Annotated in this window: 191 protein-coding genes and 5 pseudogenes (2 of these 196 cut by a window edge); 101 read left to right on the forward strand and 95 right to left on the reverse strand. The window is 68.9% G+C overall.

All coding sequences use genetic code 11. The features are described from left to right. Positions 1-221, reverse strand: partial view of a flavin reductase family protein gene (locus ACWEKR_RS09995; RefSeq protein WP_452354173.1) — the start only. It extends 286 nt beyond the left edge of the window; 221 of the gene's 507 nt are visible here — the first part of the coding sequence; its start codon is at positions 219-221; the stop codon falls past the left edge of the window. 223 nt (positions 222-444) lie between these two features. Between ACWEKR_RS09995 and ACWEKR_RS10000 the strand changes: the two genes are divergently transcribed. From ACWEKR_RS10000 to ACWEKR_RS10015, 4 genes are all read left to right on the forward strand, one after another. Then, positions 445-1,275 (forward strand): IclR family transcriptional regulator, encoded by an 831-nt coding sequence (locus ACWEKR_RS10000; RefSeq protein ID WP_452354174.1) that lies wholly within the window; start codon positions 445-447, stop codon positions 1,273-1,275. A 37-nt stretch (positions 1,276-1,312) separates the two neighbouring features. Further along, a complete protein-coding gene (locus ACWEKR_RS10005) occupies positions 1,313-1,888 on the forward strand; it encodes a PadR family transcriptional regulator (RefSeq protein ID WP_452354175.1) in 576 nt (191 codons plus the stop codon). A 61-nt stretch (positions 1,889-1,949) separates the two neighbouring features. Next, the gene (locus ACWEKR_RS10010) at positions 1,950-3,179 is read left to right on the forward strand and encodes a bifunctional 3,4-dihydroxy-2-butanone-4-phosphate synthase/GTP cyclohydrolase II (protein ID WP_452354176.1); all 1,230 of its coding nucleotides are present in this window, start codon (positions 1,950-1,952) and stop codon (positions 3,177-3,179) included. 141 nt (positions 3,180-3,320) lie between these two features. Beyond that, the gene (locus ACWEKR_RS10015) at positions 3,321-5,600 is read left to right on the forward strand and encodes a LuxR C-terminal-related transcriptional regulator (protein ID WP_452354177.1); all 2,280 of its coding nucleotides are present in this window, start codon (positions 3,321-3,323) and stop codon (positions 5,598-5,600) included. Positions 5,601-5,616: 16 nt separating this feature from the next. Here the strand turns inward: ACWEKR_RS10015 and ACWEKR_RS10020 are convergent, their stop codons facing one another. From ACWEKR_RS10020 to ACWEKR_RS10030, 3 genes are all read right to left on the reverse strand, one after another. Beyond that, on the reverse strand, positions 5,617-6,471 hold the full coding sequence (locus ACWEKR_RS10020; RefSeq protein WP_452354178.1) for an alpha/beta fold hydrolase: 855 nt from the start codon (positions 6,469-6,471) through the stop codon (positions 5,617-5,619). Continuing rightward, complete coding sequence (hsaA, locus tag ACWEKR_RS10025; RefSeq protein ID WP_452354179.1) at positions 6,471-7,634, reverse strand: 3-hydroxy-9,10-secoandrosta-1,3,5(10)-triene-9,17-dione monooxygenase oxygenase subunit; 1,164 nt, start codon at positions 7,632-7,634, stop codon at positions 6,471-6,473. The genes ACWEKR_RS10020 and hsaA overlap by 1 nt, the downstream gene beginning before the upstream one ends. A gap of 97 nt (positions 7,635-7,731) precedes the next feature. After that, entirely contained in the window at positions 7,732-9,213 is a 1,482-nt protein-coding gene (locus ACWEKR_RS10030) for an FAD-dependent oxidoreductase (RefSeq protein WP_452354180.1), read from the reverse strand. Positions 9,214-9,375: 162 nt separating this feature from the next. On the opposite strand from ACWEKR_RS10030, the gene ACWEKR_RS10035 reads away from it, so the two are divergent. Further along, entirely contained in the window at positions 9,376-11,778 is a 2,403-nt protein-coding gene (locus tag ACWEKR_RS10035; protein WP_452354181.1) for a PEP-utilizing enzyme, read from the forward strand. Positions 11,779-11,857: 79 nt separating this feature from the next. After that, entirely contained in the window at positions 11,858-12,763 is a 906-nt protein-coding gene (locus tag ACWEKR_RS10040; protein ID WP_452354182.1) for a tyrosine-protein phosphatase, read from the forward strand. A 132-nt stretch (positions 12,764-12,895) separates the two neighbouring features. Here ACWEKR_RS10040 and ACWEKR_RS10045 read toward each other — a convergent pair whose 3' ends face one another. The 4 genes and pseudogenes from ACWEKR_RS10045 to ACWEKR_RS10060 all read right to left on the reverse strand — a co-directional run. Beyond that, the gene (locus tag ACWEKR_RS10045; RefSeq protein WP_452354183.1) at positions 12,896-14,287 is read right to left on the reverse strand and encodes a HEAT repeat domain-containing protein; all 1,392 of its coding nucleotides are present in this window, start codon (positions 14,285-14,287) and stop codon (positions 12,896-12,898) included. A gap of 11 nt (positions 14,288-14,298) precedes the next feature. Then, complete coding sequence (locus ACWEKR_RS10050) at positions 14,299-14,664, reverse strand: hypothetical protein (RefSeq protein ID WP_452354184.1); 366 nt, start codon at positions 14,662-14,664, stop codon at positions 14,299-14,301. A gap of 182 nt (positions 14,665-14,846) precedes the next feature. Next, positions 14,847-15,632 (reverse strand): tyrosine-protein phosphatase, encoded by a 786-nt coding sequence (locus tag ACWEKR_RS10055; protein ID WP_452354185.1) that lies wholly within the window; start codon positions 15,630-15,632, stop codon positions 14,847-14,849. 616 nt (positions 15,633-16,248) lie between these two features. Beyond that, positions 16,249-17,784, reverse strand: a pseudogene (locus ACWEKR_RS10060) (pyruvate, phosphate dikinase); the annotation flags it as partial. 369 nt (positions 17,785-18,153) lie between these two features. Here ACWEKR_RS10060 and ACWEKR_RS10065 point away from each other — a divergent pair. Further along, positions 18,154-19,755 (forward strand): FadD3 family acyl-CoA ligase, encoded by a 1,602-nt coding sequence (locus tag ACWEKR_RS10065; RefSeq protein WP_452354186.1) that lies wholly within the window; start codon positions 18,154-18,156, stop codon positions 19,753-19,755. Positions 19,756-19,983: 228 nt separating this feature from the next. After that, a pseudogene (locus ACWEKR_RS10070) lies at positions 19,984-20,217 on the forward strand (Tn3 family transposase); the annotation flags it as partial. Positions 20,218-20,233: 16 nt separating this feature from the next. Here the strand turns inward: ACWEKR_RS10070 and ACWEKR_RS10075 are convergent. Beyond that, positions 20,234-21,082 (reverse strand): LLM class F420-dependent oxidoreductase, encoded by an 849-nt coding sequence (locus ACWEKR_RS10075; protein WP_452354187.1) that lies wholly within the window; start codon positions 21,080-21,082, stop codon positions 20,234-20,236. Between the two features lie 54 nt (positions 21,083-21,136). Between ACWEKR_RS10075 and ACWEKR_RS10080 the strand changes: the two genes are divergently transcribed. Beyond that, positions 21,137-21,523: a MerR family transcriptional regulator gene (locus ACWEKR_RS10080; protein ID WP_452354188.1), complete on the forward strand. Its 387-nt coding sequence runs from the start codon at positions 21,137-21,139 to the stop codon at positions 21,521-21,523. 412 nt (positions 21,524-21,935) lie between these two features. Here the strand turns inward: ACWEKR_RS10080 and ACWEKR_RS10085 are convergent, their stop codons facing one another. Genes ACWEKR_RS10085 through ACWEKR_RS10100 form a run of 4 tightly spaced genes read right to left on the reverse strand, consistent with a single transcriptional unit; the run spans position 21,936 to position 26,016 of the window. Next, positions 21,936-22,754 carry an SDR family NAD(P)-dependent oxidoreductase gene (locus ACWEKR_RS10085; protein WP_452354189.1) on the reverse strand — a complete coding sequence of 273 codons (819 nt, stop codon included), beginning with the start codon at positions 22,752-22,754 and terminating at the stop codon, positions 21,936-21,938. Positions 22,755-22,812: 58 nt separating this feature from the next. Beyond that, on the reverse strand, positions 22,813-23,544 hold the full coding sequence (locus tag ACWEKR_RS10090; RefSeq protein ID WP_452354190.1) for a glucose 1-dehydrogenase: 732 nt from the start codon (positions 23,542-23,544) through the stop codon (positions 22,813-22,815). Next, positions 23,544-25,247 (reverse strand): 3-oxosteroid 1-dehydrogenase, encoded by a 1,704-nt coding sequence (gene kstD / locus ACWEKR_RS10095; protein ID WP_452354191.1) that lies wholly within the window; start codon positions 25,245-25,247, stop codon positions 23,544-23,546. Before kstD ends, ACWEKR_RS10090 begins: the two co-directional genes overlap by 1 nt. A 13-nt stretch (positions 25,248-25,260) precedes the next feature. Next, on the reverse strand, positions 25,261-26,016 hold the full coding sequence (locus tag ACWEKR_RS10100) for a glucose 1-dehydrogenase (protein ID WP_452354192.1): 756 nt from the start codon (positions 26,014-26,016) through the stop codon (positions 25,261-25,263). Between the two features lie 217 nt (positions 26,017-26,233). Between ACWEKR_RS10100 and ACWEKR_RS10105 the strand changes: the two genes are divergently transcribed. From ACWEKR_RS10105 to ACWEKR_RS10120, 4 genes are read left to right on the forward strand one after another with little or no spacing between them, the layout of a single operon-like run. Further along, complete coding sequence (locus tag ACWEKR_RS10105; protein WP_159840495.1) at positions 26,234-27,361, forward strand: LLM class flavin-dependent oxidoreductase; 1,128 nt, start codon at positions 26,234-26,236, stop codon at positions 27,359-27,361. A gap of 34 nt (positions 27,362-27,395) precedes the next feature. Further along, on the forward strand, positions 27,396-28,154 hold the full coding sequence (locus tag ACWEKR_RS10110) for a glucose 1-dehydrogenase (RefSeq protein ID WP_452354193.1): 759 nt from the start codon (positions 27,396-27,398) through the stop codon (positions 28,152-28,154). A gap of 17 nt (positions 28,155-28,171) precedes the next feature. Then, on the forward strand, positions 28,172-29,119 hold the full coding sequence (locus ACWEKR_RS10115; protein ID WP_452354194.1) for an alpha/beta hydrolase: 948 nt from the start codon (positions 28,172-28,174) through the stop codon (positions 29,117-29,119). 23 nt (positions 29,120-29,142) lie between these two features. After that, positions 29,143-29,499 carry a VOC family protein gene (locus tag ACWEKR_RS10120; protein WP_452354195.1) on the forward strand — a complete coding sequence of 119 codons (357 nt, stop codon included), beginning with the start codon at positions 29,143-29,145 and terminating at the stop codon, positions 29,497-29,499. 33 nt (positions 29,500-29,532) lie between these two features. Here ACWEKR_RS10120 and ACWEKR_RS10125 read toward each other — a convergent pair whose 3' ends face one another. From ACWEKR_RS10125 to ACWEKR_RS10135, 3 genes are all read right to left on the reverse strand, one after another. Further along, positions 29,533-31,101 (reverse strand): flavin-containing monooxygenase, encoded by a 1,569-nt coding sequence (locus tag ACWEKR_RS10125; protein ID WP_452354196.1) that lies wholly within the window; start codon positions 31,099-31,101, stop codon positions 29,533-29,535. A 468-nt stretch (positions 31,102-31,569) separates the two neighbouring features. Continuing rightward, positions 31,570-31,836, reverse strand: coding sequence for a hypothetical protein (locus tag ACWEKR_RS10130; protein ID WP_452354197.1), 267 nt, complete (start codon positions 31,834-31,836; stop codon positions 31,570-31,572). A 101-nt stretch (positions 31,837-31,937) separates the two neighbouring features. After that, positions 31,938-32,573: a TetR/AcrR family transcriptional regulator gene (locus tag ACWEKR_RS10135; RefSeq protein ID WP_452354198.1), complete on the reverse strand. Its 636-nt coding sequence runs from the start codon at positions 32,571-32,573 to the stop codon at positions 31,938-31,940. Positions 32,574-32,669: 96 nt separating this feature from the next. Between ACWEKR_RS10135 and ACWEKR_RS10140 the strand changes: the two genes are divergently transcribed. The 6 genes from ACWEKR_RS10140 (at position 32,670) to fadD11 (ending at position 40,407) form a co-directional block, all read left to right on the forward strand. Then, the gene (locus tag ACWEKR_RS10140; RefSeq protein ID WP_452354199.1) at positions 32,670-33,563 is read left to right on the forward strand and encodes a metal-dependent hydrolase; all 894 of its coding nucleotides are present in this window, start codon (positions 32,670-32,672) and stop codon (positions 33,561-33,563) included. Between the two features lie 62 nt (positions 33,564-33,625). Then, on the forward strand, positions 33,626-34,612 hold the full coding sequence (locus ACWEKR_RS10145; protein WP_452354407.1) for a PDR/VanB family oxidoreductase: 987 nt from the start codon (positions 33,626-33,628) through the stop codon (positions 34,610-34,612). Between the two features lie 59 nt (positions 34,613-34,671). Beyond that, entirely contained in the window at positions 34,672-36,174 is a 1,503-nt protein-coding gene (locus ACWEKR_RS10150) for an aldehyde dehydrogenase family protein (RefSeq protein ID WP_452354200.1), read from the forward strand. Next, the gene (locus ACWEKR_RS10155; RefSeq protein WP_452354201.1) at positions 36,171-37,637 is read left to right on the forward strand and encodes a flavin-containing monooxygenase; all 1,467 of its coding nucleotides are present in this window, start codon (positions 36,171-36,173) and stop codon (positions 37,635-37,637) included. The genes ACWEKR_RS10150 and ACWEKR_RS10155 overlap by 4 nt, the downstream gene beginning before the upstream one ends. After that, positions 37,634-38,512 (forward strand): short-chain dehydrogenase/reductase, encoded by an 879-nt coding sequence (locus ACWEKR_RS10160; protein ID WP_452354202.1) that lies wholly within the window; start codon positions 37,634-37,636, stop codon positions 38,510-38,512. Before ACWEKR_RS10155 ends, ACWEKR_RS10160 begins: the two co-directional genes overlap by 4 nt. Positions 38,513-38,574: 62 nt before the next feature. Continuing rightward, positions 38,575-40,407 (forward strand): fatty acid--CoA ligase FadD11, encoded by a 1,833-nt coding sequence (fadD11, locus tag ACWEKR_RS10165; protein ID WP_452354203.1) that lies wholly within the window; start codon positions 38,575-38,577, stop codon positions 40,405-40,407. Positions 40,408-40,415: 8 nt separating this feature from the next. On the opposite strand, the gene ACWEKR_RS10170 is transcribed toward fadD11, so the two are convergent. Continuing rightward, a complete protein-coding gene (locus ACWEKR_RS10170; RefSeq protein ID WP_452354204.1) occupies positions 40,416-40,988 on the reverse strand; it encodes a GNAT family N-acetyltransferase in 573 nt (190 codons plus the stop codon). 96 nt (positions 40,989-41,084) lie between these two features. Beyond that, positions 41,085-41,300 (reverse strand): hypothetical protein, encoded by a 216-nt coding sequence (locus tag ACWEKR_RS10175; RefSeq protein ID WP_452354205.1) that lies wholly within the window; start codon positions 41,298-41,300, stop codon positions 41,085-41,087. Positions 41,301-42,036: 736 nt separating this feature from the next. On the opposite strand from ACWEKR_RS10175, the gene ACWEKR_RS10180 reads away from it, so the two are divergent. Further along, complete coding sequence (locus ACWEKR_RS10180; RefSeq protein ID WP_452354206.1) at positions 42,037-42,771, forward strand: hypothetical protein; 735 nt, start codon at positions 42,037-42,039, stop codon at positions 42,769-42,771. A 94-nt stretch (positions 42,772-42,865) separates the two neighbouring features. On the opposite strand, the gene ACWEKR_RS10185 is transcribed toward ACWEKR_RS10180, so the two are convergent. The 3 genes from ACWEKR_RS10185 to ACWEKR_RS10195 all read right to left on the reverse strand — a co-directional run bounded on the left by ACWEKR_RS10185 (position 42,866) and on the right by ACWEKR_RS10195 (position 47,698). Further along, complete coding sequence (locus ACWEKR_RS10185) at positions 42,866-44,284, reverse strand: phytoene desaturase family protein (protein WP_452354207.1); 1,419 nt, start codon at positions 44,282-44,284, stop codon at positions 42,866-42,868. 27 nt (positions 44,285-44,311) lie between these two features. Continuing rightward, the gene (locus ACWEKR_RS10190; RefSeq protein WP_452354208.1) at positions 44,312-46,132 is read right to left on the reverse strand and encodes a DUF3556 domain-containing protein; all 1,821 of its coding nucleotides are present in this window, start codon (positions 46,130-46,132) and stop codon (positions 44,312-44,314) included. 99 nt (positions 46,133-46,231) lie between these two features. After that, positions 46,232-47,698 (reverse strand): class I adenylate-forming enzyme family protein, encoded by a 1,467-nt coding sequence (locus ACWEKR_RS10195; RefSeq protein ID WP_452354209.1) that lies wholly within the window; start codon positions 47,696-47,698, stop codon positions 46,232-46,234. A 170-nt stretch (positions 47,699-47,868) separates the two neighbouring features. Here ACWEKR_RS10195 and ACWEKR_RS10200 point away from each other — a divergent pair, with 170 nt between their 5' ends. From ACWEKR_RS10200 to ACWEKR_RS10215, 4 genes are all read left to right on the forward strand, one after another. Beyond that, a complete protein-coding gene (locus ACWEKR_RS10200) occupies positions 47,869-49,095 on the forward strand; it encodes a PucR family transcriptional regulator (protein ID WP_452354210.1) in 1,227 nt (408 codons plus the stop codon). 157 nt (positions 49,096-49,252) lie between these two features. Beyond that, positions 49,253-50,161, forward strand: a complete 909-nt coding sequence (locus ACWEKR_RS10205) for a TIGR04222 domain-containing membrane protein (protein WP_452354211.1) — start codon at positions 49,253-49,255, stop codon at positions 50,159-50,161. Between the two features lie 13 nt (positions 50,162-50,174). Next, the gene (locus tag ACWEKR_RS10210; protein ID WP_452354408.1) at positions 50,175-51,029 is read left to right on the forward strand and encodes a DUF692 domain-containing protein; all 855 of its coding nucleotides are present in this window, start codon (positions 50,175-50,177) and stop codon (positions 51,027-51,029) included. Continuing rightward, entirely contained in the window at positions 51,026-51,406 is a 381-nt protein-coding gene (locus tag ACWEKR_RS10215) for a hypothetical protein (protein WP_452354212.1), read from the forward strand. Before ACWEKR_RS10210 ends, ACWEKR_RS10215 begins: the two co-directional genes overlap by 4 nt. Positions 51,407-51,427: 21 nt before the next feature. Here ACWEKR_RS10215 and ACWEKR_RS10220 read toward each other — a convergent pair whose 3' ends face one another. Further along, entirely contained in the window at positions 51,428-51,637 is a 210-nt protein-coding gene (locus ACWEKR_RS10220; RefSeq protein ID WP_159840512.1) for a hypothetical protein, read from the reverse strand. A 155-nt stretch (positions 51,638-51,792) separates the two neighbouring features. Between ACWEKR_RS10220 and ACWEKR_RS10225 the strand changes: the two genes are divergently transcribed. Then, positions 51,793-52,293 (forward strand): metallophosphoesterase family protein, encoded by a 501-nt coding sequence (locus tag ACWEKR_RS10225; protein WP_452354213.1) that lies wholly within the window; start codon positions 51,793-51,795, stop codon positions 52,291-52,293. A gap of 106 nt (positions 52,294-52,399) precedes the next feature. On the opposite strand, the gene ACWEKR_RS10230 is transcribed toward ACWEKR_RS10225, so the two are convergent. The 4 genes from ACWEKR_RS10230 to ACWEKR_RS10245 form a co-directional block, all read right to left on the reverse strand. Then, entirely contained in the window at positions 52,400-53,476 is a 1,077-nt protein-coding gene (locus ACWEKR_RS10230) for a mechanosensitive ion channel family protein (protein WP_452354214.1), read from the reverse strand. A gap of 204 nt (positions 53,477-53,680) precedes the next feature. Continuing rightward, entirely contained in the window at positions 53,681-53,827 is a 147-nt protein-coding gene (locus ACWEKR_RS10235) for a hypothetical protein (RefSeq protein WP_452354215.1), read from the reverse strand. 140 nt (positions 53,828-53,967) lie between these two features. Beyond that, entirely contained in the window at positions 53,968-55,425 is a 1,458-nt protein-coding gene (locus ACWEKR_RS10240) for a lipase maturation factor family protein (protein WP_452354216.1), read from the reverse strand. A gap of 75 nt (positions 55,426-55,500) precedes the next feature. Beyond that, on the reverse strand, positions 55,501-57,054 hold the full coding sequence (locus ACWEKR_RS10245; protein WP_452354217.1) for an acyl-CoA carboxylase subunit beta: 1,554 nt from the start codon (positions 57,052-57,054) through the stop codon (positions 55,501-55,503). Between the two features lie 181 nt (positions 57,055-57,235). Between ACWEKR_RS10245 and ACWEKR_RS10250 the strand changes: the two genes are divergently transcribed. Next, positions 57,236-57,574, forward strand: coding sequence for an MmcQ/YjbR family DNA-binding protein (locus ACWEKR_RS10250; RefSeq protein ID WP_195085291.1), 339 nt, complete (start codon positions 57,236-57,238; stop codon positions 57,572-57,574). Between the two features lie 20 nt (positions 57,575-57,594). Here the strand turns inward: ACWEKR_RS10250 and ACWEKR_RS10255 are convergent, their stop codons facing one another. Together ACWEKR_RS10255 and ACWEKR_RS10260 are read right to left on the reverse strand one after the other, a co-directional pair. Next, positions 57,595-59,118: a hypothetical protein gene (locus ACWEKR_RS10255; RefSeq protein WP_452354218.1), complete on the reverse strand. Its 1,524-nt coding sequence runs from the start codon at positions 59,116-59,118 to the stop codon at positions 57,595-57,597. A gap of 437 nt (positions 59,119-59,555) precedes the next feature. Further along, the gene (locus tag ACWEKR_RS10260; RefSeq protein WP_452354219.1) at positions 59,556-60,044 is read right to left on the reverse strand and encodes an EamA family transporter; all 489 of its coding nucleotides are present in this window, start codon (positions 60,042-60,044) and stop codon (positions 59,556-59,558) included. Between the two features lie 442 nt (positions 60,045-60,486). On the opposite strand from ACWEKR_RS10260, the gene ACWEKR_RS10265 reads away from it, so the two are divergent. Together ACWEKR_RS10265 and ACWEKR_RS10270 are read left to right on the forward strand one after the other, a co-directional pair. After that, positions 60,487-61,239, forward strand: coding sequence for a PP2C family protein-serine/threonine phosphatase (locus tag ACWEKR_RS10265; protein ID WP_452354409.1), 753 nt, complete (start codon positions 60,487-60,489; stop codon positions 61,237-61,239). 105 nt (positions 61,240-61,344) lie between these two features. Beyond that, complete coding sequence (locus tag ACWEKR_RS10270) at positions 61,345-61,827, forward strand: adenosine-specific kinase (RefSeq protein ID WP_452354220.1); 483 nt, start codon at positions 61,345-61,347, stop codon at positions 61,825-61,827. A 63-nt stretch (positions 61,828-61,890) separates the two neighbouring features. Here the strand turns inward: ACWEKR_RS10270 and ACWEKR_RS10275 are convergent, their stop codons facing one another. Further along, the gene (locus ACWEKR_RS10275) at positions 61,891-62,766 is read right to left on the reverse strand and encodes an LLM class F420-dependent oxidoreductase (protein ID WP_452354221.1); all 876 of its coding nucleotides are present in this window, start codon (positions 62,764-62,766) and stop codon (positions 61,891-61,893) included. Between the two features lie 141 nt (positions 62,767-62,907). Next, the gene (locus ACWEKR_RS10280) at positions 62,908-63,270 is read right to left on the reverse strand and encodes an ArsR/SmtB family transcription factor (protein WP_159840521.1); all 363 of its coding nucleotides are present in this window, start codon (positions 63,268-63,270) and stop codon (positions 62,908-62,910) included. Positions 63,271-63,364: 94 nt separating this feature from the next. Between ACWEKR_RS10280 and ACWEKR_RS10285 the strand changes: the two genes are divergently transcribed. Then, a complete protein-coding gene (locus ACWEKR_RS10285) occupies positions 63,365-65,332 on the forward strand; it encodes a heavy metal translocating P-type ATPase (RefSeq protein WP_452354222.1) in 1,968 nt (655 codons plus the stop codon). 52 nt (positions 65,333-65,384) lie between these two features. On the opposite strand, the gene gndA is transcribed toward ACWEKR_RS10285, so the two are convergent. Next, positions 65,385-66,830: an NADP-dependent phosphogluconate dehydrogenase gene (gndA, locus tag ACWEKR_RS10290; RefSeq protein WP_281879959.1), complete on the reverse strand. Its 1,446-nt coding sequence runs from the start codon at positions 66,828-66,830 to the stop codon at positions 65,385-65,387. A gap of 230 nt (positions 66,831-67,060) precedes the next feature. Here gndA and ACWEKR_RS10295 point away from each other — a divergent pair, with 230 nt between their 5' ends. Next, on the forward strand, positions 67,061-67,342 hold the full coding sequence (locus ACWEKR_RS10295; RefSeq protein ID WP_452354223.1) for a hypothetical protein: 282 nt from the start codon (positions 67,061-67,063) through the stop codon (positions 67,340-67,342). A gap of 41 nt (positions 67,343-67,383) precedes the next feature. On the opposite strand, the gene ACWEKR_RS10300 is transcribed toward ACWEKR_RS10295, so the two are convergent. Next, complete coding sequence (locus ACWEKR_RS10300) at positions 67,384-67,830, reverse strand: MarR family winged helix-turn-helix transcriptional regulator (RefSeq protein ID WP_195085299.1); 447 nt, start codon at positions 67,828-67,830, stop codon at positions 67,384-67,386. Between the two features lie 274 nt (positions 67,831-68,104). Between ACWEKR_RS10300 and ACWEKR_RS10305 the strand changes: the two genes are divergently transcribed. After that, on the forward strand, positions 68,105-69,277 hold the full coding sequence (locus tag ACWEKR_RS10305; RefSeq protein WP_452354224.1) for a TetR/AcrR family transcriptional regulator: 1,173 nt from the start codon (positions 68,105-68,107) through the stop codon (positions 69,275-69,277). Between the two features lie 215 nt (positions 69,278-69,492). Continuing rightward, positions 69,493-71,328, forward strand: a complete 1,836-nt coding sequence (locus ACWEKR_RS10310) for an acyl-CoA dehydrogenase (protein WP_452354225.1) — start codon at positions 69,493-69,495, stop codon at positions 71,326-71,328. Positions 71,329-71,445: 117 nt separating this feature from the next. Here the strand turns inward: ACWEKR_RS10310 and ACWEKR_RS10315 are convergent, their stop codons facing one another. The 5 genes from ACWEKR_RS10315 to ACWEKR_RS10335 form a co-directional block, all read right to left on the reverse strand. Beyond that, positions 71,446-72,240, reverse strand: a complete 795-nt coding sequence (locus ACWEKR_RS10315; protein ID WP_452354226.1) for an FkbM family methyltransferase — start codon at positions 72,238-72,240, stop codon at positions 71,446-71,448. Beyond that, positions 72,234-96,689 carry a non-ribosomal peptide synthase/polyketide synthase gene (locus ACWEKR_RS10320; RefSeq protein WP_452354227.1) on the reverse strand — a complete coding sequence of 8,152 codons (24,456 nt, stop codon included), beginning with the start codon at positions 96,687-96,689 and terminating at the stop codon, positions 72,234-72,236. Before ACWEKR_RS10320 ends, ACWEKR_RS10315 begins: the two co-directional genes overlap by 7 nt. Positions 96,690-98,100: 1,411 nt before the next feature. Next, on the reverse strand, positions 98,101-99,030 hold the full coding sequence (locus ACWEKR_RS10325; RefSeq protein WP_452354228.1) for a universal stress protein: 930 nt from the start codon (positions 99,028-99,030) through the stop codon (positions 98,101-98,103). After that, positions 99,027-99,491 carry a pyridoxamine 5'-phosphate oxidase family protein gene (locus ACWEKR_RS10330; protein WP_159840527.1) on the reverse strand — a complete coding sequence of 155 codons (465 nt, stop codon included), beginning with the start codon at positions 99,489-99,491 and terminating at the stop codon, positions 99,027-99,029. Before ACWEKR_RS10330 ends, ACWEKR_RS10325 begins: the two co-directional genes overlap by 4 nt. Positions 99,492-99,664: 173 nt before the next feature. Continuing rightward, positions 99,665-101,035 carry a wax ester/triacylglycerol synthase family O-acyltransferase gene (locus ACWEKR_RS10335; RefSeq protein WP_452354229.1) on the reverse strand — a complete coding sequence of 457 codons (1,371 nt, stop codon included), beginning with the start codon at positions 101,033-101,035 and terminating at the stop codon, positions 99,665-99,667. 336 nt (positions 101,036-101,371) lie between these two features. Between ACWEKR_RS10335 and ACWEKR_RS10340 the strand changes: the two genes are divergently transcribed. Further along, positions 101,372-102,508 (forward strand): NAD(P)/FAD-dependent oxidoreductase, encoded by a 1,137-nt coding sequence (locus ACWEKR_RS10340; RefSeq protein ID WP_452354230.1) that lies wholly within the window; start codon positions 101,372-101,374, stop codon positions 102,506-102,508. Here the strand turns inward: ACWEKR_RS10340 and ACWEKR_RS10345 are convergent. Then, positions 102,498-111,599, reverse strand: coding sequence for an amino acid adenylation domain-containing protein (locus ACWEKR_RS10345; RefSeq protein ID WP_452354231.1), 9,102 nt, complete (start codon positions 111,597-111,599; stop codon positions 102,498-102,500). The genes ACWEKR_RS10340 and ACWEKR_RS10345 overlap by 11 nt on opposite strands. A 455-nt stretch (positions 111,600-112,054) precedes the next feature. Here ACWEKR_RS10345 and ACWEKR_RS10350 point away from each other — a divergent pair, with 455 nt between their 5' ends. Both ACWEKR_RS10350 and ACWEKR_RS10355 read left to right on the forward strand, forming a co-directional pair. Next, positions 112,055-113,686: an FAD-binding oxidoreductase gene (locus ACWEKR_RS10350; RefSeq protein WP_452354232.1), complete on the forward strand. Its 1,632-nt coding sequence runs from the start codon at positions 112,055-112,057 to the stop codon at positions 113,684-113,686. Further along, positions 113,683-114,285, forward strand: coding sequence for a TetR/AcrR family transcriptional regulator (locus ACWEKR_RS10355; protein WP_452354233.1), 603 nt, complete (start codon positions 113,683-113,685; stop codon positions 114,283-114,285). Before ACWEKR_RS10350 ends, ACWEKR_RS10355 begins: the two co-directional genes overlap by 4 nt. A gap of 15 nt (positions 114,286-114,300) precedes the next feature. Here the strand turns inward: ACWEKR_RS10355 and ACWEKR_RS10360 are convergent, their stop codons facing one another. The 3 genes from ACWEKR_RS10360 to ACWEKR_RS10370 form a co-directional block, all read right to left on the reverse strand. Beyond that, on the reverse strand, positions 114,301-114,579 hold the full coding sequence (locus ACWEKR_RS10360; RefSeq protein ID WP_452354234.1) for a hypothetical protein: 279 nt from the start codon (positions 114,577-114,579) through the stop codon (positions 114,301-114,303). After that, positions 114,576-115,544 carry a TIGR03557 family F420-dependent LLM class oxidoreductase gene (locus tag ACWEKR_RS10365; RefSeq protein WP_452354235.1) on the reverse strand — a complete coding sequence of 323 codons (969 nt, stop codon included), beginning with the start codon at positions 115,542-115,544 and terminating at the stop codon, positions 114,576-114,578. Before ACWEKR_RS10365 ends, ACWEKR_RS10360 begins: the two co-directional genes overlap by 4 nt. A gap of 167 nt (positions 115,545-115,711) precedes the next feature. Further along, positions 115,712-116,488, reverse strand: a complete 777-nt coding sequence (locus ACWEKR_RS10370) for an MHYT domain-containing protein (protein ID WP_452354236.1) — start codon at positions 116,486-116,488, stop codon at positions 115,712-115,714. Between the two features lie 408 nt (positions 116,489-116,896). On the opposite strand from ACWEKR_RS10370, the gene ACWEKR_RS10375 reads away from it, so the two are divergent. The 3 genes from ACWEKR_RS10375 to ACWEKR_RS10385 all read left to right on the forward strand — a co-directional run bounded on the left by ACWEKR_RS10375 (position 116,897) and on the right by ACWEKR_RS10385 (position 119,375). Then, positions 116,897-117,364 carry a hypothetical protein gene (locus ACWEKR_RS10375; RefSeq protein ID WP_452354237.1) on the forward strand — a complete coding sequence of 156 codons (468 nt, stop codon included), beginning with the start codon at positions 116,897-116,899 and terminating at the stop codon, positions 117,362-117,364. Positions 117,365-117,625: 261 nt separating this feature from the next. Further along, positions 117,626-118,156 carry a hypothetical protein gene (locus ACWEKR_RS10380; RefSeq protein WP_452354238.1) on the forward strand — a complete coding sequence of 177 codons (531 nt, stop codon included), beginning with the start codon at positions 117,626-117,628 and terminating at the stop codon, positions 118,154-118,156. A 97-nt stretch (positions 118,157-118,253) separates the two neighbouring features. After that, positions 118,254-119,375 carry a CapA family protein gene (locus ACWEKR_RS10385; protein WP_195085315.1) on the forward strand — a complete coding sequence of 374 codons (1,122 nt, stop codon included), beginning with the start codon at positions 118,254-118,256 and terminating at the stop codon, positions 119,373-119,375. Here ACWEKR_RS10385 and ACWEKR_RS10390 read toward each other — a convergent pair. Together ACWEKR_RS10390 and ACWEKR_RS10395 are read right to left on the reverse strand one after the other, a co-directional pair. After that, a pseudogene (locus tag ACWEKR_RS10390) lies at positions 119,356-120,027 on the reverse strand (dienelactone hydrolase family protein); the annotation flags it as partial. The gene ACWEKR_RS10385 and the pseudogene ACWEKR_RS10390 overlap by 20 nt on opposite strands. A 117-nt stretch (positions 120,028-120,144) precedes the next feature. Then, the gene (locus ACWEKR_RS10395; RefSeq protein WP_452354239.1) at positions 120,145-120,903 is read right to left on the reverse strand and encodes a hypothetical protein; all 759 of its coding nucleotides are present in this window, start codon (positions 120,901-120,903) and stop codon (positions 120,145-120,147) included. 511 nt (positions 120,904-121,414) lie between these two features. Between ACWEKR_RS10395 and ACWEKR_RS10400 the strand changes: the two genes are divergently transcribed. The 5 genes from ACWEKR_RS10400 (at position 121,415) to ACWEKR_RS10420 (ending at position 124,048) form a co-directional block, all read left to right on the forward strand. After that, positions 121,415-121,585, forward strand: coding sequence for a hypothetical protein (locus ACWEKR_RS10400; protein ID WP_195085318.1), 171 nt, complete (start codon positions 121,415-121,417; stop codon positions 121,583-121,585). Positions 121,586-121,842: 257 nt separating this feature from the next. Continuing rightward, a complete protein-coding gene (locus ACWEKR_RS10405) occupies positions 121,843-122,601 on the forward strand; it encodes an SDR family oxidoreductase (protein WP_452354240.1) in 759 nt (252 codons plus the stop codon). Between the two features lie 83 nt (positions 122,602-122,684). Then, on the forward strand, positions 122,685-123,239 hold the full coding sequence (locus tag ACWEKR_RS10410; protein ID WP_452354241.1) for a class I SAM-dependent methyltransferase: 555 nt from the start codon (positions 122,685-122,687) through the stop codon (positions 123,237-123,239). A 9-nt stretch (positions 123,240-123,248) separates the two neighbouring features. Then, on the forward strand, positions 123,249-123,674 hold the full coding sequence (locus ACWEKR_RS10415; protein WP_452354242.1) for a MerR family transcriptional regulator: 426 nt from the start codon (positions 123,249-123,251) through the stop codon (positions 123,672-123,674). Between the two features lie 173 nt (positions 123,675-123,847). After that, on the forward strand, positions 123,848-124,048 hold the full coding sequence (locus ACWEKR_RS10420) for a hypothetical protein (RefSeq protein WP_195085321.1): 201 nt from the start codon (positions 123,848-123,850) through the stop codon (positions 124,046-124,048). Between the two features lie 33 nt (positions 124,049-124,081). On the opposite strand, the gene ACWEKR_RS10425 is transcribed toward ACWEKR_RS10420, so the two are convergent. After that, positions 124,082-124,360, reverse strand: coding sequence for a hypothetical protein (locus tag ACWEKR_RS10425; protein ID WP_416382550.1), 279 nt, complete (start codon positions 124,358-124,360; stop codon positions 124,082-124,084). Positions 124,361-124,540: 180 nt separating this feature from the next. Between ACWEKR_RS10425 and ACWEKR_RS10430 the strand changes: the two genes are divergently transcribed. Next, a complete protein-coding gene (locus ACWEKR_RS10430; RefSeq protein WP_452354243.1) occupies positions 124,541-124,825 on the forward strand; it encodes an ANTAR domain-containing protein in 285 nt (94 codons plus the stop codon). A gap of 120 nt (positions 124,826-124,945) precedes the next feature. Here ACWEKR_RS10430 and ACWEKR_RS10435 read toward each other — a convergent pair whose 3' ends face one another. After that, a complete protein-coding gene (locus ACWEKR_RS10435; protein ID WP_452354410.1) occupies positions 124,946-125,710 on the reverse strand; it encodes a trans-aconitate 2-methyltransferase in 765 nt (254 codons plus the stop codon). Between the two features lie 140 nt (positions 125,711-125,850). On the opposite strand from ACWEKR_RS10435, the gene ACWEKR_RS10440 reads away from it, so the two are divergent. Both ACWEKR_RS10440 and ACWEKR_RS10445 read left to right on the forward strand, forming a co-directional pair. Beyond that, positions 125,851-126,042 carry a hypothetical protein gene (locus ACWEKR_RS10440; protein WP_228829632.1) on the forward strand — a complete coding sequence of 64 codons (192 nt, stop codon included), beginning with the start codon at positions 125,851-125,853 and terminating at the stop codon, positions 126,040-126,042. A 72-nt stretch (positions 126,043-126,114) separates the two neighbouring features. Further along, positions 126,115-126,561: a nuclear transport factor 2 family protein gene (locus ACWEKR_RS10445; protein WP_452354244.1), complete on the forward strand. Its 447-nt coding sequence runs from the start codon at positions 126,115-126,117 to the stop codon at positions 126,559-126,561. A 31-nt stretch (positions 126,562-126,592) separates the two neighbouring features. On the opposite strand, the gene ACWEKR_RS10450 is transcribed toward ACWEKR_RS10445, so the two are convergent. Continuing rightward, entirely contained in the window at positions 126,593-127,900 is a 1,308-nt protein-coding gene (locus tag ACWEKR_RS10450) for a glycosyltransferase 87 family protein (RefSeq protein WP_452354245.1), read from the reverse strand. Positions 127,901-128,024: 124 nt separating this feature from the next. Between ACWEKR_RS10450 and ACWEKR_RS10455 the strand changes: the two are divergent. Continuing rightward, positions 128,025-128,696 (forward strand): annotated as a pseudogene (locus ACWEKR_RS10455) (UdgX family uracil-DNA binding protein); the annotation flags it as partial. A 31-nt stretch (positions 128,697-128,727) separates the two neighbouring features. Further along, positions 128,728-129,120, forward strand: coding sequence for an ankyrin repeat domain-containing protein (locus tag ACWEKR_RS10460; RefSeq protein WP_452354246.1), 393 nt, complete (start codon positions 128,728-128,730; stop codon positions 129,118-129,120). 5 nt (positions 129,121-129,125) lie between these two features. Here ACWEKR_RS10460 and ACWEKR_RS10465 read toward each other — a convergent pair whose 3' ends face one another. Beyond that, on the reverse strand, positions 129,126-130,499 hold the full coding sequence (locus ACWEKR_RS10465) for an FAD-dependent oxidoreductase (protein ID WP_452354247.1): 1,374 nt from the start codon (positions 130,497-130,499) through the stop codon (positions 129,126-129,128). A gap of 151 nt (positions 130,500-130,650) precedes the next feature. On the opposite strand from ACWEKR_RS10465, the gene ACWEKR_RS10470 reads away from it, so the two are divergent. Both ACWEKR_RS10470 and ACWEKR_RS10475 read left to right on the forward strand, forming a co-directional pair. Further along, positions 130,651-132,213, forward strand: coding sequence for an amino acid permease (locus ACWEKR_RS10470; protein ID WP_452354248.1), 1,563 nt, complete (start codon positions 130,651-130,653; stop codon positions 132,211-132,213). A 77-nt stretch (positions 132,214-132,290) separates the two neighbouring features. Then, positions 132,291-132,998: a hypothetical protein gene (locus ACWEKR_RS10475; RefSeq protein ID WP_195085327.1), complete on the forward strand. Its 708-nt coding sequence runs from the start codon at positions 132,291-132,293 to the stop codon at positions 132,996-132,998. Positions 132,999-133,007: 9 nt separating this feature from the next. On the opposite strand, the gene ACWEKR_RS10480 is transcribed toward ACWEKR_RS10475, so the two are convergent. After that, positions 133,008-133,499 (reverse strand): carboxymuconolactone decarboxylase family protein, encoded by a 492-nt coding sequence (locus tag ACWEKR_RS10480; RefSeq protein ID WP_452354249.1) that lies wholly within the window; start codon positions 133,497-133,499, stop codon positions 133,008-133,010. Beyond that, positions 133,496-134,578, reverse strand: a complete 1,083-nt coding sequence (locus ACWEKR_RS10485; protein ID WP_452354250.1) for an NAD(P)H-dependent amine dehydrogenase family protein — start codon at positions 134,576-134,578, stop codon at positions 133,496-133,498. Before ACWEKR_RS10485 ends, ACWEKR_RS10480 begins: the two co-directional genes overlap by 4 nt. A gap of 74 nt (positions 134,579-134,652) precedes the next feature. On the opposite strand from ACWEKR_RS10485, the gene ACWEKR_RS10490 reads away from it, so the two are divergent. From ACWEKR_RS10490 to ACWEKR_RS10505, 4 genes are all read left to right on the forward strand, one after another. Continuing rightward, positions 134,653-136,908, forward strand: coding sequence for a serine/threonine-protein kinase (locus ACWEKR_RS10490; RefSeq protein WP_452354251.1), 2,256 nt, complete (start codon positions 134,653-134,655; stop codon positions 136,906-136,908). Between the two features lie 230 nt (positions 136,909-137,138). After that, a complete protein-coding gene (locus ACWEKR_RS10495; protein WP_452354252.1) occupies positions 137,139-139,220 on the forward strand; it encodes a hypothetical protein in 2,082 nt (693 codons plus the stop codon). A gap of 277 nt (positions 139,221-139,497) precedes the next feature. After that, positions 139,498-140,310 (forward strand): 23S ribosomal RNA methyltransferase Erm, encoded by an 813-nt coding sequence (gene erm / locus ACWEKR_RS10500; RefSeq protein ID WP_452354253.1) that lies wholly within the window; start codon positions 139,498-139,500, stop codon positions 140,308-140,310. Positions 140,311-140,377: 67 nt separating this feature from the next. Then, positions 140,378-141,541: a lactate 2-monooxygenase gene (locus tag ACWEKR_RS10505; RefSeq protein WP_452354254.1), complete on the forward strand. Its 1,164-nt coding sequence runs from the start codon at positions 140,378-140,380 to the stop codon at positions 141,539-141,541. A 98-nt stretch (positions 141,542-141,639) separates the two neighbouring features. On the opposite strand, the gene thpD is transcribed toward ACWEKR_RS10505, so the two are convergent. The 7 genes from thpD to ACWEKR_RS10540 all read right to left on the reverse strand — a co-directional run bounded on the left by thpD (position 141,640) and on the right by ACWEKR_RS10540 (position 147,487). Beyond that, positions 141,640-142,545 (reverse strand): ectoine hydroxylase, encoded by a 906-nt coding sequence (thpD, locus tag ACWEKR_RS10510; protein WP_452354411.1) that lies wholly within the window; start codon positions 142,543-142,545, stop codon positions 141,640-141,642. A gap of 8 nt (positions 142,546-142,553) precedes the next feature. Beyond that, a complete protein-coding gene (locus tag ACWEKR_RS10515) occupies positions 142,554-142,952 on the reverse strand; it encodes an ectoine synthase (RefSeq protein WP_452354255.1) in 399 nt (132 codons plus the stop codon). After that, a complete protein-coding gene (gene ectB, locus ACWEKR_RS10520) occupies positions 142,949-144,226 on the reverse strand; it encodes a diaminobutyrate--2-oxoglutarate transaminase (RefSeq protein WP_452354256.1) in 1,278 nt (425 codons plus the stop codon). Before ectB ends, ACWEKR_RS10515 begins: the two co-directional genes overlap by 4 nt. Then, positions 144,223-144,681: a diaminobutyrate acetyltransferase gene (ectA, locus tag ACWEKR_RS10525; protein WP_228829656.1), complete on the reverse strand. Its 459-nt coding sequence runs from the start codon at positions 144,679-144,681 to the stop codon at positions 144,223-144,225. The genes ectB and ectA overlap by 4 nt, the downstream gene beginning before the upstream one ends. Before the next feature lie 227 nt (positions 144,682-144,908). Further along, positions 144,909-145,997 carry an ATP-binding protein gene (locus ACWEKR_RS10530; protein WP_452354257.1) on the reverse strand — a complete coding sequence of 363 codons (1,089 nt, stop codon included), beginning with the start codon at positions 145,995-145,997 and terminating at the stop codon, positions 144,909-144,911. Next, positions 145,984-146,694 (reverse strand): response regulator transcription factor, encoded by a 711-nt coding sequence (locus tag ACWEKR_RS10535; RefSeq protein WP_452354258.1) that lies wholly within the window; start codon positions 146,692-146,694, stop codon positions 145,984-145,986. The genes ACWEKR_RS10530 and ACWEKR_RS10535 overlap by 14 nt, the downstream gene beginning before the upstream one ends. 445 nt (positions 146,695-147,139) lie before the next feature. Then, positions 147,140-147,487 (reverse strand): hypothetical protein, encoded by a 348-nt coding sequence (locus tag ACWEKR_RS10540; protein WP_452354259.1) that lies wholly within the window; start codon positions 147,485-147,487, stop codon positions 147,140-147,142. A gap of 198 nt (positions 147,488-147,685) precedes the next feature. Here ACWEKR_RS10540 and ACWEKR_RS10545 point away from each other — a divergent pair, with 198 nt between their 5' ends. After that, the gene (locus tag ACWEKR_RS10545) at positions 147,686-147,982 is read left to right on the forward strand and encodes a hypothetical protein (RefSeq protein ID WP_159840569.1); all 297 of its coding nucleotides are present in this window, start codon (positions 147,686-147,688) and stop codon (positions 147,980-147,982) included. Between the two features lie 11 nt (positions 147,983-147,993). Here the strand turns inward: ACWEKR_RS10545 and ACWEKR_RS10550 are convergent, their stop codons facing one another. The 4 genes from ACWEKR_RS10550 to ACWEKR_RS10565 form a co-directional block, all read right to left on the reverse strand. After that, positions 147,994-148,779, reverse strand: a complete 786-nt coding sequence (locus tag ACWEKR_RS10550) for an RNA polymerase sigma factor SigF (RefSeq protein WP_195085338.1) — start codon at positions 148,777-148,779, stop codon at positions 147,994-147,996. After that, on the reverse strand, positions 148,769-149,200 hold the full coding sequence (locus ACWEKR_RS10555; RefSeq protein WP_201297984.1) for an ATP-binding protein: 432 nt from the start codon (positions 149,198-149,200) through the stop codon (positions 148,769-148,771). Before ACWEKR_RS10555 ends, ACWEKR_RS10550 begins: the two co-directional genes overlap by 11 nt. Before the next feature lie 166 nt (positions 149,201-149,366). Beyond that, complete coding sequence (locus ACWEKR_RS10560; protein ID WP_452354260.1) at positions 149,367-150,050, reverse strand: PAS and ANTAR domain-containing protein; 684 nt, start codon at positions 150,048-150,050, stop codon at positions 149,367-149,369. A gap of 92 nt (positions 150,051-150,142) precedes the next feature. Continuing rightward, positions 150,143-150,556, reverse strand: coding sequence for an STAS domain-containing protein (locus ACWEKR_RS10565; RefSeq protein WP_281879896.1), 414 nt, complete (start codon positions 150,554-150,556; stop codon positions 150,143-150,145). A 391-nt stretch (positions 150,557-150,947) separates the two neighbouring features. Between ACWEKR_RS10565 and ACWEKR_RS10570 the strand changes: the two genes are divergently transcribed. Next, positions 150,948-152,159, forward strand: coding sequence for a glycosyltransferase (locus ACWEKR_RS10570; protein WP_452354261.1), 1,212 nt, complete (start codon positions 150,948-150,950; stop codon positions 152,157-152,159). Positions 152,160-152,192: 33 nt separating this feature from the next. Here the strand turns inward: ACWEKR_RS10570 and ACWEKR_RS10575 are convergent, their stop codons facing one another. Beyond that, a complete protein-coding gene (locus ACWEKR_RS10575) occupies positions 152,193-152,705 on the reverse strand; it encodes a DUF6328 family protein (RefSeq protein ID WP_452354262.1) in 513 nt (170 codons plus the stop codon). After that, a complete protein-coding gene (locus ACWEKR_RS10580) occupies positions 152,692-153,117 on the reverse strand; it encodes a ChaB family protein (protein WP_195085343.1) in 426 nt (141 codons plus the stop codon). The genes ACWEKR_RS10575 and ACWEKR_RS10580 overlap by 14 nt, the downstream gene beginning before the upstream one ends. Positions 153,118-153,260: 143 nt before the next feature. Between ACWEKR_RS10580 and ACWEKR_RS10585 the strand changes: the two genes are divergently transcribed. Genes ACWEKR_RS10585 through ACWEKR_RS10595 form a run of 3 tightly spaced genes read left to right on the forward strand, consistent with a single transcriptional unit; the run spans position 153,261 to position 154,819 of the window. Then, positions 153,261-153,824: a nucleotidyltransferase family protein gene (locus ACWEKR_RS10585; RefSeq protein WP_195085344.1), complete on the forward strand. Its 564-nt coding sequence runs from the start codon at positions 153,261-153,263 to the stop codon at positions 153,822-153,824. Next, a complete protein-coding gene (locus tag ACWEKR_RS10590) occupies positions 153,825-154,094 on the forward strand; it encodes a BON domain-containing protein (RefSeq protein ID WP_201297986.1) in 270 nt (89 codons plus the stop codon). Between the two features lie 5 nt (positions 154,095-154,099). Further along, positions 154,100-154,819, forward strand: a complete 720-nt coding sequence (locus ACWEKR_RS10595) for a metallophosphoesterase family protein (protein WP_195085346.1) — start codon at positions 154,100-154,102, stop codon at positions 154,817-154,819. 12 nt (positions 154,820-154,831) lie between these two features. Here the strand turns inward: ACWEKR_RS10595 and ACWEKR_RS10600 are convergent, their stop codons facing one another. Further along, entirely contained in the window at positions 154,832-155,251 is a 420-nt protein-coding gene (locus ACWEKR_RS10600) for a CBS domain-containing protein (RefSeq protein WP_195085347.1), read from the reverse strand. A 193-nt stretch (positions 155,252-155,444) separates the two neighbouring features. On the opposite strand from ACWEKR_RS10600, the gene ACWEKR_RS10605 reads away from it, so the two are divergent. From ACWEKR_RS10605 to ACWEKR_RS10625, 5 genes are all read left to right on the forward strand, one after another. Beyond that, entirely contained in the window at positions 155,445-155,786 is a 342-nt protein-coding gene (locus tag ACWEKR_RS10605; RefSeq protein WP_159840587.1) for a hypothetical protein, read from the forward strand. 70 nt (positions 155,787-155,856) lie between these two features. Further along, on the forward strand, positions 155,857-156,315 hold the full coding sequence (locus ACWEKR_RS10610) for a hypothetical protein (protein ID WP_452354263.1): 459 nt from the start codon (positions 155,857-155,859) through the stop codon (positions 156,313-156,315). Between the two features lie 14 nt (positions 156,316-156,329). Next, positions 156,330-156,629 (forward strand): hypothetical protein, encoded by a 300-nt coding sequence (locus ACWEKR_RS10615; protein ID WP_452354264.1) that lies wholly within the window; start codon positions 156,330-156,332, stop codon positions 156,627-156,629. A 343-nt stretch (positions 156,630-156,972) separates the two neighbouring features. After that, complete coding sequence (locus tag ACWEKR_RS10620; RefSeq protein WP_452354265.1) at positions 156,973-157,908, forward strand: glycosyltransferase family 9 protein; 936 nt, start codon at positions 156,973-156,975, stop codon at positions 157,906-157,908. A gap of 52 nt (positions 157,909-157,960) precedes the next feature. Continuing rightward, positions 157,961-159,463 (forward strand): FAD-dependent oxidoreductase, encoded by a 1,503-nt coding sequence (locus tag ACWEKR_RS10625; protein WP_452354266.1) that lies wholly within the window; start codon positions 157,961-157,963, stop codon positions 159,461-159,463. 22 nt (positions 159,464-159,485) lie between these two features. Here ACWEKR_RS10625 and ACWEKR_RS10630 read toward each other — a convergent pair whose 3' ends face one another. The 7 genes from ACWEKR_RS10630 to ACWEKR_RS10660 all read right to left on the reverse strand — a co-directional run bounded on the left by ACWEKR_RS10630 (position 159,486) and on the right by ACWEKR_RS10660 (position 165,189). Beyond that, positions 159,486-160,013 (reverse strand): AAA family ATPase, encoded by a 528-nt coding sequence (locus tag ACWEKR_RS10630; RefSeq protein WP_452354267.1) that lies wholly within the window; start codon positions 160,011-160,013, stop codon positions 159,486-159,488. A gap of 53 nt (positions 160,014-160,066) precedes the next feature. Continuing rightward, the gene (locus ACWEKR_RS10635; RefSeq protein ID WP_452354268.1) at positions 160,067-160,927 is read right to left on the reverse strand and encodes an SDR family oxidoreductase; all 861 of its coding nucleotides are present in this window, start codon (positions 160,925-160,927) and stop codon (positions 160,067-160,069) included. 35 nt (positions 160,928-160,962) lie between these two features. Next, complete coding sequence (locus ACWEKR_RS10640) at positions 160,963-162,000, reverse strand: PP2C family protein-serine/threonine phosphatase (RefSeq protein ID WP_452354269.1); 1,038 nt, start codon at positions 161,998-162,000, stop codon at positions 160,963-160,965. Between the two features lie 295 nt (positions 162,001-162,295). Next, on the reverse strand, positions 162,296-163,336 hold the full coding sequence (locus ACWEKR_RS10645; protein ID WP_452354270.1) for an AraC family transcriptional regulator: 1,041 nt from the start codon (positions 163,334-163,336) through the stop codon (positions 162,296-162,298). 156 nt (positions 163,337-163,492) lie between these two features. Further along, positions 163,493-164,137 (reverse strand): pentapeptide repeat-containing protein, encoded by a 645-nt coding sequence (locus ACWEKR_RS10650; RefSeq protein WP_452354271.1) that lies wholly within the window; start codon positions 164,135-164,137, stop codon positions 163,493-163,495. A gap of 146 nt (positions 164,138-164,283) precedes the next feature. Further along, complete coding sequence (locus ACWEKR_RS10655) at positions 164,284-164,688, reverse strand: hypothetical protein (protein ID WP_452354272.1); 405 nt, start codon at positions 164,686-164,688, stop codon at positions 164,284-164,286. A 63-nt stretch (positions 164,689-164,751) separates the two neighbouring features. Then, a complete protein-coding gene (locus ACWEKR_RS10660) occupies positions 164,752-165,189 on the reverse strand; it encodes a MarR family winged helix-turn-helix transcriptional regulator (protein ID WP_452354273.1) in 438 nt (145 codons plus the stop codon). A gap of 86 nt (positions 165,190-165,275) precedes the next feature. Here ACWEKR_RS10660 and ACWEKR_RS10665 point away from each other — a divergent pair, with 86 nt between their 5' ends. After that, positions 165,276-166,517 carry an epoxide hydrolase family protein gene (locus ACWEKR_RS10665; RefSeq protein ID WP_452354274.1) on the forward strand — a complete coding sequence of 414 codons (1,242 nt, stop codon included), beginning with the start codon at positions 165,276-165,278 and terminating at the stop codon, positions 166,515-166,517. Positions 166,518-167,001: 484 nt separating this feature from the next. Here ACWEKR_RS10665 and ACWEKR_RS10670 read toward each other — a convergent pair whose 3' ends face one another. After that, positions 167,002-170,187, reverse strand: a complete 3,186-nt coding sequence (locus tag ACWEKR_RS10670) for a carboxyl transferase domain-containing protein (RefSeq protein WP_452354412.1) — start codon at positions 170,185-170,187, stop codon at positions 167,002-167,004. A gap of 56 nt (positions 170,188-170,243) precedes the next feature. Here ACWEKR_RS10670 and ACWEKR_RS10675 point away from each other — a divergent pair, with 56 nt between their 5' ends. Further along, the gene (locus ACWEKR_RS10675; protein WP_452354275.1) at positions 170,244-170,852 is read left to right on the forward strand and encodes a TetR/AcrR family transcriptional regulator; all 609 of its coding nucleotides are present in this window, start codon (positions 170,244-170,246) and stop codon (positions 170,850-170,852) included. A 300-nt stretch (positions 170,853-171,152) separates the two neighbouring features. Then, the gene (locus ACWEKR_RS10680) at positions 171,153-171,368 is read left to right on the forward strand and encodes a hypothetical protein (protein ID WP_452354276.1); all 216 of its coding nucleotides are present in this window, start codon (positions 171,153-171,155) and stop codon (positions 171,366-171,368) included. A gap of 15 nt (positions 171,369-171,383) precedes the next feature. Here ACWEKR_RS10680 and ACWEKR_RS10685 read toward each other — a convergent pair whose 3' ends face one another. After that, positions 171,384-172,892: a flavin-containing monooxygenase gene (locus ACWEKR_RS10685; RefSeq protein WP_452354277.1), complete on the reverse strand. Its 1,509-nt coding sequence runs from the start codon at positions 172,890-172,892 to the stop codon at positions 171,384-171,386. 257 nt (positions 172,893-173,149) lie between these two features. Between ACWEKR_RS10685 and ACWEKR_RS10690 the strand changes: the two are divergent. Both ACWEKR_RS10690 and ACWEKR_RS10695 read left to right on the forward strand, forming a co-directional pair. Then, positions 173,150-174,297: pseudogene (locus ACWEKR_RS10690) on the forward strand (LLM class flavin-dependent oxidoreductase). A 99-nt stretch (positions 174,298-174,396) separates the two neighbouring features. Beyond that, on the forward strand, positions 174,397-175,815 hold the full coding sequence (locus ACWEKR_RS10695) for an amino acid permease (protein ID WP_452354278.1): 1,419 nt from the start codon (positions 174,397-174,399) through the stop codon (positions 175,813-175,815). Between the two features lies 1 nt (position 175,816). Here the strand turns inward: ACWEKR_RS10695 and ACWEKR_RS10700 are convergent, their stop codons facing one another. Continuing rightward, entirely contained in the window at positions 175,817-176,692 is an 876-nt protein-coding gene (locus ACWEKR_RS10700) for a VOC family protein (RefSeq protein WP_452354279.1), read from the reverse strand. Between the two features lie 85 nt (positions 176,693-176,777). Here ACWEKR_RS10700 and ACWEKR_RS10705 point away from each other — a divergent pair, with 85 nt between their 5' ends. From ACWEKR_RS10705 to fabG, 4 genes are all read left to right on the forward strand, one after another. Continuing rightward, positions 176,778-177,728 carry an Lrp/AsnC family transcriptional regulator gene (locus ACWEKR_RS10705; protein WP_452354280.1) on the forward strand — a complete coding sequence of 317 codons (951 nt, stop codon included), beginning with the start codon at positions 176,778-176,780 and terminating at the stop codon, positions 177,726-177,728. 181 nt (positions 177,729-177,909) lie between these two features. Then, positions 177,910-178,530, forward strand: coding sequence for an HAD family hydrolase (locus tag ACWEKR_RS10710; RefSeq protein ID WP_452354281.1), 621 nt, complete (start codon positions 177,910-177,912; stop codon positions 178,528-178,530). A gap of 352 nt (positions 178,531-178,882) precedes the next feature. Continuing rightward, positions 178,883-180,031 (forward strand): acyl-CoA dehydrogenase family protein, encoded by a 1,149-nt coding sequence (locus ACWEKR_RS10715; protein ID WP_452354282.1) that lies wholly within the window; start codon positions 178,883-178,885, stop codon positions 180,029-180,031. A gap of 14 nt (positions 180,032-180,045) precedes the next feature. Beyond that, entirely contained in the window at positions 180,046-180,798 is a 753-nt protein-coding gene (gene fabG / locus ACWEKR_RS10720; protein ID WP_195085365.1) for a 3-oxoacyl-ACP reductase FabG, read from the forward strand. On the opposite strand, the gene ACWEKR_RS10725 is transcribed toward fabG, so the two are convergent. Both ACWEKR_RS10725 and ACWEKR_RS10730 read right to left on the reverse strand, forming a co-directional pair. Continuing rightward, positions 180,765-181,184, reverse strand: coding sequence for an SDR family NAD(P)-dependent oxidoreductase (locus ACWEKR_RS10725; RefSeq protein WP_452354283.1), 420 nt, complete (start codon positions 181,182-181,184; stop codon positions 180,765-180,767). The two genes, fabG and ACWEKR_RS10725, sit on opposite strands and share 34 nt — an antisense overlap. A gap of 624 nt (positions 181,185-181,808) precedes the next feature. Then, positions 181,809-182,297, reverse strand: coding sequence for a DUF4265 domain-containing protein (locus ACWEKR_RS10730; RefSeq protein ID WP_452354284.1), 489 nt, complete (start codon positions 182,295-182,297; stop codon positions 181,809-181,811). Between the two features lie 863 nt (positions 182,298-183,160). On the opposite strand from ACWEKR_RS10730, the gene ACWEKR_RS10735 reads away from it, so the two are divergent. From ACWEKR_RS10735 to ACWEKR_RS10745, 3 genes are all read left to right on the forward strand, one after another. Next, positions 183,161-184,579: a DUF4365 domain-containing protein gene (locus tag ACWEKR_RS10735; RefSeq protein WP_452354285.1), complete on the forward strand. Its 1,419-nt coding sequence runs from the start codon at positions 183,161-183,163 to the stop codon at positions 184,577-184,579. 376 nt (positions 184,580-184,955) lie between these two features. Beyond that, positions 184,956-185,153: a helix-turn-helix domain-containing protein gene (locus ACWEKR_RS10740; protein ID WP_452354286.1), complete on the forward strand. Its 198-nt coding sequence runs from the start codon at positions 184,956-184,958 to the stop codon at positions 185,151-185,153. Positions 185,154-185,244: 91 nt separating this feature from the next. Further along, the gene (locus ACWEKR_RS10745; protein WP_452354413.1) at positions 185,245-185,391 is read left to right on the forward strand and encodes a hypothetical protein; all 147 of its coding nucleotides are present in this window, start codon (positions 185,245-185,247) and stop codon (positions 185,389-185,391) included. Here ACWEKR_RS10745 and ACWEKR_RS10750 read toward each other — a convergent pair. The 4 genes from ACWEKR_RS10750 to ACWEKR_RS10765 form a co-directional block, all read right to left on the reverse strand. After that, a complete protein-coding gene (locus ACWEKR_RS10750; protein ID WP_452354287.1) occupies positions 185,388-187,673 on the reverse strand; it encodes an ATP-binding cassette domain-containing protein in 2,286 nt (761 codons plus the stop codon). The two genes, ACWEKR_RS10745 and ACWEKR_RS10750, sit on opposite strands and share 4 nt — an antisense overlap. A gap of 296 nt (positions 187,674-187,969) precedes the next feature. After that, positions 187,970-188,854, reverse strand: coding sequence for an LLM class F420-dependent oxidoreductase (locus ACWEKR_RS10755; RefSeq protein WP_452354288.1), 885 nt, complete (start codon positions 188,852-188,854; stop codon positions 187,970-187,972). Between the two features lie 49 nt (positions 188,855-188,903). Then, positions 188,904-189,104 (reverse strand): hypothetical protein, encoded by a 201-nt coding sequence (locus ACWEKR_RS10760; protein ID WP_452354289.1) that lies wholly within the window; start codon positions 189,102-189,104, stop codon positions 188,904-188,906. Positions 189,105-189,116: 12 nt separating this feature from the next. Then, on the reverse strand, positions 189,117-190,193 hold the full coding sequence (locus tag ACWEKR_RS10765; RefSeq protein WP_452354290.1) for an SDR family oxidoreductase: 1,077 nt from the start codon (positions 190,191-190,193) through the stop codon (positions 189,117-189,119). A 110-nt stretch (positions 190,194-190,303) separates the two neighbouring features. Between ACWEKR_RS10765 and ACWEKR_RS10770 the strand changes: the two genes are divergently transcribed. The 4 genes from ACWEKR_RS10770 to ACWEKR_RS10785 all read left to right on the forward strand — a co-directional run bounded on the left by ACWEKR_RS10770 (position 190,304) and on the right by ACWEKR_RS10785 (position 192,899). After that, on the forward strand, positions 190,304-190,930 hold the full coding sequence (locus ACWEKR_RS10770) for a TetR/AcrR family transcriptional regulator (RefSeq protein WP_452354291.1): 627 nt from the start codon (positions 190,304-190,306) through the stop codon (positions 190,928-190,930). Between the two features lie 60 nt (positions 190,931-190,990). Continuing rightward, on the forward strand, positions 190,991-191,302 hold the full coding sequence (locus ACWEKR_RS10775) for a nuclear transport factor 2 family protein (protein ID WP_159840640.1): 312 nt from the start codon (positions 190,991-190,993) through the stop codon (positions 191,300-191,302). Between the two features lie 43 nt (positions 191,303-191,345). After that, positions 191,346-192,485, forward strand: coding sequence for an alkaline phosphatase family protein (locus tag ACWEKR_RS10780; RefSeq protein ID WP_452354292.1), 1,140 nt, complete (start codon positions 191,346-191,348; stop codon positions 192,483-192,485). A 90-nt stretch (positions 192,486-192,575) separates the two neighbouring features. Continuing rightward, the gene (locus tag ACWEKR_RS10785; protein ID WP_159840644.1) at positions 192,576-192,899 is read left to right on the forward strand and encodes a hypothetical protein; all 324 of its coding nucleotides are present in this window, start codon (positions 192,576-192,578) and stop codon (positions 192,897-192,899) included. Between the two features lie 4 nt (positions 192,900-192,903). Here the strand turns inward: ACWEKR_RS10785 and ACWEKR_RS10790 are convergent, their stop codons facing one another. Further along, positions 192,904-193,326: an MmcQ/YjbR family DNA-binding protein gene (locus tag ACWEKR_RS10790; protein WP_452354293.1), complete on the reverse strand. Its 423-nt coding sequence runs from the start codon at positions 193,324-193,326 to the stop codon at positions 192,904-192,906. 143 nt (positions 193,327-193,469) lie between these two features. Here ACWEKR_RS10790 and ACWEKR_RS10795 point away from each other — a divergent pair, with 143 nt between their 5' ends. After that, entirely contained in the window at positions 193,470-194,684 is a 1,215-nt protein-coding gene (locus ACWEKR_RS10795) for a transcriptional regulator (RefSeq protein ID WP_452354294.1), read from the forward strand. Positions 194,685-194,757: 73 nt separating this feature from the next. Further along, positions 194,758-195,240: a DUF779 domain-containing protein gene (locus tag ACWEKR_RS10800; RefSeq protein WP_452354295.1), complete on the forward strand. Its 483-nt coding sequence runs from the start codon at positions 194,758-194,760 to the stop codon at positions 195,238-195,240. Positions 195,241-195,308: 68 nt separating this feature from the next. On the opposite strand, the gene ACWEKR_RS10805 is transcribed toward ACWEKR_RS10800, so the two are convergent. Continuing rightward, positions 195,309-196,862, reverse strand: a complete 1,554-nt coding sequence (locus ACWEKR_RS10805) for a succinic semialdehyde dehydrogenase (RefSeq protein WP_452354296.1) — start codon at positions 196,860-196,862, stop codon at positions 195,309-195,311. 274 nt (positions 196,863-197,136) lie between these two features. On the opposite strand from ACWEKR_RS10805, the gene ACWEKR_RS10810 reads away from it, so the two are divergent. The 4 genes from ACWEKR_RS10810 to ACWEKR_RS10825 are packed head-to-tail and all read left to right on the forward strand — an operon-like array spanning position 197,137 to position 200,870. Beyond that, positions 197,137-199,491, forward strand: coding sequence for a sensor histidine kinase (locus ACWEKR_RS10810; protein ID WP_452354297.1), 2,355 nt, complete (start codon positions 197,137-197,139; stop codon positions 199,489-199,491). A gap of 2 nt (positions 199,492-199,493) precedes the next feature. Further along, positions 199,494-199,907, forward strand: a complete 414-nt coding sequence (locus tag ACWEKR_RS10815) for a roadblock/LC7 domain-containing protein (protein ID WP_195085379.1) — start codon at positions 199,494-199,496, stop codon at positions 199,905-199,907. 8 nt (positions 199,908-199,915) lie between these two features. Next, positions 199,916-200,290, forward strand: coding sequence for a DUF742 domain-containing protein (locus tag ACWEKR_RS10820; RefSeq protein ID WP_452354298.1), 375 nt, complete (start codon positions 199,916-199,918; stop codon positions 200,288-200,290). Beyond that, entirely contained in the window at positions 200,271-200,870 is a 600-nt protein-coding gene (locus tag ACWEKR_RS10825; protein ID WP_195085511.1) for a GTP-binding protein, read from the forward strand. Before ACWEKR_RS10820 ends, ACWEKR_RS10825 begins: the two co-directional genes overlap by 20 nt. Before the next feature lie 48 nt (positions 200,871-200,918). Here the strand turns inward: ACWEKR_RS10825 and ACWEKR_RS10830 are convergent, their stop codons facing one another. From ACWEKR_RS10830 to ACWEKR_RS10840, 3 genes are read right to left on the reverse strand one after another with little or no spacing between them, the layout of a single operon-like run. After that, on the reverse strand, positions 200,919-201,416 hold the full coding sequence (locus ACWEKR_RS10830) for a hypothetical protein (protein ID WP_452354299.1): 498 nt from the start codon (positions 201,414-201,416) through the stop codon (positions 200,919-200,921). A gap of 32 nt (positions 201,417-201,448) precedes the next feature. After that, positions 201,449-201,862 carry an NUDIX hydrolase gene (locus tag ACWEKR_RS10835; protein WP_324198150.1) on the reverse strand — a complete coding sequence of 138 codons (414 nt, stop codon included), beginning with the start codon at positions 201,860-201,862 and terminating at the stop codon, positions 201,449-201,451. A gap of 58 nt (positions 201,863-201,920) precedes the next feature. Then, positions 201,921-202,394, reverse strand: coding sequence for a winged helix-turn-helix transcriptional regulator (locus ACWEKR_RS10840; RefSeq protein WP_452354300.1), 474 nt, complete (start codon positions 202,392-202,394; stop codon positions 201,921-201,923). A gap of 54 nt (positions 202,395-202,448) precedes the next feature. Between ACWEKR_RS10840 and ACWEKR_RS10845 the strand changes: the two genes are divergently transcribed. Beyond that, the gene (locus tag ACWEKR_RS10845) at positions 202,449-203,249 is read left to right on the forward strand and encodes an acyl-CoA thioesterase (RefSeq protein WP_452354301.1); all 801 of its coding nucleotides are present in this window, start codon (positions 202,449-202,451) and stop codon (positions 203,247-203,249) included. A 13-nt stretch (positions 203,250-203,262) separates the two neighbouring features. Then, positions 203,263-204,693 (forward strand): MFS transporter, encoded by a 1,431-nt coding sequence (locus ACWEKR_RS10850; protein ID WP_452354302.1) that lies wholly within the window; start codon positions 203,263-203,265, stop codon positions 204,691-204,693. A 187-nt stretch (positions 204,694-204,880) separates the two neighbouring features. Here the strand turns inward: ACWEKR_RS10850 and ACWEKR_RS10855 are convergent, their stop codons facing one another. The 3 genes from ACWEKR_RS10855 to ACWEKR_RS10865 are packed head-to-tail and all read right to left on the reverse strand — an operon-like array spanning position 204,881 to position 207,336. After that, positions 204,881-205,990: a DNA glycosylase AlkZ-like family protein gene (locus ACWEKR_RS10855; RefSeq protein WP_452354303.1), complete on the reverse strand. Its 1,110-nt coding sequence runs from the start codon at positions 205,988-205,990 to the stop codon at positions 204,881-204,883. Between the two features lie 18 nt (positions 205,991-206,008). Beyond that, positions 206,009-206,959, reverse strand: a complete 951-nt coding sequence (locus tag ACWEKR_RS10860; RefSeq protein WP_452354304.1) for a M56 family metallopeptidase — start codon at positions 206,957-206,959, stop codon at positions 206,009-206,011. Beyond that, positions 206,956-207,336: a BlaI/MecI/CopY family transcriptional regulator gene (locus tag ACWEKR_RS10865; RefSeq protein ID WP_043691105.1), complete on the reverse strand. Its 381-nt coding sequence runs from the start codon at positions 207,334-207,336 to the stop codon at positions 206,956-206,958. The genes ACWEKR_RS10860 and ACWEKR_RS10865 overlap by 4 nt, the downstream gene beginning before the upstream one ends. A 127-nt stretch (positions 207,337-207,463) precedes the next feature. On the opposite strand from ACWEKR_RS10865, the gene dinB reads away from it, so the two are divergent. Further along, a complete protein-coding gene (gene dinB / locus ACWEKR_RS10870) occupies positions 207,464-208,705 on the forward strand; it encodes a DNA polymerase IV (protein WP_452354305.1) in 1,242 nt (413 codons plus the stop codon). A gap of 54 nt (positions 208,706-208,759) precedes the next feature. Here the strand turns inward: dinB and ACWEKR_RS10875 are convergent, their stop codons facing one another. The 5 genes from ACWEKR_RS10875 to ACWEKR_RS10895 are packed head-to-tail and all read right to left on the reverse strand — an operon-like array spanning position 208,760 to position 213,622. Next, positions 208,760-209,638 (reverse strand): phosphoribulokinase, encoded by an 879-nt coding sequence (locus ACWEKR_RS10875; protein ID WP_195085387.1) that lies wholly within the window; start codon positions 209,636-209,638, stop codon positions 208,760-208,762. A gap of 11 nt (positions 209,639-209,649) precedes the next feature. Continuing rightward, complete coding sequence (locus ACWEKR_RS10880; RefSeq protein WP_452354306.1) at positions 209,650-210,726, reverse strand: class 1 fructose-bisphosphatase; 1,077 nt, start codon at positions 210,724-210,726, stop codon at positions 209,650-209,652. Between the two features lie 15 nt (positions 210,727-210,741). Beyond that, positions 210,742-211,746 (reverse strand): AAA family ATPase, encoded by a 1,005-nt coding sequence (locus ACWEKR_RS10885; RefSeq protein ID WP_452354307.1) that lies wholly within the window; start codon positions 211,744-211,746, stop codon positions 210,742-210,744. Then, positions 211,736-212,158, reverse strand: a complete 423-nt coding sequence (locus ACWEKR_RS10890) for a ribulose bisphosphate carboxylase small subunit (RefSeq protein ID WP_195085390.1) — start codon at positions 212,156-212,158, stop codon at positions 211,736-211,738. The genes ACWEKR_RS10885 and ACWEKR_RS10890 overlap by 11 nt, the downstream gene beginning before the upstream one ends. 21 nt (positions 212,159-212,179) lie before the next feature. Further along, on the reverse strand, positions 212,180-213,622 hold the full coding sequence (locus tag ACWEKR_RS10895; RefSeq protein WP_195085391.1) for a form I ribulose bisphosphate carboxylase large subunit: 1,443 nt from the start codon (positions 213,620-213,622) through the stop codon (positions 212,180-212,182). A gap of 150 nt (positions 213,623-213,772) precedes the next feature. On the opposite strand from ACWEKR_RS10895, the gene ACWEKR_RS10900 reads away from it, so the two are divergent. Next, complete coding sequence (locus ACWEKR_RS10900; RefSeq protein WP_452354308.1) at positions 213,773-214,642, forward strand: LysR family transcriptional regulator; 870 nt, start codon at positions 213,773-213,775, stop codon at positions 214,640-214,642. Between the two features lie 65 nt (positions 214,643-214,707). Beyond that, positions 214,708-215,562 carry a class I SAM-dependent methyltransferase gene (locus tag ACWEKR_RS10905; protein ID WP_452354309.1) on the forward strand — a complete coding sequence of 285 codons (855 nt, stop codon included), beginning with the start codon at positions 214,708-214,710 and terminating at the stop codon, positions 215,560-215,562. Between the two features lie 268 nt (positions 215,563-215,830). On the opposite strand, the gene ACWEKR_RS10910 is transcribed toward ACWEKR_RS10905, so the two are convergent. The 3 genes from ACWEKR_RS10910 to ACWEKR_RS10920 are packed head-to-tail and all read right to left on the reverse strand — an operon-like array spanning position 215,831 to position 219,384. Then, entirely contained in the window at positions 215,831-217,399 is a 1,569-nt protein-coding gene (locus tag ACWEKR_RS10910; RefSeq protein ID WP_452354310.1) for an FHA domain-containing protein, read from the reverse strand. Continuing rightward, positions 217,396-217,839, reverse strand: coding sequence for a hypothetical protein (locus ACWEKR_RS10915; protein ID WP_452354311.1), 444 nt, complete (start codon positions 217,837-217,839; stop codon positions 217,396-217,398). Before ACWEKR_RS10915 ends, ACWEKR_RS10910 begins: the two co-directional genes overlap by 4 nt. Before the next feature lie 3 nt (positions 217,840-217,842). Then, positions 217,843-219,384 carry a hypothetical protein gene (locus ACWEKR_RS10920; protein ID WP_452354312.1) on the reverse strand — a complete coding sequence of 514 codons (1,542 nt, stop codon included), beginning with the start codon at positions 219,382-219,384 and terminating at the stop codon, positions 217,843-217,845. 141 nt (positions 219,385-219,525) lie between these two features. Between ACWEKR_RS10920 and ACWEKR_RS10925 the strand changes: the two genes are divergently transcribed. The 10 genes from ACWEKR_RS10925 to ACWEKR_RS10970 all read left to right on the forward strand — a co-directional run. Continuing rightward, complete coding sequence (locus ACWEKR_RS10925; protein WP_159840688.1) at positions 219,526-219,945, forward strand: Rv3143 family two-component system response regulator; 420 nt, start codon at positions 219,526-219,528, stop codon at positions 219,943-219,945. A gap of 487 nt (positions 219,946-220,432) precedes the next feature. Continuing rightward, positions 220,433-220,813: an NADH-quinone oxidoreductase subunit A gene (locus ACWEKR_RS10930; protein WP_195085396.1), complete on the forward strand. Its 381-nt coding sequence runs from the start codon at positions 220,433-220,435 to the stop codon at positions 220,811-220,813. Between the two features lie 51 nt (positions 220,814-220,864). After that, positions 220,865-221,419: a NuoB/complex I 20 kDa subunit family protein gene (locus tag ACWEKR_RS10935; protein WP_043691073.1), complete on the forward strand. Its 555-nt coding sequence runs from the start codon at positions 220,865-220,867 to the stop codon at positions 221,417-221,419. After that, positions 221,416-222,192, forward strand: coding sequence for an NADH-quinone oxidoreductase subunit C (locus ACWEKR_RS10940; protein WP_452354313.1), 777 nt, complete (start codon positions 221,416-221,418; stop codon positions 222,190-222,192). The genes ACWEKR_RS10935 and ACWEKR_RS10940 overlap by 4 nt, the downstream gene beginning before the upstream one ends. After that, positions 222,192-223,517 carry an NADH dehydrogenase (quinone) subunit D gene (gene nuoD / locus ACWEKR_RS10945; protein ID WP_452354314.1) on the forward strand — a complete coding sequence of 442 codons (1,326 nt, stop codon included), beginning with the start codon at positions 222,192-222,194 and terminating at the stop codon, positions 223,515-223,517. The genes ACWEKR_RS10940 and nuoD overlap by 1 nt, the downstream gene beginning before the upstream one ends. After that, entirely contained in the window at positions 223,514-224,281 is a 768-nt protein-coding gene (gene nuoE, locus ACWEKR_RS10950; protein ID WP_452354315.1) for an NADH-quinone oxidoreductase subunit NuoE, read from the forward strand. The genes nuoD and nuoE overlap by 4 nt, the downstream gene beginning before the upstream one ends. After that, a complete protein-coding gene (nuoF, locus tag ACWEKR_RS10955) occupies positions 224,278-225,600 on the forward strand; it encodes an NADH-quinone oxidoreductase subunit NuoF (protein WP_452354316.1) in 1,323 nt (440 codons plus the stop codon). The genes nuoE and nuoF overlap by 4 nt, the downstream gene beginning before the upstream one ends. Continuing rightward, positions 225,597-228,134 carry an NADH-quinone oxidoreductase subunit G gene (locus ACWEKR_RS10960; RefSeq protein ID WP_452354317.1) on the forward strand — a complete coding sequence of 846 codons (2,538 nt, stop codon included), beginning with the start codon at positions 225,597-225,599 and terminating at the stop codon, positions 228,132-228,134. The genes nuoF and ACWEKR_RS10960 overlap by 4 nt, the downstream gene beginning before the upstream one ends. Then, positions 228,127-229,998 carry an NADH-quinone oxidoreductase subunit NuoH gene (gene nuoH, locus ACWEKR_RS10965; RefSeq protein ID WP_452354318.1) on the forward strand — a complete coding sequence of 624 codons (1,872 nt, stop codon included), beginning with the start codon at positions 228,127-228,129 and terminating at the stop codon, positions 229,996-229,998. Before ACWEKR_RS10960 ends, nuoH begins: the two co-directional genes overlap by 8 nt. Next, on the forward strand, positions 229,995-230,686 hold the 5' portion of the coding sequence (locus ACWEKR_RS10970; RefSeq protein ID WP_452354319.1) for an NADH-quinone oxidoreductase subunit J. The gene runs 139 nt beyond the window's last position; only the first 692 of its 831 coding nucleotides appear in the window; its start codon is at positions 229,995-229,997; its stop codon lies off the right edge, out of view. Before nuoH ends, ACWEKR_RS10970 begins: the two co-directional genes overlap by 4 nt.

Below are 230,686 nucleotides of genomic sequence, written 5' to 3' on the forward strand. Positions count from 1 at the left end.
ACCGCCCGGATGCGCGGCCACGACGTGGAGGTGCGGGCCGGGCAGAAGCAGACCGCGGGCGGCTCCAGCGACAGCGCCGAGAACGACTGGCAGGTGAATCCGACCGGCCCGTCTTCCGAGTGCGCGGTGATCACCGTGACGCCGGTGCAGAAGCGCCCCAGCACGGCTTTGAAGTCGCGCACATCCAGCGGTGATCCGTGCATCTCGAGCACCGGTTCCATCGGGCCTCCTATTTCGATCAGGCATATACCTGACAGCTATGACAGCAGCTGCCGCCCGAGGGAGGTCAAGACCGGAGTCCGGCCACCGGGATACAGATCCGTAGAAGCTACGTAGTTCTCCCGATTCATCCGGGTCGCGGAATCGCCAGTGTGATGGGAGACACAGAAGACCGGGCAGGTAATACCTGCTCCAGCTGCCCGAACGTGACCGACGGAGGTTCAGATGACCGTCACCCTGCTGCCCGAAGCCGCCCGGGCTCCCCATCGCACCCGGCCCGGAAGCGTCGAATCCGGCTCCGCGGACGTCCCCGTCTCGATGATCGAGCGGATGACCCTGATCCTGGACGCGTTCGACGCCGCCACGCCGACGCTGACGCTGCTCGGCCTGGTCGAGCGCACCGGCCTGCCGCGCTCGACGGTCCATCGGATCCTCGACCAGATGATCCGGCTGCGCTGGCTGGCCCACACCTCCGGCGGATACCGGCTCGGCATGCGCACCCTGGAACTGGGCGGTCTCACCGCGGATCACAACGAGATCCGCGACGCCGTCAGCCCGCTGTTGCACGAGCTGTGCCAGCGCACCGGCATGGTCGGCCACCTCGCGGTGCTCGACGGGCGCGAGGTCGTCTACCTGGACAAGGCCGGTGGCCGCTTGGCCGCCATGCTGCCGACCCGCCTCGGGGGCCGCATGCCCGCGCACTGTACGGCGCTGGGCAAGGCGATGCTGGCCGCCCTGGAACCGAGCATCGCCGAAGCCGCGTTCCATTCCCGGCTGCCGCGCCTGACCGCGCACACCATCACCGAGCCCGACGCGTTGCACCGCGCGCTGGCCCAGATCCGGCTGCGCCAGGGCGTGGCGGTGGACCGCGAGGAATCGATGGACGCAATCGCCTGTGTCGCGGCGCCCTTGCGTGGTCGTGGCACGGCCCCCGCGGCGCTGTCGCTGTCCGGCCGGGCCGAGGCGATGAGTTTCGACAAGCTGGCGCGGGTGCTGCTGGAGATCTCCCACGAGGCGGGCCGGACGCTGTTCGGGCGCCGGGCGCGCTGGCGATAGTTCGAATCCGCAAATGCCTGAGCGGTACAGTCCGACCATGACCGATGGCGGCACACCCGCGGTGCCCGACCTGCCGACCACCGCGTGGGCCGTGCTCGGCATGCTTTCGCACGCCGACGAACTCTCCGGCTACGACCTGAAGAAATGGGCCGACTGGAGTCTGCAGTTCTTCTACTGGAGCCCGTCGTTCAGCCAGATCTACGCCGAACTCAAGCGCCTGGAGAAGCACGGCTACGCCAGCTCCCGCGCGGTCGTGCAGGAGGACGGCGTACGCGGCAAACGGATGTACGCCATCACGCCGGAAGGCCGTGCGGCGGCCGCGCACTGGGTCAATCACGCGCCGGTCGAGGCGCCGGTGCTCAAGCACAGCGTGATGTTGCGGGCATGGCTCGGCAATCTCGCCGAGCCCGACCGGCTGCGTGACATCCTCACCGAACACATCGCCTACGCCGAGAAGATGCGCAAGCGCGCCGAAGCCGACGCGCAAGGCGCCGAGACGAATCCGGACTGGGCCTATCCGGCACTGGTGCTGCGCTGGTGCGTCCGGCACTACGAGGCCGAGGTCGACTTGGCCCGCGAACTGCTCACGGATATCGATCGCCTCACTGAGTGAGACGCCGCCTGGTTGTTCCAGCCTCGCCATATTTCTATTAGGCATATGGAGGTGGCGGACGATGACCGGTGAACTGGACACGGTGCCTGCCGCGGTGGCGGCGATCGCGAGCGGCGGCATGGCGCTCGTGGTGGACGACGAGGACCGCGAGAACGAAGGCGACCTGGTGCTCGCCGCGGAGATGGCGACCCCGCAGAACATCGGATTCCTGGTGCGGCACACCAGTGGCGTGCTGTGCGTGCCCATGGCGGGCGACGACCTGGACCGCCTGGAACTACCGCCGATGACGGCGGTCAACCAGGACCCGAAGGGCACCGCCTACACGGTCTCGGTGGACGCGGCGGCGGGTGTGGGCACCGGCATCTCGGCCGCCGACCGGGCGCACACCATGCGCCTGCTGGCCGATCCCACCGCCACACCCCGGGATCTCACCCGCCCGGGGCACGTGTTCCCCCTTCGAGCGCACCCGCGTGGGGTCCTCGGCCGGCGAGGGCATACCGAGGCCGCCGTCGACTTGGCGCGGATGGCCGGTTTGCGCCCGGCCGGTGTCATCGCCGAGGTGGTCCGCGAGGACGGGTCGATGGCCCGACTGCCGGAGCTGCTGACCATGGCCCGTGTGCACGGGATCCCGATCATCTCCATCGCCGCCCTGGTCGACTACCGCCGTCGGCGCGAACCGGGCGTCGCCCGGATCGTGGAAACCCGGCTGCCGACCCCGTTCGGCGAGTTCCGGCTGATCGGCTACCGGGACGCGACGAACCACGCCGAGCATCTCGCGCTGGTGTTCGGCGCACCGGGCGAGCACGACGTGCTGACCCGGGTGCACTCGGAATGCCTCACCGGTGACGCGTTCGGTTCCCTGCGCTGCGACTGCGGCGAGCAACTCGACGCCGCCCTGCGGGCCGTGGCCGCCGAAGGCCGCGGAGTCGTGGTGTACCTGCGCGGCCAAGAGGGACGCGGCGTCGGGCTGCTGAACAAATTGCGCGCATACGAGCTGCAGGACGGGGGCGCGGACACCGTCGACGCGAACCTGCGGCTCGGGCTGCCCGTCGACGCCCGCCACTACGGCGCCGCGGCGCAGATCCTGGCCGACCTGGGTGTGCGGTCGGTCCGGTTGCTCAGCAACAATCCGGCCAAACAGGCGGGCCTGACCGAATACGGCATCGCCGTCGAACGGCGAATCCCGTTGCAGGCCCGCCCCACCGAGCACAACGTGCGCTATCTGCGCGCCAAGCGCGACCGCATGCGCCACCAGTTGACCGAGGTCGACACCGCTGTCGCCGTCCGATGAGCGGCAACGGTTCGATCGGTCCGCTGTCCCGGGGACACCATCGCGACCCCCGCACCGGCGGACCACGCGGGCACGCCCAGCGGAGTTGAATTTGTCCAGAATGCTCTTGCGCGCCACGCGCGGTACCTAGGGTTGACACCCATGGCGCGGCGTCCCATCGGCAACCTCCCTGCCGAGGTCACCAGCTTCGTCGGGCGCCGGGAGGAACTCGCCGCGGCGAAGCGTCTGCTGCCCACGACCCGGGTGCTCACGCTGCTCGGTCCGGGCGGCGTCGGCAAGACCCGGCTGTCCCGACAGGTCGGCGTGGCGGTCGCGCGCGCGTTCCCGGACGGGGTGTGGCTGGTCGAGCTGGCCGACGTGCACGACCCGGATCTGGTGACGGTGACCGTCGCGGAGGCGCTGGCGCTGCGCGACGACACGGCGACGCCCCTGCGGCGGCTGACCGAGTTCCTCGCGGACAAACGGTTGCTGTTGATCCTCGACAACTGCGAGCACCTGATCGACGCCTGCGCACAACTCGTAGGCCGAATCGTCGCCAGCACTCCCGAGGTGCGGGTGCTGGCGACCAGCCGGGAGGTGCTCGGCGTGCAGGGGGAACAGGTCATGCCTGTGGCTCCCTTGCCGCTGCCGGACGGAAAGACCGAGGACAGCGATGCGATGCGGCTGCTCGCCGAGCGGGCGGGCGCGGCCAACCCCGGTTTCGCGGCCTCGCCCGCGAACCGGGACGCACTGGCGGCGATCTGCCGCAGGCTGGATGGTATTCCGCTCGCGTTGGAACTGGCCGCCTTGCGCTTCCGGATGTTCACTCCCGAACAGATCCTCGCCCGGCTCGACGACACCATGGGCCTGCTCAGTGCCGGGCCGCGCCTGGCGCCCGAACGACAGCAGACCATCGAGGGGGCGATCCGCTGGAGCTACGACCTGTGCACCCCGGCCGAGCAGCGGGTGTGGGAGCAGCTGTCGGTATTCTCCGGCGGCTTCGACATCGACGCCGCCGAAGCCGTGTGCCTGCCTGCTCCTGGGGCGCGGACGCTGTTCGACGCCCTGACCGGCCTGGTGGACAAATCGGTGCTCAGCCTGCGCTACGACGGTGATGTCGGCCGGTACTCGATGCTGGAGCCGATCCGCCAGTTCGCCAACGACCGGCTGGCCGAACGGGGAGACGAGCCCGCGATCCGAGCGCGTCACCGCGATCACTACCGGCGGCTGGCGCTGCGCGGCCGGACCGCGTACTGGAGTTCCGACGACGTCGTCTGGTTCCGCGAGCTGAACCGCGAGCACGCGAATCTACGCGCGGCGCTGCAGTTCGGCCTCGGTGACGCACCGGAGGCGGCGCTGGAGATGGCCGCGGTGCTACGGCCGTTCTGGGAGCACAACCGTTTCCTCACCGAGGGTTACCGCTGGCTGACCGACGCGCTGGCGAAGCTCGAGGAACCCACCGAGCTGCGCGCACGCGGGCTCTCCGCGGCCGCCTCACTCGCGGCGCTGCTGTCCGATCGCGTATCCGCGCGGCAGTTGGTGGACGAATGCGTCGCGCTGGCACGCAGAGTCAACGCTCCCGACATTCTCGCGGAGGCGATGCTCGACTCCGCGTTGCTCGCTTTCAACGACGGCGACACCGCTCGCGCCCTCGAATTGGCCGAGACGGCGACGCACCTGGCCGCCGAATGCGGGCACCACGCGATGGAGATGGACAGTCTCGCCTTCGCTTTCGTGTGCGCGCTGGTGCTCACCGACGCGCGCTCCACCGCTTTCGCCGAGCGGCTCCTGCGGGTCGCCACGGAGCGGGGACCGTCTCTGCTCGGCGGGCTGGCGCAGTGGTCGATGGGCCTGGACCATTGGCGACGCGGCGATCAGGACGCCGCCACCGGCTATCTCGCCCGGTCGATCGAAATGTTCAGCTTGTTCGACCGGTGCGTCTGGCTCGCCTCCGGATTCGAAGGACTGGCCTGGACGGCGGTGGCCCGAGCCGACTTCGAACGCGCCGCACGTCTGCTCGGCGCCGCGGAGATCCTCGCTCGGAGTACGGTGCGCCTGGCCCACGCCATCACCGGCGTGCTGGGTGACAAGATGCGGGGCCATGTGCGAGAAGCACTGGGCGAGCGCGTGTTCCAGGAGATCTTCGACAGCGGCGCGACGCTGTCGCTGAGCGAGGCGATCGACTACGCGCTGGGTCGCGCGCCCGCGGCTGCGCGACCGCCGCGGCCCGCCGCGACCGATCCGCAGGCGGCGGACGTCCTCACTCGCCGGGAGAAGGACGTCGCCCGCTTGGTGGCCGCGGGCCACAGCAACAAACGCATCGCCGCGGACCTGGTGATCTCGGTGCGCACGGCCGAGACCCACGTCGAGCACATCCTCACCAAGCTCGGCTTCACCTCGCGGACCCAGATCGCGGGATGGGTCCGCGATCACGAGGTGTGATCGACGTGGGCCGCGATCACAACCCGCCGGTGAGGAAGTCGGCGACAGCGCGTTCGAACGCCGACTTGCGCTCGATCTGCACCCAATGACCACAGCGGGCGAACACGCGCAGATCGGCATTCGGTATCTGGCGTGCGGGCAACAGCGCCGCCTCCACCGGTGTCACCCGATCGTCGCGTCCCCACAGGATCTGCGTCTCCGGACGCAGGCCGCGCAACCGGGCCCACAGCGGGACAGGTTCGGCGAGCGCGGGATCGGCGAACGTCGCGTAGGCGTCGCGTAGCGCGGCGATGGCGTCGGGATCCGCGGCGGCGGCCAGCCGGGCATCGACCAGTTCCTCGGTCAACGTCGCGGGATCCGACACCATGGTGCGCAGCCACGGCGTGAGGCGCTCCCTGGTGGGATCGGCGCTGAACTCCAGCAACCGGGTGATGCCTTCGGACGGTTCCGGCCCCAGCACGTTGACCCCGACGCCGCCGGGCGCCATCAACACCAGCCGGTCGACCCGCTCGGGATGTTCCAGCGCCAGCAGCGTCGCGACGGCGCCGCCCATCGAATTGCCCAGCAGGTGTACCCGATCCAAGCCGAGGTCATCGAGCAGTCCGAGCACCGCGTCGGCGGAGATGCGCAGGTAGTTGCGTTCGTACACCGCCGGGCGACCGCTCGCGCCGAAGCCCGGCTGATCCACGATCAGGCACCGGAACCGTTCGGCCAGCACCGGCAGGTTCGCGCCGAAGTTGGCCCAGCCCGACACGCCCGGTCCGGAGCCGTGCAGCAAGACCAGCGGCGCGCCCGACCCCGCCTCGTGATAACGCAACCGGAGACCGCCCGTCGCGCTCCAGCGCGTGGTGTTCTCGGCGGTGAGCGTCATCAGATCATCCGATCCGTCACCGGCAGCCCGAACGCGTCCCGGCCGTAGAGGACCAGCGCGCGCTCGACGTCGTTGATGACGTGCACGCTGCCGGCGTGCGCGTCTCGCCAGTGCCGTTCGATCGGATTCGGCTTACGGATCGAGTGACCGCCGGAGTTGTCGAACAGCAGGTCGATGGCCTCGATGGCGCGTTCGGTGCCGCGCACTTGGTCGCGCCGGCTGCGCACCCGCAGTTCGAACGGGATCTCCTCCCCCGCTTCGGCATAGCGCAGCTGTTCGCTGATGTTGCGCTCCATCTGCAGCACGGCCGCGTCGATCTCGGAGGCGGCGCGAGCGACCCGGACGTGCGCGAACGGATCCTCGGCGGCTTTCTGCCCACCGTAGGAAATCCGCACCCGCTCGCGCATGCGCTCGATGTGCGCTTCGTACGCGCCTTGGGCGGCGCCGATGATGGGTGCGGTGATGGTGTTGGAGAACACCGCGCCGAACGAGATGCGATACAGCGGAGCGGTATTGACCTCCTGACCGGGCCCGCGCAGCTCGGCCTGCTCACTCGCGCTGTAGGTCCGGTGCGCGGGCACGAACGCGTGCTCGATGACGATGTCGTTGCTGCCGGTGCCGGACAACCCCGACACATGCCAGACGTCCTCGATCCGGTAGTCGGTGCGCGGCACCAGAACGGTCAGGTATTCCGCTCCCCCCTCGTCGTCCGGCACGACCGCACCGAGGAACGCCCAGCGGGCGTGATCGCACCCGGAGGAGAAGCTCCAACGACCGCTGATCTCGAAGCCGCCCTCGACGGGGGTGAGCTTGCCGGTCGGCGCGTACGACGACGAGACCAGCGTGTCCGGATCGGCGCCCCACACGTCCTGCTGCGCGTGCAGCGGGAAAAGCGCCAGCTGCCACGGGTGCGCGCCCAGCACCGACGACACCCAAGCGGTGGACGGGCAGGCGGTGGCGATGGCGCGGATCACCTCGTAGAACGCGACCGGTGAGGATTCGTCGCCACCGAAACGGGACGGCTGCAGCATGCGGAACACCCCCGCCTCGGTCAGCTCCCGGATGCTCTGCTCGGGCACTCTGCGCTGCAGATCGGCGTCGGCCGCTCGCTCTCGGATCGCGGGCAGCAGATCCCGTATCCGATCGAGCACCTTGTTGGTCATATGCGGTAGTCCTCCTCGTAGTGCCGTCTTTCGACGCTAGGCCGGTGCGGTGCCGTCGGATCCGATCCATCCCGATGACCGGAACCCACCACCCGGATCAGTTGGCGCGGGCCGCGGCGGCGCCGGCGCGGCGGCCGAAGAAGGTGCCGTCGCCGAGTGAAGTACCGCTGATGTAGCCCTCGCCGTGCAGGTTGCTCGCGGCGCGGCCCGCGGCGAACAATCCCGGGATCGGGCCGCCGTCGATGTCGAGCACGGCGCCGTCCACCGAGGTGTGCAGACCGCCGAGGGTGAAGACGGACGCGCCGGTTCCGCGGCGATCGCCGGACTCCGATGGCGGCCGCACCCCCGCCCGGACATCGATCGCGGCCAGCGGTGGCGTGAGCGGCCGCACCCAGCGCGGCGCCTTCCCGAATTCGGGATCCGTGCCGTGCGCGGCGTGGCTGTTGTAGCGACGGACGGTGTCGGCCAGCGCCGCCGCGGGCACGCCCATCAGCCCGGCGAGTTCTTCGGGCGTGTCCGCCACGTGGGTGGGCCGCACACCCCAGCGCTGTGGTTCCGGCACTTCGTCGAAGGCTCGTTCGTCGAGCACGACCCAGGTCCGCATCCCCTGCCCGAACAGCGCCGCCTGGCCGATCCGGCCGGGATAGGTGTCCTCGTTGACGAACCGCTGCCCGTGCTCGTTCACCACCATGCCGCGCGCGGCCAGACCGGGAACCAGCGAGATGCCGACCTGCCCCGCGGACATGTGCCGCACCGCCGCGCCGAGCGCCTGCGCCATCCGGATGCCGCTGCCGTCGTCGGTGCCCGCACTGACCTTGGTGTGTCCCAGCAATCGCGGCGCGTGGGCGGCGAGCATGGCGTCGTTGTCAACGAATCCGCCGGTGGTCAGCACGACGCCGCGACGGGCGCGAATGGTCAGCTCCGTGCCGTACCGCCGAGCCACAACGCCGACGACCGTGCCGTCACCGGCCACGATCAGGCAGGCGGCCCTGGTGTCGAAAAGCGCTGTCGCACCGGCGGATCGGGCGGCCTCGGCGAGGCAGTCCATGAGCAACTTGCCGCCGAAATCGGCGGCGGTCGGGCGATGGCCGCGGGGCGCGGGCGCGGCGAGGTCGGCGAACGGCTTGCTGTTCTCCCCCAGCCACATCAACCCGTCGTCGGTCGGCGGGACCCAGGCCGGCGCATCCCACAGGCTGGGTTTGAACGGCACGCCGCGCTCGGCGAGCCAGTGGAAATGCGCGACGCTGTCCGCGCTGTAACGCGTGATCTTGACCGAGTCGGCGCCCGGGCCGAGCGCGGCGGAGAGAAACGCGGCCATCGCGGCCGGGTCGTCGTCGAACCCGCACGCCCGTTGGATCGGTGTGCCGCCGCCGAGATAGATCTCGCCGCCCGACAGCGCCGACGCGCCTCCGGGACCGCCCATCCGATCGAATATCAGCACCTGCGCGCCGCCCGCTGCCGCCTCGAACGCCGCGGCCGCGCCGGCGCATCCGTAACCGACCACCAGCACATCGGTCTCGATGTCGTAGGCGCGCACATCGGCGGCGGCCCGCGGCACGACCGAATTCCGATCACTCATACGTCGACCTTCCCGCTCGGCGCTCGGTGGCCGGGCGCCCATCTTGGTGAGCGACCTTCCGGTCCCGATCAGCGGGACTGCGGACCGTCGCGGGCACGCCGGGTGGCGATGGTGTGTGAACGGCGTCACGTCTGCGTGGGCGCCAGCGAGGAGGAAGAATTCATGCGGGTCCTGGTCACCGGAGTGTCCGATCCGACCGGCCGCGCGGTGGCGCGCATGCTGCTGGCCGCGGGCCACGACGTCGTCGGGTCGGACCGTGTGCGGCACCGGTACGTCGATCCCCGGGTCCAGGTGATCACCGGTGACCCGGACGATCCGGCGAGCTGTGCGCGCGCCGTCGCCGAGTGCGCGGTGGTGGTGCATCTGGGCGGTTCGCTCGCCGCGAGCGCGGCGGCAGCCCGAGCGGCCGGTGCGCGCATCGTGGTTCCCACGGTGGCGGGAACGGATTCCGCCGCCGAAGATATCGTGCGATCCAGCGGTGCGCGGGCTCTGATCGTGCGCACCGCCCCGGTCGCGGGCAGACGCGTCGACCGCGAGAGCTGGCGAATCCTGCGGCGACTCGTCGGTTCTCGCCGAGCGAGCGGATTCCAGATGCTGCACACCGACGACTTCGAACGGTTCCTGGTGCTGGCGGCGGAGTCCGCGCGCGTCGGCGTGGTCGAACTGGCCGCGCCCGGCGTGGTCTCCGGCGCGGACGTGCATCGTATCCGTGCGGCGACGGGTACACGATCGGTCCGGCGGATGGCACGCGATCGGACTGTGCCGGAGGTGGATCCCACTGCGGCACAGGCGGAATGGGGATTCCGCTGCGGGTGGACCGCGTCCGAAGCCGCGGCGGACGTCGTCCGCGGACTGGTGGGCCGCAAAGTCGACGGCGACGAACTCGTCGCACGCACCGGGGCGATTCCGCTGCCCGGCTACGTGGTTCCCAGTCGTGCGACCACCTCGGACGGCCACGCCCTGGTGTCGGTGGCGCCGGAAGGTCTCGAGGGCGAGTTCGACGATCGCGTCGATCCGGCCTACCCGGTGCACACCGCGACGAATACGTCCGAAGCGCTGCCCGGACCACTCACGCCGCTGACCGTTGATCTGCAGGCGGGCGCGATCCGGCTGGCCAACGCCGCCATGGGCAGGATGATCGCGCTGGACGGGATCGCGCTGGAGCACTGGACCAGCCGGGTCACCACCGTGCTCGGGCACCACATCTACATCAACGCCTCCATCGGGGTACTCGCCGCGGAGAACATGCCGGGCTGGGACGAGCAGAGCATCCGTCGTGACGTCTACGGCAACATTCCCCCCGAGATCTCACTGACTCCGCACGGCAAGCCGCCCACCCCGACCGGTTTCGCCAGCACCCGCGCCACCTGGCGCGCGGCCGGCCGGGTACTGCGCACCGCGCTGCGCTATCGCGAGACCACCGACGGCATCAACGCGGCGGCGCATCAGGAATCACTGGGCGCCGCCGCGATCCGCGAGCTCACCGACGAGCAACTGCACGCGCGGGCCCTGTTGTGGCGGGACCGGTTGAACCAGTCCTGGGCGGCGGCGTCCATCGGCGTGATGATGACCGGCGCGGCCACTGCCATCCACTCCCGCGGCAAGGAAGCCGCCGACGTGCCCATCGACCTGGAACAGTTGGAGTCGGCCAGGACCATGCTCGCGGTGGAACGCCTCGCCGCGTTGTGCCGTGCGGACGCCGCGTTGCGCGACGCGGCGCATTCGGGCGATGTCGCCGCCGCGCGGGCCGCCTCCCCGGCGTTCTCCGCCGCGCTGGACGAGGAGCTGCGCCGGATCGGGCATCGCGGCCCGGGCGAGTGTGAGCTGATCAACCCCACCTTCGGCGACCGGCCCGAACTGCTGGTGACCGCCGCCGCTCGCGCCGCCCGAATGCCCGCGCCCAAGCGGGAACCGGTCGACCCGTCACCGAGCCGCACCGCGCGGATGGCGGCGGGCGCGACCATGGCGCGCGAACGGGTCCGCGACGCCGTCGTCCGGTACACCCACTGCCTGCGTCTCGCCGTGCGCGAGCGGGCCGAACGGCTGGTCCGGCAAGGGCTGCTGCAACAGGCCGAGGACGCCTGTTTCCTCACCCTCGACGAGATCCTCTGGGCGCCCGCCGACGTGACCGACCGCGTAGCGCGACGGCGCGCGGAACTGACCCGCTTGCAGGGCGTCCGCATGCCCGATGTGATCGCGGGCGACTGGGAACCGCTCCCGGACGCGGACGCGTTGACGCCCGGAGACAGCCTCACCGGCATCGGAGTGAGCCCCGGCGTCGTGGAGGGCACTGTGAAACGCGTGCTGTCCTCGGACGACGACATCGAACCGGGCGACATCCTGGTGGCCTCGGTCACCGACACCGGGCACACCGCGATGTTCGCCTACGCCGCGGCGGTGGTCACCGACATCGGCGGTTCCGCCTCACACGCCGCCATCGTGGCCCGGGAATTCGGCATTCCCTGCGTCGTCGACACCAAGACCGCCAGCACGCGGCTGGCGGACGGTCAGCGCGTACGCGTCGACGGGTCGGCCGGCACGCTCACCTTGCTCGTCGACGCCTGAGCCGGGGCCGGGGTGGCGCATCCCGGCCCCTTACCGGTTCGGCGTCGCCGGGCCGCGACCCCATGGAAGGAATGATTCAGTGACGATTTCGCGTGCTCTACGCGGGGCGATGACCGGTGTCGCCGCCGCATTGATCGCCGTGTTCCCGTCCACCACCACCGCCTTCGCGGGCCCTGCGATCGTGCACACAGCGCATGACCGCTCCATGCAGCTCTCGACGGCACCGAATGCCAGGGACATCGGCGACTACCCGACCCAGGGCAATGGCAAATTGCGTACCGGCGTGGTCTTCCGCACCGACGCCCTCGACAAGCTCACCGCCGCCGATCAGCAGAAGCTGGTGGCGGCGGGCATCACGGCGGTGATCGATTTCCGCAGCCCGAACGAGTCGGGAGCCAACCCCGACAAGCTTCCGGCGTCGATTCCCGCGCTCGCGCGTCCGGTGTACGACCCGGCCAACGACTTCTACCTGATGGTGGGCAGAGCGATTCAGGGCGGTCCGGCCGTGCAGCAACAGACCTTCGGCGACGGTAAGGCCGCGGGCATCATGCGCGACTACTACCGCTGGCTGGTCACCGACGCCACGGCGCGCGCTCAGTTCGGCACCGCCATCCGGGATGTCGCCAACGCGAGCGGTCCGGTGTTGTTCCACTGCACCGCAGGCAAGGACCGCACCGGATGGATGACCGCGATCCTGATGACGGCGCTCGGCGTGCCGAAGGGACAGGTCTACAAGGACTATCTGGAATCGAACGACAACCTGGCCGCGGGCAACAAGGCGCTGATGGACGGGCTGGTGGCCAAGGGCCTGGTCACCGACCCGGCACTGTTCGATCCGATCCTCGGCGTGCAGCGCGACTTCCTCGACGCCGCGTTCGACCAGGCCGGCGCGTCCTTCGGATCGTTCGACCGGTTCGTCACCGAGGGGCTGGGCGTGGACAGTGCGACGCTCGAGGCGCTGAAATCGAAACTGCTGGCTCGATAGTCGAAGACCAAGAGTGGGTCCGGTGGATCGTTGTCCACCGGACCGCTCAGTCGTCCGACCCGCTGTGTCGAAGTGAGGTGAGGTGGGCCGAGTGGAAGGAGATCGACCGCGATATCGCGATTGTTCGGATGGTCAGTACCAGTCCGAGTCCCACCGGTGCCTGGTTCCGACCTCACGCTTCTGGATGTTCTTCTCGCCGTTGGTGAGATCGGCCACGAGGTCGGCCGCAAGCTGTCTGACGTCGGCGTCGAGGTCATGTTCGACACGTGTGGCCAGATAGGTGACGGTGGGGGTGCGGTCCGCGGCGTGCTGGGGGTCGTGCACAATCTCGACGAGTAGTTGGGCGCGGAGATCGGGGTCGGGATCGTCAGCGGAACGGCGGCGCATGAGGGCGGCAATATCCTCCCGGTCTGACCAGAGGGCCAACTTTTCCCATGCCGCGCCGCGGACATTTCCGTGGGTGTCCGCGACAGCGCGGTCGCGCAGCAGTTCCAGGTCGGGGCCGTCGTCCTGCCAATCGAGTTCTTGGACAGCGTGGGCGCGAACCTTCCAGGACGGGTCGACCACCGCCATGCGCCGCACCATCTCCTTCGTTTCGGGATCGTCGTGACCGCTTGCGGACAGTTTGAACATCATCGTGCCACGCTCTCGATCGTCGGGATGGTGCTCGGCGATCCCGCGCAGCAGCGTCCGGACCTCGGGGTCGTCGGTGAAATGCTCGAGGAGATACACCGCGAACCGGCGACTTTTGGTAAAGGGATCAGCCGCAACGTATTCCCGAAGTCCGCTGATCGCCTCGGGGTGGTTGGGCCACAGCACCCTCGAATTCCTGCGCCGCGAGGCTGTCCGCAGTGCTGCCTCGCGCACGTTCGGATCGTCGTCGGTGGTGACCCGCTCGTACAGCGCCTGAGCTATCGCAGTCGTGACTACCGTCGGGTATGTGCCCAAAGCGTCGACCGCGGCCGCACGCACCTTGGCATCGGGATCGACCACTGCCTGCAGCGCGAGAACGAACGTGCCGGGATCGGCACCGTCTTCCAGAGCGTTCATCGCCTCGTATCGCACTTCGGCCGAGCTGTCACTCGTCAGACAATCGCGGATCGCGGTAAGCGTGTCGGGGTGGTCCTTCCAGAACGTTCGCAAGGTCCACAGTGCCCGCCTGCGCACGCCCGGGTCCTGCGACCTCACGTCCTCGTGCATCCAGGACATCGCGTCGCCCGGCCGGAGTTCGATGAGGCATTCGGCCGCCGCTTTCATGACCGAACGCTCCGGATCGGTCGTCACAACTCGCCTCAGTTCCACGCAGGTTTGCTCATCTGGCCACTGGTTGACCAGGAGCTTCACCACACCCCTGCGATTGTGGGCAAAACCGTCGACATGAACGAGATCATGCAGCAGAGCACGGGTTTGCGGATCTTCCGGCCACCGGTCCACAAGGGTCTTGATCAGATTGCCGCGCACGACATCGTTGGTTTCCTCAACTGCACCGCGTCGTAGTTGGGCCGCTTCCTCATCCTGCCGCATGTTGCTTGATCTTAAATTGCTCGATCTTGAATTGCTCGGTCTCGAGTGCTCGTGCACGGCACCACCGGATTCTGCGTCGAAGTGAGGTGAGTGGGCCGAGTTGCCCGCTCGCACTTGGTGCGGAGCCATTGGTTGATCGCGGCGACGGGGATCGTGGCCAGGTAGCGGACGGCGAGCTTGTCGTGTCTGGTGGCCACGGCACGGTGTTGTTCGAACTGGTTGAAACAGTCCACGCTGGCCCGCGACCGGATCGCGCCCGCCGCTTCAGCGAAGACCTGCAACAGCCTCGAGATCACCAGCCCCATCCCGTCGCGCTGCCAGCGGAACAATCCATGGATCGCCGACCAGGATCCGTACTGCGGCGGCACTCCCGCCATTGGCAACCCATCCGGGTCCGCCACCGGATCCCGTCGATGAACTGCCGTTTGGTCCACACAGGCGGGCGTCCCGCTTCTTCCCACGAGGCAGCAACGGCTCCAACCGCGCCCGCTGGGCATCGGTGAGATCCGCCCGTCCCGCCACCGCTACGCCCGTTTGCCGGGCGCCGCACACGCGGGTCCTATTCCGGCGCGATCAGCACTTCACGCAGTCGCGCCAGCTCCACCGTGGTGAGACCGCTGCTCAGCAACCATTCGGCGGCGCCGCCGTGTTCGGCGGACAGGTTCGCGAGAAAACGCCCCATCACCTCGGCCTCGACGCCGAGGATGCCGGTGCCGACCGGAGGCAGCCCCGTGTACGACGGGAGCGCGTCGAGGCGGTCGCGGACTCGGTGCATGCGTTCACCGGTCAGCGCGTAGTCGGCCGCGATCGCCTCCGGCGGTACGCCCACCGCGTCCAGCAGCACCGCTGCGAGCACTCCGGTGCGGTCTTTGCCCGCGGCGCAGTGGAACAGCACCGAATGGCGGCCGGCGTCGACGACGAGCCGCACCGCCGCCACGATGGAGTCGGCGCTGCCCGCCAGCAGCTTCTGGTACAGGTCCACCAGATCGACCCGGGTGGAGTCCGGCACCAGATCGCGCGCCGCCAGCGAGGATTGCGGCGACTTCCGCACCGGGAGGCAGACCCGCCGCACGTCGGCCGTGGCCAGCAGTCCGTAGCCCTCGCGCTCCACTTCGTCGGGCAGCCGTAAGTCGATCAAGGTGCGCAGACCGATCGGTCCGAGCAATTTCGCCATATCGGACTCGGTGAGATTCTGCGGCGTGCTGGAACGGTAGACCACGCCGAATCGGGTTGTGCTCCCGCCCTGCACCGGGAGCCCGCCCAGATCACGCACGTTATCGATCTGCGCGAATTCGACCCATCGGTCACCGGGCACCGTCGACTCCCCCGCGATGTCAGTGGGCACGGCCGGCCGCCGCCTCGTCGGCGCGGCTCAGGCCGCACAGTCCGATCAGGTCCTCGTGCAGCTCGAACCACACGGTGTGGTAGCTGTCCAGCACGGGCCGGGCGACCCAGGCGTGATCACCGGCCGCGATCCGCTCGATCGCGTGCGCGAACCGGGCCGAGTACCGGGCCAGCCGCGGTGCGACCGCGCCGATCCGCCGCAGCAGCGGCTGCGCGGCGCGATGCAGGTCGGCCAATCGGGTCAGTACCGCACCGTCGTAGTCGGCGTCGGCATGATCGTTGACGGTGGCCGGATCCTTCATCTGCCACGCGGTGACGACTTCTTTGAAAACTCCGTTCAATTCGCAGAATTCGGCATAGACGGAGGCGATTTCGGCGCGGTCGACCGTTCGTCGTTCCGTCGCCAGCAGGCCCTCCAAATGCTGTCTGCCTTCCGGTGTGAGCCGCACACCGATCGGCGTCGCGGCGCACCAGCCTCCGGCCACCAGATCCTCGCATCGAGCGGCGACGATCTCGGCCGGGGCCCCTACGCCCGCGGCCAGCGCGTCGTGGGCCGCCCGGCCTTTGATTCCGATCAGCCGCAGCAGATCGAGTTCGGGAATTTCCGTCACCGTTGCCGGGGGCGCCACGTCCGGCTTCGGCGCGCCCTCGGTCGCCCGCGCGTCCAGCCGCGCCGCCAACCCGTCCAGGTCGGTGCCCGCCCAATCGGCCAGTCGGCCGACGTCCGCGAGGGTGCTCGCGTCGACGGGCTTGCCAGCGACCCGCCCGGGCCATACCGTGCCCGCGCCACCGTCGACGGTCACCACCTGACCGGCCAGTGCCGCGACGACGCCGGGGCCGCAGCCGACCACGCACGGCCTGCCGATCTCGCGGCTGACCAGCGCGGCGTGCGAGGTGGCGCCGCCCAACCCGGTGACGGTCGCCCGGGCGGCGATCATGCCGTGCAGGTCATCGGGGCTGGTGGTGGGACGCACGAGAATCACGTCCTCGCCGGCTTCCGCGCGACGCTCCGCCTCATGCGGATCGCTGACGGCGACGCCGGAAGCCAGCCCGGGACACGCGGATTCACCGCGCGCCAGCGGCGTCCCCGAATACTCGCCGGTCGCCGGACGCAGCACGGTCCGCACCTGTTCGGCGGTGACCCGGTTCAGCGCTTCCTCCGCGCCGATGAGTCCCTCCTCGGCCATCGCCACCGCGGCGCGCACCGCTGCCCGCGCCGATCGCTTGGCGGCGCGGGACTGCAACAGCCACAGGGCGCCGGACTCGACGGTGAATTCGATGTCTTGGATGTCGCGGCCGTCGCGTTCCAGCAAGTCGGCGGCCGTGACGAGTCGGGCGTGCACCTCGGGTAGAACAGTGGCCAGTTCATCGAGCGGTCGCGGGGTGGTCCGGCCGGACACCACGTCCTCCCCCTGCCCACCGACCAGCCATTCGCCGAACAGCGCGCGCTCGCCGGTGTTCGGGTTGCGGCTGAACAGCACACCGGTGCCGGATCTCTCGTCCAGATTGCCGAAGACCATGGCTTGTACCGTCACGGCGGTGCCGAGGGGCCCGGAGACGCCGCGATTGCGCCGATACGTCTGCGCCCGAGGTGAATCCCAGGACCGGAACACCGCGCTGATCGCCGCCCGCAACTGCTCCCAGGGATCCTCCGGCACCGCACCGGCGGGGTCACCCAGCACGGTTTCACGATATTGGGTCCGGAACCGCTCGCGCGTATCGACCGCGTAGCCCGGATTCCCGGTCTCCGCCGCCAGCGCCCGCGCGACCGCGTCGCTCATGCCGAGGTTCAGCACCGTGTCCATCATCCCCGGCATGCTCACCGCGGCGCCCGAACGCACCGACACCAGCAGCGGACGTGCGCCGGCTCCGAAGCTCCTCCCGGTGCCGCGTTCCAAGGCGGCGATGCCGGTCCGGACCCCGCGCCAGACCTCCTCGCCGATCTCCCCGTGCGCCGCGAATTCGGCCCATCCCTCGATGGTGATGACGAACGCGGGCGGCACCGGCAGACCGAGCGCGCGCATGCGGTTGACGCTCCAGGCCTTCCCGCCGATGCGTTCGCGGGACAGCAAACAGGCGCCGTCGAGTTCGACGACCGGCCCCGCGCCCGCAGCCTCGTCGTTTCGCTCCACTAGCTCTGCTCCGGCTGTCATGTCACTCCTTAGCACTCACTGAACACTCCGCGCCCCAGCGCGATTCGGAACCTCGGACACCGGCCCGTGCCGGACCGGACGCGAACCGCGGCGCACACACCTGTCGCTCGTTTCGAGCCTGCCGTGCCCTCGGTCACCTGCCGTACCCGCGGTCCCGCTGAGCAGGACGGTTCCGATGAGCCGAGCGGACACGGCGTGTCGTGTGGCCCTGCTGGTCATCGCCACCGTCGCTCGATCGGTTTGCCTGTACCCACTTGCGGCGGTCGCGCGCGGCCGCTGCGAACGCGTGACCGGGAAAGAATTCCCGGTCAACGGGATATCCGGCCGCGATCACACCGCGTCGCACAGTCGATGCGGCACGATCGCGGCATGGATCGACGCGGTGCAGCGACCGGTGAGCTCGCGACGATTCCGGCGGTGCTGGCCGAACGGGCGCGGCGGGACGGCACGCGGGTCGCGGTGGCGTCACCGGAAGGGCAGCTCACCTACGCCGGACTCGCCGCGGCAGCGCGGCGTGTCACACAGGCGGTGATGGCGCAGTCGGTGCGGCCCGGCGAGCGGGTGGCGATCTGGGCGCCCAACACCACGCGGTGGGTGATCGCCGCGCTCGGCGTGCTCGGTGCGGGCGCGACGCTGGTTCCTCTCGGCACTCGACTGCGCGGTCCGGAGGCTGCGGGCATCCTCGCTCGTAGCCGGTGCCGCATGTTGCTCACCGTGGGCGACTTCCTCGGCAACGACTACCCGGGAATGCTGCGGGCATCGGGGCGCGCGCTGCCGGAGTTGCGGACCGTCGTATGTCTCGACGAGTCCCGCGAGAACAGACCCGAGGAGCTCCCGTGGGCTCGCTTCCTCGTCCTCGGCGAGGTGATAACCGTCGCGGAAGCCGACGCGCGGAGCGCGTCCGTGGCACCGGAGTCGATCTCCGACATCTTGTTCACGTCCGGCACCACGGGCGCACCGAAAGGCGTGCCGATCACACACCGGCAGACGATCGAGGCTTTCACCCACTGGGCCGATGCGGTCACCCTCTCCGGCGACGACAGATATCTGCTGGTCAACCCGTTCGCCCACACCTTCGGCTATAAGGCCGGGATCATCGCGTGCCTGCTGCGCGGCGCCACCATGGTGCCGGTGGACCACTTCGATCCGGAGCGGGTGTTCGGTGTCATCGAGCGCGAGCGGATCACCGTGCTGACCGGTCCGCCGACGCTCTTCCACGACCTGCTCGCCCACGACCGGCGCGCCGATTGTGACCTGAGCTCGCTGCGCCTGGCGGGCACCGGTGGTTCCAGCGTGCCGACCGAGTTGGTGGAGCGAATCCGCCGTGAACTGGGGGCCGGAGAAGTATTCACCGGATACGGACTGACCGAATCAACTGGTGTCGCCACGCTCTGCCCACCCGATGCCCCTGCGATCCAGCTCGGGGAGACCGTAGGAAAAGCATTGCCGGAGGTGCGAATTCACGTCGTGGACGACGCCGGGCAGCCTGTGCCGGTCGGCCAGCCCGGCGAGATAGTGGTTCGCGGCCCGAATGTGATGCACGGCTATCTCGACGACCCCGCCGCGACAAGAACCGCGATCGATGCCGACGGCTGGTTGCACACCGGCGACATCGGCACCCTGGACGCCGACGGCTATCTGCGCATCACCGACCGCCGCACGGACATGTTCGTGGTGGGCGGTTTCAACGTCTACCCCGCCGAAATCGAGCGCATCCTTCGTACCCACCCCGACCTCGCGGAGGCCGCCGTGATCGGCGTTCCCGACGCCCGTCTCGGCGAGGTCGGCCACGCCTTCGTCGTCCCCGACGGCATCGCTGAAATCGACCCCGCCGAGATCATCGCGTGGGCCGGGACCTATTTGGCAGGCTACAAGCTCCCGCGCCGCCTCGAGGTCGTAGCGGCACTACCCCGGAACGCCAACGGCAAGGTCCTCAAACGTGTCCTCCGTTCGCACGTGGCGCAACCCTGAGCACTCGGTGCCCGCTCGCACGTTCGAGGACGTGTCCGGTGGGCCTGGTTACGAGGACTCCGAGGCCGCCACTCGTCGCTCAATTGCCTCGAAAATCCCGATATCGGTCCTCTGCTGCCACTCGGGCAACTGGTCCCAGGGCGCGATATAACCAGGCTTCGGATCAGGTATCCCCGCCAAAATCTGCCCAATCCAGCAGATCGCGACAAACTGCCCTTTCAACTCCGGACCCTGGCCACGAACGCGGTAATCGCCTGAACCACAGAGTATTACGGGCTCGCAGTGGACCAGATTCGCCGTCAGGGCCGCCGCATCGACGCTGATGTGCTGGCCCACCTCTCACCCGCGCACAGCGAGAACATCAATTGCTTCGGCGCCATCGAGGTCGACATCGACGCCGAACTCGCCCAGCTCGGCCCGCACAGGCTACGTCCGCTGCGGGTGCGCGACACACTGTTCTGACCGCTGCACGCTCCGCTCAGCGGTCGATCCCACGGCTCACCTCGGCAAACCGGTCCAACTTACGAAGCGCTGCATCATGTGGCAGCACAGGCACGATGCCCAGCAATGTGCGATGAATTCCTAACTCCGCCAGATATTCCAGGTCACCGCGCTGCGGATCGAACAGGGTCACGATCACCGGCACCGGCGGTCGGCCGTGGCGGTCGGCCAAAGCCTGTAGCTCGCGGACGCCCTTCTCGAGTTCGTCGAGTGGAATACCTACCGGGGCCAGCCACCCGTCGGCGTGGTCGAGGATGCGTTCATGTGTGGATGGCCCCCAGCCACCGAGCCAAACCGGTGGGCGCGGCTGCTGGACCGGCTTCGGCCACGAGTACAACGGGTCGAAATCGACAAATTTGCCGTGAAATTCGGCTTGCTGCTCTGTCCAGATAGTCGTCATCGCAAGGAGTCGTTCCCGCTGTAGCGCAACTCGTGTTCGGGGATCGGTACCGTGGTTGCGCATTTCCTCACGCAGCCAGCCGACGCCAACGCCCAGCTCGAAACGCCCTCCTGATGCCAGGTCCAGGCTCGCCACCTCCTTGGCCAACGTGATCGGATCGCGCTGAACAACCAACGCCACAGCCGTGCCGATCCGTATCTTCTGGGTCACAGCGGCGGCGAACGCCAGCGTGATGAACGGATCGAAATTCCGGTAGTAGTCCCGTGGAATCTCGCCCCCGCCGGGGTACGGGGTTGTGACAGTGACCGGGATGTGCGTGTGCTCAGCAACGAACAACGACTCGAATTCACGGTCTTCCACTGCTCGGGCAAGGTCGGCCGGACCGATACTTTCATCGGTCACGCCGGTAAATATTCCGATCTGCATGCGGCTACGGTAAACATTGACACCAGCGTCAAGGTCAAGATCGAGGTGGGTGGAATGCAGATAGGCGAGCTGGCGCAGCGCACCGGCAGCAGCACAAGGGCGCTGCGGTACTACGAGCGGCAGGGCCTACTGGCGGCTGCGCGAGGCCGCAACGGCTACCGCAGCTTCGATGACTCCGCGGTCGGCACCGTGCTCCGCATCCGTGCCCTTCTGGCAGCGGGACTGACCACGGACGTCATCCGTCGGGTGCTGCCGTGCACCCGCGACACCGCCCCCAGGCTCGAGCCCTGTGCCGAGGTCGTAGCAGTGCTGAAGTCGGAGATAAACCGGATGGATGCGCTGGCCTCAGATCTGGCCCGCTCCCGCCACCTACTCGCCTCGATTCTGCTCGACTCCGATGTGCCGATACCCGGCGATCACCGCCAGCAGGGCACGGCATAGCAATCGCGCGATCCGACCATTCGACGGCACGTTCAATGACGCATGCGTGTCGCTGGCGGCACCGTCTCACTGCGCGGGTTTGCCACGGCGGTGTTCCGTTGGCCGATCAGCCAACGGAACACTACGACCGAAGGACAGCCCTGGTCGCAGGTGTTCCGTAGGGGGTTCCGCGTTTCTTCGCACGATTACTACCGGAACCGCGGCTACGACCAGCGCGGCGGCACCGGCATGTTCGTGCAGGACGACAAGGCCGATGCCCTGTGGGGTCTGCCACTGAGGGGTGCCATTTGCAATACTCGGTAAACCCTCCCGGCGCGCAGCCAGGAGGGTTTAGGTCATCGACGTTCGCGAACTTCTCGGGTGCGGTAGGACCACCTCGTGGACTGCGTGATCAGCGGGAAGGTCCGGACTTTCAGGCGACTTCGTTCTTCATCTGGGCGGTGAGGATCTTCTGGTAACCGGCTCCGAAAAGGCGGGGCAGCCAGTCGATTACGTGGGCATCCGTGCCGATCAGGATCTTCGCCTTGTTCTTGCGGATGCCGTTAACGATGACCCGTGCGGCGCGCTCGGGGGTGGTCTTGGCCAGCCGGTCGAAGTTGGCGGCGAGGGCGTCGCGGTCGCGGTCGCCGCCCGCCCGCGCCTTCCAGGCGATGTCGGTCTTGATCATGCCCGGGTGCACGCTGCTGACGCCGACCGCGTGCCCGGCGATGGTCATCTCCTGGCGCAGCGCGTCGGTGAACGCGCGGATGGCGAATTTCGTCGCGCTGTAGGCGCCCTGGCTCGGGCACGCCGCCAGGCCGAACATGCTCGACACGTTCGCGATGTGCCCGTCACCGGAGGCGATGACATGAGGCAGGAACGCCTTCGTGCCGTACGCGACGCCCCAGAAGTTGATGCCGACGATCCATTCGAAGTCGGCCCAGCTGAGTTCCTCCACGTTCGCGGTGAGCGAGACGCCGGCGTTGTTGACGACCAGGTTGATCCGGCCGAAGTCCTCGGCCACCTCGTCGGCGTGCCGATAGACCGCGTCCCGGTCGGTCACGTCCAGCTTGTAGGCGCGGGCTTGGGCGCCTTCCTTGCCACACAGCGCCGCGGTCTCGGCGACGTTGTCCACGTTGCGGCCCGACAGCGCCAGCCGGGCGCCGCGGCGGGCGAGCTCGATCGCCACCGCCCGGCCGATGCCCGCGCCCGCGCCGGTGATGACGGCGGTTCTGCCCTGGAAGTTCTTCACGGTTGTTTTCCTTGTCTCGCTCGGCGGTCGGTCCGCCGGGTTGCCCCGCCGGACGCCGTCACAGGGACGTGTAGCCGCCGTCGGCCACGAATTCCGAGCCGGTGCTGAAGCTCGATTCGTCGCTGATCAGGAACAGCACCAGGTTCGCCAGTTCCTCGGGTCGACCGGCTCGGCGGATCGGCTGGTTGCCCGACATACCCTGCGAGCGGTCGGAGGCCGCGGTCATCTCCGTGACCACGACGCCGGGGTGCACCGAGTTGACGCGGATGTCGTCGGCGGCGAACTCTTGCGCGGCGGTCTTGGTCATGCCGCGCACCGCCCATTTGGACGCGGTGTAGCCGAGGATGTTGGCGAAGGCGATGATGCCGCCGATCGAGGAGATGTTGACGATGGAGCCGCTTCCGGCCCGGCGCATCGACCCCAGCACCGCCTTCATGCCGAGGAACACCCCGACCTGATTGACGTCGATCACCCTGCGGAAGTCGGCTTCCGACAGCTTTTCGATCGGAGCGACGTGCACGATGCCCGCGTTGTTGACCAGACCCGAGACCGGCCCGAAAACCTTCTCGGTGTAGGCGACCACGTCGTTCCACGCCGACTCGTCGGTGACGTCGAGCGGAAGGAAGGTCGCGGCGTCGCCCAACTCGGCAGCCAGCGCCACGCCTTCGTCCATCAGAACGTCGGTGATCGCCACCGTGGCGCCCTCGGCGACCAGCCGCCGCGCGAACGCCGCACCCATGCCCCTGGCGCCGCCGGTCACGATGACGTTCTTGCCGTCCACTCGTCCCATCAACGTTCTCCTTCCACTGCCGGCCGCGCGGTCGCGCCCGGTCGGTTGTCTGCCATGTGACCGGCCGCGATGTAGCCGAACACCATGGCGGGACCGATGGTCGCGCCCGCGCCCGCGTAGTCGTTGCCCATCACCGAGGCCGAGTTGTTCCCCGCCGCGTACAGGCCGGGGATCGGCCGGTCGCCGCTGTCGAGGACGCGAGCGTGCTCGTCGGTGACCAATCCGCCCTTGGTGCCCAGATCGCCCGGCACCATCTCGACGGCGTAGAACGGGCCCTGATCGAGGGGAGCCAGACAAGGATTCGGCCGCACGGTCGGGTCGCCGTAGTAGCGGTCGTACGCGGAATCGCCGCGCCGGAAGTCCTCATCGCGACCGGCAAGGGCGAAGCGGTTGAAACGCTCGACCGTCGCGGAAAGCGCCGCGGGCGACACACCGATCTGGGCAGCGAGGTCGGCCAACGTCTCGGCCTGCTCGATGATCCCGGCATCCAGGTACTTCTGCGGAAGAGGGCGTTTGGGGAAGTTCCCCAGGAACAGATACCGGTCCCGGAAACGCTGGTCCATGATGAAGTACGCCGGAATGTGCCCGACGCCCGACGCTTCCTGCTCGTACATCTTGTGGACCACGTTCACGTATGGGGCCGATTCGTTGACGAATCGCTCGCCCGCGTGATTCACCATGATGCCGCCGGGCTGCGAACGCTCGGCCAGACAGAAGAACGGCGGCCCATCGGGGTTGCGCACAGACGGGCCCCACCAGGCGTCATCCATGAGATCCACCGCGCCACCGGCCTTCTGGCCCGCGACGATGCCTTCACCGACGTTCTCGGTGGCGCCTACCGTCCACTCGGTGGACTGCGGACCGCTCATGTACTGCTCGCGCATCGCCAGGTTGTGCTCGAAGCCGCCCGCCGCCAGCACCACCCCGCGGCGCGCCTTGATCACCACCGGCGTCCCGTCGTGCTCGGCGTGCACGCCCACCACCGCGTCGCCCTCGGTGATCAGCTCGGTCAGCGGCGTGTTCAGCCACACCGGGACCCCGGCGTCGCGCAGTGACAGCCACAACCGGGCCGCGAGCGCCTTGCCCAGGCTCAGCGGCAACCGCCCTCGCAGCTTGTTCCCGACCGCCTGCGTCCCGACCTTGATCGCGGTGCGCTTGCCGGCCCAGGTGCGGGCGATCATGTTCAAGTCGTGGAAGTCGCTGACCGTGAACGCGATTCCCTTCGGCCCGGACATGGTCGGCTGGTTGATCTTGTGCAGATCGCCGCCGAGCAGTCGCCCGTCCAGCGGCGCGGGCTCGATGCTGCGCCCTTGGGCCAAGCCACCGGGGAATTCCGGGTGGTAGTCCGAATAGCCGCGGTCGTAGACGAATTCCCAGTATTTGCTGCGAGCGCCGAGATAGCGCATCATCTCCGGTCCGCGATCGAGGAAGGCGCGCTGCTTGGCCTCCGGCACCCGATCGCCGACCACCGCCTTCAGATAGGTGCGGGCCAGTTCCGGGCTGTCGGGCACGCCTTCGCGCTGCAGCACCGGGTTGTTGGGGATCCAGATGCCACCGCCGGACCGCGCGGTGGACCCGCCGAAGGACCGGCTCTTCTCGATCACCGTGACCGACAGCCCGCGGTAGGCGGCCGTCAGCGCGGCGGTCATGCCCGCGGCCCCGGAGCCGACTACCACCACGTCGAATTCGAATTCCTGAGTCATCGCATCGCTTCCGTCAGTAGCCGCAACCGGTCAGCATGCCGCCGTCGACGACGAATTCGCCGCCGGTGCAGTAACCGGCCGCGTCCGACGCCAGGAACACCGCCACATGGGACACCTCGACAGGCTGCCCCCAGCGCGGGATCGGCAGGCTCGCGAAGAAGCCCTCGCCGTCCACCCCCGACGCCCCGGATACCGCAGCCGTCATGGGCGTGGCGATGCCACCCGGGTGCAGCGAGTTGACGCGGATGCCCAAGTGGCCCAGCTCCCGAGCGGCCGACTTGGTGATGCCGCGGATGGCGAACTTGCTCGCACTGTAGGCGGACAGGCCCGCCGCGCCGACGAACCCTTCCACCGAGGAGACGTTCACGACCGAGCCTGCGCCGGTCTCGGCCAGCGCGGGTGCGGCGGCCTTGATGCCGAGCCAGGTGCCGGTCACGTTGACCGTCATGATCGCGGTGAAGTCCGCCAAAGCCATCTCGGTGATCGGGACGAACCGCAGAATTCCCGCGTTGTTCACCAGCGCGTCGAGCCGCCCGTAGTGGGTGACCGCCTCGGACACCGCGGCGGACCAATCGGCTTCGCTGGTCACGTCGTGGTGCACGTATCGCACGCCGTCGCCCAGCTCGGCGGCCAACGCCATTCCCTCGTGGTCGAGCACGTCACCGAACACCACCCGCGCGCCTTCGGCCACGAACTGCCGCACGTGTTCGGCGCCCATCCCCCGCGCCCCGCCGGTGACCAGCGCCACCTTGCCGTCGAGTTGTCCCACCGATTCCCGTCCTCTCTGACCGTCGCTTCGCACCGACGCTAGGACGCCCATCGGGACGCGGCACCGGACCGTCCCGGCCACCGGGACTTGCGCCTGACCTGAGAAGTTCCACCGGTCATATTTCGATTAGGCATACAACTCCGGCCGTCCCCTTCCAGGACGAGCCACACCGACGACACCGCTGAACGCCCGATCGGGCGATCGAGAAGGAGACCGGATGAAGTTCTCGATGATCTTCGAGGCCCAGATGGCCGACCCGTCGCGCGAACACGAGCACCAAGTGCTGCGCGACTGTGTCGAGCAGGCCGTCCTCGCCGACCAGATGGGATTCGACACCGTCTGGGCGGTCGAACACCACGGGCTGAAGTGGTACGCGCACATGAGCGCACCGGAGGTCTTCCTGACCTGGGTGGCCGCGAAGACCGAGCGGATCCGGATCGGACACGGCGTGGTGTGCATGCCGTTCAACTTCAACCACCCCGTGCGCGCCGCCGAACGCGCCGCGATGCTCGACGTGCTGTCCGGCGGCAGGCTCAACCTGGGCGCGGGCCGCGGCGCGACCCCGGTGGAGACCTCCATGTGCGGTGTCGACCCCGAGCGCACCTACCAGGAGGTGGAGGAATCGCTGCGCATGATCGGCAAGGCGTGGCAGGATCCCGAAGCCGAATTCGAGTACAACGGTGAGCTTCTGCAGGTCTCGCCGCATTCGCTGCTGCCGCGGCCGGAGCAGCTGCCGCATCCGCCGCTGTTCATGGCCTGCACCAAGAAGGACACGCTGAAAATGGCCGCCGACTACGGAATCGGCGCACTGGTCCTAGGTTTCGCGGGTGTGGAGGAGATCGCGGAACTGCGGCGCACCTACGACGAGGCGATCGCCGCGCGCACGGGCGAGCGTTTCGTGTCGACCGTCGTGAACGATCATTTCGCGGCGCTGTGCCCCACCATCGTCCTCGACGACCGGGAGAAGGCTCAGCAGATCGGCGCTCGCGGCCAGCGCTTCTTCGCGCAATCCATCAAGCACTACTACGGCGCGGGCCCGGCCCCCGACGAGGCGGTCGACCCGAATGCGGACGAGGTCGCCGCGATCAAGCAGGCCGCCGACGATCACGTGGCCTACCTGCACGAGGCCAAGATCCCGGTGAAGACCGGCGCCACCTCGGTCTTCAACGTCGAGCACGCCTACGGAAGCCCCGAGGACGCCATCGCCTACGTCGAGCGCCTGCAGGCCGCGGGCGCCGACGAGATCCTCTGCCTCATCCAGATGGGCACCGTGCCGCAGGAGGCATGCCTGGAGACCATCCGGCACTGGGGCGAGAAGGTCATCCCCCATTTCCGCAACAGCTGACCCACGCGATCGCCGAGAACAAGAGGAGTTCGACATGGTTGACCTGAATGGGAAGGTCGCCCTGATCACCGGCGCCGCCCGAGGGCAGGGCGCCGCCGAGGCGCGGCTGTTCGTGGAGCGCGGCGCCCGCGTGGTGATCACCGATGTCCTGGAAGCCGAGGGAACGCAGCTGGCCGAATCGCTCGGCGCGGCGGCCCGTTTCGTCCGGCACGACGTCGGCAGTGGAGCGGACTGGGAAGCCGCTGTGGGTGCGGCGGTTTCCTCGTTCGGCAGGCTGGACGTCCTGGTGAACAACGCCGCCATCTACACCGCGAAGCCGCTGACCGAGACCTCACCGGAGGAATTCGAGCGCATTCTGCACGTCAATCTGATCGGCGCGTTCCGCGGCATCCACGCCGCGGTCGGGCCGATGACACGGGCGGGCGGCGGCTCGATCGTCAACATCTCCTCGCAGGCGGGCCTCGAGGGGCTGATGGGCCATTCCGCCTACGGCTCGTCGAAATGGGGACTGCGCGGTCTGACCAAGACCGCCGCACTCGAGCTGGGCCCGGCCGGAATCCGGGTCAACTCGGTGCACCCGGGGCCGATCGCGACGCCGATGGTCCCCTATCTGACCACCGGCCCGGGCAGCTTCCCAACGTTGCCGCTGCAACGCACCGGCGAGCCTCGAGAAGTCGCCGAACTGGTGGCGTTCCTGGCCTCGGACGCCTCGGCCTACATCACCGGCGCCGAGGTCACGATCGATGGCGGGTTGGCGGCCGGCAAATTCCTGCCGCCGGACGCGCGGCCGTAGGCGAGGGAGCGAGCCGGATGCCACTGACACCCGAAGCGCAGGCGATCGTCGACGCCGCCGGCGCCGCGTTCCCCAAGTTGGGCACCGAAGTGCTCGACGCCACCGAGGCGCGGCGGCTGCTCGCCGCACGCCCCGCGGCGCCGGTCGATCCCATCCCCGTCGCGGAAGTCTGGGAGCGGCGGATCCCCGGCCCGGCGGGCGCACCCGAAGTCCGGGTCCGGATCTACCGGCCCGCGAGCGCGGCGCAGGCGGCTCCGGTCGTGCTGTTCTGCCACGGCGGCGGGTTCGTGATCTGCAGCCTCGACAGCCATGACCGGTTCTGCCGGGCCATGGCCGTCGGAGCGGACGCGATCGTGGTGTCGGTGGATTACCGGCAAGCCCCCGAGCACCGTTGTCCCGCAGCGGCCGAGGACGCGTACGCGGCGCTGTGCTGGGTCGCGGGCCACGCCGACGCGCTGGGCGGCGACCCGGCCCGCCTCGTCGTGGCCGGCGACAGCGCGGGCGGCAACCTCGCCGCCGTGACGGCGTTGCTGGCACGGGATCGGGGCGGACCCGAGATCGCCCGGCAGCTGCTGCTGTATCCCATGCTCGACCCGGCCTGCGCCACCGCGTCCTACCGGGAGAACGCCGAGGGCTACTTCACCACCGCCGCGCATCTGCGCTGGTACTGGCGTCAGTATCTGGGCAAGCACGACGGCGTCGACCCGTACGCCAACCCACTGCACGCCGAGCTGTCCGGGCTTCCGCCCGCCCACATCGTCACCGCCGAATACGATCCGTTGCGCGACGAGGGCGAGGATTACGGGCGACGGTTGCGGCAAGCCGGTGTCGCGGCCGAAATCCACCGCTACGACGGCATGTTCCACGGCTTCATGAGCATGGCCGACCACCTGCCCGATGCGATGCGAGCGAACGCCGCCGCCTTCTCGGCCATTCGCACGGCGCACGCCGAGCGCCGTTCCTGACCGATCCACTTCTACGGAGACCCATGACCATCCAGCGAATCGGGCCTGCCTACCCCACCGACGATCTGCCCACCACCGTGGCGCTGCTGACCGCCGTCTTCGGCGTGGGACCCACCGCGGTCGACGGCGACCGATGGGCTCAATTCGACAGCAACGGCGTCCGAATCATGCTCGCGGGCAGCGACCGCGACGACGACACCCCGTTCCTCGCGATCAAGGTCGACGACCTGGACGCCGCACTCGACCGGCTGCGCGCCGAAGGATTCGAGGCAGCACAGCCGGTCACCGGACCGCACGAACGCCGAGCCGTCATACGGCCGACGCCCGGCGCGGTCTGGCACGTCGCACTCTACGAACCGGTCACGGCAGCTTCGACGTGATCGGACGAAGGGAACCGCGCGGGATCGAGCCGCTCATTCGGTGCCGATCCACGCGGTCGGCTCCGGCGCGGATGGCCGCCGCCGCGCACGACTCCTCCGCTTGACTCGCTTCGGGAGTTTCCCGTCCGGAGTCACCGGAGCAGGCAAGACGACGCGGAACGATTCGGACGGCGGTCGCCGCAAGGCGCGGTCGAACGCGCGAGCCGACGCAGGCCACGGATTGGTGACGCGCCCGCTCTCGTGCTTGTACCAGCTCGGCCCCGTGGCAGGCCACACCGTCTTCGCCAGGGCGGCCTCGATCCACTGCCGGTGGGCCCGCATCGCGCCTGCCCGGACTTCGACGGCGGACGCGCCGATCCGGTCCCGCCAGCGCAGACAACGGACGATGTAGTCGATCTGGCATTCCTTCATTCCCGGGTTGCTGCCCGCGGAATTGAAGCTGTTCGGTCCCGCGATCAGGAACGCGTTCGGATAACCCGGAACCGCCACACCCAGCAGAGCTGCCGCGCCTGAGCGCCATTCGTCGTGCAGCAGCGCTCCCCCACGCCCGCGCACGGTGATCGGCACCAGGAATTCCGGAGCACGGAAGCCGGTTGCGTAGACGATCACGTCGGCCCGATGGTGCGCGCCGTCGGCGGTGCGCAGTCCGTCCCGGGTGATCCGGCTGATGGGAGCGGTGACCAGCTCGACGTTCTCGCGCGTCAACGTCGAGTAGTAGTGGCTGTCGAAAATGATGCGTTTACCCCCGATCCGATAGTCGGGAGTGAGTTTCGCGCGCAGCTGCGGATCGGTGATCCGGCTGTGCAGATACCGTCGGGCAGCCCATTCGGCGGGGCGCGCCGACCAGCCCCGGTGCATGATCGGCGCGAGCACGGCATCGGCGCCGTAGTACAGCGCTCGGCGATACATGCGGTGAGCGCCGGGCAGCCGCAGCGCCGCTCGGGCGAGCGGCCCGAAATCGGCCGAAGGCTTGGGCAGCACCCAGTGCGGCGTGCGCTGGAAGACGCGGACGTGCCGGGCGGTCGCGGCCAGCGTCGGCAGCATCTGGGCCGCGCTCGAACCGGTGCCGATCACCGCCACCTCCAACCCGGATAGGTCTTGCCCGTGGTCCCAGCGCGCGGAATGGAAGGACGGTCCTGCGAAATCCGCCCGGCCGGGAAGATCGGGGATGTTCGGCCGGTGCAGCTGCCCCACGGCGAAAACCACCACTTCCGCGTGCACGCGCTGCCCCTCGGACGTGACCAGCTCCCAGCCGCCCCGGGTTTCGGAATAGTTGGCTTCGCCGATCGCGGTACTCAATCTCAGATGCGCTGCCAACCCGTGGTCGGCGACGACCGCACGCAGATATTCCAGGATCTCGGCCTGGCTCGGAAACCGGATGCGCCGACTGCGGTAGGGCGCGAAGGAGAACGAATACAGATGCGACGGCACGTCACAGGAGCACCCTGGATAGGTGTTGTCCCGCCAGACGCCGCCGACGTCGCCGCCCCGCTCGAAGATCACGAAATCGGTGATCCCGGCTCGTCGCAGCGCGACCCCCATCCCGATGCCGCCGAAGCCCGCTCCGACGACAGCTACCTTGCAGGTCATCGCGTTCGCCACCCCTCCTCCTTCACGCTCAGCACACAGTCAACGTTCAGCTACCTCATCTCTTCGTTGGCTGGAGCGTTCTGGATGGCAAGATCGTCGAGGTACTTGTCCGGGGTCGACGGCAACCAGAAGCGCGGTGGCGCACGGAACTCCGTTCGTGACGTGATCAGCGGGACGATGTCCGGCGACCCGTTCGGAGCACGCAGGTCACCCGAGTCGCCCGCCCGCGAATACTGCGAACAGCACACTTTTCGCTATTCAGCGTGTGACCGGCCGGGTCCATCTGTGCGGACGAGATGTCCGATACGGGCAGGATCCCGCGCCGGAATCACGGAGATGCCGTGCGCCGCAGGCGCACCGAAGCATGCCGCCGACGAGGGCGTGGGACGGATTCGTCGGGGCGCTCGTCAACGGCACACCGATCCGGAATCCGCTGGACGTAGATATGCGGCCGAATTTGTGCCCGTGTTCCGACCGTTGCTAGTCCGTGGTGTGGGCGGTCAGGTCGTCGAGCAGAATCATGACCTCCCCTTCATGCTTCACCACCTGAGCGAGGCGGATCGTCAGAGCGACGACTTCGCCGTCGTCCACGGGATCGGCCGGTTCGTGTTGGAGACGCTGCCATTCGCCGGTCGCGGGGACGCTTCCCAGGACCAGTTCGCGCTCGCCCTGTCCGGTGCCACGCAGTCGCGCGGACACCCGGATCGACGCGTGCGGCGAACGCACCCACAGGTTCAGGGCGGCCAACCGCCCTGGGATCGGCAACGCCCGGCCGGGCTTGGTTACGAGGTCGACTTCGAGATCGTCGGTGGCCGATCGCGCACACGGCTTCCGCAGACCCTTCTGGATCAGCCCGTCACGGAATGCGGTCCGGCCACCACCGGCACCAGGTAAGTGCGCGCGAATTCTGCCAACTGCTCGTCGGTTTCGAGTTCGGTGAGCCCGTGGGGGGCGAGGATCAGCGAGTGGACGATCCGGCACACGATCTCCGCGCGGGTGTTCAGATCCGGTGCGGCGGTCGACAGGATTCCGCGCTCGACCGCACGCTGGAGCGCAGCGGCGGTGGTGTGGACGGACATCGCGAACGGAGCCGCGCCGTCGACGGTGAGTTTGAGGACCACGCGCGCCGGTTCCAGCGTCAGCATGCGTTCCACGAGCGGATTCGTGCGCCAGCGGGTGATGACGGTGACGAAGATGTCGGCGACGAGCTCACCGAGGTCGTCGTGGCGTTCGGCGATCTCGGTGATCTCGGCGAGCACCGCGGCCACCTCGCGACTGATCACGGCTTGCACCAGGTCGTCGCGGCCGCCGACGTGGCGATAGACCGTCACCCGGTCCACGCCCGCCTTCCTGGCGACCTCCTCGATCGTCGTCTTCTTCACGCCGACCTGCTCGAACAGCACCAGAGCCGCGTCCAGGATCCGGGTGACCGGGGTGCCGGCGACGTTTTCGCTGCTCGTGGTGGCCTTCGAGGCGGTGGGCATGGGCCAACGCTAGCAAAATCGAGCCCTTCTGCAACATTCGCTCCGAGTTGTTGCTGCAACATTGCAATACGATTTGTAGCTATGTATGGTCGGGGCATGGCTGAGCAGGAGGGCGCGACGCAGCGCCGGTATCGCGACGAAGCGCACGCCATCCATGCGCGCGACGTCCATTTCGACTTCGCTTCCGTGCCGATGCACTACGTGCCGGGCGAGGCTTTGGCCACGCACATCGTCAACGTGATGCACCTGGTGCTGCCCGAAGGGGAACGCGCGATGGCGCAGGCGTTGGCCGAAGCGCTGCCCCACATCGACGACGAGCGGTTGCGCGAGGAGGTGACGGGGTTCATCGGGCAGGAGACCATGCACGCGAACAGTCACGAAGCCGCGCGCAGGCATCTCCAGTCGATCGGCTTGGATGTCGACTCGTATGTCTCGAAGGTCGCCTGGCTCGTCGACCGCATCCTCGGCGATCACGGCTTGACCGGTCGGGCGCGGGAGGAATGGCTCAAGGAACGGCTCGGCCTGTTCGCGGGCATGGAGCACTACACCGCGGTACTCGGAGAATGGCTGCTCAACGCCGACATCCTCGAGGAAAAGGGCATGCACCCGGCGATGCTGGACCTGGTCCGGTGGCACGGCGCCGAAGAGGTGGAACACCGCAGCGTCGTCTACGACGCGTTCATGCATCTCGACGGCAGCTATGCGCGGAAAGCCCGCACGGCGATCCTGGCCAGCGCGACGTTGCTGCCACTGTTCATCGTCTCGACCGCCTATCTCTACCGAAAGGACCCGTCGACCGAGAAGGGCCGGTTCTGGGGACTGCAGTTCTGGAGCGCGACCCGGCGCGGCGTCATCCCGAAATGGACGGTCTTCTTCACCGAGATGCCGCGGTATCTGCGTCCCGGCTTTCATCCGTCTCAGCTGGGACCGATGGACAAGGCCCTGCGCTATCTCGCGCACTCACCGGCGGCGCGGGCGGCGCACCGGTGAACGGATCGCCCGCCCTCGAAGACCGCTCGGCGCCCGCGGGACTGCGGCTGATCGGCGATGTCATGGACATCTACCGGAAGGTGTTCGTCACCGGTCGGGCTGCCCCGCTCCTGTCCCGCCCGAACGCGGTGCGCCGCACCGGATTCGACTCGGACACCACGATCGCCGCGATCGATCGCGAAGCCGCCGACGTGGTGAGCCTCACGTTGCGCGCGGCCGGCGGCGGCCCGCTGCCCGCGTGGCGGCCGGGAGCGCACGTGGACGTCTTCCTGCCGTCCGGCCGTCAGCGCCAGTACTCGCTGTGCGGCGACCCGAGCGACCGGTTCCGGTATCGCATCGCGGTTCGCCTCATCCCCGGAGGAGGCGGCGGATCGCGCGAGATCCATCAATCGCTGCGGATCGGGGACCGCCTGCGGATTCGCGGGCCGCGCAACGCGTTCACTTTCGTCGACGCGCCGTCGTACTTGTTCCTGGCCGGTGGAATCGGGATCACGCCGATCATCCCGATGGTCGAAGCCGCGGGCACACGGGGACGTCTGGTGTACGTCGGCCGCTCGCGCGAGACCATGCCGTTTCTCACCGACCTGCCGGACGCCGACGTCAGGCCGGACGACGAATTCGGGCCGCCGGATGTCGCCGCGCTGCTGGCTCGCGCCGAACCCGGCGCGGCGGTGTACGTGTGCGGGCCGCCGCCGATGCTGGAGGCGGCGCAGCAGTGCCTGTTCGAACTCAACCCGACGGCCTCGTTGCACACCGAACGGTTCTCCGCCCTCCCGGTCGTCGCCGGCGCGGAATTCGATCTCACCTTGGCTCGCACCGGGACGACGATCCGGGTCGCGGCCGACGAAACGGCGCTCACCGCGATCCACCGCGAATTGCCTGACGTCGCCTATTCCTGCCGACAGGGTTTCTGCGGCACCTGCAAAGTCGCGGTCGTCTCGGGCGCCGTCGACCATCGCGACCGCGTACTCACCGCCGCCGAACGCGAGAACCAGATGCTGGTCTGCGTCTCCCGCGCCGCGAGCGAGCACCTCGTGGTCGACCTCTGAGACCGTCACACGAAAGGGACAGCGTTGTCTATCCGTTGCCGAACGAGCGAGCCGACCCGATGAGCGTCTCCACCAACCACCCCGCGCAGTCCGTGGTGTCGACATTCGAGGTGCACGATCCGGCCACCGGCGCGGTGGTCGGCACCTATCCGATCCACGATCGCCACGCCGTCGACACCACCGTCGCCGCCGCTCACGAGGCAGCGACCTGGTGGCGCGATCTCGGCTTCGCCGGTCGCGCCCGGCATCTGGACGGGTGGCGTGCCGAGATCGCCGCGGGCCGTGACGAACTGGCTCACCTCATCCACCGGGAGATGGGCAAACCGGTCTCCGACGCCAAACTCGAGATCGCCATGGCGCTCGAGCACTTGCGGTGGGCGGCACGCAATGCCGAGAAGGTGCTCGGCCGTCGCACCGTGCCGTCGAGCCTGCTGACGGTGAATCACGCGGCGACGGTCGAATACCTTCCCCTCGGGGTGGTCGGTGTCATCGGACCGTGGAACTACCCGGTGTTCACTCCGCTGGGCTCCATCTCGTTCGCGCTGGCCGCCGGGAACGCGGTGGTGTTCAAACCCAGCGAGTACACCCCCGGCGTCGGACTCTGGCTCGCCGAAGCGTTCACCCGCACCGCACCCGCCGAGCCGGTGCTGCAGGTGATCACCGGTCTCGGCGATACGGGCAACGCGTTGTGCCGCAGCGGCGTCGGCAAGATCGGGTTCACCGGGTCCACCACCACCGGCAAGCTCGTCCTGGCCGCGTGCGCGGAAAATCTCACGCCGGTGCTGATGGAGTGCGGCGGCAAGGACGCGCTGATCGTCGACGCGGACGCCGACCTCGACGCCGCTGCCGACGCGGCGGCGTGGGGCGGATTGTCCAACGCCGGACAGACCTGTCTGGCCGTGGAACGCGTCTACGTCCATGCCGAGGTCTACGACGAGTTTCTCGCGAAGCTGGTGGCGGCGGCGAGCCGGATCCGGGCCGGTGCCGCGGATTCGAAGATCGGGCCGATCACCATGCCGAAGCAGCTCTCCGTCATACGCCGCCACATCGAAGATGCTGTCGCGCGCGGCGCCCGCGCGGTGCTCGGCGGTCCGCACACGATCGATCGCCAGTTCGTCCAGCCGACCATTCTCGTCGACGTCCCCGAGGACGCGGCCGCGGTGACCGAGGAGACCTTCGGCCCCACCCTGACGGTCACCAAGGTCCGGGACATGGACGAGGCCGTCGAACTGGTGAACCGCTGCGCGTACGGGCTGGGCGGCACCGTCTTCGCCCGCCGCAACGGTCGCGCCATCGCCGACCGCATCCGTGCCGGCGGCACCTCGATCAACGCGTTCGTCGCACACGCCACCATTCCCGCTCTGCCGCTCGGCGGCGTGGGCGCATCCGGCTTCGGCCGTGTCCACGGGCCGGACGGGTTGAAGGAATTCACCTACGCCAAATCGACGACGCGGCAACTCTTTCCCTCGCCATTTCCCTTGACGTCGTTCCGGCGCGATCACCGTGTGGACGCGATCGTCGACCAACTCATCTCGGTTCTGCACGGAAGGAAGCGGCAGTGACGGACGATCGGATCGAGCACACGCCCATCGCCATCGTCGGCGCCGGCTTCGGCGGCATCGGCCTGGTTATCAAACTGCGCGAGGCCGGGTTCGACGACTTGGTCGTCCTCGAGCGAGCCGACGACCTGGGCGGCACGTGGCACGCCAACACCTATCCCGGGTGCGCCTGCGATGTGCCGTCCCACCTCTACAGCTACTCTTTCGCACCCAATCCCGACTGGTCGCGCACCTACGGGCGGCAGCGCGAGATCCTCGACTACATCCGCGCGGTGGCCACCGAACACGATGCGGTCCGGCATATCCGCTTCGGCGCCGAACTGCTGGACGCCCGATGGGACGAGCAGCGTTCGCTGTGGCGGATCGAGACCTCACGCGGTGCGCTCACCGCGGATTTCCTGCTCTCGGCCGCCGGGCTGTTCGCCGAGGCGAAATACCCGCAGCTGCCGGGCATCGACTCGTTCGCGGGCGCATCGTTCCACTCGCTGCACTGGGATCACGACCACGATCTGACCGGCGAGCGGGTCGCGGTGATCGGCACCGGCGCCTCGGCGGTGCAGTTCGTCCCGGAGATCCAGCCGAAGGTGGCGAAACTGTCGCTGTTCCAGCGATCGGCGCCGTGGATCGTCCCGCGCATGGATCGCCGCACCCTCGAGCTGGAGCGGCGGCTGCTACGACGTCTTCCCCTGGCGCAACGCGCGATCCGCGGCGGGTTCTACGCGGCGATCGAGACGTTCGGGCTCATCTCGCTGGTCGACCAGCGCTTCCGGCACCCCTACGAAGCGCTGGGCCGATGGCAGTTGCTGCGTCAAGTTCGCGATCGCGACCTGCGCGAGAAGCTCACGCCCGACTACGTCATCGGCTGCAAACGCGCCATCTTCTCCGACACCTACCTCCCGGCGCTCGATCAGCCGAACGTCGAGGTCGTCACCCAGCCCATCGCCGAGATCCGCCCGCACTCGATCGTGCTGCGCGACGGCAGCGAACATCCGGTGGACACCATCATCTTCGGCACCGGCTTCACCTCTATCCCGACCGCCTATGAACGTTACGCCGGACGGGGCGGGCGAACGCTGGCCCAGCTCTACCGCCGGCGACCGCAAAGCTATCTCGGTGTCGCGGTGGCCGGGTTCCCCAATTTCTTCTGCACGCTCGGCCCTTTCGGAGCCGCAGGAAACCAGTCCGCGATCTACATGATCGAATCCCAGATCGCCTACATCGTCGACGCCTTGCGCACCGCGCGCTCTTCCGGCGCTCGCCGCGTCGAGGTGCGCCCGGAAGCGCAGGAGGCTTTCGTCTCGGAGATGGCCCGACGCAGTTCGTCGACGGTGTGGCTCACCGGCGGATGCCGGAGCTACTACCAGACGCCCGACGGGCTCAATGCCGGTCTCTACCCGAACTGGAGCTTCGAATACCGGCAGCGCACCAGGCGATTCGACACCGCAGCCTACGAGGTCAGCCGATGATCAACGACATCATCACCCTCGGTCGAGGACGCCGCGGCTATTCGGTCGAGGGCCGGGTCGTGCTGATCACGGGCGCGGGCCGCGGGATCGGGCGCGAACTCGCCGCGGTCTTGCACCGGAAGCAGGCCTCGGTGGTTCTCGTCGACGTCGATCAGGACGCGGTCGATGCGGCGGCCGCGGCGCTGGGCGGGCGGACCCTGACCGTCGCCGCCGACGTCGCCGACCGCTCGGCGATGCGGATGGCCGTAGACCGGGCCGCCGAGCACTTCGGCCGCTTGGACGTGGTGGTGGCGAACGCGGGCGTGGTGCCGCGCCCCGCGACGGTGCGCACGCTCGACGGGCGGGACTTCGATCGCGTCATGAACATCAACCTCACCGGTGTGTTCAACACGGTGCGTCCCGCGCTCGACCATGTCGTCGCTGCCCATGGCCATGTCGTCGTGGTGTCCTCGTGTGCGGCGTTCGCACCCGGTATGGCGGGCGCACCGTACATGATCAGCAAAGCTGCGGTCGAACAACTGGGCCGGGCCCTGCGCGTGGAGCTGGCGCCCTTCGGCGCATCGGCCGGCATCGCCTATTTCGGCATCGTCGACACCCGCATGACGCACGACACCCTGGACCACGACGAACTCGGCCGTGAGCTGGACGAGCTGTTGCCCTGGCCGCTGAACGTGCGGATCTCGGCCGAGCAGGCGGCGCGGACGATCGCCGACGGCATCGAACGGCGCGCGGCGCGCACGATCGCACCGGCCGGCTGGGAGCCGTACGCGTTGCTGCGCGGCGCGGTCAACGTAGTGCTCGACAGCGCACTCACGCGCGACAACCGCGTACACGACTTGCTGCGCAGGGTCGAAGCTCGCACGACCTCGTCGTGACGTTCGCGCTCAGCCCGATCCGGCCACAGCACCCGCCACCTGATCCGAAAGGACCCACTCCCGTGAGCACTCGACGCTTCGATACCCTCCCCGCGGCTTTCCAGTACAACGCGACCGTCGATCCCGACGCGGTCGCACTCCGGACACCTGGGGACGCCGCCACCCTCACCTGGCGCGAATACGCGTCGCGGGTGCGGCGGATCGCCGGCGGGCTGGCGGGGCTGGGCGTGCGCCGTGGCGACACGGTGGCCTTGATGATGTCCAACCGCATCGAGTTCTATCCGCTCGAGGTCGGCGCGCAACACCTCGGCGCCACCAGCTTCTCGGTGTACAACACCGCAGCACCCGAGCAGATCGCCTACGTGCTCCGCAACGCCGGTGCGCGCGTGGCGATCTGCGAGCCTCGATTCGTCGAGCAGATCCGCGCGAGCGGAGTCGAACTCGACCACCTCATCTGTGTCGACGACGCGCCCGAGGGAACCTTGTCGGTCGCCGACGTCATCGCCGCAGGCGAAGCGAACTTCGACTTCGACGCCGCGTGGCGCGCGGTCGGGCCCGACGACGTCGCCACGCTGATCTACACGTCGGGAACCACGGGCAATCCCAAAGGAGTGGAGACGACGCACGCGAACCTGATGTTCGAGTGCTACGCCGTCGACCAAGTGCTGGGAATCCGGTTCGGCGACACCATCACCTCCTATATGCCCACCGCGCACATCGCCGACCGGCTCACCGCGCTGTACTTCCAGGAGGTCTTCGGCACGCAGATCACCTGCGTCGCCGATCCCACCCTGATCAGCGCCGCCTTGGCCGACCTGCGTCCCACCATCTGGGGCGCCGTGCCGCGCGTCTGGGAGAAATTCAAGGCGGCAATCGAATTCGCGGTCGCGAACGAACCCGCAGAGGACCGGAGGGCGGCGCTGCAGTGGGCGTTGGCGGTGGCCGCCCAACGCAGTGCGCATCAATTGCGCGGGCAGCCGGTCCCCGAATCGGTCGCGGACGAGTGGGCGCGCGCCGACCGACTCGTGCTGTCCGGCTTGCGTGCGAAGCTCGGGCTCGACCGCGTCCGCTGGGCGATGTCCGGCGCCGCGCCGATCCCGGCCGAAACGCTCGGCTTCTTCGCCGGCCTCGGCATCCCGATCGCCGAGATCTGGGGCATGTCCGAACTCACCTGCATCTGCAGCGTCAGCCACCCCGCCGACGCGAGGCTGGGCACCGTGGGCAAGCTGCTGCCCGGCATGCGGGCCCGGCTCGCCGACGACGGCGAACTCCATGTCCACGGCCCGTTGGTGATGAAAGGCTATCGCGGTGAGCCGGGCAAGACCGCCGAGGCCGTCGACCCCGAGGGCTGGCTGCGCACGGGCGATGTGATCACCATCGACGAGGACGGCTATCTCCGTGTCGTCGACCGCAAGAAGGAGCTGATCATCAACTCCGCGGGCAAGAACATGTCCCCCACCAACATCGAGAACGCGATCAAGGCGGCGGCACCGCTGGTCGGCGCCATCGCCGTGGTCGGCGACGGACGTCCCTACAACACCGCCCTCGTCGTCCTCGACGCCGAATCGGCCGGACCGTACGCCGCGCGCCACAACCTGGCCGACGCCTCGGCGGCGACCTTGTCGGCCGATCCGGATGTCATCGCCCAGGTCGCGGCGGGCATCGCCGCGGGCAACGCTCGACTCGCGCGGGTGGAGCAGGTCAAGCGGTTCCGCCTCTTGCCCACCTTCTGGGAGGCAGGTGGCGACGAAGTCACCCTCACCATGAAACTCAAGCGCCGGGTGATCGCCGAGAAGTACGCCACCGAAATCGCGGAGCTCTACCAGCCCGAGCGCCCCGCGGGTGTCTACGAACCCGCCGCCACCCCGGCGGCTTCCGTCGCGACAGCCGGCTGAACGCGCGATCAGCGCTGCTTGACCCAGAACATGCCGCGACCGGACTCCGCGGGCGCTCGTTTCTCCCGCGGCTCGATCCGATTCAGCCGGTAGCCGAGCCGCCGGGCGACCGCGGCACTGCGGACATTGGCCTCGTCACAGTGGATCTCGACACGGTCCACACCGGGCAACTCCAACGCGATCCGGGTCAAGGCGGCTGCGCTCCGGGTGATCACACCCCGACCGGTGTGCGTGGCGTGACACCAGTAGCCGATCTCCACCGCCCCCGGACCGAGCCGGTCGTGCAGGCCGATGGCGCCGAGCACGATGCCCGCGGTATCGAAGATGCCGTAGTTGAAGGCTCCGGCGGCGCTGGGCCAGCTCTCGTCCGTCTCCCGGCCGAACGCGCGCTGGCTGTCCAGGGTGGCGGGTTCGGGGAGCCAATCCATCCAGGGGTGGATGAGGTCGTACGACGCGTTGATCGCCTCCAGCCGCGGCCGCACATCCTCCGGACGCCACCGCCGCAACAGCAGGTCGTCCACCTCGATCCGTTCGGGTGGCCCGACGCCCGGCGCCAATGCGGAACACGATTCGATGTCCATACCGCTATGGTGGTGGCCCTGCGCCCGGCCGGGCAACGGATATATCCGGTGCCCGCGCTTTGTCACCTTCGCATCGGGGCTGTTCAGCGGTGGTGATCAAGCGCCACGAAGGCGGACCTCGGCGTCCAGCTCGGCGGCGGCTTCGGCCAGCGCGGTGGCGTCCGGATCGGCTCCGAGCCGGTCGGCCAGGTCGGCCCGCGAGAGGATCAGCATCCCGCGCGGCTCGGACCCGGCACCGGGTTCGATCTTCAGGTGTCCCTCCTCCAGCACCAAGCGCGCGTCCGGTTCGTCGGTGGCCAGCAATCGGCGCAAGTCGTCCTCCGTGACTCGACCGGCACCCTCTGTGCTGCGCGGCGTCGGGTCTGACGACCCGCTCGTCTTCTCAGCGTCCATGATGACCGATTGCCCTGGCGAACCCACGGGAAACCCGCCCGCACGGAAGACCGGAGCCGGTCTCCCGCGGACCAGCCTGATCAGGCGAGAGCGACGGGGCCCCAGCGCGGTGAGCTGCAGGCCGACCCGCGCGTCCCGTCCAGCGGCGGCCCCGTCGCCCGCAACGGGTCTACTGGAGACTGTTCGGTGATCTCCACGCGGACACCACTTGACCGAGCGAGTCCTCAGCGTTCACCGTCAACTCTTGAACCAGCCAGTGCGCCGGTCAGATGTCACCGCGCCGCACCCTCAGACCCCGGCCGCACCGCTGCAGTGGCGGTGGAACCCCGGCTGCCGGAACGAGCGTCACGGCACCTGAGACGGTCCCGGAGCCCTCTCCGGGACCGCCCGGCGTGCGCGGACGTGATGCGTAGACGTTCGTCGGACCGGGTCGACACGATCACCGCGTCGAAGACCCGCCGCGACCGGCGCGAGCGGCTGCCATCGCGAAGTGGAGCGAAGGCTCCGGACCACCTGTCGTGCCCGCCGACGTAATCGGCAGAGCTTTGCCTGCACTGGGGACACCTGGTGGTGCCGTGCTCGGCGATACTGCGCCTATACGCAATGCTGGAGCGCCTGCACGAGCTGATATCGAAAACGAATCGGGAGAACGACATTGGCGAAGCTACACCGGCCCGGGCGCCCCGACGATCTGCCGGATGCGCGATTGCTGTGGGCGCGGTGGGCGGCCGTAGCGGTCGCTACCTACGATCGCGACGAGGAGCGCGAGCCGCAGCAGCATCGTTCGGGATACTGGATCGACGACGACGGCCTGCACTGGGACGACTGCGGTTGTACCTGGTGGGTATTGAAGTGGTTCGGCGACGGCCGCGCAGTGCTCGTCGGAGAGGACGAATCGAGCAAGGTCAAGTGGTACGAGCCCGCGATCGACCTGCTGGCCGGGGCGCCGGAATGGTTACCGCGGCACTACCTGCAGGAGCTGATCGATGACTACATGGTCGGCTGTATCTACTGGTTCGACGAGGGTGCCTGGCGCCGTGCGCCCTACCCCGACGATCTGGCCGACGACGGGCTCGATTGTGGCATTTCGGCGTTGACGACCCGGGCAGGTGCCGTCGGCGAGATCGCCGAACGACTGGAGTTCGACAACACCGATACCGGAATGCCGGAGCTGTGTGAACAACTGATCGGCGACGCCGAGCGTGGCGCTCTCACCGAGACCGGGCTTCGATCCTTCGCCGAGGCGATGGTGCGGTTGAAGGCGCAGCACTACCCCGAGGTCGATCCCCGACCACGCACCGACAACGACCTCGCCGCCATGTTCGCACTGGCCGCGCGTGCCGGTCTCGACACAGCTGCCCGGCCCGGCACGCTCGGCATCCGAAACTGAACCGGACGGCCCTCGGCCAGGCGGCGCGTAGATACTCACCCCGAGAACAGTGCCGCCACAAGAGGCCTGGGCGGCAAAGGCCACACCGAGACGACTATCCGATACCCGAGCGCCGTAGAGCCCGCTGCGCGGCGTTCGCGCCGCACATGCCGTGCGCCCCCGGACCCGGCGGCGTTGCGGCCGAGCAGAGGTAGTGGCCCGGTACGCCGACGTCATAGGGCTGCATGGTCACGCGAGGGCCGAACAGCAACTGGGGGATGTCTTTCGCGCCGGTCATGATGTTGCCGCCGACGTAGTTCGGGTTGTATTCGGCGAACCCCGCCGCGGTGCGCGCGCTCGTCCCGACTATGCGGTCGCGGAATCCCGGAGCGAAGCGTTCGATCTGGGCGGTGATCTCCGCTGTCGCATCGCCGCGATATCCGTACGGGACGTGGGCGTATGCCCAGATCGGGTGGATGTCGCCGACCGATCGCTGCGGATCGGCGAGGTACTGCTGACCGACCAGCACGAAGGGACGTTCGGGCATACGGCCGCGGTGGACGTCACGTTCGGTCGCGGCGATCTCGGCGAATGCGCCGCCCAGATGCACCGTCCCCGCCCGGCGGGCTGCCTCCGCCGTCCACGGCACTCCGCCGCGCACGGCGAAGTCGACTTTGCAGGCGCCGGGACCGTAACGAAATCTTCTGTAGGACTTACTGATTCGGGGAGGCAGGTGATCGCCCATGATCTCCGCGACCGCGGTGGGCGCCAAGTCCCACATCGTCACATCCGCCGTCGGCAGATCGGACACCGACCGCACGCGAACGCCCGTTTCGATCTTGCCGCCCAGGTCACCGAGGGCCGCCGCCATGGCTTCGGTGATTCGTCGCGATCCACCGGCGGCGACCGCCCAACCGTAGGTGTGGCCTGCGGTGAGGATGCCGAGGCCGATACTCGCGCTGAGCGGTCGGTGCAACGGATGAAACGCATGAGCCGCGACGCCGCCGAACAGCGCCCTGGCCTGCTCGGTCCGAAACAGTCCGGCCAGCAGCGCGGCCGGGGCGAGGGCAGGAATCCCGAAGCGGGCCAGAGAGATCGGATGGCGTGGCACGCGCAGCAGCGGCCGCATGATGTCACCGCTCATCCGCTCGTAACCCGCGGCCGTACGCTCGAACAGCAGCCGCCACACTCGGCCGTCGCTGCCGAGACCGGCGGCGGTCTCCGCGACCGAGCGCAGCAGCACGCCCGCGGTGCCGTCGTCGAGCGGATGGGCGCAGTCGATCTCCGGCCACGCCCAGGACAATCCGTACCGTGTCAGGTCGACCTCGCGCAGGAACGGAGAACCGACCGCCATCGGATGGATGGCCGAGCAGTGGTCGTGCAGCAGGCCGGGCACGATCGCCTCGCCGGTGCGGGTGCCGCCGCCGATCTCGTCGGCGGCCTCCAGCACGGTGACGTCCGATCCGGCTCGGGCCAGAGTGATCGCCGCGGCCAAGCCGTTGGGGCCGCTGCCGACCACCACTGCGGTACTCATGTCGCTCTCCTGTCCTTACCGTATGTCTCAGCCGACGGTTTGCGGGGCCAGCACCCGGTCCGATTCGTCCGGCAGCATCGGCACCGTGTAGCCCGCGCGCCGCCACGTCACCTCGTGCGGGATCGGGCCGTCGGGCAGCCACGGTTGCGTCTCGACGGCGTCGCGCACACGCCAGGTGCCGCGTTCGACGACACCCAGCGCCGCGTCGATCACCTGATACTGCTGGACGCCGCGGTGGATGGGCTGGGATTCCACCCACACCACGATCCATTCGCCCGGCGCGAACCCGACCCGGGATTGCACCGCGTTCACCAGATCCAGATTGTGCAGGTGACCGTCGCCGAAGTTGAAGCCGATCAGCGAGTTGCAGCCGAATTCCGCTTCCCGCACGGTCCACCGATCGATGTCGGGCAGGAGCTTGTACAGCAACGAGAACAGTCCGCGTCCCTGGCTGTGCATCGAGCGCCACGCGATCGTCTGCTGCATGGTGATCTCCGCGACCGCGGGCGGGTAGCCCATAGCCTTCAGCTGGTCGATCTGGTTCATCGTGGGCCGGTGCTCGATGGTGTTGAGCTTCTCCTCCGCACCGGGCGCGAAGGCCCACAGGGCCGACGCCCAGTTGCCGGCGTACTGGCGCATCGACGGCAGGAAAGACACCAGATCAGGGCGCAGGTTCCCCAGGACCGGGAAGAACAGCAGCGCCGCGACAATCGCTGCAGCCAGCCACGGTGAGGAGATGTCACCGAGGCCGTAGCCGGCTTGGTTGGGGAAGCCCAGGAACAGGAAGACGGTCAGGTAGGCGAACAGGACGTTCCATTCCAACGGCACCGCGAGCGGGAACGTCGAGGTGATGAACGCGTGGAAGATCACCATCAGCACCACACCCGCCAGCGTCAGCCAGTGGTTGGTGGACAACAGCAGCACCAGCGGCGTGACGATCTCGACGGCGGTGCCGCCGACATGGGCCAGGAACGAGGCGACCTTCGACGGACGCAGGTCCCGGGGGAAGTCACGGTAGTGCAACCGCTTGACCCACTTGGCGGGCACGCCCGGGCTGTTGGAGACCATCGGCCCAACCACGTTGGTGAAGTGCCGCCCGAACTTCGACACACCCGCTCCGATCCACACCGCACAGATCAGCAGCTTGGCGGCGATGATCATGTCGACGAACGGCAAGACCGCGAAGAACACCAGTGCGGGCAGGTACTGCTCGCCGCGCGCGGTGAGGAAGATCGTCTTGTCCCGCAGGCCGCACAGGATGTACAGCGTGATCGGGGCGATCAACAGCGCGGGATTTACCAGGCCGGAGGTATTGCCCGGCAATACCGCGCTGAGTGAAGCGCTCGGTACACCGGGTAGCACGATCGCCACCAGCAACGTCGCCAGGAACGCCAGATACAGCAGCACGTCGAAGACCGTGCGCGTGTCGCCGCCCGTGAACGGGACCCGCCCCCAAGGACGCAGGCGGATCGTGCCGGGGCGTGCGTAGAACAGGATTCCGCCGGTCATCGGCTTGAATTTGCCCGCGAGCGGCCCCCACGACCCGGCGATCCCGAGCGCCTCGATCAAGACGGTCCACAACACCAACTTCTGATAGACGATCGGCTCGTTCCACCACCCCGCGACGTCCCAGAACGGGCCGACGCCGGAACTCCAGGTCGCCAGGGCGACCCCGGCGAGCACCGAGACCAGCAGAACCTTGAGCAGATAAATCGTGTGGATCATCCGCGGCGAGCCGAAGCCGTATTCGACCCAGTGCAGAGCGAGTGTTCTCATCCGCTCCCGCAACGGCTGGTCGAGGAATGTCGTCTCGTCGACGGGCGGGAAATCCGCTGTTTTGAATCCCATTGTTCGGACCTTTCTCATCCGATGAATCGAGCGCATGCGAGGACCCGGCCGAATTCGGTTCGGATCATTGAGTTCCGCTCTCCGCCGAGCGGATTGCTGCTATGCCGTGGTGACCGCGTCGGCGACCAGCTCGCGGAGCTTTCGTTTGTCGATCTTGCCGACCGGATTCCGTGGCAGCGCGTCGGTGATTCCGATCGATACCGGCACCTTCGCGCGGGACAGAGATATCCGGCAATGCTCGACGAGATCCGCGGCATCGACATGCGTGCCGGGCATGGTCACCACCTGGGCGACAGGGACCTCACCGAGCACCGGGTCGGGGGCGCCGACCACCGCGGCCTCCAAGACGGCGGGATGGGCGTGCAGGACGTTCTCGATCTCCTTGGGATAGATGTTCTCCCCGCCTCGCAGGATCATGTCTTTGATGCGATCGACCAGGACCAGGTATCCGTCCGAATCGAAGTAGCCGACATCGCCGGTGTGCAGCCAGCCGTCGACCACCGTTCGCGCGGTCGCCTCGGGCCTGCCGAGATACCCGCGCATGACGTTGGCGCCCCGGATGACCACTTCTCCTCGCGTCCCGGCGGTCACGACTCGGCCGTCGGCATCCACGATCGCTACGGCTTGCCCTGGCAGCGGCCGCCCGACCGTACCCGGCTTCCGCGGTCCCTCCGGCGGATTGAGCGTCGAGGCGCAGGTGCCTTCCGACAATCCGTAACCTTCGACGATCGGCACCCCGAAACGCGTTTCGAATCGCGCGATCAGTTCCGCGGGCATGGGCGCGGCCCCGCAGATCGCGCGGCGTAGCGACGAGGTGTCCGGCGCCGCGTTCTCGGACTGCGCGACGAGCATCGCGTAGATCGCGGGCACGGCCGAGAAATAGGTCGGCCGAACTTGTTCCACGATGCCGAAGAACCCCGAAGCCGAGAATCGGCCCGCGATCGTGGCGCGGCCCCCGGCGAGCAGCGGTGACAGGACACCGACCACGATGCCGTTGACGTGGAACAGCGGCAGAACCAGCAGGCTGTGGTCGGTGTCGTCCAACCGCAGAGCTTCGACGAGCATCTCGCACATCGCGGCGATGTTGGCGTGGTCGAGAACCACCCCCTTCGGCTGCCCGGTGGTGCCGCTGGTGTAGATGATCAGCGCCGCGGCGCCGGGATCCACCGGCAACGGTTCGGGCCCGCCGGTTTCCGGGCCGGGCCCGGCCACCTCGGTGACATCCAGCGTTCCCGCTGCGCGTCCGTCTTCGGTCACGACCACCTTCGCCCGGCAGTCATCGATCTGATAGCGCACCTCCTCGGACGTCGAATCCGGCTTCACGGGGGTGACCGCGGCGCCGAGCCGCCACGCGGCGAAAAGAATGACGACGAATTCGAGTCGGTTCCGCAAGACGACAGCGACGACATCGCCCTCGCGAACTCCATTGACGTACAGGACGGCCGCGGCCCTGCGTACTCTTCTCGCGAAATTCTCATTATCGAGCTGATCGCGGTCGTCCGCGATACAGGGATCGGACGGGTTCCATGCCGCCCGGACCTCCGGAATTTCCACAACGTGCTGCATTCATACCCTCGACTGCTGGTGGGTGACTGGAATTACATTCCACGGTAGGTTCGGTGCCAGGCCACAGCTACGGGCCCGCATCCCAGAGTTTTCGTGCCGCTTTGTACTACCGGCACAACAGGTTGGGGAATGCCTCCGAGTCGTCGCACCGATTCCGGTACGGTCCGGACATGAGCGTTGACGTGGACAGAACCATCCGCGATGTCGCCGGACGCGTCAAAGCCGATCTCGACCGCTTGATCGCCGAGATGACCGCTATGTTTGTCGAAGTCATCCCCGAATTCCGGCACGACGACGAGGTGCGGCGGCTGATGGTCGCCAGCACCGCGTCCAACGTCACCGCGATCCTCGACATGCTCACACTAGGGATCTCTCGCGACGACATCACCGTGCCGCCCGCCGCCGCCGAATACGCTCGACGCTTCGCCCAGCACGGGATGTCGCTGGAGGCCCTCCTGCGCGCGTACCGCCTCGGCGAACACACGTTCATGCAGCGGACCATCGCCGTACTCCGGCACTCGGAGGCCTCCGCCGACCTGGCCCTGGAGACCACCAGCCGGGTCGGCCTGCTGGTCAACAGCTATATCGACCAGGTCATCGAGGGTGTCATCGACATCTACGAAAGCGAACGCCGTCGCTGGGACGCGCGCTCGGACAACACCCGCGCGGCCCAGATCCGCGCCGTGCTCGACACCGAAAACCTCGACCTCGCCTCGGCGGAACAAATGCTGGCCGCCTCATTGCGGGGATGGCACGTGGCCGCGATCGTCTGGGTGCGCGAACCCGTCACGTCATCGATCGACTCGGTGCGAGCGGGAGTCTCGATGCTGCAGGCCGCGACCGGGAAGCATCCGCTGACGGTGCTGGTGGACGAGCAGAACTGCTGGGCCTGGATCTCCTCCATCGGGCGGCCGTCGCTGGATGCCGATCGCCTGGAACGAGACCTGGCCCGCCGCCCGGAACTCCGCGTCGCGATCGGCGACCCCGGCGCCGGACTGGCCGGCTTCCGGCAGACCTTCCGCGATGCCCAGCGCGCCCGCAACCTGGCGTTGACCGCCGATCCCACCCGCGCGCTGACCTTGCACTCCCGCGTGGCATTGGCGAGTCTGCTCGTCGACCGTCTGCCCGATACGAAAGCGTGGGTGCGCCGGGTACTCGGCGACCTCATGCGCGGCGACGAGACCACCGCGCGTCTTCGTGAGACGGTGCAGACCTACCTCGAAGCCCGCGGCAGCCTCACCGACGCCGCGGCGCGCATGCATGTGCACAAGAACACCGTCCACTACCGGATACGCAGAGCCGAAGAGGTACTCGGTCATCCGTTGACGGTGAACCGGCTGGAGACCGAAGTCGCCTTGATGGTCTCCGAACAGCTGGGCCTCGACCGGATGGAGTGAACCCGCCCGGCGGTGACCGCCGCATCCGGCCGGTCATTTTCCGGCGCCCGGAGAGGCGACACGCTGCGGCATGTGCGCGCCACGGCGATTCGTCATGGCGTGCGAAGCTTCGCGGCCCGATACTGAGGGCAAGTTGGGACCGATTCCGAGGTGGAAGATGAATGTGATCGGGGTGGGCTCGGACGGGCTTGTCGCGGCCGGTGAGACTTGGGGTATCTCCGGGCCGGAATTCCTGGCGATATACCTGCCGGTCGTGCTCATGGCGGTAGTGGCCGGAATCTGGCTGCGCGTACGGGTCACGGGCGCCGACCCGGAGGCAGACGCGGTCGCGGCGCCGGGCGCGGAACTGACCTCACCCGAAGTGGGGATGCTCTTCGGCGACCAGAACGCCGCACTGGCGGCGATGGCACGGCTGCGCGCTGTCGACGCGATCGATTCGGGCGCCGCGCCGGTCCGCGCCCTCACAGCGCAGGAGCGCGGACAGCTGGATCCATTCACCGTGTCGGTGTACGACCGTCTGTCGGCCGGTCAGCGCAAGACCGTTGTCGGCGGATCGTCGGCCACCCTCGAGGCGCTGCGTACCAGAATGATCGACCTCGGTTACTTCCCCGGACCCACCGTGCGCCACGGATTGCGCGACGCGGGCATGCCGCTGCTGGTCACCGGCGCGCTCGGCGTGGTGCGCATCATCGCGGGCGCCTCGCACGGAAACCCGGTCGGCCTGCTGGTGGTGCTGGTGATCGCGCAAGCGGTCGCCTACTGGTTGGTGGTGCGTAAACCGCGGCTCACCGCGCTGGGCGTCCGCGCTCGCAACGCCGCCGACGAGCGCAATCGTCATCTGCGCCCGAGCAATTCCCCGTCTTTCGCCACCTACGGCGCCGAGAGCGCGGCGATCGCGGCCGCCGTGTTCGGCATCGGCGCGCTCAGCGCGCTGGATCCCGGCCTCGCCCAGGCCGTGGTACCGCCGAGCGGGTCGAGCGGCGGCGGGGACGGTGGCGGCGACAGCGGTGGTGGTGGTGGTGGCTGCGGCGGGGGTGGTGGAGGCTGTGGTGGTTGCGGCGGCTGAACGGTCCGGGCCGCTGCCCGAGGATGCGCTCGGGATCGGCTGGCGACCGGAGATCTGCGGGTTGATAGCTGCTTTGGACGGGCTGGCATTCTGCGAGGTCATCGCCGAGTCGTTGCTCCAGGATCCCCACCGGGCCGGGCAGCTGATCGTCCCCGAGGAACTGACCGCTCTGCGTGCGCGAGGCGTGGCCGTGGTGCCGCACGGCATCGGGCTGTCACTCGGCGGCGCGGAGCCGGTCGCGGACCAGCGCGTCGAGCACTTGGCGGCGTGCGCGGCGGCCGTCGCGGCTCCACTGGTGAGTGAGCACATCGCTTTCGTCCGCGCGGGCGGCTTGGAAGCGGGTCACCTTCTGCCGGTCCCGCGCACCCGCGAAGCGCTCGACGCGCTGACCCGCAATATCGCCCGAACACGCGCGGCGCTGGATTTCCCCCTCGCGGTGGAGAACATCGCGACACTGTTCGACTGGCCCGACGACGAATACACCGAAGCGGAATTCCTCGCCGAACTCGTCGAGCGTACCGGTGTCTCGCTTCTGCTGGATCTCGCCAACGTCTACGCGAACGCTCGCAACCGAGGTCTCGACCCACTCACCGAGCTGCTGCGCCTGCCCGCCGAGCGCGTCGCCTACTGTCATGTCGCGGGCGGTCACGAAGCCGGTGGCCGCTACCACGACACGCACACCGATCCGCTTCCAGCGGAGGTGCTCGCCCTTGTCGCGGAGTTCACCGCGCGGCGCCGCGCGCCGATGATGCTGGAGCGTGACGGCAACTATCCGCCCGCGGCCGAGCTGCTCGACGAGCTGGACGCCATCGCGGCGGCCGCGGCCCGGCCGCCGATCACCATCCGGGCCAGGGCGGTGGTGCCATGAGCGCCGGATCCGGACCGGCACCGACGTCCGGTGCCACCCTGGCCGAGCGACAGGCAGCACTGGTGCGAGCGCTGGTCGCCGGAGCCGCCACACCCGCGGGTTTCGATGTGGACGCCGTCGCAGCGGCGGCCCAGGCATTGCGGCACAAGCGGGCCCATGAGGTGGCTCGGCGCTTCCCGCTGCTGGTGCACGCGTGCGACGGCGATTTCACCGCACGCTTCATGGCGTGGGCCCGCGAGCATCCGAAGACGACGACCGCCGCTGACGCGGCAGCTTTCGCGGCCGCCGAAGGTATCGACTGGAACGCCGCACCGCAGCGACGGGGGATCACCCGCTTGTTCCGCCGACGTCGCGCCGCAGGCCGCAGCGTCCGCTGAGAGCCGAACCTCGGCGGCGGCTCAGGGGCGGCGCGCTTCGACAGGCATCGCGGAGTCGCCGGCGTCGCGCCGATCCTCGAGCCACACACTGACCGCCACCGTCGCATACGCAGCGACGGTCGCCATCCCCGGCAGCATCAGCATGAGCATGAGAAAAGAAAGCATGGAAAGCCCTCCCGGACAACGCGATGGAAACTGTCGCACCGGTGCGCCGCGCTGCGTCACCGTCACGCCCGGGCATACCCACGACCGGAGGTCCAATCTCGACCGAGCCGGCGAGTCGATGTGATTGATCTCACTCTTTTATCAGGCCACGCCGTTCGCGGTTCGCGGGAGATAATCCGCCGCTGACGCCGCATCCCGGCTGAAGTGGTACACCGGTCACCATGCGGTTGCTCATCATCTCCGATACGCACGTGCCCAAGCGTGCGCGGGACCTCCCGGAGCCGCTCTGGCGTGAGGTCGACGTGGCCGACGTGGTCGTGCACGCGGGCGACTGGGTGGAGGCCGCGCTACTGGATCGGCTCGAAGCGCGCAGCGCGCGCCTGATCGGCGTCTACGGCAACAACGACGGTCTACAACTGCGGGCCCGGCTGCCCGAGGTCGCCCACGCCGAACTCGACGGGCTCAGGCTGGCGGTGGTGCACGAGACCGGCCCCGCGAAAGGGCGGGAGCAGCGCTGCGCCCGAGATTTCCCGGACACCGATCTGCTCGTGTTCGGGCACAGTCACATCCCCTGGGACAGCGTCACCGACAGCGGATTGCGCCTGCTCAACCCCGGCTCGCCGACAGATCGACGCCGCCAGCCGGAGCACACCTATCTCACGGCGCGCATCGAGTCGGGTCGATTGAGCGGGGTGACTCTGCATACCGTGCCGAAAAACTGACCGGGACCCGGCACACTCCCTGTTCCCGCACCGGCCACAACCGCTGTCGGAGGCAGCGCCAATCCGCTAGGCGCGCGAGACGCCACCTGTGAGCCTGTCCTGCGGGTCAGTCGCCGCGATCGCCCGCCAGCGCCATGTGGTCGCCGATGGCGGAGTCGGTGATCGCGGTGGAGATCTTCGGCAGGGCGTACGGATGGTTGCGGCCGAGCCAGTCGAGCATCTCCTCGCGGACCGCGCAGCGCAGGTTCCACACGTCGTCGGCATTGGCGGCCGACATCGTCGCGCGCACCACGATATTCGTCGGCGTGCTGTCGGTGACCTGCAAACTCCAATCGCGACCGTCCCAGTCCGCGCGCGTGCGCAGATACTCCTGCAAATGCTCGCGCAGCAGCGGCACCGGCGTGCTGTGATCCAGGTAGAGGTAGACGGTGCCGGTGATCTGCGGTCCACCGCGCGACCAGTTCTCATACGGCTTGTTGTTGAAGTAGGAGACCGGCATGGTCAGCCTCCGGTCGTCCCAGATCCGCACCGTGAGGAAGGCGAGGGTGATCTCTTCGACGATGCCCCACTCCCCCTCCACGACGACGGTGTCCCCGATCTTCACCGAGTCGCCGAAGGCGATCTGCAAACCGGCGATCAGGTTGCTCAAGGTCGACTGCGCGGCGACACCGGCGATGATGCCGATCACGCCTGCGGAGGCGAGCAGGGAGGTGCCCAGGGTCCGCAGACTCGGAACGAGCAACAGAATCACCACCGCGGCGGTCGTCACCACCAGGACAGAGGTGATGATCCGGCGGACCAGGCCGAGCTGGGTACGCAATTGCCGCACCCGTGTGATGTCCTGGGTGCGCCGAGCGTAGGAGCGCAGCGTGTTCTCCGCGACCGCGTCGGCGGCACGGATGACCACCCATGCCGCCGACATGATCGCCGCCGTGGCCAGAACGGTGCGGATCATCGCGTCCTGGCGCAGGTCGAGATGCGCCAGCGGGTAGGTGGCATGCAACGCCAACGCGCCCAGCAGGACTTGCAGGGGCAATTGAACCCGGCGCAACAGTGTGGGGAGTTGGTTGCCCGGCCGTCTGCGAGCAGCGAAACGCAATGATCGATCGATCAGCAAACCGGCCGTCACGGTGAGCGCCACCGTGCCGAACACGACGATGAGCGGCCGTAGTACTTCCTCCAACAGAGCGAACTCCTTTTCCTCATCCACCCGGCCTCTCGCGCTGCCGCGGACTTCTGCCCTCCGGGCAACGCGAGGAGACCTCCGAGCGATCGATGCGGCTCGGCTTCCGTACAGGGTGGGTCGAGCTTCGGTGCCGGCTTCGGCGCAGCGGCGTTCAGCCGCGGACGTTCCGCGCCGAGCCGTCACCCGGCCAAGGCGGTGTTCCTACAGCAGTGCCAGTGCGATGCTCAGCACGGTCACCATCAAGACCCATGCCGCGACGGTCCATTCGATGGGCCCTTCGGAGCCGGAACAACCGCTGTGGTTGCGTCGGGCGGCGCGATACTGCGAGCGCGAGGCCGAAACGGACATGACATCCTCCTTCGGTCGGTTGCGTCATTCAGCGCATACCCGCTCGAGCCGTCGATCGTCGCCACATCACTGTGGCGAATCCCACGCAACCGGCCTGCCCGCCCGGCGCAAGCTGTTGTCGGTCAGGTGTTCTCGAGACGTCATCGCCTGCCGGACCGGCTGCGGTAGCGCAGGTCGTCCAAGGAGAGAGGCGGAACGTAGCGGCTCACGAGCGTGCGGTGCCACCACGCCCTGGTGTCGGCCAGCTCGCGCGGTGTCGTGAAGCGATAGAGATACAGCTGTGCCCGGACGAAACGCGGCGCGGCTTCGGGAAACGGATTGTGTCGTAGCAACCGCAGCGTGGCCCGATCGTTCTGCAGTAGTCGTGCCAGGAACGGGCCCAGCCACGATTCCGCATACCCCGGCGAGGCCGCGGCGAACCACATGAGCCAATCCAGGCGCAGATGGTAGGGAGCCCATTGACGGGGAAGCCGCCGCGGATCGCCGGGCTTGCCTTTGAACTCGTACTCCTTCCACTGCGTCCGCTCCGTGACAGCCGGCTCGTCGGTGCCTTCGATGACCACTTCGTAGCGGGTGCGGCCGATGCTGCCGAACGCTCCGTAGGTGTTCACCAAGTGATAGGGGTCGAACGATCGGTTCATCGCCTGGTGACTGGAGATCAAGTTGCGGGCGGGCCGGTAACTCAGGAAGACCACGAGCGCGGTGAACGCGATCACCACGGCGGTGAACCAGGGCGGCGGTCCCGGCAGCGCGGGCGGGGTGGGCACCGGTAGCACCGCCGCCGCCGCGGGTCCGCTGACAGTGCCGCACGCCAGGACGATCGTGATCCAGTTCAGCCAGGCGAAATTGCCCGACAGCACCAGCCACAGCTGGGTGATCACGATGACGGCAGCGGCGATGCTCGCCACCGGTTGCGGGGCGAACAGCCCGAAGGGCACGACGAGTTGCGCGAAATGGTTGCCCAGCACCTCGGCCCGGTGCAGCGGTTTGGGCAGGTGGTGGAAGAACCAGCTCAACGGTCCTGGCATCGGCTGGGTCTCGTGGTGGTAGTACAGACAGGTCAGGTCGCGCCAGCACCGGTCACCGCGCATTTTGATCAGCCCGGCGCCGAACTCCACCCGGAACAGCAACCAGCGAGACAGCCACAGCACCAGCACCGGCGGCGCCGTACGGTCGTTGCCCAGGAAGATCACCAGGAAGCCGGATTCCAGCAACAACGACTCCCAGCCGAACGCGTACCACTCCTGTCCCACGTTCACGATCGACAGGTAGAGCACCCACAACGTCGCCCACAGCAGCATCGCCGCCCACAGCGGCACCGCATCGGCCGCGCCGGCGATCATCGCCGCGGACAGCGCCGCGCCGAACCAGCAGACGGCGGCGAAGAAGCGATCGGAATAGTGGAGATGGAAGATGCTCGGCGTCCGCCGGAACGACCGTCGTTCCAGCCACCGCGGCACGGGCAGCATGCCGTGCTCACCGATCAGCGCCCGGAATTGCCGGGCGGCCACCACGAAGGCGATCAGATAGACGGCCGCGACACCGCGGGTCAGCGCTTGCCTGCTGAGCCAGTATTCGGATGCGGTGAACCAGTCCATGCCCGCAACTCCTCTGACCGCGGACCTTCGTCCCACCCGGCCGCATACCCAGCCCGGGAGCAGGAAAACCCGTCGCTACATCGGGTACAAGCTGTGCTTGCGTGGGTTGTGTTCGGCCGCTGCTTCCTTGTCGCGCAGGAGCTGGAGCGCATGCCGGATCTCCAGCCGCGTGCGCGAAGGCTCGATGACGGCGTCGATGTAGCCGCGTTCCGCCGCGATCCACGGCGTGGCGACGGTGGCGTTGTACTGGTCGATCATGAACTCGCGCACCGCCGCGCGCTGGTCTTCGGGCACCTGCATCAGCTGGCGCCGCCCGGCGATGTCGACCGCGCTCTCCGCGCCGATCACGGCGATGCGGGCGGTGGGCCAGGCCAGGCTGATGTCAGCGCCGAGCTGCTTGCACGCCATGAAGCCGTAGGCGCCACCGTAGGACTTGCGCACCACGACGTTGATGATGGGCACGGTCGCCTCGATGATCGCGCGGAACACACGTCCGCCGCGGACGATCACGCCGTTGCGTTCCTCTTCGACGCCGGGAAGCACGCCGGGCGTGTCCACGACGAACACCAGGGGGATGCCGAAGGCATTGCACAGCCGGATGAAGTGCGTCGCTTTGTCGGAGCATTTCGCGTCGACCGCGCCGCCGAGCACCAGTGGCTGATTGGCGACGACGCCGACGCTGCGTCCGTCCACGCGCGTGAAACCAGTGATCAGATTCGCCGCGGTCGCGGAGCGGATCTCGTGGAAATCACCGTCGTCGAAGATGCGCAGCAGGATCTCGTGCATGTCGTATCCCTCCCGGTCGGAGTCCGGGATGATCGACTCGAGCTCCAGGTCGGTCGCGGTGATCTCGGGCTCCAGACCGGGGTTCACGATCGGGGCCTGCTCCAGGCAGCTCGACGGCAGGTAGCTCAGGTACTTGCGGGCCCAGTCGAAGGCCTCCTGCTCGGTGGCGGTCACGTGGTGGATGACGCCGTTACGGGCCTGCACATGGGCGCCGCCGAGTTCCTCCGCCGTCACGTCTTCGCCGGTCACCGTCTTGATGACCTCGGGACCTGTGACGAACATATAGGAGTTCTCGGTGGCGACGAGAACATCGGTGTTCACCGGGCCGTACACCGAGCCTGCGGCGCACTTGCCGAGCATGATGGAGACCTGCGGGACGAACCCGGACAGCCGCTCCTGGCGACGGCTCATGTGGGCGAACCACGCCAGCGACGTCACCGCGTCCTGGATGCGGGCGCCACCGGAGTCGTTGATCGCCACTACCGGGCACGCCTTCTCGAACGCGAACTTCAGGATATGGGCGACTTTCCGGCCGAACATCTCGCCCACCGATCCGCCGTACACCGTCTGATCGTGCGCGATGACCACGACCGGCCTGCCCTCGATGCGGCCGTGACCGGTCACCACTCCGTCTCCGTACTTCGCGTCGGCGGCCCCTGGCGTGCGCGCGAGCGCGCCGATCTCGACGAACGTTCCGGGGTCGAGCAGCGAACGCACTCGCTGCCTGGCACTCGGAATTCCTTTGCTCTGCCGTTTGGCGACACCGGATGCTCCGGCCGGCTCCTCGGCGACCGCGAGGGTGCCTCGCAACTGCTCCAACTTCTCTCGCGTGCCGAACGACATCCGGGTATTGCCTCTCGAGCTCAGTGGCCAACTGCGCCGACGATAGGGGGCTGGACGACCGGCACCGGGTTCACGAGGCGATTACTGGGCAGCTCACAACGCGCGGACGGTGACGTTGGCACAGCGCCCTATGGATCGACCGCGTACGGAGGTTCCCTTGCGGCCTGGAAGGATTCGGTGCATGAGTTTCACCGGGGACGATGTCCGGGCCTTCGCGCTGTCGCTGCCGGAGACATCCGAACAGTTCGCTTGGGGGATGCCGATCTTCCGCGTCGCGGGCAAACTGTTTCTCACTCTTCCGGAGGCGGAGACCTCGATGGCGGTCCGCTGCCCCGTCGCCGACCGGGACGAACTCGTCGTCGCCGAACCGGGCAAATTCTGGATCGCCGCCCACGAAGCCAACAATGCTTGGGTCCGCGCGCGCCTGACCGCCCTCGACGACCGGGACGAACTGGAGGCCATCGTGCTCGACTCCTGGCGGCAGGCCGCGCCCAGGCATCTTCTCGACGACGCCGGGTGACCTCCGCGACGCCGCCTGCGTCAGCGTGTGCGGCGCCTGCGCGGCCGGGGCGCGAGTTTCAGCCCGAAAAGCAGATCGGTATTGCGCGCCGGTGTCGGCTGTTCGGACCCCCGCAGAAGTCCCGCCTGGCGGATCCAGCTGTGGTGCCAGTGGTACAGGTCCGGGAGGGTCACCTCGCAGGCCGCGGCGAGCCTGCGGAGGCGGAAGCCCGCCCCACCGATGGCTCCGGCGAATAGTTTGCCGTTGGACGCGGGGCGTGCTTCCTGCTGGACGCGGGCGTCGTAGAGCAACGGACGCGCTGCGGGCGGAATCACCCACACGTACAGGTCGGGCGCGTGGGTGTAGCCGATCGGACCGTTGAAGATCAGTGCGTCGGCGGCAAGCGCGACCGTGGGGATCGCGTTGAGTTCCATCGCGGTGGCGCCGGTGAACAACGCGGTGGCAAGTGCCGCCGCGTCCACCGGATCGGCCGTGCGGGCGCGAATGCGGGCGATGAGGTCGTCATCGGTCGGGACCGTCGTCAGCCCCGGCCCGACGGAGTACGCCAGATCCGGCGGCAGGTCCAACCGCAGACCATGGAGCAGGAACGCGGCCTGCGCGCCACGCAGGCGCGTGATGGTGTGCCCGCGGCCGGGGCTGTCGGCCACCAGACTGCCGAGGAAGCGGTAGAGGCTCAGGATGTCGTTCCACTCGTCCACCAAACCGGCGCTTCGACCCTGCGAGAAGCGATCCGGCGCGGTGAGGCGAGGTTGCAGCACCGAGAGCATGTATTCGGCCAAGCCTGCCCCGCGGGGCCCCAGCCAGCTTCCGACGCCGTTCTGGTTCAGATCATGTCTGCACGGCCGTCCGGTGTGTTCGGCGAGCCACCGGCAGGCCGTCTGGATCCCCTCGGTGTAGACGGCGTCGATGCGGGCGAACTCCTCCGGCGGCAGACTCCGGTAGGCGTCGGCCCGGAAGTTGGTGACGTCACCGTCGGAGATCTGCGGCAACAGCCCGTCACCTGCCGCGTCGGCGAGTGTGATGATGCGGGACGGCCGTTGGCCGACCTGGCCGTATCCGACGTATTTGGTCGGCGGCTCAGGGACGTTGATGCGTGTGGTCCGCGGCTCGGGGACACCGATCCGCGTAGTGGCGGGCTCGGGCACACCGATGCGGGTGGTGGCCGGCTCGGGAGCACCGATACGCGTGGTCGGCGGATCGGGGGCATCGATGCGCGTGGTGGCCGACTCGGGGGCACCGATACGTGTGGTCGGCGGATCGGGGGCATCGATGCGCGTGGTGCCCGGCTCGGGGGTATCGGTGCCCGTCGTAGCGGCATCAGGGTTGTCGACGCTCGTCGTGATCGGAGCAGGATCATCGACGCGGTCGGTGGTCGCGGACGCGCCGCGGCGGTCCGCCAGCCACCGCCACAGGTCTTCCTCCGGCACGCCCAGCCGCTTGGAACTCTTTCTCACCTGGTCGGCGGAGAGTTCGTTGTGTTCGTCCAGCTGAGCCAGCCTCTTCAGCTCGGACGGACGCAGCGTGGGCACGCTTGCGTCGACCACCGCCACAACCTCCCGGATTCGGCGAACCCGTGACGCCTCACGACGGGTTCTGGATGTCAGTTGCAGAGCATTCGATCACGTACCCGCCGGTAAGGCGGGGAATTCCACCGAGTTTCGGATGTTGTCTACGTCACCGGCAACTTCACGGTCGATCGAAATCGCCGTGGCCGTGAATACGTTTTGCCTAGTCATGGCGCCTGTCGCCAGTGGCGACGGAAACAAGTGCGCCATGGCGACATCCGGAAAACCTACGTGACTTTGTCTACTGCGCTGGACACCACCATTTCGGCACGCGCGGTGCCGTCGTTCCGAGAGCCACGCGCCGATCCGGTGCACGCCAGGATCACAGACCCGATTCCGAGCCACTGCGCGGCCCGCATGTCCTCGCCGAGCAGGAGCCAGTCCGGCGCCCGCGGCCACCGCGGGCTCCGCGCTCATCATGACGCCGAACACCGCGGCGTGATCCGCCGCAGAGCCGCCATTTCGATGGCATGCGGCGCCAGCGACGACAGGGCCGCCAACGTCGCGGCGCCCAGCAGGAACCTCGGGTTCACCAGTGCCGCTGTGTCATCGACGAGGACCACCGGTAAGGCGAGCAGCGCGCGGAGCCCCATGGACAACCCCAATCCGTCGTGTCCGCCGGTGTGCCTGCCGACCACGGCTGCGCACGCGATGTACGCGGCCCATCCCGCGCCTGCTGACACCGCGAACAGCACGCCGCTCCACGACACCGGTCCATCGCTGTCGACCAGCAACAGGACGCCCGCGCCCGCGCAGACGATCCACAGCGCGTCGCGCGTGCGCCGCGATCCGATCGAGGCGATGGCGAGCGGACCGGGGAAGTCGATGGTCGCCGCCGTGCCCAGCGGGATGCGACCCAACGCCGCGTAGTAGCGAGCGGACGGCTCCGGGTTTGCGATCGTCACGATAATCGACGCTCGGCCCGGTCCGAGCCGACCGACTCGGACAAAAGTGGTCGGCGCCGGTGCGTCCTGCGCTGCGTTCGGATCTGCGGCACAGCCGGAGAACGTAAATATGCCGTGCAACGATCAGTGAGCCGGTGGATTGCCGGAAACCGGAAAAAATGTTGCGAATTGCGCCGCGAGCTGTGGAGTGCCGCACGAGGTACAGCGGTGATCGTCAACTGCCGCTGCGGATTCCGCCACCGACCGGGAGCGCGGAAATGCGACTGCGCGAAGGACACCGAGACTCCGCGAGACAACCGTGGACACCGGCCGTGACCTGATCGAGAGCGAATTCTCAGCGTTCCCACAACCGGCTCTCGCCAAGCCCAAATACTGATGCGGTGTCCTTGACGTGTGCTGGTCGGCAGCACTCTCCAGCCCACCCCCCGAGGAGACCAGCTTGATGTACACCGGCACCACCGCGAGCATGCCGCGGATCGAGACATCCTGGCTGGGCGGGTCCATGGGATCCTCCGCCAGTCGGCGTGCGTCACGGTCCATCAACGCCGACGCGGTCTCGATCGAGACCGACGTGCTGACCGGAGCGACGGCATTCGTCGTCGCCGACGGTGTCGGAGACCATCTGCTCGGCGCCCGTGCGGCGCGCACGGTGGCCACCGCGGCGGCACGTGCGGGAGCCCGCGACGGGGCGCGGGCGGGGATCCTCGCAGCACAGGAAGAGCTGCTGCGGGAGGTCCCGGAACCCTCGGCCGACGCCGTGCTCGTGGTCGCGGTGCTACCCTCGGCCGGTCATCCGGATGGCCCCTGCGAGGTGGCGTGGGTCGGTGACTGTCGCGCGTATCGCTGGAACGGCCGGGTGCTGCATCAGATCACTTCCGATCACACCGTCGCCGAGTTCTACCGCGCCCGGGGGCGCGTCCCCACGGCGCGGATGGGTCATCTGGTCACCACCTCGGCCCGCACCGTCCGGCCGGACCACATCGGGTACGCCGCCACCGGCTCGAGCACGGGCAGGCTGCTGCTGAGCACCGACGGAGTGCACAAGCCGCTCGGCATCGCGGCCGTCAAGGCAATCCTGGCCGAGGGTGACACGGCTTCCGCGATCGCCAACTCGGTGGTGGACGCCGCGCTCCTGGCCGGAGGAAGAGACAACGCCACCGCGCTGGTCGTGGACCTGCCTTCCCGCACCGGTTAGGCCGGTGCCCGCGCCCCCGGTAGGGGCGCGACCACCCTTCGCGACGCGAGCAAAATAAATTCCCAAATGCTATGAATCGCCGGCGGCGGCGCGCAGTATGTCGCTGTGGAGCTGACAGCCGTGCGCATCGACAAGCCGGACGACCTCAACGTCGTCATCGGACAGTCCCATTTCATCAAGACCGTGGAAGACCTGCACGAAGCGCTGGTCGGGGTGGGTCCCCATCTGCGCTTCGGGCTGGCGTTCTGCGAGGCCTCCGGCCCTCGCCTGATACGCCACTCCGGCAACGACGACTCCCTCGTCGAGCTCGCCACCAAGAACGCGGCCGACATCGGGGCGGGGCACTCGTTCATCGTCTTTCTGCGTGAGGGCTACCCCGTCAACGTCCTCAACGCGATCAAGCAGGTTCCGGAAGTCTGCGGAATATACTGCGCCACAGCCAATCCCGTGGAAGTCCTGATCGCCGAAACGGAACTCGGCAGAGGAATCATCGGAGTGATCGACGGTTCGGCGCCGCTCGGCGTGGAGACCGCCGACGACCAGGCTGCCCGTAAACAGTTGCTGCGCCAGATCGGGTACAAACTCTGACGCAGCGCCGCTCCGGCACCCGTAGCGAGGTCGCACCGGCCTCGAAAGCGGACTGCGGCTGCGTCAGCCGAGTTCGGCCAGCTGCGGGACGGCAGGCGCCATGCCATCGATCCACGCCGCCGGCGAGCCGGTAGTCGGAGTGACGATCGCGGTTTCGATGCCGAGTTTCGCGTAGTCCGCCATCTGCCGGACGAATTCGTCCCGGTTTTCCGGGTTCGGCCGCGGGTTGTTGGCGATGATCGTCTTGCGAATATCGTCATAATCGCGGCCGACGTCGTCGCAATGCCTGCGCAGTACCTCGAGCTTGTGCTCGACGTCCGCGGGCGAGGAACCGAACAGGTTGCAGGCGTCGCCGTATTGGGCGACCAACCGCAGCGTCTTGCGCTCTCCCCCGCCGCCGATGAGCACTTTCGGCCGATTGATGGGCTGCGGCGAGCACAGTGTCTCGGCCAGTTGGTAGTACTTCCCCTCGAACGGCCCGTTGGCCTGCGGGTCCCACATCTGACGGCAGATGCGCAACGCTTCCTCCAGCCGCTCGAACCGCTCGGCGGTCGACGGGTAGGGCACGCCGAGCCCACGGTGTTCGCGTTCGAACCACGCGGCGCCGATGCCGAGCACGGCCCGGCCGCCGGACACGACGTCGAGCGTGGTGACGATCTTGGCGAGCAGGCCGGGGTGGCGATAGGTCACGCCGGTGACGAGCAGGCCGAGGTCGACGCGTGCGGTGTGCGCGGCCAAGTAGCCGAGGGTGGTGTAACCCTCGAGCATGTTCGCCTCCGCGGGCAGCCCGGTCGGCTCGATCTGGAAGTAGTGATCCATGAACGACAACCAGGTCGCTCCGGACGCCTCCGCGGCCGCGCCCACCCGCGCCAGCTCACCGGCGATGGCGGTCGTACCGCCGTCGATATCGAAGACGGGGACGTGAATTCCGAGTTCCATGAACCGATCCCTTCCGCTGGGCAACCCTGTACGACCGCACACTAAGTGCTGGAGTGCGCTCCAGGTCAAGCGGTGGATTTTTGCTCCGGGCCCGAGCGCACTCGATCGGCCGAAGGGATCTCACCCAACGACTGTGCGCGGTCAGCCTGCGGTCTCGGGGCGGTCGGCCAGCCCGAGCCGCAGATGTTCGCTGTGGTAGATCGCCTCGTCCAGCAGTTGGGCGACGTGGTTGTCGTAGAGGCTGTAGACGATGCTGCGGCCGGTGCGAGTGCCCGTGACCAGACCGAGATTGCGCAGCAGCCGCAGCTGATGAGAGACGGCGGACTGTTCCATCCCGATGGCGTCGGCGAGCGCGCTCACCGGCAGCGGGCCCTGACGCAGTTCGGTGAGGATCATCAATCGGCTCGGCGTGGCCAGCGCCTGCAACGTGGTCGCCACATGACCGGCCGATTCGGGATCCAGGCGCGCGGCAGGGCGATCCCGGCCCTCGACACCGTGTCCCATGACCGAGAAGCATACTCCAAGAACAAATGAAGACATGTTCATGCTTTCTGATATGGTCGGCGCGTTCGCTCGACTGCTCTCCTGGAGGTGACCCGTGGCCGCGCCGACACTCGCGCCGACCCGTCCGACTCCGCTGTCGGATCGCGTGCCCACGCGCCGGACCCGGCTGTTCGCCCTGCCGGAAGTACAGTGGGCCGCCCTGGCTGTGGCGTTCTTCCTCGCCGGTCTCACGACGCAGCCGGCCGGTGGTCCGCAGTGGCTGTGGTGGACCCTGTATCTGGCCTGCTACGCCGCGGGCGGCTGGGAACCGGCATGGGCCGGCTTGCAGGCACTCCGGGACAAGACGCTCGATGTCGACCTGCTCATGGTCGCGGCGGCGATCGGCGCGGCCGCCATCGGCCAGATCACCGACGGCGCGTTGCTGATCGTCATCTTCGCGACTTCCGGCGCCCTCGAAGCGCTGGCCACCGCCAGGACCGAGGACTCGGTGCGCGGCTTGCTCGACCTCACGCCGCAGACCGCGACCCGAGTCACCGATGACGGCGCCGAGGAGACGGTGCACGCCGCCGACCTGCGCGTCGGGGATGTCCTCGTGGTGCGGCCCGGTGAACGGATCGCCGCGGACTCGACGGTGCTCTCCGGCGGCAGCGAGGTCGATCAAGCCACCATCACCGGTGAACCCTTGCCGGTCGACAAGACCGCGGGCGACGAGGTGTTCGCGGGCACGCTCAACGGCACCGGCGCGCTGCGAGTGCGCGTCGAGCGTCGTGCGAAGGACTCCGTGGTCGCGCGGATCGCAACCCTGGTCGAGCAGGCCGCCCGAACCAAGGCGCGCACCCAGCTTTTCATCGAGAAGATAGAACAGCGCTACTCGATCGGCATGGTCGCGGTCACCCTCGCGGTATTCGTCGTTCCCCTGTTGTTCGGGGACACCGTCCGGCAGTCGCTCTTGCGCGCGATGACGTTCATGATCGTCGCCTCCCCCCGCGCGGTCGTGCTGGCCACCATGCCGCCGCTGCTGGCGGCCATCGCCAACGCCGGTCGCCACGGCGTCCTGGTCAAATCCGCGGTCGTCATGGAGAAGCTCGGCGCCACCACACACATCGCCTTCGACAAGACCGGCACCCTGACCCGCGGCATCCCCGAGTTCGCCGAAATACGCCGTCTCGACGAACGATTCACCGACACCGACTTGCTCACGCTCGCTGCGGCAGCCGAGCGCTCGAGTGAACACCCGTTGGCAGCGGCGATCGTGCGCGCGGCCCGGCGCCGGGGTCTCCCACTGTCCGAGGCCACCGAGTTCACGGGATACCCCGGTCGCGGCGTGACCGCTCGCGTGGGCGACCGCCTCGTCGGCGTCGGCTCCCCCACCGCGTCAGGCCCGGCTGATGAAAGCCACTCCCTGCACATGGCTGTCGACGCATTCCACGCCGACGGCTATACCGCCGTGGTCGTCACCTGCGAACATCAGCCGATCGGAGTGCTGGCCCTGACCGATCAGCTCCGCCCCGAAGCGGAGGCCGCCGTGCGCGCGAGCACCGCGGTGACCGGCACCGCGCCGGTGCTGCTGACCGGTGACAACCGCGCCGCCGCCGACCGGCTCGCCATCGGGTTGGGCATCACCGATGTGCGGGCCGAGCTACTGCCCGACGAGAAGGTGACCGCCGTGCGGGAACTGCAGAAGGACGGACGGAAAGTGACCGTCGTCGGCGACGGCATCAACGACGCTCCGGCCCTCGCCACGGCCGAGGTCGGCATCGCCATGGGGGGCGCCGGCTCCGACCTGACCCTGCAGACCGCCGACGCCGTCGTCGTGCGCGACGACCTGACCGCGATCCCGGCGGTGATCGCGCTGTCTCGGCAGGCGCGGCGGGTAGTGCTGGAGAACCTCGCCATCGCCGCCACGTTCATCGGCGTACTGGCCGTCTGGGATCTCGCCGGAACGCTGCCGCTCCCACTCGGCGTCGCCGGGCACGAGGGTTCCACCGTGATCGTCGGGCTCAACGGGTTGCGCCTGCTGCGCCGGGCGGCATGGGAGCGAGCTGCCGGAAGACGAGGCTGACAGCGACCGATACCGCAGTGCGGGAACGCATCCCGCACTGCGCTACGCCCGGCTAGTCGGCGCGGACCTCGCTGCGGTCACCGCTCCAGAGCGTGTGGAACTTCCCATCGGCGTCCACGCGCTCGTAGGTGTGCGCACCGAAGAAGTCCCGCTGCCCCTGGGTGAGGGCGGCCGGAAGGCGCTCGGCGCGCAGGGCGTCGTAGTAGGACAGGGACGACGCGAACGCGGGAACCGGGATGCCGAGCAGGGTCGCGGTGGCCACGACCCGGCGCCAGCTGTCGATGGCCGTCTCGATCGCTTCGCGGAAGTACGGCGCGAGGATCAAGCTCGGCAGCGCGGGGTTCTCGTCGTAGGCTTCCTTGATCCGGTTGAGGAAGCGGGCGCGGATGATGCACCCGCCACGCCAGATCGTCGCGAGGTCGCCGGGGCGCAGGTCCCAGTCGTATTCGGCACTCCCCGCGGCGATCTGGTCGAAGCCCTGCGCGTACGCGACCACCTTGGAGGCGTAGAGCGCTTGCCGGATGTCCTCGGTGAACTGTTCCACGTCGGTGGGCTTGTCGGCCAGCCGGCCCGAGGCCAAGCCGCGCGCGGCTTTGCGCTGTTCACGGGAACCGGACAGCGCCCGCGCGAACACCGCTTCGGCGATGCCGGTGACCGGCACGCCGAGATCGAGCGCCGACTTCACCGTCCAGCGCCCGGTGCCCTTCTGTTCCGCCGCGTCGACGATCACGTCGACGAGCGGCTTGCCCGTCTTCGCGTCGACCTGATTCAGCACCTCGGCGGTGATCTCGACCAGGTAGCTCTCCAGGTCGCCGGAGTTCCACTGGGTGAACACGTCGGCGATCTGCTTGGCGTCGAAACCGAGCGCGTCGCGGAACAGGTGGTAGGCCTCGCCGATCAGCTGCATGTCGGCGTACTCGATGCCGTTGTGCACCATCTTGACGAAATGTCCGGAGCCGTCGGGACCGATGTGGGTGCAGCAGGGCGTTCCGTCGACCTTGGCGGCGATGGACTCCAGCAGCGGCCCGAGCGAGTCGTAGGACTCCTTGGGACCGCCCGGCATGATCGCGGGGCCGTTGAGCGCGCCCTCCTCGCCGCCGGAGATGCCCGCTCCGACGAAATTCAGCCCGCGCTCACGCATCGCGGCCTCGCGCCGGATGGTGTCGGTGTAGAGCGCGTTTCCGCCGTCGATGATGATGTCGCCCGGCTCCATCGCGTCGGCCAGTTCCTCGATCACCGCGTCGGTCGCCGCCCCTGCCTTCACCATGATCAGCACGCGGCGCGGCTTCTCGAGCGCGGCGACGAACTCCTCGACGGTCTCGGTGCGCACGAAGTCGCCGTCATCGCCGTGCGCCTCGAGCAGTGCGTCGGTCTTGGCGACGGTACGGTTGTGCAGCGCAACGGTATAGCCGTTCCTGGCGAAGTTCCGTGCGATGTTGCTACCCATGACCGCCAGACCGGTGACCCCGATCTGTGCACGCGCTGTGGAGGTCGGCATCAATCAGCTCTCTTCGTTCGACAGGGCGGCGCGTCCGCGCGAAGGGGTTCGGCGGCTGCATCGTGGAGTCCGTTCCACGACGCTTCAGACCTTACCTACCGCGCCGGTGCGGACCCGGACGGCATCGCGAGCGCTCGAGGTGACCACAGGCGAGCGATTTCACCGATCGGCCACCGGGCCCGGTGACCAACTGGTGGCGAATCTCGGCGCACGCGTCGGCCAGCTGGTAGATGCCGGGCGTCGAGCGCCTGCGCCGGCCCGAACAGGCACTCGCCGGCGAAGTGGAGTTCCATCTGCGCCGCCTCGATGCCGGCGGCGCCGACCCGGCGTTGACGGCCGTGCTGCTCGTGCAAGCGGTGGAGGCGCAGATCCACGGCGCGGTCCTCGACCCACCGGTCGGTCGCACGGCCGACGAGTGCGGCCGTGCGACCGTCGATCTGTGGGTCCGGGCGCTCACCCCATCTGCCGACGGACCGGCTGTCAGGTCATCGGGAGACGGCCCGGCAGAGTGATTCGGCGTCGAGGCGGCGCGCTCGACCGGGCAGCGCCACGATCACCCGTAGGCGATGCGCTCCAGCAGATCCAGCGCCTCGCCCACCTTGTGCAACTCGCCGGTCCGCAGGCTCTCCGACAACACCTGCGCGAGTGCGTCGTTCGCGGAGGCCTGGTGACCGCACACCCATGCGCGGCCTTCGTCGGTGAGGGTCAGATTCACCCGGCGTCCGTCGTTCGGGTCGCGCACACCCACGATCAGGCCCTGATCACGCAATCCATCGACCACGTTGCGCATCGTTTGCGGCCGGAGCATCTCCAGCCGCGCCAAGTCCACCGCGGCCATGGCGCCGTGCCGATGCAGACGACCGAGAACCGCCCACTGCGTCGCGGACAGCCGCCGTTCCTCGGGATCCCGCCGGGCGCGCCGCAGGATGACGGTCGACGCGATGCGCAGGCGGGCCGCCATGCTGGACAGTGCTGTGGCGTCCGCGGTGTCAGCGCTCACGGGCGGGCTCCCTCTGCTTACCTGATCGACGAACGATCCCCGGGCTGGTGATAGCTGCGGGAAGCCTACTCGACAGTAGCACCATGGCTTCGATTATGACGAAATCGTCATACGGATCGTCGTCGCGCCGAATCCCGCCGCGCACACCAGCGAACGGCTCGCACGCGGAGGCGGCCCGGCCCCGCCGGAGACGATCCGATAGGCGACACTGACCGCGATGGGCACACAGGCGCACGGCGGACAGCCACGACGAAGACCACCGCATCGACGCGAAATGATCCTCGATGCCGCGGTCGACGCCTTCACGCACGGCGGCTATTACGGCACGACGATGGCCGACATCGCCGCAGCGGTCGGCATCTCGGCGACGGCGTTGTATCGGCACTTCCGCAACAAGCAGCAACTTCTGGGGCAGTGCCTGATGGTCGGGCTCGACGACACGCTCCAGCGGCTCGACGCCGCGTATCGCGCCGACGATTCCGGTGGCGCGGTCCTTTCCGAAGCGGTCCGGGTCGCGCTCGAGCTGCGCGGCCTGCCACGCCTCTGGCAACTGGAGTTCCGCAACTTGACCGCCGCCGACAAGACCGCGGTGCTCGTCCGCGTCGCGCGGCTGACCCGCTACCTGCGGCGCACGATCCGCCTGCGCCGCCCGGAACTGAGCGCCGCCGATGTCGAACTGCTCAGCTGGTGTGTGCTGTCGATCGCGGTCAGCCCCTCCTATCATCGCGCCGAGTTGCCCGCGCCGGCCGCCGCGCAGGTACTCGAGGCCGCCGTCACGGCCGTGATCACGACCCGGATGCCCGCACGACCGGCCGGCCACGCGCCGAACCGGCCACCACGCATGGAGACCGGCAACGCCGCACTCGACCGAGCGCTGCGGTCGGAGCGGATGCTCGCCGAGGCGGCGCGACTGTTCAGCACCCGCGGCTACGCCGCCGTGGGCATCGAAGACATCGGTGCGGCCGTCGGCGTGACCGGCCCTGCGCTCTATCACCACTTCTCGAGCAAGGCGGATTTGCTGGACCAGATCGTCCGGCGCCAAGACGAGTGGCTGCGGCTGCTGCTCGCCCGGGCCATCGCCGAGGGTCGCAGCGCCGAGGAGTCCATGCGCTCGCTCATGCGCAGCTTCGCCCAGCTGGGCGTCGACGAACCCGATCTCTTGGCCATCACTGTCAGCGAGATCCGGCATCTGCCGGGCGACGGGGTGCAGCGCTACCGACGCGTACGCCTGGACGGCATCGCCCAGTGGGCCCGCATGCTGCAGGCCGTGCGGCCGGACCTGTCCGCGCCGAGCGCGCGGGTGCTCAGCAGAGCCGTCACCACGGTGGTCATAGATGCCGTACGCAATCCCCGTTTCCGGCGGCGTGCCGATCTCGTCGAGATTCTCGTGGCCATCGGAGAGGGAATCGGCGCCGCCGGAATCCATGGCCGAGTCGGCGCACAGTGATTTGTGCCACTTAGTAGCCATTAACTTATTCCCGCCGAATATGCGCTAGCAGCGGATTGAATGCCACCACCCGACTCGTATTTCACTTAGCGGTCATTAACATCAGATTGATTTCGCGTTGTCGGTGCCGCACAGTGTGCCGTGGGTGATCACCTGAAGGTGCGCCCGCCGATTCCTCGCCGGTACACCGGCCGTTTCTCGAAAGGCATTGGCCCGTGAGCCATTACAAGAGCAACGTGCGCGACCTCGAATTCAACCTCTTCGAGGTGTACGGACTCGACGACATCCTCCGGACCGGAGCGTTCGGGGATCTGGACGGAGACACCGTGCGATCGATGCTGGCCGAGGCGGCGCGCCTGGCCGAGGGACCGGTCGCCGAACCGTACGCCGAAACCGACCGCACCCCGCCCGTTTTCGATCCGGCCACGCACTCCGTCAGCCTGCCCGAGCCGTTCAAGAAGGCGGTGCGCGCCTGGTACGACGCCGACTGGTGGCGCGTCGGCAAGTCGGAGGCGGTCGGCGGGGTGCCCGCTCCCTCGATGCTCAGCTGGGCCATCAGTGAATTCGTGCTGGGGGCGCAGCCCGCGGCCTACCTGTACCTGACCGGGCCGACGATGGCCCACATCATGCACGGCCTCGGCACCGAGCAGCAGCAGCGCTGGGCGCAGTTCATCACCGAGCGCAACTGGGGCGCCACGATGGTGCTCACCGAACCCGACGCCGGTTCCGACGTCGGCGCGGGCCGCACCAAGGCGATCGAGCAGGAGGACGGCTCCTGGCACATCGAGGGCGTCAAGCGGTTCATCACCTCCGCCGACTCCGACGACCTGTTCGGCAACATCATGCACCTGGTGCTGGCCCGCCCCGAGGGCGCGGGACCGGGCACCAAGGGCCTGTCGCTGTTCTTCGTGCCGAAGTTCCACTTCGACCACGAGACCGGTGAGCTGGGCGAGCGCAACGGCGTCTTCGTCACCAACGTCGAGCACAAGATGGGCCTGAAGGCGTCCGCAACCTGCGAGCTGACCTTCGGCGGCCACGGCATCCCCGCCAAGGGCTGGCTGGTCGGCGAGGTGCACAACGGCATCGCGCAGATGTTCCAGGTCATCGAGGAAGCCCGCATGATGGTCGGCACCAAGGCCATCGCCACCTTGTCCACGGGGTACCTCAACGCCCTCGAATACGCGAAGAACCGCGTGCAAGGCAGCGATCTGACCCGGATGGCCGACAAGACCGCGCCGAAGGTGACCATCACCCGGCACGCCGACGTCCGCCGGTCGCTGATGATGCAGAAGGCCTACACCGAAGGCCTGCGCGCAATCTATCTCTACACCGCCGGGCACCAGAACGACGTGGTAGCACAACACATCTCGGGCGCGGACGCGGAGCTGGCCGCGCGGGTCAACGATCTGCTGCTGCCGATCGTCAAGGGCGTCGGCTCGGAGCGGGCCTACCAGTACCTGACCGAGTCGCTGCAGACATTGGGCGGTTCCGGCTTCCTGCAGGACTACCCGATCGAGCAGTACATCCGCGATGCGAAGATCGACTCGCTCTACGAGGGCACCACCGCCATCCAGGCGCAGGACTTCTTCTTCCGCAAGATCGCCCGTGACCGCGGCGTCGCCTTGGCCCACCTCGCGAGCCGGATCCGGGACACGGCCCACTCTTCCACGGGCAACGGCCGGCTCAAGGCCGAGAAGGTTCTGCTCGCCACCGCGCTGGAGGACGTCCAGGACATGGCGGGCCGGTTCACCCAGCATCTGCTCGCCGCCCAGCAGCAACCCACCGAGTTGTACAAGATCGGACTGAACTCCGTCCGGTTCCTGCTCGCCGTCGGCGACCTCCTCGTCGCCTGGCGGCTGATCGTCGCCGCCGAAATCGCCATCGCGGCACTGGATGCCGATCCCGCCGGCCAGGACCGCGCCTTCTACCAGGGAAAGATCGCCGTGGCATCGTTCTTCGCCAAGACTGTCCTGCCGCACCTCAGCGCAGAGTGGTCGGTGATCTCCGATGTCGACATCAGCGTGATGGATCTCGATGAAGCCGCGTTCTGACGGACGGATATACGCGGAGGGCGACGCGGCGACCGAAAGCAATCCGGCACGGGAACAGCCTCGACTACTCGGGGCTGGTCCCGTGCCGGGGATGGAATATCGCACGGATGCCGATCGTCAGGCGGTCTCCGGCCGCACGGCGTAGATCTCGTGCAGTTCGGTCCCCCTCAGGCTCGGGTCCTGGCGGGTTCGCGCGAGCAGGCCGTGCCTGCGCAGCAATGCACAGCACTGCGCCAAACGATCCTCCCGGTCGTGCACCTCGGCGACCACGGCGCGAATACGCGGCCAGTCCGTGTCGGCCACCCCGAGCAGCACGTCCAGCTCCGCTCGCTCGACATCGACCTTGAGCAAGCCGACCTCGGCGTTCGGACCGTGCTCGCGCAGGATCGCCGAGACGGTGGTGACCTCGACGTCCATGCGCTCACCCTCGTGCAGCCCGGCGGTGATGAGCGCGATGGCCTCGTCGTCGAGACCGCTGTTGCGCAGATAGATCTCGGTGGCTTCATCGTCCGCAGCGCGGTCGGCATAGAGCCCGGAATTCGCCGAGGCTCGCGGGTACCAGGTGAACGGCGCACTGCCGGGCGCGGCGCCGACCGCGACCTGCAGTGCCACCCCGTCCGGCACGTGCGCGCCCATGTTGCGCTGTAGACAGTCGAAGGTCGCCGGGGCCGGCTCGGCGGCGATCACCCGCACCCCGGGGCAGGTGTCGGCGAACATCATCGCGCTCAGCCCGATGTTCGCGCCGATATCGAGTGCGATGTCCCCCGGCCGCAAGAGCGCGGCGGCTAGCCGGTAGAAACCGTCGGTCGACATCTCGCCCCACAGCATCCGCGCCTCGGCCGGACTGGTGCAGGCGACCGTCCTGCCGTCCTCGAGCCGGAGTTGCTGGAGTTGATCGAGAGTCTTCAGCATTCGTTCAAGAACCTTTCGAGGATCGGGCCGATGACGGCCAATGCGTGCGGGTGGGTCAATTCCAGATGCCGTGCGTCGACGACCGTGTTGTGCAGGTCGCCGGTGATGAAGGGCCGCCACGTCCGCACCACGGCGTCGCGGTCCGCGCGGTCTTTCCCCGCGGTGAAGAAGACCAGGTCGCCGTCGAAGACGCCCGGCCGGTACTCCTCGGCGATGGCGGTGGCGGTCTCGAAGCTCTCCATCACCCGGTCGACCTGTTCGGCGGTGAACATGCCGGTGGCGGTGACCTGCGCGCGAATCACCGCCCACGCCTGTTCGTTGGTATCCGCGGTCACCTCCGCGCCCAGATCGAACAGCTCACGCCAGCCGCCGAGCAGATCGGCCATCAGTTCGCCCGGCGCGGGCTCGTCGGCGGTGGAGTCCATCGACGCGGCCAGCGCCTCGGAGTCGCCGACGGCGCTGTCCATCATCGCCAGCATGCCGACCCGCTGCCCCTCCTGCTGGAGCCGGACGGCGACGGCATGGGCGATCGCACCGCCCAGCGACCACCCGAGCAGGTGGTACGGGCCGCTGGGTTGCAGCCGGCGAATCTCGGCCACATAGCGTTCGGCGAGTTCGTCGACCGAATGCGCACCCGGTTCGCCCGCCACGACGTGGGGATCCTGCAAGCCGTAGACCGGCCGGTCCTTGTGCAGATGCTCGACCACGCCACCGTAGAACCACGCCAGACCGCCCGCGGGGTGCACCGCGAACACCGCGGGCTTCCCGCCCTGCGCGCGCAGCGGCAGCAACACTTGCAGGCCCGAGCCGCCCGCTGCGCCGTCGGCCCTGGCGGCCAGCGCTCGCGGCGTCGCGTCGTCGAACATCCACGGCAGCTGGATGGTCACGCCGCGACCGCGCAACTCGGTCACCACCATCGTGGCCAGCAGCGAGTTGCCGCCGAGGTCGAAGAACCCGTCCGTGGCTCCGACGCGCCGGACGCCCAGAACGTGCGCGTAGACGTCGCTGATCACTTTCTCCGTGTGGGTCCGTGGCACCGCGAAAACGGCCGCCGATTCCTCGAACTCGGGCGCAGGCAATGCTTTTCGATCGAGCTTGCCGTTGACCGTCAACGGCAGTGCGGGCAGCACCATGATCGCCGCGGGCACCATGTAGCTCGTCAGGACCTCGGCGGCGGTCTCGCGGACCTCGGCCGGGTCGATCCGCTCGCCGCCGACCACGTAGCCGATCAGCTGGTCGACCCCGCGATCGTGCCGGTGCACCGCCGCCGCGGCCTGGGTGACCAGCGGGTGCCGCAGCAGCGCCGACTCCACCTCGCCGAGTTCGATGCGGAAACCGCGCAACTGCACCTGCGCGTCGGCCCGGCCCGCGTACGCCAGCTCCAGCCCGCTCGCCGATCTCCGCCACCGGCCCACGTCCCCGGACCGGTACAGCCGCGCGCCGTCGCGGTCGAACGGGTTGGCCACGAATCGGCTCGCGGTCAGTGCCTGCGCTCCGAGATACCCTCGCGAGAGCTGGTCACCGGCCACGTAGATCTCACCGGCGACGCCGATCGGCACCGGCCGCAAGCGGTCGTCGAGGACGTACACCCGCAATCCGGGGAGCGGAGCACCGATCCCGGCCGCAGCTGCCCGAGCCGGAGTGACCTCGGAGAACGTCACGTGCACGGTCGTCTCGGTGATGCCGTACATGTTGACCAGCCGCGGCGATCCCGGCTCGTGCGCGGCGAACCAGTCGTCCAACCGGGACGCGTCCAGCGCCTCGCCGCCGAAGACGACATAGCGGAGCGCCAGATCGCCCGCCGGGCATCCTGCTTCCCGGTAGCGGCGCTCGGCATCGGCGAAACCGTAGAACGCCGAAGGTGTCTGGCTCAACACCGTCACGCCTTCGCGGGCCACGACCTCCACGAAGGTCTCCGGCGACCTCGAGGTGTCGTAGTCGACCACGACTACCTTGCCGCCGGACAGCAACGCACCCCAGATCTCCCACACCGCGAAATCGAAGGCGTAGGAATGGAACATCGTCCACACGTCGTCGGGTCCGAGGTCGAAGCGCTCGGCCGCGTTGGTGAACAGGGTCACCGCTTCACGATGGCCGACCGTCACGCCCTTGGGCCGGCCCGTCGATCCCGACGTGTAGATCACGTAGGCGATGTTGCCCGGTCGCGCACTGGAAACCATCGGATCCGAAGCGTCGTCGCAATCCTCGAGCAGCAGTACCGGCGCGGCGCACTCCGGCACCGCCGCGGACATGCCCGCCGTGGTCAGCACCGCAGACGGACGCGCGTCGTCCAGCATGAAACGCAACCGTTCCGACGGATACGCCACATCCAGCGGCAGATACCCCGCCCCCGCGCGCACGACGCCGAGCAGGCCCACCACCAGGTCGGTCGAGCGCGGCAACGCCACGGCCACCAGCGATTCCGGTCCCACGCCGAGCTCGGTCAGCCGTGCCGCCACCGCGGCGGCGCGCCGATCCAGCTCCGCGTAGGTCAGCTGCACCCGGCCGTCGGATACCGCGACCGCGTCCGGCCGTGCGGCTGCCTGAGTGGCGAACAGCTCGGCCAGGGTGGTCTCGGGTACCGCGACCCCCGCGTCACCGGCCGCGTCGAGCACCGCTCGACGCTCCCCCGCGTCCACGAGGTCGATGTCGCCGACCGCTACCGCGGGGTCGGCGGTCACCTCCTCCAGAATCCGCACGTAAGCCTGCGCGAACCGGGTCATCGTCTCCTCGACGAAGAGATCGGTGGCGTAGGTCAGGCGTCCGCGAATGCCGTCCGGCTGACCCTGGACGCCCGAGCGTTCGACCAGGCTCAGGTTCAGGTCGGCCTGCGCCGGTTCGAATCCGTTCTCGACCGGCTCCACGATCAACCCGGGCAGTTCCAGCGCGGCCTTGCTCAGGTTCTGGACATCGAGCGTGACCTGATACAGCGGCAGATGCGCGGTGGACCGCGGCGGGTTCAGCGCCTCCACCACTTGCTCGAACGGCACGTCGGCATGCGCGAACGCGGCCAGGTCCGTTTCCCGGGTCGCCGCGAGCAGCTCGGCGAACGACTGGCGCGACGACACCCGCGACCGCAGCACGAGGGTGTTGACGAACATGCCGATCAGATCATCGAGTTCGCGCTCGCCGCGGCCCGCCACCGGGGTGCCCACCGCGACGTCATCGACCCCGGCCAGCCGCGAAAGCAGGACGGCCAGCGCGGCGTGCAGGACCATGAACACCGTCGCGTTCGCCGTGCGTGCGACCGCGCCGATCCGCTCCTGCAACGCGGCGGAGATCGCGAAGTCCACCGTGCGGCCGCGCATGGACGCCACCGGCGGGCGCGGCAGGTCGGTCGGCAATTCGAGCAGTTCCGGCAACCCGCCGAGGGTGTCCTTCCAGAAACGCAACTGCTGGGACAGGACCGAGCCCGGGTCGTGCTCGTCGCCGAGCACGTCGCGCTGCCACAGGGTGTAGTCCGCGTACTGGACCGCGAGCGCGGGCCAGAGCGGCTGCGTGCCTTGCTTGCTCGCCTGGTAGGCCATCGCCACGTCCCGGGCGAGCGGCAGCATGGACTGCCCGTCGGCGCAGATGTGGTGCACGGCGATGACCAGGACGTGCTCGTCCTCGCCGAGCCGGAACAACTCCGCGCGCACCGGGGGCGCCTGTGTCACGTCGAAGCTCGCCGAAACCGTGGCGAACACACGCTCCATCAGCCGTTCCGCCTCGACGTCGACCGCGTCGAGTCCGGCCGGGACCTCCTCGACGGGTACCACGACCTGATGCGGCGTCCCATCGGTCATCGGGAACTTGGTGCGCAGCGACTCGTGCCGAGCGACGACCAGCGCGCACGCGCGTCGCAACGCGTCGAGGTCGAGGTCGCCCTTCAGCCGGATCACCAACGGGATGTTGTAGGCGCCCACAGCGGTGTCGAGCTGATTGAGGAACCACATCCGCTGCTGGGCCATCGACAGCGGGACGAGCGCGGGACGGGTGCGCGCTACCAAGGGCACCCGGACCGCCCGCTCGGAGGTGTCCAGCCGGGCGGCGAGCTCGGCGACCGTCGGCGCTTCGAACAGGTCGCGAACGCCGACACTCACCCCGAGCGCGGTGCTCAACTGGGCGGTCACCCGGGTCGCCGACAGTGAATTGCCGCCGAGGTCGAAGAAGCTGTCGGTGGCCCCGACCCGGTCGAGGTCCAAGACGTTTCCGAACACTTCCGCGACCTGCCGTTCGGTCTCCGTACGCGGAGCCGTCCAGGGCCGTTCCGTCGTGAATTCCGGTGCGGGGAGGGCCAAGCGATCGAGCTTGCCGGTCCTGGTGAGCGGGAATTCGGGGAGCACCGTGCACACGTCGGGCACCATGTGCGCGGGCAGCCGCAGCCGCGCGGCGGTCCTGACCTGCTCCGGATCCAAGCCGTCGGCGCCGACCAGATAGCCGGCGAGCCTGCCGATGCCGCGCTCGTCCTTGCGCAGCACGACCACCGCGTGTTCCACCCCGGGTTGTGCGGCGAGCACCGCCTCGATCTCACCGAGTTCGATGCGCTGGCCGCGGATCTTGACCTGGAAATCGCTGCGGCCGAGGTATTCCACGGTGTGTTCCGGCGTCCAGCGAGCCAGGTCACCGGTGCGGTACATGCGCGACCCCGGCGCGCCGAACGGGTTCGCCACGAACGCACCGGACGTCGCCACCGGCCGGTTGACGTAGCCGCGGGCCAGTTGCACACCCCCGAGATACAACTCGCCGACCACGCCCACCGGCACCGGTCGCAGCCACGCGTCCAGCACGACGGCCTCGACGCCGCTGATCGGACCACCGATCGTGACGGTCTCGCCGGGATGCAGTGGATCGCTGATGCCGGCCAGGATCGTCGTCTCGGTCGGGCCGTATCCGTTCAGCAGCCGCCGGCCCGGCGACCACTGCGTCACGATCTCCGGCGTCACCGCCTCGCCACCGGCCATCAACACGCGCAGCGAATCCAGCCCCTCCGGTGACATCGTCGACAGCACGCTCGGCGTGATGAACGAATGCGACACGCGCTGCGCGCGAATGAACTCCGCCAAGTCGGGTCCGCCGAACACCTCCGGCGGCGGCACCACGAGCACGGCGCCGTTGGTGTGGGCCAGCAGCAGCTCGAGCACCACCACGTCGAAACCGGGAGCGGACGCGTTCAGCACCCGGGACCGGTTGTCCGCGCCGAAGCGTTCCCGTTGCACCGCAGCGAAGTTGGCCAACCCCTCGTGCGTGACGGCAACGCCCTTCGGCGTTCCGGTCGATCCCGAGGTGTACAGCACGTAGGCGGTGTCGCGAACATGCGGCCTCCGCAGCCGATCCCGGTCGGTCACCGCGGCCGAGGACCGCGCCTCGATCGCCTCGCCGATTTCCGGATCATCGAGCACCAGCCGCCGGACAGGGTCGGGAACCAGCTCTCGCGACGCCGCAACCGTGACCGCGACCCGCACCTGGGAGTCGGCGACCATGTGCGCGACACGTTCCGCCGGGTTCCGCGGATCCACCGGGAGGAACGCGGCGCCGGTCTTGGCCACCGCCCACATGCCGACCACGAGTTGCACCGACCGCGCCATGGCCAACGCCACCTGGTCGCCCGGGCCGACGCCCCAATCGATCAGTTCGCGCGCGACCCGGTTAGACCACGCGTCCAACTCGGCGTACGACAGCGTGCGCTCAGCCGAAACCACCGCCGGCGCATCCGGATTCACCGCGGTACCAGACGTCAGCAACTCCGCCAGCACTCGGGGCGCTTCGGCAGGTCCGCCGGTGGCGGGTACCAGCGCACGGCGCTCTGCCGCGGTCAACAGGTCGAGCGCGCCCAGCCGCGCTCCCGGGTCGGCCGTGACAGCGCGCAGCACGGTCTCCATCCGAGCGGCCAGACCGGCCGCCGTCCGGTCGTCCACGCGGGTCGGCTGGTAGCGGATCCGGATGTGCAGTCGGTCGGTCTGATGGGCCTGGACCGTGATCGGGTAGTGCGCGGCGTCGCTTCCGTCCGCCGCGACCACCCGCATGCCGTCGATGTCCGCGTCGCCGAGGCCACTGCTGTCGACCGGGTAGGACTCGAAGACGACCAGCGTGTCGAACAGCGGGCCGGCGTGCGCCTCGGACAGGATCCGGGACAGTTCGACGTCGTGGTGATCGAGCAAACGGGTGTTGTCCGCCTGCAACCGCCACAGCGCGTCCGCCACGGTAGCCTCCCGCGGGACGTGCACGGCCACCGGGATCGTGTTGATGAACAAGCCGATCATCGATTCCACGCCGGGCAGGTCGGCGGGACGTCCCGAAACCGTGCTGCCGAACACGACACGTTCGACGCCGAGCAGGTTGCCCAGGACCACCGCCCAGGCGAACTGCACGATCGTCGCCATGGTGACCGCCCGTGCCCGAGCGAATTCCACCAGCTCGGCGGTGACGGCGCGATCCAGCTCGACCGCGAGGTCGACCGGGATGCCGACCGTGGTGTGCGTCCGCGTGTCGGCGACCATCGTGGGTTCGGTGAACTCGCGCAGGGCGTCGCGCCACACCTCGAGACCGGCGGCCGGCTCGCGCCGATCCAGCCATTCCAGGTAGCCGCGGTAGGACGCCGCGGCGGGCAACAGTTCGGCGCGTGCGCTCACCGCGTACAGGCCGATCAGCTCGCGCCAGAGCAACGGCAGCGACCAGCCGTCCAGCAGCAGGTGGTGCGCCGTCAGCACCAGCCGGTAGTCCTGCGGTCCCACCTCGACGAACAGAAAACGCAGCAGCGGAGGATCGGCCGGATCGAACGGGACCGCGCGCTCGGCCGCGATCAGCTCCTCCGGCGTCGTCGTGCCGTCGCGCAGATCCACCCTCCGCCAGCGCACAACCGCGGCGGCGGGAATCACCTGCGCCGGAACGCCTTCGACGGTCCGGACGAACGCCGCGCGCAGGTTGGGGTGACGCTGCAGCAAGGCCGCCGCGGACCGCTCGAGCCGATCTTCGTCGATCACACCGGCGAGGGCGAGGGTGGATTGCGCCGTGTAGACGTCGAGATCACCCGCCGCGAGTTCGGCGTGGAACAGCAGACCCGCCTGCAGCGGCGCCAACGACCAGACATCCCCGAGGGCACCGTAACGGTCCGCGAACGCGTCCAGGTCGGACTGCGTGACCGCGACGAGCGGAACGTCGGCGGGTGAGAAGCCCCAGTCCGCGTCGGTGCGGGCCGCCGCAACGATCGCGGTCACCGCATCGACCCACGCGTCGACGAGTTCGGTCACGTCGTCGTGGCCGAGCAACCGGGACGCGTATCCGACCTGCGCCGACAAGCGCGGACCGGCCTCGGTGTCCACGATGTTGACGTCGATGGTGAGGGCCGCGGCCGCGGGCATGTCCGGGTCGAAGGCGCCACGCCGGTCGAACGGCTCGTCGGTCGGAATCCACGCCAGCTCCGACAGCGCGGTGAGGTCGACGCCGACGCGGCCGAGATTGTTGAAACTGATCTGCGGCTCCGGCAGCGCGGCGAGTCGCTCGGCCGTGTCCGCGTACAGGTAGCGCAGCAGGCCGTAGCCGATGCCCTTGTCCGGAATGCCGCGCAACTGCTCCTTGACGGCCTTCACCGCGGCCCGCGGATCGTCCTCGACGCCGTTCAGCTCGAGCGCCACCGGATAGGTGTTGGTGAACCACCCCACCGTGCGGGAGACATCCGCGCCCTCGGCGACCTGTTCCGCCCGGCCGTGCCCCTCCAGCAGGACCTTGACACCCGCGTGCGCGACGCCGCGCCGGTGGCGCCAGCGGGTCGTCGCCACGGCCAGAGCGGCCAGCAACGCGTCGTCCACGCTGCCGTGCGCGGCCTTCGGGACCACGTCGAGCATCGCCGAGGTGACATCGGTGGGGAGGGATACCGTCAGATGCCGCACGGTCGACTGGACGTCGACGGCGGGATCCAGCACCGCGCTGCCGAGCAGTGGGTCGGGGGCCGTGCCCATCCGATGCCACAGTTCGAATTCTCCGGCGCGGGCCGCGGCGGCCTCGGCCACCGCGTGCGCCCACCGGCGCATGGATGTGCCCTGCGCGGGCAGTTCCACCGCGCGCCCCTGGGTGACCTGCTGCCATGCCGTCGCGAAATCGGGGATCAGGATCCGCCACGACACACCGTCGACCGCCAGGTGATGAACGACCACGAGAGCGCGTGCTTCGGCCTCGACACCGGATTCCGGCAGCAGGCACACGACCTGCACCATCCGGCCCGCCGCCGGGTCGAGACGGTCGGAGGCCTCGGCCAACGCCGCTTCCACCACCGCGGTGAACCCTTCGCTCCCCGGCTTCTCGTGTGCGCGGAAGGTGCGGGCGAACACCACGTCCGCGGCGTCGGCGGCGCTGTCCGGCGGCACCTCCAACCACTGCTCGCGCAGCCGCGCACGCAGCATGTCGTGCTGCTGGAGCACCGCTCGCACCGTCACGGTGACGTCCTCGACCCGCGCGTCGCGCGGCAACCGCACCAGCATCGATTGAGCGAACCGGGGGGCGGCGCCGAGGCGCTCGGTGAACCAGGCGATCACCGGGGTGAACGGGACCCGGCCCACGCCACCACCCGGCAGCTCCGCGAGCGAGACCCGTTCGGCGGCCACGGCGACCCGCGCCAGGCCCCGGACGGTCTTGTGCTCGAAGATGTCGCGCGCCGTCACGACGACGCCGGCCGACTTCAGCCGGGAAGCCAGCTGGATCGACAGGATGGAATCGCCACCGAGGGAGAAGAAGGAGGTGGTGACACCGACCGACTCGATGCCGAGCACGTCCGCGAACGCGGCCGCGACGGTCCGTTCCAGCTCTGTCGCCGCCGTCTGCCCGTCGTCGTCGGTGACTCGGAACACGGGTTCGGGCAACGCTTTCCGATCCACCTTGCCGGTCGAGGTGATCGGCATGCGGTCGAGCACGGTGACGACCGACGGCACCATGTGCGCGGGCAATGCCGACGCGATGTGCTCGAGCACGGTGTCCGGGTCCACCTCGGCTCCGGTGTCGGTCACGATATACGCGGCCAGCAGCGGCTGTCCTCCCGGCCCGGTACGGCTGACGGTCACCGCGGCGGCCACCTTCGGGTGCGTGAGCAGCGCCGCGTCGATCTCCCCGAGTTCGATGCGCTGGCCGCGAATCTTGATCTGGAAATCGCTGCGGCCGACGTATTCCAACGTGCGCTGCGCGGTCCAGCGGACGATGTCACCGGTGCGATACATCCGGGCACCCGGTGCGCCGTAGGGATTCGCGACGAACGCACCGGCTGTGACCGCGCGCCGGTTGAGGTATCCGCGCGCCAACTGGGCACCCGCGAGATACAACTCCCCCGCGACACCGACCGGTACCGGTCGCAGGCGTGCGTCCAGCACCACTGCCTCGGCGCCACGGATCGGGCCGCCGATGGCGATCGGATCGCCGGGCTGCACGGGGTCACTCATCGTGATCACGATCGTCGTCTCGGTCGGGCCGTAGATGTTGTGCAACCGCCGGCCGGGCGCCCAGGTGGCGATCAGTTCCGCGGGCACCATCTCACCGCCGACCGCGAGCATCCGTACCGACTCCAGGCCGGCGGGCGACATGGTGGCCAGCACGCTCGGCGTCAGGAAGGCGTGCGACACTTGATGTGTCCGGATCAGTTCGGCCAGATCCGGGCCGCCGAACACCTCCGACGGCGACACGACCAACGCCGCGCAGGCCGCGTGCGCCATCAAGGCTTCCAGCAGCACCGCGTCGAACGCGGGCGCCGCCACCTGCAGCACCCGGGACGTGCCGTCGACCCGGTATCGATCTCGCTGTTCCGCGGCGAAATTCGCCAACCCGGCATGCGTGACCACGACGCCCTTGGGCGTCCCCGTCGAACCCGATGTGTAGATCAGGTAGGCGGCGTCTTCCACCCGCAGGACACGTCCGCGTTCGGCGTCCGTCACCGGCTTGTCCGACTGCGCGGCGATCGCGTCCGCCGTCCGTGCCTCGTCGAGCATCAGCCAATCCACACCATCCGGCAGCGCCGCGCGAGTGGTCGCGAGCGTGATGCCGATACCGGCGCCGGAATCGCTCACCATATGGGCGATCCGCTCGACGGGGTAGCGCAGATCCACCGGGACGAACGTGGCGCCGGTCTTCACGATCGCCCACATGGCGACGTGATAGTCGACCGACCTCGGCACGGCCAGCGCGACGAACACTCCCGGGCCGGCGCCACGGGCGAGCAGCCCACGGGCGAGGCGGTTGGCCCTGCTGTCGAGTTCGGCGTAGGTGAGGGTTTCGGTGTCCCCGATCAGCGCCGTCGCCGCCGGGGCCGTGGCCGCGGCGGTGGCCAGCAGATCCGGAAGCAGGCACGGCTGCGTGCCCTCGATGCCCCGCACGGGCACCAACCGTTCGGCGTCGGCCGCGCTCAGCAGACCGATGCGGCCGATCGGCCGCGCGGGATCGGCGACGATGGCCTCGAGGACACGAACGAATCTCTCGGCCAGCGCCTGCGCGGTCGACTCGACGAAAAGATCGGTGGCGTAGATGATCTCGCCATCGATTCCGGCGGGTTGATCGCCCTCGCGGCGTTCGGTCACCAGCACGGTGAGGTCGGCCTTGGCCTGCGCGATACCGGGGTCGAGGACTTCCACGCCGATGCCGGGCAGCTCGAATCGGGCCGCCCGGGTGTTCTGCAACCCGAACATCACCTGGAACAGCGGCGAGTACGCCGTCGAACGGGGACGTCCGATGACGTCGACGAGCCGTTCGTAGGGCAGGTCGGCGTTGGCCAGCGCTTCGAGGTCGACGTCGCGCACCTGGCCGAGCAATTCCCGGAACGATCGGTCCTCGTCGATCCGTGTGCGCAGCACCACCGTGTTCACGAACATGCCCACCAGGTCGTCGAGTTCCGGCCTGCCGCGACCGGCCACCGGCGTGCCGACCGTGATGTCATCGCTGTGCGCGGTGCGCGCCAGCAGGATCGCCAGCGCCGCGTGCAGGACGACGAACACGGTGACGCCCTCCCGGTGGGCCAGCCGCACGACGGCATCGTGCAGCCGGGCCGGCATCTCGAACCGGATGTTGCCGCCGTCGGTGGACAGGGTCGCGGGGCGAGGCCGGTCCGTCGGCATGGCCAGCAGCTCGGGCGAGCCGTCGAGCACGTCGGTCCAGTATTCGATCTGCCGGGCGATCGGCGAGCCCGGATCGTCCTCGGCACCGAGCGACTCCTGTTGCCACATCGCGTAGTCGGCGTACTGGACCGCCAGCGGTTCCCACTGCGGCGCGTGGCCGCTCACCCGCGCCCGGTACGCGGCGAACACGTCCCGCGCGAGTGGAGCCATCGACGCGCCGTCGGCCGCGATGTGATGGACCACGACCACCAGCACATGCGTGTCCGGCGCGGTGCGATACAGCCGCGCCCGCACGGGCGCCGATTCCGCGACGTCGAATCCCGCCTCGACCGCGTCCCGGATCCGCTCGGCGAGTTCCGTTTCGCCGCTGACCGGCTCCGCCGCGAGGGTTACTTCCGCGCCGATCGCCGCGACGTCGCGCACCACTTGGCGGGGTTCGCCGTCGATGAGCGGATACACCGTCCGCAAGGGCTCGTGCCTGGCCACCACGTCCAGGAACGCCGCCCGCAGCGCATCGGTGTCCAACGGGCCGGTCAGGCGGGCCGCGAAGCAGATGTTGTAGGCCGAGGAGGCGGTGTCGAACTGGTTGAGGAACCAGATGCGCCGTTGCGCCGCCGCCAACGGGACCGCACCCGCGCGTGGCCGTGCGGTCAGGGCCACCGCGGTGGACCGGGTCCGGGCCGAAATCCGTTCGGCCAGTGCGGCGACCGTCGGCGCGTCGAACACGTCCCGGATGCCGACGTCGACACCGACGGCCGCCTGCGCCCGGGCCGCGAGCTGGGCGGCCGACAGCGAGTTGACGCCGATCTCGAAGACGTTCGCCGTCACGCTCACCCGGTCCCCGCCGGTCAGGTCGGCGACCAGCCGCGCCAGCAACGCCTCGGCGTCGGTGCGCGGCGAGACGAAGGCGTCGCCTGCCTCGAACACCGGGCGGGGCAGCGCCGACCGATCGAGTTTGCCGTTCGCGGTGAGCGGCATCGCGTCGAGCACCTGCACGGCGTCCGGCACCAGGTAGGACGGCAAGGTGCGGGTCAGCTGCTCACGGATCGCGCGGCCGTCGGTCACCGCGCCCGGTGCGAGGGTGACGTATCCGATGATGCGTTCGGTGGTCACGATCGCCACCGCACGCGCCACCTGCGCAACAGCGCGCAGCGCGGACTCGATGTCACCCGGCTCCACCCGCTGGCCGCGCACCTTCACCTGGAAGTCGCTGCGACCCAGGTACTCCAGCTCCCCGGTCTTGCGCCAGCGGACCAGGTCACCGGTCCGGTACAGCCGCTCCCCCGCCGCACCGAACGGGTTCGCGACGAAGGCGCCGCAGGTGAGGTCGGCGCGCGCGTGGTAACCGCGCGCCAGCTGGACACCGGAGACGTACAGCTCACCGACGACGCCGATCGGCACCGGCCGCAACCGCGCATCCAGCACGTAGACCTTCATGCCCGCGGCGGGCGCGCCGATCGGCACCGTCGCGGCGGTCGTCGCATGTGGTGCGCACCGTTGCGCGGTCACCACCTCCGCTTCCGCGGGCCCGTACCAGTTCACCAGTTCCGCGTGCGCGAAGACGCGCTCCGCCGCGTCGACCGTGCGTTGTGCCAACGCCTCGCCCGCGACGAACACCCGCCGGATCGACGGCAGTTCGGCGACACCGGCGGATTCCAGCAGGACGTCGAGCATCGACGGCACGAAGTGCACGGTCGTGATCTCGTTGCGCGCGATGATCTCCGCGAGGTAGGCGGGGTCGCGGTGACCGCCCGGTTCGGCGACCACGATGTGCGCGCCGGTCTGCAAGGGCCAGAACAACTCCCACACGGCGATGTCGAAGGTGATCGGCGTCTTGTGCAGCACCGCGTCGGACGCGCTGTGCGGCCACTGTCGCTGGGCCCAGGCCAACTGGCTCACGGTGGCGGCATGGGTCAGGGCCACGCCCTTGGGGACGCCCGTCGACCCGGAGGTGAACAGCACGTATGCCAAGTGGTTCGGCCGCAGCGGTGTGCGGCGTTCGGTGTCCGTGATCCGGGCACCGGACAGGCTCGTCACGTCCAGCCGGTCGATCGGCGCGTACTCGAATCCGTCCGGCAGACCGTCGCCGTCGCTCGCGGTCGTGAGCACCAGCAGCGGACCGGCCGCGCCCAGCACGTGCGCGATCCGCGCGCTCGGGTGATCCGGGTCGATCGGCAGGAACGCCGCGCCCGCCTTCACCACCGCGTAGAGAGCCGTGACGAGCTCGGCCGAGCGGCGAATCGCCACCGCCACCACCGTTTCCGGACCGGCACCGCGCGCGATGAGCCACCGGGCCAGCCGGTTGACGTTCGCGTCGAAGTCCCGATAGGTCGACGTGCTGCCGTCCGGCAGGCGCAGCGCCATACCGTCCGGGGTGCGGGCGACCTGTTCGTCGAAGACGTCGACCAGCGTCCGGCCCGCCGCGGCGGAGCCACCGGTGTCGTTCCACCGCTCCAGCACCTGCGACCGCTCCGCCTCGTCGAGCAACCCGAGCGCCCCGACGGTGGCCTCGGCGTCGCGGGCCGCGGCGTCGAGAACGCCAACGAATCGGTCGGCGAAGCGCCGCACGGTGTCCTCGTCGAAGAGGTCCGTGGCGTAGGTCAGCCGCAGCGTCATGCCGGTGGGCTCGTTGTGGGCGCCGTGGCCCTCGCTGATCATCAACAGCAGGTCGTAGATCGCCGCGCTGTCGCCCGGGTCGACGTTCTCAACGGTGAGGCCGGGCAGCTCGACGCGAGCGCGGGCCATGTTCTGGTAGGCGAGCAGCACCTGGAACAACGGCGTGTGCGCGGTCGAGCGCACCGGGTTGAGCGCGTCGACCAGTTGCTCGAACGGCACCGTCGCGTGGTCGAACGCCTCGATGTCGGTGCGCCGCACGTCGTCCAGCAAGCTCGCGAAGGTCTGATCGAGGGAGACCCGTGTCCGCATCACCAAGGTGTTGACGAACATTCCGACCAGGTGGTCCAGCGACCGGTCGCCCCGGCCCGCGTGCGGAACGCCGACGGTGACGTCGTCGCTGCCGGACAGCCGCGACAGCAACACCGCCAGGGCCGCGTGCACCACCATGAACGTCGTGGCCCCGGCTCGCCGCGCCAGCGATTCCACCCGGCCTTGCAGTTCACCGGGGATGGCGACCTGGATCACCGCGCCGCGCTGGGACTGTTCGATCGGCCTCGGACGGTCGGTCGGCAACTCGAGCAGATCGGGGACGCCCGCGAGTCGGGTTCGCCAGTAGGCGATGTCGCGGCCCACGAACGAATCCGGGTCGTCGACGGAACCGAGCACCGTTCGCTGCCACAGGGCATAGTCGGCGAATTGCACCGCCAGCGGCGCCCAGTCCGGTGCGGTACCCCCGGAACGCGCCCGATACGCCGTCACCAGATCGGCGGCGAGCGGAGCCACCGAGAAGCCGTCGCAACTGATGTGGTGCGCGGCCAGCGCGAGGGTCCACGCCTCGTCCGACAACTGGTACAGCGCCACGCGCAGCGGCACGCCCGCGGCGACGTCGAATCCGGTGCCGCAGAATTCGGCCAGCCGGTGTGGCAGCTCCCGCTCGCCGACCGCCTGCGGGGTGAGATCGCACGTCGCCAGCACGTCCTCGGCGTCGAGCACGACCTGGGTGGGTGTGCCGTCGACCGCCGGGTACATCGTGCGCAGGCTCTCGTGCCGTTCGACGACATCGCCCACGGCAGCGGTCAGCGCCGCCAGATCGAGCTCGCCTTCCAGCCGGATCGCCAGCGGCACCACGTATCCGGGTGCCGCCGGGTCGAACTGATTCAGGAACCACATCCGCGTCTGCGCGTGTGACAGCGGAATGCGTTCCGGCCGCGGGACCGGAGTCGGCGCGGGAAGCCCGGGAATCGCACGCAACTGGGCGATACGCTCGGCCAGGCCGGCCACGGTCGGAGCTTCGAAGATCGCGCGCACCGGGATGGTCACGTCGACGACGTCGCCGATCCGGCTCAATGCGCGCGTCGCGACCAGCGAGTTGCCGCCCAGTTCGAAGAAGTCGTCGTCCGCGCCGATTTCCGGCCGGTCGAACAGTTCCGCGAAGACCGCGGCGATCGCCTGTTCGACCAGCCCCCGGGGCGGCCGGAAGTCGGACTCCTGCGCGCTCGGGTCCGGTTCGGGCAGCGCCCGGTAGTCCACCTTGCCGTTGGCGTTGAGCGGAATCGAGTCGATCCGGGTCACCGAGGAGGGCACCATGTAGGCAGGCAGCCGGTCCAGCAGCGCAGCCCGGACCTGCCGGACGTCGAGTGCCGCGTCCGCGACCACGTAGGCCACCAGCCGCTGCTCACCGCCGCCGACGCGTACCTGCGCGACGGCCGCGTGCACCTGCTCGTGCGCGACCAGCGCCGCTTCGATGTCGCCGAGTTCGATCCGCAGGCCGCGCAACTTCACCTGGGTGTCGGCGCGGCCGACGTAACGCAAGTTGCCGTCCTCATCCCAGCGCACCAGGTCTCCGGTGCGGTAGAACCGAGCGCCGTGCGTGCCGGTGAAGGGATCGGCTACGAACGTCGCCGCGGTCAGACCCTGGCGGTCCTGGTACCCGCGAGCCAGCTGGACACCGCCGAGGTACAGCTCACCGGTCACGCCGACCGGCACCGGATGCAACCGCGCGTCCAGGACGTGCACGGTCACGTTCGCCTCGGGCACGCCGATCGGCACCGCCGCGCCCTCGACCGAGTCGATCCGGTGTGCGGTGACGCTGACCGCGGCCTCTGTCGGGCCGTACAGATTGTCGATGCGCGCGTCGCTGAAATCCCGGAACCGGCGCACGATCTCGGCAGACAGCGCCTCACCGATGCACAGCACCCGGCGCAGGTCGGGGAATTCGCGCGGCGCGGCCACCTCGAGGAACGCCGAGAGCAGCGACGGCACGAAATCCACCGTCGTCACCCGATACTCGGCGATCAGCCGGGCCACTTCCCGTGGATCGCTCTGCGCGTCGGGACCGGCGACGACCAAGGCCGCGCCACAGGTCAACGCGGAGAACAGCTCCCAGACCGAGAGGTCGAAGGTCACCGGCGTGCGCAGCAGCATGACGTCGTCGCCGCCGAGTCGGTAGTGCTCGCGCATCCAGTGCAACTGGTTCACCACCGCGGCGTGCGGAACAGCGACGCCTTTGGGCACACCCGTCGAGCCGGAGGTGTAGATGACGTAGGCCAGGTCATCCGGGCGCAGCGGGCGCGTCCGGTCGGCATCGGTCACCGCGGAGGCGTCGAGCCGCTCGGCTTCGAGGTCGCCGAGCGTCCAGGCCGGCGCGTCGCCGGGCAGACTCGCCCGATCGTCCGGACGGGTGAGGATCGCGGCGGGCCGTGCGTCGGACACAACGGCGCGCACCCGATCGACGGGGTGATCCGGGTCCAGCGGCAAGTAGGCCGCACCCGCCGCGTGGATGGCGTACAGCGTGGTCAGCAGGTCCACCGAGCGGCGCATCGCCACCGCCACGACAGCATCCGGGCCGATTCCGCGGCGGATCAGCGCACGCGCCAGCGCGTTCACCCGGGCCGCGAATTCCCGGTAGTCGAGCCGGGCTCCACCGGCGGCGTCCACCACCGCCGTGTGTTCCGGCGTCGCCACGGCCTGCGCGGCGAACAGATCCGCGATCGTCACCGCCGGTGCCTGGGTGATCGCACCGCTGGACCGCTGCGCGATCTGCTGCGCTTCCGGTTCGGTGAGCAGATCGATGTCGCCGATGGCGCGGGTGGGATCGAGGACGATCGCGCGCAGCAACAGCAGGTAGCGATCGAACATCGCCGTGATCGTCGACTCGTCGAAAAGGTCCGTCGCGTAGCCGAATTCGACGGCCATGTCACCCGGCTCACCATCCGGCGCCAGGGCGTCGACCAGATTCAGGTGCAGGTCGTATTTCGCCACGCTCGGATCGGCCATCTGCGCCGACACCGTCAAGCCCTCGAACCGCACCGTCGGGATCTCGATGTTCTGGAACGAGAAGCCGACCTGCGTCAGCGGCGCGTGCGCCGTCGAGCGCGGCGGATTCATCACCTCGACCAACCGCTCGAACGGGATGTCGGCGTTCTCGAAAGCGGCCAGATCGGTGGCCCGGACCTGATCCAGGATCCGGACGAAGGACGCGCCGGGCGCGATGTGCGTGCGCAACACCAGCGTGTTGACGAACATGCCGACCAAGCCGTCCAGCCCCGGCTCGCCGCGACCGGCGATCGGGGTGCCGACCGCGATGTCCCCGGTGCCGGACAGCCGCGCCAGCAACGCCGCGTAGGCCGCGTGCATCACCATGAAGACCGTCGCGTCGTGGCGGCGGGCCAGCGCGACCACTTCCCGGTGCAGATCCGCGGGAAGGGTGGCCGAGACGGTCGCGCCGCGGAACGACTGCTTCGCCGGCCGCGGACGGTCGGTGGGCAGATCCAGCACCTCGGGCAGTCCGGCGAGGGCCGCGAGCCAATAGCTGGTCTGCGCGACGGTCGGGCTGTGCGGATCGTCCTCGCTGCCGAGGAGCTTCCGCTGCCACAGCGCGTAATCCGCGTACTGCACCGGCAGCGGCGCCCACTGCGGCGCTTCGCGCCGGACCCGGGCCCGGTAGGCGCTCATCAGGTCCGCGGCCAGTGGTGCGAGCGAGGATCCGTCGAAGCTGATGTGATGGACCACGAGCACCAGGGAGTGGTCGTCGGGTGCACTGCGCAGCAGCGCCACCCGCAACGGCACTTCGGTGGTGACGTCGAAGCCCGTCGTCACCTCGGCGGCGACGCTCGCCTCGATCTCCCCGGCCGCGACGGTCACCGGCGTCAGCGGGCGCAGCGCCGCCTCCACCGGCACGATCACCTGGTGCGGTCCGCTGTCGCTGTCGGGGTAGACGGTGCGCAGCGCCTCGTGCCGTTCGAGCACATCCGCGATCGCCGCGTGCATCGCGGTCACGTCGAGGTCTCCGGACATCCGCACGACCAGCGGGATGTTGTACACCGCTGAGCTCGTGTCGAACTGGTTGAGGAACCACATGCGAGCCTGCGCCGGCGACAGCGGGATCCGGTCCGGGCGCTCCTGGGGGACCAGCGGCGCCCGAGTCGCCGCGTCGGCGCTGCGCAGCCGCTCGGCCAGCGCACCGATGGTCGGCGTCTCGAAGATGGCGCGTAACGGCACCTCGACACCGAACGCGCCGCTGAGCTGCGCCGCGGCGCGGGTGGCCGACAGCGAATTGCCGCCGAGGTCGAAGAAGCTGTCGAGGACGCCGACGCGGTCGATGCCGAGCACGCCCGCGCAGATGTCGGCGACGATCTGCTCGGTGGCATTGCGCGGCGGGACGAACTCGACGCCGGGAGCGAACTCCGGTTCCGGCAGGGCCGCGCGGTCGACCTTGCCCACCGACGACAGCGGCAGGGTGTCGAGCACCATGACCGTGTCCGGCACCATGTGCGACGGCAGGCGTTGCGCCGCGTACTCGGTCAGCGCCGCGGTGTCGACCGAGCCGTCCGCGGGCACCACGTACGCCGCCAGCCGCGAGCCGCTCTCGGCGTGCACGCCGACCACGACTGCCGCCGCGACGGCGGAATGTCCGGCGAGCACGGCTTCGATCTCGCCCAGTTCGATGCGCTGCCCGCGGATCTTGACCTGGAAGTCCGTGCGCCCCAGATATTCCAGCGTGTGTTCGGCGGTCCAGCGCGCCAGGTCACCGGTGCCGTACATGCGGGTGCCCGCAGGGCCGTACGGGTTGGCGACGAACGTGACCGCCGTGGAGGCGGGCCGGTTGAGGTACCCGCGGGAGAGCTGCACACCGGAGACGTACAGCTGCCCGGTCACCCCGACCGGGACGGGACGCAACCGCTCGTCGAGGACCACCGCGTCGACGCCGCGGATCGGGCCGCCGATGGTCACCGGGTCCCCGACGCACAGCGGGTCGCTGATCGCGACCATGATCGTGGTCTCGGTGGGCCCGTATCCGTTGTGCAGCCGTCGTCCCGGCGCCCACACGGCCACCGTCTCGGCCGACACCGCTTCGCCGCCCGCCACCAGCACCTGCAGCGAGTCGAGCCCGGCGGGAGACATCGTCGCGAGCACGCTCGGCGTCACGAAGGCATGCGAAACCTCCTGTGCGCGAATCAATTCCGCCAGCTGCGCACCGGCGAACACCTCCGGCGGCGACACCACCAGCACCGCGCCGTTCGCGTGTGCCATCAGCAGCTCCAGCATCACCGCGTCGAAGCCGGGCGCCGCCACCTGCAGCACGCGGGACCGCCGATCGACGCGATAGCGCTCCCTCTGCTCGATCGCGAAATTCGCCAAGCCCTCGTGGGTCACCGCCACGCCCTTCGGCTTGCCGGTCGAGCCCGAGGTGTACACCACATAGGCCGCGTCGGCCACCCGGCAGGCACGCAGGCGATCCGCGTCGGTGACCGCCGCGCAGGAGTGCGCCGCGAGGAACGCTTCGGTGGCAGGGTGGTCCAGGACCAGCTGCCGCACGTGGCCGGGAAGCAGAGCGTGCGACGCCTCGATGCTGAGCGCGACGTCCACGTTCGAGTCCGCGATCATGTGCGCCACCCGTTCGGCGGGGTAGCGCGGGTCGACCGGCACGAACGCGGCGCCCGCCCGCGCCACCGCCCACACGCCGACCACGAATTCCACCGACCGTCCCATGGCCAGCGCGACCTGGTCCCCCGGTCCCACGCCCCAGTCGATCAGCACGCGGGCGAGACGATTCGACCACTCGTCGAGCTCCCCGTAGGTGAGCACACGATTTCCCGCCACCACGGCAGGCGCGGTGCGCTCACCGACCAGCAGCACATCCGCCAGCACGCGGGGTTTCTCGGCACGACCACCGGATGCCGGGACCAATCCCAGGCGCTCGACTCCCGACAACAGGTCCACGTCGCCGACGCGCGCCCGCGGATTCGCCACGAACGCCTCGAGTATCCGGTTGAGCCGTTCGGCGAGCTCTTCGACGGTCTCGCGGTCGAACAGGTCCGTCGCGTAGTTGATCCGCAGCGCGACATCGCCACCGGCGGCGGTGTTCTCGGCGACGGTGACGATGATGTCCACCTTCGCCGGCTCGGCGCCGGAATCCAGCAGTTCGACGGTGAGTTCGGACAGCTCCAAGCTCGCCCGGGCCATGTTCTCGAACGCCAGATACACCTGGCACAGCGGCGCGTACGCCAAGGACCGCTTCGGATGCAGTTCGTCCACGACGCGCTCGTAGGGCAGGTCGCTGTTGGCGAAGGCATCGACGTCGATGCCCTTGACGCGGGCCAGGAACTCGGTGAACGACTCGTCGGAGGACACCTCGGTACGCAGCGGCACGGTGTTGACGAACATGCCGATGAGCGGCTCGAGCGCCCGTTCGCCGCGACCGGCGACCGGCGTGCCGATCGTGACGTCCGCCGAACCCGACAGCCGGGCCAGCAGGACGGCCAGCGCCGCGTGGACGACCATGAACGTCGTGACGTTGGCCGCGCGTGCCAGCCGCTCGATCCCGGCGAAGATCTCGGCCGGAATCACCGTGTCCGCGACGTCGCCGCGCATGGACTGGCGGGGCGGACGCGGCCGGTCCGCAGGCAGCTCCAGGACCGGCGGCATGCCCGCCAGTCGCTCGGACCAGTAGCGCAATTGGCGGGCGGCGCGCGAATCCGGATCGTCCGGGTCACCGAGGAGACTGCGATGCCAGACGCTGTAGTCCGCGTACTGAACGGTCAACGGTTCCCAATCCGGGGTCTTTCCCTGCACCCGGGCCTCGTAGGCGACGGCGACGTCGGCCGCGAGCGGCCGGAGCGAGGACCCGTCGCAGCAGATGTGGTGCAGAATAACCGCCAGCACATGCCGGCTGCGGTCCGCGGTCGCGAGCAGCGCCACCCGGATCGGGGCCCGCTCGCGCAAATCCGTGCCGACGGAGACGAGGTCGCGAAGTCGATGTTCGATCTCGTCCGGGTCGGTCGGCCGCGCAGTCAGGTCGAGACCGGCGACGACCTCTTCGGCGGGCAGGACGACCTGTACGCCCTCGCCGTTCACGGCGGGATAGACGGTACGCAGCGATTCGTGCCGATCGATCACGTCGGTGAGCGCGGCCCGCAACGCCGCGGCGTCGAGACGTCCGGTCAGCTGCACGATCAGCGGAATGTTGTAGGCGGCTGAGGTGGGGTCGGTCTGGTTGACCAGCCACATCCTGTTCTGCGCGGGCGCCAGCGGAATGGGCTCGGACCGGGGCGCCGCCGCCCGCAGCACGGGCCTGCCGGAACTGCTTCCGGCCTCGAGGTGCGCGGCCAGTTCCGCGACGGTCTGCTTGACGAACAGGTCACGCACCGACATGTCGCACCGGGTCACCTCAGCGATGCGCACGGCCGCGCTGGTCGCGGTGATCGAGTTGCCGCCGAGTTCGAAGAAGCTGTCGAACACGCCTACCCGGTCGGTGCCGAGAACTTCCGCGAAGACGTCCGCGATCGACTCCTCGACGACCGTGCGGGGCGCGACGTATGCCGCGGCCGAATCGAAGACCGGCTCGGGAAGCGCGCGGTAGTCCACTTTGCCGTTCACGGTCAGCGGCACCGCGTCGATCACGACGAGACTGGAGGGCACCATGTATTCCGGCAGTCGCCCGCCGACGTGGGTGCGTAAGGCGTCCGGATCCACGTCGGCGCCGACGGCGGGCACGACGTATCCGACCAGCCGGGCGGCCTCCGTGCCGGGCAGGTGCACGACGACGACCGCCGCGGCGACGGCGCCGTGCGACAGCAGCGCGTTGCGGATCTCGTCCAGCTCGATCCGGAACCCGCGCAACTGCACCTGCTGGTCGGCGCGGCCGCGATATTCCAGCTGGCCTCGGTGATTCCAGCGCGCCACGTCACCGCTGCGGTAGAGGCGTTCGCCCGGCTGTCCGAAGGGATCGGCGACGAAACGCCCGGCGCTCAGTGCGGGCCGTTTGAGGTAGCCGCGAGCGAGCTGTGTTCCCGCGACGTAGATTTCACCCCAGGCGCCGAGCGGGCACGGGCGCAAACGCTCGTCGAGGACATACGTGCGCAAGCCCGGCAATGCCGGGCCCACCGTGCTCGGTGCTCCCGGAACAGCGATGTCGGCGGTGAGACCGGTATAGGTGACGAAGACGGTGGTTTCGGTGATCCCATAGCTGTTGGCCAGCACCGGCAGCTCCGGGTTGTGCTCGTACCAGTCGGCCAACCCGGCGGGATCGAGGGCCTCACCCGACAGGACGACCAGGCGCAGCGACAGCTCGCCGTCCGGCTGACCGGCGTGCGTGTACCGCTGTCGCGCGGCCGCGAACTGGTAGAACGCCGACGGCGTCTGGCTGAAGACCGTGACCCGCTCGCGCGCCGCGAGCCGCACCATGTCGTCCGGCGAGCGGCTGGTGAGTCCGTCCACGACGACGATGCGGCCGCCGCTGACCAGCGGACCGAAGATCTCCCAGACCGAGTAGTCGAAGGCGAAGGAGTGGAACAGCGTCCACACGTCGTCGGATCGGATGCCGATCTCGGCGCACGAGTTCACCAGGTAGGTCGACACGGCCCGGTGGGTGATCGAGACGCCCTTCGGCCGGCCGGTCGATCCTGACGTGTAGATGACATAGGCGAGGTGGTCGGGACGCAGCACGCCCACCCGGTCGGCATCGGTGATCGGGTCCGCGGCTTCCTCGACGGCGAGGACATCCTCGAACAGCACGACGCGGCCGGGATCGCCCGGCACGTGCTCGCGCATGTCCCGCTTGGTCACCACCGCGATCGGGTTCGCGTCGCCCAGCACGTATTCGAGTCGCTCGGCGGGATGGGCGGTGTCGAGCGGAAGGTACCCGGCGCCGGATTTCAGTACGCCGAGCACCGCGACGATCAGATCGGCGTCGCGCGGCAGCGCGATGGCCACCAGCGTTTCCGGCCCCGCGCCGAGCGCGATGAGCCTGCGCGCGAACCGGTTCGAGCGTTCATCGAGTTCGCGGTAGGTGAGGGTGATGTCGTCGAATGTCACGGCGACCGCGGACGGCGTGGCCGCCGCCTGTCGTGTCAGCAGATCCACCAATGTGGCCGAGGGTGATTCACCGTCGCGGCCAGCGAGTTCCTCGACGATGCGCAGTTCCTCGGCGGGGCCGACGAGCGGGATGTCGCCGATGCGAGCGTCCAGGGGCGAGTCCATCATCCGGTGCAGGAAATCGAGGAACCGGTCGGCGTGCGACTCGAGTTCTTCCTGCCCGTAGAGGTTCGGATTGCCGTGCAGTTCGATGAGCAGTGGCGCGTCCGCGCCCGAGCGGTACAGGTTCAGTTGCAGATCGTCGAGCGCGCCGGAGGTCAGCGCGCGATAGCGGCCGACGGCCGAGCCGAGCCGAATCTCCGAATCGAAGAACAGGATGTTCACGATCGGGCCGAACGAGTTCGCGGACGATTCGATCGCGGCCGACTCGCGGCGCAAGTCCTCGAACCGGTACAGCTGATGACGCATGGCCGCGACCAGCTCGGACACCGACGCGCGGACCAGCTCCTCCACGGTGGTCGAATGGTGTACGGCGAAGCGGATCGGCACCATGTTCGCCAGCATCGCGGCGGCATTGCGCAGGCGCTTGGTCACCCGGGCGGTCACCGGCAGCGACAGCACGACATCCTCGGTGCCGGTCATCCGGGCGAGGAACGCGGCGAACGCCGCGATCACCACCTGCGCGGCGGACGCGTTCACTTCCTCGGCGTAGCGGTCGAGCCGATCGGACAGGCGTGCGGGCAGCTGCAAACCGGCCACGCGGTCGACCTTGCCGGAACGGGCCGTGCGGCCGGACAAGCTGACCGGCTTCGGGAGGTCGGAAACCTTGTTCAGCCAATACGCTTTGTCCGCCTCGTATCGCGAGCTGGCGCGATAGGCGTGCTCCGCCTCGACGATGTCGCGCAGGCTCGCCGCGTCCAGTCGGGTCGGCGGCCTGCCTTCCAGCAGGGCGTTGTAATGCTCGGCCATCCGGGTCAAGCTGTTGAACGCGCCGTACCCATCGATCACCAAATGGTGCGCGCGGCCGTACCAGAAGTAGTGGTCTTCGCCGACCCGGATGAGCCTCGTTTCGGTGAGCCGGTCACGACTCAGATCGACTGCCTTGGTGTTGTAGTCGCGGCGCATCCACTCCATCGCCGTCGCGACCGGATCCTCCGCATCGCTGAAATCCAGCACCGGCTCGTCATAGATGATGCCGCGGTCGACGAATTGATAGGGGCGGCCGTCGGATTCGACCACGCGCACCACCAGCGACTCGGTTTCGTGACCGCCGTCGTTCACCGCCCGGGTGAACGCGTCATAGTCCACCGGGCCCTCGATCTCGACGCAATGTGCGATGTTGACAGCCGGTCCACCGGGCACATGGTCCGCGAGCCACATGCCGTACTGCGCACTCGAGAGCGGAATCAGCCCCAGATCGCCGTCGGCGGTTCCGTCTGACTTCAGATTCATCGCATGTCCCCTTATTCATACCCGGACGCGCGAGGGCATGACGGAAGCACGCCGGCTCTCCGCGTCCGAAATCTGGCTTATATATGCACTTCGTGTACCAGGAAGCGGCGCTACCCCTGCGCTTCGCCGCTCCGTTCGAGTTCCGCGTGTAGCTCGATCCGCCGGTGCCCGACCTCCGATCGGCCGGCACTACGGCGACTCCCACACCTCCCGTTCGTCGGCATTTCCAGTCGTCTCAAAATCTGAAAACAGAACTTTTGAACCTGTGGTGAAGCATCGACACTCTGGCGGGACAAGCTATCTGACAGCAGCTCGGCTCAGTCTAGTGGTATCAAAGCTCCCAGCTCCGCACGGAAGCCGGGCGTTTCGAATCTCGGTGCACGCAATGCGGGCCATCGCACACCCAGGGCGATGCGACCCCCGTGTGCCCGTATCGCACAAGGAAGTGCCTGATGCCGAGGGGTGACTCCAGGTGGAGAGACCCGCGATCGGGCATCGTACATGCCGGGTCGGGGCCGGAATCAAGCCGGTATGGCCAATCCCGCGACGCGCAGCGGGAAGCGACCACCGACCGCCTGAGCCCCGGATCGACCATTGCCCGAAAAGAACCGAATCAGCAATATGGCAATGCTCTGGCAATTGACCGACAAAGCCCCTCCCTGCGGCCATCCGATTATCACACTTGCGCTTTACTTACATTTTCACCTCAGCGCCACTCCGGTACACCGAACTTATGTGCCGCTCGGATGCTCATATACATACTTCCGCGCGGAATCATGAACGTATTGCGCGATATTCCCGTCGAGCGCCGTCCTCTTGTTCGGAACGATCTCGTCGGGCCGCGTCGCTTTCCGCGCTCGCCATCATCCCGGTTCGCCGGACAGCCGAAAGCGCGCAGCCATCGGAGAGGGGCCTGTGAATGACATCCGGCCGGTCAAACCACGAATCCACTCCGCCAACCGGTTCGACGACAGCATGCCGGAGACCGGTACTGCGGCCGGCGCGGACGACCTCGCGACTACATCGAGCGCGAGCGAGTCACCCTGGGGTGTGTTAATCCGCAGCGGAACTCGTACGTCGAACGAAGCCACGAGCGATCCCGTCGGATAGGTCGCGAAGGATTCTCGGGACGATGGTTCGGCAAATTCTGCCCGATGTCCAGTGCCCACCACCTGGGACAAATCTCCCTGTCCAGGGGATGCGGAGACGTCCACCGGTCGCTTTTCGCACCCGAAAGTCCCGCTGTTCCGATATCGCACACCCACCGCCGCCGAACCGATGAGGAGGGCAGGCCATCGCCCCTGCGGCACAACGCCGCTGGTGCATGGCGATCCGGCGGCGGTCGCGGCGAGTCGCGCTGGGCAGCCGCTCCCCCTCGGTCATCTGCCCGCCGGTCGGCGGGCGGCATCCGTCACCGTGCGCGCACGACGATCAAAGGCACGTCCACCGAGTGCAACAACGTATTGCTGGTCGACCCGAGCAGCATGCTGGTGAACCCGCCTCGGCCATGACTGCCGACGACCACCAGCTGCGCGTTCGACGATTCGTCCAGCAGGGACCGACCAGGCCGGTCGGCCGTGACGACCCGCCGCACCGCGACCTCCGGATAGCGGTCGACCCACCCGGCGAGGCTGTCGGCCAGCACGGCCTCCGCCGATTCGCGGGCGGTGGCCCACCCCCGGACGGGCGCGTCCAGACCGCTGGCGTCGCTCCACGCGTGCAGCGCGATCACGTCGACTTTTCGCCGCGACGCCTCGTCGAACGCCAGCTCGATGGCAGCCGTACTGTTGTCGGTCCCGTCGACGCCCACCAGCACGGGCAGTTGCGCCGACACGGCGTCGATCGCCGAGATGCCATGGATCACCGCGACCGGGCATCGCGCGTGATGGGTGGTCGCGGTACTCACCGAGCCGAGCAGTCCGCGCTGGAACGCGCCGAGTCCGCGGCTGCCCACCACCAGCATCCGCGCGCGCGAGGACCTTTCGATGAGAGTCGGAATGATCAGCTCGAACGTCATCTCCGTGGTGATGGCGGGTTCGGCGCCCGGCGCGGCCGTGCGCGCCACCCGTGTCGCCTCGGCGAGGATGCGCTCGCCGTCGCTGCGCAACCACTCCAGATCGGCCTCCCCCAATGAGATCCCGGGCCCGGAGCCGGTCGGGATCGCCATCGAAGTGAGGATGTGCAGCGCACGGCCGTGCAGCGCGGCTTCGACTGCCGCCCAGGCGACCGCCTGATACGAGCTGGCCGAGCCGTCGACCGCGGCCAACATCGGAGGTTCGAGATCTGTTGCGTGCGAGAGGTTCTCGGTGTCCATGGGATCCTCGAGGTCTGGCGGCGTCATCGCGCCGCCTGATCTTGCTCGCCGAGCAGCCGGACACCCGTCACGATCGTGGGTTCGATGGCGATGACCGTGTCCATCACCGCATCGGCCCACGGCCGCAGCAGTCGCGTATAGCGCTCCACCCGTTCGGGGTCGGTCACCGTACGGGCGAGGCCGGTCACCACGACCGACCAACCCACGTGAGTCACCGCATCGATGTCGTCGGCCTCGTAGGCGACGACGACGGAGGGATCGGCACGGACGGTGCCGGTGAGCCGCGATGTGACCCGGGTACGCACGATGACCAGCCCGGCGTCCACGAAATGGTTGACCGGACGGATGGCGGGCAGCGCGTCCCGGGTGAAGACGACGCGGCCGTAGGCGACACCGGCCAGTAGCCGCAACGCCTCCTCGCGGTCGATCTCCACCATCGTGCGGGCCGGGACGCCGTTGTCCGCGACACGGCCGTTCGACGCGATCATGATCTCGTACCGCGGCACATCACGCGTGCATCCACTGGGGACGACCTCGCTTTCCGGTCTTCACTCGATACCACGGTTTCCCATATCATCACCGAGTTCTCCTGCCGGACAGAGCAGAAAGTCCCCGATCGGTCCCTGCTACCCGCGGAGCGGGACTCCCGGCCGAGTGATCGTCACGGTTCGCCCACCCCGGGCCGGGACGGTCTGCGGAGGCCGGCACGCTCGCGCAGCCGCCGGATGTCCCGCTCGATTCCCTCGGCGAGCACGGCGATATCAGGGGCGGTGTCGTAATCTCCCGTGATGCCGAATGTCAACTGGTCCGCGTAGCTGAGGACCGCGACGGCGGTGCGCACCCGCATGGCGATCGGCACGGCGGGCAGGATCTCCGATACCGTGCGCCCACGGATGGTCAACCGGTCACGGGGGCCGGGCACGTTCGTCACCAGCGCGCCGACGGTTCGCTGCGGAAAACGCGCCAGCAGACGCAGACTCCACGCCAGCGGCGCGAACGGCAGCAGGCCTGCCACAGCGAGCACCGAATTCTCGGCTTGCGCTGTACCGCCCGACTTGTTCCTGGTCATCCGATCCCTGATCGCGTTCAGCCGCTCCACCGGATCGGCCACATCGATCGGCAGGAACGGCAGCACCGCCGTAACCCGATTGTCCATCAGATACTTCGCCTTGTCGGACCGCATGGAGACCGGGACGAGGATGCGCAGTTTGTCCGGAGCTGTCCGCTCTTCGCGACCGGCCAGCAGGTCGCGATAAGCGCCGGCGACCGAAGCCAGGACGACATCGTTGACCGTGACGCCGAACGTCGTACCGATGTCGTGCACGTCCGACAGGGCCGCCCGTGCCACCGCATACCGGCGCTGGCGGCCGATGGGGCCGTTGAGCGAGGACTCGGCGGCCGGCGAGACCACGGCGGACACCACCGGAGCCAGACCGCGCGTCACCGCGATCACCGACCGTGGCGCGACGACGGGGAGCCGCGTCAGGCCGCGCACCACATCGAGCCACCGCACTCCGGGGCGGCGGCCCTGCGTGTCCGACCCGGCGTGGCCGAGGTCCCCCGTCACGGGATCACAGAGACTGCGGAACACCGATATCCCGGACACGCCGTCCACCAGGCTGTGATGCGCTTTGACGAACAGTGCCCACCGCTCTCCCAGGAGATGTTCGACGACGACGCACTGCCACAGCGGGTGGTCGCGATCGAGCCGCTCCTCCAGTTCCGCCGCCACCAGTTCGCACAACGCTGGGTCGTCCCCCGGTGTGGGCAGGGCGGTCCACCGGATGTGATGCGCGACATCGAAATCCGGGTCGTCCTCCCATACCGGCGTAGCCAGGTCCAGCGGCCACCGCCGCACTTTCTGGCGCAGGCGCGGGTTCTGCTCCGCACTCCTGGCGATCATGTCGCCGAACTCGGGCCTGCCCGGCGGAGCGCCGGAGATGATCGCCACCGCGCCGATCCCGAGGCTGATGTGCCGGTCGGAGTCCTCCAGTTCCATGAAGCCCGAATCGAGAGGCCGTAGTTCTGTCATGGGCACGCTCATTCCGGTGGTCGATGCCCAGCGCTGCGGCCACACGGCCCGGCGAGGTACATCGCGGCACCTCGATCACCTGTTCCTCGGACCCCGCCGTTCCAATGCATCGCCTGCGACCGGCAGGCGCGGCTGGAACGGGGACTCCTCGGTTCGTCTTCTCAGCATCGCGCGAAGTGCCGCCGTAGTTGATGGCCGAAGGTCACCGATCGCAGGGCCCTCCGGCCACGCCGCTCGAGCGTCGGCCCGGCAGGCACAGGGCGGAAACCGCGTCGCACGCGGGCAGGGATGAAGAAGTGCTCGACCCGCCCGCGCCACAGGGTGAAGAATCACCGTATGCGAACCGTACTCGTTCTCGGTGCGGGGTTCGGAGGACTGGAGCTGGCCACCCGTCTGTCGGGTTCGCCGACCGGCGACCTCCGTGTCGTCGTCATCGACCGCAACGACTCCTTCACCTTCGGCTTCGCCAAGTTGGACATCCTGTTCCGAGACGTGCCGCCGGAGGCCGTGCGCGTGCCGTACACCCGTTTCCGCCATCCGCGTGTCGAATTCCGGCAGGAGGAGGTGACCGCGATCGACCCTGGCGCCCGCCGGGTCCGCACCGACCGCGCCGTGTACGACCCGGACATTCTCGTCGTCGCCCTCGGCGCCGACTACGACCCTGGCGCGACCCCCGGGTTCCTCGAAGACGGCTATGAGTACTACTCCATCGACGGCGCCCGCCGATTGCGCGAACGCCTGGCCGGCTTCGACGGCGGTTCGGTGCTCGTCGCGGTGCTGGGCGTGCCGTTCAAGTGCCCGCCCGCGCCGTATGAAGGCGCGATGCTCCTGCACGAGCAGCTGGATCGGCGTGGCATCCGCGACCGCGCCGAGATCCGGTTCGCCAGCCCGATGGAGTCACCGATCCCGGTGTCCCCGGAGACCTCCGCCGCGATCGTCGAAGCGCTGAACCGGCGTGGGATCGGCTACTCCCCCGGGCTGCCGATCCAGGCGCTCGACCCGAGCCGCCATGTGGCGGTCACCCACGGCGGCGATCTGTCCTACGACCTGTTCATCGGAATCCCGAAGCACCGGGTCCCCGCGGTCGTCGAGGCATCGGGGCTCACCGAAGGCGGGACCGACGGCTGGGTCGCCGTCGACCCGCGCACCCTCGCAACGCCGTATCCCGGCGTGTACGCCCTCGGCGACTGCGCCGACGCTCCGGTCCCGCGGGCGGGTGTGTTCGCCGAGGACGCCGCCCGCACGGTCGCCGCAGGCATCGAGGCCGAGCTGCGCGGAGCGGCCCCATCCGAGCGGTACCGCGGCCGGGGCACCTGTCATATCGAGTTCGGTGACGGGCTGGTCGGCAAGGTGGAGGCGGATTTCCTCTCCGGGCCCGCGCCGGCCGCGCCGTTCTCCCCGCCGTCGGCGGAACTGGCCCGGGAGAAGGCAGCGGCCGCCGAGGCCAGGTTGCGGCGCTGGTTCACCGGCTGACCGGCCGCTCCTGGTCCGGCTCGCCCGCACGCCACGCTCGCGTGAGCACGTCGGCTATCTCCGCCAGGCCGGCCGCCGTGGTCATCCGCCAATGCGTGGTGGACACGGCGTGGTTGTGCACGCGGCCGTCGACGACCTCACGCCACAGCGACGCGCCGACACAGCCGGTCGGGTCGTCGAGAGCGGCGGTGAAATAGACGACGTCGCCGCGGTAGACGGGCGGGTCGTAGGCTTCGCGGAGCGCGACCGAGTGCACAGCCGCGTCGAGGATGCGAGTGACGCGGTCGGATCCGAACGAAGCGAAGGGTTCGGGGAGTTCGGTCATCTTCTGCGGCAGCGCGGCCCAGTCCACTTCCGCGACGTTGCCGAGATCGCCGGCTTGCTCACCGAGCAGACCGCCCATGAGTTCGGCCACCGGCACCTGGCCCGCGTCGCCGGGCGGCGTGCCCGGCGGATCCGCCATGTAACTGTCCATCACCGCGAGCAACGCGACTCGCTCGCCCCGACGTTGCAGTTGGACGGCGATCTCGTGCGCGATGACGCCGCCGAAGGACCAGCCGAGTAGATGGTAGGGGCCGGTCGGTTGCTTCGAACGGATCAGCTCGACGTAGTGGTGGGCCCATTCCTCGATCGAACCCGGCATCACCTCGTCGGTAGCCAGCACCGGTGTCTGCAGACCGTAGAGCGGACGCTCCGGATCGAGGTAGGCGGCGAGACCGGCGTACGACCAGGAGATCCCCGAGACCGGGTGAACGCAGAACAGCGGTGCGGCCGAACCCGAGGGGCGCAGCGGCAGCAGCATCTCGAAGGCCGCCTCGGTCTCGACCGCGCCGCTCGCACGACGGGCCAGGTCGGCGACCAGCTGCGCGGGTGTGGGCGCGGTGAACACCCGCATCACCGGGATACGGGTACCGAGCGCGGACGACAGCCGGAGCGTCAGCTTGGCGGCGAGCAGCGAGTTCCCGCCGTGTTCGAAGAAGTTGTCGTCCATGCCGAAGCGCTCGGCGCCGAGCACCGCGGCGAAGGCGTCGGCGACGGTCGCCTCGACGGGCGTGGCCGGCACGCGGAATTCGCGCGCGCGGAATGCCGGCGCGGGCAGTGCCCGACGGTCGAGCTTGCCGTTGGGCGTCAAGGGGAAGGCGTCGAGCACGACGATCGCGGCGGGAACCATGTATCCGGTCAGATACGCGGCGACCTGATCGCGCACTTCGGCCGGGTCGGGCCGCGCGCCGGGCTCCGGTAGCACATAGCCCACGAGCTGATCGCCGAGAGCGGCATCGGTCCGCACCAGCGCGACGGCCTGACGCACGCCCGGACACCGCACCAGCGCCGATTCGATCTCCCCCAGCTCGATCCGGAAGCCGCGCAGCTGCACCTGCTGGTCGCCGCGACCGCAATAGGCGAGCCCGGCGTCACCGCCGAACCGGCTCCAGCGCGCGAGGTCACCCGACCGGTACATCCGGGACCCGGGCGGCCCGAAAGGATCGGCGACGAACCGCGTCGCGGTGAGGCCGGGACGGCCCGCGTAACCGCGCGACAGCTGACCACCCGCGACATAGATCTCACCGGGAGTACCGAACGGCGCCGGTCGCAGGCGGATGTCCAGCACGTGCGTGTCCAGCCCGGGCAGGGCGCGGCCGATCAGGCTGAGCGGAGTGTCCGTCAGGTCCGTGCCGATCTCCAGGAAGGAGACGTGCACGGTGGTCTCCGTGATGCCGTACATGTTGACCAGCCGTGGCGTGCCCTCCGGATGACGCTCGTACCAGCGCCGCAGGTGCCGCAGATCCAGCGCCTCACCACCGAAGATCACGTACCGAAGCGCGAACTCCCCCGGCGCGGCCGAGGCGTCCCGGTCGGCGTCGACGAGTTGGCAGAACGCCGACGGCGTCTGATTCAGCACCGTCACCCGCTCGCGAATCAGCAACTCGCGGAACTGCTCCGGTGATCGCGAGGTCTCGTAGTCGATCACGACGACGGTGCCGCCGGTCACGAGCGCGCACCACAGTTCCCACACCGAGAAGTCGAAGGCGAAGGAGTGGAACAACGTCCAGACGTCACGCTCGCCGAATTCGAACAGGGGCTGCGCCCTGGTGAACAATTCCACCGCATTGCGGTGCGTCACTCCGACACCCTTGGGCACGCCGGTGGAGCCCGATGTGTAGATGACGTAGGCGAGGTTGTCCGCAAGCAGGGGCGCCATGCGCTCGGCGTCGGTCAGCGGATCGTCGGTGAATTCCGCCGTCTGCTCCAGCACAACCGTGGGCAAGCCCGTCTCCGGAAGAGCGGACTGCTCGTCAGCGGTGGTCAGCACACACACCGGCGCCGCGTCGGTGAGAACGAAGGCCAGCCGCTGCGCCGGGTAGGTCAGGTCGATCGGCAGATACGCGGCGCCGGCCGTGAGCACGCCGAGCAGTGCGGCGGGCAGTTCTTCGGTGCGTGGCACCGCCACGGCCACAATGGTTTCCGGCCCCGCCCCGGCTGCGATCAGGGCGCGGGCGATGCGATTCGCGCGCCGCTGCAACGCGCCGAAACTCACTGCGGCGGCGCCGCACCGGACGGCCGTCGCCTCCGGCCTGCGGCGCGCCTGCTCGCCGATCAGCTGCGGTAGCGTCGGCGCGGACTCGTCCCGAGTTTCGTGCGATCGCGTGACAGCCGGGCAGCTTTCGTCTTCATCGAGGACATCGATATCCCAGACCCGCACCGAGGGGTCCTCCGCGACCGCGGACACGATGCGCTCGAACCGGCGAGCGAAGGAGCGGACGGTCGATTCGTCGAAGAGTTCGGTGGCGTAGGTGAAGCTCATTGCCATCTCGGTCCGGCCGTCGTCACCGAGCCGGGGCTCGACGACCACGTGCAGATCGAATTTCGCCGCGGTCGCGCCGTTGTCGACCGCGGTGACCGTCAGGTCGGGCAGTTCCAGGGTGGGCTGCTCGATGTTCTGGAACGACAGCATCACCGGGAAGAGTGGGTTGTGCGCCCCGCTGCGGGCGGGGGCGGCCTCCTCGACCACCCGCTCGAACGGCACGTCGCCGTTGGCGAACGCCGAGAGCGCCACTTCCCTGGTCCGGCCGACGAGGTCGCGGAACGTGGCGGCAGGGTCGACCTCGACGCGCAGAGCCAACGTGTTGACGAACATCCCGACCAGGTCGTCCAGCGCGCGTTCGCCGCGCCCGGCGACCGGGGTGCCGATCACGACGTCCGTGGCGCCGCACAGGCGCCCGATCAGTGTGGCGAGCGCCGCGTGCACGACCATGAACAGCGTCGCGTTGTGGTCGCGCGCGATCCGGCTCAGCTGCTCGTGGATCCGCGCCGGGATCGGATGGCCGATAGACGCGCCACAGGAGGATACGCTCGACGGTCGCGGTCGATCGGTCGGCAACTCCAGCGGCCCCGACAGCCCGGCCAGCTGGTTGCGCCAATACGACAGCTGTTGCGCCGCAACCGAATCGGAATGATCATCGGGGCCGATGGCGGCGTGCTGCCAGATCGCGAAGTCGGCGTATTGCACCGGCAGACGTGGCCAGTCCGGCGCGCCACCGCCGAGACGCGCCGTGTAGGCGGTCACCAGGTCGCGCGCCAGCGGCGCGAGCGACGATCCGTCCGCCGCGATGTGGTGGGTCACGATGACGAGCAGATGGTCGCGACCCGAAGTGAACAGCCGCACCCGGATGGGCGCGGCCGTGGTCACGTCGAAACCCGCGGACATCAGCACGTTCACCAGGTCCGCGACGTCGGCGACGCCGGGCTCGACCGCGATGCCGTCGGGGAGAACCGCGTCCGTCGGAAGGATCTCCTGGTACGGCTGTCCCTCGGCGTCGACCGGGTACCGGGTGCGCAGCACCTCGTGCCGTTCGATCACGTCGGCGACCGCCTGACGCAGCGCGGGTAGGTCCAGGGCACCGCTCAACCGGACGGCGAAAGGCATGTTGTACGCGGGCGAGTCCGGCTCGATGCGGTTGAGCAACCACATGCGCTGCTGGGCGAGCGAAAGCGGAATGCGCTCCGGCCGCCGCGACCGCGTCAACGGCGGACGAGTGGTACCCGTCCCGCCGGCGGCCACTCGCGCGGCGAGCGCGGAGACGAGCGGCGCCTCGAAGAGGTCGCGCACGCCGACCTGCGAGCCCAGCGCCTCGTTGACCCGCGCGACGGTTCGGGTGGCGAGCAGCGAATTGCCGCCGAGGGCGAAGAAATCGTCATCGATGCCGACTCGCTCGACGCCGAGCAACTCGGCGAAAACTCGAGCCACGGCCTGTTCGGCGGGGTTGCGAGCAGCCCGGAACGCCCTGGCCTCGATCACCGGCGCGGGCAGTGCTCTGCGATCGAGTTTGCCGCTCGCGTTCAGCGGCAGCGCCGAGAGCTCCACCAGCGCGGACGGGATCATGTACGAGGGCAGCACCGCCGAGATCCCGGCCATGAGTTCGGCACGGTCGACGGCCTGGCCGGGCCGCGGGACCACGTAGGCCGCCAGCCGATCTCCCGATGCCGAGGCGACCACCGCGGCGACGGCTTGGCTCACCGACGGCTGCGCGAGCAGCGCGGTCTCGATCTCCCCGAGTTCGATGCGCTGGCCGCGGAACTTCACCTGGAAATCGGTACGCCCGAGATATTCCAGTCGCTGCGGCTCGCCATCGGCGGGCACGCGCCACAAGGCCAGGTCGCCCGTGCGGTACATCCTTGTGCCGTTGTCGAACGGGTTGGCGACGAAACGACCGGCGGTCAATGCGGCCTGCCGCACGTATCCACGGGCGAGTTGATCTCCGGCCAGGTACAACTCGCCGGGCACACCGGCCGCGACCGGTTGTAACCGCGAATCCAGGACGTAGACCTGGGTGTTCCATTGCGGCCGCCCGATGGGCACCGTCACCGAGTCGCCTGTTCCAGCGGGCTGGTAGGTGACCGATACCGCGGCTTCGGTGGGTCCGTAGAGGTTGTGCACGTGTGCGCCGGTGACCGCTCGGACCGCGCGTACGGTCTCCGGCGGCAGCGCTTCCCCGATGACGAACAGATCGCGCAGTGTCGCGAGGCTTCCGGCCGTCGCGTGCGCGGCGAACGCGGTCAACATCGAAGGCACGAAATCGGTGACGGTGACACCGTGCGCGGCGATGGCCGAGGCGAGGTAGGCCGCGTCACGATGCCCGTCGGGTTCGGCGACGACCAGTTTCGCGCCCGACCGCAGCGGCATGAGATAGCCCCACAACGAGACGTCGAAGGTGGTGGCGGTCTTCTGCAGGTAGGCATCCCCCGGCCCCATGGGGTATCGGGCGAGCATCCACTCGATCTGGTTGTCGATCGCCTTGTGCGAGACCACCACGCCTTTCGGGCGCCCGGTCGAACCCGACGTGAAGATCACGTACGCGGGGTGTTCGGGATGCACCTTTCGCAGCAGTTCGTCCGAGCGGATCGGCGCGCCCGAGCGCCGATCGACGCCGAGCGCCTCCACGTGCAGGACGGTGACATGGTCGGGCACCGGTACTTCGTCGGCGAAGGTGGTGAGCACACAGACGGGCCGGGCGACCTCGAGAACGTGCGCGATTCGTTCGGCGGGATGTTCGGGGTCCAGCGGTACGTACGCGCCGCCGGCGGTGAGAATCGCGTACATGCCGACCACCAGGTCCAGCGAACGCCGGATCGCCAGTCCCACCAGCGTTTCCGCGCCGACGCCGTGATCGATGAGCACCCGGGCGAGCCGGTTGACCCGCTCGTCGAACTCACGGTAGGTCAGCTGCTGGTCCCCGAAGACGACCGCGGCATCGTCCGGATGACGCGCCACCGCACGCCGGTACCCGTCCAGCACCAGTCCCGCCGGGAGCGGGTGCCGGGTGTCGTTCCAATGCGCCAGAATCGCGGTGCGCTCCGCGGCGTCCAGCAGGTCGATCTCCCCTACCGCGCGATCCGCCGCATCGGCCACGGTCGCGAGGATGCCGCACAGCCGCCGGGCGAAGCCCGACACCGTGGCCTCGTCGAACAGGTCGGTGGAGTAGGTGAACGCCGCCGAGATGCCCAGCGGTGTCCGCTCGTCCTCGTGCGGCACCATGGTCAGCTCGAGATCGAATTTCGCCAGCGGCAGGGCGAAATCCAGCGCGGAGACGCGCAGTGCGGGCAATTCCAGTGTCGCGGGCGCGAAGTTCTGGAACGTCAGCATGGTCTGGAACAGCGGGTGATGCGCACTCGAACGCACCGGGTCCAGCAGTTCCACCAGGCGTTCGAACGGCACGTCGGCATGGCCGAACGCTTCGATGTCCCGGCTGCGCACCTGCGCGAGCAGTTCGGCGAAACTGTGGCCGGGGTCGACGTCGGTCCGCAGCGCGAGGGTGTTGACGAACATGCCGATCAGGCCGTCCACCGCGGCCTCGCCGCGTCCGGCCACCGGTGCGCCCACGGTGATGTCGCGGGTGTTGGACAACCGCGCCAGCAATACGGCGTACGCGGCGTGCGCGACCATGAACAGCGTCGCGTCGGTTCGGTGCGCCAGCCGGTTCAGCGCCGCGTGCACCGTCGCGTCGATCTTGAACTCGTGCACGGCGCCGCGACCGGAGAACACCGCGGGGCGCGGCCGGTCGGCCGGTAGGTCCAGCCTTTCCGGTAGGTCGGCCAGCCGTTCGCGCCAGAATTCGAGTTGTCGCGCGAAGATCGAGTCCCGATCGTGCTCCGCGCCCAGCATGTCGCGCTGCCACAGCGTGTAGTCCGCGTACTGGAAGGGCAAGGGTTTCCAGGCGGGCGCGCGGCCTGCGGCCCTGGCCGCGTACGCCGTCATCAGGTCTGCGGTCAGCGGGCCCATGGAGGAGCCGTCCGCGGCGATGTGCTGGACCACGCCCACCAGCACGTGCTCGGTCTCGCTCGAGCGCAGCAGACGCAACCGGACCGGCGGCGCCGCCGTGACGTCGAAACCCTCGACCACCGTGGCGACCGTGCGCTCGCGGATTTCGGCTTCGGTGACGTCGAGCACCGGCAGTTCCGGTACCGCCCCGGGCTCCGAGAGCGCGTGCACCCGTTGGCTGCCCGTCCCCTCGTGCTCCGGATAGCTGGTCCGCAGCACCTCGTGCCGCACGACGAGATCCCGGATCGCGGCCCGCAGCGCATCCACGTCGAGCTGTCCGCTCAGCCGCACCGCCAGCGGAATGTTGTTGCTCGCTGCGGCCTGATCGAATCGGTTCAGAAACCACATCCGCCGCTGCGCGAACGACAGCGGCACCCGATCCGGTCGCGGCATCGGTCGCGGTGCGGGATGGCCGAGGTGAGTCTGCTCGTTCAGGCGTTCGGCCAGTTTCGCCACCACCGACGCCTCGAACAGCAGAGCGACGGGAACCCGCACGCCCAGGGCGGCGCCCAGCCGCGCGGCCGCCTGCGTCGCGATCAGCGAATTGCCGCCGAGTTCGAAGAAGTCGTCGTTCGCCCCCACCCGGCCCGAGCCGCCCGGCGGCAGGAGCAGTGCGGCGAAGATGTCGGCGACCACCTGCTCGGTGGGTGTGGCGGGGGCGAGGAACTGCCGGGTGGTGAGCACCGGCTCCGGCAACGCGGCGCGATCGAGCTTGCCCACCGGCGTCAGCGGCAGTTCGTCGAGCACCGTGATCGCGGCCGGAATCATGTAAGCCGGAAGGGATTTCGCCAGGAAATCGGCGAGTTCCGCGGTGTCGAGCGCCACCCGGACGCTTCCGTCGGTGGTGGGTGCCGTTCGTGGCAGCACGTAGGACACCAGCGCGGCGCCGCCGGAGGGCAGTGTCGTACCGAGCGTCACGGCATAGTCGACGTCCGGGTGGCTGGTCAGCGCGTTGTCGATCTCGCCGAGCTCGATCCGCAGCCCCCGGATCTTGACCTGGAAATCCACCCGCCCGTGGTGTTCGAGCACGCCCGCCGAGGTCCGACGGACCAGGTCTCCGGTTCGGTACATGCGGGCGCCGGGCACCGCCGCGAACGGATTGGCCACAAATCTGTCGGCGGTCGGCCCGGGGCGTCCGAGGTACCCCTGAGCCAGCGCCGGTCCGGATAGATACAGCTCCCCGACCACGCCGGTGGGCACCATCCGCAACCGGGCATCGAGGACATGGACGCCCAGCGCCGGTACCGGAGTGCCGATATGGGTCGCTCCGCCCGCGGACAACGCCTCGGTGCCGGTGGCGAAGATGGTGGTCTCGGTGGGTCCGTAGACGATGTAGAAGCAGCGGTCGCCGCTCGCCCACCGCGCGGCCAGTTCCGGTCCTACCCGTTCACCGCCGCACAGGATGGCCCGCAAGTCGCCGAGACCGGCCGGCTCGATCGATTCCAGCGCCCCCGGCGTGATGCACAGATGCGTCACCCGCTCGCGTCGCAGCAGCTCGGCGAGTTCGGCGCCGCCGAACACCGTCTGCGGCGCGACGATCAGCGTCGCGCCCGCCGAGAAGGCGAGCAGCATCTCGATCACCGAGAAGTCGAAGCTCGGTGTGCACAGATGCGAGACGCGCGACTCCCGCCGCACCGCCCGGGCGGCGATCTCGTGCTCCACCAAGCTCGCGAGCCCCGCATGCGTCACGGCCACGCCCTTCGGCTTGCCCGTCGAGCCGGACGTATAGATCACGTAGGCGAGGTGCTGTTCGGTGAGCGGACGTAGCCGGTCCAGATAACAGACGGCGTGTCCGGGCTCGGCGGCGACCTTCTCCTGGTGCGCCGCGGAGTCGAGTTCGATCCATCGCACGCCGAGCGGGGCGAGTGCGCCCACGTGCGCCGAGGTGGTGAGCCCGACGATCGCGCCGGTATCCGCGATCATGTGCGCGATTCGATCCGGCGGATAGGAAGGGTCGACGGGCACGTAGACGGCGCCGGTCTTCGCGACCGCCCACACCGCCAGCACCGACTCGATCGACCGGGTGATGGCGACCGCGACGAAGTCCCCGGGACCCACCCCGAACCCGATCAGATAGCGCGCCCATCGCGAGGACTCCTCGTCCAGTTCCCGGTAGCTGAGCTCCCGCTGATCCGCTGGATCGCCGGTGGGATTGTACCGGACCGCCGGGGAGTCGAACGCCGCGTCGACCGCGGCCGTGAGCAGTTGGGGGAAAAGGAGATTGCGTGCCCGTGAATGCTGGGTGCGACGTGCGGAACGGCGTGTCGGGGTCATGCGGCGGCGGGTTCACTCTCTGGTCGATCATTGTCCGCCCTGGCGATGGAGCCAGAAGCAGTGCCTCAAATGCGTGAACCATGACCCGAGCGTGCAGACGGACCTTAGCGAACGCCGCATCGATAGTCGCAACGAGGCTGGGACGGCTCACAGGAGTACCCCGGCCCCAATTGGGCTACGACATGGTGTGATGCGAAGAACAATCATTTGTTCGCACAAATTGATGTGATGAAAGTCACGACAAGTGGCGCGCTGCCGGCACCTGCCGCGACCGGCTCCCAGCCAGGCTGAGCGAACGGGATCCGACTGACCGACCGACGCCCGTCGCCCGCGAGCGAAGAGCTACCGTGCCGGCGCCGGCGCGCGCGGCCGAGCAGCATCGCCCCCCAACGGCCAATTGATCCTGAGGTAATTTACTCTCCAGTCAATTAACTTCGTGGGAATGGAGCCATGTGATGGCGACGAGGTCCTGGTGGGGATGGGGCAACCGGGAAGACGCGGTGACCGGCACCGAGCGAGCCGCCCTCACGAAACGCGTAGCGGCTCTGCTCCCGGACGCCGAGTTGACCGTGCACGAAGCGCCGGAGCTGACGTCGTTGCGCGTGCCCGCGCCGCGTGTCCAGGTACCCGATGCACTGGCTGGGCTGGCTTCCGACGACCTCGGCGACCGTGTCGCGCACGGTCACGGGCAGGCGTTCCGCGACGTGGTGCGGGCGCTGCTGGGGCGTCTCGACCACGTCCCCGACCAGGTGCTGCGGCCACGTACCGAGCAGGACGTGGTCGACATCCTGGACTGGTGCGCGAGCGCGGGGGTCGCCGTGGTGCCGTTCGGCGGCGGAACGTCGGTGGTGGGTGGGGTGGAACCACGGTGCGCCGACGCCTACGCCGGAGCCGTGTCGCTGGACACGAGCCGCATGAACCGGATCCTCGAACTCGACCGCACCAGCCGGGCCGCACGGATCCAGGCGGGCATCCTCGGCCCGGCACTGGAAGCCGCGTTGCGGCCGGAGGGCTTGACGCTGCGGCACTTTCCGCAATCGTTCGAGTTCTCCACGCTCGGCGGGTGGCTGGCCACCCGAGCGGGCGGGCACTACGCGACCGTCTACACCCACATCGACGACATGGCCGAATCGCTACGGGTGGTCACGCCCGTCGGCATCAGCGAATCACGCAGGCTGCCCGCGTCGGGCGCGGGGCCCTCGCCGGATCGGATGTTCCTCGGGTCGGAGGGCGTACTCGGCGTCATCACCGAGGCGTGGATGCGCTTGCAAGACCGTCCGCGCTGGCGGGCAGGCGCATCGGTGCTGTTCGACGACTACGACGCGGCGGTGGCCGCCACCCGCGCCATCGCCCAGTCGGCTCTGTTTCCCGCCAACTGCCGGTTGCTCGATCCGGTGGAGGCGTTCCTCAACGCGGGCACCGGCGCGCCAGGCGGAGTGCTGGTTCTAGGATTCGAGTCCGCGGACCATCCGGTGGACGAACCGATGCGCCGGGCCGTGCAGATCTGCCGCGAGCACGGCGGCACGATCCCGGACGGCGTTCGCGCCACCGACTCGGCGGAAGACCCGGCGCGCGCGGGCGCAGCCGACGCGTGGCGGTCGTCGTTCCTGCGTATGCCGTATCAACGGGATGCGCTCGCGGCCCAATCCATGATCGTGGAGACCTTCGAAACCGCCTGCACCTGGGATCGTTTCGACGCTCTGCGTGCGGCCGTGCAGGCGGCGACCACGGCCGCGTTCCGATCCGCCGGTGTCACCGGGGTGCTGACCTGCCGGTTCACCCATGTCTATCCGGACGGCCCCGCGCCCTATTTCGGCATCTACGCTGCGGGCAGCTGGGGACGAACGGTCGAGCAGTGGGACGAGATCAAGGCCGCCGTATCCGAAGCGCTGCACGGCAACGGCGCAACCATCACCCACCATCATGCCGTCGGCCGCGACCACCGCCCTTGGTACGACCGACAGCGACCCGAACCCTTCGCCACGGCGCTGCGGGCGGCCAAATCGGCGCTCGATCCCGCCGGAATCCTCAATCCCGGGGTGCTGCTCGACCCGATCGTCCCGCCGCCCGTACGGCAGGCCCGATGAGCAGGCCGGGCACCAAGGGTGTGCCGCGAGAGCGGCGGGAGGAGCAGATCCTCGACATCGCCACCTGCGAGTTCGGCGAGCGCGGCTACGCAAAGGCTTCCGTGGCCGAGATCGCCACGGCCGCAGGTGTTTCCAAACCGCTCGTGTACGCCTACTTCGGTTCCCGCGACGGACTGCACGCGGCCTGCGTGCACCGCGCCGGGAAGAGTCTGATCGACGCGGTGGCAGCGGCTCGGTTCGCGCAGGGCGCGCACGACCGGGCGCTCGCGACACTGACCGGCATCTTCCGCGCACTCGACGGGCGCACGCAGAACTGGAAGATCATCTATGACGCTACCCTGCCACGGTCGAGTGCGGCCCATTCGGTGGCTCGGGAGTATCAGAATGCCCTCAACGGCATGGGCGCGGCGGGCGTATCGCAGGTGCTGGCCGATGCCGGCATCTGCGACGACGACGATCACTCCTTGCTGCTGGCACTGTGGTTCAGCATCGTGTCCACCACCATCTCCTGGTGGAGCGACCATCCCGGTCACACGCCCGACCAGATGACCGCACGCTGCCTGCGGCTGTTCACCACGATCCGCGCAACGACCGTCTGACGCGTCGGGCGGTGGTCACCACGTGTCCCAGTGCAGGACCTCAGCCCGATCGATGCGTTTCGCGGGCCGGAAGTCGGTGCCGAGGGTGAACGCCAGCGGGATGAACGCCGCCGGCATGACCTTCTCGTAAGGCACGCCGAGCGCGGTGGCGAGTTCCCGCTCGAGTGGTGCGTGCGCCGTGGTCCAGACCGTGCCGACCCCGGGCGCGGGCGGCGAGCATGAAACTCCAGGGATAGCCGGCGGTTGCCCGAGCGTTCCCGCGCAAGCTGTCTCGCGCGTGCCGTTCCCGTTCATGTGCTCGGCGCCAGAGCGCGCAGTGGCTCGTCGAGTTCCCGCCGGTAGAAGTCGAGGAAGCCGTCCGGGTCCGGGCCCGCGTTCTGCATCACGAGATGATCGAAGCCGGCGTCGGTGTACTGCTTGGCGGCGTCGAGGTAGCGGGCCGGATCCGGGCCGCAGGCGAAGTTGTCCAGGATGTCCTCCAGGCGGACGGTAGTGGTAGCCGCCGCGAAATTGACCGGATTCGGCAGCTCGCTCATCACCTTCCACCCCGTGACCGCCCAACGCGTCGTATCCAGCGCCGCCTTCGCGGCCGTCTCCTCGTCCGGCGCCCACGCCATCCCGACCTCCGCGTAGCGCGGGCCCGTGCCCCCCTCCGCGCGGTAGCGCTCGACGATCTCCGAGTTCGGTTCGGTGGCGAACAGGCCGTCACCGAGCTCGGCGGCAATGCGGGCCGCCTGCAGGCCGCCCCCGGCGACGGCGATCGGCGGCAGCGCCTCGGGCAGATCGAAAACGCGCGCCTCGGAGATGGTCAGGAACTCACCGTCGTAGGACTGGTAGCCGCCACGCCAGAGCAAACGGATGATCTCGAGCGCTTCGCGCAGCATCCGTTGGCGGATCCGCACCGGCGGGAACTCGCGGCCGACGACATGCTCGTTGAGACGCTCCCCCGACCCGACACCGAGGGTGAAACGATTGTCGGACAAGATCGCGAGCGTCGCCGCCGCCTGCGCGATGATCGCGGGGTGGTAGCGCAGGATGGGACAGGTCACTCCGGTCGCGAGTGCGATCCGATCGGTCTTCGCCGCGATGGCTCCGAGCACGCTCCAAGCGAACGGGGAATGGCCCTGATTGTCCAGCCAGGGATGGAAGTGATCGCTGATCTCGACGAAGTCGAAACCGGACTCCTCCGCTCGAATCGCTTGACGGACAAGCTCGTTCGGGCCGAATGCCTCGGCCGCCAGTTTGTACCCGATGCGCATCGCCACCTCCTGGCTCGGTTGGAGGGCCGGTCACCTCACGAACCGGCTCTTGGCGCGCGTACCCGGCATCCGGCGGCGAAAACTCCGCGTCGACCGCGCAGCCCGGGGCTGCGGGTCATCCGGACCCGCGCCGCACCGTGCCGCGGCCCGGATGCCGAGCAGTCGCCTCACTCACGAGTCGGCCAATAGCTGGCGGCGTGGCGGCCCTGCGGAACGTAGGTGTTCTCGTCCTCCACCTCCGTGACGCCGAGATGGAGCAAGAGCAGCACGGTCACCAGGCTGATGCTCACGATCAGCGGAGTCAGCAACTGCGTCGCGCCGGCCCCCGAGGGTGCGTGCATGTGCTCGGCTTCGTGCACACGCATCGCGAACATGCCCGTGTAATGCATTCCCGACACCGCGACGCCCATGACCAGCGCCGCCGCGACGGTGACGAGCGTGCCGCGGACGTGCAGCGTGAACCACAACGCCGCGGTCGCCGCCACGACGGCGATCACCATCGACAGCGCGACGATCCGTCCGTCGTAGCTGATCGACGCATCGGATTTCATGGCGTACATGCCCGCGTAGTGCATGGCGCCGACGCCGAGACCGGTGATCCCGCCCCCTGCGAAGAGGCCCACCATACCCAGCGCCCGCTGATGCGCGATCCGCAATCCGATCCACACCACCGCGATGGCGATCAGCGCGCTGATCAAGGTGATCGGAACGTCGTAGCGGATGGATGCGCCCTCGATCGCGAAACCGAGCATCGCGATGAAGTGCATGACCCAGACACCGGTGCCTCCGATCGCGACCGCCGCGGCCAGCAGCCACCCGTCGCGGGCGGAACCGGTCCGAGATCTGGCCATGCACCGCAGTCCTAGCAATGAACCGGTGAACGACATGACATAGGCGACGATGGGTGTGAGCCACCCGTGGCTGAAATGATCGATTTCCAGCACGCGACACTCCCTCGCTGGATAGATTCGGCGTGTCGATCGGACGACGACCGAATCTCACATAGTGAAACTGCAGGTAGGTAGTTTAGAGTACTACTATCCTCTTTAAAATCATAGGATGAGTCTCGTGTAGCGGGAAATGCGCTGGCAGCGAAGTGAAACACATGCCCTTCGGTCAGCTCGGGGCTCTTCGAGAACGTCGTGCCTCGACAGCTAGCAGCTGGCTTCCCTATCGCGCCGACGGTGCGCGGACGCGCCCTCGACCAGGAGCGGACAAGGGGCATGCAACGCGCAGGTGGGGCCCAGCGGCTTCACGTTCAACCAGTTCCTTGTCGACGCCGGGGAACCGTTGCTCTTCCACACCGGCATGCGCGCGCTTTCCCTGTCGTCTCCGCGGAGATCGCGCGGATCATGCCGGTGGAGCGGTTGCGGCGGATCACATTCGGACATGTGGAAGCGGACGAATACAGGGCGATGAATCTCTTCCTCGCCGCCGTACCGCGGGCGCAGGTGGCCCACGGTCTGGTCGGCTGCCTGGTCTCGATCGGTGATCTGGCCGACCGGCAGCCACGCCGGTTGGCCGACGGTGAGGTGATCACCCTCGGCGGCCGCCGGGTGCGACATCTGGACACGCCGCACAATCGGGAAGCGCGGGTGCTCTACGAGGAGACGACCGGAGTCCTGTTCTGCGGTGACTTGATGACCCGGCTCGGCACTGGGCCGGCGCTCACCTCCTCGGATCTGGTACAGCAGGCGGAAGTCGCGGCGGCGGCACCAGTTCTCGTATTCGCGTGCACGTGCAAACGTGTTTTCGGTACCACCGCAGACTTTTTCAACCGGAGGAGGCGGGCACAATCACAGTTAACGCCGCCGGTGTGACACTGCGGCGATTCTGGTGCGACGCTGCGGGCGAGACGGCGCGCCGCGGAAAGAGCTTCCGCGACAGGGAATGCGCTGGAACGTTGTCCGGGTACCGAACGAACCGGACGATCCAGACGCTCGCTCCGCGGCCTCCGCGGCGGCGGCACAACCCGATGGCGACGGCGAACGAACGCCCGAAACACCGCACTCCACGACTTCTGGCGAACTTCCAGCGTTTCTTCGTATGTCTCACCCGGATAACGGCGTATGGTTCGCGCTATGACGACAGCGACGTCGATCGATATCGGAGCCGAACACCTCGCCTGCTGGGTCACCGTCGTCGGGCAACGGCTACACCAGTTGCCCCCAGCAAACCCGAACGTCCTGCTCGCCCACGCCATGAGCGGGTTCATCGCGATCGGGCGAGCCAGCATGGCCCTGCTGACCACGTCCGCGAATCCCACCGATATCCGAGACCACGATCTCGTCTTCGAGATCACGGCCGACGCGGAACGGTGGCTCACCGATGCGGCGACCGAATCGATCGTCAACCGGGTCACCGATCGCGGGGAGCACATTCAGCGCTATCTGAGTCCCGCCGCGCTCGATACCGTGGCCAAGGCCCGCCTGCGGCGCTGTGCGCAGGCAACCGCGATCCACACCCGCGATCTGCTGGCCGGGATCGACGCCGACCCGACCGCGTCGGAGGAGATCCGCGACCTCGCGAAGGATCTGGCCGCCCGGGCGAACATCATCGCCACCGTCTATGCCGACGACCCGCAACAGCTGCTTCCGATGTCCAGCAGGTGAGGAAAGGGGGTCGGCACAGGACCTGTGCCGAGCCGACGGCCGCGCGCCGACGACCACCCGTAGAAGTCGACGAGAGCGCGTTCACATCGGCCCCGCGATGGCCGACAATGGTGATATGCCGACGGTGCTGCTGGGCGGCGACGTCATGCTGGGGCGGGGTGTGGACCAGATTCTGCCGCATCCCGGCGATCCGAGGCTGCGCGAACGATACGTCAACGACGCGCGAACCTACGTCGAGCTGGCCGAACGCGCGTACGGCGAGTTCACCCATCCCGTCGGTTACCGGCACCTATGGGGTGACGTGCTGCCGATTCTGACCCAGATCGCCCCCGAGGTGCGGTTGCTCAACCTGGAGACGTCGATCACCGCCGGCGGCGCGTTCGCTCCCGCGAAGGGCATCCATTACCGGATGCACCCCGACAACGTGCCCGCGTTGACCGCGATCGCGCCGGTCGTCTGCGCACTGGCCAACAATCACGTCCTCGATTTCGGGATCGCCGGTTTGGCGGACACGCTGGCGGCGCTCGACGCCGCTCACATCGATCGCGCCGGCGCCGGCGCGGATCTGGCGGGCGCCCGCGCTCCGGCCACCGTGGAACTCGCCGATGGGCGCCGCGTGGTGATCGTCTCGGTCGCCGCGGGCTCGAGCGGCGTTCCGGAATCCTGGTCGGCCCGGCGCAACCGGCCCGGGCTGTGGCGAGTGGGTTACTCCCCCGACGCGGCGGCGGCCGAGGACGTCGCGGCCGAGGTGGCCGCCCACAAACGCGACAACGACATCGGCATCGTTTCCGTGCACTGGGGGCCGAACTGGGGCTATGAGGTCGCGCGAACCGAAACGCGGTTCGCGCATCGATTGATCGAGGCCGGAGTGGACGTGGTGCACGGGCATTCCGCGCATCATCCGCGTCCGATCGAGATCTACCGCGGCAAGCCGATCCTGTACGGATGCGGCGACGTCATCGACGACTACGAGGGCATCCGCGGCCACGAGCGATACCACGCCGATCTGCATCCGCTGTATCTGGTCTCATTGGAGCCCGGCTCGGCGGAGGTCCGGCTGATCCCGCTGCGGGTGCGGCACATGCGGCTGGAATGGGCTCCCCGCAGTGAATCCCGCTGGCTGTGCGAGAAGATCCAGGACATCAGCCGCGGCTTCGGCACTCTCGTCGCGCCTCGGCCCGGCGATCTGCCGGTGGTGTTCAATGCAGCACGACGGTGAGATGGCGGTGGAACCATTGGACCGCCAGGTCGGCGACTTGCTCGAGCGCACCGGCTTCCTCGAACAGATGGGTCGCTCCGGGGATTGTGTCCAGTTCACTCGGACATGGCATCCGTAGCTGGGCCTCACGGTTGACCTCCAGCACCCACCGGTCGTTACCACCCACGATGAGCAGTGTCGGGGCGCGCACCGAACCCAATCGCGCACCGGCCAGATCCGGTCGGCCGCCCCGGGAGACGACCGCCGCGATCTCGGTGCCGGGTTCGGTCGCCGCCCACAGCGCGGCCCCCGCGCCGGTGCTCGCCCCGAAGTATCCCGTCGGCACGCCGTCGAGTTCCGGCCGCGTCCGCAGCCAGTGCGTCACCTCGACAAGGCGGTGAGCGAGCAGCGGGATGTCGAACACGCGAGCCCGGTCTCCCTCTTCCTCTGCGGTCAGCAGGTCGACCAGCATCGTCGCGAACCCCGCCCGGTTGAGAACCTCGGCGACGAACCGGTTGCGCGGGCTGTGCCTGCCACTGCCACTGCCATGCGCGAAGGCGATCAACGCGGTGCGGTCCGGTGGGACAGCCAGCACCCCGGCCAGCCGGGCGTATTCCGACGGCACGATGACCTCTTCGGTCCGCGTCGGGGACCGATGTGCGGACGGCATCGAACACCTCCTGCTATCCGGCGTACCCGAGAGCCCAGTGGTGCGCAAGGGGTTCGCGGGGCGGATCGTCGCATGCCCACGGCGTCAGCGGAGATCGGACCGCCGGGCGTCGCCGAACGGTCAGTCGGCGTCTTCGGATTCGGCAGGCCGCTTCGTCGTCACGATGCGGATGCCCCCCGGTAGGCGGAACAGACCGCTGGATCGGTTGCGGATCCACTGGGTGACGGCGGCGATCGCGGAGCCCAGCGATGTCACGCCGGCCAGCAGCGACCACGGCGTGAGCGTCGCGGACGTGTACGCGACCTGACCGATGCCGGGCACGACGAGTCTGCCATTGCCGAACGCCCAGTTCATCAAGGATCCGATCTGTCCGCCGAGATCCGATTTGCGTCCGACCATCGCCTTCAGCTCGGGGCCCTTGCTGTTGATGTAGAGCACGGTGATCACCACGAGCACCGCCCCCGCCAACGTGGCCAGCGTGGCCAGCCGATCGAGCGCCTCGATGCGCAGACGCAGGTTCACCACGACCGAGAAAACGACGACGATGATCGCGGCACTGGCGAGCAGTGCCCAGAAGCCGGTGACCCGCGCACCGGGCGGTGCCGACCGCGACCAGATGTTGAGGAATCGCGTGGTGATCTCCATGCGGCCGAACGCGTTGGTGCTGACCTTGCCGTCCGCCCCTGCGGCGGTGAGCCACGGCTGGAACAGCAGCACCAGCGTCACCAGGCTGCCCACCGCCGCCCACACGTAGCCCCAATGCCCGCGCAGCGCGACCAGAATCGCCTTGGCCGGTACGGCGCCGCTTTTCGCCTCCTCGGGCTGGTCGGATCGGCCGTCTCGAGCTTCGTCCGACTGCCACGGCGTTGGCTGCACCATTGCCTCAGTTTAAGGTCGCGTCACTGCCCGAATTCGGACCTGACTCACCGTCTGTGGGAAGTGCACGATGCACTGGCCGTCGGGTCTTCGGGCATCGCCCGGCGTAACCGCCGGGGCCCGTGCGCGCTCGCTTCAGCGACGTAACGATCATCGTTACCGACCCCCGCTCCTTCTTCGCCGCAATCAATTCGCCGGTGCAGCCGCGGTAACGGCGGCGAGTCGTATACCCCGACGCAGCGCAGTCGCCGTATAGAGTTCGTCCGCAGCGGGCGAAGATTTCCGATTGCTTCGGAAGAGCACAATTCGGGCAAGGTGCGGGGAGTAAAGAGTCTTCAGGTTTGTTTTCGCCGCCACAACGAAGCCGATGCCCCAAAAAAAGCACCCTCGGTGATCTTCCCGTTACGCGCCGACCGGGAACTTGACGTTTCTTTGCCTGGTGTTCACCGCTCCATAGGTGAAGCATGAAATCCGTGAGTCAGAGATAAGTTTCACTCGAGTCGAAGGATGCACAATGTCCACCAAAATCACGAAGATCCTGGCCGCGACCACAATGGCCGTATCCTTGGGCGTCATCGCGGCACCCGCCGCCTCCGCCGAAACGACGCCATCGGACGTCGCGACGCCGGTATGGGGCTCGGTCGTACTCTGTATTCCGCTGGGCAGCGCCGTCTGGTGCATCTGAATGCGGAAGCTGTGTGGCCGCGCCGGGTCGAGGTGCGTCGCACTTTTGGGTCGGGAATAGTTCGGTCCAGATACTCGGCGGTGTGCGGGGGCATCCCGCCGAGTCTCGCGCGAACAGACGCAGGGAGGTAGCGCGACAGTAGTTGCCGCCGCACGTGGATCGACCGTCGCGGCGGCACTGTCACGACTGCCTCGGTCATGTCACACCCGCTGTCGCCGTTTCGTCCACTCACCGAATGTGAGCCGAAGGAGATTGCGATGCGAGTAGCGGTTGTCGGCGCGAGCGGGCGGATCGGCCGGGATGTGACCGATGTGCTGCGGACCCAGGGCCACGAGGTCGTGGGGATCAGTCGATCAGCGGGGGTGGATGTCCGAACCGGAGCCGGCTTGGGGGACGCCTTGGCCGGAGTGGACGTGGTGGTGGACGCGATCAACGCGGCGACCACCGAAACCGGGGCGGTGACCGAGTTCTTCCGCACCGTCGCCCGGAATGTCCAGCATGCCGCGGCCGCGGCCGGTGTGCGGCGGATCGCGCTCGTTTCGATCATCGGAATCGATCGGTTCACCGCGGGACACTACGCTGGGAAACTCGCCCAGGAGAACGCCTATCGGGAAGGTCCCGTGCCGGTGCGGATCCTGCGCGCGGCGCAGTTCCACGAATTCACCGAGATGATGCTCGACTGGACCACTCGCGGCGACACCGCCTACGTCCCGAAGTATCGAGCCCAACTCGTGGCCGCCCGCACCGTCGCAGAGGAGTTGGCGCATCTCGCAGTTGCCGAGACGGCGCCGGAATCGGTCGACATCGCTGGACCGGAAGAGTTCGAGCTCGCCGCCGCCGTGGCCGAGGTGGCCGCTCGGCGGGGTGAACCGGCTCGAGTGGAGGAGATCGTCGACCTCGACGACCCGGATCACGAACTGCAGGCCGACGGCGCCCTTTTGCCCGGGCCGGGCGCCATCCTCGCCGGGCCTACCTTCCGGCAATGGCTCACGCGGAAGTACCCGGCACAGCCGTAAACGCCGGAGCCGCACCGCGGCTTCTCTTGACTTCAGGTCGACCTCAACTCGCAAGCTGAGCGCACAACGAGGAGAGGTTGATCATGACAACGTTCGGAGAAAGACAGAGCCGGGGTTACGACCAGCGGGCATCTCGCCTGCTCGGGGGCCTCTACCGCCGGATCGCCGCCGACATCGACGCGGCCGCGCGACCCGGCTCATGGGTGCTGGACGTGGGGACGGGGCCGGGAAAATTGCTGGCACAGCTGCGTTCTCGTCGACCGGATCTGCGACTGCACGGCGTGGACCTGTCCCCGCACATGATCGATATCGCCGAAACGACGCTTTCCGGCAGTGCGGCCGAACTGGCGGTCGGCGACGTAGCCGCGCTGCCCTACCCCGACGACAGCTTCGACCTGGTCGTCTCGAGTTTGAGCATGCACGAGTGGCCGGATCCGGACCGCGCTGCCGCGGAGCTGGTACGCGTACTGCGCCCCGGCGGCGCGGTGGCGATCTACGACTTCCGATTCGTGCGCGCCGCGGCGGGGCTCAGCGCACTACGGCGCTTTTTCGACGCGGCGACGGTGCGGCGGGAGACGGTGCGTCTGCGGCGTCACCCGATCGGGTTGTACGCGCGGCTCACCGCGCGCGTCGCCTAGAGTGCGGCTGTGGCGGGCGGCGACATCTCGATCGGTGAGCTCGCGGCGCGTTTCGGCCTGGCCACCCATGTGCTGCGGCACTGGGAGGATGTCGGCTTGCTCGCGCCGCGGCGGGACAGCGCCGGTCGGCGCAGGTATCACGACGACGACGCGGAGACCGTGGCGATGATACTGCTCGGCAAGCAGTCGGGTCTGGCGCTGGACGAACTCGTCGCACTGTTCGCCGCGGCGTCCGACCGGACCGCGCGCCGTGATCTGCTGCGCGCGCACCGAGATCAGCTCGTTCATCGGATCGCGCAGGCCACCGCCGCGCTGGAGACGATCTCACACGCCCTCGACTGCGCGGCCGAGGACTTCCGCGAGTGCCCGCACTTCCAGGCGAAGGTCGCCGACGCCCTGGCGCTGGTCACGAACCGGTCAAGATCGCGAGGGTAAATCGTTACGGCACAGGGAATTCCGTCTTGACGGCGGAGTTTGCCGCGGTTCGGGCGCCGCGATGCGATTCGGCGGCAACTGGGGGGTTCGGCGGCTGCCACCGCGGATTAGGATCGATTCCTGCGAACAGTGACACCGCAGCCAGTGACACTTCGACCCGATAGAGGTGCCTCATGAGCAGGACGATTCGTGTGCCCGCCGCGGAACTCGCCGATCACGTGGGCGAATCCGTCGTCGGGTACGGCACCCTCACCCAGGCGGGAGTGGTCCAGCCGGGCGGCGACCTCGTGGTCGCCGTTTTCGGCGTGGAAACCAACCGGCGCGAGAAATCTTTCATCCCAGCTCAATTGGTCGAACTGGAGGTCGACGACTGACGGCCGGGCGGACATCGGGGGTGGACGGCCGCGTCAGCCGATCAACGCATTCATAATCGTCCCCGCACTGGTGGCGATGACCCCGCCGAGCATGCCGCCTGCGACCATTTTCGCCGAAGCGAGTGGACCACCGTTCCACTTCTCCCAAGCGAACTTACCGCCGGCATAGGCGATTCCGGTGACTCCCGAGAGAATCACGAACCACGTGAAATACCGGAAGAGCTGGAGGATTTTCTCCGAGTTCGGGGGAGCCTCGGGGACCGGGTCGTCCACCTGAGCCAGAAGAAATGTATCGACTGCCGTATGGATCATCATTGATCTGTCTCCGTAGCGTTTCCGCAGGACGAGTTATACGCAATCGCTATGACGTTCGAAGTATCGCTATCCACCGGGCTCGCGTCAACCCTCCCGCGTGGACGAGGACATCCGCCGCGCCATGGTTTCTCCGCCACGAGCCCGTGTCAGACGGCCCCGGACGGGTAGTGCGTGCGTGTGAGTTATGACGCTGACGGCACAGCGGCCGGTGACCTCGATCCGGTAGCCGCGCGGGCGGTGATCGAACAAGCCAAGGGCGCGGTAATGCTCGTCTACGGCCTCGACGCCGAGCAAGCGTTCGCCATCCTGCGCGTCCGATCTCAGGAAACCAACACCAAGCTGCGGGTTCTCGCGGCCCATGTGGCCGCCGAGCTCCCGTCGATCGGCGTGCCCGCCGTGACCGGTGAACTGCGCAGCCGGGTAGCACGGCTGCTGTCGACGGCACACGAGCAGTCTCGGTGACAGGCCACGCACCGAATCGATGCGCCGCCGCCGGGTGCCGGGCTGCCGCGGCGCCACGGACGGGCGCCGTGCGCGGACATGTGATTGTCCGGGCCGTGTCCGCACTCGCCTACCCCCGCGCTACCGCTTCTGCGCAACGACGAAGACGCGCCGGAACGGCAGCCAGGTCGTGCCATCGGCCCGACGAGGGTATGCGCTGCGCAGCAACGGGGCCAGTTGTGCGATGAACTCCTGCCACCGCCCGTCGTCGAGCGCGCCCCGCACAGGCCGCAGCGCGGTGCCGGTGACCCACTCGAGCACGGGATCGTCACCGGTCAAGCGCTGCAAATATGTCGTTTCCCAGGCGTCGACAGCCCCGCCCGCCGCACTGAGCAGGTCGGCGTACTCGCCGGGATCCAGCACCGCCCGCGGTTCGAGGATGCCCGCCCGCTCCAGGCTGTCGCGCCACTCGTCGCGGGCGGCCACTCGGCGGATCGCCCGATGCGAGGCGGCGTCGAAGTTCGCGGGTACCTGAACCGCCAGGAAGGCGCCCGAGGGGAGCTGACGCATCCATCGGTCCAGTAGATCGGGGTGTCCAGACACCCAATGGAGAACGGCGTTACTGACCACGACATCGGTCTCCGGACTCGGCTGCCAGTCCTGCACCGCCCCGAGGGTCGCGTCGATCCCGCGCTCACGCGCGGCCGCGACCATCTCCGGCGACGAGTCCAGCGCTCGCACGATCGCGCCGGGCCAGCGCTGGGCGAGGACCGCCGTGAGGTGCCCGGGGCCGCAGCCCAGGTCGACCACCATCCGCGGTTCGTCCGCTGTCACGCGAGACAGCAGGTCGAAGAAGGGGCGGGAGCGATGGTCGTGGAACGCGAGGTATTGCCGGGGATCCCACACAGGCCGCTCCAGAGTCTCTACCAAACCGTACGTACGTACTGTACGCCTGTCGGATGGTCGCCTCCCTGCGAACGGGCCGCGGCGGAAAGCCGACTGTCTATCACGGTTTCGTAACGGGGCAGCGTGGGTATTACATAGCTATGACGGATCACCGACCAACCCGGATCGCCGGTGTGGAGCCGGGAACCGGCGCGCTCGCTTTGACCACGTGCCTTGCGTTTTCGATCGGCATCGCGACGCTTACCCAATCGGCGTTCGCCACCCTGGTGGCGTGCGTGAGCATTGTGGCGGGGCTCACGCTGGTATTGAACATCCTGCCGCACAAGGCGTAGCCGCACCGACCTTGCCTCACACGCCGAATCCTGGTGGCATAGCCGGGGTATCGACGTCAATCGGAGGCGGGCATGCTGTCGTTGCAGGAGATTTCGGATCGACTCGAGATCGAAGACCTGATGGTGCGGTATTCGCACGCGGTCGACACCCGGCAGTGGGACCTGCTGGACGACGTGTTCACCCTCGACGCCCACATCGACTACTCCGCCATGGGCGGCTCGGTCGGCGGTCTGGCGGCGACGAAAGAGTTCCTCGCCTCCGTTCTGCCCAACTTCCCCGCCTTCCAGCACCTGATCAGCAACTCGTCCATCCAAGTCGACGGCGACACGGCCACCGGGCGGACGATGTGCCACAACCCGATGGTGGTGTCCGGCGGTGACGGTCCGCCGACGATGATGCTGTGCGGGCTCTGGTACCTGGACACGTTCGTCCGCGTCGCCGGACGATGGCGGATCAAGCAGCGAATCGAAGAGAAGAGCTTCCTCTTCGTCGCGCCTTCCGCGCCCGGCATGGGGTGACGCGGCGATTGGACGCCCCCGGCCCCGCGCCTCAGCGTGCGGTCAGCGCCGAGGGCGCGTCACCGGAGGTCCGAACCGGCTGCTCGGACGACGGGTTCGCGCCGCCGGCGACGGTCCGCTTCCCGGCGAGCAGGAACAGCACCACCAGCACCACACTGAACCAGACGTAGGTGTTGCCGATGAAGTGCTGCCAGGGCGTCCATGCGGTTTCCCGATGCTCGCCGTCGGGCAGCCAGTTGTGCGGTCCGATGACGAACACCGCCGCGGTGACCACGAACGTCACCCACCACCCGATCGCGCGGCGGACCGGCAGCCGGGTCGCGTATCCGACCACGGCGAACAACGCGGGTGCGATCCACACCCAGTGGTGCGACCAGGAGATCGGCGAGACCAGCAGAGTGAAGACGGCATTGAGGGCCAGCGCGAGCGCGGGCAGGTCGGCGGCCCGGCGCATGGCGGCGACGACCAGCGTGAGCAACAGAGCGCCGAGGACCAGCCAGAGCACGGTGAACGCGGGCTCCGGCACTTCGAACCGCGAGAACACCGCCTGAATTGACTGATTGGTATGGAATGCCGAGCCGCTCAGCCCGGACACGTTGCCGAGACCACCGAACCAGTATTTGACGGATTCCTTGGGCAGGACCACGAAGCCGAGCGCCGTCGCCGCCACACCGGTGACCGCCGCGGTCGCGGCCGCGCGGTAATCGCGGCGGACCAGGAAGTACAGCACGAACGCCGCGGGCGTCAGTTTGATCGCGGCCGCGATGCCGATCAGCATCCCTCGGGGCCAGCGCGGCTTGTGCGTGAGGCAGTCGGCGGCGACCAGAGCCATCAGCAGCAGATTGACCTGACCGAAATCCAGCGTGGAGTGGATCGGCTCCAGCAGCAGACCCAACGGAGTCGCGCACGCGGTGGCCCACGCCGCCAGTCGCCGCTGCGAATCGTCCGGCCATACCCGCCGTGCTACCAGATAGAGCGTGAGAGCCAGCGCGGCCACCGAGGAGACGAAAAAGCTCAAGGCGGCCACGTCCCACGGCAGCATCGCGAACGGGCCCAGGGCGAGCGCGGCGAACGGCGGATAGATGAACGGCAGGCCAGCCCCGATGGTGGTCTGCGGTAGTTGCCCGTACATGTCGGCGCCGTGCCGCATGGCATCCACGCCCAGGCGATACACCTGCAGGTCGATGAACCCGCCGGTGATCTTGTGGAACGGCCAGACCGGTGTCAGGAGACAGAACGCGGAGAACGCGAGCGACAGGACCGGCGCCGCCCGCAGCACACGCCCGAGTCGACGGTTCTGGGACATCGGCGTTCCGGCGGTGGCGGTGACACTACTCATCCGCGGCGACTATACCGACCCATGTCACCTCGTTCAGCACATGGGACGGAGATTCGCGACCCGCGCGTGAGGGCAGCCGAAACGGGTAAGCCGCCACCAGCACAAGCGGCAGCGGAGTTCGGCGACGGCCCGTCGCGGCCTCGCCGAAGGCAGGAGGCGGACAGTGACGAAGGCGCCCGGCGCCGCGAGGTTCGTACCCCCGGACGCGGATCTGGCGCGGCTGCGGAAAGCGGCCTGCGACTGTCGCGGGTGCGATCTCTATCGCCACGCCACGCAGACGGTCTTCGGCGCCGGCCCCCCGGACGCGGACGTGGTGCTGATCGGCGAGCAACCCGGCGATCAAGAGGATGTGACGGGGCAACCGTTCGTCGGCCCGGCGGGGCGGCTGCTCGACCGGGCGCTGGCGGACGTCGGCATCGACCGCGACGCCGTCTATGTCACCAACGCGGTGAAGCATTTCAAGTTCGTGGAGCGCGGCAAGCGCCGGATCCACAAGCAGCCCGGCCGCACCGAGGTGGTCGCCTGCTCGGCGTGGCTCGACGCCGAGCTCGACCTCCTGCGACCGCGGTTGGTGGTGTGTCTCGGCGCGATCGCCGCGCAGGCGCTGCTCGGCCCTGCGTTCAAGGTCAGCGAGCGACGCGGTGACGTTGTCGAGACCGCGGACTTCCGCGCGATCGCCACCGTGCACCCGTCGTCGGTTCTGCGCGCGCCCGATCGGACCGCCGCCTACGACGCGTTCGTCGCCGATCTGCGCATCGTGCGGGAGGAACTGGGAAAATCCGCGGCGACGCGCTGACCCGCGCGCGGACCACGACAGGAGTGAGCGGATGAATGCCGACGAAATCGACCCGGAACTGCTCGAACTGGCCACCAAGGTGTTCGACTTCGCACGGCACGGAGATGCCGCGAGGCTGGCCGCCTACGTGGACGCGGGCGTGCCGGTCGACCTTACGAACGAGGCCGGTGACACGCTGCTCATGCTCGCCGCCTACCACGGGCACGCCGAGACGGTGGCAGCGCTGCTGCAGCGTTCGGCCGATCCGAACCGGGCGAACGACAAAGGTCAGACCCCTCTGGCCGGAGCGGTGTTCAAGGGCGAGACCGAGATCGTGCGGCGACTCGCCGCGGCGGGCGCCGACCCCGACGCGGGCACCCCGTCGGCCCGCGACGCCGCGGTCATGTTCGGCCAGAGCGAGCTGCTCGAACTGTTCGACGCCTGAGCGCACTACCCACGTCGGCGAACGGCGGTGACGGCCTTGCGCGCGGCGACCAGAACCGGGTCCCACACCGGGGAGAACGGTGGGGCGTAGCCGAGGTCGAGCATCGTCATCTGCTCCACCGTCATCCGCGCGGTCAGTGCGACCGCCGCGATGTCGACGCGTTTGCCCGCGCCCTCGCGGCCGACGATCTGCGTGCCGAGCAAGCGGCCGGTGAAACGTTCGGCGAGCATCTTCACCGTCATCGGCTGGGCGTCCGGGTAGTAGCCGGCTCGGTTGGTGGATTCCACCGTGACGGTCACGTATTGCAAGCCCGCCGCGTGAGCGTCCTTCTCACGCAGCCCGGTCCGGGCTACCTCGAGTTCGCATACCTTGCTGACGGCGGTGCCCACGACGCCGGGAAAGACCGCGTATCCCCCGCCGATGTTCGCGCCGATGATCTGACCGTGCTTGTTGGCATGGGTGCCCAGCGGAATGTGGCGTGCCCTGCCGGAGACCAGATCCAGCACCTCGACGCAGTCGCCGCCCGCCCAGATGTTCTCGTAACCGCGCACCCGCATGGCGAGATCGGTCCGCAGCCCGCCGTACTGCCCCAGCGGCAGACCGGCAGCGCGGGCCAGTTCGGTCTCCGGGCGCACGCCGATACCGAGCACCACGACGTCCGCCGGGTATTCCGCGGTGTCGGTGACGACCGCGGAGACTCGGCCGTCGGCACCGGTCCGCAGCTCGGCCACGTCCGCGTCACCGACCACCTTGATGCCCATGCCGCACATGGCGTCGCGCACCAGGGCGCCCATGTCGGGGTCGAGCGTGGACATCGGTTCCGGGCCCCGGTTGACCATCGTGACGTCGTAGCCGCGCCGGATGAGCGCCTCCGCCATCTCCACGCCGATGTAGCCTGCGCCGACCACGACGGCGCGGTTGCCGCGGGCCCGTTCCAGCGTCCGGAGCAAGGCTTGCCCGTCGTCGAGGGTCTGGACGCCGTGCACGCCATCGGCGTCCATGCCGGGCAGCGGTGGCCGCACCGGGCGAGCGCCGGTGGCGATCACCAGGTGGTCGTAGGGCAGCCATGCCGACGCGCCGGTTTCCCGGTCACGGTGGCGCACGCGGGCGCCCTCGACGTCGATCTCGGTCACCTCGGTGTGCAGTCGCAGGTCGATCTCGCGGGAGCGGTGTTCTTCCGGGGTGCGGGCGATCAGCGCGTCCCGCTCGTCGACATGCCCGCCGACCCAGTACGGGATGCCGCAGGCCGAGTACGAGGTGAACCCGCCACGTTCGAAGACGACGATCTCCAGCGCGCTCGCGTCCTTCATCCGGCGCGCCTGCGAGGCCGCCGACATGCCCGTCGCGTCACCACCGATGACCACCAGTCGCTCGCTCATGGTCCCCACGCTACGGTCGGCGTCTCCCGGACGTGCGCCGGGGACGCCGTTGCACGGATTTGCTGGTTGCGCTGCGGTTGACCGATCGGTACTTCACACTGATCTTCTGCAAACGCGGTATGAGGGCAGCGTTTTCACCCGGGAGCACGACATGACCGAGATCCGACCCCCTTCCGACGACGAACGTCGGCTCGCCGAACTGGGCTACAAACAAGAATTGGCCAGGTCCTGGTCGGGTTTCTCCAATTTCGCCATCAGTTTCACCATCGTGTCCATCCTGACCGGTGGATTGGCCAGTTACGGCATAGGTTTGGCCAATGGCGGCCCGATCACGATGGCCTGGGGGTGGCCGCTGGTCTCGATCATGGTGCTGTTCGTCGGGCTCGCAATGGCCGAGTTGGCCTCCGCTTATCCGACCTCCGGCGGGCTGTACTGGTGGGCCGCCGAGCTGGGCGGCCCGGTGTGGGGGTGGTTCACCGGCTGGTTCAACCTGATCGGACAGATCGCCGTCACCGCGGCGATCGATTACGGCGCGGCGATCTTCACCACCGTCGTGCTGAACGTCGTCGGGATCGATATCGGCACCGACCGCACCGCGATCTTCCTGGTGTTCGCCGCGATACTCGTGCTGCACGCCGTGCTGAACGTGGTCGGTCCCCATTTGTCGGCGGTGATCAACAACGTCTCCGCGTGGTGGCATGTCGGTGGCGTGGCGATCTTCGTGCTGGTGCTCGGGTTCGGCGCGCGACACCACCAGAGCGCCGAATTCGTCTTCACCGAGACGGTCGACAACAGCGCGATCGGATTCGGCGGGGTCGCGTTCAGTTTCCTGCTCGGCCTGCTGCACGCGCAGTACACGTTCACCGGCTACGACGCGTCCGCGCACATGTCGGAGGAAACGCACGACGCGTCGCGGATGGCGGCCAAAGGCATCATCAACACGATCGTCGTGTCGGCGATCGCCGGTTATCTTCTCATCATGGCGGTGACGTTCGCCATTCCGAATCTGGACGACGCGCTGGATCCCGGCAAGAACAGCGGCTACCCCGTGATCTACATCCTGGAGAACTCGTTGAGCGGGTTCTGGTCGGGGCTGCTGCTGATCATCGCGGCGGTCGCGCAATTGTTCTGCGGGTATGCCTCGGTAACCTCCGCCTCGCGGATGCTGTTCGCCTTCGCGCGCGATGGCGCGGTGCCCGGGTCGAGATTCTGGTCGCTGCTTTCCGCGCGGAAGGTGCCGGTGCATGCCGTGCTCTTCATCTCGTTCTTCGCGTTCGTGCTGCTGATTCCGTCGATGCTGGTGCCCCCGGCGAACGCACCGACCGCCTACGCCGCGGCCACCTCGATCGCGACCATCGGGCTCTATATCGCCTACGGCATTCCGATCCTGCTGCGGCAGCGGCACGGGGCACGGTTCCGCACCGGCCCTTGGCAACTGGGGGCGTGGTACCGCCCGATCGGAGTGGTCGCGCTGCTGTGGATCGCGCTGATCAGCGTGCTGTTCATCCTGCCCACCGACGCCCGCGGATATCCGTGGCATCGTGAATTCACCTGGACCACGGTGAATTACGCGCCGATCACGCTGGTCGGCGTGGTGGGCGCGATCGGCATCTGGTGGCTGGTCTCGGCCCGGGCCTGGTTCACCGGACCGAAGCGGACGGTGGACGAGCCACCCGCCGACCAGCCGGAGGAGGAGGCACCGGCCAACGCCTGAAGCGCGGCCGCGACCGGGCGCGGCTTCCCGATTCTGGCATGTCGAATTTGTCGGCCTCGGTCGCTAGGGTGTGTCGGATGGAAAGGACCGACCTGGTGCGTTTCTCGCCCGCCGGGAGAATTGTGTTCCCGGGCAATCCGTGGCCGGAAGGGCACGCGATCGAAGAGTTCGCGTGGACCGGCCGCATGGACCAGGCCGGCGGCCTGTGGTTCGATCTGCACCTGCGCTCCGCGGCATACGACGCCGAACGCGATCCCGCCGGCGGCGAGGAGACCTGCGAAGACTGGCTGTCGCCGATTGTCTGGCAGAACTATCACAGCTGCACGCTGTCGTCCACGTACTGGGGCGAGGACGACGCCACCGGGCTGCGCGCCGCGGCGCCGGGCCGTCCCTTCCTGCTGAAGTCCGAACAGCCGCAACGTCTCACGGTCGATCCGCTGCCGCTCGCACACGCCGACGACGTCGAATGCCTGGCGTTCAACATCTATCTGCTCGGGCACGACTCCGTCGCCGACCAGGAAGTGTTCTTCACCCGCCGCCCCGACGGCAGGCACGATATCGACTGGCAGGGCCGCATCGCGCTGACCTACGCGGGGCAGGTCGAATTCCGGTACCGATTCCGGGCTCGGATATCCGGCGCCACCCTGGAATACATCCGTTTTCCCGCGGAGATCTCCGCCGATCGGGCGCTTCGCCAACTCGGCGCCGTCCTCGACGCCCCCGAGGAGTTCGAACTCGGCTTGGTCGACGGGCAGCCCGCGTGGGTTTCCAGAATTACGGAGTAGCTCCTACATTCACGAACCGGCGGAATGGCCGGGCAGCACGCAGACCGAATCCAATCCGAGGACGTGATTCAACCGCCCGAACGCCAACCAGGAGCCGATGCTCATACTCAGTTCGACCACTTCCGCCTGGCTGTAGTGGGCGAACATCCGGCTCCAGAATTCTTCGTCGAGATTGTGGTGGTCGGTGGCGTAGCGTTCGGCGTATTCGGCGGCGAGCCGGGTGCGTTCGTCGAAGGCGTCGGTGGTGCGCCACTCGGTGACGGCGGCGGCGAATTCGGGTTCGACCTTCGCCCCCTCGCGTTCGGTGCGCCAGTCCATGCAGAACAGGCAACCGTTGATCTGCGCGATGCGCAGCCTCGCGGCCTCGAACTCGCGCAGGCCGAGCGTGCTGTGCGAGTAGACCGACAGCGAGAAGTTCGAGGCGGCGACGCCGATGCCGGGCACCATTTCGCCCCAGACGTAGCCGATCGGATCCTTGCCCTCGGGGACGTCGATGATCATGGGTGCTTCCTTCCGAGTTTGCCGACCGCGGGACGCAGCGGGACGTCCAGTGCGTCGTAGAGTCCGGGTTCCGCCGCTACCAGCCAGTCGATGGCGCCGACCAGGCGGCCGATGGCCGTGGCGTTGCCACCCGCGGAGCGGTTGCCGTCTTCGTCGGTCGCCTCGACGGTCACCTCGATGCGCGGGTGACCTTCGATGATCACGCGGTGCGCCCCCGCGCCGCCGTCGGCCGGCGTGGGCCAATCGGGTGCGCACGACGGATGGATGCGGGTGACGTGCTCGACGACCAGACGCGGTTGTCCTTCGACGATGCCCTGGACTTCGAAGCGCACGGCGCCCTGGGTGCCCGCCGCGAAATCGCCCATGGACGTCGTGGTGACGGTGACCTCCAAGGCGCGCCGGTCCAGCGTCTCGCGGATCTCGTCGAGTTCGACACCGAGCGCCCGTGCCATCAGCCGGATCTGCCCGCCCCACACCATGGTCGGCACCGACGGCGCGAGCATCGGCGGCAGATAGTCCATCGACTGTCCCATGCCGACGAGGTAGCGCACCGAGTCCGGCTGATCGTAGGTGGAGTAGTCGAAGATCTCCTGGCAGCGGATCGTCTCCACCGTGCTGCCGAGCCCGCTGATCAGCAGGGGCAGCACGTCGTTGCCCCACCCCGGGTCGATGCCGGAGACGAACAGCGATCCGCCGCCTTCGGCGATCGCGGCCAGCACCGGGTCGCGGATCTCCGGCGGTGCGTTGCGCGGGTCGTAGAGCGCGTAGAGCGCCGGCGTGACGACCACCGCGCCCGCGCGTAGCGCCCGCACGATGTCGGCGAGCGCGTCGTCGGGCCGGATATCACCGGAGGCCGCGTACACGATTGCCGCCGGGCGGGCGTCGAGAACTTCGCCCACGTCATCGACGGCGGCCACACCGAGTTCGCGGTCGAGTCCGGCGAGTTCACCCGCGTCACGGCCGACTTTCGCCGGATCGTGCACGAGCACCCCGCCCAAACGCAGCGCCGGGTGGGCGTCGACGGCCCGGATGGCCGCCCGGCCGACATTGCCGGTGCCCCAGACCACCGTGGAGATCATCGATCGAGGGTAGCAAGCGCTTGGTCGACTGGGCGGCGTTCCGCGGAAGCGGCTCAGGTCGATACGATGCCCCCATGGCGCACCCCGCCCCGCCGGTTCCGGGGGCGACGGTCGCAGCGGACCGATCGCCGATCGAAACGCGGGGCACCGGAATCGCCGACGTGGTCGAGCGCTTCGCCGACGCATGGCGGACGGCGGCGACTCCGCCGGACCTCGCCGACTACCTTCCGGACTCCCCCGCCATCCGCCGGGTGTCGCTGATCGAACTGCTCAAGGTCGACCTGGCCAACCGGTGGGGCCGCGGAGCCGCTCCGAAACGGCTGGCCGACTACGCCGCCGAGTTCCCGGAACTGCGCACCTGGCCGGTACCGCCGGATCTGATCTACGAGGAGTTCCACGTCCGCAGGCAGTCGGGCGGCACGGTCGACGTCGCCGAGTACACCGCCGCCTACCCCGACCAGGCCGACCAGCTGTCGGAAATGCTCGCGACCGACGACTACCACAGCACGCTGTTGACGATCGCCCCCGAACCGGCGAACCTGGACGACCTCGCGGCCGGCCAGCGGATCGATGACTTCGACCTGATGACCGGCCTCGGCCGCGGCGCGTTCGCCCGAGTCTTCCTGGCGCGGCAGCGGTCGATGCAGCGGTTGGTCGCGGTGAAGATCTCCCGCGACAAAGGCGCCGAGCCCCAGACTCTGGCCCAGCTCGACCACGACTACATCGTGCGAGTGTTCGACCAGCGCGTCCTGGCGGACCGGAAACTGCGCCTGCTGTACATGCAGTACGTGCCGGGTGGGACGCTGTTCACGGTGCTCGAACGCGTCCGCGCGACACCGCAGGCCCGGCGCTGCGGAGCGATGCTGCTCGATGTCATCGATGGCGTACTCGCCGCGAAAGGTGAGATCCAACCCAGTGAATCGCCGCAGCGGGCCCAGCTGGCCGGGCTGACGTGGCCCGAGACCGTGGCATGGCTCGGGCGCCGCTTGGCCGAAGCGCTCGACCACGCGGGGCGGGCCGGTGTGCTGCACCGCGACGTCAAGCCCGCCAATGTGCTGCTCACCGCCGACGGCGTGCCCAAGCTGGCCGATTTCAACATCAGTTTCAGCGGCAACGTCGCCGGGGACAGCCCGCTGGCCTACTTCGGCGGCTCACTGGCGTACATGTCGCCCGAGCAACTCGCCGCGGTGCATCCGGATCTGCCCGCCACCGCCGAGGATCTGGACACTCGCAGCGACCTGTTCGCCCTCGCGGTCGTGCTCTGGGAACTGCTCACCGGCCGGAAACCGTTCGACGACGACGCGGCGGCCGGGGGCGACCGCACCGCCCTGGACGCCATGCTCCGACGCCGATCCCGCAGCCCCCGCGCCCTGCCCTACCGGGATCTGCCCCCGGACTGCCCCGAGGCGTTGCAGCGCGCCCTCGTCCGTGCGCTCGATCCGAACCCCGCCGAACGGTGGTCGTCCGGCGCCGACATGGCCCAGCAGCTGGCAGTCTGCCTCGACGCCCGCGCCCGCGACCTCGTCGATCCGCCACCCGGCAGCTGGAGGTTGCGCGCTCGCACGTTGAGGCACCCGATCATGGCCCTGGCCGTCGGCGTGCCCAACGCGCTCGCGATCCTCTACAGCTACAACCACAACCGCACACTGATCATCGACAAACTCGACGCGCAGGCCCAGCATCGCTTCGACCAGATCGCCCTGGCCACCTACGCCGTGTGCTTCCTGATCGGCTTCGTGGCGACCAACCTGCTTCTGGCAGGGCTCTGGTCGATCGCGCGCGGGCTGCGCAAGGGACGCTCGTACGACTCGGCGACGCTCGCACGGGCCAGGGCCGACACCCTGCGGCTGGGCAGACGCAACGTCCTGACGTGCTTCGCGCTCTGGGCGATCGCGGGCGTGGCGGTCCCGGTGTCGGTACAGGTGTCCGGCAATCAGATCACCGCTGCCTCCTACGTGCACTTCTTCCTCACCCAGATCGTCTGCGGCGCCATCGCGATGGCATATCCGTACTTCTTGGTGACCTTCTACGCGGTGCGGTCGCTCTACCCGATGTTCCTTCCCCACGGTGGGCTCGGCGGGGAGGACGTGCGTCGCCTGCGGCAGCTCGACGCCGACAGCACGTACTTCCTGGCCGTCGCAGCCGCCGTGCCGCTGTTGGGCGTCGTGGGGGCGACGTTCATCCCACCGGAGGACATCCCCGCCGTCATCGTGCCCCTGCGGGTGCTCTGCGCCGGTAGCGCTGTGGCGTTCGTCGGCGTGTACTGGCTGTTCCGGACCCTGGAGAAGGATCTGGCCGCGCTGGGACGCCTCGCCGCCGGACATCGGTAGCCGGCCCGCGCCACACCTCCTCCCGGCCGCTCACCTACCAGCTCCGCGGCCGGACACGTCACTGTGCAGCATTGGGAAATGGGGCGAACTCCCCGGTAGCGTTGGCGCTCGGGCCATTACCTACCGCCAGGGGATTGCGGCGCAGTTCCGGTTCGCGGCGAGTACGGTATACCCCGCCGCCCGGCGCGGGGGCGGCGGTAGGGATCGGGTGGAAAGGCAGGCGCGCGACAGTGAACGAGCGGTATTCGTCGTGGGCTGCCCGGAATACGCCCGAAGAGCTGCCGCTGGCCGCGCGCTACCAGAGCGCGGATCCGATCCTCTGGCACGGCAGCATGGTCTACCCGATGTACACCGAGCAGGTCGGCCCCGCGCCCACCACCGTCGCCTTGACGATGATCTCGGCGGCGCCCCCCGCCGGGCTGCGCGGGCTCGGGATGGGGCTGTCGGTCGTCGACGGCTACCTCGACCTGCACGGACGTTCACTCGCCGGAGTCGACGCGTGGAGCGACGCGCTGGCCGCAGGCGTCAGCTTCGCCGTCACACCCACCGCGCCGGTGACCCTGGTGACCCTCACCCCGGTCTGGGTGGACGAATTCGGCACCCAGAAGTCCTGGTCGGGCAACTACGGCATCGTGGTCGAGCACCAACCCAACGGGCGGGTCGTGCTGTGGTGCAGCATCGGCGAGGGACCGCCGAACTTCGCGAACTTGGTCGTGGAGCTGTCCACCGCACCCACACCCGTTCCGCCGGAGGCGTCAGCGCCCGCACCGCCCGCGCGGACTCCGATCGGCATGAGCCCGCCCGGCCCCCGTTCCGCCGCTTCCGCGGGCCCACCCACCGCGCCGACCATGCCGGTTCCGCGAATCGACGCCGCCGGGCCCACGACCGCCTCCGCGGCACCGGTGGAGCGGCTCGCCGCCGAAGCGTCCGCGGCCACAAGCGCGGTGAACGGGCAAATGGGCCAGAACCCGCAACCGCGACGCTCGGGCGACCTGTTCGGCAACGTGCAATCGTCTCGCGCAGCACGGTCCACTGCGGATGCTCCAGGCTCGGTTCCCGGTGACCGAGCTCCGGACGACACACCCGCCGTGCCTAGCCCGTCGGCCGAACCACCCGCAATCGACGCCGCGCACAGCGTGCCCGATCCATTCGGCCCCGACACGCCACTCGAAACAGAGCACATCGCCCCGCCGCCAGGCCCGCACAACCCGTCCGCGCTGGAGGAAGTACCTTCCCGCGGATTCGATCCCCATCCTCTGGCCGCGAACGAAACAGCCGCGGCGGATTCGTACGGCACGTTCGGACCGCCGGTCGCGCACACGCATCCGCCCGAAGACCCAGCCCGCTCTCTCGCCGGCCTATCGATCGGCAACGCGCCGCCCGTCCCCGCCTTCCCGCCACCTCCCCGCCCCGCGCCGAATGCTCGGCGCACCGACTCCGACCCGCTGTCGTCGAAACCCTGGACCGCAGCAGACACCGATCGCGCATTCGACCCCACCGGCACGCACTCACAGCCCCCGACCCCTCCTTCGCCCCCTCGGTCCGAGCCTGGACCGGCAGACCCGTATCCCTTGCAATCCTCCCCGGGCTCTACCGCAACCCCACCCCCGGCCGGCCGGGCGGGCACCGATCCCGGCCTGTTGGTCACCGACTCTTGGGCCGCGCGCGACTCGTATCCCGCGTTCGAGTCCACCGGCGCGCATCCGCAGCCTCCGGTCGCGACCGAGCCTCCCGATGCCCGCATCGCGCAGGTGAAGCGTGAGCTCGCCCCGGCGGCATCAATCCTCGGCGAACCGGTTTCCCCCACACCCACAGCGCCCGTTATCGCGCGTGCACCCGGTCCGGCCGTCGCGAACGATCGGCCCACAGCGAGTACACCGACGAAACGGCCGAACATCGACGTTTCCACCGCACCGGCTCCCGCCGAACGAGCCGCGACGGTCGATGCGCCGCGCCCGAGCGAGTCCGGGCAGTCGGGCGACCACGGGTTTCGCGGCGCGCTCTACGACCTGGGTGTCGCGATGTACCGCCGGGGCGAGGAAGAACAGGCGTGCGGATTGTGGGCCCAGGCCTCCGAGGCCGGACACGCGGGCGCCGCTTACGAGCTGGGCATGGTGCGCCTACGGCGCGGCGATCCGGTCGGAGCCGAATCCTGGTGGCGCACCGCCGCCGACCGCCGCGAGCCGCGCGCCATCGCCGAACTCGCCGATCTGCTCGACCAGCTCGGCAAGCACGCGGAGGCCAAGTCCTGGCGGACTTTCGCCGCCGAGCTGCTGGATTCGGACGTGGTGGGTCAGCCGACGTCCCGGTGACCCAGAAAAGAACTGGCCCCCGCCGCGCGCCTGCCGTACGGTGCCGGACATGGGTGGCAGTCCCGGCATGAACGGAGCGTGCGCGGTCGGCGCGTATTACGTCCGGCTGCGTACGGAGGCCTGGCCTGTGCCGGCGCACCGTGTCGCTCCGATCTGCTGAATCGTTCGAGCGGAATCCGCATCGACGGCCGGTAGCGGTCGCCGAACTCTTCGTGCCCTGGCATGGGACCAGGCGAATCGACCTTCCCGATTCGACCACTCCGTTCGGAGGACACCCATGTCCCGCCATCGTTCCTTTCCGCGCGCCCGCAGCCGTGGGAGCCGTCCCGCGCGCACGCGGAAAGCCCTGTCGCAGAATTTTCTCCGCGATGCCGGCGTCGCCCGGCTGATCGTGCACCACTCGGGCGTCACCGTCGACGACCTCGTCCTCGAGGTCGGGCCCGGTGACGGCATGCTGACCAGGCGATTGCTCGACGCGGGCAGCCGCGTCCACGCCTATGAGAAGGACCCGCGCTATGCGGCCCTGCTGGGCCGCCGGTACGCGGACAACTCGCGCATCACCGTGCGGCAGCGCGATTTCCGCTCGGTGCGCCCGCCACGGGAGCCGTTCGCGGTCGTGGCCAACGTGCCGTTCGCCATCACGACCGACATCGTGCGCTGGTGTCTGGCCGCGCGATGGCTCACCTCCGCCACCCTGCTCACTCAGCTCGAGTTCGCGCGCAAGTACTCGGGCGACTACGGCCGGTGGACCAAACTCGCTGTCGGCTACTGGCCCACGACGGCGATCGAACTGGGCGCGCGCGTCGGCAGGCACAGCTTTCATCCGGTACCGCAAGTCGATGCCGCGATTCTGCGGTTGTGCAACCGGCCCGCTCCGCTGCTGCCGCGCAACTGGATCGGTGATTACCGCAGAGTGGTCGCGCTCGGTTTCTCGGGTGTCGGAGGCAGCGTGGCCGCGTCGTTGCGGCGGGAATTCCCCGCCCGCGCCGTCCACCACGCCTGCGGCGCGGCAGGCATCCCGCTCGATCAGCCGGTCGGACTCGTCTCCCCCGATCGCTGGTTGACCCTGTATCGCGCGCTGCGCGCTTGACCGGAACCGTACTTGCTACAGGAACGTATCGGATACATTCGTGCATCGAGACGAGGACAGGAGCAGCGTGACCAACTTCGGCGACTACCAGAACGAGATCTACTTCCAAGGACTCGGCGGCGTGCTGCCCGATCTCCCCATGACGTACGCCGAGCTGGAAGCGAAGGCACAGGCCGCACTGCCACCGAGCATCTGGTCGTACGTGGCGGGCGGGGCAGGCGACGAGCTCACCCAACGGGCCAACGTGACGGCCTTCCAGAAGCTGGGACTGGTCCCCCGCATGCTGCGGGCGAGCAAGACTCGCGACCTGTCGATCCAGCTGTTCGGGATGACGCTGCCGACGCCGATCTTCCTGGCCCCGGTCGGCGTGATCGGCCTGTGCGCCCAGGACGGGCACGGCGACATCGCCACGGCGAAGGCCGCGGCACGCACCGGCGTCCCCATGATCGCCTCCACCCTCACGGTGGATCCGCTGGAGGAGGTGGCGGCGGAGTTCGGTGACACCCCGGGCATGTTCCAGCTCTACACCCCCACCAACCGGGACCTCGCGCAAAGCCTGGTCCGGCGGGCCGAGGCCGCGGGCTTCAAGGCCATCGTGGTCACCCTGGACACCTGGGTGCCCGGCTGGCGCCCGCGCGATCTGGCGGTCTCCAACTTCCCCCAGTTGCGCGGGCACTGCCTGGCCAACTACTTCACCGATCCGGTGTTCCGCGCCCTGCTGCCCAGCCCGCCCGAGCAGGACCCGAAAACCGCCATCCTGACCTGGATCTCACTGTTCGGCAACGCGTTGACCTGGGACGATCTGGCATGGCTCCGGTCACTCACCGACCTGCCGCTGGTGCTGAAGGGCATCTGTCACCCCGACGACGCCCGGCGCGCCAAGGACGCGGGCGTCGACGGCATCTACTGCTCCAATCACGGCGGCAGGCAGGCCAATGGCGGCATCCCGGCGATCGAGCATCTGCCGGAGGTGGTGGCGGCGGCCGACGGTCTGCCCGTGCTGTTCGACTCCGGCATCCGCACCGGCGCCGACATCGTCAAAGCGCTGGCGCTCGGCGCGACGGCCGTGGGGATCGGCCGCCCGTATCCCTACGGACTCGCCCTCGGCGGCGTCGACGGCCTCGTGCACGTGGTGCGATCGCTGCTCGCCGAAGCGGATCTGCTGATGGCGGTGGACGGGTACCCGAGGATCGCCGACCTCGGCCCGGAGGCGATCCGGCGGCTGGTCTGACCCCCCGCGCGCAGCGGCCGGGACGCCACGCGAAACGCCCCGCGCGTGCGGCTCGCCCGAGTAGGTGGGCGAGCCGCGTGCGCGGGGCGGCTCTCGGTTCAGTCCGACAGCGGCGTGAAATCGCGGCTACCGATATAGTCCGGTCGCGGCGCGGGCGCGGCGAACGGTTCGACGAGCGTGTTGTGCACGCTGTTGAACACCACGAAGATGTTCGACCGCGGGAACGGCGTGATGTTGTTCGACGACCCGTGCATCAGGTTGGAGTCGAACAGCAACGCCGAGCCCGCCCGGCCGGTGAACTGGCTGATCCCGTACCGGTTCGCGAGCGCGGTGATGTCGTCGGTCGTCGGCACGCCGATTTCCTGCTCCTGCAACGACTCCCGATAGTGCTCGGCCGGAGTGCTGCCCAGACACGGCACGAAGGTGTGGTGCGAGCCGGGCATCACCATGAGGCTCCCGTTGATCGGGTAGTTGTCGGTGAGCGCGATCGACAGGCTCACCGCACGTGGCGCGGGCATGCCGTCTTCGGCGTGCCAGGTTTCGAAATCGGAGTGCCAATAGAAACCGGTGCCGCGGAAACCGGGCATGTAGTTCACCCGGCTCTGGTGCACATACACCTTCGATCCCAGCACCTGCTCGGCGAGCCCGAGCACCCGCGGCTGACGCACCAGGTCGGCGATCGCCTCGCTCAGCTTGTGCACTTCGAAGACCGAGCGCACCCGGTTCGACGACTTCTCCACGATGACGCGGTCGTCGTCGCGCAGCGCGGGATCGTTCGCCAGCCTGGCGATCTCGCCGCTGTACTCGGCCACTTCGGCGGGCGTGAGCAGCTGGTCCAGGATGGCGAACCCGTCGACGTCGAACGAGGCGAGTTCCGGGCTCTCGATCTCCCCCCACACCGCGGGGTCGGCACGCTCCAAGTGCGGAGCGGGCCCGCCGAGACGGGTCGGGTAACGATCGTAGCGAGCTGTCTCGGGCCGAGTTTCGGTGTGCTGCAGAACCATTGGTGTGCTCAACCTCCGATCGTCGTGGCGACCAGCGGGTAGACGCCGTCGCTGTCGTGAACCTCCTGCCCGGTGACCGGCGGGTTGAACACGCACATCATCCGCATCGTGGTGCGGACCTCCAAGCGGTGCCGTTCGTGCCCGTCGAGCAGGTACATCGAGCCGGGGGCCAGCTCGTAGGTGACGCCGTTGTCCAGGTCGGTCAGCGTGCCCTCGCCCTCGATGAGCCACACGGCCTCCACATGATGCACATAATGGAACTCGTGCACGGTGCCGGCGTCAATGGTGGTCTCGTGGAAGGAGAAGCCGACGCCGTCACCCCCGAGGACGATGCGCTTGCTGCGCCAGCCCTCACCCGCCACGTCGCGCTCGGTGCCGGTGATTTCCGCGGTGGTGCGCACGATCATGCGATTGCCCCCATTCCGCCGCACACCGACTCGACGGCCCCGGTCAGGATCTGCAGGCCCTGGTCGAGCTCTTGGTCGGTGACCGTCAGCGGCGGCAGCAGCTTCACCACCTCGTCGGTGGAACCGGAGGTCTCCACCAGCAGTCCGCGCTCGAAGGCGATCTGGCAGACCTTGCCCGCCTGCGAGGGATCCTCGAACACCACGCCTTGCACCAGGCCGCGACCCCGGGTGGAGACACCGGGGAAGTAGTCGGCCAGCTCTCCGAGCGTCCGCGCGATCTTCTCGCCCTTGGCCTGCGTCGCCGTCTGCAGGGCGTCGTCGGACCAGTAGTGGCGCAGGGCGGTCGTCGCGGTGACGAACGCGGGGTTGTTGCCGCGGAAAGTGCCGTTGTGCTCACCCGGCGACCATTCGTCCAGCTCCGGCTTGAACAGCACCAGCGCCATCGGCAGGCCGTAGCCGCCGATCGACTTCGACAGCGTCACGATGTCGGGGGTGATGCCCGCGATCTCGAAGGAGAAGAACGGTCCGGTGCGGCCGCAGCCCATCTGGACGTCGTCGACGATCAACAGGATCTCCCGCTCCGCGCACAGACCGGCGAGGTGCCGCAGCCACTCGGCGCGGGCGACGTTGACGCCGCCTTCGCCCTGCACCGTCTCCACGATGACCGCGGCCGGGCGGTCGAAACCGGACGAGGTGTCGTCGAGCACCTTCGACATCCACTGGAAGTCGGCGGTGGTGCCGTCGAAGTAGCCGTCGTAGGGCATGTGCGCGGCGTGCACCAACGGCACACCGGCGCCGGCGCGCTTGGCGGCGTTGCCGGTGACCGACAGCGCGCCGAGGGTCATGCCGTGGAAAGCGTTGGTGAAGCTGACGATGGTCTCGCGCCCGGTGACCTTGCGCGCCAGCTTGAGCGCGGCCTCGACCGCGTTGGCGCCGGTGGGGCCGGGGAACTGGACCTTGTAGTCCAGGCCGCGCGGAGTGAACACGGTGTCGCGCAACGTCTCCAACAGGTCCCGCTTGGCCGCGGTCGACATGTCCAGGCCGTGGGTGATGCCGTCGCTCGCGATGTAGTCCAGCAGCGCACGCTTGAGCACGTCGTTGTTGTGGCCGTAGTTCAGCGCACCGGCGCCGGCGAAGAAGTCGAGGTAGTCCTTGCCTTCCTCGTCGCGCAGCCAGCTGCCCTTCGCCGTGGTGAACACGGTGGGCCAGGCACGGCAATAACCGCGCACGTTCGACTCCAGGCTCTCGAAAACAGTGGTGTCGGCGTTGATCATCGGTGATCCTCCTCGGTGGTGCGGGCGGTCGGGGCGATGCGATACAGGTCTTCGGGTGCGTGGCTGTCGGGGAAGACGCCCGCGTCGAACAAGGGACGCTTGGTCAGATCGGCGCCGCGCGCCTGCGCCACCGACGTGAACAGCGCGATGGAACCGGCGTTGTCCGGCGAGATGGTCGTTTCGAGCACCGAAACGCCCTGAGCCGCAACGCTGTTGAGCAACGTGTGGAGCAGTTCGGCGCCGATGCCGCGGCCGCGCTGCGAGCGGTCCACCGCGATCTGCCAGACGAACACGGTGTCGGGCGCCTGCGGGCGGACGAAGCCGATCACGTATCCCACGACGCGTCCGTCCAGTTCGGCGACCACCGATGTCCCGGCGAAATCCCGGCACCACAGCAGATACGCGTAGCTCGAGTTGACATCGAGCACTGCGGAATCCTTCGCGATACGCCACATCGGAGCGCCGTCACCCAAACGGGGCGTACGCAGGACCACGGCCGTTCCCGTTTCTTTCCGAGACGGGGTGGCCCCGAGAGCGGCCGCGGCGTTGCCGACGCGTGATCGCTCGATCTCCGCTGGGGACAGGGTTGGCAGTGACATACAACTCCCTCGTCGATCAGCAGTACTTTTCCAGGCTTACGAAGCGACTTTGAGGTGAACCAGTCGACTTCTTTACGGTCGTATTACGGATTGATGTCGCCGAGCCGGGGCAGCCGCACGACAAATCGCGCGCCCCCACCGGGTCGTTCGGTGCAGTGCACCCGGCCGCCGTGGGTGGCGACCGTCTCGGCGACCAACGCAAGGCCGATGCCCGTCCCGTCGGGCGAGCGGCGGCCGCTGCGAGCGGTCGCGAATCGTTCGAAGATCCGGTCCCGGTCCGCGGGCAGTACGCCGGGGCCTGCGTCGTCCACGGTGAGCACCGCGTCGGTGCCGTCGCGGTCCACGCTGACCGCGACCACGCCGCCACCGTGCCGGTCGGCGTTGTGCAGCAGGTTGGCCACCGCGCGCTCGAGTTCCACTTTGCGGCCACGCACGGTGACGTCCTGACGCACCGTGAGCAATTCGCCCGGGTAGCGCCGGTCGCCCAGGGTGTGGACCAGCAGGTCGCGCACCGACAGCGGCTCGGCGTCGCCGTGGTGCATGCCCGCTTCCACTCGCGCCAGGGCGAGCAGATCGTCCAGCAGTTTGCGCAGGTGGTCGACCTCGGCGGTGACCAAACCGAGCGCTCGCTGGGAACGCTCCGGCAGATCGCCGCGGTGCCGGTTGAGGACGTCGACGCTCGCCATCAAGGTGGTCAGCGGGGTACGCAACTCGTGGCTGACGTCGCCGAAGAGCCGGTGCTCCCGCTCGATGCGCCGTTGCAGCGAATCCACCATGGTGTTGAACGACTCGACGGTGATCGCCAGATCCTGGTCACCCGTGGCGGGCAACCGCTGGCCGAGGTCGCCGGATGCGATCCGCGCGGCGGTGCCCGCGAGCTGGTGCAGCGGGGTCAGCACCCGCCTGCTCGCCCACCATCCGACCCCCGCCCCGATCAGCGTGACCACGCCGGCGCACCCGATCAGCACGTTGCGCAACAGATCGAGAGCGGCGTGGAGATCGCCCGGCGACTGCGCTTCCAAGTAGCCGCGGCTGATCACGAACACCGAAACGACCAGGGCCAGCGACATCAGCGCGGCGATGGTCGCGAAGGCGGCGGTCACCCGGGCGCGGAGGCTCCAGGCGTTCGGATTCCAGCGTTCGGCGTAGAGGCAGCGTTCAGCGGCGCACATCGAGGCGGTAACCGAGCCCGCGCACCGTCACCACGATGCGCGGATCGGACGGATCCTTTTCGATTTTCGTGCGCAAACGGCGCATGTGCACGTCCACAATGCGTTCGTCCCCGAAGAACCCGCGGTCCCATACGCGCTCGAGCAGTACCGTGCGGCTGAGCACACGGCCCGGTGACTCGGCCAGCTCACAGAGCAAACGGAATTCGGTGAGCGTGAGCCGGATCTCCTCGTCGCCGCGGCGCACCACGCCACTGTCCTGAGCCAAGACCAACGGAGCCGTGTCGTCGGCCTCGAGCACCATCTCCTGCGGCGTCTCCCGCTCGGCGGTCAGCCGGAAGCGGCGGCGCACCGCGCGCATGCGCGCGGTGATCTCCTTGATCTCGAACGGCTTGGTCACGAAATCGTCGGCCCCCGCCTCGAGCGCGGCCACCACGTCGTGGGTGTCGTCACGGGCGCTGACCACGATGATCGGAACGTCGTGATCGCGGCGGATCTCCCGGATACATTCGAATCCGTCCATGCCGCCGAGCATCAGATCGACGATCATCACGTCCGGAACACCATTGCTGCGCAGATGGGTGAGCGCGTCCTCGGCTTCCTCCGCCTCGTCGACGTCGTACCCCTCGTCCTCCATAGCGAGCCGTAACGCACCACGGACCCGGTCGTCGTCTTCCACGATCATCAGGTTTGCGCTCAAGACTTCATCCCTTGCAGACATGCGAAAGCGCGTCACGATGCGGACCACCGCATCCCCATACCGACGCGACCTTCCGCTTTTCGAGCAACCTTTGCTCGGCTACGAGTACCCCTGCGCCCGGCCGGTAAACGTCCGGCAGACCGATGCGGGGCCTCTTGCTTGCTCCATCGACGCTATACGCCCGACCGATTCAGGGGCACAAGGGGGCTGCGGCACAGTGCGGGCCCGCGCGCCGCGGGCGCTGTACCGGAGCAACAGCTTCTACGAAAAGCGCTGCACCACAGTCTGTTTCGTGATCGCCACTGAGCATGACGAGACAAGCGGCAACAGCAAGGTTGCCGAGGGAACGCCGTGCGACAGAGTGCCGTGCGTCACATCACCTGGATGCGCCCACTGCGCAGGCATGATGGTGACCGGCCTCACGGCGACGCCAGCGGCCTACCGGCTATCGCGGCGGTTCCAAGCGATTGAAATTGCTCCGCGGTCGGTCGGCGCTCGGCTCTTGATACCAGAAGCGCAGATTTCTCGCGTCGAAGGTGGCGAACCACTCGTCCCAGCCCACCCGGCGCAGTACCGCCCCGCCGTATCCGGGGAAGTCGAACCGCAGCACTCCGAGCCGTCCATCGTGTTCGCTGCCCGGCACGGTCGCGGGCCGAGCGCCGCGCTGTGCGGCCCAGCGACGGATGACGTCGTGATTCCTGGTGACGGAAATCCCGCGAGACTGGGGCGACGCCCCTGCCCCACCCGGTCCGAACCGCGGATTCCGGGTGCCTGGGCGGCGCTGGTCGGTCATGACGAGCTCCTCGAGCCATCGGCATCTGTTGTCCGGTTCCTGTCTGACTACCCGCCGGTCGTCCTTGGCAAACTGGTCGGCCGAACCACACCCGGCGCGAGCGCGGACCGGTTCGCGCGGCGATCGATGGGTAACCGGCCGATGATCGGACCGGACGAGCGGAAAACCGGCCGATCGCCCGAACGAGAAGGAGTTGGCATGTCCAGTGACAGCGCGGCCCAGCCGGTCCCGCCCACACCCGAGCCGGACCCCGTGCCGCCCATCCCAGAACCGGATCCGGTGCCGCCGATTCCCGAGCCGGACCCCATTCCGGACCCGAATCCCGTTCCGCCGGAACCTGATCCGCATCCGCTGCCGCCGGTTCCCGGCCCTGCGCCCCGCCCGCCGGTACCCGGTCCCGCCCCGGCGCCGCCGCTGCCGGACCCCGGCCGCCCCACACCGGACCCGGGCCTGCCGGGTCCGTCACCGGATCCCGCTCCGCCGAATCCGGTGTAGGCGACCGGTGCTCAGTCCCGCAGCGCCTGCTCGCGCAGCGAGTTCAACGTCCGGGAAAGAATGCGGGAGACGTGCATCTGGGAGACCCCGAGCCGCTCGGCGATCTGGGTCTGCGTCAACGACTCGAAGAACCGCATGACCAGCACCTGACGCTCGCGCTCGGGCAGCTCGCCGAGCAGCGGCTCGACCGCCATGACGTCTTCGACCAGGTGATAGGACGGCTCTTCGGCGCCGAGGCTGTCCAGCAGCGGCTGTGCGGCGCTCTCGGCGTCCTCGCCTGCCACCGCGTCGATGGACGAGGACTGGTAGGCGTTGCCTGCGATCAGCGCCTGGGTCACCTCGACCAGGTCGACTCCCAGCTCCGCGGCGATCTCCCTGGCTCGGGGCATCCGGCCCAGCCGCTGCGACAGCGTCTCGACGGTCGGGCCGATGCTCAGCTGGATCTCCTTGGTCCGGCGCGGCACCCGCACCGCCCAGGTGTTGTCCCGGAAATGCCGCCGGACCTCGCCCATGATGGTCGGGACGGCGAAGGACAGGAACGACGACCCGCGCGTCACGTCGAAACGGTCGGCTGCCTGCACCAAGCCGAGGCGCGCGACTTGCAGCAGGTCGTCGAAGTTCTCGCCGCGCCCGGAGAACTTGCGGGCAATGTGCTCGGCCAGCGGCAGGCACCGTTCGATCAGCTCCTGGCGCATCGCCTCGCGGCGCGCGTCGCCGGGTTCCAGCGCGGCGATCTTCTCGAAAAGCGGCTCGATGTTGTCGTAGGTGTCCCCGCGCCCCCTCGGCTCACTCGCCATTCTGGGCACCCCGCACCCAGCTGAAGTCGATCACCGTCGGGTATCCGCCCAGCACGCTGTCGTAGGAGCCTTGCGCGGCGGCGATCGAGTCGGTCAGCGTGCGCACGATGTGCCAGCCGAGCCCGGCGTGGCCGACCACCGACTCGGTGACCGCGACCGACGCGACGTGCACGAACATCTTGTCGGTGTCGTAGGTGAACTCGCAGTCGATCGTCGAGCCCGGCGCCGCGTCGAGGATGAGCGAGGTCGCCACCTCGTCGAGCGCGAGCCGGATGTCGGTCACCTCGTCGAGGGCGAAGTCGGCGATGAGGGCGACGGTCTCGGCGAGCGCGCGCAGCATGGTGAGCTGCTCCAGCTGGGCGGGCACTCGCACACCGACGGTCGTCGTGTCGGTAAAGGATCGGGAAGTCCACTCCCCCATTTGCCCATCACCACCTTGTCCTCATAGCCACTCCACTGTGGCCTGCGCATCGCCGCGAGTTCTCGTGGCCGCCGAAACATTGCGGCACCGCCGCGGACTGTGGAGCAGATATACACCGCGTTCCTCGTCGGAGGACGTACCCGCCGAGGCCGGATCGAAACGCCGGTCAGTCGCCGTCGATGCGCTCGTGCGCGGTGAGCAGCAAGTGGTCGAACTCCGTCCGCAGTGCGGCGGGGACACGCGTCAGACCGGGCAGATCGGCGACCAACCGGGCGGCCAGTCTGCGCAGCTTGACGTTGGTTTCCTGCGACCGCCAGCTGAGCACCCGGAAGGCCTGTTCGGGTCCGATGCCGTAGATCAGCATGAGCGCGCCCTTCGCCTGTTCGATGACGGCTCTGGCGGCGTACAGCTCGGGCAGGGCGCCGTCCAGCGTCTCCTGACGGTGTTCGGCGAGCGTATCGGTGACATCGATGTAGTAGCCGAAGGTGCCGACGACTCGCCCCGCCTCGTCGACCATGCGATCGGCGACCAGGATCACGTGATGCACGGCGCCTGCGGTATCGATGATGCGATGCCGGCTGCTGAACGGTTCCGCGTCGGCGATCGAGCGCGCCAAGGCGCTGGCTACCGCTTCGCGGTCTTCCGGATGCTTGTGCGTCAGCAATAGTTCCGTCGTCGGCGTCACCGCCCCCGGTGCGTAACCGTGCATCGACGCGACCTCGTCCGACCATTCCCATCGCCGATCGGCGAACCAGAACCGGAAACTGCCCACACTCTGCGGCGTTCCCGAACCGATCACTCGGTCCAGCGCCCGGGCTTCTTCGGGCTGGACCGACCTGCTCTCACTCACCGCTGAAGTATCCGATGCCGGTGCACTCGGTGTGACCGGATCGGCAGCGGTCACACCGTGGGCACGGGCTTCGGGGCGCCCCGCCCTTCGGCTCAGGCGTCCAGGGCTGCCCGCATGGAGGAGTAGCTGGGGAACAACGACCGCACGCCGGTCACCTCGAGTGCGCGCTCGACTCCCGGGCCGCCCGCGACGATCCGCAGATCCGGACGACCGACCCCGTCCCTACGCAGGCCGCCGAGCCGCACGGCCGCGCGCAGACTCAAGAACCGCGCCGCCCGCAGATCGATCACTACCGCATCGCACGGTGACTGCAACGCACGGTCGACCGTCTCGAAGAACTCGGCCGACACGGCGGCGTCCAACTCGCCTTCGACACGGACCACCACGCATTCCCGGCGGCGATCCACCCGCTGCGCCCACAACCGGTTGTCCCGACGACGTCCCGGTCCCGAACCATTGAGATGCACGCCCTCGGCATGCTCTCGTAGCAGAGAAATGGCAGACAAGTCGAACCTCCCGTGTAGGGGGTATCCAGTCCTGGCGTGGCGGCCGGGGACGAAGGCGGCGCGAGCGCGAATAGGTTGCCGTGCCGTCCCATCGACCGGCTGCGCCGAATGCGTCGAACCGGGGTCGGCTGTGATCTCAACCTCCCTACAGTGTGGCACGGTCCACCCGTTCCCGACACCGTTCGGTAGGAGAACGTGACCCGCGGCCGGAGCGCCCGTGACCGGCACAAACCGACCATTCGGCTGGATATATTGCCGTTGACGTGGGGTTTCATCGATCCGTCTCCGGGCATATCCCCGACATATCCCGAACGTCACGCGATGCCGGTCGTAGGGCAACCGCGCGGATTCGCGCGGCCGGAGGGTGCCCGCGACGAGAACGGAGCACCCGGTGAAGATTGCCATGGTTTCCGAAGACGCCAGCCCCCTCGCCGCAGGGAGTCCCGCCGACGGGGGTGGCCGCGGCACCTACGTCGCCGAACTGTCGGCGGCGTACGCGCGCCGCGGTCACGAGGTCACCGTCTACACCCGGCGCATCAGTCCGCGCGCGCCCGCCGAACTGCTCGCCGAGGGCGGATACCGTGTAGTGCATGTCGCCGCCGGACCGCCCGCTCCCCTACCGAGCGACCGCACCCTGCCCTATCTCGGGGACTTCGGCACGGGCCTGCGACGGCATTGGGCCGCCGAACGACCGGACATCACGCACGCGCACTACTGGAAGTCCGGGCTCGCCGCCGAGCCGGCCGCCCGCGCGCACGGCATCCCGGTGGTGCTGACCTTCCACGGACTCGGCACCGTACAGCGGCGCTGCGAAGGTCTGGCCGATTCCAGCCCGCGCTCACGCATCCGGTTCGAGCGGCTCATCGCGACGCGAGCAGCCCATGTGGTGGCAACCTGCTCCGACGAGATAGCCGACCTGGCCAGGATGGGCGTGCCGCGTTTCCGGACCTCGATCGTGCCCCACGGGGTCGACCTCACCCTGTTCACCCCGGAGGGCGCCGCGGCCGACCGGCATGCCACGCACCGACTGCTAGCTGCCGGAGAATTGGTGCGGCGCAGTGGATTCGACCCGGTGATCAAGGCATTGGCGGACCTCCCGGACACGGAACTGGTGATCGTGGGCGGTCCATCCGCCGACGACGAAGACGACGTCGAGGGCCGCAGGCTGCGCCGCCTCGCCTCCGATCACGGTGTGCGTGAGCGTCTGCGGCTGACCGGACCGGTGACGCGTCCGGTGCTGCCCCGGCTGTACCGCTCCGCGGAGGTGGTGCTCTGCACGCCGTGGTTCGAACCGTTCGGGCGGGTGGCCCTGGAGGCGATGGCGTGCGGGAAACCGGTGATCGCCACGCCCGTCGGCGGTCTGCTGGACACCGTGGTCGACGGCGTCACCGGGCGCTTCGTCGCTCCACCCGAAGCCGACGCGATCGCGCGGGCAGTGCGTCCATTGCTCGCCGACGCGACGTTGCGCGAAACATGGGGCGCCGCAGGCTATCAGCGGGCCGCGGGCCGGAACTCCTGGGACCGGGTCGCCGCGGAGACGCTCAGCGCCTACCACCGTGGCGCTCCCGCTCATGCGGGCGAGGTCGTCTCCTGGGCCCGGTGATCCGGGGTCGGGCGGTGGGTCAGTAGCGGTGGGTCAGTAGTGGTCGGCGCGGACATGCTGGGAGGCGCTGCGCCAGCGCCACGGCGCGACCAGCCAGATCGTCGTGAACAAGGCGAGACTCACGACGCCGGACGCCACCGCCGCGGCCGTCCCCGTGACGTAGTCGACGACGAGGACCACCGCGCCGATCAGCGCCAGCCCCAGCAGCGCGACGCCCGCCATCGCGCAGCGGTGTGCCGCCGAGACGACATTGCCCAGCCGGTGCCTGCGGAACAGGATCCGATGCCAGGACACCGGCGCGACCAGGAACACCGTGGCACCGAGAACGGCGGCCAGCGTGGCCAGGTAGAGCGCTCGCATGCCGGGTGACAGCGCGCCGAACGACGCCTGGAACGGCAGCACCAGCAGTGCCCCGAACAGGAACTGCACGCCGGTCTGCACGACACGCAATTCCTGGACCAGGCTGCTCCAGTTCCGGTCCAATCGTTCGAGTTCGGTCTCACCCCGCGCGCGGCGGGCCCACGCGCCGTCGTCAGCTTCGGGCACGCGCTGCCTCCCGGCGATTGCGTTTCTTGATCGCCTCGACGAGTTCGTCCTTGGTCATCCGGGAGCGGCCGGAGATGTCCAACCGCCGGGCGATACCGAGCAGATGCTCTTTCGAGGCGTTGGCATCGACGCCTTCGGCGGTCTCGCCCTTCGCGTTCGGGCCGCGTTGCGCGGCGCGCTCGTCGGAGGGCCCGCGCCGGGCTTTGGGCTCCCAGTGATCGCCGACCTTCTCGTAGCTGTGCTTCAGCGCGGCGTAGGCCACCCGATGGGCGCGCTGCTCGTCGCCGTCGTACTGTTCGAGCGCGGCGTCGTGCGCCTCGGCGAAGGTGCGCTGCGCCTTCTCTTCCGACCGTTCCAGCGTGCTGGGCAACTCGGATTTCTTCACGTCGCCGCGTGCTGTCGTCTTGGGCATGTGTCGCTCCTTCCGCGTTCCCGGGGCATGCGGTCCGAAGGGCTCCGAAAGCCCGGTGCCGCCGCATGCGGGCCCCCTGGATATCCGGACGCATACCCGGTGAAACGTCGATTAACCCGGTGTCCGCCGGGTACCACCGCTGCATGGCCGTTACCACCGATCAGCTGCTGCATGCGCTCACCCGCACGGTGAACGCGCTGGCGGCGACAGATATCCGATTCGCGGTGGCGGGCGGCTGCGCGGTCTACGCCCGTGGCGGCCCTGCCTCCCAGCACGACGTCGACATCTTCGTCAAACCCGAGGACAGCGGGCGGGCGATCAACACCCTGGCCCGGGCGGGCCTGCGGGTATGCGACCCGCCGGAGAACTGGTTGCGCAAGGTTTACGCCGACGACATCCTCGTCGACGTCATCCACCGTCCGAACGACCGCGACGTCACCGACGAGTTGCTCGACCGGGCCACCGAGATGCGGATCGGGCCGGCCAAGGCCCCCGTGATCAGCGGCACCGACCTGATGGTGGACAAGATGCTCGTCTTCGACGCGCACCGCCTGGATCTGAGCCCGATCCTGCACATCGCACGCGACTTGCGCGAACAGGTGGACTGGGAAATGGTGCGCGAGCAGACCAAGGCCTCGCCCTACGCGCGGGCGTTCATGGGCTTGCTGGACGATCTCGGCATCACCCGCACCGGAAAGGTGGAATAGATGGAGCAGCCGCAATACCTGGTCGCACGGTTGCGCCGGGCGCTGGCCGAGGACCCCCGCACCGCCGAACTCGGTGTGCAGGTGACCATCCGCGGCGACGTCGTGGTGCTCTGTGGCGAGGTGAGCAGCGAGAACTGCAAGCAACAGATGGAAACCGTGGTGCACGAGCAGCTTCCGCACGCACGGATCCACAACGACGTCCATGTCACCCGTCCCACGGCCCCCGTCGAGACCGAGACGCTGGAGCCGGACGGTTCCGAAAGGAGTTGAGCCGCATGCGGATAGCCGCGGTCGGTGATGTACATCTCGGCGTGGATTCGCGCGGGCAGTGGCGGCCGGCGCTGGAGGGCCTCGCCGAGCGGGCCGACGTGCTTCTGCTGGCGGGAGATCTGACCCGCCACGGCAGCGCCGAAGAAGGGAGGGTCGTCGCGGAGGAGTTCGCCGACCTGGGCGTGCCGGTCGTCGCCGTCTTGGGCAATCACGACTATCACGGCGACGCCGAACACGAGATCACCGCCGCGCTCACCGACCACGGCATCACCGTCCTGGAAGGGGCCTCGGTGACCTTGAACGTCGACGGAAGCACCCTCGGGGTCGCAGGTACGAAAGGCTTCGGCGGCGGATTCGCGGGCAAGTGCGCGAGCGTCTTCGGTGAACCCTTGATGCGCGAATTCGCCGGGCACACCGTGGCCGTGGCCGCCGCGCTCGGCACCGCACTCGATGCGTTGGACACCGACATCACCATCGCGCTCACGCACTACTCCCCGATCAGCGACACGCTGCACGGCGAGCCGAGGGAGATCTATCCGTTCCTCGGTTCCTACCTGCTCGGCGAGGCGATCGACGAACACGGCGCCGACCTGGCGCTGCACGGCCACGCCCACGCGGGGACCGAACGCGGCACCACTCCGGGCGGCATCCGGGTGCGCAATGTCGCCCAGCCGGTGATCCGAGCGGCCTACGCGGTCTACGACATGCACCCGGCCGCGGTCTGAGGAACCCCGGGCTCAGAAGTCCGTCGAGATCGCCTCCACGGTGCTTCCCGACTGGGTGTTGTCGACGGCGGTGGCGACGTCGGCCTGCGCGATGATGCCGACCAGCTGCCCCTGCTCCAGCACCGGTACACGGCGTACCTGATGCTGCGACATCACCGACATCACCTTGCGCACGTCGTCGTCGGCTTCGACGGTGACCAATTCCGTGCCGCCGAGTTCGCCCGCGTGGACGCCGAGCGGATCCTTACGCTGGGCGATCACCTTGACGACGATGTCGCGATCGGTGAGCATTCCCTTCAGTTTGTCGTCCTCGCCGCAGATGGGCAGGGCGCCGACATTCAATTCCGCCATCCGCTGTGCGGCCGCGACGACCGTGTCGCTGGAGCGGACGCATTCCACGTTCGGGGTCATGATGTCCCGTGCTGTTGTCATCGTGGTCCTCCTGGGACTTCTACGGGTTCGAGCGGCCCGGATCGGGCGACTCGCTGACGTCGTACCCGCGTTTCGGATCGGCTAACGCGGGCATCCGAGCGGTATGGCCGCCCCGGATGGCCCGGCTGGAACGCTCCGGGCCCTGGGCGGCATGCGCACCGAAATCGTTGCCGCTCAGCAGAAAGGACATCCGATGCTGCCAGCACCGAACGAGCCGACCGCGGGATCAGGCGCCGGAGAGCAGCACGCACCCCGGACCCACACGTTTCCGGACGACACCCGTACCAACCGCAGCCACGCCGGAGAGTCCATCGAGGACGCCCGCAACTGGCCCGGCATCATCCTGGTCGCGGTGGGCATCGTGGCCATGGCGCTCACGCTGACCGCCGCCGGATACGGATTCGCGGGCTGGGCGGTGATCGCGGGAGTCGTCAGCGGCGTCTGCATCCTCGCGGGCGTCCTCGTCATCGTCGCCGAGCACCGCCGCGTCAAGGCGCGCGAAGGCAGGCGACTGAGCGACGCCGCCGGTCACTGATCGAGCGCCCGGCCGAGCACGGTACGGCCGACCGCGGAAACGCGGCTTCGACTCCCAGGAGAAGGAAAGAATGACAAATCAGCCCAACCGGCCCTTGGGCCGCTTCGCCCTGCTCGCCGGGGCCTTGGCGGCGAGTTCGGCGATCGCGGCGTGTTCGGGTGACGACGGCGGTCCGGCGGCGGACACGCCCGAGCCCGCGACCGTTTCGATCACCATGCCCGCCCCCTCCAGTCCGCAGGTCCCCGACACCGACCAGATCACCCCCGAGGCGGCAACGCAATTGTGCGACATGATGCGCGCCGACATCGACACCTGGCGCGGCCAAGGCGCCACCCTGGCCAAAGTGACGTTCAACGGCACCGTGCACAACTGGGCCGCCCGTAACGGCGGCCTCAACGACGTGGTCGTCGCGGACCGGGGCACGGTAGACGCACTCACCACGCAGTCCTGCCCGGATGTCCGTGAGCAGGCGGTGCAGGCGCTCGACGTGCCGGACCTGGCCTCGGCGCTGGCGGGGTTCGGACGATGAGCGCCGCGGGCCGGATGGGCCTCGCCGTGCTCGCCGCGCTGACGGTATGCGCGGCGGGGTGTGGCGACGAGCCGCAGAAGATCGTGAACAAGGGCGGCGATACGCCGTGTAACGAATACGTCGCCCAGGATCCGGATAAACAGCGGGTCACCACCGAGAAGTTCCTCGAACAGGAACGTGAGGGCGACGGCACGCCCGACGCCAGGACAGTCGACGCCGCGATCGCGGCGATCAAGCTGATGTGCGCGGCACAGGCCAACCCGGATACCCCGATTCGGAAGGCCGACCTCACCGGCATTTTCGTGCCGAAGTAGCCGGATGGGCTCCTGGAAGCCGATGTGGGGCTCCTCGGTTTCGAACCGGGCATGCCGGGCACTCCAAGAGGTAGCAAGAACCGCTCGTCGATTTGCGAATGCCGCTTCCGCCGTGGTTGTCCAGGCGCCGAAACCCGGCGGGAGTGCCGCCGTTAACCGGGCGCACCCCTCGACAACGGCGTCGAGGACCGCAACGGACGGCGGGCTTCGAGACGGTCTCCGGCGTCCGATGGGGATTGCGCGAACCGACTCGAAGCTTTGTGGCACACCCGCCCCGGGCCGCCGACGATGTCGGCCCGGGCGGCGGGGCCGTGCCGTTCGCGCTACATGGAGAGGCATTTCCGTGACTGTCCTGCTCGCCTTGCGCGCACACGGGCTGCGGGAGCTGCTGACGGCGATTCCCGCCCTGCGCGCGCTGCACGACGTCCGTCCGCGACACCGGCTCGTCCTCGCCGCGCCGGGATGGCTGCGCCCGGTCGTGGAACTGGCCGATTGCGTCGATCAACTCCACGCCACCCCGCTCGCGGGCGGGCTGCGCTGGAACGCACCGCCGCCGGCCTTCGCGATCAATCTGCACGACGCCGGGAGCGACAGTATCCGCGCCCTGCTGGCGACCGATCCGGAACGCACGGTCACCCACCGCCACAAGGATTTTCCGCGCGTGCCGGGCCCGCTGTTCGAGCCCGAGTTGCACGAGACCGTGCGATGGTGCCGGCTACTGGAATGGGCGGGTATCCCGGCCGACCCGGCACGCCTGGACATCACTCCGCCGCCGGAGAGCACCGGCGAGCGACGATCCATCGTCGTCTACCCGGGCGGTACGCCCGCTCGGCGCTGGCCCGCCGAACGATTCGCGGCCGTCGCGGCCGGTCTGCGCGAATGGGGATGTCCCGTACGAATCGTCGGCAGCGCCGCGGATCGTCCGCTCGCACGCAGCGTCGCCGCACAGGCCGGATTACCCGAAAACAGTGTGCTGGCAGGAGAACTCACGCTGCGCCAACTCGCGGTGACGGTGGCCGACGCGGCCCTCGTGCTCAGCGGCGACACCGGCGTGGGGCATCTGGCCACGGCGTTCGGCACGCCGTCGGTGCTGATCTTCGGCCCCGACGCGCCCGCGGTCTGGGGACCGCCCCCGGAGCGCGCCGCCCATGTCACCCTGTGGGCCGGGCATGCCGGTGAGCCACGCTCCGACAAGCCCGCGCCCGGGTTGACGATGATCAGCGCCGCCGAAGTGCTCGCCGCCGCCGATCGGCAGCTCACCAGCCAGGTGCGCGTATGAACAGCGGGCGGCACGGGCGTTTCACCCCGTCGAGACCGGCTATCTCGGGCTTATGACGTCCCTATGGTTGCACGGCGCGCAGGTTCCGGCGCGGTTGCGGTTGACGCCGGGATCGCGCTTCGACACGGTGGTGATCGGCGGCGGGCTCACCGGACTGGTGACCGCACTGCTGCTGGTCGAGAACGGCGTCGAAGTAGCCGTGGTCGAAGGCAGGCGCGTCGGTGCGGGAACGACCGGCGCCACCACCGGGAAAGTCAGCCTGCTGCAGGGGACTCGAGCTCAGCAGATCGCCAAACATCACTCCGACGCCGTGTTGCGCGACTACGTGGCGGCGAATCAGGCCGGGCAGGATTGGCTGCTGCGTTTCTGCGCCGCCCACGGGGTCGCCGTGGAGCGGGCAGCCGCCTTGACCTACGCGCAGAACGACGAGGAGATGTCCGCGGTGCGCGCGGAATACGCCGCGACGCAGAAAGCGGGCCTGCCGACCGAACTGCTCCGTGAACTCGACGTCCCCTTCCCCGCACGCGGTGCGGTGCGCCTGGCGGACCAGGCCCAACTCGATCCGATGGCGCTGCTGGCCGCGCTCGCGGCCGACGTGGAGTCGCACGGCGCCCCGATCTACGAATCCACTCTGGTCCGCGGCGTGCACCACGGCAGCGGTGAACTCGTCGTCTCCACCGAGCACGGCGACCTCGGCGCGCGCCGGGTGGTGCTGGCCACCGGGACACCGATCCTCGATCGCGGCGGGTTCTTCGCCCGCCTCACGCCGCAACGCTCCTATCTGACGGCGTTCCGCCTGGACCGCCCCGCTCCGCGCGATATGTACATCAGCGCCGGGAGCCCCACCCGTTCCCTGCGTCGCGCGCAGGGGCCCGACGGGGAGCTGCTGCTGGTCGGCGGTAACGGCCACGTCGTCGGCCGCGGCGGATCGACCCGCGAGAAAGTCGAGGATCTGGTGCGCTGGGCGCGCACCTGGTTCCCCGGCGCCGAGCTGACGCACCGCTGGTCGGCTCAGGATTACTCACCCGTCGGTGAACTGCCCTACGTGGGTCCGGTGCTACCTGGGCAGAGCGACATACAACTGGCCACCGGCTACGCCAAATGGGGTCTCACCAACGGTGTGGCCGCGGCCATCGCACTGGCCGGACGTCTCACCGAGGCGCCACCGCGCTGGGCGGGCGCGCTGGCGAGCTGGCGTCCGGACGAACTCAAAGCGCTTCCCACGGCCACGAAAGTGAACGGCGCGGTGGCGCAGAAACTCTCCGCGGGCTGGCTGCGGATCGTCACTCGGCACGACGGCGCCGCTCCGGCCGAGGGCTGCGGCACGGTGCTGCGCGATGGCTTGCATCCCACCGCCGTGTGCACGGTGGACGGCGTCACGAACCGGGTCTCCGCGGTGTGCCCGCACCTGTACGGCATCGTCAACTGGAACGACGCCGAACGCACCTGGGACTGTCCGTTGCACGGCTCGCGTTTCGCCGCCGACGGCACCCTGCTCGAAGGCCCGGCCACCAGTTCGCTCACTCCCCTGCAGGTGCCGCGCGACGCTCCCTGAGCAGAGCCCGACCGCGGCGGCGTCAGTCCGTCAGCGGCTTCGCGTCGGCGAGGATTCGATCCACCGTCTGCTCCACCGTCAGATCGGAGCTGTCGATCCAGAGCCCGATGCGGGGAGTGGTCGAGCGCAGCACCTCGTCCAGCCCGGCGACGGTGAATTCGTCGTAGGCGTCCTTGCCACGCGCGGCCTCGCGTGCGAGGACGACCTCCGGGCGCGGCGCCAGCACGACGACGTACAGCGGTCGCGTGACGATCAGGTCCGCCAGCCACGGCAGGAATTCGCCGAGGACGACGTCCTGTAGCACGACCGTGAACCCGGCTTCGGCGTAGGCGTCGGCCGTCGCGGCGGCCAGGCTGTGCCGCAACCGCAATTGGGTCAGCGCCTCGGCCGAGGGGGCGGCGCTCATCTCCGCACGCCCGTTCACCACGAAACGACGGAAGACGTCTCCGCGCACGTGCACCGAGCGCGGCAGCCGTTCGGCCAGCGCCTGCGCGACTGTGGATTTGCCCGCGGCCTGGATGCCGGTGATCAAGTAGACAGCCGATGCCATGACCACGATCATGGCCGGTCGCGGCTGGTCCCCGGCATCCGCCCCGCCACGCGTCAGCTCGCGGCGGCGCCTGCCTTCTGCTCGACATAGCGATTCATCGCCCAGTTCAACCCACGCATCGCGACGTTGTACGCGGGTGGAAAGTATCGCTGCGCCCAGAAGCCGACGCGAATATCCGGCGAGGTGAACACCAGATAGCGATTGCGCTCGACGCCGCGCACGATGGAGCGCGCCGCCGCCTCCGGCGTGACCGCGTGCCGCATGAACAGGGCGACGCCTTGCTGCACCGCCTCGGCCGTGCGGTCGACGCCCGCGATGTCCACGCTGTCGACCATGGGCGTGGCCATCGCACCCGGGCACACCAGGCTCACGCCGATGCGGTGGCGCGCCAAGTCGAAGCGCAGCACCTCCGACACCCCGCGCAGACCGAACTTGCTCGCGCTGTAGGGCGCGTGCCAGGGCAGGCCGAACAGGCCCGCCGCCGAGGACACGTTCACCAAGTGGCCGCCGCGTCCGGCCGCGATCATCGGCGGGACGAAGGCTTCGATCACGTGGATGGGGCCCATGAGGTCGATGTCGATGGTGCGCCGCCATTGGTCGTGTGTCAGCCGATCCACGGTGCCCCAGGTGGCGATGCCCGCCACGTTCATGACGATGTCGACGCTGCCGACCGCATCGTGCGCTCGAGCCGCCAAGGCGACGACCTGATCGTAATCACCGACATCGGCCGCCTCCGCCAGGTGGACGGTCGCGCCCGCGGCGCGCGCGTCGGCGGCCGTGCGCGCCAGGCCATCGGCGGCGATGTCGGTCAGCACGAGCGCGGCGCCCTTGGCCGCCGCCGCGAGTGCCGTACTACGACCGAGACCGCTGGCGGCGCCGGTGATCAGACAGGTTTTGCCGGCGAACTTCGTCATAGTCGATGACCATACGCAACCATGAACACCGCTGTCTATGGAACTGCCGGACCGCTCTCCCACGGCACGGGCGCCAGTGCGACCGTGATGTTGTCGCCGCCGCCGCAACGCAACGCGAACTGCGCCAGTGCGCGCGCCGCGGCCGCGGGCGATGCCCCCGCCACGTGCTGGGCCAGCGCGGACGGAGAAGGCGAGTAGTTCCACAATCCGTCCGAGCACAACAGCAGCATCCCCGGCCCCGCGACGCGCACGGTCCGCACACAATTGTCCGCCCAGGGCTTGGACGGGCTGTCCGCGCCGAGCCAGCGGATCAGCGTGTGCGCGCGAGGGTCGGCCATCGCCGCACGCTCGTCCATCGCGCCCGCGTCGACGAGCGCTTGAGCCCAGGAGTCGTCGACGGTCAAGCGCTGGGCGGGCTCGTCGCCCGCTCGGCCGTCCACGGCCGCGGGCAGCCAATACGCCCTGCTGTCACCGACATTGGCCACGGTGATCTCGGCCTGGTCGCCGTGGTGGGAAACGATGGCGGAGACGTAGGTGCACGAGGGTGCCGGGCCGTCGGGAACGTCGACGTCGCGGACCGCCTGCGCCGCGGCCACCAGCCCGGCCATGACGGCCTCGGTCGCGGGCCTGCCGGAGGCGAGTGCGGCGGCGGTGGCGCCGACGCCGGCCCGGACGGCGGCGCCGGAGGCCACCTGCGGGCGCGACGAGGTCGACACTCCGTCGCTGACCGCGATCACGACGGTCGGGGCCACCCCGGTCGCCGCGCCGTCGAGCACCCCGGCCGCCACGGCATCCTCGTTGCGCGCGTGGACGATGCCGCGATCGGTGAGCACCGCGACCGCGCCGAGATCGGTGTCGAAGCGATCCGGCATCGTCCGGGACCGGCCGCACTGCGCGCAGTGCCCGGTCGCGTCGAATCGATCGCCCCCGCAGTCGACGCACGGCGACGAATCATCAGCGGGCAGCGCGACGTACCGATAACCGAGTTCCGAACCGCAGGACCCGCACCGCGGGCTGTCGAGTCCGACCGCCGAGCATCCCGCGCAGCGTAGGTCGGCGCCTTCGTCGCTCATCGGACGGCTCCCACAACCGAGTGTGCCGCGGCGCCCGCCGGCGCGGAATGCTCCGGAAGTCGTTGGCCCAACCGTAACCACAGTGGCTCGTTGCTGGTGCGAACTTCCACACCCTCCTCCTTCATCTCCCCGGCAGGCCGACTCCGATCGCGATAGTACGGGAGCGTTGCTGGAGGCGATCCCAGCGCCGGATCGACCCGCCCGCTGCCCCGCAGCACGATAGCCGACCGTCTGCCCGCTTCCGCCCGACGTAGGGTGCTCCGGCAGGCCGACGCGCCCGGCGGGAGCGGGACGCTCAGACCAGTTCGGGGGCACGCTGCGAGCGCCTTCCCCGCGAGCGAAACGTCTGTGGAGGGCAGCCCTGCCAGCGGCGGAAGGCTCGGATGAAAGAGGCCGCCTCCGCATAGCCGAGCCGCGCCGCGACCTGTTCCGTCGTCATATCGGTGTGCGCGAGCAACACCTCGGACATGGTCTGACGCACTTCGTCCAGTAAGGCGCGAAACGAGGTTCCCTCCTCGTGCAGCCGCCGCGACAAGGTGCGCGAGCTCATGTACAGCCCGAGCGCGACCGTCGCCTGATCGGGGATCTCACCCGGAGTGCGGACCAGGCGATCACGCACCGACGCGGCGACCCCGGTGCGGGGCCGGTGCCGGTCGAGCAGGTCGCGGCACAGTAGCCCGCAGTTGTCCTTGGCGGCGGCGCTCACCGGCGGCAGGGGCCGGTCGAGCACGCCCCGATCGAAGACCACCGCGCTCATCGGCGCGCCGAAGATCGGCACCACGCCGAAGACGTCCCGATAGCGCTTGGTGTCGCCCGGGCAGGCGTGCCGGAAACTGACCCGCCGCACCGGGACGCCGACGGAGAACAGTTCACGATCGAAGGCGGGCAACCCGGCCAGCGTCGCCTCGGCGAAGCACGCCCGCATGCCGGGCGGAAGATTCGCGTCCTCGAACACCAGCCGGGCTTCACCGTCGGCTTCCTCGACGGTCACTCGCCCGAACGGCACCGCGCGGCCGACGCAGCGCAGCCCCACCTCGATCAGCTCCCGCGGCGTCCGGCTGCCCAGCAGCGCGAGCCCCCACGGCCCGCGCGACCGCATGCGGTGACGGACCGCCGCCGCGAGATGCAACCCGGGCTCGTCGCCGAAGCGGCCGAGCACCGCGCGCACTATCCGCAGTTCGTCGCGGGCGGTGATCTCGGCGCACGGATCGTCCAGTGCGGCCGGCGCCAGCGCCGTTCCGGCCAGGCACTCCGCGGGCGCCATGCCACACTCTCCGGCGATGCGTACCAGAGCGCGCACACCCTCGGTACTGCGGAGGGAATCCGGATCGATCATGGCTCGTGTCCTCGATAAAAGCGGTACTGCGCGGTATCGGCGCAATGTATCAATCGGGTGTCGGGCTCATCGGCGGTTCGCCGAAATGCCGGTGCGGCAGGCGCAGGCGCACGGAGGTGTTCGCCCGGCAGCGGCATCTCGGCGAACCGCAGGTGGTCAATCCGACACGGTGAGACCGATGGAACGCGCGAAGGCGGGCGCGAGATCCATCAGTTGTGGGCCTGTGATCGTCGCGCCGCGCAGGCTGTCGAGCCCGTCGGCGATGTCCAGCGCCGTCGCGCCGCGCAGGTCCACCTTCGCCGAGCGAACGTTGCGCAAAGAAAGGCGGACGAGTTCGGAGCCGGGCACCGTGATGTCGGTCAGGGCTGCTTCGGCGAAATCGCAATCGCGCAGCACACAATCGGTGAAGGACACCTCGCGCAGGTGGGCGCCGCGGAAGTTCACCGAGTCGAACTTGCAGCCTTCGAATCGCACCCGCCGCAGGTTGGCGCCCGCGAAGTCGACGCCAGACATCGCCCCCGACACCACCTCGCCGTCGATCCATGCCGTGTCGGCCAGCTCGGTGCCGACCCAGCGGACATGACGCAGCCACACCTCGGCGAACCGGCTGTAGCGCAGAGTCCCCCGGGTGAAGGTGGTCGAGGTGAACACGGACTCGTTGAACCGCGCGTGCCGCACATCGAGGTCCTCCAGCACGCCGCCGTCCACCCGCACGCAGTCGTAGTCGCCTTCCGCTTCGAGGTCGCCGTCCGGTGCGGTGAGGTATCGCGCGTACGGCAGGTCGTCGAGATCGCGCGCCATGACTCCTCCAGTTCGTCACGAAGATGGGCCGGGTGCCGAGTATCCCGGCGCACCACGACAAGTTCGGCCGCCGATCATGTGAACACCCGCCGCTGACGTCCATGCGGGCGGCGTGGAGAGCAGACAGCGCCTGTCGCCTCGGCTGGTCAGTGGTCGAACTCGAGCCGTTCCCAGCCCAGTGCCGTTCGCCAACCTCCGCGCTGGAATGCCCAGCCCTGGACGGCGTTCACCACGGTCTCGAATGCGGGAGAGTAGACGCCGTCCCACGGAACGTCGTCGCTGACGGTGGCACGGAAATGCGCATCCGGTCCTCCGTCGCGGAATTCGACGATATAGCCGTGCCCCTGCTCAGGATCCACTTGTTCATCGAGGTGAACCTGGATGTAATAGTCGCCGGGTTCGGGGCCGCCGAGCCGGTCGACGATCACGAACGGCACACTCAGGTTCATGTCCGCGAGGATGTCGTGCAGCTGCGTCTCGGAGGGATTCTCGATCGTCCGGTAGGAATCCGTCGCTACGACTCTCGGCGATGTGGTCTGATCTCGAGTCACTCCGAGCAGGGTACGGATCCACCGCTTGCCGCACACCTGCACCGGCGGCGCATGCCGTGCGCGTCAGCGCTCTCGCTGCAACTGGGCGAGCCGGGCGAGGGCGGGCAGTGCGGCGGCGAGCGCCTGGCGGTGTGCGGGGCCGAGTTCGCGAACCATCGGAGTCAGGTATCGGATGCGGTCGTCATGGCGAGCTCGCCGCACCCGCCGGCCCGCCTCGGTCAGGTACACGATGACGGCCCGTCCATCGTCGGGGTCACGGTGGCGCTGCACCAGCCCGTCGCGCTCCAAGCGCGCGATGAGTTGCGTGATGCCCGGCTGGGTCAGCTGCTCGGTCTCGGTCAGATCGGTCAGCCGCGCCGGGCCACGGTGAGCCAGGGTGTCGAGCACCGACAGCGTGGTGAACGGCAGTTTCTCCCGCACCGGGATGCGGATGTAGACCCGGTTGAAGTCCTCGATCGCCGTGGCGAAGGCGTCCACGTCGAAATCGTCGATGTCATCCACACGCCCAACTATATCCGGCGCTTATAAAAGTTGCTTAAATAAGCTGCTTATGCAAAGTGGGCGACCGGACGGCACAGGAGGGCCCGATGAGCGACGGAACCAGTGAGGTGCGACCCTTCCCCTTGACGCCGACGAGGATTCACGTCCCCGACAGCGTGCTCACCGACCTGCGGCAGCGCCTGGATCTGACCCGCCTGCCCGACGATGTCGGCAATGAAGACCGGTACTACGGCGTTCCTCGAAGCTATCTCCAAGAACTCGTCGACTACTGGCGCGATGGATACGACTGGCGCGCAGCCGAGGCCCGGATCAACACCTACCAGCATTACCAGATCGAGATCGATGACGTGCCGGTGCATTTCATGCGCAGGCCCGGCGTCGGGCCGGATCCGACGCCGCTGATACTGACACATGGCTGGCCGTGGACGTTCTGGCACTGGTCCAAGGTCGCCGACCTGCTGGCGGATCCGGGCGTGCACGGCGGTGACCCGGCCGAGGCGTTCGACGTGATCGTGCCCTCGTTTCCCGGCTTCGGGTTCTCCAGCCCATTGGCCAACCGGCCGGACCTGAACTTCTGGAAGGTCGCCGACCTCTGGCACACGCTCATGACCGATGTGCTGGGCCACGAGAAATACGGTGCCGCCGGCTGCGACGTGGGCGCGCTGGTCACCGCGCAACTCGGCCACAAGTACGCCGACGAGTTGTATGCCATCCACATCGGATCCGGACTGAGACTCGACTTCTTCAACGGTGATCGCGCCTGGGACTTCAGCGGCGGCCAGCCGATTCCCGACGGCCTGCCCGCCGAGGTACGCGCCCGAATCGTCGAGTTGGACAGACGTTTCGCCGTCCACCTGGCCGCACACCTGCTCGCTCCCAGCACCCTCGCCCACGCCCTGTCCGATTCCCCGGCGGGCATGCTGGCGTGGATCCTGGAACGTTGGATCAAATGGAGCGACAACGGCGGCGACATCGAAACCGTCTTCAGCAAAGACGATCTCCTCACGCACGCCACGATCTATTGGGCCACCAACACCATCGGCACCTCGATTCGCCTCTACGCCAACCACAACCGCTATCCTTGGACACCTTCGCACGACCGCCTGCCGGTCGTGCAGGCCCCCACCGGCATCACCTTCGTCGGCTACGAGAACCCACCCGGCATCAGCACCGCCCAACGCGTGGAACACTTCCGCACCGGCGACCGCGCCCAGTGGTACAACCACGTCAACCTGACCGTCCACGACCACGGCGGGCACTTCATTCCCTGGGAAATCCCCGGCCGATGGACCGACGACCTACGCCGCACCTTCCGGGGACGGCGTTGACCGGCAACGTCTTCACCAGCGGGCGACACCCGCTCGGGCGTGACAGCTTTCCCGGGCCATCTCACTGCCCCGGATCCGCACCACCGGCCCCGCGTTCGGTCGTGCTCGGCGCGGGTCCGGGATCGGGACGGTGGGTGCGCGGCGCGCTGCGCCAGGCAAGGGATGAGTTCACGGGAAAACTCCGTTCTACTGCGCCGCCACGCGTGAATTCCCCGAAACGAATCGGTTTTCGCGCACGCTGACGCCGATGAGCGAGCAGGAAGCCGTGCCCGGAACGGCACACCGGCTGGTTCCGGCATGTCTCTCTGCCGTGGATGTGTCGTGGGCGTTGCCCGGCTCGCCGGTCCGCGGTCCCGTGGCGAGGACGGACCGTCCTGGCACGGCACCTGATGTGGCGCGCGTGCGGATCATGACCTCAACCGCACCCACCGGCCGGGCGTCGAGCGCGGGGGCCGTCCTCTCCCCGCGCTCGTGGGCCGGTGGGTCAGCGCAGGGTGCGAATCCAGCGGCGGGTGTCGGCCGGATCGATGACGTCGTCGACTTCCAGGACGGTCGCGGCGGTGAGCGCCTTGCCGTTGGCGTAGGCGAGCTGCACCAGATTGTCGAACGCTTGCTGCCGCTCACCCGGATCCTCGATGGCGGCGAGCTCTTTGGCGAAGCCGAGGCGGACCGCGCCTTCCAGACCCATGCCGCCGATTTCCCCGGTCGGCCAGGCGACGACGAACCGGGGCGCGCGGAACGAGCCCGCCGCCATGGCTTGGGCGCCCAGACCGTAGCCCTTGCGCACGATGACGGTGCCCAGCGGCACGGAGAGCGCGGCGGAGTCGATGAACAGGCGACTGAACTTCGTCACCGTGCCGTCCTTCTCCGCGTCGGGGCCCACCATGAATCCCGGTGTGTCACACAAGGAGACGATCGGCAGGCCGTGCGCGTCGCACAGGCGCAGGAACATGCTGAGCTTGTCCGCGGCGGGAGCGTCGATCGCCCCGCCGTGATGGTGGCAGTCGTTGGCGATCAACCCGAACGGCCGTCCTTCGACCCGGATCAGGGCCGTGACGATCCCGGCGGCCCAGTCGCGCCGCAGCTCCAGCACCGACCCGACATCCGCGACGGCCTCGATCACGGCGCGGATGTCGAACGCGCGCAGCCGATTCTCGGGGACGACGTGCCGCGCCAGGCGCGGGTCCGGTGCGATCCAGTCCTCGGTAGCGCCTCGGAAGTAGGCGAGATAGCGACGGGCGGTGGCGACCGCCTCGGCCTCATCGGCGGCGACGATGTGCACGACACCGTTGCGGCGCTGCACCTCGACGGGGCCGATGTCCTCCGGGGCGTACACGCCGAGCCCGCCGCCCTCGATCATGGCGGGGCCGCCCATGCCGATGTTCGCGTCCGGTGTGGCGATCACGACGTCGCACATGCCGAGCAGCGCCGCGTTACCCGCGAAGCACCGGCCGGACACGATCCCGATCAACGGAACCCGGCCCGCGAGCGCACCCATCGCGCGGAAGGTGGTGACGTCGAGTCCGGAGATGCCGGGATAGTCGGTGTCGCCCGGTCTGCCGCCGCCGCCCTCGGTGAAGAACACCACCGGAAGTCCTTGTTCGCGAGCCAGTTCCAGCATCCGGTCGGTCTTGACGTGGTTGCGCATTCCCTGGGTGCCCGCCAGCACCGTGTAGTCGTAGGACAGCACGACCGCACGCGAGCGATCGGGACCGAATCGCTCGGCGTCGATGGTGGCGACCCCCGCGATCAGTCCGTCGGCGGGTGTGTTCGCGATCAGATCCTCCTGGCTGCGGCGCAGGCGCTGCGCAGCGACGGCCAGCGCGCCGTACTCCACGAAACTGTCCGCGTCGACCAGGTCGGTGATGTTCTCCCTGGCGGTGCGCCGCCCGAGCCGATGACGTTTCGCGACCGCCTCCGGGCGGGCTTCGTCGAGGCCGACGCGGTGTCGGGCATCGACCTCGGCGAGATCGGCGCGCACCGCGTCCAAGTCGATCGCGGCGTGTTCCGCGACCGTGCCGTCGTGCTCGGCGGCGACGAAGGTCAGCAGCGGCGCATGCGGATCGACGACCGCGCCGACCGCTACGACGTGGCGGCACACCCGCAGGTCCTGCTCGGCGCGCACCACGTGCTGCATCTTCATCGCTTCCAGCACCGCCACCTCGCCACCCGCCGCGACGACGGCGCCGGATTCGGCGAGAGCGACCACCGTGCCGCCCATCGGCGACCGCACCGCTTCCTCGTCGCCTGCCAGCGTCACCTCGGCCGCCGTGACCTCCTCCGCGTCCGGCGCGACGGGCAGGGCATCGACGAAATCGCTTGCGCGCCGGGCCAACGCATCGACATTCTGCTCGAACCACGTGGTCGGCACGACGCGGCCCTGCGACAGGTCCGCCACGACCGCGCGCAGCACGGCGACGTTCGTGTCCACACCGGTGACGACGGTCTCGGCCAGCGCGTCGGCGCACCGGCGCAGCGCGGCCGGATAGGAGGGACCGGCGGCGACGATCTTCGCCAGCAGGGAGTCGAAGCGCGCGTCCTGGCGCATCCCGGTATACGCGGCGGTGTCGACCCGCACACCGGCGCCGGTCGGGGGCGCGAACCGGGTCAGCGTGCCGGTGCCGGGCAGCACGTCCCCGCCCGCGGTGACGGTTTCGGCGTTCAGGCGCGCCTGCACCGCGTAGCCGCGTGCGGACGCGGGGTCCGGCAACGCGAGATCGGCCAGCGTGGCCCCGCGGGCGAGATCGCATTGCACCGCGACCAGATCGATCCCGGTGACCGCTTCGGTGACGGTGTGCTCCACCTGCAGCCGCGGGTTGACCTCGAGAAACCAGGCCTCCTCGCCGCGCACGAGGAACTCGACGGTGAGGACGCCGCGGCAGCCGACGGATTCGGCGAGCTGGACGGCCCAGCAGTGCAACCGCTCCCGCGACACCGCGGAGAGCTGGGGAGCGGGCGCCACTTCGAGCAGTTTCTGCTGCCTGCGTTGCACACTGCAATCGCGATCGCCGACGGCCGCCGCCGCTGAGCCATCCGCGACGATCTGGACTTCGATGTGACGCGCTCCGCTGACCAGCGCCTCCGCGTAGACCCCGTCGTCGCCGAATCCGGCCAGCGCCTCCGCGCGGCAGCGTTCGAAGGCCTCCGGCACGCGCGCGGCGTCGCGCACCGCTCGCATGCCGCGTCCGCCGCCGCCCCCGGCGGCCTTCACCATCACTCCGTCGGGATGAGCGGCGAGCAGTGTCCGGACCGCGGCGACGTCCGCGCCGCGGCGGGTCGCCGGGAGTACCGGGACGCCCGCGCGTTCGGCCGCCGCGCGCGCCGCGGTCTTGTCCCCGAAGACTTCCAGCGCCTCCGCCGAAGGACCGACGAACACGAGCTCGCTCGCCGCGCACGCGGCCGCGAATTCCGCGCTCTCGCTGAGGAATCCGTAGCCGGGGTGCACCAAGGCGCCCGGCCCCGCCTTTCGCGCCGCCGCGACGACCGCAGGCACGTCGAGGTAGGCCGCGGCGCCGACGCCGGGCAATGCCACCGCGTCGTCGGCCAGACGGACGTGCAACGCGTCCCGTTCCTCCGCCGTATGCATCGCCAGGGTGCGCCAGCCCTGTTCCCGGGCGGTACGCACCACACGCACCGCTATTTCTCCCCTGTTCGCCACGACCAGCTGCATGCCGCCCAGTGTCGTTGACATTGACGTCAACGTCAATATCCGTCACGATGAACTCCGTGACCCAGTCCACCTGGTCGGTGCGTGCCGCGCGGGAGCGTTCGCACACCTCCCGGCACCGCGACCTGCTCGACGCCGCCGCCCGGGTGTTCGCCGAGCGCGGCTACGACAACACCACAGTCGCCGCGATCACCGCGGCGGCGGGCGTCTCCCGGGCGACGATGTACATCTACTTCGCCTCGAAAGAGGAGATCTTCCTCGCGCTGGCCGAGCGGGTCCGCGACGATTTCCTCGCAGCCCAGGAGCCGGGCATCGAGGACGACGATCCGCGAAGGATGCTGCGCGCCACCATCGATTCCTTCGCCACGGCGGTCGCCGCGGCGGGTCCCATGCTGCGCCTGATCGATGAGCGCGGGGCGGTGGACCCCAAGGTCGCCGCGCTGGCCGAGGAGATCACCGAACGCCCGATCCGCCGCTTCACCCGATATCTCCAGCGCCAAATCGACGCAGGCCGCGTCACCCCGGTGACGACGCCGCGGGTGATCGCGGAAACCATCGGCTACACCCTGACCGCGGGCGTGCTCGCGCGCCGCAGCGACGACGAACTCGGTCGCGCCGAATTTCGCGACGCCATCGGGACGATCGCGGAGACTCTGCTCGGTCTGTAACGCGCGAGACGGTTCCGGCTCCGGCCCGGACGGGCATCCCTCGTAGAGTGCGGTGCCTGGCTGGGAGCGCACCGTGCGCGGCGAGCACCCCGCGCCCGGCGGCGGACGTGCGCTACTTCTCGATGTGCGTCTACCCGTCGCTGCTGCCCGGCCCGGTGGGCCGCAACCCCTTGCCGGACGGCAGCGTCGACGAGGGATGCCGCACCGACGACCAGACCGTGGTGGACACCGACGGCTATTACACCTACGTCGTCGGCGCGGAACAGCAACGAGCACGACCAGATCCCCGGCGCGACCTTCGTGCCTTTCGCCTCCGCGTACGCCGACCGGCAGCAGGTGCTCCTGCTGCGCACCATGCTGCCGGACGACGGCTTTGCGCAGGCGGTGCAGCGGGTGCCCGGCGGCACGCCTCCCGCTCAGGCCGCCACCGACATCATGGGCGCCTACTACCCGCGAACCGCGCTGTGCGCGTTGCCCGCGCTGGCGGCGGACACCTCGTCGTGCCCGCCGCAGTGAAGTGATCGGCGGCGCTCAGGCGCTGCGGATGCCTTCCAGCGGCCGTGCGGAGGCCGGCGACTTCTCGGCCCGGCTGAACGCCAGCACTCCGTCCTCGAGTGCGCCTTTGCGCAGCAGCTTGCGGTCGCGGAAGTAGTTGTTGATCACCTGCCAGGGACCGTTGGTACCCTGCCGGGGCATCACCGCGTCGCCGCGCTGGATGTAGCCGGAAGTCAGTGCCCCGCCCATCACCGAATCGGCGCCTCGGTCACGCTCGGCGGCGACGGCCTCCACCCGGGTGAAGCCGTGCTTGTTCATGTGGTTGAGCACGCGGCAGAAGTACTCGGCCGCCAAGTCCGCCTTCAGCGTCCAGGAGGCGTTCGTGTAGCCGAGCACCATCACCGCGTTCGGCACGCCGTCGAGCATGGTTCCCTTGTAGACCACCCGGTCGCGGGTTACCACCGGCTCGCCATCGATCTCGAGTGTCACGCCGCCCAGCATCTGCACGTTCAGGCCGGTGGCGCTGATCACCAGGTCGGCGGGCAGTTCTTCGCCGGAGACGAGGCGGATGCCCATCTCGGTGAAAGTCTCGATGCGGTCGGTGACGATGGAGGCTTTGCCGCTGCGCAGCACCTTGAACAGATCCCCGTTGGGCACTACGCACAGCCGCTGGTCCCACGGGTTGTAACTCGGGGTGAAGTGCCGCATGTCGATGCCAGGGCCGACCTGCATCCGCACGGCGGCCAGCAGCAGCTTCTTGGCCGCTTCCGGATTGGTGCGCGACAGCTGGAAACTCGCGCGCTGCAAAGCGATGTTGCGCGCCCGCCCGATCCGGTAGGCAAGCTTCTCGGGCACCTTGGCGGCTTTCATCCCCACCGCGACCGGGTCGTCGGCGGGCAGCGCGGTGATATACGTCGGCGAGCGCTGCAGCATGGTGACGTGCTCCGCCGCGTCGCTCATCGCCGGGATCAGCGTGATCGCGGTGGCTCCGGAGCCGATCACGACGATCCGCTTGCCGGTGTAGTCGAGGTCTTCGGGCCAATGCTGCGGGTGCACGATCTGCCCGCCGAAGTTCTCCTCGCCCGGGAACCGCGGCCGGTAGCCGTTGTCGTAGTCGTAGTAGCCGGTGCAGCCGACCAGGAAGTCGCTGGTGTAGACCTCGGACTCGCCGGTCTGCTCATCGAGCGCCGCCACGGTCCAGGTGGCCGTCGCACTGGACCAGCGCGCCGTGGTCACCTTCCGGCCGAACCGGATGTGCTCGGTGACGCCGTATTCCGCGGCGGTTTCCTCGATGTACCGGCGGATGTGCGGCCCGTCGGCGAGGACCTTGGTGCCGTTCCACGGCCGGAAGCCGTAACCGAAGGTGTACATGTCGGAATCGGAGCGGATGCCCGGATAACGGAACAGGTCCCAGGTGCCGCCGATGGCCGTCCGGCGCTCCAGGATCGCGTAGCTGCGTCCCGTCTGCTCCTTGGTGAGATGGCAGGCCATGCCGATTCCGGACAGCCCAGCGCCGATGATCAATACGTCGACATGCCGCGTCATTGAGGTACTCGTTTCGTCCGATCCGCCTCGCACCCGGAGGGTGCGTGCTGAGCTCAGATTACGTGTGATTCGTGGTTACGTCTAGTCACGAATATTGACACGGCCGGATACCCGAATAAAAACCGGGCTGGTCGCAAACCGTGACCCGGCCCCGTCGAGCGGCCAGCATGGACCACTGCGGCGAGCCCACCGGGCGCACCGCCTAGATCAATCCGTCATCGGCGCGGCCGCGGTCTCCGGAAGGGAGTTGGCTCAGCATGAGTCTGTCGTTCCACTGGTTCCTGCCCACCTACGGCGATTCCCGCGCCCTGATCGCGGGCGGGCACGGCACCTTCATGTCCGGCGACCGCCCGGCGAGCCTGCGGTACTTGAATCAGATCGGCGCCGCCGCCGAGGACAACGGTTTCGAGGCCGTGCTCACCCCGACCGGCGCGTGGTGCGAGGACGCGTGGCTGACCACCGCGATGATGGTCGAGACCACCGAGACACTCGAGTTCCTGGTCGCCTTCCGTCCCGGCCTGGTGAGCCCGACCCTCGCGGCCCAGATGGCGGCCACCTTCCAGCGGCACTCCAGGGGCAGGCTGCTGCTCAACGTGGTGACCGGCGGAGAGCCGCACGAGCAGCAGGCCTACGGTGACTTCCTGGACAAGACCCAGCGCTACGCCCGCACCGGCGAGTTCCTGCACGTCGTGCGAGAGCTGTGGACCTCCACCGAGCCGGTGAGCTTCGAGGGCGAGCACATCCGAGTCCACCAGGCGCTGCTGGGCAACCGACCGGACCCGGTACCGCCGGTGTTCTTCGGCGGCTCCTCCGAACCGGCGGGCCCGATCGCGGCCCGCTACAGCGACACCTACCTGACCTGGGGCGAGCCGCTGCTCGCGGTGAGCAGGAAGCTGGAATGGATCCGCCGCCTGGCGGTGGACCACGGCCGCGTCCTCGACTACGGCCTGCGCGTCCACGTGATCAGCCGGGACACTTCCGAGCAGGCCTGGGCCGAGGCCGACCGCCTGCTGGCAGGCATCGACCCCGCCGACATCGAGCGGGTGCAGAGCAATCTGGCCCGCAGCGAGTCCGAAGGCCAGCGACGGATGAGCGAACTACACGGCGGCAGCACCGACCGGTTGGAGATCGCGCCCAATCTGTGGGCCGGTGTCGGCCTGGTCCGCGGCGGCGCGGGCACCGCGCTGGTGGGCTCGCACGCCGAAGTCGCCGATCGGCTGGCCGAATACGCGCGTCTGGGCATCAAGCACTTCATCCTCTCCGGCTACCCCCATCTGGAAGAGGCCTACTGGTTCTCGGCGAAGGCGTGCTGCCGATCCTGGAACGCAGGGGCTTGTGGCGGCATCCCAACCGCACCGCTCGCGTCGCCGCCGCCACGCCGTTCGCCGCGTCGTCGAGCAGCTGAGCGCAACACCCCAGTTATTCCCACGCGCTGCGGCGCGGCGAGAATGGTCCATCGGTTCGGCACCGGCCGCGACCGACGGACCGTTCGCGTAAGGGAGTCATGACCACCGAATCAGCCCGGCGTTGGCGCCGCCGCCTGCCCGACACCGCGACCGAGACGGGCGCGCCCACGCTGGCGCGCAGGCTCGGCCGGCTCGATCTCACCGCCATGGGCGTCGGCACCATCGTCGGCGCGGGAATCTTCGTCATCACCGGTGTGGCCGCCGCGGAGAAGGCCGGGCCCGCCATCGTGCTGTCGTTCGCGTTGGCCGGAACGGTGTGCGTGCTGGTCGCCCTGTGCTACAGCGAACTCGCGGCGATGGTTCCGGTCTCCGGCAGCGCCTACACCTACACCTACGCGACCCTCGGCGAAGCACCCGCGTTCCTGGTCGGCTGGAACCTGCTGCTCGAGTTCGTCATCGCGGGAGCCGCGGTGGCGATCGGCTGGTCCGGGACAACGGTGTCCGCGCTGGATTCGCTGTTCGGCATCACCGTCCCGCACGCACTCGTCGCAGGGCCCGCCGAAGGCGGCGTGGTGAACCTGCCCGCCGTACTGATCGTCGCCGCCGTCGTCGCGGTGCTCGTCGGCGAGGTGACGTTCACCGCGCGCATCACCAAGGCGCTGGTCGCGGTGACCATCGGCGTGCTCGTGCTGGTGATCGCCGTCGGCGGCCCGCACGTGAGCGTGGACAATTGGACCCCGTTCGCGCCGTTCGGCATCGGCGGGATCGTCGGCGGCGCCGCGATCGCGTTCTTCGCATTCCTGGGCTTCGACGTGGTCGCCGCGTCGGCGGAGGAGGCCCGTAATCCACGGCGCGACCTGCCGTTCGCGATCATCGGGACGGTACTCATCGCCACCGTGCTCTACGCGCTGGTCAGCGCCGTGCTCACCGGCATGGTGCCGTTCGCCACGTTGAACAACAGCGCGCCGATCGCGACCGCGTTCGGCGCGGTGCGCATCGGCTGGATCGGCGACGTCATCGTGATCGCCTCGATCATCGCGCTCACCAAAGGCCTGCTGCTGATCGTCTACGCGCAGGTGCGGTTGATGTTCGCCATGTGCCGCGACCGGCTGTTGCCCTTCGGTCTCGCGGCGACCGGGAAGCGGTCCACCCCGGTCCGGCTGACCGTGCTGCTCGGCGCGCTCGGCGCGATCATCGCGGGACTGCTGCCGATCGACATCGTGGTCGAGCTGGTGAACATCGGCGCGCTGTCGGCGTTCGCGGTGGTGTGCGTTGGCGTGCTGGTGCTGCGCCGGGCGGAGCCCGAACGGGAACGCCCGTTCCGCACCCCGCTGGTGCCCGTCGTTCCGCTGCTCGCGCTGATCGGCTGCGTCCTGCTCGCGACCACTCTGGAGGCGCTGACCTGGGTGCGCTTCGGCGTGTGGGTGCTGGTCGGCATCGCGGTCTACCTCGGATACGGCCGCAAGCGCTCCACCCTCGCCGAACCGCGCCTCGGCGAGGGCCCCGCCCGCCGCTGACTCAGCGCGCCACGAAGAACAGGCCGGCGCCGTAGGCGTCGCGCGCGGAGACGAAGAATCCCTCGTCCGTCTCGCGCACCGGCACACCCGTGTTCTCGATGACATCGCGTGCGATGCGAAGGTCGCGCACGGCGATCGTCATGGCGGCCAGGTACGACGGTGCGGGCGCCGGCTCGCCCGGCAACACGGCGTCGGCCTGGGACGCGCGCACCAGTTCCAACCGCGCCGTACCCAGCTCCAGCACGGTCAGCGGCCCTTTGCCCACGGCGGGCGCCTCCAGGATGCGGCCGTAGCGTTCGACGATCCCGTCGAACTCGGCATCGGCCGCGACGATCAGCACGGCGGCGATGGCACGCGCGCCGTTCGGGTGCGAGAGGTAGCGCGGCTGGTGCACGTATTCGCGGGTCAGATGCTGGGCGACGCCGAGGAGGGCCTCGGGCGTCGAGCTCGGATCCACGTGCACGGCCCGCGCGCGCACCGTGCGCACGCCGTCCTCGGTCTCGACGTCGCGCTCGAGGTCGAGCACGCCGGTGGCACGCAGCCCCGCCGCGAGCAGCTGCCGCCGCGCGGACTCGGCGTCGCCGGTCTCCAGGTTGAGCAGGCGGAAACCTTCGTACTCGTCGGCCATCGCTTTGGTGTGCCAGGGATCCGGTGCGGTCTCGTCGACGATGCCGAGCAATTCGAGATAGGACCCGCCGAACAACACGCACCGGTTGGCCGTGCATCCGGGCGTGGGCGGCTCGCCCGGCTGTGCGCTGAGCAGGTGCCGCGAGCGGGGACTCAGTGTGAACCCGAGGTCGAGATAGCGGCGTTCCAGGCCGTCCAGATCTCGGGTCAGGATTGCGGTGTGGTGAAGGGCGTCGATGGGTTTCTGCACGCCGTCGATGTTTGTCCCGGCGCCGCCGTACCGCCCGTGCGCACGGGCGATTCGCCGGATTCCGGCACTGCCCTACGCTGACATGGTGGATTCGGTCATCCTGGACGACGTCGACCGGAGTTTGCTGCACGCCCTGCAGCTCGACGGCCGCGCGCCGTTCAGCAGACTCGCGCCGGTGCTGGAGGTCTCCGAACGCACCCTGGCTCGCCGCTACCGGCGGCTGTTCGACACCGGCGGGCTGCGCGTCACCGGGGTCGCCGACACCGCGCGGGTAGGCCAAGCCGAGTGGCTGGTCCGTCTGCGGGTCCGTCCCGATGCCACCGCCGCGCTGGCCGACACGCTGGCGCGCCGGGCCGACACCGCCTGGGTGACCGTCGTCGGCGGTGGGTCCGAGTTGGTCTGCCTGTTCCGCGTTCCCGGCGACGCTCCCCTGCCCGAGCTGGCTCGCCATCCGGCCGTCCACACGGTGGACGCCCACCGCGTGCTGCGGCATGTCATGCAGCGCCGCTGGCAGGGACGGATGTCGGCGCTGTCCACCGAGCAGACCGCGGCCCTGCGTGCGCCCGACACGGATCCGGCCGCGACCGTGACGCCGAGCGAACTGGATCGGCGTCTGCTCCGCGCGCTCGCCGCCGACGGGCGGGCCGCGTATCCGCGCCTGGCACGAGCCGTCGGCTGGTCGGAATCCGCGGTACGGCGGCGGCTCGAGGAATTGCGTCACGCCCGGGTGCTCGGCTTCGACGTCGAGATCGATCCGGCTCTGTTCGGCTACGCCGTGCAGAGCCTGCTGTGGCTCACGGTCGCCCCCGCCCAGCTCGTCGCCGTCGCGACCGCGCTGGCCGCCGATCCGGAGGCGGCGTTCGTCGGCGCCACCACCGGACCGCACAATCTGCTGGTCTGCGTCGTCTGCCGAGACGCGGACGACCTGTTCCGCTACACCACGGAGCGGATCGCGGCGCTGAGCGGGATCCATCGGATGGAGATCAGCCCGATCAGCGGCTACGCCAAGCGTGCGGCGCCACCTCGACGCACCTGACGCGTACTTGCGGTCGATGCCGAAACCGGCGGCGGCACAGTCGCTCAACCGGCATCGAGTGCATCCGGGGTTCCACGTGGATCACGGCTCTCGTTGCGGCGGCACGGCTTTCGCCCGAGGGAGTTGTGAATCACAACAGCCCGACCGGCACGCCGCGGCGCGGGCGATTAGGGTCGGTCAGGTGACCTGGACCGTGGGCTTCGACCTCGACATGACGCTGATCGACTCGCGACCTGGCGTCGCCAGCGCCATCGACCGACTCGGCGCCGAGTTCGGCCTGCCGCTGTCCGGGACGACCTTCGCCGATCGGCTCGGCCCGCCGCTGGCCACCCTGCTCGTCGAAGCGGGCGCGCCCGAAGACCTCGTTCCGGCCCTGGTCACCCGCTACCGAGCGCTCTACCCGACGATCGTCTCGGCGATTCCCCCGATGCCCGGCGCGCAGGCCGCGCTGGCGGCTGTCGAGGCCCGCAACGGGCGAGTGCTCGTGGTCACCGGCAAGCACGCGCCGCTCGCGCAATTGCACATCGCCGAACTCGGCTGGCGCGTCGACCATCTCGCCGGCGACCTCTGGTCGGCGGGCAAGGCGGCGACGCTGCGCGAGCAGGGCGCGAGTCTGTTCGTCGGCGACCACGTCGGCGACATGAACGGCGCGCGCGCCGCGGATGTCTTCGCAGTGGGGGTCAGCACCGGGCCGTGCACGGCCGACGAACTGCGCGCGGCGGGCGCGGACGTGGTGCTCACCGACCTCACCGAGTTCCCCGCCTGGCTCGCGACGGAATGCGGCGCGGTCACCGCCCGATGAACGCCCGAGAACCTCATCAGCCTGACCGGTGAGGGTTGTCGGCGGAATCGGCCGGGTTGTCATTCCCGAAACGACGAGCCGCCGACATGGTCCGCCTGGTGCGGGATGCGTTGCCGCGACCTTCCGCCAAGCGCTTCACGTCCTGCTTCGACATGCAGCGCCGGGGGCACATCGCCATGCGACGTCCGGAGCCCCATTGCGGTCGATTGGCCGGCCACTCGACTATCCAGCTCCGTCGCCGACGGTGAGCGCCGTTACAGCCACGGCCCGCTACGCGCCCTGACCTCGCATTATCACGGCACGCCTGGGCTAAACTTGCGGCGCTAGTTTAATTCTCGCTAGCCTACCGCCCATGAACCTCGAACTGTCCGGCGAGCAGACGGCGGCGCGGCAGCTCGCGGCCGATTTCGTCGACCGGGAGATCGTTCCGCACGCCGCGCGGTGGGATCGCGACGAAAGCGTGGACCGGTCGATCGTGGCCCGGCTCGGCGAACTGGGGTTTCTCGGCCTCACCATCCCCGAGCAGTACGGCGGCAGCGCGGGCGACCATCTCACCTACTGCCTGGTCCTCGAGGAGCTGGGGCGCGGCGACTCGGCTGTGCGCGGCATCGTCTCCGTCTCCCTCGGCCTGGTGGCCAAATCGATCCAGCACTTCGGCACCGAGGAGCAGAAACAGACCTGGCTCACGCCGCTGGTGGCCGGCGAGGCGCTCGGCTGTTTCGCACTCACCGAGCCGGGCACCGGCTCCGACGCCGCCCAGCTGCGCACCCGCGCGGTCCGCGACGGCTCGGACTGGGTGCTGTCGGGCACGAAGATGTTCATCACCAATGGCACCTGGGCCGATGTGGCGTTGGTGTTCGCGCGTAGCGGCGGCGAAGGACACCGGGGCATCACCGCGTTCCTGGTACCGACCGATTCGCCCGGATTCACCGCGCGGGAGGTCCACGGAAAGCTGGGGCTGCGCGGACAGGCCACGGCCGAACTCGTGCTGGACGGTGTGCGTGTTCCCGACAGCGCCCGACTGCACGCCGAGGGTAAGGGCTTCGGTGTGGCGATGGCGGCGCTGGCCAAGGGCCGCATGTCGGTCGCCGCGGGCTGCGTCGGGCTGGCGCAGGCTTGCTTGGACGCCGCCGTCGGCTATGCCACCCAGCGAGAACAGTTCGGCAAGCCGATCGCGGCCCACCAGCTCGTCCAGGAGCTGCTCGCCGATATCGCCCTCGACGTGGACGCGGCGCGGCTGCTGGTGTGGCGGGTCGCCGACCTCGTCGACCGTGGCGAGGAATTCGCCGTGGCGTCCTCCAAGGCGAAGCTGTTCGCTTCCGAGGCGGCGGTCCGGGCGGCCGACCGAGCGGTGCAGGTGTTCGGCGGGTACGGCTACATCGATGAGTTCCCGGTCGGCAAATACCTCCGCGACGCCAAGGTGATGACCCTGTACGAGGGCACGAGCCAGATCCAGAAATTGCTCATCGGCCGCGCACTGACCGGCGTCGCCGCGTTCTGACAGGAGAACATTCGATGCACCGCTTCACCGACCGGATCGCCGTCGTCACCGGTGCGGCCCGCGGCATCGGCGCGGCCACCGCGCTGCGCCTCGCCGCCGAGGGCGCCGCCGTGGCGGTACTCGACCGCGACGCGCCCGACGAGACCGCCGCGCGGATCACCGAAGCCGGCGGGGTGGCCCGCAGCTACGTCTGCGACGTCACCGAGCGCGGCTCGGTCGAGGCGGCGTTCGACCGGGTCGCGACCGATCTGGGCAGCCCGCAGGTCTTGGTCAACAACGCGGGCATCACCCGCGACGACCTGTTCTTCCGCCTGTCCGAGGAGGACTGGCACGCGGTGCTCGCGGTCAATCTGACCGGCGCCTACCACTGTGCGCAGGTCGCGCAGAGGTTCATGACGGCCCAGCGGTACGGCAGGATCGTCTCGCTGTCGAGCCGGTCGGCGCTGGGCAACCGCGGCCAGGCCAATTACGCGGCCGCCAAGGCCGGCATCCAGGGGCTCACCGCGACGCTCGCCCTGGAACTCGGCCCGTACAACATCACCGTCAACGCGGTGGCGCCCGGCTATATCGCCACCGCCATGACCGCGGCCACCGCCGACCGGGTCGGCATGAGCGCCGAGGACCATCAGAAGGCGGCCGCGGAACGTACGCCGCTGGGCCGCGTGGGTCGGCCCGAAGAGGTAGCGGCGGTGATCGCCTTCCTCGCCAGCGACGAGGCGAGTTACGTCAGCGGTCAGACGCTGTACGTCAACGGTGGCGCCCGCTGACGACGGCGAGCGCCGTCGTCGGCAGGCGACCGGTGCAGTCGCGGCGGGGTCACCTGCACCGGGCCTGACACGTTCGTCTCGAACACCGCACGGAAATCCGCGGCCTCGACCAGCTCGGGCGTCTTGCGGGTGCCGCCGATGCCCGCGTTGTCGACCAGTACGTCCGGCCGCGCTGTCCGTCGCGCCACCGCCTCGACCGCGGCCTCGATCGACGCGGCGGAGGTGACGTCGAGCGAGACGAACTCCACTGCTGATCCCCCCTCGGCCAATTCCGCCGCAACCGCCTGGCCCAGCTTCGCGTCGCGCGCCGCGAGAAACACCCGCCAGCCCAAATCGGCCAACCTGCGGACGGTTTCGCGCCCCAAGCCCTTGTTCGCCCCGGTCACCAGGGCGGTCGTCGTTTCGTTTCGTTCACGGAGCCAGCGTCACGTGCCCGGTAGCCGCCCGCCAGGGCTGCCATCTCCTGGGAGTAACGATCCCACCCCGGCGACGACCGGACACGGCATGATCGAGCTGGGGATCGAACCGAGCTGGCCGCGTTGCTGAGACAGGCCCGCGACCGAGTGCGTCCGGGCGACGTCGGGCTGCCCGCGGGGGCGCGCAGGCAGGTGCCGGGTCTGCGCCACGAGGAGGTCGCGCAGCTCGCCGGGGTGACATATGGGTTACGCACTCCTCAAATGCCCGCTTGCTGGAGGGAGACGACGATGTCACCTCTCCATACAGCAGCCCCGTGATTCGGCGCGGCGAGAGCACGAATCCTGACGGATCGGTCAGGCAGTGGTGGAACCGCTACTGCCGGTCCGCGGACCCGGGACAGGCGCGGACGGATGTCCCCAGATCGGTCCTCGACCACATCGCTACCACCAAGTCGGCAAGCATCCTGAAATGCCGACATGCGCGCCTTGCAGGGGCTGCAATATCGAACAGAGTTGAGGCGCACAGCACTTCAGTAGAGCGACGGCAGTAGGTTTGCGACTCGCCGCGCGACAGCAGCCGGGGGCAGGCTGCCATCACCCTCGAGCAGTGGCTTTCCAAGCTGCGGTGACACACCCTTCCTCCCAGTGCCACCAACCCTGTTCTGCACCGTGTTCCAACAGCTTGCGGATCTTTGGCAGGTTCGCCTCCGGCGGTACATCCAAGGCCACCATCCGGTAGCGCTCGATGCCTTCGCCTGTCGTGCCGAGGCGGTGGAAGGCCTTCAATACGCTCTCCCGAGCGGCAACCGAGCCATCGTCTTTCAACACGATCAAGCGGATGGTGCAGTTCTGCGACGGCTGGACCGTCTGACCGGCCCAGAGAACACCCTCATCGTCCGGCTCCACCGTGACGATGTCCCCGTTGGCGATCCCGCGGACGAACCAGGGCGTGTTGTCCAACCGAGCTGTACCGTCACCGAGGTCTACCGCCCACAGGCTTTCGACGCTGGCGGGCGGCCAGCCTTTCTCATCGATGTCCATGCGGAAGTGGACTTTCACGTGGTCGTCCCTGATCTCGGTCACCGGCCTATCATCCAACGATGAACGTCGGCATGAGGCGCGGTGCCCGACATCTGGTCGAGTCCGTTTCCTCATGCCGCGCTCCCGAACCGGACAGGCGACGTTAACCGCATCCGGCTCTCCAGCAACCGTCGCGCGGCCGAAACCGCGCTGGACACCCGATCCCGTATCGGCGCTCCGCATTTCGCGTACCTCCCGATCCTGGGTGCCCGGTCACCTGTTCCGCTTCGCCCATGTGGACGGCTTTCCCGTCCTCCCTGGTGGGGCGTGACTCCCACGACTACTACCGGAACTCTGTCGCCATAGGACCTTCTGTCCCGTAGGCGATCCCACGTTCGTCATCGTCATACGTATCGAGCGCGACGTAGGCGGCCCACTCATCTCCTTGGAATGTCCTCACTGGACATCGCTCCGCATCCGGAAGGCGAGCCGGCCAGCGGACGGGACCGGCCCGGGACACGGCGTCGGTCGTCAAGCATCTTCTTCCGACGGGCGGGCATTTGCACCTTCTGGAGATTGGGCTTCAGGCAATCCAGCTTTCGCCGTATCGCGCGGGTCTCCCGGACGCACCGCCCCGATGCTTGGGCACAGTCGCCGGTTTTCTGACATGCTCTTGTCCCCGTCAACCTTTCGGCCTCAGGTAAGTGATCGGACCCACGAACCTCCTTCCAGTCCATCCCGGCTGCGCCGGGGATATGACGATGCGCATCGTGGCGCACTCCGCAAATGCCGCTGATCGCGCGGCTGCTCCGGGCCTTAGGAGTGCAGAATCGGCCCTGCCGGCCGGGGTGAGATGTTCGCTACACACTCCTTGATCGATCTCTAGCCGCTATCCTTCGACGCGTCCAACTAGTCGCGAACCATCCGTGGTCACCGCGCGCCATGATCCGGGGGGTCCGTTGCCGAAGGTGCCTGATGCTCGCAAACCTAGTCGTGCGGCGGTCAACGCGCTGCGGGCGCTTCTGGAGCGACACAATCACATCGTTCAGGAGGTGGACGGCCAGAACGACTTCGGCGAGGACCAACACGTCACGTTCACCGAGGACGGTGAGGTCACCGGCGACCTGGTCAGGATCCAGGTCAAGGGTGGCCGTTCGTGGCGCAGGTCCGGCGGATATGCCGTGCCAATCGGTGACCACGGCAGCACCTGGGCCGATGGCAACATTCCGGTGCTCTGCGTCGTGCATGACCCGGACACCGACGGCCTCTACTGGGCCAACGCCACCAAGCAACTTCTGTCGGCACGGCGCAAAGGTGAGGTGCTCAAGACGATCACGGTCAACTCGGAGCAGAAGTTGCATGACGAATCCATCGCTGACTTCGTCGCCGCGGTCAGAGCCTACCTGAGCCGCTATCGGGGCAACCGGATCATCCAAGCCCAGTTGGGTGAGATGGCGGGCGTCGAATTCGGTCCATCGGACATCGTGCAGCACCACGTGAACGTATTTGGCGAGGATTTGATCTTTTGGCAGCGCCAAGGTGAGGGATTCGCGACCTTGCTCCACAGCGACTTCGACTGGTACCCGGAGCATATCGGCCCCGAGCACTTCTATCCCAACGGCAGACCGGGGCTTCTTCCCGGCATACCCGTACTGGCGGACAAGATACTGAGTAAAGCTGAGGCGCAGTGGTTAGCTGCCTGCTTCGATGCCGCTCAGTGGGCTCGCAAACCCCCAGTTGACGTACCGCAGCTTCATACCAACATCGACGCACGTGACAACTACGTCGCCAGGCGAATCGAACACCGTCTTCGGGTCGAACCCGATTCGTTGCCCCGGTCGATCCAGGTTCTCCGCACGGAAACCGCGACCGACCACGATCTGGCTGTCATCGCCACGAAGTTGGAGGCGGACGCTGACGCATCTACCGAGGCGCACTCGAAACCGTGGCGCGAGATGTCAGATAGGGCCCGCCGACTTGTCACGTTCTACCTAGTCAAAGAAGTGCTCGTAGGTCCACCTGCCCTACCGATCGACGAGCAGTTCCGGATCGTCTGGCGGTGCCCCCGGCCGACCGGAGAATACGGTTTCGATGCGCGAGTCGGACAACCGAGTACTCGCATGACGTCAGGCCGACAGTTGGTCAGCGCATGCGAGCTCAAGCCAGGAGATAGAATCTACTGGCTGAGCCGCTATGGGAACGAACGGGGCCGGAACGTGTCGGCCGTCTGGGATTCCGAGGACAAGCCGGGAACCGTCTGTGTTCTGTTCGATCAGCTGACGTTGGGAGACACCTTCTGGCCGGAGGAGCGCTTCGCCCGGAGGGCGTCCACAGAGCCTCGGTGATGGCGCAGCAAGCAGACTGTCTCGGCTTGTCCAGGGATGACCTGTCTGCACGCGACGATCTCATCTCGGTTTGGTCTGCACGTCGCCAACATGGTCGGCCAGCGCGGCCCCCTTTCGCGCACAGGCTTGCGCGACGCTGACCTGCTCCACATGGTCAGTCACAGCTCGGCGACACTCCCGTCATACCGGCAGCATCCGTGCATATAGCGTCAAAGGTCGCGGACTTGCGCGGTCGCCGATCGGCGCTTGCCGTGGAGTCGATCGGGAGTGTCGGCACTCCGGTGGATCTGGCATGCACGGCTCTGTACCAAGAACCGTCCGATGATCACGGGTTGAGCGCACCGGGGTGCCGGCGGCTTCGCAGGCGTCCTGCGAGTTGTCCGCAGTTCCGGCCGCAGGGAGTGCGGAAGCGGCCCAGCTCGCCGGCGTCAGTGTGGACTACGTGGTGCGCCTAAAGCAGGGGCGCGGTCCGCGTCCGTCCAGCGCCGTGCTGGCCGCGCTCGCACGCGCGCTGCGGCTCAACGACGAGGATCGCACCTTGCTGTTCCAGCTCGCGGGCGCGGCGCCGCCGTAGGAGGGTCGCATCGACATGGTCGTGCGCCCGAGCGTCTTGCGTCTGCTGGATCGCCAAGACGATCGATCACCCTGACCTCGGATCGCTGCGGCTGGACTGCGACACCCTGCTGGTCCCGGACATCGACCAGGCCCTGGTCGTCTACTCGGCGACACCCGGCAGCCGGGAAGCCTCGGCGCTGGAATTGTTGCGAGTGACCGGGACCGAGCAGTTCCCGGCGCCGGAGTCCTCCGGCTAACTGCCCGTCTTGTACCGGCGCAGGTATTCGCCGGTCAGCGAGGACGGGTGCGCGAGGAGTTCGGCGGGCGTGCCGGTGAAGACGATCTGGCCGCCGTCCTTGCCGCCGTCCGGCCCGAGATCGATCACCCAGTCCGCGTGGGCGACCACATCGAGGTTGTGCTCGATCACCACGACGGTGTTACCACGGTCGACCAGACCGTCCATCAGCGCCAGCAGCGTGTCCACGTCGGACATGTGCAGTCCGGTGGTGGGCTCGTCGAGCACGTAGACGCTGCCGGTGTTCTGCAACTGCGTGGCCAGCTTGATGCGCTGCCGTTCGCCCCCGGACAGCGTGCTCATCGCCTGGCCGAGGCTCAGGTAGGCCAAACCCACCTCGTTCATCGTGCGCAGCTTGGTGTGCAGCGCCTTCTCCGGGAAGAATCCGAGCGCCTCCTCGGCCGGCATCTCCAGCACGTCGGCGATGGACTTGCCGCGCAGCGTCAGGGCGAGCACGTCCTCGGAGAAGCGCCGTCCGTCGCAGGCGTCGCAGTGGGTGGTCACGGGGTCCATGTAGGCGATCTCGGTGATGATCACCCCGCGGCCCTCGCACTGCTTGCACGCACCCGCCGAATTGAAACTGAACAGGCCCGCGGACTCCCCCGTCGCCTTGGCGAACAGCTTGCGGATGGGGTCCATCAATCCGAGGTAGGTCGCGGGCGTGGACCGGGACGACGCCGCGATGGGCGATTGATCCACGAAGATCGCCTCCGGATGCTCCCGGACGAACACGTCGCGGATGAGACTGCTCTTCCCAGAACCCGCGACGCCGGTGACGCAGGTCAGGATGCCAGCGGGGATCCCGACGGTCACGTTCTTCAGGTTGTGCAGCGTCGCACGCTCGATGAGCAGTTCGCCCGTGCGCGCGCGGAAGGAGTCCTTGACGCGGAACGGCCTGCGCAGACCGGCTCCGGTCGGGGTGTCGGCAGTGCGGAGGTCGGCGAAATTTCCCTGGAAGACCACCTGACCGCCGTGCGCGCCCGCGCGCGGCCCGACGTCGACGACGTGGTCGGCGATCTGGATGACGTCCGGATCGTGCTCCACAACGATCACCGTGTTGCCCTTGTCCCGCAACGCCTTCAGCAGATCGTTCAACCGGCCCACATCCCGCGGGTGCAGCCCGACGCTGGGTTCGTCGAAGATGTAGGTCAGTCCGATCAGCGTGCTGGACAGATGCTTGATCATCTTCAGCCGCTGTCCCTCGCCGCCGGACAGGGTCGAGGTCGGCCGGTCCAGGCTGAGATATCCCAGCCCGATGTCGGCCACCCGCCGCAGGGCGGTGCGGATGGCCCCGGCCAGACCGGCCGCGGCCGGATCGGTGATCTCGTCGAGCACCTCCATCAGATCGGTGATCTGCAAGCGCGCCCAATCCGCGATGTTGCGGTCGCCGATCCGGGTGGCCAGCGCCGCCTGGTTCAGGCGCGCGCCCGCACAGGTCCCGCAGACTCCTTCGGTGAGGAACTGCTGCATCTGCTCCCGGGTCTTCTCGCTCAGCGTCGAGGTGTCGCGCTGCAGCCGGGTCCGCGTGAATTTCGCGGCGATGCCTTCGTAGTTCGCCTTCCAGGTGCCTTTGCTGAAGGTCAGCTCGACCTTGCCGCCGGTGCCGTAGAGCAGGTCGTGCAGCTCCGCGTCGGTGTAGTCGGCGAGCTTCTTGTCCGGATCGAAGCGGCCGGACTTTCCGTACAGTTGCCAATCGCCGCTGCCCACGCCGTATCCCGGCAGGAGGATCGCGCCTTCGTTCAACGACTTGGTGCGATCGAGCAGCCGGTCGGGATCGGCGCGGACGGTGACGCCGAGTCCGTCGCAATCCGGGCACATACCCTGCGGCACGTTGAACGAATAGTTGTAGACGAAACCTGCCGAGGGCGAACCGAATCGGGCGAACATGGCCCGCACCATGGAGTAGATGTCGGTCATCGTGCCGACCGTGGAGCGCGGCCCGCCGCCGACCGGCTGCTGGTCGATGATCACCGGCGCGGTGAGATTCTCGATGGCCTCCGCGTGCGGGCGTTCGTAGCGCGGCAGGAAGTTGAGGATGAACGCGGGGAAGGTGGCGTAGAGCTGGCGCTGGGATTCGACCGCGATGGTGTCGAAGACGATCGACGATTTGCCCGAGCCGGAGACGCCGGTGAAGACGGTGATCTTGTTCTTCGGGATCTCGAGCGACACATCCCGCAAGTTGTGCTCGCTGGCCCCGAGCACTCGGATGGCGTCGGTCGATGCGGTGGATTCGGCGAAAGGCATACCGCACACCTTGCCATCACGGACCCCTGAAACGCTCCGGTGAATGTGATGTAAATCACATTCACGCCGCATCGCGCCGTCTGGTCGCACCCGGCGGTGTCCTCGCCGTAGTCGGGCTCTGGAACATGACCCTGCGCAGGGACTACCACTATCTGCCCTGGTGCCCGCCATCCGGATGACGGACCTCCTGCACCGGTCCGGCGAGCCCGGCGTCCAGTTGCGTGACCCGGTCGACGGGTGCGCCGAGATTCGCTCGGCCGTCGCGGATCTGCTACCCGGTGCCGCGAAACCGCCGCTCAGCGCAGCAACTGGAGGACCGGCGCGAACTTCTCCATGCTGTCCTCGAGGACGGTGACGTAGCTGATGCCGTAACGGTCGCGCCGTTCGCGCAGGCGGTCGGCCATCTCCTCGGGGGTGCCCATGAGCAGGATCGGGTGCTCCTCCGGGGAGTCGGCGACGTCCGGCGGCAGCGCCGGGCCGAATACCTCCAAGACGCTCGCGCGTTCGCTCGGCGGGACCACCCGCTGCACGAGGATGTTGAACTCGACCTTGTCCGCTCGGGGACCGAGCAGCTCCCGCACATAGGCGACGCGTTCGGCGATCTCGGCCAGCCCGGCCATCTGCAGCGGCCCGCCGTTGCGCGCGGCCGCCGCGCCGGTGAAGGCGATGATGTCGGCGTGCCGCGCGGCGACGCCGAGCAACCGGTCGCCCCATCCGCCGATCAGCACGGGCGGACCTGTCGGCTGCGCGGGTTGCGGCTGATATTCCGGGTCGGCGAACAAGCCGCGCAGCGTGATCACCGTCTGCTCCAGATGCTCGACGCGCTTGCTGCCGCTTTCGAACGGGATGCCCGCGGCCTCGAACTCCGCCTGCACGTAGCCCGCGCCGAGCCCGAGTTCGACGCGCCCGTCGGTGAACTGATCGGCGCCTGCCACGTCGCGCGCCAGCAATACCGGGTTGTAGAAAGCGGTGTTGAGCACGTACGTGTTCAACCGCACCCGCTCGGTCGCCTCGGCGGCCAGAATCATCGCGGGAAACGGCGCAGGCAGGCCGAGATGGTCGGCGACGCCGACCACGTCGAAACCGAGTTCCTCTGCCCGGCGGCATTTTTCGATCCAATTCTTGCGGCTCTCGGGGACCACCATGTTGACACCGAACCGGAAGGGGCGCTGCGCAGTCACGCGTCCTGTCTAGCGAACCGCGCCGGAGCGCCGCACGTCGGGGCGGGTTTCAGCACTGCGCGAGCGCGCCCGCGGCGACCGCGGCGCCGAGTAGCGCGACGCACGCCGCCGCTATCGGCGCCGGACGGCGCAACGCCCGGCGGAGTGGGCCGGGAACACTGCGTCCGGCGGAGTTCCCCGCAGGGGATCGGCGGGCGAGCCGGCGCCGTGCCATGGCGACGGTGGTGACGATCAATGTCGCGATCAGCATGCTCGCATCCCTTCAGACCCGCACGGCGCGCGGCGTGGCGGCCGAAGAGGCAGGCTTGCGCCGCGGCGGCGCGACGATTCCGTGCTGCAACAGGCTTTCGGCGGTGTCCAGCACGGTTTCCCGGACAGGCCGCATGGTCCAGCCCAGTTCGCGCTGCGCCTTACCCGCACTCAGCGACTCGGTGCGCCCCAGAGTGGGAACAGTCAACCGGACGCCCTTGTCGAAGAGCGCGACACAGCGCACGAGCCAGTCCGGCAGCCGCCTGGTCGGCACCCGGAACCCGCGCGGCCCGTATTCCTCGGCGAGGATGCGCGCGATGTCCGCCATCCACAAATGCTCGCCCGCGCAGATGTAGCGGTTGCCCGCGGCCTCCGGCGTCTCCAGCGCGAGCCGATGCGCCACCGCGAGGTCGCGCACGTCCACCGGCGCCCAGCCCACCTGGGGCGTGCCGGGGACGTCACCGGCCAGCAGCCTGCGTACAGGCTCGTGCGACGTGCTCGTCGCGGCGGACAGCAACGGTCCCAGCACCATGCCCGGGTTGACGACGACCAGTTCGAATCGCTCGCCCGCCGGAAGTTTCGCGACGAAATCCCAGGCCGCCCGCTCGGCCAGCGTCTTGCTCTTCTGGTAGGCGGGGCTGCGCTCGACCACCGTCCAGTCCGCCTCCGTGCGCAGGGCGTCCTCGGCGTGACCGTACGCGATCGCGGCGATCGAGGACGTGAGCACCACCCGGCGTACCGTGCCCGCGGCAGCGCAGGCGCGCAGCACTCGCAGCGTTCCCTCGACCGCGGTGTCGATGAGCTCGCGCTCGTCGTCGGGCGGGGTGCTGGGAAACGGAGAGGCTACGTGCAGGACAGCGGCGCTGCCCGCGACAGCGGCCGCCCAGCCGTCGTCGCCGTCGAGGTCGGCTCGGGCGAATTCGAGCTCGCCCCCGATGCGCCGGGCCGCCTCGGCCAGGTGTGTTCGCTTGCCGGTGGCGGCGAGGTCGCGCACCGTCGCCCGCACGGCGTAGCCGTGTTCCAGCAACTCGGCGATGACGTGCCCGGCGACGAAACCCGTTGCGCCCGTGACCGTTACTTGTGTGCTCATGTCTACGTCCGTCTCGTGGGTGGCTTCCGTGGCACCCATCTGAGCGCCGCTCAGATAATCTAAGCACCGCATAGTTAGGTTGTCCAGGACACGTCGCATAGGCTCGGACGGTGACGCGGACCAGTTACCACCACGGCGCCCTGCGCGACGCGCTGCTGGCCGCCTGCCTGCGTTTGATCGAGACAGAGGGCCTCGCGGCGGTGAGCCTGCGCCGGGTGGCGCGCGAGGCAGGCGTGTCCACTGCGGCGCCGTACCACCACTTCCCCGACCGGGCCGCCCTGCTCGCGACCCTGTCCACGCAGGGCTTCCAGCTACTGGGCGCGCAATTGGCCGCCGCCCGCGCCGAAGCGGAAACGCCCATGGCCGCGCTCACCGCCCTCGCGAACGCCTACGTGCGGTTCTCCCGCGAACACCCGGCCTATTTCCGCTTGATGTTCCGGCCCGAACTCTCCCAGCCCGACAAACATCCCGACACCATGGCCGCCGGCGACGCGGCCTTCGGCGTCCTGGCCGACGCCATCGCGGAGTGCGTCCGAGCAGGAGCGCTACCGGCCGACAAAGCCGACACATCGGCGGTCATGTTCTGGGGTCTCGCCCACGGCTTGGCCTCGCTGTGGCTGGACGGACAGCTGGGGAAACGCGCCGGACAATTCGGGACCACCGCCCCGGTGTTGGTGGACGATGTCATGCGGACCTTCGCGACTTTCCTGGAGCCGAGCGCGCCGCCGCTGACCTAGAGTAGACGCCAGGCATTTGCTGTCCGATGCTTCCCACACCGATCCGAGAGGACGACCCGGATGACCGCGCAGCTGGATCCGACGGTGCAGGAGTTCGTCGACGCGCTCAACGCCAACGATCAGGACCGGTTCTACGCGGTGCTCACCGACGACGCCACCATGTCCGACGACGGGGTGGAGCGCAACCTCCACCAGTGGACCGGAGCGGAAATCTTCGACAGCAACGGCCGCATGCGGGTGGAGTCCGTCGGTGACGACGGCACCGAACTGGTCGCCGACTACACCAATTCCCGGTGGGGGTCGATGCGGACCACCTGGCGGTTCGTCCTGCGCGACGGCAAGGTGAGCCGTTTCGAGACCGGACAGGCGTGAATGCCCTTGCCAGGCAGCCGCCGACATTGACATTCTGACCTTCGTGTTCGTCGCGCCGCGCTACGGTTCGGGTTCTCTGGCCGACCTGTTCCCCTCCGTCCTCGCCGGTCTCGGTGTACCCGGCGAGGAGGACCGCCTCGGGCTGCGGCTCGACGCCGACCAGGTCTGCGTCCTGCTGGTGGACGGACTCGGGTACGAGGATCTCGTCGCGAATCCCGCTGCGGCGCCGTTCCTGTCCGGCCTGGCGCCGATCCGGCTCACCGCCGGTTTCCCGACGACGACGGCCACCAGCCTCGCCTCGCTCGGCGTGGGCGTTCCGCCCGGCGAGCACGGCATCGTCGGCTACCTGTTCCATGTTCCCGGTTACGACCGGCTCTTCACTCCGCTGTCCTGGCGGCTGCACGGCGCGCCCAAGTCCGATCTGCGACGGGAGCTGGTCCCGACGGAATTCCAGCCCCGCACAACGGTTTTCCAGCGCGCCGTCGCGGACGGCATCGCCGTCGCGCAGGTATCACCCCGCGATCAGGCGGGGTCGGGGCTGACCGAGGCGGTGCTGCGTGGTTGCGAGTTCCGCCCGCAGCTGTCGTTCGGCGATCTCGTCGCCGGTGTGAGCGAGGCGTTACGCGCGGGCCCGCGCTCCCTGGTCTACACCTACCACGGCGATCTCGACCTGACCGGACATGTCCGCGGGCCCTCCGCACGCGCCTGGCAACTGGAGCTCACGCACGCCGACCGGCTCGCCGCCGCGCTCGCCGACGAGCTGCCCGCGGGAGCGGCACTGCTGGTGACCGCCGACCACGGCATGGTGCAGCTGGACGATCGCCTCGATTTCGACACCACGCCCGCCTTGCAGGCCGGTGTCCGGGCGCTCGGCGGTGAGCCCCGCGCCCGGCACGTCTACACCGAGCCGGGCGCCGAATCCGACGTCGCGGCAGCCTGGCAGGCGACCCTCGGCGCGGACTTCGAGATCATCGACCGAGCCGAAGCCGTAAGCCGTGGCTGGTTCGGCCCCACCGTCGCCCCGGCGATCGCCCGGCGCATCGGCGATCTGGTCGTGGTGGCCCGGGGCCGACGTGGCGTCATCCGGACCGGCGCCGAGCCGCTGCAGTCGCGGCTGGTCGGTCACCACGGTTCACTCACCCCGGCGGAGATGAACGTCCCGCTGTGCGTGTTCCGCGCCTGAGCACCCGCCGTCGCTGGACACTCGGCGCCGGCGCTCTACGCTGAAGTCCGATCGCGGCGGGCAGCGCCGCCGAACCTTCAGGAGGAGCCCATGCACGCCACGCTGTCACGAACCGGCCGCACCGGCCTCGGGATCGCGATGGTCGCCATGGCGCTCGCGGGCTGCAGCGACATCGAACGCGCCCTCAACCGCGGCGGCGACACGCCGTGCAGCGAGTACGTCAAGCAGGATCAGGACACCAAGCGCACGACGATCACCAAGTTCGTCAAGCAGCAGAGCAAGGACGACCGCGAACCGGCCGGGACCGCCGTGGACGCGACCATGGTGTCGGTCGACCTGTTGTGCGGCGCCCAGGCCAACGCCGACACCCCCATCAAGAACGCGGACGTCGCAGGCATTTTCATCCGGAAGTGACCGCTCAGCGCGGCGGATGGGCGGCCAGCCAGTCCGCCGCGCGCTTGCGCGATGCCCGAGCCAGCCAGGCGTCCTGGATGACCTCGGTGAGTTCCCTGCGACTCAGTTCGCCGAGGTGGGCGGCGCGCACCAGGACAGACGGGTGCCCGTCGAAATGCCGCGTGGTGAAGAACGGCGAGTCCGGGTCCTGGACCAGCGCCTGTTTGTCCGACTCCGACGGCACCCAGATCACAATCACATCGGCGTAGCGCTCGCCGGTGCCCGGATCGACGGCGTCCGGGCGAGGATTGCGGAAGAACACGAACGACTTGCCCCCGACCTGGTAGATCGGGTTGCCGCGCGGTCCGTCGACGCGGGTCACATAGGGCATGCCGGAAGCCACTCGGTGCACGTCGGCGAGGCGTGCCCGCGGGAGACCGGTCGCCATGTCAGCAGCCTAGGGCCTCGTCGCCGAGTTCGCTCGAAGGCCGACGCAACCGGCGGGTAGGCCCCCGAACAGCTCGCCACTCCCGTCGGCGTACGCCAGAATGAGAGTGCGAATACGAGCTCACACGACGATGGGTCTTCCACGTGGCGCAGTTCCGCACCCTCACACAGCAGCGGGTCGAACTGGAAAAAGAATGGGAGCGTTGGGCGACGGCTCCACGGGTGACATCCCGGCCCAGCGCGGCCGTCCTCCGCAACGAAGTAGCGCAATCGTGGCGGCGGTCGATGTACACCGTCGATCCCGGCACCACGGTCGCGCCCGGGGTGGACGACATCGGTGATCGCTGGGCGGCGTCCCCGCTCCGGGAACCCGTGACGGCGCTGGCGGGTGAACTGCGCGCCGTCACCGAGGACTCCGGCTACCTGGCCGTGGTCACCGACAGCGCGGGCACCGTCTTGTGGTCCTGCGGCGACCGCACGCTGCGCAGGCAGGCCGAACGGGTCAATCTCGCCCCGGGCGGGTGCTGGGGCGAAAACCATATGGGCACCAACGGTTTGGCGCTGGCGCTGCACACCGATCGCCCTGCGACGGTGTTCTCCGCCGAACATCTGGTCGCCGCTCTGCACGGCTGGGTCTGCTACTCCGCGCCGATCCACGGGCCGGACGGCAGACAGGTCGGCGCGTTGGACCTGTCCAGTTCTTGGGAGCGCTCCCATCCCGCGGTGCTCACCTCGGTGCGCGCGCTGGTGACGGCGGTGGAGACGATGTTGCGCACCGCCGCGCCCGTACCCACGCCGGGGATCCGCCTGGAATGCCTCGGCGCCGCACGCCTGGTGCGCGACGGGATGCCACTGCCGCTGCCGCCTCGGCAGTTGGAGATCCTCGCGCTGCTGGCGCTCCAGCCGGACGGCTTCACCCCCGAGCAATTGCACGCCGCCCTGTACGGCGACCGGTCGGTGTCCATCAGCACGCTCAAAGCCGATGTCTCCCATCTGCGCCGCGCGATCGGAGGCGACATCAGCAATCGCCGGTACGCGCTGACCGGTCCGGTCTCCTGCGATGCCGTCGACCTGCTCGCCGCCGTCACCGCGGGCGACACCACCTCGGCGGTGTGGCTGTACCGGGGGCCGCTGCTGCCCGGATCCGAGGCGCCCGACGTGCTGCGGTGGCGCGACTACCTGGACGTAGGCGTGCGGACCGCCGTGCTCACCGGCGACCGGGCAGAGCACGCGGTCGCGTTCGGCGAACGCGCGCCCCGTGACATCGCGGTCCACGAGCACGCGCTGCGGTTGCTGCCGCCCGACGACGTGCGACGGGCGGTGGTCGCGGCTCGGTTGCATACCGCGTTGCGCGACTGACGTTCTCCCACCAACCTCGCGCCAACCTCCGCGGACCATAGTGAGTCGGTCCGAGATACATCTGCGAGGAATCATGAGCTTTGCCAGACCGGGGCCGGGACTCCGGCATCGCCGACTACCCGACACACGCAGGCCACGTCATCCACGCCGGTCGGCCGACGCCGGAACGCACCGGGTGGACATCACCGATCGCGCCAGAACCGCCTTGCGCCGCGTCATCCACCAGCACGGGGCCGTGCTGCTGCATCAGTCCGGCGGACACCGCGACAGCGGCGAGCCCCGCTGCCTGCCCATCCGGGAATCCCGGATCGACGGCGCGGATGTTTTGCTCGGAAGTCTCCCCTGGCACACCGAATTCTGGATCAGCGGTGAGCAATACGAGCACTGGAAGAACACCCACCTGACCGTCGACGTGGCCGATGCGCCCGGCGGCTGCGCTTCGGACGCGCTGGAGGGTCTGCGATTCGTCCTCAGATCACGGCTGCTCACCGAGGAGGAAGCAGCGGCGCTGGCGGCCGGCGGACCGCCGCGCACCGGAGCCGACCGGTTGGCGTGACCCCTGCACGATCGAACCGGCGGATCGTCCGCCCGGGTGGGCACGACCACCCGGGCGGACGTCGTGCGTCAGCGTCCGGGCAGGAAACGCAGACTGCGGGCCACGGTCATCAGGAACGGCTGCCACCTGTCCTTCGGGAACAGCTTCGGCGCGTCCAGATTCATGAAGCGTGTGACCACGACCGTTTGCGGCTCGGTGAACTCGAGCAGACCGTCCGGACCATGACGGCGCCCCACACCCGAGATGCCCATGCCGCCCATCGGGGCTCCGGTGGTGCCCCAGGCCGGCGCGTAGCCCTCGTCCACGCAGACCGTGCCCGCGCGCAGCCGCGCCGCGATCCGCTCGCCTTCGGACTTGCTCGCCGCCCACACCGAGGCGTTGAGACCGTACTCGGTGTCGTTGGCCAGGCGCACGGCCTCCTCGACACTGTCGACCGGATAGATCGACACCAGCGGGCCGAAGGTCTCGTCGCGACCGCATTCCATCTCATCGGTCACGTCGGCGAGCACGGTCGGCTCGAAGAACAGCGGACCCAGATCCGGCCGGGCGGTGCCGCCGGTGAGCACCTTCGCTCCCTTCGAGGTGGCGTCCGCGACGTGCTTGGACACCGTCTCCAGTTGCGCTTCGGAGATCAGGCTGCCGATGTCGGCCGAATAGTCGTATGAGGCGCCGAGTCTCGCCGCGTTCACCGCGGACACGAATTTCTCGGTGAACGCCGCGGCGACCGCGCGCTCCACATACAGCCGCTCGATCGAGATACACAGCTGCCCGGCGTTGGAGAAGCAGGCGCGCACGGCCGCCTTGGCGGCTTTGTCCAAGTCGGCGCCCGCGGTGACGATCATCGGGTTCTTCCCGCCGAGTTCGGCGGAGAAGCCGATCAGCCTGCGGCCACACTGCTCGGCCAGGGTGCGGCCGGTCGCCGAGGAACCGGTGAACATGAGATAGTCGCAGTCCTCGACGATCGCGGTGCCGACCACATTGCCCGGGCCGGGGACGACCGCCAGCAACTCGCGCGGCAGACCCGCCCGGTAGAGCAACTCGGCGCCGGCCAGCGTGGAGAACGGGGTCTGGCTGTCGGGCTTGACCACCACGGCGTTGCCCGCGATGAGCGCCGGGATGGAATCGCCGATCGACAGCAGCAGCGGATAGTTCCACGGCGCGATGACACCGACCACGCCTTTGGGCTGGTACCGGACGGAGGCGCGGTTGAGCACGGGGAACGCGCCCGGTACGCGGTGAGTGCCCAGCAGGCTCGGTGCGATCCTCGCGAAATACCGGGCCGCGAACATCAGCCCCATGATCTCTTCCTGGGCCGCCCAGCGCGCCTTGCCGGTTTCGGCTTGCACCACGTCCATCAGGAATTCGCGATGCTCGACCACCAGCGCGCGGTACCGATTCAGCACGGCGGCGCGTTCGGCCACCGGCCGCGCCGCCCAGCGCTCCTGCGCGGTTCTGGCCTTGCCGAAGGCGGCAGCGACGTCGGCCGCGGTGCCGACCGGCACGCTGCCCAGCGGATTCCCGGTGAACGTCTCGGTGATCGTCCTGCGCTGACGGTCTGCGGGCGCCTCGATCGCGGCCAGCGCGCTGAGGCGGTCGAATACTTCGGCTTCCGGCGCGGGCATCGTTGCCTCCTACTTGTGAGTAACCGAGGGATACACACAATCTACGCCGCGTGCGGCGCGCTCTGAACCGGCCACGGGATGATTTCCCGCGCCCGGCGCCCTCCGCGCCCGCACAGGTCAGCCGCAGCGGGGCGGTCGAGTTAGAGTTATGCACTGCGGCAATCAATTTCGGCACAGCGCCGACGGACCACAAGAACAGGCAAGAAGTCAAATCCAGTCCCGCTCACCGGGACAGGGCGGCCGGATCGCCCGGTTCGTGGATTACGTTGTGCCGATGTTCAGAGCGAGGCTCGGGGTCCGCACCCGGATTCTGGCGATCGCGCTCATCCCGAGCCTGACTCTGCTTGTCGTCGGTGTGGGTGCTACCAGCTACCTGGTCGCGGAGGGAACCAAAGCCAAGGACTGGGCGGCCGAGAACCAGAAGGCCATCCCCTCGACCAGGGAGATGATGGAGGCGGTCCAGCAGGAACGCCACCTGACGCTCGCGCAACTGTCCGGCGACGGCAGCGCGGCGACCGCGCTCGGCGCCGCACGCATGCGTCTGGACGGGGCGCTGCGCGGCCTGATCCAGGCCTCCGAAGGCATCCGCGACGTCGACGACTCCAAGCTCGGCGACAACGTCGCCAACTTCACCACCCTCACGCAGAACATGAACGCCGTGCGCGGCGGCGTCGACGCCGCCGCGCTGCCGCCGGCGGACGCGTACATGTTCTACAACCGCCTGCTCGACGTCATCTCCGTGGGCACCAAGGTCGCCGAGCAGACCGCGCCGTACACCGAGATCGGCGTCCGGATCGCCACCGGCATGCGGCTGTTCAACGCCACCGAGGCGATGGCGCGCAGCAACGCGCTGGGCGGCCTGTACATCGACGGCCCCACACCCCCGGCCATCCCCGCCGAGGAGTACATCCGCCAGATCGGCTTCTACCACAGCGAGATCGCCGCGCTCGGCGCCGAGTTGGAAGGCGCGGAGCAGCGTCATCTGCAGACGCTCATCGCGAGTCCGGCCTGGCAGCAGCTCACCACCATGGAGAACGCCGTCGTCCAGCGCGCCATGGCACCCGCTCAGCCGCCCTCGACCGGATCGAGCACATCCAGCAACGGTGCGCGCGCGTCGAGCCCGCCACCGGTGCCACTGCCGCTGAGCACGCAGGAATGGCACAGCGCCGCCGCCGAGGTCAACCGCGGCCTGATCGACGCCTGGACCACGCACAACCGGGCCTCGCAGAAACTCGCGGAGGACAAGGCCGCCGCCGCCGCGACCAGATCCGCGTTCGCGGGCGGCGGCGTGCTGGTGGTCAGCGTGCTGGCGTTCCTCATCGCGGTGATCATCGCCAACCGCGTCATCCGCCGGTTGAAGCGGCTGCGCGGGCAGACGCTCGCCCTGGCCGACGAACGGCTGCCGGACATGATGCGCAGACTGCGCGATGGCGAAACCGTCGACCCCGCGGCCGAATCCCCCGTTCTGGACTACGGCAGCGACGAGATCGGCCAGGTGGCCAAGGCGTTCCAGCACGCGCATTCCGCGGCCGTCGCCGCGGCGGTGGCCGAGGCCCGCACCCGGGAAGGCGTGAAGGCGGTCTTCCTGAACATCGCGCACCGCAGCCAGATCGTGGTGCACCGGCAGCTGGAGATCCTGGACGAAGCCGAGCAGCGCCAAGAGGATCCGGTCCTGCTCGACACCTTGTTCCGGCTCGATCACCTCGCCACGCGGGAACGGCGCAACGCCGAGAACCTCACCATCCTCGGCGGCGGCAAACCGGGCAGGCAGTGGCGCAACCCGGTCCCGCTGGTCGACCTCGTGCGCAGCGCCGTCGGCGAGACCCTCGACTACGCCCGGGTCCGGGTGGCCCGGCTGCCCGAGGTCCGCGTGCTCGGCACCGTGGTCGCCGACCTCATCCATCTGCTCGCCGAACTGGTGGACAACGCCACCTCCTTCTCGCCGCCGCAGTCGCGGGTCGAGGTCTCCGGCAACGTGGTCGGCAAGGGCGTCGTGGTCGAGATCGCCGACCAGGGCATGGGCATGTCCGAAGAAGACCGGGCCACCATGAACGAGACGCTGCGCAATCCACCGGATTTCGGGGTGGCGGCGCTGTCGGCGGATTCGCGGCTGGGGTTGTTCGTGGTCGCGCAGCTGGCCGCGCGCCACGGCATCGCGGTGCGGCTGTCGGACTCCGACTACGGCGGCATCAAGGCCATCGTGCTCATTCCGTCCGCGCTCATCGCGACCGATTCCGCTGCGCCGCAGACACCGGCGGAGCTCACCGACCCGGGCCGCCGCGGCAGGCTCATCGGCGGCCCGCAGGCCGCGGCGGAGACGGAGACCGCCGCGCAGACCGAGCCGTCGTCCGTCGCGACCCTGTCGGCCGAAGCCGCCACGCTCCCGCGCTATGGACCACGCCCGTATACCGAGGCGCCGATGCAAGCGGGTCCCGACGGCCGCCCGGCGCTGCCCCGGCGCAACCGACAGACCAACCTCGCACCGCAATTGGCGCAGCCGGTCCAGGAGCATGCCGCCTCCGTGCAGCAGCCACGTTCCGCCGAGCAGGCCCGCGATCTGATCTCCGCCATCGAGAACGGGACCAGACAGGGCCGTCGCGCCGTCATCTCCGACGAACAGGAAGGCTAGTGGTGTCCGTTTCTCCCGCAGGTGATCTGAATTGGCTGCTCGACGATCTCGTCGACCGGCTGGCCGGCGTGCGCCACGCGGTGGTGCTGTCCACCGACGGGCTACTACTGGGTCGTTCCAGCGGTATGAGCCGCGAGGACGCCGAACACTTCGGCGCGATGTCCTCGGCGCTCTACGGGCTGGCGCGCAGCGCGGGCAACCGATTCGACGGCGGCGGCGTCCGGCAGGCGGTCATCGAACTCGACCGCGCGGTGCTGTTCGTGACCTCCGCGGGCGACAACGCCTGCCTGGCACTGCAAGCCGCCGAATCGGCCAACCTCGGCATGGTGGCCTACGAGATGAACCTGACCGTCCAGCGGGTCGGCAACTACCTGTCCACGACTGCCCGGCAAGACCTCGTCGGACAGGTCGAGTAAGTCCTGCCATGACCCATCCGCGTGAGCCCTGGTTCGACGAAGCGGCCGGACCGCTGGTGCGTCCTTACGCGCTCACGCGCGGGCGCACCGCGAGCGCCGGACCCGAACTGGATATGCTCACCACCGTGATCGCGGACACTTCCGCGCCCACGTTGCGACGCAGCGAACCCGAGTACGCCGATATCCTTCGGCTGTGCCGGGTTTCACAGACCGTCGCCGAACTCTCCGCACAGTTGCGTTTGCCGCTGGCGGTGACGAAGATCCTCGTCGGTGACCTGATCGGCGACGGGCAACTGATTTTCCGCGCTCCCGTTCCGACGGAGGCCGGACCCGATGACCTCAACATATTGCGAGCGGTACTGGATGGAATCCGAAAACTTTGACCCGAGTGGCACACCACAGCTGGCCGCGTCGGTCAAGATCCTCGTCGCCGGCGGGTTCGGCGTCGGCAAGACCACGATGGTCTCGGCGATCAGCGAGGTCGCGCCCTTGCGCACCGAGGAGCTGATCACCGAGGTGAGCACCGGCATCGACGATCTGTCGGGCGTCGAGCAGAAGTCCACGACCACGGTCGCTCTGGACTTCGGCAGGCTCACCATCGATCGCGACCTGGTGCTGTACCTGTTCGGCACACCCGGGCAGGACCGGTTCTGGTTCCTCTGGGACGAACTGGCGCGCGGCGCGCTCGGCGCCGTCGTGCTGGCCGACACCCGCAGGCTGGGCAATTCCTTCGCGTCCGTGGACTTCTTCGAGCGGCGCGGTCTGCCGTTCATGGTGGGTGTCAACTGCTTCGACGACGCACCGCGCTACACCATCGACGAAGTGCGCGACGCGCTCGACCTCGACTCGGTCACCCCCGTCATGCTCTGCGATGCGCGCGACCGCAGCTCCTGCAAAGACGTGCTGCTCACCCTCGTGGAGCACCTGATCCAGCGGGCGCAGCGCGCACACGCCACCACCTGAGCGGGGCCGTCCCCGCCCGCGGCCGCGCCCGCTAGGCTTCGGCGGGCCTCACGCCTGCCGTAGCCAGGCCACGAAAAGCAGCACGCCGCCCGCGACGAGCACGACCGCGACCGGAGCGGGCCACCGTGGCCCCTTCCGGCCGAGCAGCCCGCGGGTGAGCCGCAACTGGAACACGCCCAGACCGGCCAGAATCAGCAGCCACACCGGCAGCAGACCGACGCCCAGCGCCGCGTGCACCGCCCAGGCGCCCGCCAAGGTGGGCCCACCCCAGGATCCATCCAGGTTGTCGCCGGCGACGAGCGGGAAACAGACGCCGCGGAACACGGCGACGATCGCGAGGAACGCCAGGAACCAGGCCAGCAGGCCCACCCCGCCGCTGAGCACCGAGTGCGACACCGAGCGCAGAGCCGAGAATTTGTGCGGCAGCACGGATTCGCCGAGCATTCGCCGCGGCGCGCGCAGCCGGGTCGGAATCCGCCGCGCCGCCAGCGGCAGCGCCCGCAGGGCGTAGGCGGCATAGCGCAGGAGTGCCCGAAGCCACGACATACCGCCGACGGTAGCGCTGTCCGGTCCGCGATTCACCGTAGCAAGCCCGCGTCCACCAGATCATCGAACAGCAACTGATCGACTGGTGGGACGAGAGCGCGGTCGGCGTAGCCGAACCACGCGACCTCCTCGATTTCGCTGCTCGCGGCCAGTGTTCCGCGGTAATCCGCGGTGTAGCAACTCATCCGCACCACTGCCCCGTCCACCGGGCCGTGCAACGCCTCGTAGGTGCCCACGTGCGCGGCGGTCTCCGGCAACAGCGCGACGGTGAGCTCCTCCTCGATCTCGCGCAGCAGAGTCTGCAGATCGGTCTCGCCGCCCTCGCGCTTGCCACCCGGGATGTAGAAGACGTCCTTGCCGCGTGGTCTGGCGCAGAGGATTCGTCCGTCCTCGATGCGCACCCATGCCACCGTGTCGATCAGTTGCCGCACTCGCCCGTCCGCCACTGCCGCAGCCTATCGCCGCGCGGCGGCGAACGCGGAACCGGCCGCGACAGCGGCCGCCTCAGCCCGAGGGCAGGAGGGAAGGATCCTTGGCTCCGGGACCGAGCACGGGACGCAGGTCGCGCGGCGCGGCGCGTTCACCGCACTCCGAGCACACCGGCTCGATGGTCGCGAGGTTTCCGCACGCGGTGTGCACGAGTTGCACCGGCGGCCCGTCCGGCGCGGACCATTCGTCGCCCCACTGACGCATCGCGGTGACGACCAGCCACAGCGAACGGCCTTTCGGGGTGAGCCGGTAGTCGTAGCGAACCGGGTTGGCCTGGTAGGGCTCACGGCTCAGCACCCCGTGCTCGACCAGATGCTCGAGGCGCTGCGTGAGCACATTGCGGGCGATCCCGAGGCGGGCGCGGAAGTCGTCGAAGCGCGTCACGCCGAACAGAGCGTCGCGCACGATCAGCAGCGTCCACCACTCCCCGACCACCTCGAGGCACTGGGCCAGCGAGCAGTTCATCTCCTCGAAGCTCGTCCTGCGCATAGTCGTCAGCATAGTCGGTTGCTTCAAAGAACTCACTAACTTAGGGTGCGTTGCATGAAGCAACTAACTGGGCGGACCCTCGCCGAGGAGTTCGCGCTCACCGAGACCGGCCCCGGTGGGTGGCAGGCGCGTGTCGACCGGTCCTGGCGGGGCTGGACCGGACCGCACGGCGGCGTGATCGCGGCTCTGCTCATCGAGGTGGCTCGGGCGGCGGCCGCCGAACCACTGCCGGTGCGCGCTGTGGATCTCCGGTTCCTGGGCCGCCCCACAGAGGACCTGCTCGCCTTCCGGGTGACCGAGCACGCCGTCGGCCGTAGCACCGTCGTCTTGGAGGTTTACGCCGACCAGGGCGGCAACCCGGTCGCCGGAGCGTCCGTCACACTCGGTCGCACCGTGGCATCGGACGTCGCGGACTACACGGGCGCGCCCGCACCGCGAGTGCCCGACCCCGAATCCTGCTCGCCCTTCGCCCTCCCGCCTGAAATCGTCCCGGCGAGTGCCCATTTCACCATCCGCCCTGCGGCGGGGCCGCTGCCGCTCACCGGGGCTGACGAACCGATGATGTGCGCGTGGATCGGTCTCGTCCCCGAACTGCCCGCGAACGCCGCCGCCCTCGCGATCCTCGCCGATGCCTTGCCGCCCGCCGTCTTCCCCACGCTGCGTGCGCCCGTCGCGATCCCCACCGTCACGCTGTCGATGCACCTGCACGAGGCGCCGGCCGGCGACTTCCCGGTGCTGGTGCGCACGGCGAACGCCTCCACCGGCGGCGGATGGTCGGTGGACGACACCTCGATCTGGGACCGGAACGGCCGACTGCTCGCCTCCGCCCGCCAGACCCGCCGCGTGCTCGGCTGAAACGGAGACGATCGTGCATTTCCCCGCCACGGCCCCGACCCGGGCCGCCGCCGACTTCCGGGCCGTGCTCGCCGTCGTCTCGATCGGCGTCCTGCTGTCGAGCCTGGATCTGTTCATCGTCAACGTCGCCCTGCCCGACATGGCCGCCGATTTCGGCGGAGCCCGGATCTCGGGGCTTTCCTGGGTGCTCAACGCCTACGCCATCGTGTTCGCCGCACTGCTGGTCCCAGCGGGACGACTCGGTGACCGCCGCAGCATCCACACCACCTTCCTGCTGGGGCTGGCGGTGTTCGTCGCCGGGTCGGCACTGTGCGCGACCGCCTGGGACGTCGGGTCACTGGTGCTGTTCCGCGTTCTGCAGGCCGTCGGCGGCGCGCTGCTGACGCCCGCTTCGCTCGGCTTGGTACTCGCGGCCAGCCCGCCGCAGCGTCGCGCCGCCGCGGTACGCCTGTGGGTCGCCTTCGGCGGGCTCGGCGCGGCCCTCGGTCCGGTACTCGGCGGCATTCTCGTCGAATTCGGCTGGCGCTGGGTGTTTCTGGTGAACGTGCCGATCGGTCTGGTCGCTGTGGTGATCGCAGTGCGGACGTTGCCCGATCCGCCGGGCGACGGCGGCCGACTGCCCGACCTGCCGGGTGCGGCGCTGCTGGTCGGCGCGATCGCCGGGCTGGTGCTCGGGCTGGTCAAGGGCGAGGACTGGGGGTGGTCGTCGGCGCGGGTGCTGACGGCGTTCGCGGTGGCGGCCGTCCTGACGGTGGCGTTCGCCATCTCCTCCGCCCGCCACCCCAGTCCGGTGGTGGATCCGGCCCTGCTGCGCGCGCCCAACTTCGCCTGGATGACCGGCAACGCGGTCTTGTTCAACGTCGCCTTCGGCGCGATGCTGCTGTCGGTGGTGCTGTGGGCGCAGAACGTCTGGGGCTGGTCGGCATTGCGCACCGGCCTGGCCATCGCGCCGGGCCCGCTGATGGTGCCGGTGATCGCCGTCCTGGCGGGGCGACTGATCGGCCGGATCGGCGCCGGGCCGGTCATCGCCATGGGCGGAATCGTGTTCGGCGCGGGCATGCTGTGGTGGGTGCGGGCGATCACCCTGACACCCGACTACGTCGGCGGCCTGCTCGGCGGCATGGTGGTCAGCGGCATCGGCGTCGGTCTCACCCTGCCGACCGCCTTCGCGGCGGGCACCAGCGGGCTGCCGCCGCAGCGGTTCGCCACCGGATCGGCCGTGCTGAGCATGGCGCGCCAGATCGGCCTCGCGGTCGGGGTCGCGGTCCTGATCGCGGTACTCGGCACACCGGCGGGCCCGGAGGCGACCCTCGACGCGTTCCGGCGCGGATGGTCCGTGACCGCCGCGGTCGCCGTCCTCGCGGGTTTGGTGGGCATGGCCGCACGCATGCCGAAACCCGTGCAAAAGCATGCGGATTCGGACACCGAGTCGACCGTAGCCTGATCGGCGCCGACGAGCGAGGCCGCACACAACCGTACGCGGACGAACGGGCCATGGCATTCCGGCAGGCCGTGCCGGATACCGGAATGCCGTGGCCAACGGTCGCTATCCGGTCATGGCCGTTCGTCCGGCCCCGGTTTTCGAGCCGTTCGGACCACAGCGCACCTCGACGGCTCGAGATCAGCGCGACCTACCCAGCTCGCACAGTGAGGTTCTCGCGCCCGGCCGCCAGCGCCACGTGCGCCAGGGCCTCGTCCAACCCCCGCCTGGGCAACGGCGCGCCGTCGAACATGGCGATCTCGACGGCGTCCTCGGCGAGCTCCCACACGCCCGCGATACGTCCACCTACCACGACGATCGGTGAGATCCACCCCGCCGTGCGGCTCACTTTCGCGCGGTGGGCGGCAGGGAGCAAGGCGGTGTCACCGGTGCCCGGTGCCAGCACGTACTGGTCGAAGGCGCCGAGCAGGTGCACCGTCCCGCTCGGCGCGGTGGCGGCCAATTCGTCGACCCGGGCGGTCGGCAGGAAGGCGCGGCGGCCCTCCACGTCCACCTCGGTGAGCAGGTCACCCAGTTCGGCGAACCAGCGCCGCACCGTGGTCTTACGCAGGCTGTTTCGGCTGAGCCAGGCGTCGAAGGCCTCCGGCGTCGCCGGGCCGTAGGCGCTGAGATAGGCGAGGATCGCCGCCCGGGCCGCCGCATCCGGCTCGGGCAGCCCGGGCCAGTCGCGGATCAGATGCGCCGGACTGGTGAACGTCACCTTGTTGCCCCGCGCCGGGCCGTGGCAGAGCGCCCCCTGCCAGGCCAGCGGTTTGAGCAGCGCACCCCACCCGGAGCGCAACTCCTCACCGAGCCGGTGGAACTCCGGCGCGGAAACCAGGGCTTCGACCAATTCCTCCCGGGTGAGCACCGCGGCGGCGAGCACCTCGGCGACCGCCTCGGTCAACGCCGCGACCTCCGCGGGCGAGGCGCCGAACGTCTTCTGCCAGGAGGGCTTCTCCCAGGTGCGCGCGGAGCCGATGAGCGTGAGAGCGGCCGCGGCCAGGTCGGGGGTCAGCGCGTGCAGCGTGCCGCGCATCGCCCAGGTCTTCATCAGACTGCCGTCGTCGAGCGCGCGGACCAGCGCGCCGGATTCGGGTTTCGTGCTGCGCAGGGCGGCAGCCAGTTCCGCCGCGGAGGTGACCTGCGCCTGTATGCCGCACAGGCGCTCGGCGATCGCTTCGGCACCCTCGTCGGTGCGAGATCCGACGTGCTGACGTTGCAGCCGCCAGGCGAAGACCTGATCCCAGGTGGCTCGCACACGCGCTCCTTCTCGTACTCAGTTCAGCAGCGCACCGGCGGCGGCCACCGTCGCGGCCGCCAGGGCCGACCCCGTGACCGTCATCGCGATCACGCCGAGCAAGGCGGTGCGGGTGGTGGCTCGCCGGATGGCGCCGACCGGGTCGGCCAGCCGCTCGGCGCGGGCCAGTACCGCGGTGCCCGCCGCGGCCAGCGCTCCATGGGGCGCCGGCTCGACGACGCCGACGATCGCCAGCAGTCCGCCCAGCAGCGGCAACGAACCGTGTTCGTCGGCGGCCTTGTCGTCGGCGCACATCTCGAGCAGCCGGGCGGTCTCGGCGGCGCCGACGGTGAACAACCGCAGGCCCGGCAGCGTGGTGGCCACCGCGCGCAGCACCGCCGTCAACGCCGCGTGCCTGCCGGACAGGTGCGCTCGTTCGTGCGCGAGCACCGCGGCCAGTTGGTCGCCGTCCAGCGCCTCCAACGCCGCCTTCGTGACCACGATGGTGTCGGGCTTTCCCGGCACGCAGTACACCTGCCGTTCGGGCGAGTCGAGCACGACCGCGCCTATGCCCGGCACCGGCCTGCCGACCAGGCGGACCGCCCGCGCATGGACGCTGGTACGCCTGCGCATGTCCACGACGACACCCACCGCGCGCGCCACCAGCGCGACCGTGCCCGCGGCCACAAGGGCCGCCACCGCGAACGTCGCCGCCCGGCCGGCCGCAGCGCCGTGCACGTGCATGGGCGACCACAGGAACGAGGCGCACGCGCTCAGCGCGTCCTTCGGGTGTCCCCAGTAGGTCGCGAACTCGACCGTCACGACCGCCGCCGCGATTCCCCAGGCGCTGAGCGCACCGATGATCGCGACCACCCAGGCGATCACGCCCAGCCGCGGGGCGATGCCGCGATGGGTCAGACTGCGCAACACGGGCGGACCGAAGGTCGCCACGACGCCGCCGTACAGCGTCAGCGCGATGGCCAGGCTCACGGCACTTCTGGTGACTTGCGCGCCGCCAGTCTGCGTAGCGCGGCACGCAACCCGGCCGATTCCTCGGCGCTGATCCGGTCGACGAAATGACTGAGCACCAGGTCCGAGCGTCCGCCGGAACCGAGCGCTTCGAGCATGAGCCGGGCGCTGTGCTCTTCCCTGGTGAGAGTCGGCCAATAGCGATAGGCCTTACCTGCGCGTTCGCGCGCCAGCCAGCCTTTCCGATGCAGGTTGTCCATGGTCGACATCACCGTCGTATAGGCGATGTCGCGCTGAGCCGACAATTCGTCGAAGATCTCGCGCACCGTTGTGTCCTCTGCGTCCTGATCCCAGATGCGGTCCATGATCACCGCCTCCAGATCCCCGAATCCACGCACCGTACCGACTCCCTCATCCGAGCTGTGCCCCGTCGTGGGAACAGGTTACCGGCTGCGGGGGGTTACTACGGAGGCAACCAGTAGATCTGCCCAGGCCACCGCCCCTGTCGTACCGTCGTGCGAACATATGTTCGTGTCCGATGCGCCCGCCTCACGATCCGGCCGACCCCGGATACTCGCGCGCCAGGAGGCATCGATCCTGCATGCCGATCTCGACTCGTTCTATGCCTCGGTCGAGCAGCGCGACGACCCGCGGCTGCGCGGCAGGCCGGTGATCGTGGGCGGCGGCGTGGTCCTGGCCGCCAGTTACGAGGCCAAGGCGTTCGGCGTGCGCACTCCGATGAACGGCGGGCAGGCGCGCCGATTGTGCCCGCACGCGATCGTGGTACCGCCGCGCATGTCCGCCTACGCGGAGGCGAGCAAAGCCGTCTTCGAGATCTTTCGCGATACCACGCCGGTGGTGGAGGGCATTTCCATCGATGAGGCGTTTCTCGACGTCGGCGGGCTGCGCCGGATCGCGGGCGAACCGGCGGCCATCGCGACGCGGCTGCGCGCGGAAGTCCGTGACCGGGTCGGCTTGCCCATCTCCGTCGGGATCGCCCGCACCAAATTCCTCGCCAAGGTGGCCAGCGCCGTCGCCAAGCCCGATGGCTTGCGCCTGGTGCCGCCGGACCGGGAACTGGACTTCCTGCACCCGCTACCGGTCGAAAGACTCTGGGGCGTAGGGGATGTCACCGCGCGGACATTGCACGAGCACGGCATCACCCGGGTCGGTCAGCTGGCGGAGCTGGGTGAGCGCCCGCTGCGGGCGATCCTCGGGCCCGCCGCGGCCCGCCATCTCTACGCCCTGTCCTGGGCGCGTGATCCGCGCCGTGTCGAGACCGGCAGGCGGCGGCGGTCGATCGGCGCCCAGCGCGCCCTCGGGCGCAAGCATCGTCCCCCGGACGAGATCGAGGCCTACCTGCACGGGCTCACCGATCGGCTGGGCAGGCGGCTGCGCGCCGCCGAGCGGGTGTGCCGCACCGTGGTGCTGCGCCTGCGTTTCGACGATTTCGCCCGGGCCACCCGCTCACATACTTTGGCCGAAGCCACCGATCACACCGAGACGATCCTGCTCGCGGCACGCGGCCTGCTCACCGGCGCGATGCCGCTCATCCAGGAACGCGGCCTCACCCTGATCGGCCTGGCGCTGACCAATCTCGACGATGCCGACACCGTGCAGCTCACCCTGCCTTTCGAGGCCCGCGCCGCGAACACGCTCGACGCGACCCTCGACGACCTGCGCCGCCGCTTCGGCTCCGCCGCCGTCACCCGCGCCGCCCTCCTGCATCGCGGCGAGGGCCTGTCGGTCCCGCTCCTGCCCGACTAGTGCTGCGGGGCCGACAGCGTTTCCCGCGCCTACCCGTTCGGAACCCACGACCGCTCAATACGACCGTTTCGGCCGCTTGTCCATCAACCGCAGGATCAGCGGCGTGAAGATCAGCTGCATCGCCAGTTCCATCTTGCCGCCGGGCACCACGATGCAGTTCGTCCGCGACATGAAGGAGTCGTGCAGCATCGACAGCAAATAGGGGAAGTCGATCACCTTCGGGTCGGCGAAGCGGATCACCACGAAGCTCTCGTCCGCCGTCGGAATACTGCGCGCGATGAACGGATTGGACGTGTCCACCGTCGGCACCCGCTGAAAGTTGACGTAGGTGCGGGAGAACTGCGGGCAGATGTAGGTGACGTAGTCCGGCATGCGCCGCAGGATCGTATCGATCACGGCCTCGCTGGAATAGCCGCGCTCGGTCTTGTCCCGGATCACCTTCTGGATCCACTCCAGGTTGATGATCGGCACGACGCCGACCAGCAGATCGGTGTAGCGGGCCACGTTCACGGTGGCGGTGACCGCCGCGCCGTGCAGGCCCTCGTAGAACAGCAGGTCGCTGCCGGGCGTCAACTCCTCCCACGGCGTGAAGGTGCCCGGCTGCTGCCCGTAGGGCTTGGCCTCGGCCTCGTCGTGCAGGTACCGGCGCACGGTCCCGACGCCGGTCTCGCCGTAGTCGCGAAACAGCGTCTCCAGTTCCTTCAACAGGTTCGCTTCCTCGCCGAAGTGCGAGAACCGTACATTGCGGTTCTGCTCCGCCTCGGCCATGGCCAGTTTCATCTCGTTGCGGTCGTAACGGTGGAACGCGTCGCCCTCGACGATCGCGGCGTTGATTCCTTCGCGGCGGAAGATCTCCTGAAAGGTCCGGGTCACGCTGGAGGTCCCCGCCCCGGAGGACCCGGTGATGGCGACGACCGGGTGCTTGACGGACATGGTTCTCCCCTTCAGCGCTGGGCCGGACGAAACAGGGACCGTCTGCCGAACAGCGAACTGTCGAAGCTGGGTCCCTCATCCGGCTCGCGGTGATACCGCTCGATGCGTTCGACTTCGTTGCGGGAGCCGAAGATCAGCGGCACCCGTTGGTGGACGTCGCCGGGCAGCACTTCCAGCACCCGCTCACTGCCGGTGGTCGCCGCGCCGCCGGCCTGTTCGACGATGAACGCGATCGGATTGGCGCCGTAGAGCAACGCCACCCGTCCCGGCCGCGCGGGCGGGCGGGTGTCACGCGGATACAGGTACACCCCACCGCGGGTGAGGATGTGGAAGGTGTCGGCGACCAGCGAGGCCACCCAGCGCATGTTGAAGTCCCGCTCCCGCGGACCGTCCACGCCGTCCAGGCATTCCTGTACGTAGCGGCGCACCGGGCGCTCCCAGAATCGCTCGTTGGCCGCGTTGATCGCGAAACCGGACGTGTCCTCCGGGATGCGCATCCGTGGGTGGGTGAGCACGAAGGCGCCGATCTCCCGGTCCAGCGTGAACCCGTCCACCCCGCTGCCGGTCGTCAACACCAGCATGGTCGCCGGGCCGTACAGGGTGAAGCCGGCGCATACCTGCTCGACCCCTGGTCGCAGGAACTCGTCCGCCGCCGGGCCGCCACCGGCCGCGGATGTGCGCAGCACACTGAAGATGGTGCCCACCGGAAGATTCACGTCGATGTTCGACGAACCGTCCAATGGATCGAACGCCAGCAGATACTTCCCGCGCCGATGCGTCGCGGGCACCGGATGGACCTCACTGATCTGTTCGGAGAGCAACGCCGACAGGTGCCCCGTCCATTGCGTTTCGGCGACCATGATGTCGTTGGCGATCGCGTCCAGTTTGCGATGCACCGTCGGCGGCAGGTTGTCCGGCTCCGAGGCGCCCAGCGATCCGACGATCGCGCCGCGGGTGACCTGATTGGCGACGATCTTCGTCGCGGTCGCGATGACATTCACCAGCCCGGAGAACTCGCCGGACGATCCGGGATGCCGGTGTTCCTGCTCGATGGTGTAGCGGGTGAGGGTCTTCAATCCTTCTGGCATGGCGCCTCGATCTCGTCACCGGCAGTCTCGCGCGGTCGGCTCGGGGTCGGTGAACACGCTGCTGCCGTAGACATCTCGGTCGGTCAGCGTGATCAGATCGGTCTTGGTCAACGGCCTGCGCAGTTCGACGAGACGCTTGGCCTGCCGCAACCGGCAGCGGTCCAGCGCATTGCGCACGCTGCGCGCGTTGGAGAAACGCGGACGAGCCATCCGGCGTTCCAGGTACTCCCCGAACGCCGTCCGCGCCGCGTCGTCGAAATGGAAGTTCTCCGCGGCCACCATGAGTTCGGCGATGGCCAGCAGTTCCGCCTCGGTGTAGTCGGCGAACTCCAGGTGATGGGCCACCCGCGAGGACAGGCCCGGATTGGCGGAGAAGAAGCGGTCCATCCGGTCGGGGTATCCCGCGAAGATCACCACCAGGCTGGCGCGCTCGTTCTCCATCTCCTGCAACAGGATCTCGATCACTTCCTGCCCGTAGTCTCGTTCGTTCTCCGGCCGGAACAGGTAGTAGGCCTCGTCGATGAACAGCACACCGCCCGCCGCTTTGGCCAGCGCCTCCTTGGTCTTCGGTGCGGTGTGCCCGATGAATTGGCCCACCAGATCGTCTCGCGTGACGGTGTGCACCTTCGGTTTGCGGATGTAGCCGAGGGCATGCAGCATCTGCGCCATCCGCAGCGCCACCGTCGTCTTACCCGTCCCCGGTCCACCGGTGAAACTCATGTGCATGGTGGGCCGCGACGAGGTCAGGCCGAATCGCTGCCGCGCCCGGTCGATCAGCAGCAGCGCCGCGATCTCGCGGACCCGCCGCTTCACCGGGGCCAGCCCGATCAGCTCCGCGTCCAGTCTGCGCAGCGTCTCCTCGACATCATGACCCGCGATGTCGGCGGATAGATCCAGCACCGCGTCCTCGCCCAGAATCTCCGGCTCCTCCGGTTCGGCGGGCGCCGTCCGCACCGCGCCGGGGACATCGGCCCCCGGGCGGTGCAGACGGAATCCGGAGCCGTTGCGCTCAGCCGCCATACCGGTCTCCCGGGCGGACGGTCGTCGCGTACGAGTGCAGACCGTACTTCTGCCTGCGGTCGGGCCCTTCGGTGCGGGTCAACACGAAGCCGGGCTCGTCGGGCGGCCGCTGCACCAGGAAACTCAGCGCCGTCGTCTGCCTGGTGTAGCGGGCGTCATAGGCCAGCACCCGCACGTAATGGCGCGGAAAGGTGGCCCGGCACGCGTTGATCTCGGCCAGCACGCCGTCGGGCTCGTCGAGATCGAACAACGGCAATCCCCACATCTCCCAGTAGGCGTTGCGCGGATGCGGGTCGTCGGTGTACTCGATGGACACCGGCCAGCTGTTGAGCAGCGCGTAGCGCACCTGGGCGGCGATCTGCTCGTCGGTCAGCGGCGGCAGGTAGCAGAACGTTCCGTGCCTGAGATACATCGGTGAATCCTTCCGGGATGGTCAGCGGCTGGCCGTCGGCACGGCGTCCGGCGCGTCGGTGGAGGTGTAGTCGAAGGTGACATCGCCCCAGGTCGCCAATGCGACCTCGAGCGGACGGCAGATCTCGGCCGCCTTGCGCAACACCTCCGGACCCTCCTTCAGCAGGTCGCGCCCTTCGTTGCGGGCCTGCACGACCGCCTCCAGGGCGACCCGGTTCGCCTCCGCGCCCGCGGCGATACCGAGCGGATGCCCGATCGTGCCGCCGCCGAATTGCAGCACCACGTCGTCACCGAACAGATCGAGCAGCTGATGCATCTGCCCGGCATGGATGCCGCCGGAGGCCACCGGCATCACGCCGGGCAGGCTCGCCCAATACTGGTCGAAGAAGATCCCGTTGGCGGGCTCGGTCCGGATGTGGTTGTCCCGCAACGTGTCGTAGAACCCCTTGGTGGTCGCCGGATCGCCCTCCAGCTTCCCCACCACCGTGCCGGCGTGCAGATGGTCGACGCCGATCAGCCTGCACCACTTGGCCAGGACCCGGAAGCTGACGCCGTGCGTCTTCTGCCGCGTGTAGGTCGAATGCCCCGCGCGATGCAGGTGCAGCAGCACGCCGTTGCGGCGCGCCCAGTGCGACATCGACTGCATCGCGGTGAATCCGACGGTGAGATCCATCATGATGACGACGCTGCCGAGTTCTTTGGCGAATTCCGCGCGCTCGTACATCTCCTCCATCGACGCAGCGGTCACATTCAGGTAGTGGCCTTTGATCTCACCGGTCTCGGCCATCGCGCGGTTGACGCCCTCCATCGCGAACAGGTAGCGGTCGCGCCAGCGCATGAACGGCTGCGAGTTGATGTTCTCGTCGTCCTTGGTGAAATCCAGGCCACCTTTGCACGCCTCGTAGATCACCCGCCCGTAATTGCGGGCGGATAGCCCGAGTTTCGGTTTCACCGTCGCGCCCAGCAGCGGCCTGCCGTATTTGTTGAGATATTCGCGTTCCATCACCGTGCCGTGCGGTGGACCTTGGAACGTCTTCACATAGGCCACCGGAATGCGCATGTCCTCCAGCCGCAGCGCCAGCAACGGCTTGAACCCGAACACATTGCCGATGATCGAGGAGGTCAGGTTGGTGATCGATCCTTCCTCGAACAGGTCGAGATCGTAAGCGACATAGGCGAAGTACTCCCCCGGCCGTCCGGGGACCTCGTCTATGCGGTAGCACTTCGCCTGGTAGCGCGAGTGTGCGGTGAGCCGGTCGGTCCACACCACCGTCCACGTCGCCGTGGAGGACTCGCCTGCCACCGCGGCGGCCGCCTCGATCGGGTCGACGCCGCGCTGCGGGGTCACCCGGAACACGGCGAGCACGTCTGTCTCCGACGGCTGATAGTCCGGCGCGTAATATCCCATCGACGCATAGGATTGGACACCCGGATCCCAGCGGTCGCGTTCGATTTCTTCGGCCATCGTTCCTCCTGCTGTGCCACTACGGGACACCCGCACCCGGGCGAACGGGCGTGCCTTGGGATTTCCAGGATGACGGGCCGGATACCGACAAACAATTTGATTGTTCCTCGCGATACCCAACGTTTTCGTTGAGTTTGTTACCGTCGTTCGATGGGTATGGTGAGCGCGGCTCGGATGGAAACCTTCCTGGCCGTCGCCCGCCACGGCAGCATTCGCCGCGCCGCGGCGCAACTGCACATCACCGAGGCCGCCGTCTCAGCGGCCGTCGCGCACATCGAGAAACAGCTCGGCGCCGAGCTCGTCGCCAAGGCCGGGCGCGGCATCACGCTCACCGAGTCCGGTCGCGTCTACGCCGAGTACTGCCGCGGCATCCTCGGATTGATGAAGGAGGCGCAGGCCGCCGTGCGTCGCGCCGAGACCGGACGCCTGCGGATCGGCGTGGTCGCCACCGCGGGCGAATACGTCCTGCTGCGGCCGCTCGCCTCGTTCCGCCGCCGCTACCCCGACATCGAGCTGAGCCTGTCGGTGCACCCGCGCGACGCACTGTTCCTCGAATTGCAACACCACGAAACGGATCTCGTCATCGCGGGCCGCCCGCCGCGGGACACCGGGTTGGTGGTGCGCGCTCGGCGGCCGAGCCGCCTGGTCGTGGTCGGCCTGCCGGAACTCGACCCGCTGCACACCACATGGCTGCTGCGCGGGCGCGGCTCCGGTACCAGGGAGGCCACTCTCGGCCTGCTGGAGCAACTCCACATCGAGCCGCCCACGCTCACCCTCGGATCCCACGGTGCCGTCCTGGCCGCAGCGCGAGAAGGATTGGGCGTCACGCTGATCCACAGCGACGCGATCTCCCAGGACCTGGAGAACGGCGTGCTGCGCGTCCTCCCGGTCGAGGGCACCCCACTGGACCGTCCCTGGCATGCCATCACCACCCGCACGCCGACGCCGACCACCCGCCTGTTCCTCACCCATCTGCTCGACTCCGCCGAGGTCGGCCCCGACGTCTTTCACCCCCACTGATCCTCGTCCCGCACCGGAGCGCCGGTGCCGGGCAGCCGCCGGACCGATATGACAGACTGGCCCGCATGACTCGAGGGGACGTACCGTCCAACGTGTCGGACACAGCGCGGTGGGTGGCGGCCTACCGCGCACGCGAGACGACGCGCCCGGACGCGCTGTTCCACGATCCGCTGGCCGACCGGCTGGCCGGAGAACGCGGCCACGCCATCGCCGATAGCGCGCCCCGGATGATGCGCGGCGGATGGCCGATCGTCACGCGGACCAAGCTGATCGACGACCTGGTCAGCACAGCGATCGCCGAGGGGTGCGACCGCGTCCTCAACCTCGCCGCAGGTCTGGACACCCGCCCCTATCGGCTGGATCTACCGCCCGAGCTGCTCTGGATCGAAGCGGACCTGCCGGAGATCGTCGCGGAGAAGGACGACGCGCTCACCGATGAGACGCCGCACTGCGTGCTCGTCCGCCGAGCGGTCGATCTCGCCGACCCAGACGCCCGCGCGAAGTTCCTCGACGAGGCGCTCGGCGCGGTCGCCCCCGCCACCGCCCCCGCCTCGAAAGCCTTGGTGCTCACCGAGGGTTTGCTGATGTACCTCGACCCGCCGACGGTCACCGATCTGGCGAACGCCCTGAACCGCCCGGAGATCGCCTGGTGGCTCCTCGACCTCAGCATGGGCATGCGGAAGCTGCGTTCCGGGGACACCTTCGCCAACGCGCCGATGAAATTCGAGCCCCCCAACGGCGTCCGCTTCTTCGAAGACCTCGGCTGGCAGCCGATCGAGCTGGAAAGCCTGCTGCTGCACGCCCGCAAATTCCATCGCGCACCCTGGTACCTGCGCCCGTTCACCTATCTGCCTCAGCCCGACCCACGCAAACCCATGCGCAACCCGTGGTCGGGCATCATCCGCTTCCGCCACACCTGAGCGGGAAGACCGGCAGCGGGTGATCCGGCATTGCCGTCATCCGAGAAGGTCGAGAGACCTCGCCAGCACAAGGCCTCTCTTGTCTGCCGGTCGTCGGATCAGCGGTTGTCTTGTTGGTGCTGCTCCCACACGGCCTTTCTACGCAACCACTCTGCTTCGCGCCGGTCGCGCGCCTCCTCGGTGTTCTGTTTTCGACGCGGACGAGCGGTTGCGGGGACCGAGATCCGCTCCGGACGATTCCGCGACCGTTCGACGTGCCGATCCGCGGCTACAACTGGCCGTGTGGGGAGTCGAAGGTCAGCACGCGTCCGCCCAGTTGGATCTGGGCGCCGGGCGCGAGGGTGACCGGCCGGCCGGGGACCGCACGCACCCATTCCTGTCGTCCGGGATGACGGATGTGGGTGCCGTTGGTGGAGCCGCCGTCCACCACTGTGACGTCCCACTCGACGAGGCGGATCTCCGCGTGCGCCCGGGACATCCCGCCCGAGCTGTCTTCCAGCCGCAGCGGGCGAGCGCCGCGCGTGACGGCCTCGGAATACTCCGGCTCGCGTCCGAGCACGCAGTCGCTGTCCAGCACGAACGATGTGCCGTCGTCCAGGAGCAGCACGCCCAGCGGAGGACGAACCCCCTCGGTGAGCACGCAGGTGAGCTGATCCATCCGGATGCCGCACACCGCGCAGAAGGACACCCGCGGATCGTTGTGATGACGGCGTGCGCACTGGAAGCCGTGCACGATCACCCGATGTCCCAGCGTGTTCGAGCCGGTCGACCCGAGCGCCGCCGCGACGACCTCGGCCGAGGGGACCACCGTCTCGGCGAGATCCGCGTCGTCGGCGATCGCCTGGTCTCGGTCGGTGCGGTGGGCAGGCCGTGCCGGTCCCCGGTCCGGTCGCGGTGGCGTCGGCTGCGCCACCGAAGGCGTCACGCCCGGGCCGGGCGCGGCCCGGCGCGCCGCTGCCTGCAGATCGACTTCCGTTGCGGCGTCGCCGGGCTCCTGACCCTTGCGCAGGCTCGGTGCCGACCGCGGCTGCGCTCCAGACGCCTGCTCCGCTTCGGGACGGTGCGATGGCGGCGCCTGAGGTGCGGCGGATCCCGCGACCGCCGCGGGGTCTTGTCTCGGCGGAGCAGCGACCGAATGTGGTGTCGACGCCGGCGGCGGCTCGACGTGCTGCGGTTCCCCGATCCGCTGCGGTTCAGGGGCCGATACCGGCCGCGGCACGGGCGGGACTTGCCGCGCGGATCCCGCCTCCGGCCGCCGTCCGGGTTCGCCGACACTGTGGGCCTCCGGTTCGGCGGGGTGCACCTCCGGCACCGCCCCGGACCACCGCACCGCGCCCGACCCCGGTGCGGTCCCCTCGCCGAGCGCGAAAATGCCGCGCTCCGGAAGCGACTCCGCGGTCCATCCCGCCTCGTCCACGAACAACCCCGCGCCGGCGCCGGGTGCGGGCGTCACCATGCGGTCGACGGTGAATCCGGCGTCCCGGCCGCGCAGCACCTCCGTGTGGCCGGCGCCGGCGAGGACAGCGGTGATGCCACCGTGCAGGAAGACCGCGAGACCGTTGTCCGCGGGCGTGACCACGCCGAACTCGACCTCGTCCTCCTCGCCGCTGGCCAGCCCCATCAGCCAGGTCGTGGCCGCCCGCGCCACCGCCCGCCCGCTGCGACTCCGGTCGCGCGCCACGGCCTCGCGCACGATGTCCAGCAGCGCAGCCATCGTCCGGGCCGCCACCGTGTCGGCTGTGACTGTGCCGTCGCCGCGGTGTGCGACGACCACGACGGCACCGCTCGCGCTCGCCACCAGGTGGCCGCCGGGCAACACCTCGATCTGCGCGCTCACAGGAACCGGCCGCCTTGGAAGCGCCACCGGTGGAACACCACCCGCATGGGACCGTTCACGATGAGCCAGAACACGATCCACGTGATGACGAACTGGATTCCGAACGCCACGAGCGACGGGCGCAGATGCCCGGGCAGGACCACCGTGGTGTAGCGCACGAGGACCCACATCAGCGCCCCCTCGTTGACGATGGTGATGAAACCGAACAGGGTCGGCCAGTCCTTTTCCCAGCGGAACTGCTGCAGGAAATGGTAGAGCAATTCCCACAGCACACCGACCAGGACGGTGCCGAGCAGAACCGACAACGTCACCCGGTACGCCTGGCCGATGCTCGACGAACCGGTCGGCAGGAACGGGGTGATGACCAGCGCGACGACGAAGCCGATCACGCTCAGCGCGAGAAGACGGGTCTGGATTCGCCCGTTCAAGGTAGGAAGCATCGCTCAGATCTTCTCGTTCGTAACCCACAGCCACCATTGCCGTGTGGAGCGCAGCGGACCCATCCTGCGGCAGAACCCGACCGCGGCCAGATCGTCCGCGATCTCCTGCGCGGCGATCTGCAGGCCGAGGAAGGTGTCCACGCCCACGAACGGCCCGCCGAGTGTCGCGCTGCCGGAGGCGTACATCCGGCCCGTGCCGCTCCGGGTGCCGATCAGCTCGAAGGTCGTCTCCACGTCCAGCCTGCCGAGCGGATTGCGCCCGGCGCCCGCGTGGTCCAGCAGGTCGGCCAGCAAACGGTGCTCGCGGATGTCGGCTTCCAACCCCGTGCAGTCGATGATGTAGTCGACGGTGGTGTCGAACGGTTGCGTCGGTGGCGGAAACGGCAGCGGCGCAGTGGTATCCGGGAGTATCGTCGCGACCACGCCTTGGCGGCCACCGGCGGGACGGGGAGCCCGCATCGTGCCCGCCATCACCTGGTACCAGCCTTCTCGGCGGCCGCGGCGCAATTGTTCCTGCCAGTTGTCCCGGATCGGGGTGTTGGTGCCGGAGATCTCCTTGTACGCCCGCGCCCGTTCCTCGCCTTGCAGTCGCCGCACCTTTTGCTTGAGCTGACCGCCCCAGACCGACTTCGGATAGTTGAAGCCCTGGTAGGCCCACCCGTCGCCGCCCTTGCGCCGGCTGAAGACATTCTTGCCGTGCGGGCCGGCGATATAGGTACGGAACAAATGCAGGATCCTGGTGTCGAGCCGGTAGGCGTCCCGGTCGTCGATGAGCCGCTGCAGGACGCGGCTGGCCACGATCCCGCTGCCGCGGATGAGCACGGTGCCGGGGCGCCGCTGCAGCGTCTGGTAGACGTGCTCGTGCGGCTCGTAGGCGTTGACCACGCGCGTCGGATCGCGATGGGTCTCGCGGTACTCCTGCAGGTCCGGCAGCAGTTTCAGACCCGGATAACCCACCGCGACATGCACATACGTGCTGCGGAAAGCCACCCGCTTGGTCGGCGTGGAACCCGCGGGCGGGGTGAGGATGGTGAAGTATCCGCCGCCGTGGCGCTTGCGGACCATCCGTACGTGACCTCGGTGCAGGGAGCGGGCGTAACCGATGCGGTGGAACTCCCGCTCCATGGCGGCGAACGCCTGGCCCGCGCGGGGGGTGTAGTAGTTCGCGAAGATCGGTTCGGTGAAGACGTTCCACAGCGGCCCCAGCGATCGGTCCGCGATCGCCTCCCGTACCGCGTAGGACGGGAAGCCCCAGATGTTGTCCGGTGTCGAGGCCGAATCGCTGCGCAGGCGCTCGCCGCGGGGAATCTGCGAGACCCTGGTCAGGTATTCGTAGGACGCCCACGGGTGCTCCTGTGGACCGAGCACCGCCATCGCCTCCGCGGGCACGCCGAAGATCCGGAGGGTGTCGTAGGTGACGAACGAGCCGATTCCGCTGCCGATGGTCACGAACGGTACGCCGACCACCGGAATCCCTGCGCTGCCCAGCATTTCGTCGGTCCACACGTCGGTGTCGACGAGGGCCTGCGTGATATCTCCCCGCATGGGCCGGACTTTACCGGCAGTTTCTTGTCAACTGCTTGCCATCGGCTTTCGCCGGACGACGCCGCCGGTGACGCGCGGTGCGCGACGCGCGCGGGCGATCTGTGCCGAACCTGCCACGCGGTCCACCCTCGCGGACGTACCATGCCGTTCGTGGCCGATTCTCCTCGTTCCACCCCGCTGCGGGTTCTCGTGTACAGCAATGACGCCGACACCAGGCGCCAGGTGATCCAGGCCTTGGGCAAGCGCCCGAGCCCGGAGTTGCCGGAATTCGCGTACCTCGAGGTCGCCACCGCCCCCGTGGTGATCGCCCAGATGGACGCCGGAGGCATCGACCTGGCCGTGCTCGACGGCGAGGCGAGCCCGGCCGGCGGACTGGGCATCGCCAAGCAATTGAAAGACGAAGTCGATCCGTGCCCGCCGCTGCTGGTGCTCACCGGCCGTCCTGACGACGCCTGGCTGGCCGGCTGGTCGCGTGCGGAGGCCGCGGTGGCGCACCCCATCGATCCGCTCCGGCTCACCGAGGCCGTCGTCGCGCTGCTGCGCAGCCGCTCCGCGGCCTGACCCGGAGCCGCGCCCGCCCGGGACCGAACCGGACATTCATAGCGATCATGAATTAGTTCCATCGCGCGTGGTGTCGCGCTTCGGCACGGCTACAACAACGCCCGGACTCCTCTTCTCCGACGCTCCCGGCCGCCGCCGGGCTGTCGCCGTCCCCGACTCCGAACCCGCTCGGGACCACATTCGACGTCGTACTACGCGACACTCCGGCGCAGCCAACTGACCGTTCACCCAACGTCACGGTCACCCTCCCCGGATTACCACCGTTTCGGTCATAAATGCTTGTACTGAATTCGATCAAACGGCGGCACCAAACCCGCTGCGGAGGCCCCTTTCAGTTGTAGGCTGTGCCGTACCTCACAAGGAAACGGATCAATGAATGACCGGTTCCGGGTGGAGCCGAGGGCGAGTCTGGCCGAGGCGGACAACGACGTCAGCCCGCCTCGGACGCTGTTGTCAGCTGCAGCTCGCAAGGAGGGGAAGTGCAGTCGTGAATATCGAGGTGCCGACGCTCGTACTCGGCGCGATCGCGGCGGCGTTCGCGCTGTTCTCCATCGTCCTCTCGGCCCTGGTCGGCCCGAAACGGCGCAACCGGGCGAAGCTCGAACCCTACGAATGCGGGATCGAACCCACCCCGCATGCCGTGGCCGGCGGGCCGGGAAACATTACCGGACAACGCTTTCCGGTGAAGTACTACCTCACCGCGATGTTGTTCATCATCTTCGACATCGAGATCGTGTTCCTCTATCCGTGGGCAGTCCACTTCGATGCGCTCGGTCTCTTCGGTCTGGCCGCGATGGCGTTGTTCATCGTCAACGTCTCGGTGGCCTATGCCTACGAGTGGAAGCGCGGCGGGCTCAGCTGGGACTGAATGCCGCGCAATCGAATTCGTAGGCGACGAGTGGAAGCGAGTCAGTAGAACATGGGTCTCGAGGAGAAACTGCCCAGCGGCTTCCTGCTGAGCACGGTCGAAGATTTCGCCGGATTCCTGCGCAAAGGCTCCCTATGGCCCGCCACCTTCGGGCTGGCGTGCTGCGCCATCGAGATGATGGCCACCGGCGGAGGCCGGTTTGACATCGCCCGTTTCGGCATGGAAGCATTCCGCGCCTCGCCGCGGCAGGCCGATCTGATGATCGTCGCGGGCCGGGTGAGCCAGAAGATGGCCCCGGTGCTGCGCCAGGTCTACGACCAGATGACCGAACCGAAATGGGTGCTGGCGATGGGCGTCTGCGCGTCGTCGGGCGGGATGTTCAACAACTACGCCATCGTGCAGGGCGTCGATCATGTGGTGCCGGTCGACATCTACCTGCCCGGCTGCCCACCCCGGCCGGAAATGCTGCTGAACGCGATTCTGGCACTGCACGCCAAAATTCAACAGATGCCGCTCGGCGTCAACCGCGAGGAAGCCATCCGCGCCGCCGAACAGGCCGCGCTCGCCTCGACGCCGACCATCCGGATGGAGGGTCTGCTGCGATGACCTTCGACACCCCCGACGACACCGACGCCCCGCCCGCGCACGACGCGATCGACGCGGCGGCCACGGCGGGCCCCGAAGGCACCTTGCCGGAAGAGGATTCCGCACAGGCCGGCGCCGAGGTGATCGGCGTACGCCGCGGCATGTTCGGTGTCACCGGCACCGGCGACACCTCGGGTTACGGTCGGCTGGTCCGCCCCGTGACGCTGCCCGGCAGCACGCCGGCCCCGTACGGCGGGTACTTCGACGAAGTGGTCGACGCGCTGCGCACCGCGCTCACCGCCACGGGTGTCCGCCTGGACGCGGCGCTGGAGAAAGTGATCGTCTTCCGCGGCGAGCTCACCCTGCACGCGCACCGCGAGCAGCTGGTCACGGTGGCTCGCGCGTTGCGCGACGACCCCGCATTGCGTTTCGAACTCTGCCTCGGCGTCGACGGGGTGCACTATCCGGAGGATTCCGGCCGCGAGCTGCACGCCGTCTATCACCTCATTTCGATCACACACAACCGCCGCCTGCGGGTGGAGGTCGCCGCGCCGGATGCGGACCCGCATATTCCGTCGCTCTACGAGGTGTATCCGACCACCGACTGGCACGAACGCGAAACCTACGACTTCTTCGGCATCCGGTTCGACGGGCACCCCTCGCTGACCCGGATCACCATGCCGGACGACTGGCGCGGCCACCCCCAGCGCAAGGACTACCCGCTCGGCGGGATACCGGTCGAATACAAGGGCGCGCGCATCCCGCCGCCCGACGAGCGGAGGGCATACAGCTGATGACCGACACCGACACCCACACCGACGTCGCCGCCGCCGAGCCCGCCACGGTCACCGTCGCGGGACAGGACTGGGACCAGGTTGCCGAGACGCTGTCCGGCGCGGGCGAGGAACGCATCGTCGTCAACATGGGTCCCCAGCACCCGTCCACGCACGGCGTGCTGCGGCTGATCCTGGAGATCGAGGGCGAAACGGTCACCGAGGCGCGCTGCGGCATCGGCTACCTGCACACCGGAATCGAGAAGAACCTCGAATTCCGCAACTGGACCCAGGGCGTCACCTTCGTCACCCGCATGGACTACCTGTCGCCGTTCTTCAACGAGACGGCGTACTGCCTGGGCGTGGAGAAACTGCTCGACATCACCGAACAGATCCCGGAGCGCGCCACGGTCGTGCGTGTGCTGCTGATGGAGCTCAATCGCATCTCCTCGCACCTCGTCGCGCTGGCCACCGGCGGCATGGAACTCGGCGCGCTGACGCCGATGCTGTTCGGATTCCGCGAGCGCGAGCTGATCCTCGACGTGTTCGAGACGATCACCGGCCTGCGGATGAACCACGCTTACATCCGCCCCGGCGGCCTGTCCCAGGACCTGCCCGACAACGGGGTGACCAAGGTGCGCGAACTGCTCGCGCTGCTGCCCAAGCGGCTGCGCGACATGGAACACCTGCTCACCGCCAACCCGATCTGGAAGGCCCGCACCCAGAACATCGGCTACCTCGACCTTCAGGGTTGCATGGCCCTCGGCATCACCGGCCCCGTGCTCCGGGCCACCGGCCTGCCGCACGACCTGCGCAAAGCCCAGCCCTACTGCGGCTACGAGAACTACGAATTCGACATCCCCACCACCACCGGATGCGACTGCTACGGCCGTTACGTCATCCGGGTGGAGGAGATGAAGGAGTCGCTGAAGATCGTCGAGCAGTGCCTGGACCGGTTGCGGCCCGGGCCGGTCATGATCGACGACAAGAAAATCGCCTGGCCGGCCGACCTGCAGGTCGGCGCGGACGGACTCGGCAACTCCCCCAAGCACATCGGCAAGATCATGGGCACGTCCATGGAAGGGCTGATCCACCACTTCAAGCTGGTCACCGAAGGCATCCGCGTGCCGGCGGGCCAGGTGTACACGGCGGTGGAGTCCCCCCGCGGCGAACTGGGCGTGCACATGGTCAGCGACGGCGGCACCCGGCCCTACCGGGTGCACTATCGCGACCCCTCGTTCACCAATCTGCAAGCGGTCGCGGCGATGTGCGAGGGCGGCATGGTCGCCGACGTCATCGCCTCGGTCGCCAGCATCGACCCGGTCATGGGCGGAGTGGACCGATGAACCAGACGCACGGCGACAGCCCGAACGGCGGTGGGTACGGGTCCGGCGGGACCCAAGTCCTGCTGAAGCTCAGCACCCGGCCCGAGCCCTATCAGCCTTTCGTGCGCGAACGGCTGGAAACCGACGCCAAGGAGATCATCGCGCGCTATCCGCACCCGCGCTCGGCGCTGCTGCCGCTGCTGCACCTGGTGCAGTCCGAGGAAGGCTACGTCACCGGCACCGGCATCGAGTTCTGCGCGGAGCAATTGGGATTGACCGGCGCGGAAGTGACCGCGGTGGCCACTTTCTACTCGATGTTCCGCCGCACACCTACCGGCGACTACCACGTCGGGGTCTGTACCAACACGCTCTGCGCGGTCATGGGCGGCGATGCCATCCTCGCCGCGCTCGAGCGCCACCTCGGCATCGGGCACGGCGAGACCACAGCGGACGGAACGATCACCCTCGAGCACGTCGAGTGCAACGCGGCCTGCGACTTCGCGCCGGTGGTCATGGTGAACTGGGAATTCTTCGACAACCAGACACCCGAATCCGCGCAGGCCCTGGTGGACGCGCTGCGAGCCGGACAGCAAGTCACCCCGACCCGGGGCGCGCCGCTGTGCACGTTCAGGCAGACCGCCCGCATCCTCGCCGGGTTCCCCGACGAGCGCCCCGGCGTGCTCGACGGCGCCGCCGGTGACGCGACGCTCGCCGGTCTGCGGGTCGCCCGCGAACAGGGCATGCGAGCCCCTGCGGCGCACGAGGATCCGGAGGGCCCGCGATGACGCTCACTCCGGTGCTGAGCACCTACTGGGACGATCCGCAGTCCTGGACCATGGACACCTACCTCCGGCACGACGGCTACCAGGCGCTGCGCACCGCCCTGCGGATGGAACCGGACCAGATCATCCAGACCGTCAAGGACGCGGGCCTACGCGGACGCGGCGGCGCAGGCTTCCCCACCGGCATGAAATGGAGCTTCATCCCGCAGGGCCCCGGACCCGACGGCGTCACCAAACCGCACTACCTGGTGGTGAACGCCGACGAGTCGGAACCCGGTACCTGCAAGGACATTCCGCTGATGCTCGCCGCGCCGCACGCGCTGATCGAAGGCGTCGTCATCGCCGCCTACGCCATTCGCGCGGCGCACGCGTTCATCTACGTGCGCGGCGAGGTGGTTCCGGTGCTGCGACGGCTGCAAGCCGCGGTGGCCCAGGCCTACGCGGCGGGCTTCCTCGGTCACGACATCCTCGGCTCGGGCTACGACCTCGAGCTGATCGTGCACGCGGGCGCGGGCGCCTACATCTGTGGTGAGGAGACCGCGCTGCTGGACTCGCTGGAAGGCCGCCGCGGCCAGCCCCGCCTGCGCCCGCCGTTCCCCGCCGTCGCCGGCCTGTACGCCTGCCCGACCGTGGTGAACAACGTGGAATCCATCGCCAGCGTCCCGCCGATCATCCGCAACGGCATCGCCTGGTTCCGCTCGATGGGCAGCGAGAGGTCACCCGGATTCACCCTTTACTCGCTGTCCGGTCACGTGACCCGGCCGGGACAGTACGAGGCGCCGCTTGGCGTCACGCTGCGCGAGCTGCTCGGCTACGCGGGTGGCGTGCGCGCCGGGCACCGGGTGAAGTTCTGGACACCGGGCGGCTCGTCCACGCCGCTGTTCACCGAGGAACACCTCGACGTGCCGCTCGACTACGAAGGCGTCTCGAGCGCGGGATCCATGCTCGGCACCAAGGCACTGCAGATCTTCGACGACACCACCTGCGTGGTGCGGGCCGTGCTGCGCTGGACGCAGTTCTACGCCCACGAGTCCTGCGGCAAGTGCACCCCCTGCCGGGAGGGGACCTACTGGCTGGTGCAGCTGCTGGAACGGATCGAAGCGGGCACCGGCGTTGCGTCCGACCTCGACAAACTGCTCGACATCAGCGACACCATCAACGGCAAGTCGTTCTGCGCCCTCGGCGACGGCGCCGCCAGTCCGATCATCTCCTCGCTGAAGTACTTCCGCGAGGAATACGCCGAGCACCTGCGGCTCGGCGGATGCCCATTCGACCCGGCACGCTCCACCGCATGGGCCGAGTCAGGAGGAGAGGTCCGATGAAACCGGTATCGCGCAGCGATTCGATCCGAGGTGGCGGCCGGACGACGGGTGGGCCCGCCACCGTGCGAGACCACAACGGCGGACCCGCTCCCGCCGACCTGGTGACTCTGACCATCGATGACACGGAGGTCAGCGTGCCGCCCGGCACGCTGCTGATCCGTGCCGCCGAACTGATCGGCATCCAGGTCCCCCGCTTCTGCGACCATCCGCTGCTCGATCCGGTCGGCGCCTGCCGCCAATGCCTCGTGGAGGTCGAGGGACAGCGCAAACCCGTCGCCTCCTGCACCATGACCGCCACCGACGGCATGGTGGTCCGCACCCAGCTCACCTCGCCCGCCGCCGACAAGGCGCAGGAGGGCGTGATGGAACTGCTGCTGATCAACCATCCGCTCGACTGCCCCGTGTGCGACAAAGGCGGCGAGTGCCCGCTGCAGAACCAGGCGATGTCCACCGGCCGCGCCGAATCTCGGTTCGACGGACGCAAACGTACCTATCCCAAACCGATTCCGTTGTCCACGGCCGTGCTGCTGGACCGGGAACGCTGCGTGCTCTGCGCCCGCTGCACCCGGTTCTCCCAGCAGATCGCGGGTGATCCGTTCATCGAACTGATGGATCGCGGTGCGCTGCAACAGGTGGGCACCGCGCAGGCCGAGCCGCTGGATTCCTACTTCTCCGGCAACACCGTGCAGATCTGCCCGGTCGGCGCGCTCACCGGCACCGCCTACCGATTCCGCGCGCGTCCGTTCGACCTGGTGTCCAGCCCGAACGTCTGCGAGCACTGCGCCTCCGGCTGCGCACAGCGCACCGATCACCGGCGCGGCAAGGTCTTGCGCCGGCTGGCCGGGGACGATCCGCAGGTCAACGAAGAGTGGAACTGTGACAAGGGCCGGTGGGCGTTCACCTACGCCACCGAACCCGACCGGCTCACCACTCCCTTGGTGCGCGGTTGGGATGGCGAGCTCGCCCCCGCCTCCTGGTCGGAGGCACTGGCCGCGGCCGCGGAGGGACTGGCGGCGTCGTTCGGCAACGCGGGCGTGCTGGTCGGCGGCCGGGTCACCGAGGAGGACGCCTACGCCTACGCCAAGTTCGCCCGAGTTGCCCTCGGCACCAACGACATCGACTTCCGCGCCCGCGCGCATTCGGCGGAGGAGGCCGATTTCCTCGCCGCTCGCGTCGCCGGCCAGGACGGCACGGTGACCTATGACAGCGTGGAGGCCGCGCCGGTCGTCCTGCTGGTCGGGTTCGAACCCGAAGAAGAGTCGCCGATCGTGTACCTGCGGCTGCGCAAGGCCGCCCGCAAGCACCGGCTGCCGATCTACTCGCTCGCGCCCTACTCCTCTCGGGGACTCGACCGCATGTCCGGACGGTTGATGCGTACCGTCCCGGGCGCCGAACCGCATCTGCTCGACGCCATCCGCACCGGCGAGATCACCGCCCCCGGCGCGGATCCCGCCCAGCTGGCCGATCTGGCCCGGCTGCTGCGCGAACCCGGCGCGGTGATCATGATCGGTGAGCGGATGGCCGGTGTCGCGGGCGCGCTGTCGGCCGCCGTGCGCTTGGCCGAGGAAACCGGCGCAGCCCTCGCGTGGGTGCCGCGCCGGGCCGGCGAACGCGGCGCGGTCGAAGCGGGCGCTCTGCCCGGCCTGCTGCCCGGCGGGCGGCCGGTCGCCGATCCGCGTGCCCGTCAACAGGTCCGGGCGGTCTGGAACGTGCCCGAGCTGCCCGTCGGCGCGGGCCGGGACACCACGGCCATCCTGGAGGCCGCGTCCGGCCTCGGCGCCTTGGTCATCGGCGGCGTCGACGTCGCCGACCTGCCCGACCCGGCCGCCGCGCTGGCCGCCATCGACGCGGCCAGGTTCGTGGTGAGCCTGGAACTGCGCCGCAGTCCGGTCACCGAACGCGCCGACGTGGTGTTCCCGGTCGCCGCGGCCATGGAGAAGGCCGGAACCTTCCGCACCTGGGAGGGCAGGCCGCGCCCGTTCGCCGCCGCGCTCGGCGATGACATGGTGCGCCGCCAGAGCGCGCCGCTGTCGGATCAGCGGGTGCTCCACGCCATCGCCGAGGAGATGTCGGTGCGCCTCGGCTTGCCCGACGTCGAGTCCGCCCGCGCCGAACTCGCCGAACTCGGCGCGTGGGACGGCGCGCCCGTCTCCGCGCCCACCCACCCGCCGCATCCGTTGCCGCAGCCTCGACCCGGCACCGCGGTGCTCGCCAGTTGGCGGATGCTGCTGGACGAGGGACGCATGCAGGACGGTGAACCGAATCTCGCCGGCATCGCCCGGCCTCCGGTGGTGCGCCTGTCGGCCGCGACCGCCGCCGAACTCGGCGCGCAACCCGACGATCCGGTCACCGTCGCCACCAGCCGCGGCGCGGTCACGCTGCCGCTGATGATCAGTGACCTGCCCGATCGGGTGGTGTGGCTGCCACAGCACTCGCCCGGCTGCTCCATCGCCGAGCAGCTCGCCGTCCAGCCCGGCGCGATCGTGCATCTGCGGCACGCCGACGAGAGGATGAAGGAGCACCGTCATGAGTGATCTCGCCACACTCGTCGCCTCGGATCCGTACACCCCCGCGGGCTTCGGAAACGACCCGGTGTGGCTGGTGATCGCCAAAGCCGTGGCCGTTTTCGTCTATCTGATGCTGATCCCGCTGATCGCCGTGCTCGCGGAACGAAAGATCGTGGCACGCATGCAGATGCGGATCGGCCCCAACCGGACCGGGCCGTTCGGCTCCCTGCAGAGCATCGCCGACGGCGTGAAGATGGCCCTCAAGGAGGACATCGTCCCGGCGATCGTGGACAAGCCGATCTACATCCTGGCGCCGGTCATCTCGGTGGTGCCCGCCTTCATGGCGTTCGCGGTGATCCCCCTCGGGCCGCAGGTGTCGGTCTTCGGCGTCACGACCCCGCTGCAGCTCACCGATCTGCCGGTGGCGGTGCTGTACATCCTCGCGATCACCTCCATCGGCGTCTACGGCATCGTGCTGGCCGGCTGGTCGTCGGGATCCACCTATCCGCTGCTGGGCGGGTTGCGCTCGACCGCGCAGGTCATCTCCTACGAGATCGCCATGGCACTGTGCTTCGCGACGGTGTTCCTGCTCGGAGGCACCATGGCCACCTCCGGCATCGTGTCCGCGCAGGAAGGCACCTGGTATGTGTTCCTGCTGCTGCCCTCGTTCCTGATCTACTGCGTCTCGATGGTCGGCGAGACCAACCGGGCGCCGTTCGATTTGCCCGAGGCCGAGGGCGAACTGGTCGGCGGCTTCCACACCGAGTACTCCTCACTCAAGTTCGCCATGTTCATGCTGGCCGAATACGTCAACATGGGCACCGTGTCCGCGCTGGCCACCACCTTGTTCCTTGGTGGGTGGCGGGCGCCGTGGCCGCTGAACATGTGGGAGGGCGCGAACTCGGGGTGGTGGCCGGTGCTGTGGTTCACCGCCAAGGTATGGACGTTCCTGTTCGTGTTCATCTGGCTGCGCGGCACCCTGCCCCGATTGCGCTACGACCAATTCATGAATCTGGGCTGGAAACTGCTGATTCCGACCTCGCTGGCGTGGGTCATGGTGGTGGCCACCGCGCGGGTGCTGCAAGCCGAGGGCTATCCGGTGCAGACTCCGATCCTCGTGATCGGCGGCGTGCTGGTCACCGGCCTGTTGGTGCTGCAATTCCTGCGGGCAGGCCGGGCCGGGGCGACCCCGCCACCGGTCGAGGAACCCACCGACGCGGATGCCACCGATTCCACGGTCTTCCTCGGCTTCCCGGTGCCGCCGCTGCCCGCCGACGCGCACGCCCGCGACGCCACCCGCGCCAAAACGGGCCTGTTCGAGCCGCTGTCCGGGTTCGCGGTCACCGCGACGACCATGTTCAAGAAGCCCAACACCGAGTTCTATCCCGAACAGAAGACGCCGACCGCGCCGCGCTACCACGGCAGGCACCAGCTCAACCGCCATCCCGACGGCCTGGAGAAGTGCATCGGCTGCGAACTGTGCGCGTGGGCCTGCCCTGCGGACGCGATCTACGTCGAAGGCGCCGACAACACCGAGACGGAACGGTTCTCCCCCGGTGAACGGTACGGGCGGGTCTACCAGATCAACTACCTGCGCTGCATCGGCTGCGGACTGTGCATCGAGGCCTGCCCCACCCGAGCGTTGACGATGACCAACGACTACGAGATGACCGACGACAACCGCGCCGATCTCATCTACGAGAAGGACCGGTTGCTCGCCCCGCTACAGCCCGGGATGACCGCGCCGCCGCATGCCATGCACCCCGGCGCCGACGAGGCGGACTACTACCTCGGCCGGGTGCCCGGCGCCGCGCCGGCCACCGCCGGAGCCACGGCGACCGATGCGCCCCGGCAACCCGCCCCCGCGGGCGTGGAAGGAGCGACACGGTGACCGAACTCATCCTCGCCGCGGAGCCGTTGACCCGCGCCTCCACCGGCGAAACCGTCCATTTCTGGATCCTCGCCCCGCTGGCCGTGCTCGGCGCGCTCGGCATGGTGTTCGCCCCCAAGGCGGTGCATTCCGCGCTGTGCCTGGCCACCACGATGATCGCGCTGGCCGCGTTCTACATCGCCCAGGACGCACTGTTCCTCGGCGTGGTGCAGATCGTGGTCTACACCGGCGCGGTGATGATGCTGTTCCTGTTCGTGCTGATGCTCGTCGGCGTCGACTCCGCCGAATCGCTGAAGGAGACCATCCGCGGCCAGCGGCTCGCCGCGGCCGCGGTGGGCCTCGGCTTCGGGCTGCTGCTCAGCGGCGGCATCGCCCACGGCGTGCGGGAGTCCGCGATCACGTTCCCCGCCACCGGTTTCCCGGGTCGCGACGTGATCGCCGAACTGGCCGAGCTGATCTTCCTGCGCTACGTGTGGGCCTTCGAACTCACCGGCGCCCTGCTGATCACCGCCACCATCGGCGCCATGGTGCTGGCCCACCGCGAGCACTTCGGGCCACGCACCGATCAGCGTGAACTGTCGCGCCGCCGGTTCCGCGAGAAGGGACACCGCGCGACCCCCCTGCCCACGCCGGGCGTCTACGCCAGGCACAACGCGGTGGACATCCCCGCGCGGCTGCCCGACGGGTC

The sequence above is a fragment of the Nocardia sp. NPDC004573 genome, from assembly GCF_053602135.1.

Coding starts and splice junctions, on each gene's coding strand:
- ACWEKR_RS10000 (WP_452354174.1), top strand. CDS start 445: ATGACCGTCACCCTGCTGCCCGAAGCCGCCCGGGCTCCCCATCGCACC.
- ACWEKR_RS10005 (WP_452354175.1), top strand. CDS start 1,313: ATGACCGATGGCGGCACACCCGCGGTGCCCGACCTGCCGACCACCGCG.
- ACWEKR_RS10010 (WP_452354176.1), top strand. CDS start 1,950: ATGACCGGTGAACTGGACACGGTGCCTGCCGCGGTGGCGGCGATCGCG.
- ACWEKR_RS10015 (WP_452354177.1), top strand. CDS start 3,321: ATGGCGCGGCGTCCCATCGGCAACCTCCCTGCCGAGGTCACCAGCTTC.
- ACWEKR_RS10020 (WP_452354178.1), bottom strand. CDS start 6,471: ATGACGCTCACCGCCGAGAACACCACGCGCTGGAGCGCGACGGGCGGT.
- hsaA (WP_452354179.1), bottom strand. CDS start 7,634: ATGACCAACAAGGTGCTCGATCGGATACGGGATCTGCTGCCCGCGATC.
- ACWEKR_RS10030 (WP_452354180.1), bottom strand. CDS start 9,213: ATGAGTGATCGGAATTCGGTCGTGCCGCGGGCCGCCGCCGATGTGCGC.
- ACWEKR_RS10035 (WP_452354181.1), top strand. CDS start 9,376: ATGCGGGTCCTGGTCACCGGAGTGTCCGATCCGACCGGCCGCGCGGTG.
- ACWEKR_RS10045 (WP_452354183.1), bottom strand. CDS start 14,287: ATGCGGCAGGATGAGGAAGCGGCCCAACTACGACGCGGTGCAGTTGAG.
- ACWEKR_RS10050 (WP_452354184.1), bottom strand. CDS start 14,664: ATGGCGGGAGTGCCGCCGCAGTACGGATCCTGGTCGGCGATCCATGGA.
- ACWEKR_RS10065 (WP_452354186.1), top strand. CDS start 18,154: ATGGATCGACGCGGTGCAGCGACCGGTGAGCTCGCGACGATTCCGGCG.
- ACWEKR_RS10075 (WP_452354187.1), bottom strand. CDS start 21,082: ATGCAGATCGGAATATTTACCGGCGTGACCGATGAAAGTATCGGTCCG.
- ACWEKR_RS10080 (WP_452354188.1), top strand. CDS start 21,137: ATGCAGATAGGCGAGCTGGCGCAGCGCACCGGCAGCAGCACAAGGGCG.
- ACWEKR_RS10090 (WP_452354190.1), bottom strand. CDS start 23,544: ATGGGACGAGTGGACGGCAAGAACGTCATCGTGACCGGCGGCGCCAGG.
- kstD (WP_452354191.1), bottom strand. CDS start 25,247: ATGACTCAGGAATTCGAATTCGACGTGGTGGTAGTCGGCTCCGGGGCC.
- ACWEKR_RS10105 (WP_159840495.1), top strand. CDS start 26,234: ATGAAGTTCTCGATGATCTTCGAGGCCCAGATGGCCGACCCGTCGCGC.
- ACWEKR_RS10110 (WP_452354193.1), top strand. CDS start 27,396: ATGGTTGACCTGAATGGGAAGGTCGCCCTGATCACCGGCGCCGCCCGA.
- ACWEKR_RS10115 (WP_452354194.1), top strand. CDS start 28,172: ATGCCACTGACACCCGAAGCGCAGGCGATCGTCGACGCCGCCGGCGCC.
- ACWEKR_RS10120 (WP_452354195.1), top strand. CDS start 29,143: ATGACCATCCAGCGAATCGGGCCTGCCTACCCCACCGACGATCTGCCC.
- ACWEKR_RS10135 (WP_452354198.1), bottom strand. CDS start 32,573: ATGCCCACCGCCTCGAAGGCCACCACGAGCAGCGAAAACGTCGCCGGC.
- ACWEKR_RS10140 (WP_452354199.1), top strand. CDS start 32,670: ATGGCTGAGCAGGAGGGCGCGACGCAGCGCCGGTATCGCGACGAAGCG.
- ACWEKR_RS10145 (WP_452354407.1), top strand. CDS start 33,626: ATGGACATCTACCGGAAGGTGTTCGTCACCGGTCGGGCTGCCCCGCTC.
- ACWEKR_RS10150 (WP_452354200.1), top strand. CDS start 34,672: ATGAGCGTCTCCACCAACCACCCCGCGCAGTCCGTGGTGTCGACATTC.
- ACWEKR_RS10160 (WP_452354202.1), top strand. CDS start 37,634: ATGATCAACGACATCATCACCCTCGGTCGAGGACGCCGCGGCTATTCG.
- ACWEKR_RS10170 (WP_452354204.1), bottom strand. CDS start 40,988: ATGGACATCGAATCGTGTTCCGCATTGGCGCCGGGCGTCGGGCCACCC.
- ACWEKR_RS10185 (WP_452354207.1), bottom strand. CDS start 44,284: ATGAGTACCGCAGTGGTGGTCGGCAGCGGCCCCAACGGCTTGGCCGCG.
- ACWEKR_RS10190 (WP_452354208.1), bottom strand. CDS start 46,132: ATGGGATTCAAAACAGCGGATTTCCCGCCCGTCGACGAGACGACATTC.
- ACWEKR_RS10195 (WP_452354209.1), bottom strand. CDS start 47,698: ATGCAGCACGTTGTGGAAATTCCGGAGGTCCGGGCGGCATGGAACCCG.
- ACWEKR_RS10200 (WP_452354210.1), top strand. CDS start 47,869: ATGAGCGTTGACGTGGACAGAACCATCCGCGATGTCGCCGGACGCGTC.
- ACWEKR_RS10205 (WP_452354211.1), top strand. CDS start 49,253: ATGAATGTGATCGGGGTGGGCTCGGACGGGCTTGTCGCGGCCGGTGAG.
- ACWEKR_RS10215 (WP_452354212.1), top strand. CDS start 51,026: ATGAGCGCCGGATCCGGACCGGCACCGACGTCCGGTGCCACCCTGGCC.
- ACWEKR_RS10225 (WP_452354213.1), top strand. CDS start 51,793: ATGCGGTTGCTCATCATCTCCGATACGCACGTGCCCAAGCGTGCGCGG.
- ACWEKR_RS10235 (WP_452354215.1), bottom strand. CDS start 53,827: ATGTCCGTTTCGGCCTCGCGCTCGCAGTATCGCGCCGCCCGACGCAAC.
- ACWEKR_RS10240 (WP_452354216.1), bottom strand. CDS start 55,425: ATGGACTGGTTCACCGCATCCGAATACTGGCTCAGCAGGCAAGCGCTG.
- ACWEKR_RS10245 (WP_452354217.1), bottom strand. CDS start 57,054: ATGTCGTTCGGCACGCGAGAGAAGTTGGAGCAGTTGCGAGGCACCCTC.
- ACWEKR_RS10250 (WP_195085291.1), top strand. CDS start 57,236: ATGAGTTTCACCGGGGACGATGTCCGGGCCTTCGCGCTGTCGCTGCCG.
- ACWEKR_RS10265 (WP_452354409.1), top strand. CDS start 60,487: ATGTACACCGGCACCACCGCGAGCATGCCGCGGATCGAGACATCCTGG.
- ACWEKR_RS10275 (WP_452354221.1), bottom strand. CDS start 62,766: ATGGAACTCGGAATTCACGTCCCCGTCTTCGATATCGACGGCGGTACG.
- ACWEKR_RS10280 (WP_159840521.1), bottom strand. CDS start 63,270: ATGGGACACGGTGTCGAGGGCCGGGATCGCCCTGCCGCGCGCCTGGAT.
- gndA (WP_281879959.1), bottom strand. CDS start 66,830: ATGCCGACCTCCACAGCGCGTGCACAGATCGGGGTCACCGGTCTGGCG.
- ACWEKR_RS10295 (WP_452354223.1), top strand. CDS start 67,061: ATGCCGGGCGTCGAGCGCCTGCGCCGGCCCGAACAGGCACTCGCCGGC.
- ACWEKR_RS10305 (WP_452354224.1), top strand. CDS start 68,105: ATGATCCTCGATGCCGCGGTCGACGCCTTCACGCACGGCGGCTATTAC.
- ACWEKR_RS10315 (WP_452354226.1), bottom strand. CDS start 72,240: ATGCTGAAGACTCTCGATCAACTCCAGCAACTCCGGCTCGAGGACGGC.
- ACWEKR_RS10320 (WP_452354227.1), bottom strand. CDS start 96,689: ATGAATCTGAAGTCAGACGGAACCGCCGACGGCGATCTGGGGCTGATT.
- ACWEKR_RS10325 (WP_452354228.1), bottom strand. CDS start 99,030: ATGACGCCGCCAGACCTCGAGGATCCCATGGACACCGAGAACCTCTCG.
- ACWEKR_RS10330 (WP_159840527.1), bottom strand. CDS start 99,491: ATGATCGCGTCGAACGGCCGTGTCGCGGACAACGGCGTCCCGGCCCGC.
- ACWEKR_RS10335 (WP_452354229.1), bottom strand. CDS start 101,035: ATGACAGAACTACGGCCTCTCGATTCGGGCTTCATGGAACTGGAGGAC.
- ACWEKR_RS10340 (WP_452354230.1), top strand. CDS start 101,372: ATGCGAACCGTACTCGTTCTCGGTGCGGGGTTCGGAGGACTGGAGCTG.
- ACWEKR_RS10345 (WP_452354231.1), bottom strand. CDS start 111,599: ATGACCCCGACACGCCGTTCCGCACGTCGCACCCAGCATTCACGGGCA.
- ACWEKR_RS10350 (WP_452354232.1), top strand. CDS start 112,055: ATGGCGACGAGGTCCTGGTGGGGATGGGGCAACCGGGAAGACGCGGTG.
- ACWEKR_RS10355 (WP_452354233.1), top strand. CDS start 113,683: ATGAGCAGGCCGGGCACCAAGGGTGTGCCGCGAGAGCGGCGGGAGGAG.
- ACWEKR_RS10360 (WP_452354234.1), bottom strand. CDS start 114,579: ATGAACGGGAACGGCACGCGCGAGACAGCTTGCGCGGGAACGCTCGGG.
- ACWEKR_RS10365 (WP_452354235.1), bottom strand. CDS start 115,544: ATGCGCATCGGGTACAAACTGGCGGCCGAGGCATTCGGCCCGAACGAG.
- ACWEKR_RS10375 (WP_452354237.1), top strand. CDS start 116,897: ATGCCGGTGGAGCGGTTGCGGCGGATCACATTCGGACATGTGGAAGCG.
- ACWEKR_RS10380 (WP_452354238.1), top strand. CDS start 117,626: ATGACGACAGCGACGTCGATCGATATCGGAGCCGAACACCTCGCCTGC.
- ACWEKR_RS10385 (WP_195085315.1), top strand. CDS start 118,254: ATGGCCGACAATGGTGATATGCCGACGGTGCTGCTGGGCGGCGACGTC.
- ACWEKR_RS10395 (WP_452354239.1), bottom strand. CDS start 120,903: ATGGTGCAGCCAACGCCGTGGCAGTCGGACGAAGCTCGAGACGGCCGA.
- ACWEKR_RS10400 (WP_195085318.1), top strand. CDS start 121,415: ATGTCCACCAAAATCACGAAGATCCTGGCCGCGACCACAATGGCCGTA.
- ACWEKR_RS10405 (WP_452354240.1), top strand. CDS start 121,843: ATGCGAGTAGCGGTTGTCGGCGCGAGCGGGCGGATCGGCCGGGATGTG.
- ACWEKR_RS10410 (WP_452354241.1), top strand. CDS start 122,685: ATGACAACGTTCGGAGAAAGACAGAGCCGGGGTTACGACCAGCGGGCA.
- ACWEKR_RS10420 (WP_195085321.1), top strand. CDS start 123,848: ATGAGCAGGACGATTCGTGTGCCCGCCGCGGAACTCGCCGATCACGTG.
- ACWEKR_RS10425 (WP_416382550.1), bottom strand. CDS start 124,360: ATGATCCATACGGCAGTCGATACATTTCTTCTGGCTCAGGTGGACGAC.
- ACWEKR_RS10440 (WP_228829632.1), top strand. CDS start 125,851: ATGACGGATCACCGACCAACCCGGATCGCCGGTGTGGAGCCGGGAACC.
- ACWEKR_RS10445 (WP_452354244.1), top strand. CDS start 126,115: ATGCTGTCGTTGCAGGAGATTTCGGATCGACTCGAGATCGAAGACCTG.
- ACWEKR_RS10450 (WP_452354245.1), bottom strand. CDS start 127,900: ATGAGTAGTGTCACCGCCACCGCCGGAACGCCGATGTCCCAGAACCGT.
- ACWEKR_RS10460 (WP_452354246.1), top strand. CDS start 128,728: ATGAATGCCGACGAAATCGACCCGGAACTGCTCGAACTGGCCACCAAG.
- ACWEKR_RS10465 (WP_452354247.1), bottom strand. CDS start 130,499: ATGAGCGAGCGACTGGTGGTCATCGGTGGTGACGCGACGGGCATGTCG.
- ACWEKR_RS10470 (WP_452354248.1), top strand. CDS start 130,651: ATGACCGAGATCCGACCCCCTTCCGACGACGAACGTCGGCTCGCCGAA.
- ACWEKR_RS10475 (WP_195085327.1), top strand. CDS start 132,291: ATGGAAAGGACCGACCTGGTGCGTTTCTCGCCCGCCGGGAGAATTGTG.
- ACWEKR_RS10480 (WP_452354249.1), bottom strand. CDS start 133,499: ATGATCATCGACGTCCCCGAGGGCAAGGATCCGATCGGCTACGTCTGG.
- ACWEKR_RS10485 (WP_452354250.1), bottom strand. CDS start 134,578: ATGATCTCCACGGTGGTCTGGGGCACCGGCAATGTCGGCCGGGCGGCC.
- ACWEKR_RS10490 (WP_452354251.1), top strand. CDS start 134,653: ATGGCGCACCCCGCCCCGCCGGTTCCGGGGGCGACGGTCGCAGCGGAC.
- erm (WP_452354253.1), top strand. CDS start 139,498: ATGTCCCGCCATCGTTCCTTTCCGCGCGCCCGCAGCCGTGGGAGCCGT.
- thpD (WP_452354411.1), bottom strand. CDS start 142,545: ATGGTTCTGCAGCACACCGAAACTCGGCCCGAGACAGCTCGCTACGAT.
- ACWEKR_RS10515 (WP_452354255.1), bottom strand. CDS start 142,952: ATGATCGTGCGCACCACCGCGGAAATCACCGGCACCGAGCGCGACGTG.
- ectB (WP_452354256.1), bottom strand. CDS start 144,226: ATGATCAACGCCGACACCACTGTTTTCGAGAGCCTGGAGTCGAACGTG.
- ectA (WP_228829656.1), bottom strand. CDS start 144,681: ATGTGGCGTATCGCGAAGGATTCCGCAGTGCTCGATGTCAACTCGAGC.
- ACWEKR_RS10530 (WP_452354257.1), bottom strand. CDS start 145,997: ATGTGCGCCGCTGAACGCTGCCTCTACGCCGAACGCTGGAATCCGAAC.
- ACWEKR_RS10540 (WP_452354259.1), bottom strand. CDS start 147,487: ATGACCGACCAGCGCCGCCCAGGCACCCGGAATCCGCGGTTCGGACCG.
- ACWEKR_RS10545 (WP_159840569.1), top strand. CDS start 147,686: ATGTCCAGTGACAGCGCGGCCCAGCCGGTCCCGCCCACACCCGAGCCG.
- ACWEKR_RS10550 (WP_195085338.1), bottom strand. CDS start 148,779: ATGGCGAGTGAGCCGAGGGGGCGCGGGGACACCTACGACAACATCGAG.
- ACWEKR_RS10555 (WP_201297984.1), bottom strand. CDS start 149,200: ATGGGGGAGTGGACTTCCCGATCCTTTACCGACACGACGACCGTCGGT.
- ACWEKR_RS10580 (WP_195085343.1), bottom strand. CDS start 153,117: ATGCCCAAGACGACAGCACGCGGCGACGTGAAGAAATCCGAGTTGCCC.
- ACWEKR_RS10585 (WP_195085344.1), top strand. CDS start 153,261: ATGGCCGTTACCACCGATCAGCTGCTGCATGCGCTCACCCGCACGGTG.
- ACWEKR_RS10590 (WP_201297986.1), top strand. CDS start 153,825: ATGGAGCAGCCGCAATACCTGGTCGCACGGTTGCGCCGGGCGCTGGCC.
- ACWEKR_RS10595 (WP_195085346.1), top strand. CDS start 154,100: ATGCGGATAGCCGCGGTCGGTGATGTACATCTCGGCGTGGATTCGCGC.
- ACWEKR_RS10600 (WP_195085347.1), bottom strand. CDS start 155,251: ATGACAACAGCACGGGACATCATGACCCCGAACGTGGAATGCGTCCGC.
- ACWEKR_RS10605 (WP_159840587.1), top strand. CDS start 155,445: ATGCTGCCAGCACCGAACGAGCCGACCGCGGGATCAGGCGCCGGAGAG.
- ACWEKR_RS10610 (WP_452354263.1), top strand. CDS start 155,857: ATGACAAATCAGCCCAACCGGCCCTTGGGCCGCTTCGCCCTGCTCGCC.
- ACWEKR_RS10615 (WP_452354264.1), top strand. CDS start 156,330: ATGGGCCTCGCCGTGCTCGCCGCGCTGACGGTATGCGCGGCGGGGTGT.
- ACWEKR_RS10625 (WP_452354266.1), top strand. CDS start 157,961: ATGACGTCCCTATGGTTGCACGGCGCGCAGGTTCCGGCGCGGTTGCGG.
- ACWEKR_RS10630 (WP_452354267.1), bottom strand. CDS start 160,013: ATGGCATCGGCTGTCTACTTGATCACCGGCATCCAGGCCGCGGGCAAA.
- ACWEKR_RS10635 (WP_452354268.1), bottom strand. CDS start 160,927: ATGACGAAGTTCGCCGGCAAAACCTGTCTGATCACCGGCGCCGCCAGC.
- ACWEKR_RS10640 (WP_452354269.1), bottom strand. CDS start 162,000: ATGAGCGACGAAGGCGCCGACCTACGCTGCGCGGGATGCTCGGCGGTC.
- ACWEKR_RS10645 (WP_452354270.1), bottom strand. CDS start 163,336: ATGATCGATCCGGATTCCCTCCGCAGTACCGAGGGTGTGCGCGCTCTG.
- ACWEKR_RS10650 (WP_452354271.1), bottom strand. CDS start 164,137: ATGGCGCGCGATCTCGACGACCTGCCGTACGCGCGATACCTCACCGCA.
- ACWEKR_RS10665 (WP_452354274.1), top strand. CDS start 165,276: ATGAGCGACGGAACCAGTGAGGTGCGACCCTTCCCCTTGACGCCGACG.
- ACWEKR_RS10670 (WP_452354412.1), bottom strand. CDS start 170,187: ATGCAGCTGGTCGTGGCGAACAGGGGAGAAATAGCGGTGCGTGTGGTG.
- ACWEKR_RS10685 (WP_452354277.1), bottom strand. CDS start 172,892: ATGACGCGGCATGTCGACGTATTGATCATCGGCGCTGGGCTGTCCGGA.
- ACWEKR_RS10695 (WP_452354278.1), top strand. CDS start 174,397: ATGACCACCGAATCAGCCCGGCGTTGGCGCCGCCGCCTGCCCGACACC.
- ACWEKR_RS10715 (WP_452354282.1), top strand. CDS start 178,883: ATGAACCTCGAACTGTCCGGCGAGCAGACGGCGGCGCGGCAGCTCGCG.
- fabG (WP_195085365.1), top strand. CDS start 180,046: ATGCACCGCTTCACCGACCGGATCGCCGTCGTCACCGGTGCGGCCCGC.
- ACWEKR_RS10750 (WP_452354287.1), bottom strand. CDS start 187,673: ATGCCTTTCGCCGAATCCACCGCATCGACCGACGCCATCCGAGTGCTC.
- ACWEKR_RS10760 (WP_452354289.1), bottom strand. CDS start 189,104: ATGCTGATCGCGACATTGATCGTCACCACCGTCGCCATGGCACGGCGC.
- ACWEKR_RS10765 (WP_452354290.1), bottom strand. CDS start 190,193: ATGAGCACACAAGTAACGGTCACGGGCGCAACGGGTTTCGTCGCCGGG.
- ACWEKR_RS10775 (WP_159840640.1), top strand. CDS start 190,991: ATGACCGCGCAGCTGGATCCGACGGTGCAGGAGTTCGTCGACGCGCTC.
- ACWEKR_RS10785 (WP_159840644.1), top strand. CDS start 192,576: ATGCACGCCACGCTGTCACGAACCGGCCGCACCGGCCTCGGGATCGCG.
- ACWEKR_RS10790 (WP_452354293.1), bottom strand. CDS start 193,326: ATGGCGACCGGTCTCCCGCGGGCACGCCTCGCCGACGTGCACCGAGTG.
- ACWEKR_RS10800 (WP_452354295.1), top strand. CDS start 194,758: ATGAGCTTTGCCAGACCGGGGCCGGGACTCCGGCATCGCCGACTACCC.
- ACWEKR_RS10805 (WP_452354296.1), bottom strand. CDS start 196,862: ATGCCCGCGCCGGAAGCCGAAGTATTCGACCGCCTCAGCGCGCTGGCC.
- ACWEKR_RS10810 (WP_452354297.1), top strand. CDS start 197,137: ATGTTCAGAGCGAGGCTCGGGGTCCGCACCCGGATTCTGGCGATCGCG.
- ACWEKR_RS10820 (WP_452354298.1), top strand. CDS start 199,916: ATGACCCATCCGCGTGAGCCCTGGTTCGACGAAGCGGCCGGACCGCTG.
- ACWEKR_RS10825 (WP_195085511.1), top strand. CDS start 200,271: ATGGAATCCGAAAACTTTGACCCGAGTGGCACACCACAGCTGGCCGCG.
- ACWEKR_RS10830 (WP_452354299.1), bottom strand. CDS start 201,416: ATGTCGTGGCTTCGGGCACTCCTGCGCTATGCCGCCTACGCCCTGCGG.
- ACWEKR_RS10840 (WP_452354300.1), bottom strand. CDS start 202,394: ATGCGCAGGACGAGCTTCGAGGAGATGAACTGCTCGCTGGCCCAGTGC.
- ACWEKR_RS10845 (WP_452354301.1), top strand. CDS start 202,449: ATGAAGCAACTAACTGGGCGGACCCTCGCCGAGGAGTTCGCGCTCACC.
- dinB (WP_452354305.1), top strand. CDS start 207,464: ATGTTCGTGTCCGATGCGCCCGCCTCACGATCCGGCCGACCCCGGATA.
- ACWEKR_RS10875 (WP_195085387.1), bottom strand. CDS start 209,638: ATGTCCGTCAAGCACCCGGTCGTCGCCATCACCGGGTCCTCCGGGGCG.
- ACWEKR_RS10880 (WP_452354306.1), bottom strand. CDS start 210,726: ATGCCAGAAGGATTGAAGACCCTCACCCGCTACACCATCGAGCAGGAA.
- ACWEKR_RS10885 (WP_452354307.1), bottom strand. CDS start 211,746: ATGGCGGCTGAGCGCAACGGCTCCGGATTCCGTCTGCACCGCCCGGGG.
- ACWEKR_RS10890 (WP_195085390.1), bottom strand. CDS start 212,158: ATGTATCTCAGGCACGGAACGTTCTGCTACCTGCCGCCGCTGACCGAC.
- ACWEKR_RS10895 (WP_195085391.1), bottom strand. CDS start 213,622: ATGGCCGAAGAAATCGAACGCGACCGCTGGGATCCGGGTGTCCAATCC.
- ACWEKR_RS10900 (WP_452354308.1), top strand. CDS start 213,773: ATGGGTATGGTGAGCGCGGCTCGGATGGAAACCTTCCTGGCCGTCGCC.
- ACWEKR_RS10905 (WP_452354309.1), top strand. CDS start 214,708: ATGACTCGAGGGGACGTACCGTCCAACGTGTCGGACACAGCGCGGTGG.
- ACWEKR_RS10915 (WP_452354311.1), bottom strand. CDS start 217,839: ATGCTTCCTACCTTGAACGGGCGAATCCAGACCCGTCTTCTCGCGCTG.
- ACWEKR_RS10920 (WP_452354312.1), bottom strand. CDS start 219,384: ATGCGGGGAGATATCACGCAGGCCCTCGTCGACACCGACGTGTGGACC.
- ACWEKR_RS10925 (WP_159840688.1), top strand. CDS start 219,526: ATGCCGTTCGTGGCCGATTCTCCTCGTTCCACCCCGCTGCGGGTTCTC.
- ACWEKR_RS10935 (WP_043691073.1), top strand. CDS start 220,865: ATGGGTCTCGAGGAGAAACTGCCCAGCGGCTTCCTGCTGAGCACGGTC.
- ACWEKR_RS10940 (WP_452354313.1), top strand. CDS start 221,416: ATGACCTTCGACACCCCCGACGACACCGACGCCCCGCCCGCGCACGAC.
- nuoD (WP_452354314.1), top strand. CDS start 222,192: ATGACCGACACCGACACCCACACCGACGTCGCCGCCGCCGAGCCCGCC.
- nuoE (WP_452354315.1), top strand. CDS start 223,514: ATGAACCAGACGCACGGCGACAGCCCGAACGGCGGTGGGTACGGGTCC.
- nuoF (WP_452354316.1), top strand. CDS start 224,278: ATGACGCTCACTCCGGTGCTGAGCACCTACTGGGACGATCCGCAGTCC.
- ACWEKR_RS10960 (WP_452354317.1), top strand. CDS start 225,597: ATGAAACCGGTATCGCGCAGCGATTCGATCCGAGGTGGCGGCCGGACG.
- nuoH (WP_452354318.1), top strand. CDS start 228,127: ATGAGTGATCTCGCCACACTCGTCGCCTCGGATCCGTACACCCCCGCG.